Here is a 230,686-nt window from a genome sequence, read left to right as displayed (position 1 = left end):
TGGCCAAAGATACAGATTTAGGGAAGACTGATGGTAACTGGTATGCTGCAGAAGGAGCGGTATCAGGCAACTATAAAATAACAATCAATCTGGCAACCAAGGTAGTTACAGCAGAGAGTGTAACTCTTCCTTAAATTTAAGTACAACCTAGATACTTATTGGCCTGTACGGAAAAAGTACAGGCCAATAATAAAAGATAAAAAAACATGAAAAAATATTTAATTCCTGTATTATCTCTTCTTCTGGCTATAGCGTGCACCGATCACAATACAGATCCGGAATCACCAGATGATGATCAGCAAGGGTCTACCGAGAATAATGACGTAAGAATGTGGCTGACTACTCAATCGAAAGTTTATATGATGAAAGAACTTCCGATCGAGTATTCGAATGACATTACAGACGTTGTATTACGGCTCGATCCCACTGTGAAATATCAGACAATAGATGGATTTGGTGGTGGTCTTACAGGCTCATCGGCATATCTCCTCAAACAGATGAGTGCCGAAGCTCGGGCAAAGGTTCTCAAAGAGCTGTTCGATCCGAAAGAAGGTGCAGGACTAGAAAGCTTAAGGCTATGTATTGGAGCTTCCGATTTTTCGATGGCACTATATACATATTGTGATAAAGAGGGAATAGAAAATTTTGCAATTCCTGAAATAGACAAGCGTGATTTATTGCCTGTATTGAAAGAGATACTAGCAATCAATCCTAAAATTAAGCTGATAGCAAGCCCATGGTCACCACCGGCATGGATGAAGAGTAGCGGCCAATTAAATAACGGCAAGCTTAAAGGCCCGGAAGTATATGATGCTTATGCTACCTATTTTGTAAAATATGTAGAGGCAATGAAAGCTGAAGGAATTACAATTGATGCTATTACATTGCAAAACGAAGCCGATTTCGAATCAGGCGTGCACCCTTCTATGAAAATGTCATGGCAGGAACAAGCAGAAATAATAGGAAAATATCTTGGTCCTAAATTCAAAACGGCGGGTATTACAACTAAAATATTAATACTAGACCACAACTTCGACATTTACAACTACGCAATCAACGTATTACGAGATGCTACCGCAAATCAATATATTGACGGAACAGCATTTCATGGTTATGCAGGGAATCCATCGGCTATCAATGCCGTTAAAGCAGAATTCCCAGATAAAAGTATATACGAAACAGAATTATCGGGAGGAGGATGGAATACAGGTACAGAAATGGAAACCTTATTCTATTATCTTACAGACTTTCTTGTACCATGTATACAAAACGGATCTAGCAACTATATGATGTTCAACGTTGCGCTTAATTCGCAACATGGCCCCGTAACTCCGGGAGGAGTATTTTGCGAAGATTGTAGAGGAATTGTAACCATAGATGGAGATGTATATAAGAAAGAGCTCGAATATTATCTATTAGGGCACTTTGGTAAGGTATGCCGAAGTGGAGCAAAAATGATTAGTACTTCATTTCTTGGGACACTTCCTGATGGAGTTACAGCTACTGCTTTCTTAAATCCTGATGGCAGCAAAGGCCTTGTGATTGTCAACAAATCAGGCAATAGTATTAATCTTACAGTAAAAGATCAAGCAACAAGCAAACGGTTCGTGTACAACGTTCCGAATTTGGCTATTGCGTCATTTATATTGAAATAAGATTGTTTGGTGGAGTCTGTATATGAATTCATTCTATGCAGACTCCTTTTTGAAATTTGAATAATTTAAATCCTCATGAAAAAAATTGTTTACGCAGCACTTTTCTGTTCTATCCTATTCTCTTGTACCGAGAAAAAGGAGTATGTAAAAATATATACGACTACGGCAGATAAAGAAAAGACAATGCAAAAAGACTCGGTAGCGTTTTCTGCTAAATCAGACACAAAAGCTACTGACAATATAATAACACTATATCCTGAAGAGAAATATCAGGAAATGGACGGTTTTGGTGCAGCCATAACCGGGTCAAGCTGTTATAATCTTTTAAAGATGACAGCAGAAGACAGAACTACACTCCTGAAAGAAACATTCGATCCGGTGAATGGATATGGATACAGCTATATCCGTATATCACTGGGAGCTTCCGACTTTTCGTTAGACGAATACACATATTGTGACAAACCGGGGATAGAGAATTTCGCTCTGCATGAATATGACAAACGCGATCTATTTCCAATTCTGAAAGAAATAAAGGCGATTAATCCGGCTGTGAAAATTATGGCCTCACCTTGGTCTTGCCCTAAATGGATGAAGGTAAACAACCTGCAAGAACTAAAACCATTTGACTCTTGGACAAGCGGACAGTTAAATCCTAAATATTATCAAGATTATGCTGCCTACTTTGTAAAATATATTCAGGCAATGGAAGCGGAAGGCTTCAAGATAGATGCCGTAACAATACAAAATGAGCCGTTGAACAGAGGGAATTCCATGTCGCTATATATGACTTGGCAGGAGCAACGAGACTTTGTAAAATCTGCACTAGGCCCGGCCTTTGAAAAAGCAGGCATAAAAACTAAAATATTGGTCTATGATCATAATTACAACTATGATGAAGACAAAGCAGAAAACTTCGATCAAAAACAATATCCACTAAAAATATACGAGGATGCCGATGCTGCAAAATATATCGATGGTGCCGCTTTTCATGCTTATGGTGGTGATAAAGAAGAATTATTGAAAATTCATAACGGCCGTCCTGACAAGAACTTATATTTCACAGAAATGTCAATCGGGCTTTGGGGTGAAGGATATTCATTTGCAAAAGACTTGATGTGGAACATGCGTGAAGTTTGTATCGGTACGATCAACAACTATAACAAAGCAGTTATTATGTGGAACTATATGCTTGACGACAAGCATGGCCCCGACCGTCCGGGCGGATGTGATATTTGCTTAGGTTGCATCACGATAGACTCTAACGATTATAAAACAACAGACAAGAATAGTCATTACTATACAATGGCTCATCTGTCAAAGGTTATAAAACCGGGTAGCCATCGTATTAAGTCGGAAGGACAAACAGTAGAAGGTATCTACTATTCAGCATTCGAGAATCCGGACAAAACCTATTCTATCGTATTGCTAAATGACACCCCTGCACAGCACACTGTTACAGTACAACTTGGGAACAAATCATTCAGCTACAACGTACCGGCTAGTTCTGTAATTTCGTGCATTTGGAAATGAATCGGTTCAAATATTAAAAGCTGAATAATAAAAAGATTATATTTGCGACCAATTTTTGCAAAAAAAAGAAAATACTAAATTATTAATTACATACTTATGCTGAAAAGAGGAAAAACGCTATTAAGCATCCTAATCATGGGAGCTATAAGCTTAAATATGATAGGGCAAAACAAAACACCTATCTATTTAGATGAAACAAAACCTATTGAACAACGAATTGAAGATGCGCTCTCCAGAATGACTCTGGAAGAAAAAGTCGCCATGTGCCATGCACAATCTAAATTCAGTTCGGCAGGAGTTCCCCGTTTAGGCATTCCTGAGAATTGGGCAACAGATGGTCCTCACGGTATTCGCCCCGAAGTTTTGTGGGATGAGTGGGATCAGGCCGGATGGACTAACGATTCGTGTATCGCTTTTCCGGCTCTTACATGTCTGGCTGCAACATGGAGCAAAGATATGTCTGCGCTGTATGGAAAAAGCATCGGAGAGGAAGCTCGATATCGTAACAAGAATATACTACTTGGTCCGGGAGTAAATATCTACCGTACACCACTCAATGGAAGAAACTTCGAGTATATGGGAGAAGATCCTTATCTGGCTTCAAAAATGGTGGTGCCTTATATACAGGAGGTACAGGCCAATGGAGTAGCAGCATGTGTAAAACATTATGCTCTCAACAATCAGGAAATAGATCGTCATACAGTAAATGTAAATGTAGATGATCGTGCCCTATACGAGATATATCTTCCGGCTTTCAAAGCTGCTGTACAAGAAGGAAAAGCTTGGGCTATAATGGGTGCATATAACAGATATAAAGGACAATGGGCTTGCCACAACCAATATTTACTGAATGATATACTCCGTGGAGAATGGGGCTTTGATGGAGTCGTTGTATCCGACTGGGGTGGAGTAAACAGCACAAAGGAAGCTATTTATCATGGTCTGGATATGGAATTCGGTTCGTGGACTGATGGACTGAGTGAAGGGGCAAGCAATGCCTATGACAACTATTACCTGGCAAAACCATTCTTGAAACTATTACAATCGGGAGAAGTAAAGGTAGAAGAAGTAGACAAAAAAGTTCGTAATATTCTTCGTCTTGCATTCCGTACTACAATGAACACAAAACGTCCTTGGGGCTCTTTTGGAACACCGGAGCATGCAGCTGCCGGACGCAAAATAGCAGAAGAAGGAATTGTATTGTTGAAGAACAACAACGGGGTATTACCAATCGACCTGAATAAAACGAAAAAAATACTCGTAGTTGGAGAAAACGCAATTAAGCCAATGACAGTAGGAGGAGGCAGCTCTTCATTAAAAGCTAAATATGAGATTTCGCCGCTGGACGGAATCATCAATCGTGTGGGAACACAAGCGGAAGTTATATATGCTCGTGGCTATGTAGGTGACCCTACAAGCGAATACAACGGCGTAAAGCTAAAGAGAGACCTTCACGACTCACGCTCAGCAAGCGAACTGATCGCAGAAGCAACCAGCCTTGCCAAGAACGTTGATCTGGTTATATTTATCGGAGGATTAAACAAAAGTGACAGACAGGATAGTGAAGGCAATGACCGCGAATCATTGAGCCTCTCTTATGGTCAGGATAAAGTAATTTCAGAGCTGGCAAAGGCAAACAAAAACTTTGTTGTTGTAAATATCTCGGGTAATGCTGTAGCAATGCCTTGGATAAACGAAGTTCCGGCTATTGTTCAAACATGGTATAACGGTACTGAATCAGGTACGGCTTTGGCTTCAATTCTTACAGGTGATGCAAACCCTTCGGGAAAACTGCCTTTCACATTCCCTGTGAAGCTCGAAGACAACGGAGCTCATAAGCTAGGCGACTATCCGGGTGTAAACAAAGAAGCTACTTATAAAGAAAGTATCTTCGTGGGATACCGTTGGATCGATAAAGAAAAAATCAAACCTTTATTCCCTTTCGGACATGGACTTAGCTATACTACTTTCGAGTACGGAAAAGTATCTGCCGATAAGAAAGAAATGACAGCAGATGGAAAAATCACATTCTCTGTAAATGTAAGAAATACAGGGAGCCGAGACGGTGCAGAAATAGTTCAGTTGTATATAAGCGATCTGAAATCATCTCTTCCCCGCCCTGTAAAAGAGTTGAAAGGTTTTGAAAAAATAAACCTGAAAGCAGGAGAAGAAAAAACGGTGACTTTCACGATTGACAAGTCAGCCCTAAGCTTCTTTGATGCGGATAAACATGACTGGGTTGCCGAAAATGGTGACTTTGAAGCAATCATCGGAGCATCTTCAACAGATATAAAATCAAAGGTAGGATTTAAACTAAAATAAAATTCTTACATAAAAACAGGAAGCACAGGTCAAATGATCTGTGCTTTTTTCTTTTTGTATAAAAGCACGCAGAAGCCTACCATCAAATAAAACACTAGTAATAAGCATAATAAATATAAGTATTTATAAATACTTACAGATTGCCTCACATTTTGCCATATAATCCTAATAGTCAAAGTATGTTGGGAACTTACATAAGAAGCTCAAGCATATGTATATATAATGCCTCATATAAACTCTGAAAAAATGAAAGGGCAAATCTTTTTCGATTTGCCCCTCATACTGAGTTTGTTTTGTAAAGTGTGTTGTGTAATTGAGAATAATAATTCAATTAACGAAGGTTGGGACCTCTGTTATGGAATTTAATAATATCAAAGGTAAGTGATAAATTCAACACATTGGTTAATATTTATAATTCCTTACCACAAGATGCATAAATGCATAATAAACAATAGCTTACAATAAAATATAAGATTATTAGACAGACTTTTAGATGCTTATACAGTAGGTTTATTACTTCTGAAGTCAGACGGAGAAAGCCCCGTTATTTTCTTAAAGGATTGATAAAAAGATGTGCGGTTATTAAACCCGACATCAAAGGCTATAGCATCAATAGAAATGACATCAGACTTTTCATTTGATAAAATCTTTATAGCTTCTTTTACTCTGTATTCGTTGATATAGGTATTAAAATTTTTCCCTGTAGTTTGGTTAATTGCTTTCGACAAATAATTTCTATTTATACTCATTTGTTTAGCCATTAAGTCTAAAGTCAAATCAGCATTTTTAAAAATCTTTTCTTTCGAAACTAGTTCATGTACTTCTTTCATCAAAGCAACATCTTCTTGTGTAGGTTGCTCCTCTTCTATCGCTTTTTCTTCTGATTTGTCTTCTTCCTCTAATACATCCGCAGACTCATAAGTAGCATAAGGCAACATCTCGCTTGCCCACTCTTGATTTTTATATACCAGAGCCCTATATGCCATCCTATTTCTATGATACAATACGATAGAAACGATAAGTCCAACCGAAATAATCAGTATAATTATGCTTCCATAGAATATTTTGTATTTAAAAGCATCTTCCTTGGCTTTCATATCCTCATTCATTACCCGAGCCTTGGTCTCATATAAGTCTTGTTCAGCTTTTAGAAGTATCAGGCTACTATACTTATCCTGAAAATATTTATTAATCATCAGCGTAGAATCAAAAAAAGCAAGTGCCAGCTCTTTATTCCCCACTTTGGAATAATAACAACACATCAGAGGATACAATGATTGATAAAGATCTGTGTTTTCGGTTCTTCGTATAAAAAGCTGAGTAGAATCTATTAAGGTCTTCGTTTTTTTAAAATCATTCTTCAAAAGGTAGCTTTTGGCTAATTCTAAACTAACATCAGACGCCAGCTCATAATCATTATCCATGAGCATCCGGTTTAGTCCGGCACGAAGATATGGGATTGCATCATCCGGCTTACCTCTACTAATCAAACATTTTCCTATATTACTAAGCGATACTGCATCGATAACCGGCTTCAGCTTTACATTATCTACACTAAAATATGCCGATCTGAAATAATACTCTGCCGAGTCTGTATTCCCAATCAAATTATAGTACGAGCCAATTGCATTTCGTGCCAATAAATTGGAACGATCGAAATAATATTTTGGAGGCTTTAAAGCTTGCCGCAGATATGGAATAGCTTTATCATAGTTACGAAAAAAGTAATACGCCCTCCCTATTTGATAATAAGCATACCCTCTTCCGGGATATTCTTCAGCGGTGATATTTTTTAGTTGTTCGTCTATAACGTAAGTTTGGGCAAAGGCTTTAGCATATAAAGAAGACTTCCAGTATATATTAAATATGGCTTCCATTGCCCTAATTTTCATTACCATATTGTTTTGTCTCTCTGCCTTTTTAACAACCTCCTCCATTTTGGCTATTTTGTAAGAGATATCATTGTTTTCTCCTGCGGGTAGGACTAAAGCATACATATAGTCTGCTTCTATATCCAACTGTGATGAATTATACTTCTTTGCCTCTCGTCTTACCTTTGATATTTCCTGAAGTTGTCTGTCTAAAGGCAGGTAATTAAATATATCTTCGTAGTAATCAGACAAGTCATCTACGCTTTTAATAAATCCATCATGAGCTAATTTATAGAAAACAGAATCAGAGCAGAAGTAGCGCACTCTGTTGTATTGTTTCACGTATACACTATCTATGCTGAAAGCATTGACGATAGAAACTGTTAATAAGAGGGAAAGAATCAGAAATAGCCTTCTCATCCCTGTGTAGTTTATAAGTTTATAGGGCACCACTCAATTTGTGTTATAGTCTTATTATTTTGTTATATAGCAAAATCGATGCAAAATAAAATAAATTTTGCTATTAACATAAGAAAATCTCAAAAAAATAGAATCTAGAGGTATTCTGAAAGTAAAATGTTTTAAAACAACGGGGCTTTGTATCAAAGTAATGAAATAAATATATAATTTTGAAATATAAATGGAAAATAAAATAAAACTATCCGTGCTTGGCTTTTCTTTCAACCAGTCTCAGTCTGGAACTTATGGACTAGTATTGGCTGAAGAAGACGGCTTACGCCGTTTAATGATCGTGATAGGCACACCCGAAGCCCAATCTATCGCTTTCAAACTACAGGGATCAATTCCCCCTCGTCCGTTAACACATGATCTCTTTCAGACTCTATTGGCACAGCTTGGTATTCTATTGCTCGAGGTGAATATTTACAAATATGAAGATGGTGTATTCTTCTCTAAAATGATACTGCGCCAGGGAACAGAAATAATAGAAATAGAATCGCGGACATCGGATGCAATAGCCATTGCTTTACGAACCAAATCTCCGGTATATACATCCGAAATTATTATGCAAGAACAAGCGGTTGTATTTGATGACAATACGTCGGAAGATAATGCGTCGGAAAACGAAAAAGATAATTTGGCATTAGATTACTCCTTATTAAACGAAGAAGAATTGGAGAGCCTTCTTAAAGATGCTATTGATGGAGAAGATTACGAACTGGCATCGTTGCTCAGAGACGAATTACTTAAAAAAAAAGATGACCCTAAGTAATTTTTACAATTAGCTTATAATAAATACACTACACCCACTATTTCCATAATCTAAACCTTTTTTAAGCTTTATAAGGATTCGCTTGTGCAACGAAAAGCGTGTCCCGATCATCTTTTTAAAAGAAACAAATCCGGAGGTTTCTTTTTAGAGGTTGATATCACTCTTTGAGTAAAAAATTATTTGTTAATTATAAAGAATAAATTATGAAACTTAGAAAAATTCTAGGATTAGCTTTGTGCGCTTCTATTTTTAGTTTTGGTGCTATGTCGTGTAGCGATGACGACAATAAAGACAACGGTAATGATGTATCTGTGATTTCGGGTACATGGAAACATGCGAAAACGGATGCCGAGGTAGAAGTCACCAAGCCGGAGATAAAAGAAAAAGTAGTAGCTGCTATTAAAGAAATGAATGATGTTGCAAATAACGTGTATGTATTTAAACTCGACAGCACATTCAAAGCTAAGATAGCTGTCAACGAGGAATTGGTAGAAATAGAAGGTAAATACACATTGAAAGATAACATCCTAACACTGAAGCACGAGCAAAGCTTACAAGCATTATCTTACAAAAGCACTGATATTATTGCTTCGGAAGATGTAAAAGAAAAAGTTGCGGAAAAACTAGAAATAGACAAAGCCGATATCAAGAAAGCCATACGAGTTGATACATTCAGCAAGATAACAAAATAAAAAGCTGTTTGTCAATAGTGTAAAAAGCCATTCTCTAAAAAAGAATGGCTTTTGCCTTTTATGTCAAAGTTTGTAATGAGTATAAATATGCGCTTAATTTTTCGTATTTTTGTATCCATTTTTTAGAACTATGGCAGCAGAAAAAAATATTTTCATAAAAGGAGCAAGGGTTAACAACCTAAAAAATATAGATGTCGAAATCCCTCGAAATAAATTTATTGTTATTACAGGTGTTTCGGGTTCAGGAAAGTCTTCTTTGGCATTTGATACGCTCTATGCGGAGGGACAACGCCGTTATGTAGAGAGCCTATCGTCATATGCCCGTCAGTTTCTTGGTAGGATGAACAAGCCCGAAAGTGACTATATTAAAGGTATTCCGCCTGCGATAGCCATCGAACAACGAGTGAGCGCACGCAATCCTCGCTCAACAGTAGGTACATCTACAGAGATATACGAATATCTACGATTACTATTTGCCCGCATCGGAAAGACTGTCTCTCCGGTATCAGGCGAAGTCGTAAAAAAGCATCAGGTAAGCGACATTGTAGAAAAGATGCTCTCCTTCCCCGAAGATACCCGCTTGGCCATATTGACAAAGATAATCCTTCGGAATGACAGAACACTGATCGAACAGTTAGAAATATTACTCAAAGAAGGATTCTCCAGAGTTGAAATCTCAGGCCAATTTGAGCGAATAGAAGATTTAATAGCCTCAAAGAAAGACTTAAACCCGGATGATCTGCTTCTCTTGATCGACCGTCTTACCTGTGACAAAGATTCTGCCAATATCAGTCGTTTTTCGGAATCCATAGAAACAGCTTTTTACGAAGGAGAAGGTGACTGTATCGTCCGCTTTTATACGGGTGATAAAATTCAGATGTTCAATTTTTCTAAACATTTCGAAGCTGATGGAATTCAATTTGAAGAACCCAGCGATCTGATGTTTAGCTTCAATAGCCCTGTCGGTGCTTGTCCTGTATGCGAAGGATTTGGCAAAGTAATGGGTATTGACGAAGATTTGGTTATCCCCAACAAAGGCTTGTCTGTTTATGAAGATGCCGTCGTATGCTGGAAAGGTGAAAAAATGAGCGAATGGAAAAAGGAGTTCATCCAATCTGCAGCCCGCTATGATTTTCCTATACACAGACCTTACTTTGAACTATCGGATAAAGAAAAAGACCTATTGTGGCATGGTGCTATAGGACTACATGGAATTGACGCATTTTTTCAGATGGTTGAAGAAAACCAGTACAAGATTCAATATCGTGTTATGCTGGCTCGCTATCGTGGGAAAACGACATGTCCTTCGTGCAAAGGAGCACGGCTAAAACCTCAAGCTCTCTATGTAAAAGTGGCAGGAAAAACCATTGCTGATTTGGTTCTGATGCCTATTACAGAATTACAAGAGTTTTTCCAGAACTTAGAATTAGACGAAACAGACGCTGCAATCGCCAAACGTCTGTTGACTGATATAAATGTACGAGTTCAGTATCTCGTAAATGTAGGGCTGGGTTATCTTACCCTAAACCGTCTTTCGAATTCATTGTCGGGAGGAGAGAGCCAACGTATCAATTTGGCAACGTCTCTCGGCAGCAGCCTTGTGGGTTCGTTATATATATTAGATGAGCCAAGTATCGGATTGCATTCCAGAGACACAGACCTGTTGATTAACGTCCTGCAAGAACTAAAAGCCATCGGCAATACGGTGGTAGTAGTGGAGCATGATGAAGAGATAATACGTGCAGCAGACTATATAATAGACATAGGCCCGAAGGCAGGACGACTAGGAGGAGAAGTCGTATATCAAGGAGATGTAGATGGACTTCGCAAGCATACAGACAGCTATACAGTACGCTACCTGAATGGAGAAGAGAAAATAGAAGTACCAAAAATCCGCCGCAAATGGAACAATTACATTGAGGTAAAAGGGGCACGACAAAACAACCTTAAAAATATCAATGTAAAGTTTCCTTTGAATGTAATGACCGTAGTAACGGGGGTGAGTGGCTCAGGGAAATCATCACTGGTTACGGATGTGCTCTATACAGCATTGGAGCGTCATTATAAAGGAAAAGGAGACCAAATCGTACAATACAATGGTCTGGAAGGTGATCTCAACTTGATAAAAGAAATCGAAATGGTCGATCAAAATCCGATTGGCCGTTCGTCTCGTTCAAATCCGGTTACATATATCAAGGCTTACGATGAAATACGAAAACTCTTTGCCGAGCAACCGCTTGCCAAGCAGATGCATTTTACTCCCGCTTATTTCTCTTTCAATGTAGAAGGGGGAAGGTGTGAAGAGTGTGCCGGTGAAGGCAAGATTTTGGTAGAAATGCAATTCATGGCAGATGTGATGCTCGAATGCGAAGTATGTAAAGGGCGAAGATTCAAACAAGACATACTCGATGTACAATACCGAGGCGTAAATATCTATGAGGTATTGGAAATGACAATCGATCAGGCAATCGAATTCTTTGAAGGAGGAAAAGGCAATACCGAAAAGAAAATAGTAAAACGTCTGAAACCACTACAAGATGTGGGATTGGGTTATGTAAAACTAGGTCAGTCTTCTTCATCTCTGTCGGGAGGAGAAAATCAACGTGTAAAGCTTGCTTTCCATTTAGCTGATGAGAAGCCCGATCCGACTTTCTTTATTTTTGACGAGCCAACCACAGGTCTTCACTTCCATGATATAAAAACATTATTGAAAGCCTTCGATTCTATGATTAAAAGAGGGCATACAATAGTTATTATAGAACATAACATGGATGTAATCAAATATGCAGATCATATCATTGATATTGGTCCTGAAGGAGGAAAAGATGGTGGGAACATCGTTTGTGAAGGCACACCTGAGCAAGTCGTTCAATGCAAAGAATCTTATACAGGCCGCTTCTTAAAAGAAAAATTAGACCAATAATAAAATAGATATCTCACAAAAGAAGAAACAGTAAATAACTTATTTACTGTTTCTTTTTTTGTTCATTTATAATAGGCTGCTGCTCTACTTTTACCTGTGTCGAATCGCTAGGCAATGGTGTTTGTGCTGCTCCATTTTCTGTTTGTTGCTGTTGTACCCTACGCCTTCTCGGCTTGAAAGATTGGAACAAACGTTTCAACGTTGCAGCCTCTTTACTGTATTCTATCCCCACCCCTTGCGTAGTAGGTGCTTGACGATAGAATTGATTATTCATATGGCTATACGCCTTGAGAGTCCATAAAGAGTTTAATTGATACTCTAAATCAAAGTCGCCAATAAGAGAATTGTCAGCAGATGTTGCATGATCTGTACGCATTCCCAAGTTCGTATTAAATGTCAATCTATCATCCAAAAATTTACGAGAAAGATTCACACTCATGTCCATATTCGACAATGAGCCGTCATCAGATTCTACATTAGCACCTATTTGCCATTTATCGCCCAGCATGTTACCCACCAATGCTGTCAATCCTGCCGAAAGGGTACTGGAAGCAAGTGACGACCACAAGCTATTTGTGAAGTTAACCCCACTATTCCCCATACTTGAATAGAATGACCCCGTGGCAACTAAGGACGCAAACTGTCGCACCCTTTGCTCGTCGGTACTAATCAAGCTATTTATCCTCTGTCTTGTGTCGTCATCAGCACCCGGAAGGCTAATATTATAAGACACATCCATCTTATCTATATTGCCCGTTATTTTAAGAATACAATCAACATCTACCTTGGTTGTACTTCCATTAAGGGCAAAACTATTGTCCAAAGTATTCAAGTTGGCTCTTACTCTCCGATAAGCAGTTATATTAAACTTCGTCTTCAAAGGATCTCCTGTAAAATTGAGCTTACTGCCATCCTGTATCTTAAAGTCTAGCTTTTTTATCCCTTGCAGATTGAGTCGAACAGAACCGTCATTCAGTGTATAGTCTCCATATGCAAACATATTTTCACTCTGCATGTCATATGTAAAATCTATTCGTCCTGCTCCTTTGACATGCATTTGATCTCCTGTAAGCGGATCGATTACTATTCCCAGATTAATATCCGGTGTCACATCCAGCCTGATTTTCAATTTAATAGGTAGAGGGGCATCCTTCACGATATTATCAATCGTGTTTTTCAATTTTTCTTCAGGAACATTAATATAAACAATACTCTTGTAATCAGAAGCTTCTGATCGCTGAGGCAATAGAATATTCAGAGTCGAATTTTTATCATTCTTTATCTGCATATCCAAATTTATATTCTTCTCATCACCTGTTATCTTCACCTGCCCGGATGCAAACACCCGACCGTAAAATAAACTGTCTGTACGATGTTCCGTATCTAATACCATCAGCTTATTCATACGCATATCAAGCTGATACTTCATGTCTGCAAAATTCTTGTGAGTCAACGTCGCATTTACATTAGCCGTATTTCCTCGACTATCTTTTAAGGTAAGATTATCAAACCCTATCTTATCGGGACTAACACGTATAGTATCGGATATGGTATAAACCACATTCGTGTAATCGACTCCTATCTGAGTATCGTTGAACCCGAGGAATCCACGAACTTTAGGAGCTTTAGTTGATCCTTCTATCATCAGATTGGTGCTTATGCTTCCATCTATCTTGTTTAGCATATCGGCAACAAAAGGCTGCATCCACCTGAGTGGCATTTGCTGCATTCTGACCTGCAAATCGAGAGAATCCTGATTGGTATACACTGTACCGTCTACCTCTGCAAAAGTTTTATCTCCTTTTTCCAATATAGCATCTAACCTTACCCCTCCGTAGCTATCACTCCAATGGCTATCTACAGTCATTGTTCCCAATGTATCTGCGAATATTACAATGTCTCCTATTTCCAGATTGCGGGTATAGAGTTCAGGTTGATCAAGCATTTTTGTCATCAGCACATTTCCATGTATACATCCCCTGATATTCTTTACATCAAATGCTTCTAACAATTCCCCTATCTCAGCATGGTTGAAGTCAATATTCAAGCTATCGCCTACTTCTCTGGAAATAACTCCGTTTAACCCGATGTATTTTTTCTTGTTGACGCCTATTCCCAAATTGTGAACTTCGGTACGCTCTCCTTTGTTCCAGACTTCTGCCGGAAGTAGATTTAGAGCAAGCTTATCTATCATTATATCAGACGGGCTAACCTTCAGGTAAGAGAGTAATTCATTCTTCTCGTCTCTGCTAAACTGTGCTAATACATCTACTTTTCCCCCAATATCTATATCCGTTTTATTACTCATTACATTGACCACAGAACGCATCACATTATTTGCACCTCTGACATTTAAGGCTAATGAATACAAACCTTTTTGCATAAGAATATCACTTCCGGCCGAAATATTAAAAGCAGAGTCAAGATTTACCACCTCAACAGTCGTACTTTTTATATCATATTCTCCAAATTTGAGATATGGAATATTTCCTTTTGCAGTGATTACATTATCTATTGTATTTATCCTCCCGCTTATACTTGCAGGTTCGATAATATCGACAGGGAGTGATAATATTCGACCCAGCTCTTCGGTATTATTTGCTGTTAGATTGAAAGTGAAATTATTCTGATCTTTTTTTACCCTTTTTACTTTTGGGAAAACTGCCGGAAGATACTTATTCATCAATTCAGAAAATTCGTCCGAAAGAGATGTGAATTTATATTGCCCATCAATATTAGCGGTAAGAAGAGAAGAAGTAAGTTTTATAAACTTATCATTTTCTGTTCTTTTACCCATTTCTAATGTAAACTTCCCGGGCTTGAAATTAAAATTAGCATCATAGAGATTTAGACTGTCAATTACAGCCTTTCCTTCCATCTGATCTATATCCAACCCTTTCACATTCCCTTCCAACACAAGAGATAAACGTGGATTAACCCAGTTTTCATCTTTATAGAAACGATCGATATGTAGTGTATCTACTTTCAATCTCAGATTAATGTCGGGCACTCGTGCCTGAGTCATACTTGCCTTTGCATATACTTTTCCAATCGGAGAATTTACATTTGCCGATGCTCCCATTTCTGCCGCATTATAGTATGCATCGAAAGGAATATTTCGATAAGTATCTTTTCCGTACTCTATAGATGCAATTTCCCCTTGTAGCTGTGCTATCAGTGGTCCTTTTTCTGCCTGTCTTGCTCTCACATCTATCTTAGCGGATAAACGCTTCAACCCCAAAGTATCTCCCAGCAATTTGCCTAGATTGAAGTTCTGAGTGTTTAATGTTGCCGCAACATTGAAGCGTGAAAATATACTATCTGCCCCTCCGCTTGCCTTCGCCGTGATAGCTCCCTGACGACACCAAGCCTCAGCATCCAGCTTAAACTTGCTTAATTGTCCCTTTATATTTCCTTTCAGGTATAGATCTCCAAGCTCTCTGAATATATCAGGAGCTATAAAAGTAGAATCTCCAACTCTCGCAAAAGAGGTGACAGCCGAGGAGGAAGCCTTGAATTTATCGATCGAAAGGAAAATATCAGCACTTCCATATCTCTCGTAATTTGAGATTGAAGCCTTTGCTGCTAATAATGCCTCATTGCCATAAGCAATATTTATATTTTCGATATTTACGGCGGGTAATGTTCCCTTAATACTCGTAGATAGAATAATATTATTTTTCAGAAACTTTAATTGAGGAAGAAAGGATAATAAGTCGATCGGAGATATCTCTGTACTCTCAGTTTGTACTTCAAATTCGGAAGAGGATAAGTTATATCGCACTTTATCGGTTCTGAGATGCGAATTAGGGAGGTTTAAAGATAGATTATCTACCCAAAGTTGCGATTTATCCGAATAAAGTTGTCCCTCCAGCGTTTTGATTTCAAGACCGGTCGTTTCTTTCGCCGATAGATTATTTAAAGCAATATCCAATTTATCGGGGTCAATAGAATTCAGGTCGAGATTAATATTCAGATCGTATAATGAGATATGAGAAGCATTGAATAGGTGAGGCGTTACCGAGTCCGAAAGAACATCATAATTCAGTCTGCCATTTCTTATATCAACATCTGTGATGACAATTTTCAGTGTGCTTTTTGTTGTATCCGTTTTAACCGTATCTCCGGAAAAAGCATCTATAATAAACTGAAAATTGAAATCGCTAACACTATCCTTTTTATTAACGTTGATAAGAAAATCATCGAGGCTTATACTTGTAATGGCTAGTGTATTACTCTTAATTAATTGCCACGGACTTAGTTTTACATCCAAATGTTTGGCATAGAGCAATGTGTCTTTTGCCTGATCTTCTATATATATGCCATTTAGGGTTGCATGATTGAAAAGGCTAAGACGAACTTCATCGATGGAAACTTCTGTTTTGAGTGTATTTTTTAGAATATCTACCGCATAGTTAGCAACTTTCTGCTGAACAAAAGGAATAGAAAGAAGTACATAAAGAAGAATATTAAGACCTATCAGCGATAGAACTATATACATCAAAACTTTGAAAAACTTCTTTATCAAGCTTTTCTTCTTTGGTAATTCTTCGTGTATATGAGTATTCTGATCTATTTCCTCCATACTTATTTCATTTCAGCTTCTGAATCCATTCTTCTTCATTAAATCCTACCAGAACAAAATCTTTTCCTACTACAATCGGACGTTTTACTACCATTCCGTCAGAAGATAGTATATCTATTAATTCTTCTTGCGATGCTGATTTCACCTTCTCTTTGAGATTATTCTCTTTATAGATTCTCCCCGAAGTATTAAAAAATCTGGAAATAGGAAGTCCGCTTTTCTTTATCCATTCAGACAATTCTGCCTTCGACGGGTTTTCTTTGGTAATGTCTCTGTTGTTTACTTCTACATTATTTTCTTTAAGCCATTTAGCGGCTTTTTGGCAAGTACTGCATTTAGGGTATTGTAAAAAGAGTGTTGTTGTCATTGTATATGTCATTTTATATTTGAACAATATACAAAAATAAAAGTTTACGGATGAATAACGTAGTTTAATTAGCTAAAGTTGACTTCTCACGTAATAATTTGTGTATTTTTGTACCTAAAATTAAAAATTACAGCATGATACAATCAATGACTGGTTTTGGCAAATCAACTGCTGAACTTCATAAAAGGAAAATTACTGTTGAAGTAAAATCCTTAAATAGTAAACAACTCGACTTATCGGTACGTTTACCAAATCTGTATAAGGAGCACGAAATGGAAATCCGCAATCTGCTATCTCGCCAACTAGAGCGAGGAAAGGTAGATTTTCTAATATATATAGAAAACATAGGCAGCGAAACCGCTACACAGATCAATCAAAGTATCATAGAAGGATATTATAATCAGATCAAAGAATCTTGCGAAAAGTTAGGGGTTGCTGTTCCTCAAGACTGGTTCCAGGTGCTGCTACGTTTACCGGATGTGTTGAAGTATGAAGCGCAGGAAGTAGACGAAGAAGAATGGCTTATGGTATCGAATGTAATCGGTGAAGCAATTGATCAGTTACATGCTTTCCGCAAGCAGGAAGGTGCAATGCTTCAGAAGCTATTTGAAGAAAAAATATCTAACATAAAAACTCTTCTGACAGATATAGAGCCCTTCGAAGCCGAACGTGTAGACAAAATAAAAGGTCGTATCTCAGAAGCCCTAAAGAAAATAGAGGATTTCGATTATGATAAGAATCGTTTCGAACAGGAGATGATTTATTATATCGAAAAGCTTGATATAAACGAAGAAAAGAACCGTTTGAACAACCACCTTAAATATTTTCTGGAAACAATGACATCAGGATCAGGACAAGGTAAAAAGCTCGGTTTTATAGCTCAGGAAATAGGGCGTGAAGTAAATACGATGGGCTCAAAATCGAACCATGCCGAAATGCAGCAGGTTGTTGTAAAAATGAAAGATGAGCTCGAACAAATTAAAGAGCAGGTGTTGAACGTATTGTAAGGAATAAGCGATAGAATGGGCAAATTAATCATCTTTTCAGCTCCTTCGGGTGCAGGCAAATCAACTATTGTAAACTACTTGCTTTCGCAAAATCTAAACCTCCGGTTCTCTATCTCGGCCACAAGCCGTTTGCCTCGCGGAGAAGAAAAACATGGAGTAGAATATTACTTTCATACACCCGAAGAGTTTCGTCAGAAAATTGAGAATAACGAATTCCTTGAATACGAAGAAGTATACAAAGATAAATTCTATGGAACGCTAAAAGCCGAAGTCCAAAGAATCTTTGATAATGGCGGCAATGTAATCTTCGATGTCGATGTGGTAGGAGGATGCAACATAAAGAAATACTACGGAGATAAGGCGCTGTCTATATTTGTAGAACCGCCGTCCATCAGTGAATTACGCAACCGACTGATAAGCAGAGGAACGGATTCTCCCGAGATAATAGAAGCAAGGGTGGCAAAAGCAGAATATGAAATGACCTTCGCTTCTGAGTTTGATGTTATTATCAAGAATGACAATCTGGAAGAGGCAAAAGCAAAAGCATTACAAGTGGTAAAAGAATTTCTTGCAACATGAAGATAGGCATATTCTCCGGCTCATTCAACCCTATTCACGTAGGACATCTTATTCTGGCAAACTACATTGTAGAATATACCGATATAGAAGAAGTCTGGCTACTGGTAAGCCCTCTCAACCCTCTAAAATCGGTAGATGAGCTCTCGGATAAATATGTACGCTTAGAAATGACGAAGCTGGCCCTGGAGGGATATCCCAAAATAAAGGCGAGCGACTTTGAATTCGATCTACCCAAACCATCATATACGATCAATACGCTGGATGCTTTGAAAGTAAAGTACCCCGAGCATGACTTCACACTCGTTATTGGTGCTGACAATTGGGCTATCTTCGAAAGCTGGCATGAAACGGATAAGATTCTCGAGAATTATAAACTTAAGATATATCCTCGCTTAGGCTTTCGAATAAAAATACCCGATAGATTAAAGCAAAGGGTAGAAACCTTAGACTCGCCAATCATAGAAGTATCATCAACCTTCATACGTGAGGGCATAGAGGCAGGTAAGAATATGCGTCCTTTTCTTACCGAAAACGTATATGATTATATAATAGAGAAAGGACTATATAAACACTATAAAAATGAGCTATAAGGAAGAATTATCGAAAGACTTACTGATTCGTCAACAACGCTTGCAAAGTGCCATGCAGTCGATGAATATTGAAGGCTGTATATTGACTACTGCCGTAAATGTATTCTACATGACCGGAATGGTATATAATGGTTACTACTATTTACCGATAGAAGGACAACCGGTACATTTCGTAAAGCGCCCCGAAGATGTCAGTTTCGATAATACGATCTATATCCGCAAACCCGAACAGATAACTGATGAGCTAAAGAATCTCGGACACTCCATTCCTCAATCCGTCTTGATTGAAACAGATGTGATTTCCTTCGGTGAATGCAGCCGTTTACTCAATACATTCGGGCTGAAGGAAGCTGCCAATGCATCTACCCTGATGCGTAAAGTACGCAGTGTAAAAACCGAGTTCGAGTTGGAGCAAGTAAGGCTTTGTGCCCGCAATCATGAAGCCGTTTACAAGATGATCCCTTCTGTTTATAAAGACGGCATGACGGACATAGAGTTTCAGATAGAAATAGAACGTCTGATGCGTCTGCATGGATCATTAGGACTTTTTCGCAGCTACGGAGGAAACATGGATATCTACATGGGTAGCCTTCTTACAGGAGAAAATGCAGAAGCTCCATCTCCTTTCGACTTTGCTCTTGGCGGAGCCGGAACAAGCCCCATTTTACCTTTAGGTGCGTCGGGTCAAAAGATAAAGAAAGGGAATACCATTATGGTAGATATGGCCGGAAACTATACCCCATGGATGACAGACATGACCCGTGTGTTCTCTGTAGGCAAGACTCTCGATCTGGCTTATCGTGCACATCAGGTCTCTATAGAAATCAGCAATAAGGTAATGGACATCGCAAAGCCCGGCGTAAGCTGCGCCGAGTTATACAATATCGCGATGGAAGCGGTGGTTAAGAACAATCTGGAACCTTACTTTATGGGAACAAAGCAGCAAGCTAAATTTGTTGGTCACGGTGTAGGATTGGAGATTAATGAGCCTCCCGTATTAACCCCTCGTTCTAAAGAACTGCTGGAGCCAAACATTGTTTTTGCCCTCGAACCTAAATTTGTGATTCCTGAGGTAGGAGCTGTAGGTATTGAAAATACATACTTGGTAACTCTAGATGGTCTTGAGAAATTGACAATACTGGAAGAAGAAATTATAGAACTTTAATCGCTGATTTCTTTCTCCATTTAAAATATACACAGGGCTTAGAGCAGATGCTTTAAGCCCATTTTTATATCTCACACCGTCGCTACTATCGACTCACAGCTTTATGCTTGCTCCTGCGTCGATCGTCATATACCGAAACAAATCCGAACATGCCGCAAGCAGAAGCGATTAACAATATAGGAGCAAAAAACATGGCAGACTGCAAAGCATCTTTCCCTGCTGCAAAATAGACAACTAAAGCAACTATCGCAATCAGGGCATACATCACACCAAAAATGGCAAACATATTCCCGATGAAAGGGCTTGAGCTTTGCACTTTAGCCTTCTCATGCATTAATGCTTTTTCGGCTTCTATCTGATGCATGATCCTGTATTTAAGATTATCGCTTGCTTTCATTCTAGTGCCCGAAAGAAGCTCTCTTATTTTATCATCCTGCATATTCATATCGTTGTATTTATATTTTTTATTATTATTCATCAATTCCATATTCTAATATCTCTAAGAGGTTTCGTGCCGCATCATCTGTTCCAGAATATCTGCGAAACGCTTTCGTGCCCTATGCATCTTCACTTTCACATTTACATCTGTCAGCCCGGTTATTTGTGCTATTTCTTTCACCGAGTTATCTTCCAAATAGTATAATGTGAGCAAAAGCCCTTCATCTCTAGGCATCTTATCCATAGCCTCATTTACAATAGCCTTCCTCTCGTTATCCTCTACCTGAGACATTGTATCCCAATCCGAGAAAGAATTATCCAAATCAATCTGTTTATAATCAACAAACTCTGCATTGTAAACCGTATTACGGGTTTCTGTAATTGCCGTATTATAAACAATCCTGTAGAACCAAGTCGAAAACTTACTGTCAGCTCTAAATGTATGCAAATTATGAAAAGCCTTAACAAAAGCATTCTGCACAATATCTTCTGCATCCTGCCTGTTACCACATACACGATAGGCTATAGTTATAGCCATATCCTGATATGTGTCTACAAAATACCCGAAGGCAGACGTATCTCCCTTCAGGACTTTGTGTATAAGTTGCTTTTCATCCATCCTTATTCAGCGTCTTCAAATTCTTTCTTGTCTTTCACCACCAAGTAAAACACAACGTAAGCAAGACCAAGGAACAACAGCACGCTACTGCTTATTACCAGATATTGAAAATCTAAAGACAAAGCAAAGTTTGGTGCGATGAAAACCCCTAAAGCCAACCCGATAGCGATTCCGACACACAGAAAACCATTGCGAAGAGATCTGTATTTGTTCGGAGCTGTTTTTACTTCAGGTGGAGGTATAATCCCTTGTTTCGCCAATTCCATACGAACTTTCTTATCCGAAGATAAAAGTTTTAAAAGAACCATTCCACCTAAAACGACCGGCAATCCTACTGCACATAAAATTGCAATTATTGGTACTAATTCACCCATGATATTTCTATTTTTTGTTGTTAATAATCTGTTTTCGAATATATGACTACACATAGTCTCATGTGGTTACAGATTTTATGTAATATTTTTCTGAAATCGTTATTTTACCCTTTATCTCTATATTTTCCTACCCAAAAGGTGACAATAAAACAAATCACAAAAAAGCACACAAATATCTGATAACAAAACATATAAGGCCATAAAAATAATAAAAAGGTGACAAAAGTGACACTTTTTGATATGTTTTGTATCTGTCACTTTCTACACACTAAAAAAGAGAATACAATATAAGACAATTTTATATTATTCTCTTTGTAGCTATTAAACAAATACTAAAAGAAATTTAGAGATGCTGCACCTAAAAATAAAATAGCCGCAGGAGAAACCTCCCACGGCTATATGCTATATAATAGAAATCTATTAGTTCAGATTCAGTTTTTTGGCAAGTGGAGCTGGAACAGCAGCCTTGTTAACCATTATATTGGTTGTTTTGTACTTCACAAATGTTTCTGAAGCATACCATATTCCTTTATATTTACCTGCTTCACCCCATGAGTTTTTCACAAGATAATATTTTGTACCATTCTGATCTTTTACAATCCCGAATATTTGCATACCATGATCATCGGTAGTTTCCTGGCTATCAAATGCAGCCTGACGCATTGCTTGTGTAACTACTTTTTCTTTTACAGGACCTTGATCTACTTTTGCTTTCAAACGGGTAGTTTTTTCGCTTTTTGACAATCCTAACCAATGAGCCTGATCTGAACCAATGTTCTCTGGAGCCTCATCATCGGGGATAACAGCGATACCATTGCGAGTAAATCCTATTTCGCTTACATCCGAAGCCCATGCCACAGTGTAACCGTTATTTATTGCATTGTCTATTACTTGTATCATTTCATCCATAGGTACGTTATACGACAGAGCCCAACGCCAGTTGTCAGGTATTTCTATAGCAAACGGAGCATAGAACGGATGATGTGTGAATGAAGTGATAGACACATAATTTTTGCTTGTAAGCCCTAAAGATTGAGCTAAAGACTGCGGAGTATATGTTTTTCCTTTGTATTGGAATTCTTTTGGCACAGCACCCAGATAAGCATCCAACACACTGTTGAAACCAACACCCCATACCGGAGAAATGCGGCTTGATTTTTTGTCGGCAATTCCTTTTACATAACCACTCAATGCAGCTTCCAATTCACCATGATTATGAATAGTCTCACCATAGTTAAGACCGGCATACACTTCATTAGGAACTACGCCATACACATCCAAAGTTTCTACAACATCGGCAAATGCACCACCTTGTGCAAAGTTTAGATTACCTCCTACTCTTACATACTTATCCGCTTTATCGGCATAATTACGACGAACAATATACATCTCAGAAAGATCGTGATCTCCTTTGTTCATTTTAAGGAGCTCCGATTCAAGAAAAGCTACTCCCGAAAAGCTCCAGCAAGTTCCGCTATTCCCCTGATTTTTGATCGATGTTATCGGGTTTTGTTTCACCACAGTGAACTCATACCCTGTGTTTTCTTCCTGAGCAAAAACAATCAGATTGATAAGCAGGAATAAAGGCAAAATAAGTAATTTTCTCATAACAAGTGAATGGATTAAAATTTATTTAAAATTGAGCACATTATTGTTCTATTTCTCGGGTTACTTTATTCTCATCCCTCTTCAGCTCGGGATAGGCAACACGTAAGTGACGCATGCTGACCAACTTGTCGCAAAACACTTCTTTCACCTGTTCTATATCCTTAAAGGTAATCGGGGCATTCTTGAACAAACCATCACTCAGCTGAGAATCGATAAGGCGGTTTACCAATTCGGTAATGGCTTCTTTCGTATTCTCCTTAAGGCTTCTCGATGCGGCTTCCACGGTATCAGCCATCATAAGGATAGCCGTCTCACGTGTAAACGGATTTGGTCCGGGGTAAGTAAAATCTTCTTCATCAACGATTTCGTCAGGATGATTATTTACATACGAATTATAGAAATATTTTGCTTTCCCTTTACCGTGGTGAGTTTCTATAAAATCTATTATCTGTTGCGGCAAGTTATTCTTTTTAGCTATTCTTACTCCTTCAGCTACATGATCTATTATAATGCGGGCACTCTCTTTTTCTGTCAGTCCGGCATGTGGATCGATTCCCTCAACCTGATTCTCTGTAAAGAAAATCGGATTTACCATTTTACCGATATCATGATACAAGGCTCCTGTACGCACCAGCGTAGCATTAGCTCCGATACGATGAGCAGCAGCCACAACCAATGTAGATACCTGCATAGAATGTTGGAATGTACCCGGAGCAACCTCCGAAAGTTGCTGTAAGAGAGGCCTGTTTGTATTTGAGAGTTCTATCATACTCACCTCCGACATAAAGCCAAAGACTCTTTCGCAAACATAAACCAGCAGATAAGCAAAAGTGACAAAAACAAAGTTGATACAGAAATAGATGTAAACCCTCGAATTTTCTTTTATCAACGCTATATCTCCTTCGGTACATAAAATCCAGCCCGTAAACGACACAATATATGTAACGAGTATCAGCAGGGCACAGACAACCAGCTGAGAACGCTCAGATAGATTCCGCAAGCTAAAGATACACATATATCCCACCAACATCTGAACGGTGATAAACTGAGCCATCTGAGCCAGAGGAAACATAATGGCACATATCAGTATTGTAATGGTATGCGTGGTAATAGCTGTACGCGAGTCTATAAATGTACGTATGAGAATGGTAGGTATAGCGAAAGGAATGACATACATCAGAGTAAACATCTTCGAGTCGCCCATTATTCCCGTTATCACCGGGAAAATAACAACCATAAGCAACATAAAGATGACATTCTTTTTATTTCTGTACTCCTCAATACGATAGAAACGAAGATAAATCATCAGAGCCATTATGAAGAGCGTAATCATAACCAACTCACCCATGATAAGCCATCCCGGTTTAGACTTTGTACCTACCTTTCCTTCTGCTTCTTTAATGTAAGAATCCAGAATATTTTTGAGGCGTGCATCTACAATCTCCCCCCTGTCTATAATTTTTTCGCCATATTGTACTTCTCCGTCATACAAAGAAACCTGTTGTAGCATATCATTCTTGATACCCAACGACATTCTCTCGTCGTATATAATATTAGCTATCAGATAATTGTTGAGGTTAAATGTTTTGAGACGCCCTATATCAATATGGGCAGGAGCATCATCAATTATCTTTTCGTAAGCCTGACGTGGTGTATAGAAGGATGCAATATGCCTGGTTGCAGCAATTTTGTTTGCTGTTTCGCTGCGAAGTATCAATTGCTTCTTATTGAGTTCCTGAATACGCTCATAATCTTCGGCAGAGATCACTCCGGCTTTGTATATCTCTGTAAACTTCCTGTTTATATAGGTTATATAATCCTCGGGAATACTTCTTGCCCTAGCATCCTGAACAACCTGAGATATTGCTTTTTTCTCGATTGTCGCATCTGCCAGATAATAGGGCTGATAAGTCTGCATGATGCTATCTTTCTCCTCTTGTATCTGTGCATCAGACTTATGTATATGAAACTTAAAGGGTGCTGTTAGCAAGCCGTATTGCCATGGCCGATTATCTTCATAACTGTATTTATATTTACCCTCGCGCGGTAAAAAATATACAATAATAATGATTGCAGCGATGAACAAGACAGATGTAGGTATCTTTATCTTGCTGATATAATAGTCGATTTTTGCCATAAAAAACTATGGTTTAGATTACAAATCTACAAGATTATTTTTATTCTAAGAAAAGATACAGGCCAAAATAAAGCCTCTAAAGATTGATTACCGCCATTACTCGCTTCACAACCCCGGCATTGGAGCGTACATAATTACCGGCATGTAACCCGGCAGCATTGAGTGTTCCGTCATACTGAAGGAACTCATCCATCAAACCACGGAATGCCTGATAATCAGAAATAGAGTAACCCCCTCCACATTCTATCATTTGCTGAGCTTCACGGAACTTTTTAAAATTCGGGCCAAATATTACAGGTAAATCGTAAACTGCAGCTTCTAATATGTTATGTATACCAACACCAAACCCTCCTCCTACGTATGCTACTTGTCCGTAGCTATATATAGACGAAAGGAGTCCGAAATTGTCAATAATCAAACAGTCATAGTCTGCCATCATACCGGGCGTTGCCCTCGAATAGCGGATATGAGGACGTTGCAGGTTGCTTTCGATGTACTTCAAGTGAGCTTCATCAATCTCGTGCGGAGCTATTATCAATTTAAGGTCTGTAGTCATATTAAAGTATGGGATCAGTATATCCTCATCCTTTGGCCAGGTGCTTCCGGCAACAAATATCTTCTCATTCTCAGACTTGGCTTTCTTCTCGAAAGCCTCGGCTATAGGAAGTTGCTTGGCTTGTTTTTGAATATCCAATACTCTATCGAAACGGGTATCTCCACAAACGTCAACATTTGTGATACCTATATTTGATAATAGTTTCCGAGAGTTTTCATCCTGCACGCATATACATGTATATTTTTTCAGCAACTTGCGCATATCGCTTCCATACCAACGGAAAAATATCTGATTGGGACGAAAGATCGCTGAAACCATGTACACCGGAATATTCCTTTTATAAAGCTGATTTACAAAATTGTACCAGAACTCATATTTTATAAATATCGCCATCTTGGGCTGAACAATCTTTAAGAAACGCTTTACGTTCCGTTTCTTATCAAAAGGCAAATAGCAAACCACATCTGCCAGCGGATAATCTTTTCTTACTTCGTAGCCCGAAGGAGAAAAAAAGGTAAGCAGTATTTTATATTCAGGGTGTGTTCTTTTCAGCTCTTCCATAATCGGACGGCCTTGTTCAAACTCGCCTAAAGAAGCTGCATGAAACCAAATATATTCAGCATTTGCATCTATGTTCTGCCTCAATATCCGATAAGTTTGCTTGTGTCCTACAATCATCTTTCTGGCTTTCTTGTGGAAAGGAGAAATAAGACGGACAATCAACGCATATAGATATATAGCAAAATTGTAAAAAAACAGCATCTTCTTGTTATTTAATATTTAAGATTGCCTTTTCGAGTCGGGCTATTGTTTCTTCTTTCCCAATAGTTGCCGTAATATCAAACATATGAGGGCCTTTCGACTCCCCTACAACAGCCAGACGGAAGGCATTCATTATATTGCCGAGATGATAGCCTTTCGATTCAATCCAGCCTTTCACTATTTCTTCCTGATTGTGAGAAGAGAAATCATCAATTCCTTTCAGAACTTCTGCCAACTCGCTCAATTGAGATGGTGACTCTTCTTTCCAACGTTTTTTGACAACCTTCTCATCATAAGCAGTTGGAGCCACAAAGAAGAAAGAAGCCTGATCCCACAATTCTTTTACGAAACTTACTCGTTCTTTTACCAGACCGACAACTGTTTCTATATATTGTAACGGAGATTCTATCCCTTTATCTTGCAGTATAGGATAAAAAATTGCGGCAATCTCGCTATTTGGTCTCAATTGGATGTATTGGTGATTGAACCACTTTCCTTTTTCATAATCAAATTTGGCTCCGCTCTTACTACATTTTTCCAATGCAAAAAGTTGAATAAGTTCTTCCATCGACATTATTTCCTGATCATTCCCCGGATTCCATCCCAGAAGAGCAAGGAAATTGATTACAGCTTCGGGCAAGTAGCCACTTTCACGGTAGCCTGACGAAATCTCACCACTCTGCGGGTCTTTCCATTCTAATGGAAAAACAGGAAAACCTAAACGGTCGCCATCACGCTTGCTCAATTTTCCATTTCCTTCGGGCTTCAACAAAAGCGGAAGGTGAGCAAATTGAGGCATAGAATCTTCCCATCCAAAAGCCTTATACAATAATACATGCAAAGGGGCTGAAGGCAACCATTCTTCGCCACGGATGACGTGTGTTATCTCCATCAGGTGATCGTCTACGATATTCGCCAAATGATATGTAGGTAAATGATCTGCCGATTTATAAAGAACCTTATCGTCGAGCACCGATGAGTTGTATTTTACTTCGCCACGAATAACGTCATTCACCAGCACTTCTTGCCCTGCTTCGATCTTGAATCGGACTACGTACTGATTGCCGGCATCTATGAGTGACTGTACTTCTTCTTGAGAGAGGGTCAACGAGTTTCGCATCTCTCCCCGTGTAGAAGCATCGTACTGAAAGTTACTCACAGCTTCACGCTTAGCCGTGAGTTCTTCGGGAGTATCGAAAGCAATATAAGCTGCTCCTTTTTGGATAAGTATATCTACATATTTTTTATAAATCTCTTTTCTCTCCGATTGCCGATATGGAGCATGAGTACCTCCAATATGAGTACCTTCATCAAACTTTAAACCCAACCATGTGAGAGCTTCGATGATATATTCTTCTGCACCCGGCACAAAACGTTGCGAATCGGTATCTTCTATACGAAGGATAAAATCTCCGTTATTTTTTTTTGCAAAGAGATAATTATATAATGCCGTACGTACCCCGCCAATGTGAAGTGGTCCGGTCGGGCTCGGTGCAAAACGCACCCTAACTTTTTGAGACATACTTTATTTTTTTTAAAGAGGCTACAAAATTATACAAAATATTGCAATATAGTAAGAATAGTGGCAGAAGAAATAAAAACAATGCCGGAGATGAAAATAAAAAAAGCCGGAAATTTGATTTCCGGCCGTATATATTCACTAAATTACGATTATCTTCTTTGAATACGTCCTCTACCTGAGGTATTTGCCTGAATGTCTTTATATTTAAGATTTACAATATCTACATTGGCATTTCCCGAGCTAATAACCGAAATACTCTCAACCGATCCTGCCAACACAACATTAGAGCCTCCGCTTACCGCCACACTTGCAGCCCTCGCACTCTTTATATCCAAAGACGAAGTACTTCCACCGGAGGAGGCAATATTTAACTTTTCTGACCTCACTTCATTTATATTATAACGAGAGCCACCCGAAACAGCAATATTAGATACCCTCGACTCCAGTCTCTTTATATCAAAACTAGAACCTCCTGAAGCTGCAATAGATATTCCCGTCTTATTTTTGAGTTCGTCGGTAGAAAACTTTGATCCACCCGAAAGTGCTATAGATTCTATATTGTTTGCTGTAAGATATACTTTCACTCTCTTATTGCTTTTACCTTTTCTATTCACTTTCAAAATACCATTTTCTACATATACATTTATAGGCTCCGGGCTATCTATTTGCGCAGTATAGCTTCTTCCGTAAGAGAAATAAATCTCAATACCCGACTTAACTTCAATACCGCTATACGGACTCAGATTTATTTTTTCAACATGTGAAGTTTTAGACGATCCGCACGAGACGAACAATACGATGATACTTAATATAGAGATACCGATAAATTTCATAATATTCATTTCTTGTTTGTTTTATTTTATTTTTACATCTGCATAATTGCTCGATACAGTAATGGTAGCTGTTGGTCTTTTAGTCCCTATCTGCCCTTTTTTGGTAACTGTAGTTGAGGTTTCGGTTTGCTCAGTATATTTCACCGTATATTTTTTCGACACAGTCATATCTCCTTGAACCAACACAACATTAAATGAAGCTCCTACGTTATCGGGAACGCTTAATACCACATCAGAGTAGTTTCCTTTTACATTGATATTTGTATTTGGAGATATTGAATTAACCTTTACATCAGAATAGTTGCAAATTACATTCATTCTGGAGCGGAGGTTATCAATCGATATGTCGGCATAATTAAATTTACCATCCATCTCTCCCAACGAGCCTATTTTAAAATCGCCCGAGGTAGAAGACAACTGAGCCGAAATAGCTTGCACATCATTCAATACAAAGTCACTATAAGCTCCCGACAAGTCTAGTCTATTCGCCTTATCTATCTTTACTTTCGAATAAGAAGTCGACAAAACGGCATCCTGCAATTTGCTTATCGTCACTTTTCCATACTTATCCTTAATGGTTGGTCTGGCTCCCGAAAAGCTTTCCGCATCGAAGGTACTATAAGACAGATTGGCTGAAAAAGGTGCATTGAACTCATTCATTTTTAATCTGCCATATTTTAGATCTACATTAAGTTTAACATTGCGTGGAATACTTATCACTAAGTCGATTTGATTTGCACTGGAGCCGAGACTAGCTATAGCCAACACTCCTTTCTCCTCTGAAATTCTAACAGGATTTCTCCGATTAAGTTTGTTAAAATATTGAATTTCTAACTCCACATTCCTCGATCGGGATTCCCTTACAAATATATTCCCATATTTATGAGAGATATCAATTTCTGAAATGTTAGAGTACGTTTTAGTCTCAATTCGATCGGGAGTTTTTCCTTTCTGATTATTTGAAAAGACACTCAAATTATCATTATTGGATCTGGACTTCAGATTTTTACCCAATTCCGACAATCTTTCTTTATTCACTTTCAAGTTTCTCTCCAATTCCTTAAGGTTTTTGACACCGGATTTTTCAAAATCTTCCTTCCATGCCAACCACTGGGTAGTATCAAAGTTGAAGTCAAACTTATAATCAAGATTAAGGGCATCGAAGTCCAAATTCATATCCGGAATCTCTATGTTCGGAATTTCTATATTAAATCTTCCTTTTCCATTAATAGAGTCTTGAGGCAGATCACCCTTTATCTTTTCCGATGCTCCTAATTGAATTAGAGCAAGGCTGCACAAACCGATAAACAATATATACTTTTTCATCCCTTAATTATATTAGCATTTGGTATATTTTCCTAGTTTTTGATCTATATTCTCGAGTACATGGATATTCGTTCTATAATGTTTCACCAAAAAATGAATAGCCATATCCTTATCTTCATTTTTAGAGATTTCGTTGATAAAATCATTATTACCATCTATTATCCTCTGTATATCCTTGGTCAGTCGCGCCTGATTTTCGGTATCTGTATATGCCAGTTTACACATTATATCGGCAATCTTAGCTTCCATTTTCTGATTATAATAATCATTTGTTGTTTTAAATTCATCTGTTGCTCCAATGACCTCCGGTGCAGGAATATTTCCTCCTGTATTGTCAGGTGTAGAGAATCTAACAACAACGGCTATTAGTATGGCAATGGATGCCGCCACAGATATGGCACTTATAAACCGTACCCGTTTCACTCGTTTTTCGTTCTTCAAGCTTTCTTCATTCTTACTTTTCAATAGAGCTTCGAATCGCTCCATGTGTCCGAATGATGGTTCTTGGTCATCAAACAAGTCTCTGTTTTTATCTATTTTTTTTCTTATGTCATTCATACCTTCCCTCCTTTTTTAGACGAGTTCCAATAATTTTTGTTTTGCCCTCATATATTGTATACGCACCGTTCCGGGTGCTATATTCAGAATTTCACTAATCTCTTCGTGGTCATACCCTTCTATAAGGTAAAGATTTACAATCAACCGGCTCGACTCCGGCAGCTTCGTTATTGCAGTTTTGACCTGCTCTACACGATCCAATATCTGCTCCCACTCTTCGCTATCATCCGAGTCTACTATATCATAGTTGATATTCTCGTTGAAATCGACAGTCTCCAAGTTTCTTTTCCTCAGCTTGTCAATAGATGTATTAATGCCTATCCTTACAAGCCATGCCTCGAAAGGAACTGAATTTTTATAGTTATCCAAACTCGAAAATGCTTTCAGAAAGCTCTCTTGCATTGCATCCTCTGCTTCGAGACTATCATACAGAACCCTATAGCATGCATTATAAACTCTCTTATAAAAAGTAGAGTAAATCTGCATCTGAGCCAAATGTTGACCCTTTCTACACTGATCTATAATATTAGAATCGAAGCTTATCATTTAATGTTTTAGGTTACCCTTCTAATAACATCTACGAATCGAAAATAGAAGTGTTACAAAAAAAAGAATTATTTTTCAAGAAAATGATAAATTTAAGAATTAAGCATTCAATAATAATTCAAATTCCTCCGTACTTCTATTTTTCTCATAATTAAAAAGGAATTGTTGTCGCATTCGCTCTTATTCATTTTTTTAACCACAGAGTAAAAAGAGTAACACAGAGTTTTTCGCAATACAACAAATATCTCATTAATTTTTTACCAGTTACTTAATTAGAAAAGTAATAAATAAATTTTATGTAAAAGCAGGCTGCATGTAACCCCTAGTCCCTTACCCTTAATCACTACTCTCCAATAGAAGCTTTAAGGTTTAGATAGTTGTAGGTCGAAAATCCATAAAAAATAATTAGCTTTGTGAGACTAATATTATAAAATAAAGAACGAATGAAGTCTCTAAGCTTATTTCTTTTGCTTGCAATAGGAGCTCTCACATTACCTGCACAGAACACCGTTAAAATGAGTGCAGTGAAAGGAAATGATTATGGTGTGGCGTACTCGTTACCGAAAACCTCTGTTATAGTTACCGTAAACTATACAAAGACCACAAAAAAAGCCGGTGAATTCTATCAATATGCTGAGCGATACCTGAGCATAACCAATCCCATAACCGAAAATAGCGTAACCTATACTATCGACAATATAGATGCTACCACAAAAGGAATAGTAGATAAAGATAAGTCTTATCTGGTAGAATTTCGATCGAATACAACTGCACCTTTTGTCACACTGACAAAGGATGGCGTGATATGTGCGATCAACGACGACTATACTTTCCCAAAAGAAGAAGCAATACAAGCTCCGGCTAAAGCGAGTGAAACGACATTAAACCCACGAAGCTTCCTCTCCGAAGAGATTCTACGTGCAGGTTCTACTGTAAAACAAGCCGAACTCATCGCAAAACAAATCTATCGATTGCGTGAAAGCCGCACAAATATAATTACAGGAGAAGCAGACAATATGCCTCCTGATGGCAATGCTTACAAGCTGGTAATGACCCAACTTGATGAACAAGAAAAAGCACTCACTGCGATGTTTGCCGGAACTGAAACAAAAGAAACAGGTACAAAAGAATTTACGATAATTCCTGATACGAAAAATATAGAGAATCGAATCATTTTCAGATTTTCGTCTAAGCTTGGAGTCGTGGATGCTAACGATCTGGCAGGAGCACCTGTATATTTGTCTCTCAAAAACAAAGACCCGAGGGAAGAACAAATACTGACACCTAAAGAACAAAAAGAACTGGAGAAGAAATTCTCTGCCGGAATCATATACAATATCCCAAACAAGGCCAGCTTGCAAATAACATACAACAGCAAGGATTATGTGAAAAAAGAATGCGACATCGTTCAGTATGGAATTCAGGATGTATTGACTCCGAAAATGTTTGATAACAATAAATTACCAATCAAAGTGATTTTCTATCCTGAGCTGGGAGCTGTAAAACAAATTATTCAGTAATATGGCTTTGGAGATTGAACGTAAGTTTTTGGTCGAAGGAAACTACAAAGAATATGCCTATGCGCACGAAGAAATCGTACAAGGATATCTTTCTTCGGTGAAGGAACGTACGGTAAGGGTGCGGATAAAAGGCGAAAAAGCATACATCACAATAAAAGGGATAAGCAATGAATCAGGCATTTCTCGTTTTGAGTGGGAAAAAGAGATTTTGATAAACGATGCCCGGGATTTACTAAAATTGTGCGAACCGGGAATTATTGATAAAATCCGGTATTACATAAAGAGCGGCAAACATATCTTCGAAGTAGATGAATTCAACGGTGAAAACCAAGGTCTTGTTATGGCTGAGATCGAGCTCTCTTCAGAAAACGAACAGTTTGAAAAGCCCAACTGGCTGAGAGAAGAAGTGACAGGCGATCTGCGCTACTATAATTCTTCTCTGACAAAACTTCCTTATTCTAAATGGTGATTGTAAGCTTTTCTTCTTAAATTCGAATTATATTTAGTAAAAGGAGGAGAAAGTATGATAGATACAGAAGTAAAAGTTCACGATAATTTCGCCTTAGAATTCAAAATTGGTTTTATAACAGACCAACATCAAAAGGATATAAATGAGTTCAGGATCAACACGTGGATATTCCTCCCTAACAGCCTAGACATCAACAGATCGACCTATAAGAAAGATGACTTTTACAGAGATGTAAAAAATAACCTTCGCCTTATTACCCCCGTTTATTCTCTCGAAGAAATACTAAAGGCAGGGCGTGGCCCTCTTCCCCGCTTACAGAAAGCATTGGATGATCTGGCTGTAGACCCAAACAATGAAGATCTGACAGAAAGTTTCTCTTACCAAATAAAAATGTTCGTCTGTATCGTAAAGAGTGCATTGCGACGGCATGTACAGATTATAGGAAGCACAGCAACAGACGAAAAAATAGTTTCCCACGTAGAAGCTTATATTGCTAACGTGAAAGAAATAGCCTTACAATACAGGGAAAAGTGGGAAGAACTTTCTAATCCCGAGATGACAAAGCAACAGCGGGAGTTGTTTCTATTCGGAGACGACTTTCTGGGTAATATCATAGAGCAATATGCCTTTCAGATTATGAGAATACTAAAAGGCAAACCTATATTTGAAACAATAAGAGAAAAACTATACATCTTAATTGAAAGCGAAAAAGCCCATAAAAAGAAAAGAGGGTTTATGCTACTTGAGAAAGGGCAAGAAAAACACAATAGTTTGGTAATCACCCAACGGAATATTCTGAAAAAATTCGTTGAAAGTGACCTGTTCTTACAGATTATCAGAAAAAAAGACGGTCTTTTTGCCCAACAGCTATACTACAGTGTTGCAGCGGGAATCGCTATGATATTTGCTACAATGATATCTTTCTTCGCCACACTGCGTTTTGGAAATTTCACTACCGATCTTTTTGTAATCCTTGTCTTTAGTTATATGTTCAAAGACAGGATCAAGGATATGATGCGCTACTATTTTTCGTCTAAGCTGGGTAAAAAATACTTTGACTCTAAACTAAAGCTGAGTATACGTAAGCAAGAGATTGGCTGGATAAAGGAGGCATTCGATTTTATAGAGGAAAATAAGTTGCCGGATGAAGTACGAAATATCAGGGCAAGAACGCCACTTGTAGAAGCAGAAAACCAGGTGTATGATGAAAAAATAATTTTATACCGAAAATGGGTAAACCTATCGAAGGATGAGATAGAAAAATACAAAGAATATCGCCTGTCGGGTATTAATGATATTACCCGTTTTCACTTAATAAATTTCACTCATAAGATGGATAATCCTTTTATCCCACTCTACTTATCAGATGCAGAAAATGGATATGAAACGATAGAAGGGAATAAGGTATATTCATTGCACTTTATTATACAATGCAAATCCGATGAGGATGAATATTATAAAAAATACAGGGTCTTATTTGACCGCAACGGAATAAATGATGTAAGTGAACTAAATTGATCCTTTACTTTATCTTGCCACTTTTATAAAGCTCCAAAGCATCATTATCGAGAGATTACTTTATTATTTCTCCTGAAATAATTCTCTCTCTACTTTTTAAATAAAGTTGACTGATAGGTTTTTACGTCTGTCTTTTTTCTTTTTCTGAATATAGGCATATACCGCAACACTTGAGACCGCAGCAACTAGAGTTATGGCTAATACTTTCTTTGTCATATTATTACGTTTTATTTAAGGACTAGTTAAAGCATAGTAAAGTTAGCAACAAAAATCTGAAATCACTATTTTTTAGAAGCAACTTTTAGAATAGTTAATCAAAATCAGGTATAAGAAAACAGCAGGTATAGCCAATATTGTGCTATCGAATCGATCGAGGATACCGCCATGTCCGGGTATCATTCCACCCGAATCCTTAATGCCTAGGGTGCGCTTAATAAGCGATTCGAAAAGGTCTCCCCATGTTCCAAATATTATTGTTATAGCCGCAAATCCTATCCACCCCAGAGCAGACAGATTTTGATAATAATGAGCAAAAATGAATGAAGAGCCGATAGAGACTACAGCCCCTCCGATAAATCCTTCCCATGATTTTTTGGGAGATATACGTTCAAATAAGCGATGTTTACCGAAAGCCATCCCTGTGAGATAAGCAAAAGAATCATTTACCCAAATAAACACCAATAAAGCTAAAGCGTATACATAGTGATAGCTTCCCGGAGTATAGGCAAAAACCAGATAATTAATGAGGGAAAAAGGCACGGCTATATAAAATTGCCCCAACAAAGAATACGCGATAGAGCGTATAGGGTCGGGACGCTTAAGATACAATTCACCAACAAATAAAACTAAGATGTAGATACAATAAGGTACAAAAGTTACAACAGAAGCATCGACTGTATAATAATAAAAACTACCGATAAAAAGGGCAAAACCTCCAAGCACATTCCATACTCGGGTAAGGGGAACCTTTGCTCCTTTTTCGATCAATCCATAAAACTCATATAACGACAATACAGTTATGAGAGAGAATATAATACAAAATGTATATTCATTTATAAGGATACCACCTAGTAACAGCCCTACAAATACGGCTCCGGCAATAATACGAACGGCAATGTTAGGTAATCTCAAAATAACAAAGTTTTATTAGTTTGAGGCAAAAGTAGTAAAAATAAGAATATCATGTTTCCCTATCACAGAGGATATTCAGCTAATTCGTCATTCTCAGGTAAATAAATCAGTAATTGTTGGCTTGTTATTGTAGTTGTTCAATTTATGAGCCTTAAGGCCTAAATATAAAAGATAGGATGTTGAAGTTAACAACACCCTATCTTTTATAAAAGTATATTTTTAGATCGATATACTTGTAAACATTTATAAATTAGAACACTAAATCATCCAGATTGATCCTCTTCCGAAATAATTCCGGGAACATCTTCGTTCTTCTTTATCTCTATTTCTATGTTATCAGGCAACTCTTCGGCTTCTTTGAATAATTCTTCCGAACGAGAAACCCATTGACGTTCACCAAATACTTTCTTAAGGTCATCAGCAAAAATAACCTCTTCTGTAATCAACAAGTTCGCTAGTTTTCCATGTCCGTCAGCATGTTGAAGAAGCAGTTTCTTCGCACGCTCGTATTGCTCACTGATCATATTCCTAACTTCTGTATCTATCAAGAGAGCAGTTTCTTCACTATATGGTTTTGTAAAGCCGTAAGCCTCACCCGACGAATCATAATAACTCAAATTTGGCATCTTTTCGCTCATACCAAGATATGAAATCATTGCATAAGCCTGCTTTGTTACACGCTCCAAGTCGTTAGCAGCACCCGACGATATATGTCCTATGAAAACCTCTTCGGCAGCACGCCCTCCAAGCAAAGCACACATTTCGTCCAACATTTGCTCTTTGGTAGTGATTTGTCTTTCCTCCGGCAAATACCATGCAGCACCCAAGGCCTTACCTCGAGGAACAATAGTAACCTTTACCAATGGATTTGCATATTGCAAGAACCAGCTTAGTGTAGCATGTCCCGCCTCATGGATTGCGATTGTCTTACGTTCATCTAAGGTTGTTACCTTATTCTTTTTCTCCAATCCACCAATAATACGGTCTACTGCATTTGTAAAATCTTCCTTCTGCACAACCTTCTTCCCTTTACGGGCAGCAATCAGTGCAGCTTCGTTACAAACGTTAGCTATATCAGCACCGGAGAATCCGGGAGTCTGTCTTGACAAGAACTCTACATCAACCGAGTCGTCAATCTTAATAGGGCGGAGATGTACTTTAAATATCTCCTTACGGTCGTTCAAATCGGGTAAATCAACTGTTATCTGACGGTCGAAACGTCCGGCACGAAGTAAGGCTTTATCGAGGATATCAGCACGGTTTGTTGCTGCAAGAATAATCACGCCACTGTTTGTACCAAAACCATCCATTTCAGTCAACAACTGATTTAATGTATTCTCACGCTCATCATTCGAACCCATATTCAGGTTACGACCACGAGCACGTCCAATCGCATCTATTTCATCGATAAATATAATACAAGGCGATTTTTCTTTTGCCTGCTTAAATAAGTCTCTTACACGAGAAGCTCCAACTCCGACAAACATTTCCACAAAATCAGAACCTGACAATGAGAAAAACGGAACATCTGCCTCGCCGGCAACAGCTTTTGCAAGCAATGTCTTACCTGTTCCTGGAGGGCCAACAAGCAACGCTCCTTTTGGTATTTTACCACCAATTTCGGTATAACGGGAAGGGTTTTTCAGGAATTCAACGATTTCCTCTATTTCTTCTTTAGCTTCAGACAATCCGGCAACATCTTTGAACGTAACACGAAGATCTGAACCTTTATCATATAATTGAGCTTTCGATTTTCCAACACTGAATACGCCTCCGCCTCCGCCGGAACCACCGCCCGACATACGACGCATCATATAGATAAACAAACCAAAAATAAGAATCACAGGCAAAAACCCGACGAGGATTTCTAAAGGATTGGTACTATCTTCGTAGCTGACATCAATATCATATTTATATTCGGCTCTCACTGTTTCATAGAAATCAGCAAATTTGTCTGCCGAAGGAATACGCACAATAATAGCCGGATTAGTACCTGCCCTGTCAGCTTCGCCTTTAAACACACTCTTTACAGAATCAGGTCTTACAAAAGCTTTTAAGGTACTGTTCTTCCTGTCTACTACTATTTTGTTGACACTATTATTTTTCACATACCCCTGAAAGTCAGACCAGGGAACTTCTTTCGTTACGGTGTTATCCGAAAAGAAATACATACCTATAATGGCAGCAAATACAATGAGGTATACCCAATAGAGATTGAATGGGATTTTAGGTCCTTTCAGGTTTGGTTTTTTGGGGCTATTCTCTCCTTTATTATAATTATCCATATTTTTTCCTCACAATGTGTGATTTAGTTTGTTTTCAAAACTATAACAAGCGTAAATAAGATTTGTTTAAATATGCTTTATCTCAATCAATATCGGGAATTGACTCTAGTTTTGCATCCGCCCACAAATGTTCGATATTATAAAACTCACGCAATTCGGGCACAAATACATGAACAATAACCGTACCATAATCTATACCAACCCAACGGCTTTCACGTAATCCGTCGATTAGCAAAGGACGTTCTTTTTTCTTTTTCTTGAGGTAATCAACAATTTCTTCTGATATAGCAGATACTTGTATAGGAGTGTTTCCTTCGCAAATCACAAAATATTGACAAATAGTACCCGGTAATTCTGTCATATCGACAATGACGATATTTTTAGCTTTCTTCTCTTGGCATGCAGCCACAATATTGTTTACTAAGCTTTTTACTTCTTTCATTCGTTAATTTATAGAGTCTCTTTTTTTGTTTTAGCCTACAAATATAAAGTGATTTTTTTAACTTACCACTCATATCTTATAGAAGTACAAATAATTAATTGTGTAAAGATAACTAAGTTCTTAAATTTCTTTCGGGTTTAGAAAGCTTAATACCTACTTTAATAAGGATTTTTATCTTTTATTTACATAGAAATAGCTTTTATAGCAGAAACGAAATATAAATACCTGTCAGTTTTGTAATTTTTTGAGACACAAAAGGGAATCTGATATTCTATTATAAGTGAAAATATAAATTTCATTCTAACTTTGTATTCATGAAGAATTATGATCTAATCACGATTATAGGACCAACCGCATCGGGTAAAACATCTTTTGCATGCCATTTGGCACATGCGCTCCATACTGAGATCATAAGCGGAGACTCGCGGCAGGTATATCGCTCGATGGATATTGGAACAGGCAAAGATCTGTCTGATTATGTAATAAACGGTGAAGAGATACCTTATCATCTAATTGACATTCGGGAAGCCGGAGACAAATATAATATCTTCGAGTATCAGCACGATTTTCACAATGTATATACAGACATGAAAAACAGGGGTAAACTCCCTATCCTATGTGGAGGATCGGGGCTCTATGTCGAATCGGTACTTAAAGGGTATTCATTGGTAAACGTTCCCGAAAATAAAGAACTCAGATCAAAATATGCAGACTATAGTCTACAAGCACTCACACAAATACTAGAGCGCTATAAAACGTTACATAACAAAACGGATGTGGATACAGCTCAAAGAGCAATAAGAGCAATAGAGATAGAAGAGTATAAAAAGGCTCACCCGTTGGAGCAGAACGAATTTCCTCCCCTCAATAGTTTAGTAATTGGAGTAGATATCGATCGTGAATTACGTCGAAAAAAAATATCAGAACGTCTTAAAGCCCGGCTTGAGGATGGAATGATAGAAGAAATAAAAGACATTCTCTCTCAAGGAGTAAAACCTGACGACCTAATTTATTACGGATTGGAATATAAATATGTTACTCAATATATACTCGGACAATTGAACTACGAAGATATGTATTCGCAATTGGAAATTGCTATCCACCAGTTTGCAAAAAGGCAAATGACATGGTTTAGAGGAATGGAGAAAAGAGGGATATATATCCATTGGATAAATGCAGAATTACCTATGAAAGAAAAGATAGATAAAACGAAGTTGTTAATTAACATGAACGAATAGTCTTTTTTGTTAATATTAATTTAAACCTAAGTACTAATTCCCTTTGTTAATGTATTTTTGAAATGATTATTTTTCAATGCCCGATGAGAATAGAAATTTTAACTGCAAGTTTATTTTTAATATACTTCAACAACCTTTTTAGCATGCGTTTTTCTCGCTTCTCTATGCGAGTATTTAATGTTATTATCTAAACAATGCAGTTCAATTTTCAAAACAAAACATCTAAATATCGCAAAATCATAAAAGCAACTTAAAAACCTCAATCAACAATGAAAAAAAAGAAAATAGGAATTCTATTCCTAGCATTAATTGGCTTTCTGGGGACTATTCAATCTCAGAATTATGAGCCGGTCGACTATGTTAGTCCTTTAGTCGGCACCCAATCGAAGTATTCGTTATCTACGGGTAACACCTATCCGGCTATCGCGATGCCTTGGGGAATGAATTTCTGGATGCCTCAGACCGGTAAGATGGGTGACGGCTGGGCATATACCTACGATGCCGACAAAATTCGTGGCTTCAAACAAACACACCAGCCAAGTCCATGGATCAACGATTATGGTCAATTCTCTATCATGCCTGTAACAGGTCGGCCTGTATTTGATCAGGATAGACGTGCCAGCTGGTTTTCGCACAAGGCGGAAATAGCTAAACCGTACTATTATTCAGTTTATCTTGCCGATCACGATGTGGTTACCGAAATGGCTCCTACATCTCGTGCGGTAATGTTCCGTTTTACGTTTCCCGAAGAGCAAAACTCATACGTTGTAGTTGATGCCTTCGACCGTGGGTCTTATGTGAAAATCATTCCTGCCGAAAACAAAATTATCGGCTACACAACACGTAATAGTGGTGGCGTGCCTGAAAACTTCAAGAATTACTTTGTAATCGTTTTCGACAAACCATTTACATATACAGCTTCTGTTGCCGGAGGTGTTCTCTCTACCAAAAGCTTGGAAGTTAAAGACAGCCATGCAGGTGGTATTATCGGCTTCTCTACCAAGAGAGGAGAGAAAGTACATGCCCGCATTGCTTCTTCATTCATCAGCCCTGAACAAGCAGAACAAAACCTGAAAGAACTGGACGGAAAATCATTCGATCAGGTTACTGCGCAAGGACGTGCCGAATGGAACAAAACATTAGGACGTATCGAAGTAGAAGACAATAACATCGATAATCTTCGTACATTCTATTCTTGCTTATATCGCTCGGTATTATTCCCTCGTTCTTTTTATGAGATAAATGCAAAGAACGAAGTGGTGCACTATAGCCCTTACAACGGAGAAGTTCTTCCCGGCTATATGTTCACAGACACAGGTTTTTGGGATACTTTCCGTTGTTTATTCCCATTCCTTAACTTGATGTATCCGGAAATGAACACCAAGATGCAAGAAGGGTTAGTGAATACCTACAAAGAAAGCGGATTCTTGCCGGAATGGGCAAGCCCTGGTCACCGTGGTTGTATGGTGGGTAACAATTCTGCGTCTGTAGTAGCCGACGCTTACCTGAAAGGACTTCGTGGATACGATGCTGAAACACTATGGCAAGCCGTAGTTCACGGAGCAAACGCTGTACATCCTACCGTAAGTTCTACCGGACGTTTAGGCTGGGAATACTATAACAAACTCGGTTACGTACCTTACGATGTGAAAATCAATGAGAGTGCAGCACGTACATTGGAATATGCATACGACGATTGGTGTATCTACCAGTTCGGTAAGAAACTGGGTAAACCTGAAAAAGAAATCGAAATCTACGCTAAGCGTGCGATGAACTATAAAAACCTTTTCGATCCTGAACATAAGTTGATGAGAGGAAAGAATGCAGACGGTAAGTTCCAATCTCCTTTCAATCCGTTGAAATGGGGTGATGCCTTCACTGAAGGTAACAGCTGGCACTACACATGGTCGGTATTCCACGATCCTCAAGGATTGATCGACCTAATGGGAGGCAAGGCAGGTTTCAACCGCATGATGGACTCTGTATTCAACGTACCGCCATTATTTGATGACAGCTATTACGGAGGTGTGATTCATGAGATCCGCGAAATGCAGATTATGAACATGGGTAACTATGCGCATGGTAACCAGCCGATCCAACACATGATATATATGTACAACTATTCAGCCGAGCCTTGGAAAGCCCAATACTGGGTACGTGAGGTGATGGATAAATTGTACACGCCTAATCCTGACGGATATTGTGGAGACGAAGATAACGGTCAGACATCTGCCTGGTATGTATTCTCTGCATTAGGGTTCTACCCTGTTTGCCCGGGATCGGATGAATATATCTTAGGATCGCCACTATTCAAATCTGTGACCCTAAACCTGGCGAACGGAAAAAAAGTAACGATCAAGGCAGATAACAACAGCAAAGCAAACCGCTATGTGGAAAGCATGACAGTAAATGGACAGCCATATACAAAGAACTACGTGACACACGGAGATCTTCTTGGTGGTGCAAACATCAGCTACAAAATGTCTCCTACTGCCAACCAAAACAGAGGGACAAGCGACAGCGACCTGCCATATTCGTTCTCGAAAGAATATAAGGTAACGAATACGAAAAAGAAAAAATAAGAAATGGAGCAACCTAAAGTCAGTATTATTGTTCCTGTTCATAATGCGGGCAAATATCTTGAAAAATGTTTGACTTCTATTGTTAATCAAACATTGAAAGAGATTGAGATCATCTTGGTTCTCGACTGCCCTACCGACGGGAGCAATAATATTGCTGAAGGTTTTGCTGCAAAAGATAAGAGAATAGTACTGATTTATAACAGTGAAAATCTGCATACAGGAATCAGCAGGAATAAAGGAATAGAAGCAGCCAAAGGAAAATACATCGGCTTCTTCGATCACGACGATTATTGCGAGCCTGATATGTATGAGTTGTTATATCAAAAAGCCGAAGAAGAACGTTTAGATGTTGTAAGGTGTAACTTTCTGTGTGTTTATAAAGTGAAATCAGAATATGTAGAAGAAGGATATAAATATCCTGATAATTCTACAAATGCAACGGATAAAGAATGGTTTTATAAAAATGTATGCAGCGATAAAATTTCGTGCGTTATATGGAACCATCTGTATAGAGCTGATTTTTTGAAACAAAATGCACTATCTTTCTTAGACTCAAGAAACATTTGTTCCGAAGACAGCATTTTTTTCATAAATGTATATGATAAAATAAATAAGATCGGACTTGTTCCCGACTTTTTATATTATCATGTCTTTCACTCTAACAATACAGGGAAAGTATACGCTTATCGATCGATCAAAAAGAGAATTTCATTTTTTGAGGAATTGTATAAATTTCTGAAAAGTAAAGGGATTAGTGAAAGCAAATGCAATGCTTTCCTATTCAAAAATGTAGTTCGTTCATTTTATAGTGCTTCACGTCAAGCCATCCTGCTATTTCCTCTCCGGAAAGCATTTGGAGAGATAAATGCATTAAGGAAAAATAATCTGATAATGAGTCAGTTTAGATTTCTATATAAAAAAGAAAATCTATCTACCTTATTAGAAATGAAGCCGACTATTGTTATCTTCTCATTTTTGATTAAATTCGGTACTCGAAAATAGATTATTGATTAAATGTTTTTTAGAAACATGTACTAATTATGAAAAATAACTACATAAAAAAAGGGATCATAGGACTATGCTTAGCGAGTATGACGGCAATATCGGCAGAAGCTGGCTCCTTGATCAAATTAGAAAATAATACAGTTTTATCTCAGGATAACACTGCTATCAAAAAGGACGATCCTTACAAAAGCAACCGTCCTGCGGTAGACAAACGTCTATTCCAGTCGAAGGCTGTAGAAAGCGAAATAGTACGCATCAAAAAAATGCTGAAAAATCAAAAACTGGCATGGATGTTTGAAAACTGTTTTCCGAATACACTGGACACAACGGTAAGACACAGAAAGAGCAATGGAAAAGATGACACTGTGGTATACACAGGAGATATCCATGCGATGTGGCTACGCGATTCAGGAGCACAGGTTTGGCCTTACGTACAGTTAGCAAATAGCGACACTGAACTAAAAGCAATGCTAGCGGGAGTTATTCGCCGTCAGTTCAAGTGCATCATTATTGACCCGTATGCAAATGCGTTCCTTGATCCGTATGATCCAAATCCCGATCATCAGTGGATGTCGGACGGTACAGCGATGAAGCCGGAATTGCACGAGCGTAAATGGGAAATAGACTCGCTATGCTACCCTATTCGATTAGCATATCACTATTGGAAAACCACAGGTGATACAAGCATCTTCGATGAAGAATGGCTACAAGCAATCACGCTGGTTTTACAAACATTTAAAGAACAACAGCGCAAAGATGGTGTAGGTCCTTACTCTTTCCTTCGTGTAACAGACAGAGCATTGGATACATTAAACAATGGAGGATTGGGTGCTCCGGTGAAGCCTGTAGGGTTAATCGTTTCTTCATTCCGTCCTTCGGATGATGCAACTACTCTGCAATTCCTTGTACCATCTAATTTCTTTGCTGTATCATCTCTCAGAAAAGCAGCTGAAATATTGACCGAGGTAAATAAAAAACCTACTCAGGCTAAAGAATGTATTGACCTTGCTCAGGAAGTTGAAACTGCGTTGAAAGAATATGCCGTTTACAACCATCCTAAATATGGTAAAATCTATGCATTCGAAGTTGATGGCTTTGGAAATCACCTATTGATGGACGATGCAAATGTTCCAAGCCTTTTGGCTATGCCATACTTGGGAGATGTAGATGCAAATGACCCTATCTACCAGAATACACGCAAATATGTGTGGAGCGAAGATAATCCTTATTTCTTCCGTGGAAAAGCGGGTGAAGGTATCGGAGGACCGCATATCGGTTACGACATGGCATGGCCTATGAGTATTATGATGAAGGCCTTTACAAGTAAGGATGATCAGGAAATAAAGTGGTGCATAAAAATGCTGATAGACACCGATGCAAATACAGGCTTTATGCACGAATCATTTAATGTAAATGATCCGAACAAATTTACTCGTGAATGGTTTGCTTGGCAAAATACCTTGTTTGGAGAGTTAATCCTCAAATTGGTGAACGAAGGTAAGGTTGACTTATTGAATGACATAAAATAAAACCAAAATTAAAACATGAAGGAATCGTGCAAGTTTTACTTGCACGATTTTTTGTTTTCTATAACAGCAATAATATTTTGCTTCATCCTTTCTTTGAAACAAGAATGACTGACTTCTCAAAATACATTTTTGTTTAAATTAAGAAAAACCTAAAATATTGAAGATTATAATTATATTTGTGAACCATTACATTATACAGAACCCGACTAACCAAGTTAAAATCATTATGGTACTTTGTTGATAATTAAACTGAATGATAGAACAAATAATTATTTTAGAACACGTAGACCCGGTAGTCTTTTTCGGCATAAATAATTCCAATTTACAATTAATAAAAACGCTCTTTTCTAAATTACATATCGTTGCACGGGGAAACGCTATCAAAGTAACAGGGAATGCAGAAGATGTTCCTTTATTCGAAGAAAAGATCAGAGAGTTGGAGAAATTCTCTGTTGACCGAAATAAGCTAACTCAAGAAGACATTATAGATATCGTTAAAGGCAACTCTCCCAATGTAGTAAAGCAAGAGAATCTGATTATATACGGAGTGAATGGGAAGCCTATCTCTGCACGCACACCAAACCAACAGAATTTTGTAAATAGCTTTTATAAAAATGATATGGTATTTGGTATCGGTCCTGCGGGTTCGGGTAAGACATATACGGCAATAGCCTTGGCTGTAAAAGCATTGAAAAACAAAGAGGTGAAAAAGATAATCCTGAGTCGTCCTGCTGTTGAAGCCGGAGAAAAACTTGGATTTCTGCCGGGAGATATGAAAGAGAAAATAGATCCGTATCTACAGCCATTGTATGATGCGCTGGAAGATATGATTGCTCCTGCCAAGCTAAAAGACTATATTGAGAATAAAACAATACAGATTGCTCCGTTGGCCTTTATGCGTGGGCGAACTCTTAGCGATGCAGTAATCATACTTGACGAAGCGCAGAACACCACTGTACTTCAGATAAAAATGTTTTTGACCCGCCTTGGGATGAATGCGAAAATGATTATAACAGGCGATGTTACTCAAATAGACCTTCCTGCGTCTCAACAGTCAGGCCTTAAACATGCTTTGCGGGTACTCAAAGACGTGAAAGGTATTGGTCATATCGAATTTGACAAAGGAGATATTGTCCGTCACAAACTGGTTCAAAGAATTGTTGAAGCATACGAGAAAGAGGATAAACGAGAAAAAACCTTAGAGAAAAAAGAAAAGAAGGAGTATGATAAAAAAGAGGTATAACCTGTCCTAAAGGATTTTATCGGTCATAAATAACGTCATATAGAATAAAAAACGGGTACAATGTTAATGTTACATTGTACCCGTTCGGTATTTATAGTATAGTCGTGTATCCGAAGCAATTAGTATCCTACAGTGTAATGCTGGCGGGAGTGTTTTCTGTTTTCGACTTCATCAGCAACAACGATAGCCAAATCCTGAACAGAAATAGAGGCCGTGCCATCTCTCATAACAGGCTCGTCTTTTCCCATTCTGAATCGTCCTGTTCGCCCTGTAGTTATATTTTCATTCATTTCTGTAGGTGGAGAAAGGTATACCCAATCAAGATATGTTTCTCGCCTCAACTTATCAAAATGATCTCGCGACGCTTTTGCGCCTTCTTTCATTTTAGCCGGGAAATCTTCAGTGTCTACCAATTGAGTCCCTCCTATATAAAGAGTACCGGCATTGCCGACTACAAAATAGCGTCTGATATTTGCTGCACGAACCGCTTTTTGTATCGACTCATAGCCATCAATATAATCGTTATAAATATTCGGATTATCCCAACCGGCATTGTATGCAGATATTACCATCTGATTATTTCTTAATACCTCTGTTAGAGCGTCTGTATCTTTAATATCAACACTCACAGCGGTTAGCTTATCATTCTTCACTTCTATTTTATCAGCATTTCGTGCAATCGCTGTCACTTCATGATCCCTCGACAACAATTCTTCTAATAGTTGAGAACCCACAAACCCGGTTGCCCCAATTAATGCTACTTTCATAATATATACAATTGATTTATAATGTTATTAAAAAATGATTACCTTTTATATTTTATCGCTTTTACTATCTGCGACCAATATTTTCGAGATAATTTTCCACTCTTTTTTTTCGCTCATCTTCGGTCAGACTGGCAGCCACTTCAATATGGGTTCTGTCATTAATTTTGAGCCATACTGTCTCTCCCATATCTTTTTTATGTTCTTCTATTATTCTTCTTAACGTATCTTCCGGAGTCTGTCTTTCAGTCCGTTTCATAGCAGTTCTTCTCCCTGCTTTAGGAGTTGTTTGTTGTACACTCATTTTATTTGATTTTTTAATTTAATTGTGCGATTAATGCAAATTTTTAAAGAGGCAGAATATCCTTCTACTTCACCAAAATTATATCACATGTAGTTTTGGAAAACTGTCATATTTATGTGAAATAGATAAATATAACACTTAAAGTGCATATTTCCAAATGTTTTATAGAAACTTTACAAATAAGAAGACAAAAGCACTATAAATAACAAATCTTAGGCTTTGCCAATGTCAGGATACGCTAAGTTAATGAAAATAAAAAACTTAACAAAATACAATCCTTTCTGGGAGGTTATTTGAGATAAAAGCGGGAGAAATAAAGAAATAATTAAGCGGTGCGAATATAAAAGAAAAAAGGAAGCTGATCACTTCCCTTTGCTCTTTAATTCATCTTCTAATTTAATCACCTGATCACGGTATTGGGCAGCCTCGAGAAATTCGAGCTTTTTAGCAGCCGCAGACATTTGCTTTTTTGCTTTTGCGATAGCTTTTTTTAGCTCTTCCGCACTCATATACTGCATTTGGTCTTCCGAAGCTATAGAAAGTATGCTATCTTGACTGTATGGCTGAGGAATAGCAGAATCTTCTCCTTTACGCTGCGTGAACACAGATGTGCGGGCTTTCTGTATTTGTTTAGGTACAATACCATGCTCCTCGTTATACGCCATCTGCTTCTCTCGTCGGCGATTGGTTTCATTGATAGTCTTTGCCATACTATCCGTAATCTTATCGGCATAGAAAATGACCTTTCCATTTACATTACGGGCAGCACGACCTACTGTCTGAGTGAGAGATCTATGTGAACGTAAAAAACCTTCTTTATCAGCATCCAAGATTGCAACAAGCGAAACTTCGGGTAAATCAAGCCCTTCACGCAGAAGGTTGACTCCTACCAGCACATCAAATTCTCCTGTGCGCAGGCTATCCATAATCTGAATGCGATCGAGAGTATCCACATCGGAATGTATGTAGCTACAACTTATTCCGTTGTTTGACAAATAATTCGTCAATTCTTCGGCCATACGTTTTGTAAGAGTTGTTACAAGTGTACGCTCGTTCTGCTCAACACGCATTTGTATTTCTTCCATCAGATCATCAATCTGATTTAAACTCGGACGCACATCAATGGGAGGATCTAAAAGACCTGTGGGGCGGATCAATTGTTCCACAATTACCCCTTCTGATTTTAACAGCTCGTAATCGGCAGGCGTTGCGCTCACATAAATGGTTTGTGGTACAAGAGATTCAAACTCTTCAAACTTCAAAGGTCTGTTATCTAGAGCTGCAGGGAGGCGAAAACCGTATTCAACCAAGTTCTCCTTTCGGGAATGGTCTCCTCCATACATCGCTCGTATCTGGGGAATAGTCACGTGACTTTCGTCAACTACTAAAAGAAAATCATCTGGGAAGAAATCCAGCAAGCAGAATGGACGTGTACCGGGTTTGCGATTATCAAAATAACGCGAATAGTTCTCGATACCCGAGCAATGTCCTACTTCACGGATCATTTCCAGATCGTAAGTTACTCGTTCATAAAGGCGTTTAGCTTCCAACGGTTTCCCTATGGATTGAAAGAACTCTACTTGACGTCCCAGATCTATCTCAATTTCCCCAATTGCCCTATCCATACGGTCTTTGGTGGTTACGAATAGGTTTGCAGGGTAAATCCTAAAATCGTTATAACTATCAATTTTTATTCCGGTGAGTGGATCGAGACATTCTATGCTCTCTATCTCATCTCCCCAAAAAACAACCCTCACAATAGGATCTCCATAAGCAAGGAAAACATCCACTGTATCGCCCTTTACACGAAAATTGCCGGCTTTGGGATCTACTTCGTTACGTGAATACAGAGCGCTAACCAATGATCGGAGAAAGACATCACGTACAATTTTCTGCCCCACCTTTAAGCTAATTGTCGAGCTTTCAAAGTCTTCGGGATTCCCCATGCCATACAGGCAAGACACAGAAGATACAACAATTATATCACGACGACCCGATAAGAGAGACGTTGTAGTCGCCAGTCGCAACTTTTCTATCTCATCGTTGATAGATAAATCTTTCTCTATGTAAGTATTCGTAGACGGAATATATGCTTCCGGCTGATAATAGTCATAATATGAAACAAAGTATTCGACTGCATTATCGGGGAAAAATGTCTTAAACTCACTATACAACTGGGCAGCAAGTGTCTTATTATGGCTTAACACCAATGTGGGCTTGTCTACATTTTGAATAACATTAGCTACCGTAAATGTTTTTCCTGAGCCGGTGACTCCCAGCAATGTCTGAAACGGAATATCTTGTAAAACCCCTTCGGATAAAGCAGCTATCGCAGCCGGCTGATCTCCTGTTGGGCTATAATTTGAAGTTAATTTAAAATCCATCTGTTATTTTCCTCTTTCCTAAATCAAAGATAACAAGAATTTTGCATTTATATTCTTAAATAAATAGGATTAACTACTCATGATGAAAAATGTATTCAAATTAAATAATGTATTTTTGTATTACAAACGGAATATTTTGAGTATGAAAAAAATTGTTCTATTCCTCTATGAGCTATTTATTTTTGCTCCTATTTTCATCTTAGCTACTATTGTCACGGCCGTAACCGTCATGATCGGATGTCTGGTCGGCAACAGGACTTTCTGGGGATACTACCCGCCAAAATATTGGTCTAAACTTGCATGCAGGCTTGCTCTGTGTAAAATAAATGTTGTCAGAAACGGGGAACTGGATCCAAACAAATCATATATATTCGTACCAAACCACCAAGGGGCTTTCGATATATTCCTGATTTACGGATATCTGAATCAAAATATAAAATGGGTTCAAAAACAAGAATTGCGTAAACTTCCTTTTGTAGGAAAGGCTTCCGAGATTGCAGGGCATGTATTTGTAGACCAGTCTAATCTCAAATCGATGAAAGATACGATAGTAAAGGCCGAAGCTGAATTGAAAAAAGGATCATCAATGGTAATCTTTCCCGAAGGGGCACGGACAAAAACAGGCAAAATGGGACGATTTAAAAGGGGAGCTTTTATTATTGCCAAAGAAATGAATCTGGAAGTTGTTCCTGTAACCGTAAACGGGCCTTACGACCTGATGAAAATAAATACATATTTCCTGAACCCTTGTAAGCTGGAACTGATAATACACGAGCCGATCTCGACAAAAGATTTGAATGAAGACAATATGTCTGAATTTATAGATAACTGCCGGGAAATAGTATATTCGGGACTTTGGGAAAAATATAAATAATTAAACTTTAAAGAACTATACAAAAATCAGAACGCCTGTAGATAAGCTTCTACAAGCAACCCTGAAGCCTAATAAATGTTAGAAAATTAATTCATAATAAACATCACGACAGGAAATAACAAGATAACATTCATTTTTTTGTACTTTTGCGATTAACCATATAACAATATTTAGAAATGAAATTGAAGCATATATTATTTTTATCATTCATACTGATAGCTTGTCATTCAAGTCTTTCGTATGCATATAATACATCAATTTCCGTTACTCAAACACCGAAGGATGAAATTACCACCTATACTGTAGCCAAAGGAGAAACTGTATATTCTATTGCTGCTGCACATAACACTTCCGTACAGCAAATATATAAGTTGAACCCAAAAGCGGAGCAAGGTATTAAGGCCGGTGACAAACTTCTACTATCGAAAGCGAAAGCCGTAGCAAGTTACAGCAATCACCTGATAGAAGCAAAAGAGACGCTATTTTCGGTTTCACGCCTCTATAAAATATCGGTAGATGACCTGAAAAATGCAAATCCCGGACTTACAGAAAGTACTTTCAGCATAGGTAAGACCATCCGAATTCCGATGTTTGGAGGAAGCTCTTCTACTTCAAACTATGCCGGACAAGGTACAACCAGGACTAACAAAGAATATAAAGTACAAAAGAAAGAAACACTATATAGCATTGGGAAAGCAAACAATGTAAGCGTTGAAGCTTTATTGGATGCCAATCCATCACTCAGAACAGAGGGATTGAGAAACGGTATGACAATAATCATACCTGCCGGAGAAGCCACATCTAAAAACAACATATCGCAAGTAAACAACACCAGAAAAAGCGAAGCTCCTCGTGCTACTAAAGGCGAAACCGTAAGAGTAGGTATCCTGTTTCCATTCACAGACAATAGCGGAAGTATATCTAAAGATAAGCTTGCCGAATACTATGAAGGGTTCTTACTAGCGGTGAAAGACCTGAAAAGCAAGGGACTGAATGCTGAGATATATACATTCGATACAGGCTCTGAAAAAAACACCAAAAGACTTGAAAGCCTTTTGGAAACCAATGAGATGAAAAACATGCACCTCATTATAGGAGGAGTATCGAAACAACAGATAGACGCCCTAGTGAAATTCTCTAAAAAAACAGGCATAAAGTATGTTATACCTTTTGGCTCTTCCAGCGAGATTACAGGCATACCTCTGCTATTCCAAATGACGTCATCGCATTCATCTTTGTACCCCGAAGTGACTTCTGCTTTTGTAAAAAGATTCAGAAATTACAATATAATCTTCGTATCGGAAGATGGCTCAAACAATGATAAAATGGACTTTGTAAACGATCTAAAGAAAAGCCTCAGCAAGGCGGGCATTCAATCGAAGACGATCACAAAATCGAGCAATTTGGGTGAAGACCTCAAAGCAGCAGCAAATGCAACAAACAATATAATCGTACCTACATCGTCTTCCGAAGCAACATTAAGAAGAATAACAGCAGTGCTGAATCTTTCGAATGACACCCCATTCAGCCTCTTTGGTTATCCCGAATGGCAGGTATATAACAGCCAGGTAGAAAATCTCCATAAATATGATGCGTACATTTACAGCATATTCTTCCTCAACGAACAACAAAATGCTGTGCAAAACTTTGCGGATGACTACAAACAGTGGTACAATAAGAATCTGATTAACTCGTTCCCTAAATGGGGATATCTTGGATATGATACAGGTCTTTACTTCTTAACTGCACTGAAACAGTATGGAAGTTCTTTCGAAAATAATATATCCAATATAAATGTACCCACATTACAATCTTGCATTTACTTCGAAAAAGTAAATGATAAAAATGGAGGATATGTAAACAACGGTATATACTTTATCCACTATAAAGATAATTCGAGTCTCGAAAAAATAGATATCACTGATTAAATGGTAAATAGATATTTATTATTATTGCTTCTACCTTTTATTTTTGGTTCATTCATGTATGGACAAAATAAAGACTTCAAACCTGAGTGGAACATAGGTGTAGGCTTCGGACCCACATTTTCATCTGTGGATTTTCAATCCGTCCCAAACTCTGAAAACGCAAATAAGATGCGCATCTCGACAAAAAACCAGATGCAGTATCACGGAGGTATAGCTATACGATACATCTCTGAAAAAAATATCGGTATCATTGCCGAGCTCAACTATAGCCAAGAAGGGTGGAAACAAAATTTCAGCAAGAATGACGCATTTGCAAATTTAGGTTTTGAACATTCTCACCAATTAAACTATTTTGAATTACCCGTACTCACACATATCTACTTCGGAAACAAAGTACGGTTCTTCTTCAATCTGGGACCTAAAATTGGATTTCTGATAAGTGACAGTGAGAAAATAAACGACAAACTCGAAAACTATTTAGCTAGCGGAGTGTCTCCATCATTCGAAACCAACCAATATTATCGTATGGCTGAGAATAAAATCGATTATGCCTTAATGGCAGGTCTCGGGCTAGAATTCCGTACGGGTATCGGCAATTTTGCTTTGGAAGGAAGATATTCTTTCGGATTAGGAGATATTTATAAAAGCAGCAAGGCCGACTACTTTTCGAGATCGGCAAACAGAGTTATTTACGGTAAGTTAACCTATTACGTCAAGCTATTCTGATATGCCACGCATATACAAGCTCTCGAAAGCAGGGTTAAAAATACTTTATAAGATACGCCATCATAGAGGTCATGGCATACATTCTCCCTTTGTATTCAATCTGATAAATAAAGTAATTGAAGAAAAAACACCTTATCATATCTATGATGATATACGAACCATTATAGATCCTTATGTTTTTTTGCACTTGAAGAAGTACAATTTGCTTTTATTTCGATTGGTTAACTATTTCAATGCAGAGAGAATACTCGAAATAGGTGCAGGATATGGAGTGAATACACTTTGTATGACGGCAGCATCGAGCAATACAAAGTGTATAAGTATAGAAACAAGCGAGAGGAAATATAGTATTGCCAGACGTTTATACAGTGAATGGAACAGAAATATAGAGTTATTGACGAATCCACAGCTACCCGAACTACAAGAAAAGCAAGACTGTATTCTTATCGATTTAAACAACTATAGTCTCTTACCATCAGATGTTTGTAGATACTTAGATGATATTTGTCACGAAAAAACATTTATAATTGTAAGAGGTATAAGAACAAATAGACGCAATCAAGCGTTATGGAAATGCATCGTAAGCATGGATAGCAGAACAGTAATACTGGACTTATTCAACATTGGTATCGTATTTTTTGACAAGACTCTTTACCGATGGGAATATAAAATCAGTTTTTAAACTAAACGAGAATGAAGAAAAGTGGCATATATACCAAAACCGGAGACAAAGGAACAACTTCCCTTGTAGGAGGTAAACGTGTGATAAAGGCTCATGTGAGACTTGATGCCTATGGTACGACAGATGAGCTCAATTCGTTTGTCGGGTTTCTTACAGAAAAGATAGAAGATGAGCACGACCTAAAAATATTATCTTTTATTCAGCATAAGTTGTTTACTGTAGGTTCTTATCTGGCAACGGAGACAGAAGCCATGCCACCCAAAGCAGCCAGCATCATTACAGACAAAGATATAGCAACCCTCGAGAATGAAATGGACAGGATGGATAGCGAGCTACCTCAGTTGAGGCAATTTGTATTGCCGGGAGGAAGCGAATCGGCTGCCCGGGCACATATCTGCCGCACCGTTTGTCGACGTGCTGAGCGTTGCGTATACAAAGTGAAGGAAGAATATCCGGTGGATGATCTGGTCTTAATGTTCATAAACAGGCTCTCCGACTACTTTTTCTTACTCGCTAGAAAAGAGAGCAATAAGAAAGGAAATGAAATATTTTGGAATCAGGCTTTGATATAAGAAATATTGTTATATTTTTGCGGAAAATATAAGCAAACTGGCAAAAAATAAAAATAAATAAAAATATTATGTACTGGACACTAGAATTAGCATCTAAACTAGAAGATGCACCATGGCCTGCAACAAAAGAGGAGTTGATTGACTATGCCCAACGTTCGGGTGCACCTCTTGAAGTAATAGAAAATCTACAGGAAATTGAGGATGAGGATGAAATCTTTGATACCATCGAAGACATCTGGCCTGATTATCCAAGCAAAGAAGATTTCTTTTTTAACGAGGATGAGTATTAAGCTCCACGAGTTGTAAAAGGCTATAAAAACAAATAAAAAAGAGATTAGGGTAGTTTGTAATTACTCTAATCTCTTTTTTTGTATTGTTTGAAACGTATCTGTGTAATAGTAAAACATGGAATGAGATAACCTCAACATTAAATGATAATGGTTTTAGAAATTGTAGGGGAGGTGTGTTTGGGGTGACACAGATTGTGAGGTTAGGTGAGAGATATAATTGAGAACTCTATCAACATTATTGAATAAGAGTTGGTATTATATTGGATGGGTATATATTATCAAATATCATTTTTGATATAACACCTCCTCCAAGAACTATCTCTTCTGATTTTTTACCTATATTTATTGCTATTCCTCTACCATTTTTTATAAATAAAAATTTAGAACTGCCCATTTGACTTACTTGAGCTGTTTCTTTTTTAGACATCCATCTTGCAGGAGCTCCATTTATGTTGCAGGTATTAATGAAAGCATCTAAATCAATCCCTATTATGACTTTAATTCTGTTTAGGAGGACGTCAAAAATAAAAGGCTTAGGTAGGGGTTTGGCGAATATCGGTTCTGACACCTGGCTTATGATTGATAACCAATCAAACATATAGTAATTAGGAGTATTCTTACTTATTAGTGTTTCTATTTCGCCCTCAGCTAAAACAAGCCCTTCATCACGATAAATACCAATATGCAAACAATCGTCAATACAAGTATATGCAGATGCTTGAGACTCTAAAACCTTTATTAGTTTATGAATTCTATCATAATACTTAACTGTTTGTACAGATGGAGTTAAAACTTTAATGTGTCTATCAAACTTAGGGTCGAAGCCTTCATCATTTTTTATAACTTCCATAACATCCGAAGCCCGTTTATGTTGGCGAAGCATTCGCTTAATTTGTTTGAGCTTTGATTCTTCAATATTATAGAATACAGTTTTATTAATATTCTCTATATCTAAATTTTGATATTGATTAAATACTTCTAAAATTTCAATATTTACTTTACCTTCCTTCACTTCAGCTAATTGAAGACCTTGAGGATTGACTATCAATAAATCTCCAACTTGGATATATGATGTTATATCAGATATGAGAGCTATTTTGAGGGGTTCTTTATTAATTTTTTGAGCAACCACAATTAAGCTTTGTAAATTATTAGAATCAAGGAATTTCACCCCTTCATCTCCCATACATAATCTGCGAGCAATATGTATCTCACCTCTAATAAGAACCCAAGCTATGCTATCCGCAATATGTGCTAATATTTTTAATCTATATTCAGTTTGATTGATTAATGCAAGAAGCATATTTTCCAATACTTTATCTCTTTTTCTCCTTACCTCTTTTAAATTATCTTTAGTATCTCTCAATATATTTTGGTAATATATAATCTCTTTTAGTAATAAATCTTGTGCTAATTTTTGGCCACCGTAGCAAGCTGTTAAAAATAATTCATTATGTTTTTTTATAAAATCTTGACTAATTTCCTTTCCTTTACCGATTATTTGAAGAAATTGAGTCCCAAAGCTAAATGCATAATCAGCAATTTTTGTTATTTTTATTTCAAATTCTTTAATAGAATCCATATTTGTATTAGTTAATAGAGCAAAGTTATTATTATAAAACTATTAAATATATCTTTATCTGACAATAATAATATGTGCTATTTTGCAAGCAGATACATCTTCTTAAGTATTTAACTTACCTCCATCGCATAACCTAAATTCTATTACGATTGATTTCACTGATAGTAATTTGCAACTTCCTTTCAATAATATTCCTTTTTCTTATCTTTGCAAGAAATATCTCCAATATGATACTAATACATAAAGCCACCATTATCAACGAAGGAACTTCATTTGTAGGCTCCGTATTGATAGAAAAAGACATTATATCTGAAATATATAGATCGGAAGAAGTTCCTGAAACAATTCTCAACAAAGCAACAATAATAGATGCCAAAGATTTATGGTTGCTTCCCGGAGTAATAGACGATCAGGTGCACTTTCGTGAGCCGGGACTAACTCACAAGGGAGATATTGCGAGCGAAAGCCGTGCTGCGATAGCAGGTGGAGTAACGTCCTTTATGGAAATGCCAAACACAAATCCGCAAACGACAACCATAGAATTACTGGAACAAAAGTTTGAGATAGGCGCACAAAAATCCTACGCAAACTACTCCTTCTATATGGGTGCTACAAACGACAACCTCGCCGAGCTAAAGAAGGTAAACCAAAAAGAAGTATGTGGTGTAAAAGTCTTTATGGGGTCGTCAACCGGCAACATGCTTGTAGATGACAAAAAAGTATTGCAAGCCATTTTTGCCGAAATAGACATGCTCATTGCTACACATTGCGAAAAAGAAGAGATCATCAGAGAAAATCTGGCAAAATATAAAGCAGAATTCGGCGAAGATATACCAATTCAGTACCACCCGCTCATCCGTAGCGCAGAGGCATGTTATCGCTCTTCTGCCGAAGCCATCGAATTAGCGGATAAGTATCAGACCCGTCTGCACATTCTTCACCTTTCCACCGAGAAAGAAATCAGCTTGTTTGACATCAAACCGCTTACAGAAAAGAAAATAACAGGAGAAGTGTGTGTACATCACCTTTGGTTTTCGGACGAAGACTATTCAAAGTACGGCACGCGCATAAAGTGGAACCCTTCGGTAAAGACAAGGCAAGACAGAGGTGCTCTTATGCAAGGCCTGCTAAAAGGAAAACTAGATGTGATAGCAACAGATCACGCTCCGCATCTGATAGAAGAAAAAGTAGGAGGAGCCTCGAAAGCTGCATCGGGAGGACCATTGGTTCAGCACTCATTGCAGATGATGCTGGAGCTATCTAAAAAAGGTAAAATATCAAAAGAGCAGGTTGTAAATAAGATGTGTCATGCTCCTGCTATAATGTTCCAAATACATAAACGAGGATACATCCGTAAAGGATACTTTGCAGACCTTGTACTCGTAAACCCCAATAAACCATATACGATTACTCGAGATAATATTCTGTATAAATGCAAATGGGCTCCACTAGAGGGTGAAACAATGTCTACCACGATAGAAAAAACATTCTTGAACGGAAAAATAGCATTCGAAAACGGAGTCGTAAACGAAGTAAGAGGCGAAATGTTGAAGTTTGATCGATAACTTCTATTCACTCAAGAAACATCATCCCAAAAATAGAAAATGTAAGATCTCTAGGATAAAATAGAGATAATACGAAACTTTCATTTAAGTTAAATTGTTAAATAGAGAGTAATTCACTCATAAACTTCAATCTAATTATGAAAAAGTTTGGTATTGTTCTTTCCTTCATTCTTGCGCTTCAGTTTGGCAGAATAGATGCTTGTACACGAGTTGTTTATCAAGGCCCAAACAACACGATCCTCACAGCCCGCTCTATGGACTGGAAAGAGGACAGCCGTAGCAACCTTTGGATATTCCCAAGAGGAATGGAGCGTAGTGGCGAAGTGGGCAAAAACCCTATGAAATGGACTTCAAAGTACGGCAGTGTTATAGCCTCTGCCTATGATATCTGTAGCACCGACGGTATGAATGAGAAAGGATTGGTAGCCAATCTCCTTTGGTTAGCTGAATCTTCGTATCCGAATTGGGACGGCAAGAAGCCTGCATTGTCAATCGCCGCTTGGGTACAATATATGCTCGACAACTTCGGGACAGTAAGCGAAGCCGTTACAGCGATGGAGAAGAGAGATTTCGAAGTCATATCCGATATGATGCATGATGGCTCTCGTATGGCTACTTTACACTTATCTATATCCGATGCCACAGGCGATAATGCTATATTTGAGTATATCAACGGAGAATTGAAAATACACCACGACAGATCATATCAGGTAATGACCAATTCGCCTGTTTTTGATCAACAATTGGCATTAAACGATTACTGGAAAAATATTGGAGGTCTAACATTTCTTCCCGGCACAAACCGTGCAGCAGACCGTTTTGTAAGAGCATCTTATTATATCAACTCCATCCCTCAAACAGACGATACACGCATCGCTGTAGCCAGTGTGTTTAGTGTTATTCGCAACGCTTCTGTTCCTTATGGTATAACTACACCGAATGAGCCGAATATTTCTTCTACAAGATGGAGAACCGTTTCGGATCAGAAAAACAAAGTGTATTATTTCGAATCAACTCTATACCCGAATGTAGTTTGGGTTGATTTCAAAGACATAAATTTTTCGGAAAAAGCCCCGGTAAAGATGCTGGATTTGGTAAACGGAAATTCCTATTCAGGAAACACAATCAAAGACTTTATAGATGCCAAGCCTTTCAAATTTCAAGGAATAGATAACTAATACGTAAGACTGAATATAAACAACAAAGCCAATCCGTTACGATTGGCTTTGTTGTTTTATACGTATTATTTAGAAAGGATATCCTATACCAAAATGCCATGCCATACGGTTTAATCGTGGCTTGAACAACACAAATCGTTCAGACTGTAAAAGCCCCGGATCATAAGCTTTCATCCCTGCATCGAAACGCAATAGCAGAAAACTCAAATCTAAGCGAATACCCAATCCGTACGAAACCGCAATTTCTTTATAAAAATTCTTGAACTGGAATTGCCCTCCGGGTTGAGTTTCATAATTCTTTAAAGTCCAAACATTACCGGCATCAATAAACTGAGCAAACTCGAAAAGAGGAGTCAGCTTATATCTATTTTCTATACTAAACTCCAGCTTCATATCTCCTGTCTGATTTACAAAATCACTCTCTGTTTTTTCAGCACGTCTATAAGATCCCGGGCCAAGAGATCGGGTACTCCACCCTCTGATACTATTTGCTCCACCGGCAAAAAATCTCCTTTCGAAAGGCAAAACATCCGAATTACCGTAAGGGTGAGCTAAACCGAGCCCGACACGATAAGCCAATGAATGTATTTTTGAGAAATAAAAAGTTCGGGAATATTCTACACTACCTTTTATATATTCGGCGTATGCAACACCCAATATCTTTTTCTGCCCTGTTTCCTGATCAACTTTTGCTCCATTCAGAGTGGTAACAAATCGAGGCAACCCTCCCGCAAATTCAATAGAACTGCGGATAGCATATGTCGGATAAAGTGCATTCAATCGCCGTGCATTCACCAGCGTAATGCTATATGCCATGCGTGAAACGAGCTGATCTCGATAGCTCTCTCGTAGCAAAGCATTCTTGTCATCGTCAAGATACTTTTTAAAATCGTCAGACATACTAGGCATCCGCATGAAGTTAATATCAAACAGATCAAGAGTGTGCCGCAATCTATTTTTGTATGTAGACCAACCATAGTTCAATGAGGTATTGAAAAACTGACGTGTATATTCCTTACGATGCTGATTGGTAAGACCAACGGAAACTCTGGTAGAAGCGGAGGGCTGTTCTCTCCAACTCTTTTTCAACCAAGGGAATAAGAACATAGGAAAAGTAAGTCCGGTCTCTATCCCATACTCGTAGAAGTTTTGATTCAACAAGTCATTCTTCTCCTTGCCGGCAATAAATTCATAGGCTCCTTTCAGCTTTATATTGAACTGCTCCCCTCCATTAAAAAGATTCTGGTGTTGATATGTTATACTTGGCGCAATACCAATATCTCCTGCCGAATTAGTGCCGTCAAGTCCAGCCTTAAACCAATGGGCATTAGCCGGTAGTAGGACTATCGTTGCATCCAGCAAATGGGTGCTATCTTGCGGAGATGGAGATACAGATATATTCGCCTGCTTTATTGCTCCCATTTTGGTATATGCTTCGTATGTGCCATTCAGAGCCATGTCTGAAAAGTAGCTTCCTTTACGCAGATAATTATTTCGAACAATAGTAGAGCTTCGTAGAAATTTATTTCGTCCCCTTATAATTTTTATTCCTTTATAGTCCACAGTATCTGCATTCCTGAAAAACCATCTGTTTGCACTCACCAACCCATCATTTTGCCCTCTTGCATCAGCAGTTGAATTCAAGCCGGATATTATCGTTACATTGTTTATTTTATAACGGGGGTAAGGCAAACTATCTTTTGCAGGGTACACATCCAGAAATAAATCCACCTGATGTGAGTTGAGTGTAGAATCCACTTTGAAATATAGATATTCTTTCGAAAAGTTATAGTAACCCACATTTCGCATTATGCTATTCACTCTTTGTCTTTCCTCCTCAAGAAGCTCCATGTCAAACATATCCCCAGCCGTTATGTAAGGTTTCATCGGGATACGTGTCAAAATGCGAGTCATTGTGGTATCGCTAAGCGTATATTTATAGTCACGCACAGTATAGGGTTTACCTCCTTTAAGGTCGTACGTTACAGATATCTTCTTCCCTTTTATCTTCAATATCGTATCTGCCTCGGCATTCAAATATCCTTGGTTAGTCAACTGTTTAAGAAGTTGGTTTCTCGATTGCCACGTTTGCCCCGAGCTATATATTACAGGAGGTGCTCCTAATTTACGGATATTCCTATTTATCCATGAAGAATCACTTCCTGCTATGTTGTAGATTTTTAGGGTTACCTTTCCCAGAAGGGGCAGCGTTGTGTTTGGTTGTTGGCGAACAAAATCTTCCAAGTCTGAAGTTGCATTTTTTGTATCATGCTTTATGGTAAAATCATCCAACAAATAACTTCCGTCCGGAATGTTTTTGGTAGTAGAACATGCCGTAAGAATTAAAACAAGGATAAATGATATAGATAAAACTTTTTTCATTACAAATATTAACATACAACAAAGATATAATGTTTAATAAATAGATAACATTAAAATACTAAATTTCATTTATTGTGACCATGTTATCTATAATAAAAGCCAAAAGAATCACGGTCTTTTGATGACAATTTCCCTTTCTTCAAGAAAATGAAAATAAAGCTATCTGGGATATAAAGATGAATAAATAAAATGTTAAGAATCATTCTTAAAAATACCTCAACTATAAAAAAACAATACCTTTGCATCTGATTATGAAAGAATATCGTCTTACTGACTGGTTACCTACAACAAAAAAAGAGATTGACCTCAGAGGATGGGATGAACTTGACGTTATCCTTTTCTCGGGAGATGCATATATAGATCACCCCTCTTTTGGAGCTGCTGTGATCGGCCGCATTCTCGAAGCCGAGGGGCTAAAAGTGGCAATCGTACCCCAACCTAACTGGCGGGACGATTTGCGTGATTTTAAAAAATTGGGTAAGCCTCGCCTTTTCTTCGGAGTAACAGCCGGAGCGATGGACTCGATGATCAATCATTATACTGCAAACAAACGGCTACGGTCTGATGATGCTTATACACCTGATGGCAGAGCTGACATGCGGCCAGATAGACCTTCGATTGTATACACCAATATTCTAAAAGAGATTTTCCCCGATACCCCTGTCCTTCTAGGAGGGATAGAAGCATCACTGCGCCGGGTAACACATTATGATTATTGGGACGATAAACTTCATAAGTCAATATTAGTAGATTCCAAAGCCGACCTGTTGGTGTATGGAATGGGAGAGCTACCTCTGAGAACTATAATCAGAGAACTAAAGAGCGGAAAATCGATAAAAGACCTCAAATACATTCCACAAACCGCTTATCTGTCGAACAAAACGACGGATGGAGAGGAAAAGGATATCTATCTTTTTTCACACGAAGAATGCTTATCAGAAAAGCTGAATCAAGCAAAAAACTTCAAAATTGTAGAAGAGCAATCGAATATGATAAATGCTTCCCGCATCATTCAAAAATATGGTGAGCAGTCTGTCATTATCAACCCACCCTACCCTCCGATGTCGGAAAAAGAGATGGACGCATCGTTTGATCTTCCATATACACGCCTACCCCATCCCAAATACAAGGGAAAGACAATTCCGGCTTTCGAGATGATAAAATTCTCGGTCAATATGCACCGCGGATGTTTTGGAGGCTGTGCATTTTGTACCATATCAGCACATCAGGGTAAGTTTATCGCTTCACGATCTAAAGAGTCTATACTGAAAGAGGTAAAAGAAATAACGGACATGCCCGATTTCAAAGGTTACCTAAGTGATCTTGGAGGACCTTCGGCCAATATGTATAAGATGAAAGGGAAAGATGAAAACATCTGTGCGAAATGTAAACGCCCATCATGTATTCATCCCAAAATATGTAAGAATTTGAATGTAGACCATTCTCACCTCTTGGATATATACAAGGCTGTAGATAAAATACCTAAGATAAAGAAATCATTTATTGGCAGCGGAGTACGTTACGATATGCTACTGCATCGGAATGAAGATGACAGACTGAATAAGATATCTGAAGAGTACATCAAAGAGCTAATTGTAAATCACGTATCAGGACGCCTTAAAGTTGCTCCGGAGCATACATCCGACAAAGTGCTCAGTTATATGCGCAAGCCTAGCTTCGAGCAATTTTACACTTTTCAGAAAATATTTGAGAAAATAAACAAAGAGTCGGGACTCAAACAACAGCTTATCCCTTATTTTATATCTTCACACCCCGGGTGTACAGAGATAGACATGGCTGAGTTGGCTGTTGCTACCAAACCTTTGGGGTTCAAACTGGAACAGATACAGGATTTCACCCCATCTCCTATGACTGTGGCTACAGAGATATACTATACAGGCTATCATCCATATACGCTGGAAAAAGTATATACAGCACGGACAAAAGAACAAAAATTGGCACAACGTCAATTCTTCTTTTGGTATGATAAAGGTTACCGTCCACAAATCATAAAGGAATTAAAGAGATTGAAAAGAGAAGATCTTTTAAAAAGATTGTACTAAAACCTACATAGAATTATTTACTTTAGTAATATCTTAAATTATTAAACACTCCGCTTATGAAAAACTTAATTCTGCTCATTTTACTATTCCTCCCTCTATATGCTTGCTCCGATAAGAGTAAACAAGAAAAGAAGGAAGCCGAAAGCACGAATACGAATATCAGACACGTAGTTGTTTTTAATCTTAAACACGAGTTGGATGACCCTAAAACAGCTAAATTTCTGGAAGAAGGCAAAGAGAGATTAACAGCCATACCCGAAGTAAAAAATTTCCAGGTATTCCGTCAGGTCAGTAAAAAGACGAATTTCAACTTCTGTTTTTATATGGAATTTGCCGATTCTACAGCATATAAAACATATAACGATAATCCTGAACATGTAAAATTTGTAAAAGAGAGGTGGGAAACAGAGGTTTCAGACTTTATGGAGATCGATCTGGAGAATTATAAATAAGGCGTGCATGTAAATTTAGATGGATTCTAGCTTTACTATTGCACATTTTTACTATTTTTGTGCGATAAACTATTATAAGCTATCGTCGTATTTTTATAAGTAGCTAATAATCAATAAATAGATATAAACATGAGTAACAATTTATTAAAAGGCAAAAGAGGAATTGTCTTCGGCGCATTAAACGAGAAGTCTATTGCTTGGAAAGTAGCTGAGAAAGCTGTAGAACAAGGTGCAATCATAACATTGTCAAACACTCCTATAGCTGTAAGAATGGGTGAGACCAAGGCTTTGAGCGAAAAGCTGAATGCTAAGGTTATTGCTGCTGATGCAACTAGCGTAGAAGATCTTGAGCAAGTCTTTGTTCAGTCTATGGAAGCCCTTGGCGGAAAAATTGATTTTGTACTTCACTCAATTGGTATGTCGCTCAACCTCCGTAAAGGAAGACAGTACGATGACCTTGATTATGGATTTTTAGATAAAACATTGGATATTTCAGCTATCTCTTTCCACAAAATGATGCAGGTAGCGAAAAAACTGGATGCAATTGCAGAAGGTGGTTCCGTTGTTGCCCTTACTCACATTGCTGCACAACGTACATTTACCGGATACAACGATATGGCAGACGCAAAAGCATTGCTTGAGTCATTCGGTCGCAGCTTTGGTTATATATATGGTCGTGATAAGAAGGTACGTGTGAATACAATTTCACAGTCGCCTACTTTAACTACTGCCGGACAAGGTATTGGCGGAATGGATGCATTTTTCGACTTTGCAGAAAAAATGTCTCCTCTTGGAAATGCCAGTGCAGAATCTTGTGCCGACTACTGTATTGTCATGTTCTCTGATTTGACGCGTATGGTAACGATGCAAAACTTGTTCCACGACGGAGGATTTTCTAATATGGGTCTAACTCAGGCAATTGTTGAAGATTATATCGAGAAGAAATAAGCAGATAAAACAATAAAATAGACGAGCGGCCCATAAATAATTATTTATGGGCCGTTTTTTCATATTAATCATTACTTTTGATTTTAATAAAAAATATAAAGGATGACATGCTTATAAAATTATACGAACAAAACCCCAATCAGAAAGAAATTGACAGGGTTGTATCTGTTTTGCAAGATGGCGGACTAATTATATATCCTACCGACACAGTTTATGCTATCGGCTGTGATGCACTCAATGTACGTGCAGTGGAAGAGATATGCAAGATGAAGGATATAAATCCGGCAAAGAGTAATCTTTCTATCATTTGCTATGATTTAAGCAACATCAGCGAATATGCAAAAGTAGATAATGCAATATTTAAACTGATGAAGAAAAATTTACCGGGCCCTTTTACGTTTATACTTAATACAACATCATCACTACCGAAGATATATAAAAACAAAAAAACGGTGGGGATACGTATTCCTGACAACAACATAATAAGAGAGCTTGTTCGCAATCTAGGAAACCCGATACTTACCACTTCGGTGAAAGACGAAGATGAAGTGGTTGAATATACGACCGACCCCGAACTCATTTACGAGAAATATCAAGACAAGGTAGATATCGTTATCGATGGCGGATTTGGAGGTATAGAAGGCTCTACAGTCGTAGATTGTACAAGCGATGAGCCGGAAATAATTCGTCAGGGGAAGGGTGAATTAATTTTGTGAGAAACCATTAAATACATACATTTGTAAAATTCTGCCTTTCGAGGACAAAAATCCACCCAAGGCTAACTATTTTGTCATTTATGAAAGCAAAAAGCATATTTTTATTAGCAATAATTCTATTATCTTTCGATGCATGTAGAGATAAGGAAGAGGAAGATCCGATTACTCCTCCCAAAGAATTAACCGATAACGAACTCACAAACCAGTGGGCTTACAACAAGATGAAAAGTTTGTACCTATGGAATACAAACTTGCCTTCATCACCCGACTACACGCAAGACCCTGAAAATTTCTTTTATGGCATACTCTATAATTATGGAAAGGTTGATGGTGACCGTTTTTCATGGATAGAGGAAGACACTTCTAAAAAAACAAAGGCATTATATGCTGATGCAAATCTAGGATTTGAATATATACCAATGAATTATTTTGCGACCTCTAGCTCCAAAAATACATCTATCGGTCTTTTTGTCCTCTATGTAAATGAGGGGTCTGTAGCTGAAAGCAAGGGATTAAAAAGAGGTCAGGTAATATACAAAGTGAATGATACAGATGTAAACTACGATAATTATTCAACTATCCTGAAAGAAAACACATCACTTTCCCTGTGGATATATAATAATAAAGGTGAAAAAGTGAAGCTGGAAACATTTCAGGCAGCAGAGTCTAAAAAATCACCAATATTCATAAGTAAAGTTATACCCGGAACTAAAATAGGATATTTGATGTATAACGGATTTGAAAGAAGTGCTGATGAAAGTGACGAAAACAACTACGAATATGACATCGAACTAATTGAAAGCATTCGATCATTAAACAGTCAAGGAATAACAGACTTTGTGCTTGATCTTCGCTACAATCCCGGAGGATATCTTACCTCTGCTATGGATCTAGCCAGTGCTTTAGTTCCAAACAGAAAAACCAGTAATATATTTGCAAAAGAAAAATACAACACTCATTTCCAAGACTCTATAGTAAAAAAATATGGTAATGATGTCCTTAATGAGTATTTTCTGGATAAAGTATATGGCACTAGCACATCTATTCCGCAACTGAGCCTTAGTCGTCTATACGTGATTGCTACTGAATATACGGCTTCAGCCAGCGAGTTGATTATACATGGCTTAAAACCTTACATGACAGTTTTCCAAATTGGAAAAACAACAGTAGGTAAAGATAAAGCATCTATGACAGTGAAATCAGATAATTCAAAAATTAAATGGCAACTACAGCCTCTAATTTCCAGACTTACTGATGCAAATGGGAAAGGTGATTATATTAATGGACTAACACCTGATTCTGAGATTTCGGAATGGGAGGAAGGATATACAATGCAATCTGCTTATTATGAAGATGACAACGGAAATAGAGTTGAAACTCAGTGTCCTCTTCTATCAGAATGGCGAGGCGGACTCTCTGAATTGGGAGATACTGCGGAGCCACTCCTTGGGGAGGCAATTGCACAAATAACAACGGGAACTTCTCGCGTGAAGAAAGCAGCAAAAACTGTGAAATCTAGTCAAGGAGCCATTAGAGTTCCTAAACTTAGCCATAATGAACATCTTCAACGAATTATAATAGACCAAGATAAGTTCTCAACTCTAAACAAAAGTAAATAAGACCATAATAGCGAATGAAAGTAATGAAGTTTGGCGGAACATCCGTAGGTTCCGCTACGAATATAGCGAATGTAAAAAAGATAATAGGGACAATAGAAGAGCCTATAGTTGTGGTTGTCTCTGCTTTTAAAGGAATCACAGATAAATTGTTGCTCATATCCAATCTGGCTGCAGCCGGTGATTATTCTTACGAACGAGAGTTTCGTGAAATTATCGAGCAGCATATTACTGTAGTCAGTAAGCTAGATATTCCGGAAGAAGCTCGCCCCTCATTAGAGGCGGATGTGAATAAACTATTGGAAGAGTTGAGTAATATATTCAAGGGAGTATTTCTTATAAACGACCTTTCGGCAAAAACATCGGATAAGATAGTGAGCTATGGCGAACGCTTGTCGTCGCTGATAATAAGCGTTGCATTCTCCGATCTTGACTTTCTAGATGTCACACAATTAATAAAAACAGATTCCTCCTTCGGAAAACATATACCCGATATCGAATTGTCAAGCAAATTGATAAGAGATGCTTTCGACAACTCATCCAAAAGGATTCTTGTTGCAGGATATATATCCACCTGCAAAACAACAGGAGAGATCACTAATCTGGGTCGTGGAGGGTCAGATTATACTGCTGCCATATTTGCTTCAGCACTCGATGCTAATATATTAGAGATATGGTCTGATGTGGACGGCTTTATGTCTGCCGACCCGAAGGTAATTAATGGTGCTCATGTGATAGAGAACCTAACATTTACCGAAGCGACAGAACTTTGTAATTTCGGAGCAAAAATAATCTATCCGCCAACGATTTTCCCTGTCTATCACAAGAATATACCTATTCGTATAAAAAATACTTTTAAGCCCGAAGCTCCCGGTACTTATATTTCTCACGACGGAGATATAAAAAAAGGAAAGGCGATGATAAAAGGTATATCATCTATATCCGACACATGCCTGATAACAGTTCTTGGACTCGGAATGGTAGGTATTATCGGTGTAAACTACCGAATATTCAGGGCTTTGGCAAATAACGGCATCAGTGTTTTCTTAGTATCGCAGGCATCATCCGAAAATAGCACGTCTATTGGTGTACGCACTGCCGACTCCGAACTGGCAGTACATGTTCTCGAAGAAGAGTTTGCCAAAGAAATTGCATTGGGAAGTATCAACCGTGTACAACTGGAGACAGACCTTGCTACAGTAGCTATTGTTGGCGAAAATATGAAGTATACTCCGGGAATTGCCGGCCGGCTATTCGAAACATTAGGGAAGAGCGGTATTAGCGTTATTGCTTGTGCTCAGGGTGCATCGGAGGTAAATATATCTTTTGTTATTAAGAATAAATATCTGAGGAAGGCTTTAAACTCTATTCACGACTCGTTTTTCTTGTCCGACTATAAGGTACTCAATCTCTTTATTGTCGGCATTGGTACAGTTGGAGGAAATTTGATTGAACAAATTAGGCAGCAACAACCGAAGCTGATAGAGCAATACAGCCTCAAGCTGAATGTGGTGGGTATTGCCCGGGGAAAGAAAGCTTTATTTTGTCGTGAAGGGATTAACCTGAATAAGTACAAAGAAGAACTGGACGAAAAGGGAATACCAAGCTCTCCGGAAATTCTAAGAGACGAAATCCTCAACATGAATATATTCAACGCTGTATTTGTAGACTGTACTGCCAGCGAAACCGTTGCCCAGATATACGGAGATCTTCTTTCGCATAGTATTTCTGTGGTTACAGCCAACAAAGTGGCTGCATCTTCGGCTTATGACAATTACATAAAGCTAAAGAATACGGCACGCGAAAGAAACATTAAATTCCTTTTCGAGACAAATGTAGGTGCAGGTCTTCCTGTAATCAATACGATGAACTCTCTTGTAAACTCAGGAGATAAAATAGTAAAAATAGAAGCTGTACTCTCGGGAACACTCAATTATATATTCAACACAATCAGTGCCGATATACCTTTCAGCAAGGCAATCTATATGGCTAAGGAATGCGGCTTCTCAGAGCCGGACCCTCGTATCGATCTCAGCGGTATGGATGTAATACGAAAACTCGTTATCTTAACCCGCGAGGCTGGCTACCGAGTAGAACAAACAGAAGTTAAGAAGAACCTATTCATACCTCAAGAGTATTTTGACGGTACAATAGAAGAATTCTGGGCTACGATCAGAAATCAGGATGCCGAGTTTGAAGAAAGGCGCAAAAAGCTCGAAAACGAACACAAGCATTTGCGATTTGTTGCCAAATACGAGAACGGACACTGTGAAGTCGGGCTTCAGGAAGTTGGGCAAAACCATCCATTCTACGATTTGGAAGGCAGCAACAACATCATACAAATAACGACCGAAAGATATAACGAGTATCCGATGATAATAAAAGGATATGGTGCAGGAGCAAGTGTCACGGCAGCAGGGGTATTCTCTGATATTATCAGCATTGCAAATGTGAGGTAACTTCAAATAGCAAGATTTTATTTAAACTTATAACATAACTAACTCCCCCATTACGACAATAGGGGAAGGAAAGGAGACCCTAAATGAAAACAATTATAATTCTAGCAGACGGTGCTGCTGATGAGCCTATTGCCGAACTCGGAGGTAAGACTCCGTTACAAGCTGCAAAAAAACCATATATAGATATGCTGGCGGCTAAAGGGAAAAGTGGAGAACTGGATACAATCCCGGCAGGCTTCAAACCCGGCAGTGAGATAGCCAACCTATCGGTACTGGGATACGATGTTCCCAAAGTATTTGAAGGAAGAGGTTCACTCGAAGCAGCAAGCATGGGGGTGGATATACTTCCCGGAGAGATGGCTATGCGATGCAATCTGATCTGTATAGAAGATGGTAAAATAAAGAATCATTCAGCGGGACATATTTCAAGTGAAGAAGCCAAAGAATTGATTCTTTTCTTAGATAAAGAACTAAACGATGGTAAAGTAAGCTTCTATCCGGGAGTTTCATACCGCCACCTTTTAAAACTAAAAGGCGGAAATAAGAATCTCGATTGTACTGCTCCCCACGATGTTACAGGAACACCGTATAAGGAGGTTCTAATAAAAGCAGAAACGACAGAAGCACAAGAAACAGCCGACTATCTGAATCAGCTCATTATAAAATCTCAGGAACTGCTCAAAGACCATCCGGTAAACAAGAAGCGCATTGCAGAGGGCAAGGATCCTGCAAATAGTATTTGGCCATGGTCTCCGGGGTACCGCCCGCAGATGCAAACATTGCAAGAACTGTTTGGAATCAAAAGTGGATCGGTGATTTCTGCTGTAGACTTAATCATGGGTATTGGTGTATATGCAGGACTGAAATTAATCCACGTAGAAGGAGCAACGGGGTTGTACGACACCAACTATGAAGGAAAGGCGCAAGCTGCGATAGAAGCCCTTAAAAAAGACGATTTCGTATATCTCCACATAGAAGCGAGTGACGAGGCAGGACATGAAGGAGATTATGAACTGAAAACTAAAACAATCGAATATCTTGACAATCGTGTTGTAAAAACAATATATGAAGCAACAAAAGATTGGGACGAACCTCTAACAATTGCTATTTTACCTGACCACCCTACCCCATGTGCTATAAAAACTCATACAAATAAGCCTATACCGTTCATCATATACCGTTCCAACGGAGAAGCTGACAGTGTACAAGTTTACGATGAGTTTGAATCTCCGAAGGGAGCATACGGATTGATACGAGGGAAAGAATTTATGGAAACATTATTTAGCGATAAATGAAAAAAGGAGAAGGTTGAACCTTCTCCTTTGCTATTATTTTTTGAATAGACTTATTTCTTTATCCATTCTTTTTTAACTTCATCATAGATATTCACAAGTTTGATCTTAAACCAAAGTGTTGTATATCCGGGTATTACCTGCACTCCACTGCTATATGATCCTACAGTTCCATAACCAAGTAAGTAAGGAATACAAACCTCGGCTTGTTCATCTATTTTCATATTCTGAAGCATGGTAGCAAATCCATCAATTAACCCACCATTCACTCTAGTCCTAAGTACTATTCCATTTTTGTCACCTTCGGTACTATCAAATGTATATTTAGTATCGTCCAAGCGGAAAAACCAACCTTCATATCTTACAGAAACACTATCCGTAAAAATAGCATACCGATCTATTGAAGGTTCATCTCCGGGAACGAAATCAGTTATCGATTTCCAATATACACTTCCATTACCACTTTGCGAAGGGCGGGCTGTATATCCTGAAGAAGAGGCATCTCTTACCTGCTGTTCATTATATGTTTTCCATTCTTGACTTACAGTGCTGTCATCGTCATCATTCACGCATGAGCCGAAAGAGATGAGAACACCAAATAAAACAGCTAATATTAAAATTCTTCTATTCATATATTCATTATATGGGTTACAATCGGCTTTAACCAATTGTTTTCAATAAATTCTTCATACTTACCTTATCAGCAATAATATCCGATAATTTGTCTATAGCCACACGTTCCTGCTGCATGGTATCACGATAGCGGATTGTTACAGTATTATCCTGCAATGACTGGTGGTCTACAGTAACACAGTAAGGAGTTCCTATCGCATCCTGACGGCGGTAACGCTTGCCGATACTGTCCTTCTCATCGTATTGACATTTAAAGTCAAATTTCAGAGTATCAATAATTTCACGTGCTTTCTCAGGAAGGCCGTCTTTTTTTACCAAAGGTAATACAGCAAGCTTGATAGGAGCCAGAGCTGCCGGCAATCTTAATACTACACGAGTTTCTCCGTCTTCTAACACTTCCTCTGCATAGGCAGCCGAAAGTGTAGATAAGAACATACGGTCTACACCGATAGACGTTTCAATAACGTAAGGAGTGTATGATTTATTGAGTTCAGGATCGAAATATTGTAATTTTTTACCTGAAAACTTCTCATGGCTTGCCAAGTCAAAATCGGTACGAGAGTGTATGCCTTCTACTTCTTTAAATCCGAATGGCATTTCAAATTCGATATCAGTTGCTGCATTTGCATAATGGGCAAGCTTGTCATGGTCGTGGAAACGATATTTATTATCACCGAAACCAAGCGACTTATGCCATTTCATGCGAACCTCTTTCCATTTTGCAAACCAATCGAGCTCTTCTCCCGGACGAACGAAGAACTGCATCTCCATCTGTTCGAACTCACGCATACGGAAGATAAACTGACGAGCTACAATCTCGTTACGGAATGCTTTACCAATCTGGGCAATACCGAAAGGAATCTTCATACGCCCTGTTTTTTGCACATTCAGGAAATTTACAAAAATACCCTGTGCAGTCTCAGGACGAAGATATACTTTCATTGCACCATCGGCAGTAGATCCCATCTCGGTAGAAAACATAAGATTGAACTGACGAACCTCAGTCCAGTTACGTGTTCCGCTGATAGGGTCAACGATCTCGCAATCGAGAATGATTTGACGTAATTCTTCGAGGTTACTATCATTCAAAGCTTTTGCAAAACGAGCATGTACTTCATCACGCTTAGCCTGATTTTCTAATACACGAGGATTGGTTTGACGAAACATGGCTTCATCGAAACTCTCTCCAAATCGTTTTGCAGCTTTTTCTACTTCTTTATTTACTTTGTCGTCTATCTTAGCCAAATAATCTTCGATCAGAACATCGGCACGATAACGCTTTTTACTGTCTTTATTGTCAATCAAAGGATCGTTGAATGCATCAACGTGCCCGGATGCTTTCCAGATAGTAGGATGCATAAAGATAGCAGAATCAATACCAACAACATTTTCATTCAAAAGTACCATACTGTCCCACCAGTATTTTTTGATGTTGTTTTTTAATTCTACACCCATTTGCCCATAATCATATACGGCACTTAGCCCATCATATATTTCACTAGACTGAAAAACAAAACCATACTCCTTGCAATGGGAAACTATCTTCTTAAAAACATCTTCTGACATATTCCTATGACTCTTTTTTACGTTATCTAATAAACAAACAGAACATATCTAATGCCTTATATTGTAAGTTATAATCATTCTGAAAGAGATTATACTTAAACAGGCAATAAACAGATCTGACCTAAAATGAATAAGTTGCACAAAGTAAGCATTTTTTTTTGATATAAAACAGAAGGGTGTTTAACGAATTCTATTGATTTTACACTCTATATAAAAAAACTTATCTTCGTTGTCACTAAAACAAATGTATTCTGATGAGATATTTATATCTTTTACTATTCATCTTTACAACCCTTTCAACTGTGGCTCAAACAGTTGAAAGCAACCCATCAGGATATGTGCAAGGCTCTGTGTATGACTCAATAACAAAAGATCCTATCCCATTTGCCACCGTCAGGCTGCTTAATGAGGCAGATAGCAGCTATATAAAAGGGGTTGCAACCAACGAAAAAGGCAATTTCAAGCTATCGGTTACGAAAGGAAAATACATTTTGGAGGCTTCTTTTTTAGGATATAAAAGATTTTTACAAAACTTTAATATTTCTACACAAAATCCGGGCTATTCATTTGGGAATATCTATCTCGTAGAAAATACCATTCAGCTCAAAGATGCCATTGTAGAAGCTAAAGTCCCCGATATATTGGTCAAAGGCGACACCATCGAATATAATGCCACATCATATACATCTCAGGAGAGTGATATGCTGCAAGACATAATAAAAAATATGCCCGGAGTAGAGATAGACGCACAGGGTAATATATCGGCAAATGGAAAGCCTGTGAAAAAAATACTGGTAGACGGAAAAGAATTTTTCGGAAATGATATTCCGATGGCATTGGCAAACCTACCGGCAAACATGATAAAAAAACTCCAACTCTATAAAGAGGAGTCTGAAACAGCAAAAGTAACCGGATTTAAAGATAAAGATCCCGATCAGGTACTGAATCTCGTTGTAAAAGAAGAACTGAAACAGAGCATCTTTGGAGAAGTAAAAGCCGGATATGGTAGTGACGACAGATACGCCAATAAAGCAATAACAAACTACATGCGCAACGACAATCAGGTGTCTTTAGTCGGAGAAATGAGTAATACCAATGACAATGGGTATCCGATGGGTATGGACAACGGGATTGAGAAGAATAAAAATCTGGGCGCAAATATCTTTCTCCAGCCTTCAGAAAAAATCAGAGTAGGTGGCAGCATCCGCTATGCGGATAACGACAACCTGATGGAAACAAAAACCAATACTCAGACTTTCTTATCTTCGGGTGATCGTTTCTCCAAACAGGATGCATCGTACCGCAGCAAAAGAGAAAATGCAAACTTAGGAATGAACCTGCAATGGAAACCCGATTCGCTCACTACCATTTTTGCACGGTCATACATCAGCCTCAACAACACGAATAATATTCAAAGCTCGACCAATCTTTCTTACGTAGCCGAAAAAGATACCACATCAGGATATTCGAATAGTCAATCGAAAGGTGATGGTTACAACATAAATAATTTTGTAACTATCGGCCGAAAATTGAATGATAAAGGGAGGACGGTGAGCCTTACTTTCAACAATTCGATCAGAAAGGATAACAGCAAAGGAAGCAGTTATTCCCGCACCACATATAGCGAAGGCAAGGATGATAAAATAATAGATCAACAAAACAAGACTGATAATAATACCAACAACTACACTTTATCACTATCGTATGTAGAGCCATTGGGAAAAGACCATAGACTACAGTTTGCATATTCGTATGGGATAAATAATTCGGAGCGGATGCGTGATGTACGCAAAAAAGATGGTGCAGGCAATTACACAATTCTGGATACGGCTTATGCACGAAATACCGAGAATAGATATGTAAATCAAAATATAAGTTTGAACTTCCAGACGACTAAGGAAAAGTATAATTATACGATAGGGCTAAGTATCGATCCGTCATATTCGCGAAGCAAAGTAAGTGTTGCCGATTCTATCATCGAAAACTTGAAGCAGAATGTCATCAACTTTTCGCCAACTCTAAATTTTTCGTATCAGCCAAACGATCACACCAACCTAGATATCAGCTATTCGGGATCGACCAGTCAACCGGGGATCACTCAGCTGTCTGCCGATACCGTTATCGTTAGTGCACTATCTAAATATTATGGAAACCCAAATTTGAAACCAAGCTATAGCAACAACTTCAACGTCTATTATCGGAAATCTGACTACGCCTCAAATCGTTATATGATGCTTTCGGGAGGATTTAATTACACATTCAACAACATTGTGGATTATACTCTGATAGATGATTTGGGGAACAGTACGAATACATATAGAAATGTAAACGGTAATATGGGCGCAAATATAAATTTTATATTCAATACCCCATTACGAAACAAGAAATTCACGGTAGACAACAGCACCTATGCTAATTATTACAAAAATATTGGCTACACGAACGGTGAAGAGGCGAAAACACATAATATAGTACTTAGCGAAAAAGTTTCAGGGAAGTTTAAGGTTGACAAACTTGAAACACGCCTCGAACTGGGTATGACATATAACATAACAAAGAATAATTTGTCGAATGTGCAGGATAGAAACACATCCAACTACAATATCCAACATTCTGTGTTATGGAAACTACCCTACGATTTTTCGATACAGAACTTCCTCAATATGACATATTATGCAGGGTATGGCGATGATTTTAAGAAGAAAGAAATACTTTGGAATGCTTCTGTCTCAAAACTATTCCTGAAAAAGAAAAGAGGTACATTGAAGGTGGAGTTCTATGATATACTGAACGACAGAAATAATCTGTCACGGTATGTAAGCAGTAACTACATGTCAGACTCGCGCACGAATAGCATCAACAGATACTTCATGTTTAGCTTCTCTTATAAGTTTAATATTATCAAGAGTAAGGGAAAAAGTAATGATGGCGATATCGACGAAATAGAATACAATTAAAGACTCAGGCTTACCTCCCGGCTTCCATCCTCTTGTACTTTTACATAAACATTTACCGTATCTTTTGGCAGTAAAGTGTCAACTTTCTCGGGCCATTCGATAAAGCAAAGGCTGCCGCTATAAAAGTAATCTTCGTAGCCAAAATCAAAAACTTCCTCAATTTTATTGATACGATAAAAGTCGAAATGATAGATCAATTCTCCACTGTCGGAACGATATTCGTTTACGATAGCAAACGTAGGGCTGTTGATGGTATCAGATACTCCGAGATTCTCGCAGACAGCTTTTATAAATGTCGTTTTACCTGCTCCCATATCTCCATGAAAAGCAAATACAGTATTATCGCCCATAGCACGGATAAACTCGAGAGCCGCCTCGTCTATTTTATCTAGTGATTCTATCTTTATATTCATATTCAAAATTATTTTACGATGTACCTTCTGATTGCAAAGATATATTTTGGAAAACAAATTTTCTGTTATTTCCCGATCAAAGTAATAAAAGGAACAATCATTTCTTCGAGCGAAATACCCCCATGCTGAAATGTATCTGTGTAATAAGACGCATAGTAATTATAATTGTTAGGATAAGCAAAAAAATCGTCGCCTGTAGCAAAGATATACTTAGAGCTGATATGCAATGCGGGCAAACCTATCTTTTCGGGAGAATGGATGTCGTATACTTTTTTGCGGTCATAATCCAGATTGCGCCCTACCTTGTAACGAATATTCGTATTCACCGTCTTATCGCCGATTACCTTGAGCGGATTTTTTACCCGTATCGTTCCATGATCGGTAGTCAAAATAATTTTATATCCCATTGCTTTTGCCTTCTTCAGAATATCCATTGTACTCGAATGCTTAAACCAAGACCGAGTCAAAGAACGATAAGCTGCTTCGTCGGATGCAAGTTCCCGTATCATTCTCGATTCTGTGCGGGCATGGGAAAGCATATCCACAAAGTTGATAACAACTACATTGAGTTGCTTATTGCTTAGCCGATCCATCCCTTGCAGCAGTTTTTCTCCCGATGAAGAGGACAATAGCTTATTGTATGAGAATGTATAATTTTTTCTGTATCGCTCAATCTGGGTTTGCAGTAAGGCTTCTTCATTCAGATTTTTACTTTCATCCTCGTCTTCATCCACCCAAAGATCGGGATACAATTTGGCCATCTGAGAAGGCATCAACCCCGAAAAAATAGCGTTGCGTGCATATTGAGTCGCAGTGGGTAATATGCTTAGGTATTCATCTTCGGAAATTGTAAAATCATTTGCCAAAAGATCTTTTATATCAGACCACTGATCGAGTCTGAAATTATCAATAAGGATAAAGAATAATTTTTCGCCATTATCCAAGAGTGGAAATACTCTCTGCGAAAAAAGCTCAGGGCTTATCAAAGGTCTCTTATCCGGATTTTCAACCCACGACTCATAATTCTTCTTTACAAACTTACAGTAACTATTATTGGCTTCATTCTTTTGTATCCGAAGCAAATCCATTAAGGGGCTGTCTGATGCTGCCAGCTCAAGCTCCCAATAAACAAGCTTTTTGTATATATCCACCCATTGCTCGTACGTATTCGAATCATTTATCTGCGCACTGATTTTATTAAATTCTTCACGATAGCCCTCAACCGTAACCTCTGAAACGATATCGTCCTTGTGCAAGTTTTTCTTGATGGAAAGAAGAATTTGATTGGGATTGACGGGCTTGATAAGATAGTCTGCTATCTTTTTCCCGATGGCATGAGTCATAATCCCTTCATCTTCGCTTTTTGTAATCATAATAACGGGAATATTGGGATTGATCTCTTTGATGATGCTTAATGCATCGAGACCCGAAACACCCGGCATATTTTCGTCAAGAAAAACAATGTCGAAAGATTCACTTTTTATACTATCAACAGCATCCTGACCGCTATTTACGGGGGTGACTTCATATCCCTTCTCTTCTAAAAAAAGGATATGCGATCGTAGCATATAAATTTCATCGTCAGCCCAAAGTATCCGTCTTTTCCTCATTTATAATCTATTAAATAAAGCAAACCACATAATTTGAAGATAAAGTGGCTTGCTATATCATTCGTTGCACTTTATTATCAAAAGTACAAACAGAAGTTCAATATGAAAATTTGAGATTGTTAAACTTTATTATTTAAACTCCTTGTTTATTTCGTTCAACAAATACTCTTTGGGATCGGAGCTATATTCCCAAAACATCACTCCTCCCATTTTATTATCCAATACATACTTGCATTTTTCTTTTACTGACTCCTCATCGTCGTAAGTAACAAATACTCCTTTGTAGAAATTGAACAAGTATGGCGCACGTGCACTCTCATCCCAATATCGATAATATTCGTTCTGATTTACAAGGCTATCCTTGATGTAAGTATACCCCCTACCCCTTATTTGTTCTGCAACAGGATCGCCAATACCTTTAGACGCTCCTTTCTTCAGATTAAAAGCACGTCCGTAAAAAGCAATACCCATCACTAGCTTTTCGGCGGGAACACCAGCGGCTAAATATGCCTTTACGGCTACATCAGCCCCTTGCTTTTGCGGATATTTATCCGAAGGATAGAGGTTGGTATGATGTATCGCCTGTTCATTACTTTGCGAATCGTATGTCATTATATTTATATAGTCGAGATATTGCTGTGCTTTATTCATTTCGGTGCTATCTACAAACTGCTGAAAACCACCAACAGCCGTTGTTAATAGATATTTCTTATCAGTCTCTTTTTCCAAAGCATCAAGTTCATCTCTGATAGCAGCAAACATCAACGTATAATTATGCTTGTCTTCGGGACGATATACATTCCCCACATCACCCGGAAGAGCAGGATATTCCCAATCGATGTCTACCCCATCGAGATTGTTATTTTTCATGATTTCCACCGCAGATTTAGCAAATATTTTCTGTCCTTCAGTAGTCAGTACGGCATCCGAAAAATTACGGCTCCAAGACCAGCCTCCGATAGAGATCAGGATTTTGAGATCAGGGTTTTGCTGCCTCAATTCGTTTAGCTTCCTGAAATTGGTCGTATCGGTCGCCTCGTTGGTAAGAAATGCTTTTCCATCCTTTACATCGACAAAGGCATAGTTGATATGCGTAATTTTGTTAGGCGAGATTTTGTCTACATCCACTAAACCATTATATCCTCCCACATAAGCGATGATAACGGGGCGTGAAGGTTCACCTGATGTCTTTGACTTCTTGCCACACGAACAGAAACCCGTGAAAATAAGGGCACATAGAATGCCATACGTAAAGATGTTTTTCATGCTATTATTTTTTTGATAGTTTGCTTTGAATACAAAACTAAGAAAAATAAGTGTAAATTAATCAGTTAGCAAAAGAGATTTATTTTTCAATATATGACTTAATAGCCACTACGTACTCCTCAAAAATTTTCTCATAGAAAGTCCGTATTTCATTTCATTAAAATTATCTCATTATAAAGAGCTCTTTGATATAATGGGATATTTTAGGTAGTTACACAATAAAGAAAAGTGACAATAAAAAACAGGATAAAAAGTGTCACTTTTGTCACCTTTTAACAATTCCGCTTCAACAAAAGACATAGAAAATAAAAACGGCATAAGCCATAAAGCCCATGCCGTCATTATATGATATGATATTATTTATAAGCTATCTCCAAAATCTTCTCTGAATTTAGCCATCAATCGCTGCGGCCAATCATTTATCGGTTCGAGCCCTCCCATAAAAAAGCGAAGAACAGGCGGTTCGTATACGAATTTCAGCCCTCCTATCAGGTTGCGATTTTCATATAGCCATGTCATCCGATCTTCCACATATTTGATTTGTGAAAGAGTAAACACACGACGAGGAACAGCCAAGCGAAGTAATTCCATATCTGCATAAGTCTCGTTGCCATATTCATCACGCTGGTTAGATACCGACCCTCTCTCCATACCACGTACACCCGAGATAAGGAAAAACGCAGCGGCTAAGGCACCCGCCGGATATTCTTTTTGAGGGATATGAGAACAAATTTCCATCGCATTGACGTGTGCGCCTAATACACCGGGAGGTGTCACTACAGGAATGCCTTTCTTTTCGAAAGCATTAACCAAATATTCAATAAACTGCGGGCTTTGGCATATCATACCCTCATCCAATGTTTCATACAGTCCGATGGCAATAGCTTCTATCTCACGAACCGACATACCGCCATAGGTAAGGAATCCTTCGAACAGAGGAACAAGCGGTTCCAACTCTTTCATGATGGCGTAATCATTTGTGCAGATACCGCCGCCACGTGACGAACTCAGTTTTCGTGCCGAGAAGTAAACCAAGTCGGCAAGATCGGTCATTGCAAGAATAATCTCAGCCATCGAGCTGTTCTTAAATTCCTCCTCACGTTGCTTGATCAGCCATGCATTTTCTCCTAGCAAACTAGCATCGAGGACAAGGCGTATTTTGTATTTATCGGCAATAGCACGCACACCCCGAAAGTTTTCCATCGAGAAAGGCTGTCCGCCAATAAGGTTGGTAGATGCTTCCATGCGGATATAAGGAATATTGGCAGCACCATGTTTGTTGATGCATTTCTCGAGCTTTTCAAGGTTCATATTCCCTTTAAACGGGTGCTTGCTATTTATCACATAGGCTTCATCATAGAGCAATTCTTCGATTTTACCGCCATATTGGGTAATGTGTGCCATTGCTGTAGTGAAGTGATAGTTCATCGGCACAATGCTTCCCTTACGAATATAAGCGTTGGATATAATATTCTCCGCTGCGCGTCCTTGATGTACGGGAAGAAGATATTTTTTACCGAGTACTTCCTCCACAGCTTTCTGATAGCGGACAAAGCTTTGCGATCCGGCGTAAGCATCATCGGCGATCATCATAGCACCCATCTGGCGATCACTCAATGCATTGGTACCGCTGTCGGTAAGCATATCCAGGAATACATCTTTTGTGTCGAGCCTGAATGTATTGAATCCGGCTTCGTAAAGAGCTTCCAAACGACGTTCAATTGGGACTAAATGTAATTTTTGTACAACACGCACCTTGTGCAATTCCAGCGGAATACTTTCTCCACTGTAGAATTTAATCTTAGAAGAGTTTTCTGACATGATATTAGTTTATAGTAATGCTAAAAATTAGATTTCGCAATTTATAAATAAATATCTGATAAACAAATGAAAAAGATGCAAGGAAGTGGCTAATATGCAAAATTTACTCGTTTTAATTTCTTTTTTGAAACAAATAGTCATAATTTTAAAAAGGAACAATTCCCTTGCTTTATTTGTTAAATTAGTTACTCTCCGAATAATGTATAAACATCAAATATAAATTACATGGAAAAAGTAAAATTGAATAATGGTATAGATATACCATGGGTTGGACTAGGCGTATTCCGCTTGGAAGACAACAAGGAAGCTGAAAAGGTGATCGGAACCGCATTGTCAGTTGGATACAGGCATATTGACACAGCCATGTATTATCACAACGAAGAAGCTGTAGGAAAAGCAATTAAAAACTCGGGTATTCCTCGGGAAGAAATATTCGTAACCACAAAGATGTGGAACTCAGACCAGCGAAGCGGTAAGGTAAAAGAAGCCTTTGAGACCAGCTTGAAAAAACTTGATCTCGATTACATCGATCTATATCTGGTTCACTGGCCTGTAGAAGGGAAGTTCATAGAAACATGGAAAAAGTTTGAGGAAATATATGAAACAGGTAAAGTAAAAGCAATTGGCGTCAGCAATTTCAAGCAATACCACTTGGAGGCATTGGCGAAAGAATCGACTATAACTCCTGCCGTAAATCAGATAGAATTGCATCCATACCTTGTACAAGAAAATGATTTGAGCTATTGCAAGAAAGCAGGTATACGTGTAGAAGCATGGAGCCCGTTTGCGGCGAATCAGACGGGATTGTTCGACGAAAAGACATTGACTAACCTCGCAGACAAGTATTCGAAATCTCCGGCTCAGATAATACTCCGTTGGGATTACCAACGTGGAGTAGTAACCATCCCTAAGTCAGCAAACGAGAAGCGCATGGTTGAGAATCTGGATATCTTCGATTTCAGCCTGAACGATGATGAAATCAAAAGCATAAACTTGCTGGATAAAAATCTGCGTATCGGACCTGACCCGGATCATGTAGATTTCTAAAAATGCTTATCACGCAATTCATTAAAGCAAGTAAGAAATAGGGTAATGATATACGTCGGGTGGTTAAAATATGAGCTTTATAATAATTTCATTTCGCATATCATTACCTTTGCATCCAAAATAAAAAAGACGAATGGAAAATAAATTCTATAAAGAATTTGGAGAGCTTCTTACAAAACATTTCCCATATAAGGTTCAGAAAATATCGATAAATGCGGGATTTACTTGTCCAAACAGGGATGGGTCGAAAGCCGTAGGAGGATGTACATATTGCAACAACCAAAGCTTTAGCCCGGGATATGGAGGAAAGCAACGCAGTGTTAGCGACCAACTCAGAGATGGCATCGCTTTCTTCTCTTACAAATATCCTGAAATGAAATACCTTGCATACTTTCAGTCATACACGAATACTTATGATAGTATCGAGAAGCTGATTGAGCTGTATGAAGAGGCATTGTCATATCCCAATGTTGTGGGGTTGATTATCGGCACACGCCCCGATTGCATGCCGGACGAGCTACTTGATTATTTTGCTGAGTTAAATAAAAGAACTTTCCTCATCATAGAATATGGCTTGGAGTCAACGCTTGATTCTACCCTCCAATTTATCAATCGTGGACACACGCATCAGGAAAGTGAAGAGGCTATACTCAAAACTGCAGCTAAAGGGATATATACGGGTGCGCATCTTATTCTCGGCCTACCTCATGAAAGCCGTGAGCAAGTACTGGCACATGCCGACGTAGTAGCCAAGCTTCCACTGACAACTATAAAGCTACACCAGCTACAACTGATAAAAGGAACAGTAATGGCAAGGCAATATCGGGAGCATCCGGAATGGTTCAATCTGTTCGAGGTAGACGATTATATTGACCTATGCATCGACTTTGCCGAGAAGCTTAATCCCGACTTTATCATAGAGCGTTTTATTTCTCAATCGCCGAAACAACTACTGATAGCGCCTGATTGGGGGTTGAAAAACTTCGAGTTCACCGCCAAAGTATTGAAAAAATTCGAGGAAAGAAAGACGTGGCAGGGACGGTTGTATCGTAAATAATTACTTTTTATCTTCTTTCTCTTTACTCTCTTTTTTCCCGGTAAAGAAGTTCTTAACCTTTGAGAAAAACTGAGTTACTTTTTTCGCTATGTTTTGCTTCTGTTGCGAAACACCCACCGACTCAGCAAGAGCAGGCTGCAATATCTGCCAAAAGTAATTAAATGTGGAGTGATAAGGATCACGATCGAGCGTTACATCAGCCACACGAGGTTTTGACCGCTTACTATTCGGATTATTAGACCGCACAAGAATATTGGCAATCCGTGACAAAAACTTATTTTGCTCTTCAATTTCTATATCTTTGAATATGGTTAATTTAAGGTCGTTGTACCTAAACAACATATTGGCTCTGGCATCTACACTGGAAGCCTCTGTCCTAAAATAGAAATCCTGCAATATACCACTCTGCAACTCAACTTTTGCTAAAGGGAGAAATACATCATTCAATCTCCTCATATCAAACTGCTTCATATTTGCCTCTAATACAAAACAATCATAATCAGCACTTACGGGAATATCCCAGCGAGCAGAAAAAGGGCCTCCCATAAATTTACCATCTACATCTAAACGAATAAATTGTTCGGGATAAGAAGCTATATTTGTCAAGCCGCTTATCTTACCATTCATATTGTCAAAGTGAATCTTACCTGATATATTTCCATTTTTGGGCAGCTCTTCATACAGCACAGAGAAATTATTAACATTCGCCGAATCTATATCTAGCTGAACAGGAAGTTTCTGTATTTTTTCATAGATCAACGGCATAATATTATGCTCTATCTTTATTTGCTGATTCTTAAGGTTCAACAGAACTACATTATCTATCTTTAGATGCTTAGCCTTTATCTTATTATCGGCTGTCAAAGCTGAATAATCGAGTCCTGAAAGCTGAAGCTTACCCATTGTAAAATCGAACCAGTCTTTATGCTTCGGATGTTTGTATGCAAATTCAAATTTGGGATAAGTAGATTTCATCTTCACATCCGACACTTCCGCTATCTGCCCTTTCTTATCTATATTGATATTGCCAAAACTAAGGGTATAGAACCCATCCATGATTGGAAAAGAAAGGTCTTTCGTATTAAAACGAATATCAGCTAGGTCAAATTTTTTCTTTTGTGTATCTAAAGTCAGACCACGAAGAAAGAGGCTGGTCTCGTTCAGCTTTTGCCTTTCCTCTATGTTGTCTCTCTTAGAATTAGAGTAACTGATATTTGCATCTGTAAGATTAAACTCTCCGACTGACAGATTATGAAAATAGGGCTCAATAAAAGAATAAATATCCTTTCGTGAAGAAACAGTTTGCGAATCTATATCCTGCTTTTCTATAGAGTGCTTGCGTATATCCAAAGTCGGTTTATAAAAATTGATAGCAGCCAAACCTAACGAAGATCCAGCTTCCTTCTTGATCCAGCTAAGACCTGAAAAATCAAACTGTGCAATCTTAAAATCAAGTGTATCGGAAGGTCGATTCAGATTAACTCCTGCATTTGAAACGACAAGCCTACCGATATTGATGTTTCTACCGAGGAATTCAAGATCTATTTTACGACTTGCCCCCTTGTCTAATTTTTCTTTGTTGCTACTATTCGCATAATATACCCGTGGAGACTGCAACATTAACTCTCCGATATTCAAATTGTGATGAATATTCCATTTCAAAGAATCCAATTTAAATGCAGTCAATTCGGCTCTCAAACTATCTTCATCATTACCGATATAAATAAATTGGGGATCAGTAACGGACAAATTATCGACAGAAAGCTTGGTTATAAAAGAAGATTTTTCTGAAGACAGGGCTTTCTTCTTATTATCTCCTCCATCTATTTTTGTTTTCATTACCTTTACCCGAGGAGCTTCAACAAAGAAGTCTTTAACCGCAATTGTTTTATCCTTGAAGTAGTCAATATTGTCAAAGCCTGTAATCTGTATCAGGGGCGAAGCAATATCATAAACCACGGAGGCCTGTTCCCAACATTTGGCTTGCGGAGTTAGTTTTATATCCTTCAACACCATTTCCCCCGTACTGGTAGATACGTCCGCAGCAGCTATCTGCAATTGATATTTCTTCCCGAATAGGAGATTATCAAAATCCCTAAAGGAAAGACTGATATCGTCACTCGTGAATAAATAGGGTGAAGTCACTCGAGTCTCTTTACTGATAAGAAATTTGGACGCATGGAAATTCAAATCTTTCAGACGAAAGGTTTCATCATCTTCCTTATTATGATATATCAGATTTGCATTCTTCAGGTTTATTCTTTTTACAGATAAGAAATCGGAATACGGTGTAAAAAAACCAAGGACATTTTCGGGTGAAACCTCCTTTTTATCTTTCGATTTGTCTTTCTTTTTTTCCGTTAATTTAAAATATTCAATATTAGGCGATTCAATATTAAGTAGCTCAGCAGAAACCCCTGTAGTATATTCGAGTCCATCAACTCTTATAGATTTCACATTTCCGAACAAATAATCCTTCCTAGTATTGGTCGATAAAGGCTTGATTTTTATATCTGATATTTCAAATTTTTCAGTATTCGTATCCAAATACAAGCGTTTTACATTTAACTCAGAATTATTGCTTCTTTGTGTTCCTTTAATATTATCTGCTATCATCGTGAAATTATCGACATACCAGAATTTCCTCAACTTTTCGGAAAGAGAATCTACAAGAAAATCATTGGCATGGAAATCAAACTTTCCCAGCGTATAAACATCCGTAATGTTATTTTGAGTATGTACATAATTAAATTTGGTTTCTTCTACACTTATATTGTCTATAGATGTACGATAAAGAATAGGAGACAGTATTGTATACAAAGACCAAGGCTCATCTTGCAGACTCTTCTCTTCCACAGGGATAGAGTCGTCCGATGCTCCCTGTACGCTATGATACTGTATGTCTGTAGACCTGATATCGAAAGTACGAGCATGAAGGTGATTTAATCCTTTTCTCCTTTCAAATCCAACTCCCTTCACCTTCACCTCATCCACTGTAGCCTTTAGATAGTCTCCGGTTTTCTCAAGCCGATGTGCCCAAAATTCATCTTTAGGGTGAATATCCACCCCGTCAATTTGAATAATGGAATCGATCGTACTCAGTTGAATATTCTTCGTATTCAGAATGATTTCGTCACTATACAAAAGAGATTGCGGAGTACTTGCCGAGAACTCAAAATTATCGCACAATAGAAGCTTTCCCGATTCTGAAGAATTTTCATCCAACAAGAAATTAAATGCAAAAAAGTTAGCTTCCTTCAATCCGTACACAACAGGTGATACAGAATCGACCACAGTATATGAAACATTCATATTGGTGAGGTTGATCCTACTTACTGCAAGTCGGTTTATATAAGGAGATACAATTTGATATAGTGTTTGCGACTTTCTATTTTTATGCTGCTCATCGAGAGTATCTGTTGAATATGTAGGTTCAAAAACTTTTATATCCGGCGAATTTACCTCAAAGAGATTAAACTTCAACTTTTTGTAATCCCGATGCCAAGTCAGGTTAACGCCTTTGAAGTGAATTTCTTCAACATTAATTTTATAATATACTTTGGGAAGGCTATCTCCCTGTTGCCATTGATCAAATACAAGAGAGTCGGGAACAAGTTGTAGACCGTATATAGAAAGCTCTCCCGAAAGGAACCCTACAGAGAGCTTCTCGAAGGAAAAGCGATAAAAACCATTCGTTGCATTGGATACTGCTTCCGCCAACGTTTTATTCAACTTGTCTTTAAGGCGATAAGTCATATACCAGTTCACAGAAAGGCCAAGCACAACAAGCAGAGCAAGTGCAAAGAGTGAAATTCTTAATATTTTGGTTCTACTTTTAGCCATCTCACACAAGTTGCAAATAAGAATGGTGACAATATCCGTATAAATGTATTCATTTTATATCAACATTTCTTGTCTCCAAGATATTAATTATGAAACACATATAAATATAGATTGTTCCTAAAAGTGACAAAAGTGACACTTTTAAATACGTTTTCACATTGTCACTTTCCACTTAAAAAATTAAAAACAAAGGCTTTACGTACTCTGTAAAGCCTTCTTATATTAGATAATTATATATCAAAAAAATAATTTGAGGAATATCGTTTAGTGCATAGTGTGATCAATAATATCAGAGGCAACCTCGTATTTAGATTTTAGCCCGAAATCTGTTCGATCTCCATTCTTCCTCAAAATGGAAACTTTATTCGTATCATATTTAAATCCTGCTCCCGCATCATTAAGTGAATTAAGTACGATATAGTCTAGGTTTTTCTTTGCCATTTTTTTCAGAGCGTTTGTCTCTTCGTCGTTTGTCTCCAAGGCAAAGCCTATCAACAATTGGTTTGCCTTCTTCATCTTGCCAAGCGATGCAGCAATATCTTTGTTAGGAACAAGAGAGATCGTCAATAAATCTTCTCCCCTTTTCACTTTTTGAGAATACTGTTCGGATGGACGAAAATCGGCAACAGCAGCACAAAGAATAGCGGCATCCATTCCCGGAAATTCTTTTACCGAGGCATTATACATTTCCTCTGCCGACTCCACGTCAATTCTTTTTATATTGGGATGATTTACCTTCAGTGAAACAGGGCCCGCAACCAAAACTACTTCTGCTCCACGACGTGCACATTCCTCAGCCAAGGCAAAACCCATTTTACCCGATGAATAGTTCCCGATAAAACGTACAGGGTCTATTTTTTCATAAGTCGGCCCCGCCGTTATCAGTATTTTTTTTTTGAAAGAGTTTCTTGCTGATTGAAAAAATCCTCAACAGTAGATAATATTTTCTCAGGTTCTTCCATCCGTCCCTTGCCTATCAAATGGCTTGCTAATTCTCCGGCAGCAGGCTCAATAATAATATTGCCATAAGAGCGAAGAACCTCCAGATTGCGAGTAGTTGCAGGATGAGCAAACATATCCAAGTCCATAGCGGGCGCTATCATTACGGGTGCTTTCATCGACATATAAGTGGTGATAAGCATATTATCGGCAACACCATTTGCCATCTTGCCAAGTGTAGAAGCAGTAGCCGGTGCGATAAGCATCAGATCAGCCCATTGCCCCAAATCGACATGACTATGCCATGTACCATCATTTGCCGTGAAAAACTCGCTAACGACAGGTTTACCTGTCAACGCGGATAATGTAACAGGAGTGATAAATTCTTTTCCTGCAGGTGTTATAACTATTTGCACTTCGGCTCCTGCTTTTATAAGCAAACGAGCAAGCGAAGCAGCCTTATATGCTGCAATGCTACCGGTTATACCCAATACAATATGTTTATCCTTTAAGGTCATATCCTTCGTTTTATTTTTAGAAACAAAGATACGTTTTTTGGATAATAAGTAACCCATTACGAAAGATAAGTTGCAACCCCCTTCCTTTATAAAATAGATATAGCACCTTGTATAAGTACTAAAAGACTGACTTGCTAACTAGTTTTAACCTATGTTTTTTAGCAGATTGCCACTTTATTATAATTCTTTTCGATACTTTTGCACAAAAAAAAATCAAAAACTGAATATTTATTACTCAAAAATCAATTAATTATGACCGAAATACTAAGGCAAAAATTGAGTGACTCCAAAGCAGCCCGATGGACCGTATTGGGAGTTGTTGCCCTCACTATGTTTTGTGGCTATTTCATTACAGACGTTATGGCTCCATTGAAACCAATGCTTGAAAGCCAGCTGGGATGGGATAGTTCTGACTACGGATTTTTCACCAGTGCATACGGATGGTTCAATGTATTTTTGCTTATGCTCATTTTCGGAGGTATTATTCTCGATAAAATGGGTGTGCGTTTTACAGGGCTGGGAGCATGTATCCTAATGGTTGTAGGCTGTGCTCTGAAATACTACGCAGTAGCTTATGGACAAGTTTTCGATGGTTCTATCTTCGGAGTCAGTACTCAGGTTATGGTAGCAAGTATTGGTTTTGCAATATTTGGCATGGGAGTCGAAATCGCAGGTATTACTGTCACTAAAATAATTGTAAGATGGTTTAAAGGCTATGAAATGGCTCTGGCAATGGGTCTGCAAGTATCGGTTGCACGTATAGGAACAACCTTGGCTCTATCGGGAGCTATACCTATTGCTAAATATTTCAATAGTATTTCTGCACCTATCTTATTCGGACTTGTTTTACTTTGTATCGGATTAATCGCATTTCTGGTATTCAGTGTGATGGACAGAAAGCTGGATGCTTCAATTGCCCAGACAAGCGAAAACCAGGAAGATCCTTTCAAAGCATCAGATATTCTGTATATTGTAAAAAACAGAGGCTTCTGGTTAATCGCATTACTATGTGTACTCTTCTATTCGGCAGTATTTCCATTTCTGAAATATGCTGTTGACCTTATGATAAACAAGTACAATGTGGAGCCTGAGTTTGCAGGAAACATTCCGGCAATACTTCCACTGGGAGCAATATTCTTAACTCCGTTCTTTGGAGGTGTATATGACAAAAAAGGAAAAGGTGCATCTATAATGATGATAGGTGCTATTTTACTTATCGTTGTACATTTCTTATTTGCTATCCCATTCCTTAATGTATGGTGGTTTGCAACAGCCTTGATGGTATTGTTAGGTATTGCATTTTCACTTGTGCCTTCAGCTATGTGGCCTTCTGTACCTAAAATAATTCCTGAAAATAAATTGGGTACAGCTTATGCCCTGATTTTCTGGGTACAAAATTGGGGATTAATGGGCGTTCCTTACCTGATCGGAAAAGTATTAGAGAAATATTGTGTTACAGGACAGCGACCTGATGGAAGTTTCACATACGATTATACCCTACCCATGATAATATTCACCTCCTTTGGGGTATTGGCACTTATAGTCGCCATATTACTCAAACGAGAGGATAAGGCAAAGGGCTACGGGCTTGAATTACCAAACATAAAGAAATAAAGAATTAGACCCGGATAAGTAAAAATCCGGGTCTATTCATTTTAATAATAATCATTTTTAATTTTAGACTATCCATGAATTCTGAGACAGAATTAACAGCTTCACCCAAAGGGCATCCTAAAGGTATCTATCTCATATTTGCGACCGAAATGTGGGAACGCTTCAGCTATTACGGCATGCGAGCATTATTTTCTCTATATATGCTCAAAGCATTATTGTTTGACAAAGCATATAGCGGACAGATATACGGAAGCTATACAGGGCTTGTTTATCTAACACCCCTTATTGGAGGCTATATCGCCGACCGTTATTGGGGCAACAGACGCTCTATAATCGTAGGGGCTTCGCTTATGGCTATCGGGCAATTTCTATTGTTTCTATCGGGCAGCTTCCTCGAAAGCATAGACGTAGCAACCATGTTAATGTTTTCGGGATTGGGATTCCTCATCTTAGGCAACGGCTTTTTTAAACCAAATATGTCTTCAATGGTTGGGCAACTATACGAACCGGGAGATAGTCGCAAAGATTCGGCATATACGATATTCTATATGGGAGTCAATGTAGGATCATTCTTTGCACCATTAGTTTGCGGTTTCTTCGGTGATACGGGACATCCGTCCGACTTCAAATGGGGTTTTCTTGCAGGATGTATAGGCATGCTCTTAGGTATCGTAATTTTTATCTTTTTCAAGAATAAATATCTGGTGACTCCATCAGGAGAGGCCATCGGGGTTATTCCGAACAACAAAGACCTCCTGAAGACAAAAGTAAAAGAATCCACAGATAACATCATCTCTGAAACAAAGAACGAAAAAGGAAATGCCAGACAGATAATAATCTGGGGAATGGTCTGCATTTTATTATTCTTCCTGCTTTATTCAGGTCTCGAAACAGACATTATCGGTGCTATCATTTTCTCTATAGCTGTAGCAGCACCCGGATATATTATTTCAGACTCCTCACTTACAAAAATAGAACAGTCACGTATCTGGGTAATATATATCATCGCATTCTTCGTGATTTTCTTTTGGGCAGCCTTCGAGCAGGCCGGAGCATCTCTTACCTATTTTGCCGAAGAGCAGACCGAAAGACATATTCAACTATTCAACTGGACCGTCCCTACATCTTACTTTCAGGCAATAAATGCTCTTTCCATCATTGTTTTTGCCCCTGTGTTTGTGTTTTTATGGACAAAGCTGGGCAAACGAGGAAAAGAGCCGGCATCACCTATCAAGCAGGCTATCGGATTATTTCTATTAGCACTAGGATATTTGATTATCGCTTTTGGAGTAAAAGGTCTCGCTCCGGGAGTAAAAGTAAGTATGCTGTGGCTTATCAGCCTCTACGTTATCCACACCTTCGGCGAATTGTGTTTATCGCCAATAGGATTATCAATGGTTAACAAGCTCGCTCCACTCCGATTTGCTTCGCTGCTTATGGCTGTTTGGTATTTGAGTACGGCTGCGGCAAATAAGTTTGCAGGTACATTAAGCAGTTATTATCCTGAGCCAATCATTGAGCTATCAGTGGTACAATCGGTAGAAAAAGAAAATTCATTAACTTTATTACCTGAAGATTTTAAGGAGTTGGTAACTCAAAAAGACGGAACAGCGGTTGTTCCTTTCGATCGAATAACATTTTCTAAAATAGAAGACCAGAATTTGAAGACTGAAGTACAACGGGATTTGGAGAAGCAACAATTGGAAAATCCAAAGACATTCATAGGCTATCAGATATCAAATCTTTACGACTTCTTTATGTTATTCGTATTCATGGCAGGAGCAGCTTCGGTCATTCTTTTCTTCCTCTCCAGAAGATTGCTGAAAATGATGCATGGTATAAAATAATGAGATATGAGAAAAATTGCATTTGACCCTATTGTAAATAAAGATTGCAAGGTATTGATTCTTGGAACAATGCCGAGCGAAGAGTCTTTACGCAAACAAGAAAGATACGGGCATAAAAGCAATCAGTTTTGGAGAATAATTTTCACCCTCTTCGGGGAAGAATTACCGGATAGCTACAAAGAAAAAAGCGATTTCCTGATAAAGAAAAATATAGCAATATGGGATGTCCTCGAATCGTGTGAAGGAAAGGGAAGCTTAGATAGCAGCATCAAAAATGAAAAGCCGAACAATTTCAAGAAATTTTTCAAAGAATATCCTCAGATCGAACACATATTTTTCACCAGTAAAAAAGCGGAAGAATTTTATAAAAAATATGTGGGTTTCGATACAAAAAAGAAGTTTATCACCCTGCCCTCTCCCAGTTCGGCGAATGCAAGAATGACTTTGGATCAGAAAATAGAACAATGGAAAATATTGGCAGAGATTGTGAATTCTTATTAGATAGAAAACTATCGATAATGTAATATTGTTTTTATTATTATCTTTGTTTTAATAGAATTCAGTAGTATTTATGGCTCTAAAACAACAATTACAGCTCAAACAACAGCAGAAGCTTTCGCCTATGCAGATGCAGGTTATAAAATTAACCGAATTGCCTGTACTTGAATTGGAAGAACGAATAAAACAGGAGCTCGAAGAAAATCCGGCATTGGAAGAAGGGCTCGAACCAAATGATAACTCCGAATATGACGATGAATATGGTTCGGAGGACGATACAAATATCTCACAGGAAGATCTCACGCTAGGCGACTACATGAACGAAGACGAAATACCTGATTACCAACTCCGCGACAACAACAGGCAAGGAGTAGGGAAACAAGAGGAGATTCCGTTTTCAGTAGCAGCATCCCTACATGAATACCTTATCGAACAGCTCGGCGAATGCGAGTTGAACGATGAAAACCAAAAGGTAGCAGAATATATTATCGGCAACATTGACGAAAGCGGCTATCTCGACCGCTCTTTATCGGCAATCTCGGATGACCTTATTTTTCAGCAAAACATAGATATCCCCGTTTCAAGGCTGGAAGAGATACTTAAAGTGATTCAAGACTTTGAACCTGCCGGAATTGCCGCACGCAACCTGCAAGAATGCCTGCTGCTACAGCTAGGGAGAAAAGAAAAATCAGAGATTGTAGATTATGCAATAAATATCATAACAAACCTTTTCGATGAATTTACCAAAAGGCATTATGATAAGATAATCAGACAACTGAATATAGACGAAGAGATACTCAAAGAAGTGATTCAGGAAATCACGACCTTAAACCCCAAGCCGGGAAATAATTGGGGTGATTCGTTATCTATTACTCTGAGTACGATTGTACCCGACTTTACTGTAGATTCGTATGGAGGTGAGCTATTTCTGAGTTTGAATAACCGAAATATACCCGATCTGAGAGTCAGCCGCGAATACTCTGAACTTTTCAAAGGTTTTTCGGACAACAAAGAAAGTATGTCTGCCGACAGTAAGAATACAGTATTGTTTGTAAAGCAAAAGCTAGACTCGGCACGTTGGTTCATTGATGCCATCAAACAGCGGCAAGATACTCTGCAACGGACTATGCAAGCAATAATGGATATGCAATATGACTTCTTCCTTACGGGAGACGAATCGCAGTTAAAACCGATGATACTAAAAGATGTTGCACAGCGAACCGGCTATGATATATCTACTATCTCTCGGGTTAGTAACAGCAAGTACGTGCAAACAAGCTTTGGGATATACTCATTAAAGTATTTCTTTTCGGAATCTATGCAAACCGATACAGGAGAGGAGATTTCCTCCCGTGAAGTAAAAGCAATCCTAAAGGAATGCATCGAAAATGAGGATAAAAAGAAACCTTTGACAGACGACAAGCTATCCGAAATATTAAACGAACGAGGATACATCATAGCACGCCGTACTGTAGCAAAATATAGGGAACAGATGAATCTGCCTGTCGCCCGACTAAGAAAAGAAATATGAAAGAAGAAAAGGAGTACACGTTAGTTGAAGAAAATAACCATATAGAGCAGAGAGCATCTATTATATATAATCCACCACAAGAGAAAGAGCCGATTTTACCTCAAATAATTTCGTTTGTGCTCAATCCTGTTTTCATGGTTATATACAGTGTAGCTGTTATCTTTTTATCTACTGATTTTACATTCCTATTTGCCAATCAGTTTATAAGATTCATGACGCCTGTAATCTTTTTTTCGTGCATTATTCCGGTCTCAGGCATTTACTTCCTGCGATTGACGCATGTTATCAAGGATTATCATCTGGACAATAGGAGCGAGTGGATTTTACCTCTCAGTGTATTCTTCCTCTCTTATGCCCTTTTGTTCTATTATTTCTTCTCTGCAAAATTGTATATCTGGTTTCTTGCCGTTATACTTACTCCTTTAATATTGCTGGTTATATATGCTATTATTTCACGATTTTGGAAGATAAGTGCGTATATGATGGCCATAGGGGGAATGATTGGTTGCATCTTGTCAGTTTGCTACAATATAAAAGGACTCAACCTACCTGTTTTATTCATGATTTTGTTTATCTTAGCAGGGTGTTTAGGAGTATCGCGTCTGATGCTCAACAGAAGTACTCCGGCACAGGTATATGTGGGTTTTCTGGTCGGATCGGTTGTTTCCTATCTGTGGGTATATATCGGCACATACTGGAGTTTGATTTTGTTTCTGAGAAACTTATAATATATAAACTAAAAATAAGAGAATTATGAACTTTCCTGAGAATTTGAAGTATTCCAAAGACCACGAATGGATAAAAGTAGAAGGCGACACTGCCCTTGTAGGTATCACCGAATTTGCTCAGAGTGAGTTGGGCGAAATCGTATATGTTGATGTAACCAGCGAAGGTGAAACGATAGAACAAAACGGTGTATTCGGAAGCGTTGAAGCTGTAAAAACAGTATCAGACCTTTTGATGCCTGTATCCGGAGAAGTTTTGGAAGTAAATGCTGAATTGGAAGAAAAACCCGAACTAATAAATGAAGATCCATACGGAAAAGGATGGATTATTAAAATAGCGGTAAGCGATGCTTCTGAATTAGAGACATTGCTTTCGGCTTCTGATTACAAAAACCTAATTGGTAAATAATAAAAAAATGAAACCTGTTATAAGTATAATTATGGGAAGCACATCGGATCTTCCCGTAATGGAAAAGGCAGCGAAGTTTTTTGATGAGATGGAAGTTCCATTCGAAATCAACGCTTTGTCTGCACACCGTACTCCCGAACGTGTAGAAGCTTTTGCTAAAGGGGCAAAAGAGAGAGGTATAAAAGTAATTATCGCTGCTGCCGGTATGGCTGCCCATCTACCCGGAGTGATTGCATCTATGACCCCGATTCCTGTAATCGGAGTTCCTATCGATGCTTCGCTAGATGGTATGGATGCATTATTGGCTATCGTACAAATGCCTCCGGGAATACCGGTTGCTACTGTAGGGATAAATGGTTCATTAAATGCGGGAATTCTTGCATTGCAGATGATTGCCACAGGCGACGAAGCTTTGTACAATAAGCTGGTTGCTTACAAAGAAAACCTGAAAGGAAAGATTGAAAAGGCAAACGAAGATTTGTCAAAAATTCAGTTTAAATTCAAGACAAACTAAGATATACTCTTTCTTGGATCTTTTTGGGTAAGTAAAAATATAGAGAAGAAAGCATGGAAAATATCCATGCTTTCTTATTTTAAATTGTAAGATTGGGCTTATAATCAGCCTGAGCACTTATTGTAAAAAGTCGGGATAATATTGTATCTTTGGCAAAAAAAAATTAAATGGATACAAACGAAATACGCTCTATTTTAGAACATGAGTCTTCTGCCATATTGAATATCCCTATCAGCGATGCATATAGCAGAGCCATAGACCTTATTGTAGAACAAGTTAATCAGAAAAAAGGCAAGCTGGTGACAAGCGGCATGGGCAAAGCCGGACAGATAGCGCAGAACATTGCCACTACATTCAGCTCTACCGGAACACCGGCTGTATTTCTACATCCAAGCGAGGCTCAACATGGAGATTTAGGTATCCTACAAGAAAATGATATTGTATTAGCTATCTCCAACTCTGGGAAGACAAGAGAAATAATTGAGCTTATTACATTGGCAAAAGATCTTATTCCGGGGATAAAATTTATTGTCATAACCAGTGATTCCGAAAGTCTGCTTGCTCAGAAGGCCGATGTATTTATTCATACAGGACGCCCTGAGGAGGTATGTACCCTAGGCTTAACGCCAACTACCTCAACTACAGTAATGACTGTTATAGGAGATATTCTCGTAGTGGGAACCATGAAAAGAATAGGATTTACGAAGGTTGACTATGCAAAACGCCATCACGGCGGGTATTTAGGTCAAAAGTCGAGAGAAGACTGCAAATAAAGACTGGCAAAAATCGACAGAAATAAACAGATCATTCTATATTAATAAATTAGGGAATAATCCTAAATTCATATAGATTGGATATGATTATTTCAAAAATACAAAACTTAATTTTATTCTATAGCGTTATATAATTATTATAATATAAGTAAACACTATGAGTAAAATTGTATTTATCTTAGTTACAAGCTTGTTGTTTTTCACAGGGTGTAAAACACAGCAGGATCCGGCACAAAAGGCCGTGGCTGATGCTGAAAGAGCTTATTGGGGAGAAAAAGCAATCCAGGCATTAAATGAGAGGAAATTTGTATTAGAGGCAGACAGAATTGACTTTAAATATGGAAATTTTGCCTATGTATCATCTAGTACTAATTTCATTTCCATGAATGGAGATAAAGCAACTATTCAAATGGCATTCAACTCTCCCTATGCGGGTCCAAATGGGATAGGTGGAATTACAGTAGACGGAAACGCGTCGAACGTAAAGATGGAAACGGATAAGAAAGGAGTTGTTACATTCAGCATGATGGTCCAGGGCATAGGAGTTTCAGCGAATGTCTTCATCAGAATATATAAAGGCGACAATAAATGTGATGCCGTCGTAACTCCGAATTTCAATAGTAATAGAATAAGTTTCCGCGGAAGCCTTTATCAGGAAGAAGACTCGAATGTATTTAAGGGACGTGCCTTATAAGGCAGGTTCGATCTATTCCATAATAATCGTTCCCAAAATGTAAATAAAGAAAAAGAGAATAAGAGAAAGCAGTTATTAATAACTGCTTTTTTTATTAGAACAAATTAACTAATTTAGAGCTCTTTTACAAATAAAAAAACCATTTAATTGGTTCTTTGCTTTCATTTTATTACTTTCGTCTTCCATTAACCTGATGAATATGAAATATTATAGTACAAATAAACTTGCTCCTAATGTCAGTTTACAGGAAGCGGTAGTAAAAGGTTTGGCCCCCGATAAAGGGCTCTATATGCCTGAAAAAATAAAAGTATTGCCACAATCTTTTTACGATAATATTGGCAATATGAGCTTTCAGGAAATAGCGTATACCGTAGCCGATGCGTTTTTTGGCGAAGATATAGAGGCCGAAACGCTGAAAGAAATAGTATATGACACATTGAGCTTCGATACGCCTGTTGTACATGTAAATGATAATATCTACAGCCTCGAACTATTTCATGGCCCTACCCTCGCTTTCAAAGATGTAGGAGGTCGATTTATGGCTCGCCTACTAGGATATTTTATCAAAAAACAAGGTCAAAAGGATGTAAAAGTCCTTGTTGCCACATCCGGAGATACGGGCAGTGCGGTTGCAAACGGATTTTTAGGCGTTGACGGAATACATGTATATGTACTATACCCGAAAGGAAAAGTAAGTGCGATACAAGAATGTCAGTTTACAACACTGGGACAAAACATAACAGCCATTGAGGTAGATGGCACTTTCGATGACTGTCAGGCTCTGGTTAAAACAGCTTTTTTAGACGAAGAATTAAATAAAAAGCTAAATCTCACATCTGCGAATTCGATCAATGTTGCCCGCTTTCTACCGCAAGCGTTCTATTACTTCAATGCTTACGCTCAACTGAAGAAGCAAGGAAAGGCTGACAATATCATTTTTTGCGTCCCTAGCGGCAATTTTGGCAATATTACGGCAGGACTTATAGCTAAACGCATGGGATTGCCTGTAAAGCGATTTATTGCAGCCAATAATAGCAATGATATTTTCTATGAGTACCTACAAACCGGTAAGTATAATCCTCGTCCGTCTGTACAGACTATCGCAAACGCAATGGATGTAGGTGATCCCAGTAATTTTGTACGTGTACTTGATCTTTACGAACATTCTTGGGACAAGATAAAAAAAGAAATTACCGGAGAATGGTATGATGACGATACAATCAGGAAAGTGGTGAAAGACACCTACGAGCAAACAGGCTATCTCCTCGATCCTCATGGGGCATGCGGCTATTCTGCATTGGAAGATTCCCTAGAAGCAGACGAAACGGGCGTTTTTTTAGAAACGGCTCACCCTGCAAAGTTTCTGGAAACCGTAGAAGACATTATCGAGAAATCGGTTGCCATACCCGAAAAACTGCAAGCCTTTATGAAAGGTGAAAAAAAAAGTATCAGTATGGGAAAAACATTTGAAGAGTTTAAAGAATTCCTATTAAAATGAAAAGAATAAGCCCGATTTTATCGGGCTTATTCGTATATAATGGGTATACTTTATTAGAACTTATATCCAAGAGAAATACCTACATTCATATTTTTTACTGATACGCTGCTAGCATCAATTTGACCAAATCCCGGAAAATCCACTATTCCAAAATCAGCAATATTTACTAGACCAAAATCACAATTAACTCCTGCATTAAACTGACCAAACTCAGCACCAACACCAAATCCTAATCCAAAATCAAATCTTTTCATTTTTAGACCTGCAGCTTCTGCCTCATCGCTAAAAATGCCTGCACTCTCTTCTAATCCTCCCTCTTTCGCTTTCCATTTACCATCTGCTGCATAAGCAATATATGGTCCTGCATGAAAAACAATACGCGTGTCGTTTGCTACAGTCAGTTTATACCCTGCATGAACAGGTAATTGTATATACGACAAACTCATCTTTAGGTTAGTATCCTCTTCTACTTTTGCACCCTTTGATGTAAACTCCAAGCCTGTAAGCAAATAGAGATCGTTAGTTAAAGCGAAGTCCAGTGTTACCCCTGCATTAAATCCAATCTTTGCTTTTGCATCTTCAAAGTCTCCACTGACGTTAGAAATATTCATTCCGGCCTTTACTCCAAAAGTCAAAGGTTTGTCTTGAGCATTTACTCCGATAGTAAGCAAAATCGCAGCAACAATCAAAGTAGTTCTAGCAATCATTTTCATACGTTAATTAAGTTAAGTTTGTAAATTAAATAAGATCAAAACAAATATACTCTTTTTTAAGATACTCTACTATTGTAACAATAATAAAAGTCTCACATAATGTGAGACTTTTATTTTATCCTCATTATTGATTAATCTAATATTTAGAATAGGAATTTAACGCCAACTTGTAATTGTCCAACCTCTCTGTCGGTTAAAGAATTGAAAGGATTAGCTCCTACACTCCAATCTGTACTACCATCGGCATCTGTGATGTTTACTCCAAAAATGGAGAACGATGTCTCTATTGTCATCCAGCTTGTTACCACAAAATCAATACCCGGTGATACTTGTAAACCATAAGTATTTACATCATCAGAGAAAGTCAAAGGTGCCGCTATTTGTCCAAATAAGAAAATGGGACCCGATATATTCCAATATTTACGGACAAGAGGTTTAACAACAAAAGCATCAACATCATAGGCAACTGATTCTCCAGCAACATCCATAAATCCTTCTTCTTTAAGATATCCTGCACCAATTCCCACAGCTACACTAGGAGAAACAAATGTGCCCACAATAGGCAAAATCATTGTAGATTTTGTGTCCTTCACATCTGAATAAGAAATTTCACCTCCGGCAAACCAAGTACCTTTAAGCCCTTGCGCACTAATGCACATACTGAATACTGCCAAAACGGCGACTAGTAATAATTTTTTCATAGTTCTGAAAGTTTAAAAATGACTAAATAATTTAACTCTAATATAGTTTGATATAGTATTACAGATGTAAATATAATTAAATTTTCTTAAAAAAAGAATATTCTATGAAAAATATCTGTCTTACTGAGTATTAGCAAATTCGTGTACCCGCATTTTCTCCAAATTCGGAAGCGCTCGTAATTATCACCTCTTTCACACCTTTTTCTATCGCCTGAAAGGCATTTTCTAATTTTGGAATCATTCCTCCTTGTACAATCCCATCTTTAACCAATTGCTCGAACGTAGCTTTATCTATGTTAGGAATCACACTCTCATCATCATTCTCATTCATGAGTACACCCTTTTTTTCGAAGCAATAAATAAGGGTTATATCAAACTTAAGAGCTAAAACCTTCGCTGTTTCTCCGGCTATGGTATCAGCATTGGTATTTAGTATATTTCCTTCTTTATCGTGAGTTAGCGGGGCTAGAATAGGTACTATTCCTTGTTGGATAAGGGAAGACAACGTTTCAGAATTTACCTCTTTCACATCACCAACAAAGCCATAATCGACCTCTTTCACCGGTCGTTTTTCCGATCGTATGATGTTCATATCTGCACCGGTAAGACCTAGAGCATTTACCCCTAGAGCTTGCAAACCGGCAACAATATTTTTATTTACAAGGCCTCCGTATACCATTGTTACAATCTCTAATGTATCTCGATCGGTTACACGCCTTCCATTCACCATGCGGCTCTCTATACCTAGCTTCTCCGCCAGTTTGGTAGCAGAACGCCCTCCCCCATGCACTAGTACTTTGTAACCTTCTATTTGGGAAAAATCCTTCAATAACTGGCGTAAAGATTGTTCTTCTTCTACAATCTTACCTCCAACTTTTATAATCGTAAGCTTATCCATTTCAATTAAATAATTTATGCTGTTCAAACTTTATTTGATAAAAAGGTGACAAAAGTGACACTTTTTACCGCTTATTTTAGGTGTTACTTTTTCTACAAATTACAGAACGTATTACAATATTAGATATTTTTTCATCAAAATAATAGAGAAACTTCATATCAGAGCATACAAAAATAAAAAGAGATTGAATCGAATGAAACAATCTCTTTAAAATTTCGCTGGAAAGAATTACTTTCTGATACCTAGTTCTTTGATTATCGCACGATATCTTTCAATATCATTTGCAGTAAGATAATCAAGTAAACGACGACGTTTACCTACAAGGCGTTTAAGTGATCTTTCTGTGTTATAGTCCTTCTTATTTGACTTCAAGTGTTCAGTCAAATGCGAAATACGGTATGAAAACAATGCTATCTGAGCCTCAGGTGAGCCAGTATCAGTGTTAGACTTTCCGTACTTAGCGAAGAGTTCTTGCTTTTTAGCTGAATCTAAATACATAGTAATTATTTAATTGTTTATAAACGAGGTGCAAAGATATAATTTATTTTTTGACAGACAAAGAATCAACAAACCTTTTTAAGACCAAAACATTTGATTTATTGTAATGTTACCAATCCAAATGTTATATTTATTTCTAAATAGGTAGCAACGTCTATACCATTTTTCTTAGCTGGTATACATTTCTTAGGAATTACAGGTAAAATATCAGTTAAATGATCCGCACTAAGACCATCTACCTTAACATCAGAAATAATTCCTTTGTCCGATACAATAATGCTTATCTTCACCTTCCCTCTACCTACAGATCGAACGGCTCTGGATAGCTTTATATTTTTTGTTAAAAAATCCAGCATAGGTAATTCTCCATCAGGATGCCATACCGGAATATCGACTTCCTCCATAGAATAAATACGTTTACGGTCTTCGGAATCCAATGTATCTCCCGAATAAGTCCCATCATGATAATATATACGTCGATGAGTAAATAGAACATCACCTCCGCCTAAACGCTTACAATCAATCCAATTATCATTGTCGTCGTATTTATATTTATACAGATCAATTATGAAAGAAGTATCTCCTTGATTAGATGAAAGGTATTTAGTAAACTTTCTCTCAATATCACTTTTATCATTATATTCTATCAGCGTACTTACATATACCTCCGAAGTCGATTGATTATTCTTCCTTATTCTTTTTTCTACAAGTCGGCCTTCACCATTATAATCATAAATTGTAGATACACTATCCTCCAAATTTTCAGATTTTATTATTTGCCCCTGTGAATTATAACGCAAATTTAACTTATCATTTCCATAGCCAGTAACCACATCATCCTCATATAAAGCGTTCTTTAATTTCCCGTTTTTATAATCATACTTGTGAGTTAATTCCTTTAAAGGTTTTTGATAAGTTATTTCTTGTTCGAGTTGCCCTTTATTTGAATATATGTAGGTCCTACCAAAAAGAGAATCTACCTTGATAGCCCTTATTTTCCCTTTTTCGTCAAAATCATATATTATCTTAGACAACCTTGTCTTATTATCCTTCGCATATTGTTCTTCTATCAACCTCTTTACCTTTCCCCGCACACCAAGTTTCCCCCAATCCGTCTGAACGTTCTGTATCAACCCTATAAAGAAAATCATGTTAGGATCTTCCTTTAAGAAATCTATTTCCGCAGGAGGAGTAAAACTTATTTGCTCTTGTCCATAAATGGGATTAAAAAAGATCAAAAAAAGAGCTATCAGTACTTTCTTCATATCAAGTAAGAATAAACTTTGTTTGTTATAGATCAATCATATACGCTTTCTGGCAAAAATACAAATAAGAAGGAAAAGAAGAGAGTTAAATATTCTACATATGACTTTATATTACCTTATTATTCCGCATTTATCTAATTGTCTATTCGTTAAGCTTTTAAAATTAGAATAAAATATGACTTTTATATACAAAAAAATGTGTAAAAGCCTTATCCAAAATGGATAACATGCTTTTACACACTTAAATTATATATATTATATTTCTACTTAGAATGGTAGGTCGTCACCATCGCCACCACTACTAAAATCTACAGGTGTAGAAGAAGCCGATTGTTGAGGTGCAGCAGCGTATCCCGCTTGGGGGCCTTCGGGAGCTCCTGCTCCTGCCGGATCAACCTTCCATGCACGCAGGTCTGTATACCAGTTACCGTTATATTCACGGCTTTCTATATCGAACGATACATCAAGAATATTACCAACCTGCAAAACAGACTCGTTAATTTTGTCACCCCACAATGTAACACATACTTTTTTAGGGTACATACCGTCTGTTTCGAGTATTATATTCTGTTTTCTCCACTCGCCGTTCTTTCCCATACCTGTTTGTACAGGCATCACTTGAATCAATTTCGCTGTTAATTGCATTATAGTTAGTTTCTTTTATATTTTTCAAATTGGAGCATAAAAGTACAAAAAAATCCGCACCTATCAAGTTTCATCAGTAGGGATATTGTGCTTTGCATTCTCTTCTGCCTGTATCCTTTCGGCGGAAGCTATAAATTCTTTATAGTATGACAAAAGTAAAGTTGTAAGAGGTATTGCGATAATCATTCCCACTATGCCAAGCAATGATCCCCACACCGAAAGAGAAAGAAGAATGATCGCAGGATTCAACCCCATGGCCTTACCCATTATACGAGGGACAAGAAACAAATCCATGATACACTGAACAATAATGTATATAAGTGCAACTAGTCCGAGCATCATCCAAAAACTATCGTTTGTCTGTGAAGCTCGCAACCAGCAAAGCAATATTGCCGGAGGGAATGTGATAACCTGCAAATATGGAATCATGTGCACAAGTCCTACAATAATACCGAACATAATAGCCAACGGTAATCCGATGAGCTGAAATCCGGTAGCATACAAAACAGCAAGAATCACACAGATAAAAGCCTGATGCCTGAAGTATTTATTCATACTGGTTTCCACATCCAATGTAATACGATTTACCACAGGGCGGTATTTTGGAGGAATGAGGTATCTCCACAATTCGTTTATTTTATCATAATCGAGAAGAATAAATATTAAATACAAAAGGACGATAAAAACGACAGTAAGCCCAACCAAGAAAGAAATAGTATTAGAGAATATTGCTTCAACAGCGGGGCTCAGGTATTGAACAATTTCTATCAGGTTGTCTCTAGATAAACTATCTTGTATTTCCTTAAAATCTACATAGCGCGAAAATATATCTGCAATACTCATCGGGATGCCATCGTGACTGATAGAAGACAAATCATAAGTAGCGATTAAACTATTTATTTGCCATATTTCATTCTCTATAAGCGGAACTAATATAAAACCCAATAAAGTAATAAACCCGGCAACAGAAAGAAGCGTTAGAACAACAGCCAGAGAGTGAGCCAACCTCAATCTCTTTTGATAGAATCGAACCAAAGGGTTTAGCATATAAGCCAATAGCCATGCAATAAGAAAGGGCAGTAAAACATCCTTCAAAATATACAGAAAATATAAAACTCCCCCTATTGCAAGAACACTAATGAGCATACGGATGGTCCTGTCGAATGTAAAAGGTTTTTCAAAAGGCTGGTTCATAATCTGTTTAGCTTCTTAATTATTTTATTTATATATCTTTACAAAGATATTTATTTTTCTAATTTAATTTCAGCATTTTGCTCATGAAGAAGTTGAAAATACAGTATTTATTAATATTCTTTCTTCTAGGATATTACACTTTGTCAGCACAAACAAGAGAACAAAGTCTACAACAATTTTTAAATAACAAAGGTTTAAAACACGCCTCTGTTGGAATTTGCGTAAAAGATTTTTCGGGGAAAGAAATAATATCAAACGATCCGGATAAAGCTTATACTCCGGCATCCATACTCAAAGTAGTAACTACGGCCAGCGCACTTGAAGTATTTGGACCCGACTATAGATATAAAACAACATTGGCAAAGGATAAAAACAATAAAAAGAACCTATTGATTCATGGATATGGAGATCCCACCCTAGGAACAGAATTTCTGGATAATACCCCTTCCATATTTCTTTCTCAGTGGATAGACAAAATAAAAGAAAACTTTCATTCCAACGACAAAATCGACATCACCGTTATAGACAACTACTTTGGATATGACGGAATTTCGGAGCAATGGACTTATCAGGATATCGGAAATTATTATGCTTCAGGGTCATACGGAATAAGCATCTTCGATAATACCTATAAGCTTTACTTCAATACGATAAATGCGGACACCTGTCCCCTGATTGTAAAAACTGAACCCGAAATAAACATCGATTTCCAAAATAGGCTCAAGCTAAACAATAATGATGCAGATAACGGATACATACATGGGTCTCCCATGTCAAATAAAAGGCTTCTAACGGGAGATATCCCCGCAGGAAAGGCATCGTTCAGCATAAAGGGAGATATCCCCAATCCGGGGCTTTATTTAGGTCAGACAATAAGTAAACGATTGCAAGAAAACAAATATCAAGTCGGCACGGTGAATAACACCTATGAACAATATTTTAGTCAGAAGTATCAGAAAGAAAAGAAATATTTCGATGAAAAGGTATTCTATACCCACCTATCATTCCCTATGAAAGATATTATAAAGGATACCAATGTAAGAAGCAATAACCATTATGCCGAGCACTTGATACGCACAATAGGACGAGATAAAAACAATGACATTTATTATTCTGCTCTCGATGCAGGAATAGAAAGAGTAAACGACCTGTGGAAAAGCAGAGGATTAGACTCGGAAGCACTAATAATGTACGATGGAAGCGGATTATCTCCTGCTAATGCAGTAAGCCCCAACTTCATGTGTGACCTTCTCGTTTATATGCAGACAAAAAGCAAATATGCTGATGCCTTCTTAGAATCTCTACCCAAAGCAGGAAAAGACGGTACAGTAAGAAATCGATTGAAAGGCACACAACTCGAAGGAAAAATATCGATGAAAAGCGGGAGTATCGGAGGAGTGCAATGCTTTGCAGGTTATTATATAAACGGAGACGAAAAGTATGCATTTACAATTATGGTAAATAAATTTACGGGATCACGTAGCGAGATAGTAAAAGCAATAGACGCCCTTTTATTATCAATCTTCTAAGGATTTTTCCTTACTTGTGACTATTACCAATGTAACAGCACCTATTACAAGAGCCAAGCCAAAGAAACTGTTCCACCCGAATGGTTCTCCAAAATGTAATATACCAACTAAAGTAGCCACTACGGGCTCCATCGATCCCAAGATAGACGTGATGGTAGATCCGGCATACTTAACAGCCGAAACCAAAGCCAATCCCGAAAGAACGGTCGCAAATAAGGCCAATCCGATCAGATTAAACCACGACATTGCATTCGGAACTATTTCTATACCTGTGGTAAAATATGAAAACACAGAGAAAATAAATGCACCGAAAAGCATTACATAAAAAGTAAACACCTCCGGATCTAGGCTTTTTATACTATTCCTGTTTAAGCTGACAATATAAGCAGAGTATGTAAAAACAGTCATTAATACCGATAAAAGCCCTCTGGTATTAATAAATCCAGTATCGCTCCAGCATAACAAAGCAACTCCGACTAAAGCTAAAAAGGCAGCAAACAACAAGTTACGAGATAATTTCTCTTTATAAAATATGATCATCATGCACGCAACTACCACAGGATAAAGGAAATGGATAGTAGTAGCAACTCCGCTGGAGATAAAATTATAAGAGTAAATTAAACCCATCGACGTCATCGTATAAAGCAACCCCAAGAATAGCAACTGAGTAGCCAATTTAGGAGAGATTCTAAAATTTCTTTTCCGAATAAGACATACAATACCCAGAAAAGCTGCTGCCAACAAACTCCGATAAAACAATATAGAAGGAATATGCATCCCTGATTTCAATAAGGGAATAGAGAAAAATGCTATCAGCCCGAAAGTTCCGGATGATATCAACGCCAATGCAATTCCTTTTGATTTACTCATTATATTTTCAGTGCGAAAGTCAGCAAAGTTAATATTTCATTTTCATTGTTATCATATTTTCAATATCGTCACGCAACAAATACAGCTAACATTCTGATTATATTACAATTACAATGATAAGATCAAAAAATTATAATAATTAAGACAATTAAGCATCACATAACCAAAGCATCTGAATATTTGTTTAAATAATAAATTATTCTTTATATTTGGAACTTCAAAAATAAAAAAACAGAATAATTAATTAATAATAAGCAAGTTACAATGAATATAGTAGCCGAAGTTTGTGCAAATTCAGCACAATCAGCAATCGAAGCTCAAAAGGGAGGAGCTGTTCGGGTAGAATTATGTGATAATCTCGAAGAAGGGGGAACAACCCCTGCCCTTTCGCAAATAGAATTCACACGAAAAAATTTGAATATACAGGTGAATGTAATCATACGTCCGCGCGGAGGTGATTTCTTATATAATGACCTGGAATTTGAAATGATGAAAAGAGACATCCATCATTGCGGACAGGCAAAATGTGACGGAGTAGTTTTTGGCATTTTAAATACTGATGGAACAATAGACAAATTAAGAAATAAAGAACTGGTTGAAATTGCTCACCAATATGGTATGAGTACTACTTTCCATCGAGCATTCGACAGATGCTCTGATTTGAATAAATCTCTCGAAGATATTATCGAACTGGGATGTGATAGAATACTTACCTCCGGCGGAATGAAAACAGCCCCTGAAGGAAAAGATATTTTAAGGCAATTAATAGAACAAGCAAACAACCGCATCATCATTATGCCGGGTGGAGGAATTACAGAAAATAACATTGCAGATCTTGCAAAGGCTACAGGCTTGAAAGAGTTTCACGGTTCTTTCAGAAGTCGGTATACAGGAGAAATGCAATACCAATCTCCCATCTTCGACAACTTCAACGAGGAGTATTCGATATTGCTATCGGACGCCGAAAAAATAAAATTAGCAATAGAAAATGCCAACAAAGCATAAAGAATATTGTTAATTTATATTGTACTGTAAATTAGCGCATAAAAAAGAAAACAAAAAGTGCTAACTTTGCAGTGCAAATAATTATTATCCCCTTTTAAATAAGATGAATTTCAAATATGATATAATTGTCGTTGGGGCAGGTCATGCAGGCTGCGAAGCAGCCGCTGCCGCAGCCAATATGGGCTCGAAGACCTTGCTCATAACAATGGACATGAATAAGATTGCCCAAATGAGCTGTAACCCCGCAGTAGGGGGAATTGCAAAAGGGCAAATCGTTCGTGAGATCGATGCGCTTGGAGGGCAAATGGGCATCGTTACAGACAAGACAGCAATACAGTTTCGCATGCTTAATAAATCGAAAGGGCCGGCAATGTGGAGCCCGAGAGCTCAGAGTGACAGAGCCCGATTTATTATGAAGTGGAGAGAGATTATTGAAAACACCGATAATCTTTTTATTTGGCAAGACACTGTCACTTCACTCATTGTTCAAGACAAAACAGTAACAGGAGTAAAAACAGCAATGGGTGTTGAATTTTCAGCCAAAGCCGTAGTACTAACCAATGGAACTTTCTTGAATGGATTGATGCATATAGGCAAAACACAGCTCGGAGGAGGACGTGTTTCTGAACCCGCTTCATTCGGAATCACCGAACAATTGAGGGATTTTGGGTTCACCACCGACAGGATGAAAACAGGAACACCTGCTCGTGTAGACGGAAGAAGCGTTGACTTTAGCCTGATGGAAGAACAAAAAGGTGACGATGACTTTCACAAGTTTTCATATCTTGACTATGAACCACGCACCTTGAAACAACTTAGTTGCTGGATAACGTATACAAACGATGATACCCATGCCACATTACGCGATGGATTGGATGATTCTCCACTATACAATGGACAGATAAAAAGTATTGGCCCCCGTTATTGCCCAAGTATAGAAACAAAGATAGTCACTTTCGAAGAGAAGACATCTCACCAACTATTTCTCGAACCGGAAGGAGAAAGCACACAAGAATACTACTTAAATGGGTTCTCTTCTTCCCTCCCACTCCATACTCAAATTGAGGCTTTACAGAAAATACCGGCATTCAGAAATATACATATATATAGACCCGGATATGCAATAGAGTACGACTTCTTCGACCCTACTCAATTAAAACATACGTTGGAAACGAAGCTCGTTAAAAACCTGTTTTTTGCCGGTCAAATCAATGGGACTACAGGTTACGAAGAAGCGGGAGGACAAGGATTAATAGCAGGAATAAATGCGCATATCAATACCCACGGAGGCAACGAATTTGTCTTAAAAAGAGATGAAGCATATATAGGTGTACTGATAGATGACCTTGTAACAAAAGGCGTAGACGAACCGTATAGGATGTTTACATCAAGGGCAGAATATAGAATTCTTCTTCGCCAAGATGATGCAGATGTACGCCTAACAGAAAAGGGATACAACATAGGGTTGGCAAAACAAGAAAGAATTGCCCTATTGAACGAGAAAAAAGAAGAGGTTCAAAAGATAATAAACTTCGTGGCTAATTATTCCCTCAAACCGGAATACATCAATGAAGGATTATCCAAACTAGGAACTAATCCGCTCAAGCAAGGCATGAAGCTAAAAGATGTAATTACTCGCCCACAAATTACAATAAAAAGCATCGCAGAATATATCCCTGCATTCAAGGTAGAACTTGATAAAATTCCGAACAGAAGAGAAGAAATAATAGAAGCTGCAGAGATCATAATCAAATATGACGGCTATATAAAACGTGAACAAACGATCGCTGACAAGATAACAAGATTGGAAAATATTCGAATTAAAGACAAGTTTGATTACGAAAATATCTCATCCCTATCAACAGAAGCACGACAAAAATTATCAAAAATAAATCCAGAAACAATTGCTCAAGCAAGCAGAATTCCCGGTGTTTCCCCCAACGACATCTCCATTCTCCTTGTGCTGCTAGGCAGATAAATGAAAATGTTTCACGTGGAACGTATGCTAAAATAAAAATTGTTCCACGTGAAACACCGCTAATACTAAACAAAAAAAATGGACAAAAAAGAAAAGGAAGAAAAGCTTTTAATACTCCGAGAAACGGTAAGAAACATACCAGATTTCCCAATACCGGGAATTCAATTCAAGGACGTCACTCCGTTATTTAAAACAAAAGAGTCTCTATCAAATCTCACAGAAGTTCTTTTAGATGAATACAAAGATAAAGGAATAACAAAAGTTGTTGGCATAGAATCAAGGGGTTTTATCATGGGTCCAATTATGGCCTTAGAACTTGGAGCTGGTTTTGTTCCAATTCGCAAACCCGGAAAATTGCCGGCAGAAGTATTCGAACAAGAATATGAAAAAGAATATGGAGTAGATAAAATTCAAATACATAAAGACTCTCTGTCAAAAGATGACGTGGTATTGATCCATGATGACCTATTAGCCACAGGAGGTACCATGTATGCTGCATACAAGTTAGTGAAGGACATGGGAGTAAAAAAGATATATGTCAACTTTATCATTGAGCTGGATGCACTAGAGGGCAGAAAGCTATTTCCTAAAGAAATCGGAATTAACTCTTTGATTCATTACGATATTTAAATTATATAAATAATTTTGGAGAAGGGGAGAAAAAAGAATTCTTCCCTTTTTTGATTATAAATAGACATTCATTTGTAGTATAGAAAACAAATTAATAATTTCACATAAAATACAATTAGTAAAGAAAAGAACACGATGATTAATGATTCTTTGAAAAATATCATTAGAAATATTCCACAGAAGCCCGGTTGTTATCAATATTATGACGCCAAGGGAGTAATTATATATGTAGGGAAAGCAAAAAATCTAAAAAAACGAGTTTCTTCATATTTCACAAAAAACCATGAGGACAGTCCGAAAACAAGGATACTAGTCAGCAAAATAAAAGATATTAAATATATCATTGTTGAATCAGAAGAAGACACTCTCCTACTGGAGAATAGCCTGATCAAAGAATTTCAGCCACGATACAACGTAATGCTGAAAGATGATAAATCATATCCGTCTATTGTAATTAGAAATGAATATTTCCAACGTATAGAAATAACAAGAAAAATACTAAAAGATGGCTCTAAATATTTCGGACCATACTCTAATGTACTGAGTGTAAAGACTCTCCTGGAGTTGATCCACAAATTGTATCCTATCCGCACATGCTCATTAAATCTTACGCCGGAGAAAATTGCAGAAGGAAAATATAAAGTCTGTTTAGAGTATCATATAAAAAGATGCAAGGGGCCTTGCGTTGGTTTACAGGATTCTGAAGAATATATTAAAAATGTAAATGCTATCCAGGAAATCTTAAAAGGGAATACCAATCTTGTAAGCGAGTCAATCTATTCAGAAATGCAGGCACTGGCTGAGAAGCAAGAATTTGAAGAAGCGAATAAATTAAAAGAAAAATTCATATTAATTGAGAATTTCAAAAATAAATCAACCGTAGTAAGTTCAATCAAATATAACATTGATGTATTCAGCTATGACGAAGATGCAGATGCAGGATATATCAACTATTTGAATGTGTATAATGGTGCTGTTATACAGGCATATACATTCGAATATAGAAAACGGATAGAAGAAGAAAAAGAGGAATTACTTGCTTTAGGTATTATTGAAGTAAGAAAAAGATTTGGCTCTACAGCGAAAGAAATTGTTGTACCATTTCTCCCCGACCTGAAATTAGATGGTATAGAAATTAACATTCCTCAACGAGGCGATAAGAAAAAACTATTGCTTCTTTCAACCCAGAATGTAAGACAATACAAAGTAGACAAATTAAAAAGGGCAGAAAGCTTAAATCCTGAACAAAGAGGTACTCGCATCCTGAAAGAAATGCAAAAAGATCTGAACCTCAAAGACTTGCCATCACACATTGAATGTTTCGACAACTCCAACATACAGGGAACCAACCCCGTATCGGCATGTGTTGTCTTCAAAATGGGAAAACCTTCAAAAAAAGACTATCGCCACTTCAATGTTAAAACAGTAATTGGACCTGACGATTTTTCAACAATGCGTGAGGTCGTATATCGCAGATACCACAGACTTATAGAAGAGGGAAGTCCCCTACCCCAGCTTATTGTTATCGACGGAGGTAAAGGTCAGCTAAGTGCAGCTTGTGAATCGTTAAAAGAGCTCGGTATTTATGGCAAAGTTGCCATTGTTGGCATTGCAAAAAGACTGGAAGAAATCTACTATCCAGAAGACTCTATCCCACTCTATCTGGACAAAAACAGTGAATCTTTGAAGATTATACAACACCTTAGGGATGAAGCTCATAGATTTGGAATCACTTTTCACCGCAACCAAAGAAGTAAGGGACAGGTAAAATCTGAATTAGATAATATCAAAGGTATCGGTGAAGAGACTAAACGTCTTCTACTGAAAGAATTCAAAAGCGTAAAGAGAATAAAATCAGCTTCTAGCGAAGAAATAGAAAAAGTAGTCGGTAAACACAAAGCTACATTAATTGATAAATATTTTACCGAAGAAAAAGAGTCACAAAATTAAATATCTGTACAATAAAACCTTGCACTTGGAAGAAAGAATAAATAAATTATACCTGAAAAATTTGGACTAAAACAACGTACAGCCCATTCATAACATTTAACTTTCTCGAAACTAAATAAGTTGGTAGACGTTATAATAGTATAATACATAAACTAATTAAAAAATAACGTACACATGAGAAATGATTTATTTTACTCTGTAAAACAAGCCGTCAAATACTGGTGGGTTTCATTGCTAATCGGACTACTAGCTATAATGCTGGGAATTTGGTGTTTAACATCTCCGTGGACTACAATTACAGCATTATCAATTGTATTTTCCGTAACTTTCTTTGTAAGTGGTGTTTTCGAAATAATATTTGCTGTGTCAAATAGAAATACACTCAAGAGCTGGGGGTGGACTTTAGTAAGTGGTATTATAGACTTATTATTCGGTATCATTCTTATATCAATGTCACCTGCAGTAATCGCAATCGTACTCTCATATTTTGTTGGATTCTGGGTAATGTTTCAGTCTATCTGGGGAATAGGAGGAGCTGTAGAACTACGGAGAAATGGAGCTAAAGGCTGGGGATGGCTACTTATATTAGCTGTTTTAGGTGTAATTCTGTCATTTATTTTCATAATGAGTCCTGTTCTAACATCAGGATTTATAGTAGCGCTCATTAGTATTTCGTTCATCTCTTATGGTTTCTTCAGAATATACCTTGGAATGAGATTAAAATCTCTTCACAAGGAAATGGAAAAGATTGAAGAAGAAATACATAACGAATAGTTAGAATGAAATAACATTTAATTTTTTGGAACAAAAGGTTAAGAGGTGTCTACTTTTAAGACACCTCTTATCACATTGTATGGATCACACCCTAACTTCCGGAAAACCACCATCTACAGATATTTCTGCTCCTTGTATAAAAGAGGCGTCATCAGATGCAAGGAATGTTATCACTTTAGCAATTTCAGAAGGCTGTGCAAACCTCTTGAGTGCAACTTGAGGCAACACATATTCTACAATACTATCTATCTGATTTTTAGAAAGATTAGATCGATCGAAATAATTTGTACTTACCGGCCCCGGACTTACTGCATTTACACGGATATTTCTCGAAGATAATTCTGCCGCAAACGTCTTCACAAAGGATAAAATAGCTGATTTGGCAGCAGAATAAACAGAAGAGTTCTGCATTCCCATCTTTGTCACGTTCGAAGAATTCAATATTATGGAGCTCCCCTCTCCCATCAATGGTAATACTTGTTGTACCGTAAACAAAGTTCCTTTTACCAACACATTAAACATGCCATCGAAATGTTCTTCTGTGACCGCCTCAATAGGCGCATATTTCCCAAAACCTGCATTTACATACAGGATATCTATCCGAGGCGAAATGGAGTTAATATTTTCATTAATAGCCAATAAATCAGACATATTCCCGCTATCTGAAACAAAACCTACAGCCTTATTTCCTAATTCAGCTACTGTTTTATGTACTGTCTCTTGATAGCGTCCTGTAAAAATTACCTTGGCTCCGTTCTCAATAAAATCGATAGCTGTCGCCTTACCTATACCGCTTGTAGCTCCTGTTATAAGGGCTACTTTTCCTTCTAGCTTTTTCATATTTGTTTTATTTAATTAAACAGTACAAATATATTCTGTCATAGAGTCTCTTAAAATCCATTTCTTGCTATTATAGAGAAAAAGTAATTACACTAAAAGCGAACAAATTCAGCAAGAAATGGATTCTATAAGTATAAACTACTATGTAGCTTTGTACAGTATAAAAACCAAAACTATGCTTAATCAAGAATCGTTAGACTTCAACCGCATCAAAAAGGCAATAGAATATATTAGTGAAAACTACAAATATCAGCCTAGTTTGGACAAGATTTCAGAACATATACATCTTAGTCCCTACCATTTTCAGCGATTATTCAAAGAATGGGCAGGAGTGAGCCCTAAACGCTTCCTACAATATATAAGTATACAACATGCAAAACAGATCCTAAGAGAAACACAAGCAACACTATTCGATACGGCATTCGAAGTTGGCTTATCAGGCACAAGCAGGTTGCATGATCTGTTTATAAATATAGAAGGAATGACTCCCGCTGAATACAAAAATGAAGGAAGCTATCTTACTATAAACTATAGCTTTGCACTCAGTCCATTTGGAGAAATAATTGTGGCTTCAACCCCAAAAGGGATCTGCCATATGGCATTTGCAGAAGACCACGAAGAAGCAATTACAAATCTGACAAGTATTTTTCCTAAAGCAAATTATCAGAATTCAACAGATGAAATCCAAAAGAATGCAATACGCATCTTTAATCTGGATTGGGAGAGCCTTGATAAAATTAAATTACATATCAAAGGTTCTGATTTTCAGCTTAAAGTGTGGCAAGCTTTGCTAAATATTCCGATGGGGCAATTATCATCATACCAGAATATTGCTAATCTGATAAGCAACCCTAAAGCAAGCCGGGCTGTGGGAAATGCAGTGGGGCAAAACCCGGTAGCATATCTCATCCCTTGCCACCGAATAATACAGTCCACTGGGGCTCTGGGAGACTATCATTGGGGACATATCCGCAAAACGTCTATGATCGGATGGGAAGCAGCTAAAGTATATCAATAGTCTTATAGCAGATTATACAAATAATTATTAACCTCAATCCCTGTTATTAATAAATGAATCAACTTAGGTATATTTGCAAATTAATCTCTAATTTTAAAGTCCATATCTAATTATGCGACTCTATTTTATCAAACATGAGGATATTAATTCAAAGAGTAAGTAAAGCATCAGTTACAATCAACGGCAGTATAAAATCAGCAATAAATCAAGGGCTTCTTATCCTTGTAGGTATAGAAAATACAGATAGTAAGGAAGATATAGAGTGGCTCTGCAACAAGGCTGTAAATCTTCGGATATTTGACGATAAGGAAGGTGTAATGAATTTATCAATAAAAGATATCAATGGCGAAATACTTGTAGTATCGCAATTTACCTTACATGCTTCTACTAAAAAAGGAAATCGTCCGTCCTACATATATGCCGCAAAACCCGAAATTGCTGTACCTTTGTACGAAGAATTTTGTGCCGTTTTGAGCAACAAGCTAGGTAAACCGGTACCAACAGGCGAATTTGGAGCAGATATGAAGGTAGAACTCATAAATGACGGTCCTGTAACTATATGGATCGACTCGAAAGTAAAAGAATAATATGACAATAAAAGAAGCACAACAGGAGGTAGACCAATGGATAAAAACCGTGGGCGTACGCTATTTCAGCGAACTAACCAACATGGCTATCCTCACCGAAGAAGTAGGCGAATTAGCCCGCATCATGGCACGTACTTACGGTGATCAATCTTTCAAGAAGTCTGACCTGAACAAAGATCTTGGAGACGAGATGGCCGATGTATTGTGGGTACTTATCTGTCTCGCAAACCAAACAGGCATAGATCTTACAGACGCCCTAAAAAAGAATATTGAAAAAAAGACTAACAGAGATAAAGACAGGCATATAAACAACGAAAAATTGAAATAGAATGGCAGAAGTAGATAAATACAGAGATACTCTAAAAAAATATAAAACAGACATCAAAGATGCTGATATCACTCAGAAAGTAAATGAGATAATCAGCAAGAAATTCGATCAGAATAATACCAAAGAGGTATATAAGAGGATATATTCCTGCATAGATCTCACATCCTTGAATGCAACGGACACACGCGAAGAAATTTGGAATTTTACAGAGAGAGTAAACGACTTCGAAGGATCAAGCGATGTAGACAATGTAGCAGCAATATGCGTCTACCCTAACTTCGTAGAAACAGTAAAAGAGGCTTTAACGGCAAATGTAAATATAGCCGCAGTAGCAGGAGGATTCCCCTCATCTCAAACATTTACCGAAGTGAAAATAGCCGAAACAGGACTTGCTGTAGCAAGTGGAGCCGATGAAATAGACATTGTACTTAATCTCGGATACTTCCTGGAAGAAAACTACGAAGATGTTTGTGAAGAAATAGACGAAATAAAGAACGCATGCCGTGACGCAAAGCTAAAGGTGATACTTGAAACAGGGGCACTAAAAAGTGCTAAGAATATAATGAAAGCCTCTATCCTAGCATTATATTCAGGTGCGGATTTTATAAAAACCTCAACAGGAAAAGTCTATGAAGGTGCTACCCTCGAAGCAGCATACGTTATGTGCACTGCTATTAAAGAATATAACCAGAAAACAGGGAATAAAGCCGGATTTAAAGTTTCGGGAGGTATTTCTACAACAGAAGATGCTGTAAAGTACTATACCATAGTAAAAGAACTACTGGGCGATGAATATCTGAATAAGGAATATTTCCGTATAGGAGCAAGCAGATTAGCGAACAACCTATTGGAAAGTATTAATTAGAAGATACCTTTCCATAACACACATAAAAAAGATCGGCACGAAAATCGTACCGATCTTTTATTTTCAGAATGAGATTCTGATAACTGTGAAAAGGTTCACAGTGAGCTATTTACTTTTTCAGTTCAGCCTTTGCTGCTTTCACGTTACCTTTAGCTTCTTCCTTTTTTGCTTTCACTTCTGTCTTAGCTGCTTTCTTTTCTGTTTTTGCAGTTTCTTTAGCTTCTTTCACTTCAGTTTTAGCTGCTTGTTTGGCTTCCTTAACTTCTGTTTTAGGGGCTTTTTTTGCTTGATTAGCTGTTTTTACATCTTGAGCCATTACACTGGTAGAGGCGATTAATGCGATAGCCATGATACCTGAAAGAATAATCTTTTTCATAAATAATACTTAATTAAAAGTGTTAAACTATACTGTTTAAATACGCAACAAATGTATGCTGGTTTTTGACTTAACACAGGTTAAACCGCGTTAAAAAAAAAGCCACTTTGTGTAAGTATTACTAAAGAATATTTTCTTCGTTTAAAAGGTATACAAATGCACTGTTTATAAAATAAAAATAGATACTGTATCAATCAAAAAATCTGAAAAAAACTTAATTTAACATATAATTAGATCAAAATGTCATAATCTAGTATCAAAAGTAAAAATAGCAGCCTATAAAAGTCCGGCAAAGCACTACCTAATAGCCTGTTTTACAAGATCAATAAAGGATTCTCGCATTTCGTCAGTTCCTTTTGATGTTCCTTCACAGCTCAACCAAACACTGTTACGGATACCAACCGGCTTGAGCATATCTCCGATAAGGCCATTTTCGATCGTATTCTTAAAGTTAGGGCTCGGATGCTCAGACGTAGTAATAATAAGGGATTGCTCTATGTCCAAAAGTGCATTAAAGCCTCCTTCGTAATTAAAAGCAAAATCTTTCAATAATACTTTATCAAAAAAACCTTTCAAAATTGCAGGCATAGTATTCCACCAATTGGGGAAAATAAATATCATTTTGTCAGATTTTTTTATTACTTGCTGATATCTAAGAATTAATGGATCAAGTACTTTTCCCTTGTTATATACAGACAATTCATCTTCTGTAAACACCGGATTAAAGTTATCTTTATGGAGATCTAATACCTCATAAGCCACATTATTATTATCATATTCGTCAATAATTGCATCCAATATTGCTTTATTAAAACTACCATGCCAAGGATGAGCAAAAACGATTGTTACCATATCTTTTTATTTATATAATTCAAACTTATGCCGTAACCAAAACTTCAATACCAAGACGAAGCCCTTCTACACGGTCTCCTATCTTTTTTAAATCTTCCACAGGCACTTTCTCAAGGTTTTTTTCAGGGGTTTCTCTGTCGATAGTGTAAATCATTACCTCACGAGGTTTTGTCGCTCTAACAGCCTCTAACCAAGCCAAAACTTCGCCCTCTGTTGTATTATCTACTACCCTACCCTTATGGCTACCTCTTACAAACATTGTTTGCATAATAAAATTGCCTTCGAAGCGTTTAAAAAGTTCTATCTGCTTTTCTATACTATACTCTGGCGAATTAGGACGATCTATCAACCGCACAGTATCAATACATGCCGAATCGAGCTTTAGTATATTATTATCTACCTTCTTGAGTGCATTAAATACCTTCTCCTTTCCGGCATGCATTGCGTTCGAAAGCACACTTATTTTAGTTTGAGGGTAATACGTATCCCGAAGTTCAATTGTATCATCAATAATTTCAGCAAATTGAGGATGTATCGTTGGCTCTCCATTACCAGCAAAAGTGATTACGTCCAATGCTGTTCCTTCTTTTTGCAAATGTATTAGTTTGTCTTCCAGAGCAGCTTTAACATTCTCTCGTGTAGGCAATTTAGTTTTTGTCCTAAAATTTTCATTATACCCACATTCACAATAGATACAATCGAACGAGCACAACTTACCATCGTACGGAAGCAAATTCATACCCAAAGATGATCCCAAACGACGACTGTGTATAGGACCAAACACTATTTCATGAAACAATATAGTTGACATATTATTATATTTCTAAGCTCTAATTTTTAATAATATACAAAGTTACTGCTTTATCACTCTCTGCAATATAAACACATCGATTTTTCGGTTCTACAATCTTGGAGTTTTAACAGAAATAGAATATACAGCGAGAATAAAGACCTAAAAATTAACAAATTCCATTTTTGTTTCACATGAAACGAAGCACAACAATATTTCGCTTCAAAAGTTGACAAACAGAAATATACATATCAAACTGATTTAATGAATATTAAATATAAAAAGGTGACAAAAGTGACACTTATTTAGCTGTTTTATTCTGTCACTTTATATTCTCAATAATGAGTATAAAAAGCAATTGTTGTCGCATTCGCTCTTATCCTTTTTTTATCAAGTACTTAATTGATCTCTTCTTCGTCAGCATGACAAGAAGATCGATATAAATAGATAATTTTTTTGAGAATAAAACAGAAGAGAAGCTCTGTCTTATTTAACGGGGCATTGTATTCGATATGAAAAAAACAGGAATCTACATAACTAGATAATCCAATTTACGCCATACATTATCAGTACATAGCGCACAAACTTACCGGCAAACATGGTTGCATTTACGATATAAACATTGGCACGCATAAAACCTAAGGCAAGGGCTATAATATCACCTACAACAGGCAGAAAACTAAAAAATGCCATTGCAGCACCTTTCCCTTCTAACCATCGCTGCATTTTATCTATTTTATCTTTCTTTACTTTCAGGTATTTCTCTATCCATTCTACCTTTCCGAGATGCCCTAAGGAGTAATTAGTCATTCCCCCTAACCAGTTTCCCACCGAAGCTATGAAAACGCACGACCAACCGTTAAGACCGGCGGCAATAAGACCTACAAAAACGACTTCGGAACCGAAAGGCAATATAGTAGCCGCAAGAAAAGATGCCAAAAACAGACCGATGTAGCCATACTCTACAAATCCGTCAAGCATATTTCAACTTATAGAATATATATATCCCAAAACCAACAGCAAATACACACATTCCTATACCGAGCTTCTTTACCCACGACTCGGTTTTTAGACTTTCTTCGTCGTATTTTGCTTTACGCATCAAAGAACGGGGGCTCGATATCATTACAATACCGAAAATAAACATAAAGACAGGATATAAGAGATCGAGATAAATAAAATTACGCATACTCGTTATTATTTAAGATGTTTGTCCTTTCTTCTTTGAAGAAAAATATATGAACACAGCACAAATATACTTAGAATAGTAATATAAAAACTAAGTTTTTGTACCAAAGTTCCCCCATAATATACCTCTACCCCACCCGATTGAATATGGGATAATTGAACTAAACCATTATCACTTTCCGAAACAGGAATAGCCCTCCCATCAAGGCTGGCGGTATAACCTTTATAATAAATCAATGGCAATTCTAAGGCTTCACCATTGGTTGCATTGAGGTTAAAAGTCGTTACTCTTCCTGACCGTTTAAAGTCAGATATCTGCATCCCTGCATAGTTTGACTTCACACTGTCTCCTCTCTGATGAAGAAATTCTACAGAAGGGACTCTATCGGGAATATATTCCAGTCCTCCCAGATGATAGCCATTAAACACTGTGGGCTCATCTGTTATTTCCCTCCAACAACGGTACTTATGATAGACTTTCGATTCGTTTGCAAACATTAATACAATAAGAGTGATAAGTAACCCCACTGTAAATAAAACACGCTTATTCGTCTTTAAAATAAGCGAAAGATAATATCCTCCGGCAATAGCAAAGAAAAAGCTGGAAAACTCAAACAGTCGCCATGGCAATTGTATAAAATTCAACATGCTGAAAGGAAATATCGACCATGGAAAAAAACGAGTACAAGCGAATATAAAAATTAGTCCGATAAGTACTCCGATATCTACGCTCCGCAGCTTTTCTGATTTGTCATACACAAACAAACGTAAGGCAATGGCACAAGTAAGCAACAATCCTATTCCGGGAATAAAGGCCTGTTCATGTATAGTAAAACCCTTAAACATACCCCACAAAATCCAGTGAAAATCCATCACAGTATCCTGTGTTTTAGACATTATTTGCCTACTCTGGTAATAGAATGCGTTGGAAAACATCTGCTCAAACATAGGGAAAGTATAATACGCCGTAATGGCTACTGTAATCAACGCTGCCAGAAATAAATAACGTATACGTTGGGGTTCCCTAAATATAGATTTGCAATAAATAACGAGAAAAATAAAAATTAGAATAAAAATTAAGACCGATGAGATTAAATGCGTAAAAACCATCAGGCTACAGCCAATAGAGAGAATATACCATTTCTTATAATCTCCTTTGATAATATGATACAAACCCAGAAAAACAAGAGGAACAAAAGTAAAAGACAGCGATTCTCCTAATGCCGCTCTGAAATATATATCAAGTAGCCTGTAAGAGGAAAATGTAAATAATAAAGCTCCTATTGTTGCAGCAAAAGTATTTTTATAGACGGAATTAATAAAAATATAGGTAAATACCCCACATAAGATAGTCATGGAGAATATCATAAACTGATATGCAAACACAACATCGGAGAGGTTTCCGATAAAAGCAAATGGAATAAGTACGAAGTCGGAATAAAAAGCCTTCGTAAAATAGCCATAACCATCGATAGCATTATAATCGAGATAAATTAGCCATGGACTTTCTTTCAGACCATCCATTAATGCTTGTAACCGTCTGTAATGAAAAAAGAAATCATCTCCTGGACATAAAGGTTTGTAGAGAACCATCATGGCTAAAGATAATAAAACTAATACAACGAAAAATATGAGAAAATGATACTTTTTCTTTTGTGCTATTTTGTCTAAAAGATTATTCATAAACCAAGTAAATTTAGGTAAAGATAATCAGAAAGATTTATTTCACTATTTTATACACCTAGATTGTCATTGTGAGTAAAAAAACAAAAAGATCTTTTTATTAGAATCATGTAATATCTAATCGTACTCAAATTAAAAATTTAATGCGCTTCCAGCCAGTTCTTTCCTTTTCCGCAATCGGCTCTTAGGGGAACTGCCAGTTTATATGCATTTTCCATTTCTTCAATTACTATCTTTTGAACCTTATCAATTTCATTTTCAAGAACATTAAAATTCAACTCGTCATGTACCTGAAGAATCATCTTGGATTTGATATTCTCTTTTTCGAAGCGCTTAAAAATATTATTCATAGCCACTTTTATGATGTCAGCCGCACTTCCCTGTATAGGTGCATTTATAGCATTTCGCTCGGCATAACCACGTACAGTTGCATTACGGGAGTTGATATCGGGTAAGTATCTTTTTCGTCCAAAAACAGTTTCTACATAAGTTTTCTCACGTGCATCGGTTATACATTTATCCATATATTCTTTTACCTTCGGATAGGTCTCGAAATAACCGTCAATAAGTTCTTTGGCTTCTCCTCTTGGAATGGTAAGGCGTTCGGCCAATCCAAAAACAGAAATACCGTATATGATACCAAAGTTGGCTGTCTTTGCCTTGCGACGCATATCGCTTGTCACTTCATCTATCTTCAATTTATAAATCTTAGCGGCCGTTGCAGCATGTATGTCTTCCCCGCTATTGAAGGCTTCTACCATCGATGGGTCTTGGCTAAGATGTGCCATAATACGTAGCTCGATCTGGGAATAGTCGGCAGAAAAAAATAAGCATCCCTCGTCGGCAATAAATGATTTCCGAATCTCTCTTCCTTGTGCATCTCGTATAGGAATATTCTGAAGATTGGGATTAGTAGAACTTAGTCTTCCGGTAGCTGTTACTGTCTGATTAAATGATGTATGTATCTTTCCATCTTTGGGCTCAACAAGCAGCGGAAGTGCATCAATATATGTACTAAGAAGTTTTTTAAGACCTCTGTATTCTAATATTTTATTTACAATCGGATGTGTATTTTTAATGCTTTCCAATGTCTCTTCACTGGTTACATACTGTCCTGTTTTAGTCTTTTTGGGCTTGTCTATAATCTTTAATTTGTCGAAAAGCACCTCTCCTACCTGCTTCGCCGAATTTATATTAAATTCTGTTTCTCCAAGTTTAAATATTTCCGATTCAATGTTCTGCAATTCTATAGTAAGCGTTTTTGAATACTCTCCTAAAGCAACCGTATCGAGCCTTACGCCGGTAAATTCCATGTCTGCAAGAACATAAATAAGGGGTAACTCTATTTCGTAAAATAATTTACTTAAATCCTGTTTTTCGATAGCCTTTTCGAGTATCCTCTTCAGTTTCAATGTAACATCTGCATCCTCACATGCATAATCGCTAATCTGATCAGGACGCAGAGAACGCATATTCAACTGATTTTTACCCTTAGCACCTATCAGCTCATCAATATGTATTGTTCTGTATTTCAGATAAGTTTCTGCCATATAATCCATATTGTGTCTCAACTCAGGATTGATAAGGTAATGAGCAATCATTGTATCAAATAATTTGCCTCGTACATGAATATCATATTTTTTGAGAACAATAATATCGTATTTTATATTCTGCCCTATTTTCAGTATCTTCTCATTTTCAAAAAACGGACGGAATTTGTCTATCAGTTTCTTTGCTTCGTCAAAGTCGGCAGGAACGGGAACGTAATAAGCTTCTCCCTCTTTGAAGGCAAAGGACATCCCGACCAATTCGCTCACTATAGGGTCGAGACCTGTAGTCTCGGTATCGAAACAGCAAGATTCCTGATTAGAAAGAGTACTTATGAGTTCCAAAATCTCTTTCTCTTCCTCTACAAGATGATAAGAGTGAGGTATATCTTTCAGCTCCTGTAAGGCGGAGTAGTTAACGGTTGTAGTATCTGAAGAAGAGTCTACAGGCGGCAATAATTCTGCAAATAAATCGCCCTGTATAGCTTCATGTGTTGTAGTATTCCTAACCGGGTGTGATGGGATACTATCAGTCTTGAGAACCCTGTTGATTAGTGTCCTGAATTCAAGTTCTTCGAAAATAGCACTTATTTTTTCAGCATTTATTTCTCTACGTGCAAATTCATCTTTGTTGAAATCGATAGGAACATCAGTCTTGATTGTAGCCAGAAATTTTGAGAATATGATTTGCTCTTTATTATCTTCCAATCGTTGTTTTAATGCTCCTTTGATCTCCGATGTATGTTCAAGGAGGTTTTCGATAGTTCCGTATTCCTCTAACAGCTTCTGAGCAGTTTTAGGACCTACACCGGGACATCCGGGTATATTATCGGAAGCATCACCCATAAGACCCAGTAAATCGATCATCTGATCGGGAGAAGATAGCTCATATTTCTCCATGATTGCCTTAGCATCTAATACATCAAATCCGGATCCTGCAAACTTTGGTTTGTACATGAATACATGATCGGATGTAAGCTGACCATAATCCTTGTCGGGGGTCATCATATAAACATCTATATTCTCCTTTTCTGCTTTCTTCGCAATAGTACCAATTACATCGTCAGCCTCATAATAAGGAACTTCCAGTTCTTTGATATTATATGCTGCGATAATCTCCTTGATAATAGGAACGGCCGCCCTTATATCTTCGGGGGTCTCCTGACGCTGCGCTTTATATTTCTCATAAGCATCGTGACGGAAAGTTCCTCCCGGAGGGTCGAATGCTACAGCAATATGTGTGGGGTTTTCTTTGCGGAGAAGCTCCTCTAATGTATTTACAAAACCAAACACAGCAGATGTGTTCTGACCCTTAGAGTTAACCCTCGGATTCTTTATAAATGCATAGTAAGAACGGTATATGAGCGCATACGCGTCTAATAGGAATAATTTCATTGGGGAATATATTTATATTATAAAACAGTGGAAAGTTAAGGAAAAACTGATGAACTACAAAAGAGACAAATTAAAATAGATAATCAATCCCAACCACAGTGCTTACTATCAACAGGCAAGTGAAAAGAAAAAATAAACAGCTTTACTTATTCATATTCCTCTTTACAAAAAAGTAAAATAACAGAGTAATAGAACCAAATATCAAGGACTATTGGGGGATACTAAGTACTAAAAAAGAATTCAAAAACATTAAAATGCAATTATTCTTTAAAAAATTCCTTATATATATCTAAAGTTACCCATATATAATGCTTAAAGCCGAAATATTCTTAAATTTGCAACTCAACAAAACAAGATATGGATAAAAAGCTTTTAATAGCTAAACCTGTAGCGGAGGAATTAAAAATATTCAATACTTATTACAAAGATTCTGTTTTTTGCAATAATGTAAGGATTCAGGAAATTATAGATCACATTATGAAATCGGATGGTAAAAGAATCCGTCCCATTTTGCTGCTTCTGGCTGCTAAAGCCTGTGGCGAGATCAATAACATTACTTACAACGCTGCTATCACTGTAGAACTTTTGCATACCGCTTCGCTTATACACGATGATGTTGTAGACGAATCAAAAATAAGAAGGGGAAAGGCTTCATTGAACGCTATTTATGATAATAAAATGGCTGTTCTAGCAGGTGATTACTTTTTATCTACAGCTCTTATTAAGAGCGTGTTGACAGGAAACATAGAAATCATATCCAATATATCTGACTTAGGGCGCGATTTGGCCGAAGGAGAACTTAATCAGCTTTCGCTGGTGAAAGAACTGATCATTGACGAAGATGAGTATTTTCAGGTAATAAAGAAAAAAACCGCCTCTCTGATGTCGGTATGCATGCGTATAGGCGCAATATCTGTAAATGCTTCGGAAGAAGAAATAGAAAAATTTACCCGTTTGGGAGAATTATTTGGATTGTGCTTTCAATTACGTGATGATATTTTCGATTATTTTACCGATGCTATTGGCAAGCCAACAGGAAATGATATACGGGAAGGGAAAATAACTTTACCTCTTCTGTATGCTATTAAAAATGCCTCCGAAGAAGAAAAAAAGGAAATACTATCTATCGTATATTCTTATAACTATACGGACGAAAATATTCAGCATCTGATCCACTATGCCAAAGAGCATGGAGGAATAGATTATGCATACAGGAAAATAGAAGAATTTAAGGAACAAGCCGAAAAAATTATAGAAACTATTCCTGATTCTGATGTGCGTGAAGCACTCGAAGCCACAGTAGATTATATTATAAAAAGAGTATATTAATAAATAGCAACTCCAAAAAGTTACTTTTCTAAATTTGCTATTTATTAGAAAACAACAAAAAGAGAGCACCTAAATGATGCTCTCTTTTCTTTATTCTATTTTTATAGACTCTTTAAGCCATCAAACTTTTTAGCTTTTCTGTATCAGTAAAATCAGCTATCACTCCGTATGTATAGTCTTTCAGGAAATCGACAGATAAGGTTGTAGATACCCCTATTACACGCATAAATGCATAAGTAGCAGCTTTGATACCGGTAAATGCATCTTCGAATACGATACACTCCCCCGATTGTACTCCAAGATTTGTCTTAGCCAATACATATCCCATCGGGTCTGGTTTCCCTTTCTTTATACTATCTGATGTAATTATTGTATCGAAAGTATCGCCTAATGACAATTGGTCTAATACAACTTTTACTTTACTGGAAGGAGAACTGGTAACAAGACCTATTTTATAACCTTCATTTTTAAGGTATTTGATAAAATCAAGAACGCCGGGAATAACCGTTTCTTTATAATCAATGGCTTGTTCCATTTTCGAACATGCATCTCTTATAGCTTGTTTTTCTTCGAGAGTTGAAATCGTAAAATAAAGTTCAATGATAGAACTCAATGTCATTCCCTTTATTACGTCCGAAAAGTTATTAATTTTCAACTCATTCTCTTGTGCTATCTTACTCCAAAACTCATCATAAGCGTGCTCTGTGTCTACGACAACACCATCTAAACCAAACAGTACGGTTGTTATTTTACTTTTTGCCATTTTATTTTATTAATACTATTAGCTAATAATAAAAACTGAACAAAGTAAGATAATTTTATTGGGAATCCTGCTATATATCATCATAAAATAAAAACGGAAACATGATGATGTCCCCGTTTTTAAGATATTGTAGCCTATAATTTCTTATTTATATTCCTTCTTATATTTGGCTTCAAGTTTGTCGGCTCTCTTCCCACTTTCGGGATGAGTAGAAAACAATTGTTTAGCCTTGCTTTTATCTACACCTGCATCGTCAGACAATTTTTGAATAACGCGTAAAGCTGTTACCATCCCCATCGGATCTTTACCACTCTTTTTCAAGAATTCATAACCATAATCGTCAGCGGCATACTCTGCCTTTTGAGAAAATTGAGCACCGGCAAGAGCTTCTCCAAGTTCTCCCAACTGAGAATCGGTCAGTGCAGCTGCTACATCGCCGGTAGATCCTACTGCATCTTTGAGTGCAGAAGTAAGTAATGCTTTTTTGAATGCTTCCTTAGAATCCTTATTAACGATATGACCTACTTCATGACCTATTATTCCCAATATTTCGTCATCTGTCATCAATTCCATTAAGCCTGCAAATACACGGATACTTCCGTTTGCACAAGCAAAAGCATTCTGATCTACAACATAATAAGCCTGAATATCAAGCTTTACATCTGAAGGCATCGTTGCTTTTATTTTTTCGAGACGGTCTGCTACGGCTTTCATTCCGGGATCAGAATCGGTTGTTTTACAAACCGGGTTATGAGCATCCATCCAGTCAATATACTCCTGACAATAGGTAGCTATTTGTTCGTCGGTAAGTGTTAATGCCTTTGCTGTTTTAGTAGCTGCGTCAAGATGCTTTTTATTAATCTTTAGTCCTCCCAGCTGCGCATTTGCAGTGTGAGAACATATTAAAATTAGTGTTAAGGCAATTAGTAGTTTTTTCATAAAAATAAATGTTAATGATTAGTATTTTAAAATATTAGCTTTTCTCTAAATGCAATATGGGATATCCTTTCCCCTCTCCATCATATTCGTCTCTGCCCACTTCTTTAAATCCTAAATGATAATAAAAATCCAAGGCTTGTGTATTTTGTTCGTTTACATCCACTTTTCGTGCATTCAATGTGTTTACAGCATAGTCCATCAAGATTTTGCCTATACCCTCTCCCCTACTTTCATTTTCCACAAAAAGCATTTCTATGCTATTATCACTTATACCTAGAAATCCTTTTATAATGCCCTTCTGATTTCTATAAACATATAGAGAAACATGGTGAAAATAGATAGGAATATGAGTTTTATAAAATTCAAAATCTTCGTCTGATAAAAAATCATGAGTAGCCTTTACGGCACTCTCCCAAATATCTATTAATACAGGGTAATCTTTTTTGTCAGCAGAACTAATCATAGTGTAAATTATTTAGGTTAAACTTTAGTCTATATTAAGAATGTTTCCGTTTTCAAAGGTATTAAAAGATATGATTCTAGAAAAATCAGAAAGTTTTAATTCTTTATTTTCACACATCATATAACAGATCGGTACTTTTCCATAAAATGAAGCCCATTGTGAGAATGAACTTGGAGGACCTATTATATAATCACTTTTAGATAAAGCATATAAATCTTTTTCTGAAGATGATTGGGGTATGACAAAACAATCTAATTCTGAAAAAGAATTAAGGTTTATTTTTTCATTGGAACAAATCAAAAATTTAACCCTCTCCCCTTTGTCTAAAAGCTGCTTTTCTAAACTTTTCATTACCTGATAATAAGCTCCGTCAGAGAAATAGTATATACCATCGAGCCACTCTTTATAATCTCCTCTACGTATATGTACGCCAATTATAACAGCTTTTTCTTGAGAAAATAAAAAATCGTTTACAGCAATCTCTACATCTTTTCTGAAATCAAATAAAGGACGTATATTATCCGACTGATCTATTACCATTTCTCTATTTCCGAGACGATTAGACCAGCCCTCTATCAAATTAAGATTAAATAATTTTCTGAATATATTAGATCTTCCATTTTGTATATATCCTCTTGCCTTGAGTGAAAGGAATATCTTTTGCAGAAGTTTTTTAGACTTAAAACGTATAAATTTATTTCTGTTCAGATTGGAAAAAACAGGTAAATATTCATCGAAATTTATAACCAATACTTTCTCTTCGTACTTCAATCCATAAGCTATCGATGGAATAAGAGACCATATTCTGTTACACAACTGACCCGGAGAATCGTAGTTAATAATCATAAGAATATTAGTGAGAATTGGTAAAGTTATAAATTATTATAACTTACTTATTTTTTACAGCTATATTTTAGTTTCTTCTTAATAATAGATTATTAAATATCGAAATAAGCTTTTTTTCTATAAATTTATAATATAGAATACCAAAACCTATGACTATAAGAAGATTAAGTATTATCAATAGATCAGGATTTACTAATAATAATATACTATGAGGAATACGACTAATAAAAAAATATAAGATAGGATGCGTAAGAAAAATAGAGTAAGAAGCATCTCCTAGAAATGCTAATTTATCACTTTTATAAAAATTGAATGTTGTTCTCTTCTCCAAAAACAACAAAGTGGCAAATAATAAAGCGGCAGGAATTCCTAATGTAAAGACCCTATGCCATGCATATATTCCTTTATTGATAAGATATGCTTCCCCTGTTTTACCAATACCATTATTGATAAGATAAATGAATATAAACAGGGTAACAACACCTAATATCACGGGTATGGAAATATGCACTTTTTTTACATTTCTATAAATAACAGCTATTGCCATCCCTATTCCAAATTCGAGAAACATAGGATTAGTTACAAAAATGTAATGTATTTCTCTGATAGGGAAGAAAAAACCTATAATAAAAAGAGCAAAAAATATGTATATAAGGTATATCTCACGCCTTTTTACAATGGAGAGAATTATAAATACAGCATATAAAATATAAAAAAACCATTCATAACTTAATGTCCATCCTACATAAATGAGAGGATAAGTAAATTCATCTCCTGAATCAAAAATGGGAATTATAGTTAAGGTTTTTATAATATTTTCTAATGAAATTTCTCCAGGACTGAATATAAAAAGACAAAGAATCATTACTAAGGAAGTAAAATAATAGACTACATTTATCCTTATAAATTTCTTCTTTAGATATTTAATAAAATCTTTTATACCCGAATATTTTCCGAATACGTAGCACATTATAAATCCGGATATGATAAAGAACATATCTACACTGAAAGCACCTATCATAAAGTTAAATTTTTGCTGATAAGACTCAGTACCAGAACCCATCTGTAATATAACACCATGGATATAAGCAACAATAATAACAGCAAAACCTCTAAGGTACTGAACAGAATATAATCTGTCTCTTGTCATAATATCAGATCTTTGATTCGTATTCAGTTATAATATTAGAATATTTATGACAAAAAAACATTATACATTAAATCTGAAATGCATTATATCACCATCCTGAACGATGTATTCTTTTCCTTCTACATTCATTTTACCGGCTTCCTTCACGGCAGCTTCCGAACCCAATGTTATAAAATCATTGTATTTTATAACTTCGGCACGGATAAATCCTTTTTCGAAGTCGGTATGTATAACACCTGCACACTGAGGAGCTTTCCATCCTGAAGTGAATGTCCAAGCACGTACTTCCTGAACTCCGGCAGTAAAATATGTTTGCAATCCGAGAAGCTTGTAAGCCGATTTAATCAGTCTTGCTACTCCCGATTCATTAAGTCCAATTTCTTCAAGAAACATTTGACGCTCTTCGTAAGATTCAAATTCAGCTATTTCAGACTCTATTTTTGCAGCTACAATAAGAATTTCAGCATCTTCATCCTTTACAGACTCACGTACTTGCTCTACATAATTGTTTCCCGAAACAGCACTGGCTTCATCTACATTGCATACATAAAGTACAGGTTTGTATGTAAGAAGATAAAGCTCTTTCGCTATTTTTTCATCCTCTTTGTTATCAAATTTAACAGTACGGGCCGACTTACCTTGCTCAAGCGCTTCTTTGAACTGAACCAAGATATCATAGGCACGTTTCGCTTCTTTATCTCCTCCTGTTTTCGCTTGTTTTTCTACTTTCTGAATACGAGATTGTACTGTTTCCAAATCTTTCAGTTGCAGCTCTATATCTATAATTTCTTTATCTCTCACAGGATTTATACTTCCATCCACATGAGTGATATTATCATCATCGAAACAACGAAGTACATGAATAATTGCATCCGTTTCACGTATATTGGCAAGGAATTTATTACCAAGCCCCTCCCCTTTGCTAGCTCCTTTAACGAGCCCGGCTATATCTACTATTTCTACTGTTGTAGGCAAAATACGATTGGGTTTAACCAATTCCGCTAATTTATTTAATCTCTCGTCCGGAACGGTTATTACTCCTACATTTGGTTCTATTGTACAAAAAGGAAAATTTGCCGATTGTGCTTTTGCGTTCGATAAACAGTTGAAAAGAGTAGACTTACCCACATTAGGAAGTCCTACAATACCACATTGTAATGCCATTATTTTATATAAATTATTTTTTCAGGGTACAAAGGTAGTGAAAAATCAATGACATACAGTTTTTTGATTTTACGAAGTAAAGATCTCCGTAAATAATTATCTAAATAACATATGATAAGGATCTTTATCTAATATCTTCTTATAATAATTTCGGAGATTATTTATCTGGGTATCATTGGCAGATTCTGTTACATTCGTATCTCTAAGTCGGGTTCTATTTTTAAATTTAATAGGTAGATAGTGTGACGAATATTCAGTTTTAGCGTATTTAGTTCCTTTCAGATGTGCCATAACATTCAACCAAACATCATCTGCATAAAAACATAATCCTCTTAGTAAATCAATATTAAAGACATCCTTATGCAAAGAATGAGGAGGATAAAGTACTCCTCCTACACCGGTGGGGAATATATCAATAGAAGGTGACTTCGCATCTTTTATCATTTTCCATTCATTATACTTTGCCAGATTACTCCCATTAATCTTTACTTCCCATCCGCGGCAACAGCAAATAGTTTGAGGATATTTTTGAGATAACTCGATGAGATGTTGTGTTATATATGAATTATATAAAATATCATCATCAACAGTTATAATAATATCATCAGGAAACTCCTGCATAGCATAATAATATTTTGTATGTGCCTTCAGGTCTTCATTACAAAACCTTATTTCGAGTCCTCTATCCTGTAGACGAAGTAAGTTTTTTGGTAATTCTGATAACGAGGAAAACTGTTCTTTAGATAACCATAGTAAAATCTTATCAGGTTTTAATTTCTGCCTCATGATAGATTCTATCACAAGCCATACTCTATTTATGCGTGGAGGAAAAGAGGTCAATGAAACTATAATACGATTACTTGCTTTATCCGATTTTTTCAATTTATATTCATCTTTATTTGCTGTTATTCTGAAATAGATTGGAACAAACAAATTGACAAAATAGAGAGTCGGAATACGTAGAAATGGATATAAGAAATATCTGGATAAAGGATTATGTTTTATATGTATAAATGTATATAAAGTATCAAAAAAGTTAATCATTTCTGGTTTTCATTTATTTTTTAAAAACCAAGTTTATAATAATTGTAATGATCATTCAAACAATATCTACATATAGGTATATTTAATCGATAAATACTTCTATACAAAAAAAGAGCATCCTAAACGAAGGACACTCTCCAAATAATTAAGAATAAAAATATCTTATTTTATTACTTTATCTATTACCTTTTTAGCTGTAGCTTCCATTATCTTATAACCTTCTTCATTAGGATGTACTCCATCAGTACCTAGATTGCTTTTCAAAGCATTATTTTCGTCACACATCACCGAAAAATAATCTATATATGAAAATCCTTTTTCCTTAGCATAAGCTTTTATTTTCGCATTCAGAGACATTATTTTTTGAGGTACGTCTTTTATCTCTTTTCTCCAAGGATATTCGCCTGCAGGTGTTACAGATGATAATATCACTTTTATGCCGTTAGCATCAGCCAGTTCGGCCATCGACATGATATTTCCTAAAGTAAATTCTTCATTATATGGGCCTGTATTTTGAGCAACATCATTTGTACCTATATTTATCAATACTGCAACCGGCTTAAGATTAATTACATCCTGACGAAAACGAGACAACAATTGCGGGCTGGTTTGTCCACTTATTCCACGACCTACATAATTATTTGATTTAAAAAAATCAGGGTGTGCATTAGGCCATCCATCAGTAATAGAATTTCCTATAAATACAACTCTCTTTTCACCTTTGGCAGGTGCTGGCAATGCAGCATTCGCTTCGGCATACCTATCGAGATTTATAAGTTTATTAAATTCTTGTGCTTGAGAGAACAATCCAAAAAAGGAAAAAAAAGACATAATTAAAATTACTTTTTTCATGATAAATAAGTATTTATATTTCAAAAATTGAATGAATATCCTATGCTATAGAAAAGATTATTACCATAAGGCGAATACTCTTCCTGTACTACATCGTATTGTATCATGGCTATCATATTCATGTACCGCAAACCTCCTCCTATAAGAACAGACGGTACAAATTTATTCGTTTTATATTTATTTCCACTATTTTCTATAGTCTCCCATACACGGCTGGCCTCGGGCTGAACGCTTATAACAAGAAAATCAACAGGATAAAAACGTCCAAAAACATCAAAACTTACATAATGCCTGCTCCATTTAACATCATAATTTTTCTCTCTGAAATAGTTATATCCTAATCCTACCCCGGCAGTAAAATATTTAGAAAAATTATAACCAACCTGAGGAGAAATACCCACAGCTGTATAATTCCCGAATTGTAAATTCATATTACCTCCGAAAGTAAGTTTAGAAGGATCAAAGCCGGAACTCGATTTATAACTTCCTCCATATTGCGAATACGCAAGACCGGTACTTAATATTAAAGACAGAATCAAAATTACTTTTTTCATATCATTCGGTTTTATCATTTTTACTCAAAACTTCATTAATAGCCTTTTTTACCAAAGGTTCCATTATTATTTTATACCCTTCTTCGTTAGGATGCAATCCATCAAGCGAATAATTATTTATCATACCGCTTTCACTATCGCGCATAGGAGTATTCAAATCTAAATAGTAATAATCTTTCTCTGCAGCATAAATTTTTATACGTTCATTTAGTTCATCTATTTTCTCTGGTACATCTTTGATAGGTTCCCATCCATGACCTTTGCATGGCAGAAGAGAAACCAATATTACTTTTATGTCGTTCATATCAGCCAATTCGGCCATCGATTTTATATTATCCATCGTAAACACAGGATCATATTCACCTGTTTTCTCGGCTATATCATTTATACCTGCGCTTATAACAACAGCTTTAGGATGTAATTCTACAACATCTTGCCTAAAACGTAAAAGCATCAATGAACTTGTTTGTCCACCCTTTCCCCTGCATACATAATTATTATCTACAAAAAATTTGTATCGTAAATGTACCCAATTTTCGGTGATAGAATTACCTATAAACACGACCCTGTTTTCTTTAACTTCAGTCATTTTCAGTTCACTATTAGCCCATGCATAAGCATTTAGCTTAAAAATATCGTTGTTCAATTTGTCTTTGTATAACCGATATCCTACGTATGGTATCAATATCAAATTAAGTAATACAGATATAACAAAAATGCTATAAATAAATTTCTTTTTCATCTCAATTATAAATGATCTGATTATTTACCCGATTGCACCAATTAGAGGTGGTGACAAAACAACATGCTATTATAAAAAGAATATATTTAAGAACTAAGATGAGTTTATTAAACATTATATATATAATTAATTTTTAATTTAAACTTAACAAAAAATCATTGTGTTTGTAATAGACTGTTAATTGTGTTTATTCTTTTTTTGAAGAATACTTGTAAATATCGATATTAAAAGTTCATTCACGTATAAATGTGAGTTATTAAACAGAGTAAAATTATACAAATTATTTATATAAAGCGTATTATGAACTTTATTAAAACAATGTTAATAACTATAGTTGTTGATAATTTTTCATTTTTCAATCTATTAATAATTGTTGATAAACCTTTCATAGCAGAATGATAAAAGCCTGTGATTTTTAATTGTTATCTGCGACTTATTTCATATATGTTGTTTAGTTTCATAAAACAATTGATTTTGTTTTAAAAATGTATTAACAGTTATCAACAGTTTATCAACAATCTTTTTTGATAATTGAAATATGTAAATAAGAATAAGAAACAATTGATAAGAAATACTAATTTAAGTAGCATATTCACAGATAAATATATAATTTTGTTATTCATTAATATAATAATGTAAAAGATGAAAGGTTTTCTTAAGAGTTTATTAGCCTCTATAGTAGGCTGTTCCATCGTTATAGGTATATTTATTTTTATATTTATTCTTATAATAGCCGCTATGTCTTTTGGCTCATCTGATAAATATAATTTGAAAGATAATACTGTATTGACATTGAAACTTGAAGGTACTCTGTCTGAAAGAGTAGAACCAAATTCGTTTTTAGACTTGATAGGTCAAAATACGGATTTAGAAATAGGATTGGATGATATTCTTTCTTCTATAAAGAAAGCAAAGGAGAATGATAATATAAAGGGTATTTATATTAATGCCGGTGCATTTGCTGCTTCTAATGCTTCGTTGAAAGAAATACGCGATCAGTTAGCAGACTTTAAAGAAAGTGGAAAATTTATTATTGCTTACGCCGATGTTTATTCACAAGGATGCTATTACTTATCGTCAGTAGCAGACAAAGTAATAATGAACCCTCAGGGTAATCTCGATTTGCATGGACTTTCATCTTCACCTACTTTCTACAAAGGGCTACTTGATAAAATAGGTATAGAGATGCAGATTTTTAAAGTAGGTACATTCAAATCTGCGGTTGAGCCTTTTATGCTTGATAAAATGAGTGATGCAAATAGAGAGCAGGTTACAGCATATATAAACGATATATGGTCTACTATCACATCCGAAATATCAGACTCCAGAAAAATATCAGTAGATAAAATAAACCAACTGACAGATTCTTTGCAAACATTCAAACTAGCCAATGCTTCAGTTACCGATGGGCTTGTAGATACGTTGATGTATGAGACAGAAGTAAAAGAATATCTGAAAGATTTGCTCAAAGTAGAAAAAGTAAAAGATGTGAGAATGGCATCTATCAAGGATATGACTTCCGTATCATTTGTAAAAGAAAGTAATTCTAAAGATGTTATTGCTATACTTTATGCCGAAGGATCTATCAACAATGGATCCGGTAAAGATGGTATAACTGATAAGAGATATGTGAAGGAAATTGAAAAACTGAAAGATAACGATAAAGTAAAAGCTGTAGTTTTCCGTGTTAATTCGCCGGGAGGAAGTGCTTATGCTTCGGAACAAATATGGAAAGCCATTACCGACCTGAAAGCAAAGAAACCGGTGGTAGTATCTATGGGAGACTATGCGGCATCGGGAGGCTATTATATTGCATGTAATGCTTCTAAAATTATTGCTCAACCAAATACATTGACAGGTTCAATTGGTATTTTTGGTATGTTCCCAAATTTTGAGGGATTGACTAAAAAGGTAGGATTATCGTTTGATAATGTGAAAACAAATAAATTTGCTGATTTTGGTGACGCTACCCGTCCGATGAGACCTGAGGAAAAAGTAATATTGCAGCAGTATATTGAACATGGCTATGACCTGTTTTTAACTCGTTGTTCAGAAGGGCGTAATATTCCGAAAGATTCGCTGGATCATATTGCTCAGGGTAGGGTATGGACAGGCAATCAAGCCCTAAAGATAGGATTGGTAGATGCTCTTGGAAATATAGATACTGCGATACAAGAAGCAGCAAAACTTGCCAAACTTGATGATTATTCTTTGCAGGATTATCCTAAAAAAGTTGACTTTTTAGAAAGTTTATTATCCAACCAGAAAGAAGAATTTGCAACAAAGGCAATGAAAGAATACCTTGGTAAGGATTATGAATTATTCAAGACTATAAAAGAGATAAAGGAACAAGATTTTGTTCAAGCTCGCATGCCTTATGACATAAGCATAAGATAAATATTATAACTGTATAATGATAAAACAACAGCCCGTGCATATCAACAAATGGCTGCTACCATTTTCGTGGTTGTACGGGCTGATTGTATTTTTTAGAAATAAGTTTTTCGATTGGGGAATACTCAAGCAAGAAGAGTTTGATATCCCTGTTATCTGTATAGGAAATATCACTGTAGGAGGTACGGGAAAAACTCCGCATACCGAGTACGTTATCCGTTTGTTGAAGGATAAATATAGGGTAGGGGTACTAAGCAGGGGATATAAGCGCAGAACCAAAGGCTTTGTTCTTGCAGATGACAATACTACCAGTAAGGACATTGGGGACGAATCGTTCCAAATAAAAAACAAGTTTCCGGATGTTATCGTTGCTGTCGATGGAGACAGGCGTAGAGGTATAAAAAAGCTTTTATCGCTAAAAAACCCACCTCAAATAATCTTATTGGATGATGCCTTTCAGCACCGTTATGTAAAACCTTCTTTTACAATTATCCTGTCAGATTTTAATCGTCCTATATATGCAGATGCTTTGCTTCCTGCAGGACGTTTGCGGGAACCTTTTTCAAAGATAGATGATGCAAATATGATAATCGTAACTAAATGTCCTTTGGACTTGCAGCCTATCGATTATCGCATTATTTTGCATGATGTGAATCCTTTCCCATATCAGAGCCTCTATTTTACTACTTTCGATTATTTAGAATTAAAACCTGTATTTCGCAATAGTGGAGAAAACAGGTCGTTAGATTTTTTACGAAACAAAACTGTTTTATTGGCTACCGGTATAGCTTCGCCTAAAGTGATAATAAAAAAACTATCGGAGTATACCCGTAAGATAGAAACAATAACATATCCTGATCATTATAATTTTAAGACAAAGGATATTAAATATATTTCCGATAAGTTTAGAAATATAAGTTCAGACAAAAAAATAATTCTGGTGACAGAAAAAGATGCAAGCCGATTAGTTTTGAAAGATATAGATGAAGAAATAAGAAAACATCTGTATTATCTTCCTATCGAAGTTGCATTTATGGACAAGGGAGACGATTTTGAAGATAAAATATTAAAGCACGTAGAAGACAGTAGATTTAAACTTAACTAAACTGTTTTAAGAGTAAGAAATAAAATATGCTAGAAAAAATATACGAAACAGCATCGTTTATAAAAAATGTTGTGGGTACTGTACCCAATATAGCTATTATTTTGGGCACAGGTTTGGGAGAATTAGTACACGAAATAAGCGATAAGAAAGAAATACCATACGAGAAAATTCCTAATTTCCCACTTTCTACAGTAGAAGGGCATAGCGGAAAACTTATTTTTGGAGAGCTTGGAGGAAAGCCCGTATTGGCCATGCAAGGAAGGTTTCATTACTACGAAGGGTATACTATGCAAGAGGTAACATTCCCTATTCGTGTTTTTCAGGCATTGGGTATTCAGTACTTGTTTGTATCAAATGCAGCAGGAGGAATGAACGGAAGCTTCGATATAGGTGATATCATGCTTATCGATGATCATATAAATTTGTTTCCCGAACATCCACTAAGAGGTAAGAATTACAAAGAGCTTGGCACTCGCTTTCCGGATATGAGCGAAGCGTATAACAAAGAACTTCGCCTGATGGCTATGAATATTGCCAAAGAAAATAATATTAAGTTGCAGCACGGAGTTTATATAGGTACACAAGGCCCTACATTCGAAACTCCTGCCGAATATAATTGGTTTAAGATCATCGGTGGCGATGCCGTTGGCATGTCTACAGTGCCTGAAGTAATTGTTGCCAATCACGCAAAAATGAAAGTACTGGCATTTTCTATAATCACTGATATAGGTATTATTGGAAAGATTGTTGAGGTGACACACCAAGATGTGCAGGAAGCCGCTAAAATAGCACAGCCCAAGATGGCCTATATTATGCAGGAGGTGATAAAGAGACTGAATTAACAAATTGAAAATATTAGAAATATATAGGATGCAGATTTTCTGTATCCTTTTTTATTTATCTTTATAGATAGGTTTTATTCAAATCCATTTCTTATGAAAGCATACATTCTATCTATTATCATCTTATATTTTTGTGTTTCCACTGTATCTTACGCGCAGCAGCAAGTAACAATAAATCAGATAAATGCTGAAATATCGAAGGGAAACTTCGATAAATCGAAAAAAATGATAGACTTGTACATTGCTCAAAACAGTTTATCGTCAGAGGAAATTTATAATCTGAATTTTAAGAAAGAAGTACTGGATAGGATAGCGATAGATTTTTCGAAAAACAAATCTGATGTTGTTGAGTTCATTAAAAAATATTATCCTGATGTAAATGATAAGATGCTGTCCGAGTGGGAAAGTGAGAAATCTCTCGAATCGATGATTATCAATGGAGAAAAAAAGTATATGAGCAGAGCTGCTCCAAATCTATTCAGAATAAATAAACAAGCGATAAAACGCAAATTGGAAGTAGACGGAAACCAAAAAGATGAATTACAAAATGTACTGAAAACACATTTACCATTTGTTGTAGATGGTTTGAAAAATACAGGAAACACGCAAATGTCCCCTGTGAAAATGAAAGTAAAATATACTGTAACCCTTAAGCCGAATGTTCTTCCAGCCGGAGAAATGGTACGATGTTGGCTGCCTTATCCGCGTGAAGATAATCGTCGGCAGACAGACGTAAAGTTACTCTCTGTAAATGATGATAACTATGTTATATCCCCATCCGATTATGCTCAACGGACATTGTATATGCAAAAAGTAGCAGAAAAGGATAAACCGTTAACCTTTTCATTCGAATTTTCTTATGCTTCGGCGGCCGAATGGTTCAATATAAAACCTGAAAGTATAAGAGATTATGATACGAATTCAGATTTGTATAAAGAATATACATCGGAGAGGGAGGCTCATATAATTTTTACTGATCAGATAAAACGATTGTCTGATCGAATCATAGGGAATGAAAAGAATCCATACCTGAAAGCTAAGAAGATATTCGACTTCATCAGCGATAACTATCCTTGGGCAGGTGCTCGTGAATATTCTACAATACCCAATATACCTGAGTATGTGATTGAAAACCATCATGGCGACTGTGGGCAAGTATCCTTACTTTTCATTACTCTTGCCCGTTACAACGGTATTCCGGCAAAATGGCAAAGCGGATTTATGATGCATCCCAATGAGCTCAATTTACATGACTGGGCAGAGGTTTATTTTGAGGGTGTAGGGTGGGTGCCTGTCGACCAATCTTTTGGTAGACGAGACTTAGAAATGAGTAACGATATAAAATATTTCTATGCCAATGGTATCGATGCATACCGCTGGATTGTAAACGATGATTATTCACAACCTCTTTTCCCTGAAAAAATATATCCTCGAAGCGAAACTGTCGATTTTCAGCGAGGTGAACTCGAATGGCGGGGAGGAAATATTTATTTCAACCAATGGAGTTGGGATATTGATGTAGAATATTTGAACTAAGCTTTTTCCTTCTTGGTATTTGGTAAAAATGCTGCTACCAATCCGATTAGTGGCAAATAAGCACAAATATCATATACATGCTGTATGCTGGTTTCGTCGGCTATCTTTCCCAGTATGGCAGATGCTATACCGGCTATGCCAAATGCCAGTCCGAAAAATAAACCACCAATCAACCCTACTTTTCCGGGAACAAGTTCTTGTGCATATACCAGAATTGCCGAAAAGGCGGAAGAAAGTATAAATCCTATAAAGATGCTCAATACGCATGTCCATACAAGCCCTACATGGGGCATGATGAGAGCGAATGGAGCTGTACCCAATATCGATACCCAAATCACATATTTTCGTCCGATACGGTCTCCTATAGGACCACCTATAATTGTGCCAAGTGCCACAGCAAATAAGAATGCAAACAAAAATAGCTGTGCATCTTTTACCGAAACGCCAAATTTATCGATCAGATAAAACATGTAATAGCTGTTCAGGCTTGCCATATATACATATTTCGAAAATATGAGTATAAGCAGAATCGTGATGGCAAAGGCTACTTTACCCGAAGAATATATAGATTGTTTTTCTATCGGACTATCATCTTTTTTGGCAGGTTTCAGTCTATAAAGATTGCTCTTATACCATTTGCTTATAACAAGCATAATGCCAATACATACAAGAGCTATTAGCGACAACCACTTGATATTCTGTTGACCGTATGGCGTAATTATCCATAAGGCTAATAATGGGCCTACGGATGATCCGAAATTTCCCCCTACCTGAAAAATAGATTGTGCCAATCCTGTTTTTCCTCCCGAAGCCATATAGGCCAAGCGGGATGCTTCAGGATGGAAAATAGATGATCCAAGTCCTGTAAGAAATACGGCGATCAACACGTGAATAAAGCTTCCTGCAAATGAAAGAGAAAGTATACCGATCATCGAAAATGCCATTCCTATCGGCAAAGAATAGGGTTGAGGTCGTCTATCTGTGATAAGTCCTACTACAGGCTGGAATATGGACGAAGATAACTGAAAGACCAGTGTGATAAGCCCTATCTGGGTAAAGTTGAGCAATAGCGAATCTTTCAGTAAGGGATATACCGCCGAAATAATAGATTGCAGCATATCGTTCAACATATGGCATGCAGCCAACATCGAAAGTATAGCAAAAGCTGTTCCTGTTTGCGTTGTTGTTTTCATCAAAATGGAGTAAAAGTCTGCAAATGTAGACTTAAATATTGATATATAAAAAAGGGAGGTTTGTTTTACTGCCATTGTAGGATAGAATCACTATTTTTGTATTCAATTAATTTTTAGATAAATGAAAAGAACAGAAATTGCCAGTCTAGGAGAATTTGGTCTAATAGATCATCTGACAAAAAATATAGAACTAAAAAATTCAAGTTCAGAAAAAGGGGTAGGGGACGACGCTGCTGTTTTGTCGTATGGAAATAAGAAGACACTTGTAACAACCGATCTGCTGCTCGAAGGGATTCACTTCGATCTGATGTATGTTCCCCTGAAACACTTGGGATATAAATCGGCGATAGTCAATTTTTCAGACATCTATGCAATGAACGGGCAACCAAAACAAGTGACCGTATCGTTGGGTATTTCAAAGCGATTTTCTGTTGAAGATTTAGAATTATTTTATGATGGTCTTGCCCTTGCTTGTCAGGAATATGGCGTAGATCTTGTTGGTGGCGATACTTCGGCTTCGCTTACCGGCTTGGCTATCAGTATTACTTGCCTTGGCGAAGGAGAAGAAGGAAAAATTGTGTATCGTAACGGAGCAAAAGAAACAGATCTGGTTTGTGTTTCAGGAGATTTGGGTGCTGCATTTATGGGGCTTCAATTACTAGAACGCGAAAAGGCTGTATATGATGGGAAAAAAGATTTTCAGCCCGATTTTACAGGAAAAGAGTATCTTTTGGAACGACAATTGAAACCCGAAGCACGGAAAGATATTGTGAAATTTCTTGCTGAAGAAGGGGTTGTGCCGACTTCCATGATCGATATTTCAGACGGATTATCTTCCGAGCTGAAACATATCTGCAAACAAAGTAATGTAGGATGTCATATCTATGAAGAAAGACTCCCTATCGATTATCAGACAGCCATGATGGCCGAACAGTTCAATATGAATGTAACTACTGTGGCAATGAATGGGGGAGAGGATTATGAATTGTTGTTTACTGTTCCTCTGTTTATGCACGACAAAGTATCGAAGATAAAGGGAGTGCATGTGATCGGTCATATCACCAAAGATGGAAATGGCTTTATTCTTGAAACCCGAGATGGGGCAGAAATAGAAATAAAAGCGCAAGGCTGGGATTCGATAGGAGAGGAGTAAGCTCATAATTTTTGTAGGACGCAACAAATCATGCATGTTATGTTTCAATTGACATATGGAGCAGCAAAACATCTACGAATATGTGGAAGCTAAGATCTTGCCCACGAATTGAAATTTATGATATAATACAAATACCTCAGGTATTCATCTTCGAGTATCTGAGGCTTTTTATAAAAAGGAAAATACAAAAATATAAGCAACTATTTTGTATTTTTGTACCTCAAAATATATATTAACCACATAATATGGAAATTGCAAGTAAGTATAATCCTGCCGAAGTAGAGGATAAATGGTATAAATACTGGTTAGAGAATAAGTTCTTTCATTCAGAACCTGATAGTCGCGAACCTTATACAATCGTCATTCCTCCACCAAACGTCACAGGTGTCCTTCATATGGGACATATGCTGAATAATACGATACAGGATATACTTGTACGCCGTGCCCGTATGATGGGTAAGAATGCGTGTTGGGTACCGGGAACAGACCATGCATCTATCGCCACAGAAGCAAAGGTAGTGGGTAAACTTGCTGCCGAAGGAATAAGCAAAAACGACCTGAGCCGTGAAGCATTCCTTGAACATGCTTGGGAGTGGACTCACAAGCACGGAGGTATTATTCTCGAGCAGTTGAAAAAACTAGGCGCCTCATGTGACTGGGATCGCACCTGCTTCACGATGGATGAGAAACGCTCCGAAAGCGTACTGAAAGTTTTTGTAGACCTCTATAACAAAGGGCTTATCTATCGTGGAATACGAATGGTAAACTGGGATCCGTCAGCTAAAACTGCTGTTTCGGATGAGGAAGTTATACATCACGAAGTAAATGGTAAATTATATTATTTAAGATATAAAGTGGAAGGTGAAGATGGCTATGCGGTAATAGCTACCACCCGTCCCGAAACAATTTTTGGAGATATTGCGGTATGTATCAATCCGAATGATCCGAAGACTGCACACATGAAAGGCAAGAAAGTGATCGTGCCGATTGCTAATCGTGTAGTACCTATTATCGAAGACGAATATGTGGATATGGAATTCGGTACAGGATTCTTGAAAGTAACACCTGCCCATGATGTAAATGACTATATGCTGGGCGAAAAATATAATCTTGAAGTTATTGATATCTTCAACGATAATGGAACGTTAAACTCTCATGGACTTCAATACGAAGGGATGGATCGTTTCGATGTGCGTAAGAAAATCGAAAAAGACCTTGAAGAATTAGGCTTGATGGAAAAAACAGAGGCTTATACAAATAGTGTGGGTTATTCTGAACGTACGAATGTACCTATCGAACCAAAACTTTCTATGCAATGGTTCCTCAAGATGGAAGATCTGGCAAAGCCGGCTTTGGAGGCTGTGGAAAATGATACAATCAAATTTCATCCTGCGAAGTTTAAGAATACTTACCGTCACTGGATGGAAAATATAAAGGACTGGAATATCAGCCGCCAGTTGTGGTGGGGACATCAGATTCCGGCTTACTATCTGCCCGAAGGTGGCTTTGTAGTAGGAGAGACCCCTGAGAAAGCATTGGCAGAGGCTCAAAAGCAAAATCCAAACCTCAAGATGGAAGATCTACGTCAGGATGAGGATTGTCTCGACACATGGTTCTCGTCATGGTTGTGGCCTATTTCGGTATTCGATGGTATAAATAATCCGGACAATAAGGATATTAAATATTATTACCCAACGAATGATCTTGTTACCGGCCCGGATATTATTTTCTTCTGGGTGGCACGTATGATTATGTCAGGATATGAGTATCGTGGCGAAGCATGCTTTAACAATGTATACTTTACAGGTATCGTTCGCGACAAATTGGGACGCAAGATGTCTAAACAACTTGGCAACTCACCCGATCCTATCGAACTGATGGAAAAGTACGGAGCCGACGGTGTTCGTATGGGCTTGTTACTTACAGCTCCGGCGGGTAACGACTTGCCTTTTGACGAAAGTCTTTGCGAACAGGGACGTAATTTCAATAACAAAATATGGAATGCTTTCCGCCTGGTAAAAGGGTGGGAGGTAAGCGACTCTATCGAACAGCCTGAGTCGTCGAGAATAGCAATAGAATGGTTCCAGAATGTATTGGCTAAGACAGCTTCGGAGCTTGACGATTTGTTTGGAAAATATCGCCTTTCTGAGGCTTTAATGTCTCTCTATAAGCTTTTCTGGGATGAGTTCTCTTCTTGGTATCTTGAGATGGCAAAACCGGCTTATCAGCAACCTATCGATAAGAAGACTTATGAAGCAACATTAGGTTTCTTCGATTCCCTGCTTCGTTTGCTTCACCCATTTATGCCGTTTATTACAGAGGAACTATGGCAGGCTCTTGCCCAACGTAAAGAGGGTGAGAGTATCATGGTATCTGAAATGCCGAAAGAGGTTTCTTTCAGTAATGATCTGATTGATACTTTCGAAAAAGTAAAAGACGTAATTGCAGGTGTGCGTACGATTCGTTTGCAAAAGAATATTCCGAATAAAGAAGAATTATCATTGGATGTAATAGGACAATATAATACAGATTTCGATACCGTGATCTCTAAGATGGGTAACCTTACTTCGATCAATATTGTTGCCGAAAAAGATCCTACTTCGGTTTCTTTCCTTGTTGGCACTACAGAGTTTTCTGTTCCACTTGGAAATAATATAGATATAGAAGCCGAATTGAAAAGACTGAATGACGAGCTTAAGTATCTCGAAGGCTTCTTAAAATCAGTTGCGGCGAAATTAAGCAACGAAAAGTTTGTAGCCAATGCTAAGCCCGAAATTGTAGACAACGAGCGTAAAAAGCAAGCTGATGCCGAAAGCAAGATAAAGACGATTAAGGAAAGTATTGCAAATCTAAACAAATGATATTAAGTAGGAGAGGAGCTATGTTCAGATAGCTCCTTTTTACACAGAATATAGTTTCAAATAAAATTATTCAAACTTAAACGAATGATAAAGATTCTCTACCTCTTATACCAATGGATCATATTTGTTCCGCTATTAATATTAGCTACCATTTGGTGTACCCTTACTATTATTATCGGATCTACCTTAGGAAACAATAAGTTTTGGGGATACTATCCCGGAGTGATATGGGGGCGTTTTGTTTGTATGGCTGCTCTGTTGAAGATCAAAGTGAATAGAAATTCAAAATTGGATAAAAACCAATCGTATGTCTTTGTAGCCAATCATCAGGGAGCATTCGATATATTTCTTATATATGGTTATCTCGATCACAACTTTAAGTGGTTGATGAAACAGGCTCTCAAAAAAATGCCATTAGTAGGTTTTGCGTCAGCTAAAGCAGGACATGTTTTTGTAGATTCTACTACAAGGAAAGGCATTGTAGATACAATGAGAAATACGAAGAATACTCTGAAAGACGGAATGTCTACCGTGGTTTTCCCCGAAGGGCATCGCTCACCGGACGGACGGATGGCAGAATTTAAGAAAGGGGCTTTTCAGACAGCAGTGAGCTTGAAATTACCGATTGTACCTCTTACGATTGATGGGGCATATAAAGTTTTGCCAACACACTCTTGGAAAATGAGTCCGGCAAAGATAAAATTGACATTTCATGACCCTATAGAAACTAAGGATCTTAAAGCGGATGATATTGCAGAATTGATGGATAAAGTGTATTCAACTATTCAATCTGCTTTGCCTGAGGAGAACAAATAAAGGTTACTTATACTTGTCTATGAGAAAGAGGCTATCCTAAAAGTAACGTTTAGCTAATGCTGTTTTACTCGTTGGATAACCTCTTTACTGGTCTATATAAATTATTTGTGTAAGAATTATCAATCTATATTCGAAGGGCCTTTTGGAGCCTGATCGATAAGTTCCATAAATTGATTCAGTTCTGGAGTGATAATTATCTGAGTCCTGCGGTTGAGAGCTTTTCCCTCGGCAGTGCTGTTTGTTGCTATCGGATTATATTCTCCACGTCCTGCTGCTGTCAGACGTTTAGGATCGACACCATAATTGTTTTGAAGTGCCTGAACCACAGAAGAAGCACGCAAAGCACTCAAGTCCCAGTTGTTACGGATATTAGGACGCGAAATAGGGTCTGTATCGGTATTTCCTTCCACCAACACGCTATAATCCTTATAATCCATAATGATTTTAGCGATCTTGCTAAGAATTTCTCCCGCCTTGGTGCTTATCTCGTAACCACCCGAACGGTATAGCATTCTGTCATCCAAAGAAATATATACAACGCCTTTCAATACCTTGATATCCAAATCCTGCATTTCGTCGCGTGTAAGCGAACGTGTGAGGTTATTTATCATTACGATATTCAAAGAGTCGGATCGGTTTTTGGCCTGTACCAAATGCTGTATAAAGCGGTTAGACGAATTGATCTCATCTACCAACTTCGTGATGTTTACATTGCCTTGCGTGTTTTGCAAAAGGCTCTTGTTCAACAAACCTTGCATCTCGGCATAGGCAGCACGCAAATCTTCATTGTTTTTTCGGGCTTCTGCCAATCGTTCTTCAAGGCTTGCTACCCGGGTACGGCTTTCTGCTAATTGCAGTTGGCTTTCCTGATAATTTCTTTGTAAATCTTTCTGTTCTGTTTGCAGGCGATTATAGTCCGTTTCTAAATTCGTAAACTGCTTTTTACTAACGCAACTAGTAAAAATAATGCTCGCAGTTAATACCAGCAAGGAAAAAGAATACTTCATAGCTAGTCTGATTTTAATTATGTTTATAACTCATATCTAAACAATGAGCCTCGCCATTTGGTTGTTAAAAAAAAGATTTATTAAGAGATGATTTGTTAGAAGCCCAACTTTTAGCGTAAAATGATAAGACGTCAGATTATTTAACTATTAACAAAAATATAGTGTTGGAGTACCCTTTTATTTTTCAAGGGGTATTTTTTATGGATGTGGAGGGATGTTTTTGTAGGAGGGGGAGAGGGGTTATGAAGTATGGGGCAATTAGATAAAAAAGCCCTGCCAAAATGTATTATGGCACGATAATTGATGTTAAGTTTATGGTAATTAATTGTTTAACCTATAAAAAAAGAAAACTATGGGAATCAAACCAGGACCTAAAAGAATTGCTAAGACCACAGGAGAGCCAGACAGACGTCAGAGGGATAATAAGAATACTCCAGGCAATACCCCTTCTCTTAAACCTCATAAACATAAAAAAGGGGATTAAATAAAAAGAGCTTTTAATCAGCTGATTAAAAGCTCTTTTTGTGCTGATGAAAGGATTCTATTCACCTTATAAATTCTCTAAAAGAAGCAAGCAGAACTTTGGTAGTTAGTTTTGGCGTAAAAAAGAAAATAAATTTCAATATAAGATTTATAATTTTATTCTGAAGTTTTCATTATTTTACCTGAATAAGTACCAAATTTTTTCTTTGTAACCATCCCTTCTTTGTAATATTCACATAATAATCTTATTGCAAGTTCAATGTCAGCCTTATCTTCAATGACAATTTTACCGTCATCCGTTTTAAGCTTACTCCCAAATAGACGAGCTGTTTTTTCCATCCTTTTTATATCTGACTGTTTTAACCCTTGGTAAGTCTCAAGTTTTTGTATTTTTATCAGCTTCTTATGTATTGATGGAGATTCCTCTATTTCTTTTCTTATAAAATCGAGCCCTTTAAACATATTAGTTTCAGCCATTTTGTCAATTGTTTCTTCTGCTTGCTGTTTAAAATCTTCTTCAAGACCTACCATCCTTTCAAACTCCCTCTTCTTTAAGATGTAGAATGTGTCTACTTTATAGATACAATCTATTTGTTTGTCTAATGTAATTGTTTCGCCATGTAAAAATTGCAATTTATTGCTTTTATTATTAAAGAATACTCTTATGAATTTTTGCTTTATGGTTTTATTATCTGCATCTTTTTCGTCAATTACAAGTTTAGTATTTGCAATCTTTCTAAAAGTATATATCCAGTCTTCTGGTTTAGCAATATCGGGTAAATATCCTACGCAATAAGCCCAAAGTGACCCTATTTCAATTAGTTCGCTAAGGTTTTGTAGCTGAGGTATTGAAGATCTATCTGGTAATTGATCATTTACAACAGATACAAATGACATTGTTTTATTGATCATTTGGTATGTATATAGTTGATCCGTACTGTCTGATATAATATCATATTCAACAATATCAAACTTTTTCTTTATAGCGTACTCTATTTGCTCTAAGCTTAAAGAATACAAGTAACTCCTGATTTCATCATCTATATTTACCTGAAAGACTTTATAATCATACTTTTCTAAGACTCTGTCTCTACTTCTTACGTTCGGTTTTAGTGTACGATTTATGAAAAAAAGGCATAGATTTTTTTTGTCCGAATCTTTAATGTCATTTAATAATTCTTGCAACATGGTGTATCAGATTTTTTTTGAATAATAAATTTTATGGCCTATTGATAATAATTTTATTACATTTCCTTCTAATAAATATTTGTCTTTTGATAAAACAATTGCAGATTTTGAAGCTCCGTTTTGCATAAATGTAACTTCATATATTCCATATTTTAGACCTAAAATTGGATTTACAATCAGTAATGGAGAATTGATATATATAGCAAATATAATTGCAATAAGTAAGAACATTATTAGAAAATCGAGCGGTTCATTAGCATCATATACAAATGGAATAATGTATGTGGCAATGTAACTAATTATCTCAGAACTTTTATTATTCACATTATTAACTCTAACTAAAAAACCATTATCGATTGAGGCTTCTAAATTCATTAATGTTAGCTTTACTATTAGAAAACTGAGTAAAATTATAAGAGTAGCACCTGTAACTAAACCAAACTTCGAAAGAAACGTTTGGAAAGAGTACCAATTAAATCCGCCCCAATATAAAAAGTCTGAATTTTTTGCAATAACTTTTATAATAATAATAAGGAATAATGGGGTATATGATGTTATAAACAAACCAATTTGCGGAATGATTCTCAAATTGTTAATATCTTTTGAATTTTCACTAGCCATAGATTATGTTCATTTAACTATTGTAAAGATAAGTAAACATTTTTAATGGTTTCATCTGATTATATGTATTTTATATCATATTTTTTTGATAATTATCTTTTAATAATTTCCTATTCTTTATTTCCATTATCATTTCTTCCTTTTCGAACAATACATAGACTATGAAGTAGAAAATTTTGCCCACGAAATAGAAACACAAGCTAAGATTGAAAATAAGAAACGAAATAGAGCGCTATAAGATAATATATTACCTTTGTGGGATGAATACAGAAAATCAACATATAGACATATTATCCAATCTGGGGATTGGCAATCTGAATAAAATGCAGTTTGCAGCTCAAAAGGCGATAATCGATAGTCAAAACACATTGCTATTATCTCCTACAGGTTCGGGCAAAACGCTTGCTTTCTTACTGCCTATCTTCCGATTGCTGAAAGAGGATATAAAGAAAGTACAATGCCTTGTAATTGTTCCATCAAGGGAGTTGGCTCTTCAGATAGAGCAAGTTTGGAAAAAGATGGGTACACAATTCAAAGTAAATGTTTGTTATGGCGGGCACTCTATTGATACCGAGTTGAAAAACCTAAGCAATCCTCCCGCTTTACTTATTGGTACTCCGGGCAGGTTGACCGACCACCTGGAACGGAAATCTTTTGATACAGATTCTATTCGTATTCTGGTTCTCGATGAATTTGATAAATCGTTACAATTAGGTTTTCAGGAGGAAATGGATACCATCATTAGCCAACTGCCCAACCTGCAAAAAAGGGTTCTTCTCTCGGCTACTTCCGATGTGGAAATTCCTGAATTTGTAGGAATGCAAAAGCCGGTAGTTCTTGATTATATACAAGAAGAAAAAAGCGATAACCTTTCAATTAAACTCGTTTTATCTCCCGAAAAAGACAAGATAGAATCTTTATTCCACTTAATATGTTCATTTAATTCTGAGCCGGCACTTATTTTCTGCAATCATAGAGAAGTTACGGAGCGTATTAGTGATTTGTTGAACAAGAAAGGGGTACAAACAGGATATTATCATGGAGGTATGGATCAGGATGACAGGGAAAGAATCTTAATCCAATTTAGAAATGGCAGTCTGAATTATTTGATTACCACCGATCTGGCAGCCAGAGGATTGGATATTCCCGAAATGAAACATGTGATACATTATCATCTTCCGGCTAAAGAGAGCGAATTTGTTCATCGTAACGGGCGCACAGCTCGTATGCATGCTTCAGGAACCTCGTATATCATACAATTCAAAGACGAAAAAATGCCCGATTATATCTCCGATACTTTGGATATTCTGAAAGTTGCGGCGGGGAAAAATTTGCCAAACCGCCCTGAATATCAGACTGTATATATTAGTGGAGGTAAGAAGAATAAACTAAATAAGAGTGATATTGTCGGCTTCTTCTTGCAAAAAGGGAAGTTAGATAAATCAGACTTGGGATTGATTGACGTTAAAGACTTTATCTCTTTTGTTGCAGTGCGAACATCTGCCGTAAAAACTCTTTTGGGTAATATCAGAGATGAGAAGATGAAGGGTAAGAAATATAAGATAGAAGTGGCAAGAAACGTTATCAAGAAGACTGATTGATTTTCACCCATTAGAAAGAATAAATAAAAAAGCGGCAAATTAAAGATTTCTTTGGTTTGTCGCTTTTTGTGTGATATGGTGTGGGTGGTATTGGATTATTATATAGGTTTTTGGGGAGGTTGATATTTTCGTACCGATTTTTTGAAGATTTGGATTTGATTTATGAGTTAAGAGAGTGGATAGTGAAGCTATGAATATTAGTTATTTGAATATGTTTGATTATCTTAGATGTACTAAAATGAATAAATAAAAACTTTATGTTAGAACCTGATAGATTAGTTATAAATTTCATTAAACAACTTGAGGACGAAAAAAATGTCTATAAGTTGGCAACAACAATCCCTAATTTGTTTATTGACTCATCTTTTAGTATACAAGATAATGGTAACTACTTGTTAAGGTTTGAATTACAAGAACAAGACAAATCTAAAGGTCTTGATATCGATTATTTTTTCACACGACCATTTATTCTTTTATCTCGAGGACAAAAGATATCAGTTCAAAATTACGATATCGTTAAAGCTAAACATCATAATGGTAAATATCCTCAAAAATTTGCTGTAGAATGTAAAGCATTTAAAGGAGATGTTGATACTAAAGACTCTTTATGGATACAATCAAAGCAAACTGCCTATGTGAAATTTGACAAAGATAAGTTTGAGCCGTATAAATTGGGGGTTCTTTTCGATTTAACCACAAATCAAAAAGATAATGGGTCTTATAATGCGATTAATCTTAAGGTAGATGGTGTGGACTTAGTATTTTATTATGTATTGATTGATAGTAAAAATGGATATTATATATTTAAGCCTAATGGTGTAATTGATTATGCTAAATTTAGAAAGATAATTGATGCTATAATGGTAGCTTTCGGTTTATTAAGTGGATATTATATGGCTGAAACTATATATTTTGTTGCACAAAAGTCAAAGGGTGTTGAAAGCCTTACTTATCGTTATGAGAATGTTAATAAAGTAATCAATTCAGGCTCACCAATTATAAGCACAGGAATATATGAAAATATACCTAACGAAAAGCTACAACTAACAAGTTTTCAGTTTAATAATTTGGTTAAATTATTATATAAGCATGAAGAATATAAGAGGTCTGCATTTTTGCTAATTGAGGCAGGGAATATTAATGGATTGTCAAAAGCGACATTAGGAGCAGTTGCATTAGAAACAATCACAGGTACTATCGGCGATAAACTTGCATCAAAAGTTATTATTGAAGATAAAGATACTATAAATTCAATTAGATATAAGTTGAAGAAAACCCTAAAAGAATTTTCATCTCAAATAAAACAGCAACAGCACGATAAGTTAAAAATAAAGTTGGAAAACATCAATAATATTCCTAATGCAGATAAACTTTCAGAAGCATTTAAGCTTATTGGTATAAATTTAGATGAAGAAGAACTATATTGTATTAAGTGTCGAAATCTATTTTTGCATGGGAGATTACCCAAGCCTCCAAGAGACATGAATCTGTCAAATCTTTCAGAAAATGAATTGTTAGATGTTGTCTCAAATAGGTTAGTCATGTTAAGTGCGATGCTATTATTAAAATTAGCAAATTATGGAGGATATGTAATTGACAAGGGGTTGACTCAAGTTATTAAATGGAGAATGGTAAGAAGTTGTGAGCCTGTTAAAAATGGTAATTTTTTTAGATATATTGATAGGGCAAATGATAATGATTAATTTATCAGCGTGCAAAAATTGCACGCTGGTACGTTTAAAAATATTTTCAGTAACTATTTACAAAAGCAAAAGCCCGGCAGATTTCTCTGTCAGGCTCTCTGTGCGGATGAAGGGACTCGAACCCCCACGCCTCTCGGCACCAGATCCTAAGTCTGGCGCGGCTACCAATTACGCCACATCCGCGGCTAATTTGCGTTAGCGGGTACAAAGATATAATAAAATGTGTTTCATCCAACACTTAATCATAAAAAAATAAGGGCATTTAAACTAATATTTTAATTTAGATGCTCTTATCCCGTAAATAAATTCTTATAAATTAGCCTTTAAAGCCAATTTTAGCATGTGTACCGTCACAATACGGTTTGTTTTGCGATCCGCCACAACGGCAAAGATGCGGTTTGTCTTTAATCACTGAGGTTCCGTCTGCTAAAATTAGTTCTACAGTTCCTTCCACCAATAGCGGCGCATTAGGAATCACTTTGATTTTCAATAATGTTTCATCCTTTTCCATAATAGATGATAGTTTTAAAAACGTTGATATCAATATAACATTTTAGATGCTAAAAAGGTCACCATCTCGCTTTCTTTTACATTTTATCTTTCCATTTTTTTTCATAGCTTTGTGATACCAAAGAAGAAAAATCAAGAATGGATAATTATATAGTTTCGGCAAGGAAATACCGTCCTATGACTTTCAACTCGGTTGTGGGGCAAAGGGCATTAACCACTACACTAAAGAATGCGATAATGTCGGGCAAGCTGGCTCATGCATATCTTTTTTGTGGACCTAGAGGTGTTGGTAAAACAACATGTGCCCGTATTTTTGCGAAAACCATAAATTGCCTCTCTCCAACTCCCGATGGCGAAACTTGTAATCAGTGCGAATCGTGTGTTGCCTTTAACGAACAGCGGTCTTTCAATATACACGAATTGGATGCTGCGTCTAACAACTCGGTAGACGATATCCGATCTTTGATCGAGCAAGTGCGCATCCCTCCGCAGATAGGAAAATATAAGGTATATATAATAGATGAGGTGCACATGCTTTCGCAGGCTGCATTTAACGCTTTCCTGAAAACATTGGAAGAACCGCCTCACCATGCTATTTTTATATTGGCTACAACCGAAAAGCATAAGATACTTCCAACAATACTTTCTCGTTGCCAGATATACGATTTCAGCCGTATTACAATCAAAGATACAGTAGAGCACCTTCAGTATGTGGCCGATCAGGAGCATGTAAAGGCAGAGCCCGAAGCCTTGAACGTTTTGGCTCAAAAGGCAGATGGAGGAATGCGTGATGCCTTGTCTATCTTCGATCAGGTAGTAAGTTTTACAGGGGGTAATGTAACGTACAAAGCTGTTATCGAGAATCTGAATGTTCTGGATTATGAATATTATTTCCGATTGACAGATTCTATTTTAACCAACAATGTGGTAGAGGGTTTGTTGATTCTGAATGAGATCCTTAGCAAAGGTTTTGATGGTAATAATGTGATAACAGGTATTGCCTCGCATTTTAGGGATTTATTGCTCTGCAAAGATGCCAAGACCGCAGAACTGTTTGAAGTAGGAGCTTCCATCAGAGATCGTTATATAGAAACAGCGAAAAAATGTACTAACGAATTTTTGTATAAAGCCATCGAGTTGGTCAACGAAAGTGACCTTAATTATAAATATAGCCGAAATAAGCGATTACTCTCCGACTTGACAATAATTAGGCTTTGCCAATTATCTTCACCTCAAGCAGGAATTGAAGATCAAAAAAAAAAGCAGGTAATTGATCCGATTTTCTCCAAGCAGGAACAACCTGTACAAGCGGCTGCACCGACTACAAATCAGAGGCCCGCGGCGCAGAGCCCGCAGCCTGCTCAACAACCTCCCGTTCAGCAAAGGGTAACACCTTCTGTAGCAGCCAAAGAGCCGACAGTCAGTGTAGAGCCTGCTAAAACAACACCGAATGCCGGAGGTTTTGGTGTTTCTATCTCAGCATTCGGAAAGAAAAAAGATGAGGAAACAACAAAAGCTGATATAACAATAGAAGTCCTTAACGAGAGATTTACTCCACTCCAACTTATCAACGAATGGAAAGCGTATGCTGAGAGCTTGACCGAAGAGCTCCATCTGAGAAATACAATGCTCAATTGTCTTCCTAATCTTATCGCCAATACGGTGTTTGAGGTGATTGTGAATAATCCCGTTCAGGAACAACGTCTTCTTGAATATCAGATGGATATATTGTCAAGGTTGAGAGCACAACTTCGCAATACTCATCTGAGGATGGAGATCAGAATAAGTGAAAATAATGAGAAAAAATTAGCTTTTACCCCTGCCGAGAAGTTTAATCTGATGATGGAAGAAAACGAAAGTTTACGAAGGTTGAAAGATGAGTTTGGCCTGGAGTTATCATGATGAGAAATTACAAAAAGAGTTAGACTGAGAAGGTAGGACAAAATAAAAATTTTAGATAAAAACCTCGAAGGTTTAAAATAAATATATTTCTAGGACGAGAGGAAAAATCGTGCTATCTTTGTAGCCTCAAAAAAAAATTATTCTCACAATTCCAACAAAGGAGATCTTTTTATGACAGAGCCATTAAAGCATGAATGCGGTATCGTCATGATACGCTTATTAAAACCGCTCGAATATTACCAACAAAAATATGGTACATGGCAATATGGGTTGAATAAACTCTATTTGCTAATGGAAAAACAGCACAATCGAGGTCAAGAGGGCGCAGGCTTGGCTGTTGTAAAATTAGACTCGCCTCCGGGTAGCGAATTCATCTTCAGGGAAAGAGCTGTGGGATCAAGTGCTATTTCAGAGATCTTCACAAACGTTTATCAGAACTATGAAAAAGTATCGGAAGATAAACTCAATGATACTGAATATGCCAGTAAAAATCTTCCATTTGCCGGAGAATTGTTTTTAGGGCATTTGCGTTATAGCACTACCGGAAAAAGCGGAATCTCATACGTTCATCCATTTATGCGTCGTAACAACTGGCGGTCAAGAAACTTGGCTTTAGCCGGTAATTTCAATATGACAAATGTAGATGAACTGTTTGCCGAATTGTTGGCACAAGGGCAGCATCCTCGCGACTATACAGATACATTTGTACTTCTCGAATCGATTGGTCATTATCTCGACAGAGAAGTTCAATATCAGTTTGATAAACACAACAAGAGTACCGGTGCAAAAGGAGAGGAGCTGAACACACTGATAGAGAAAAATCTTGATATCCATTTTATGCTCAACAAGGCAAGTGAGAAATGGGATGGAGGTTATACGATAGGTGGGCTTATCGGATGTGGCGATGGATTTGTTTACAGAGATCCTTCGGGTATTCGTCCGGCTTTCTATTACAACGACGACGAGATTGTTGTTGTTGCATCAGAAAGACCTGTTATACAGACAGCTCTAGGACTTGATGTTGCCGATATAAAAGAGTTAAACCCGGGACAGGCCATTATCGTAAAGAAAGATGGTACAGTTATGTTTTCTCAGATACAAGAGCCTAGAAATGTTTCTCCGTGCTCATTCGAACGTATTTACTTTTCGCGTGGATCAGACTCTGACATATATAACGAACGCAAAAAATTGGGAGAACTTCTTTTGCCTCAAATTCTGAAAGCTATCGATTCGGATATTCAGCACACCGTATTTTCTTTTATTCCCAATACGGCAGAAGTTGCTTTCTTTGGGATGACCGATGCATTCAATAAACATATGAATGATGTTAAACTTAGAAAGATAAAGGAAAAAGGGGCATCTATTACCGAAGAAGATTTACAGAAAATCTTATCTATGCGGGTTCGCACTGAGAAAGTTGTGATAAAAGACATAAAGCTAAGAACCTTTATTGCACAAGATAAGGGACGTGACGACTTGGCAGCACACGTGTATGATGTTACTTATGATTCGGTAAGACCGTATGAAGATAATCTGGTTGTTATCGATGATAGTATAGTGAGAGGTACTACATTGAAACAGAGTATAATAAAAATACTCGATCGTATTCATCCGAAGAAAATCGTTATCGTATCTTCTTCTCCTCAGATACGTTATCCTGACTGTTATGGTATCGATATGTCGAGAATGAATGAATTTGCTGCGTTTAGGGCTGCTATCGAATTGCTGAAAGAAAGAGGAATGCAATCGGTGATAGATGAAGTGTATCATAAATCTTTGGCGCAGAAGGATAAGCCAAAAGAGGAAATAGTAAACTATGTGAAAGAGATTTATGCTCCTTTTACAGACGAAGATATTTCGAAAAAGATGGCTGAAATGCTAACACCAAAAGGAACAAAGGCCGAAATAGAAATTGTTTTCCAGAGCATTGAAAACCTTCATAAAGCGACACCTAATCACAAGGGAGACTGGTATTTTTCGGGAGATTATCCGACTCCGGGTGGAAACAGAATGGTGAACACTGCTTTCTTGAATTATATAGAAGGAAAAAACAACCGCTCTTATTAAGGGTAATATATAAGAGAGCTGATTTTATATCAGCTCTTTTTTTTATTCACTTTTCATGTAACCATGTTCGTCTTACGGTAGTCTTATTCTAAAAGATGTAAACCATTAAATATATAATATGAAAAGAACTCGACTATTTCTGTTAATTTTATTCGTAGTAGGTATCAGCAACATTTATTCTCAAGAATTTGTAACAATATCAGGACGGGTTACAGATTTCGACGGAAATCCTATCGACAGTTGCTGGATAGGACTTAATTATTCGGATTTTTCGCCTGCTTATCAAACGTATTCAGATAAAGACGGCTATTACTCTCTGGAGAATGTAAAGAAAGGGAAATACAAGTCATTGTATGCACTTCGCCCCAAAGAGTATCCTCGGAGAGATGCAGTGGCGGATGACGACAAACGTCTTGAGTTTTGGGCATGGAATGTAATAGCAGATCGAGATCTGACGATAAATCCTCGTTATCACCGTCTGGAGCTTTACGGAACAAACGCATTCAAAGTAGAGGGAGGGTATAATGGCCTCTTTATATACACACGACCTATGAGTGTGGCGAAATTACTTACGTATTCCAAAGAATTGCAGCTAAACAAAGCTAAGGCAGAGAAAGAAGTGAATATATCAGTTAAACCTGAATTTTTCAAGGTGAGGGTATATATTGATGATAAAGAGGCTGTGATCAACTCTGTACAACGTGTGCAGGAATATGTAGGGAAAGATAATCCCAGCATGGGTGCTTATATTATCGAGACAGAATTGCCCAAAGAGAAATCCGATAAACCATATCGGATAATAAGAGTAGTGGGAGAAAATCTGGAGCATAATGAGATGGGTGAGAATGTATATTTCTATGAAGTAAAGAATTACGAGGAAAACCCGAAATAACATATATTTTATAATCAATTTATTATATTCTTGAAAGTCGGATAATTTCAGAACCAACCAACAATTTAATATCTTTGTTTTATTAATTTGCAATAGTTATTTGATCTGTATAATTTTATCTATTTGAGGTGATCCTGAAAACCGAGCTTTGTAAGCAGAAACATGACAGGAAAAAGAGTGTAAAAACGTGTCACTTTTGTCACCTTTGTCACTTTTTAGGACTTAACATATTACTGATTCGTATTAATAATTGATTATGAAAGAAAACAATATAATAGCAGCTATATCTACACCTGCAGGTATAGGAGGAATAGCCATTATACGTCTGTCGGGAAATGGATGTATAGAATTAGTTGACGCTGTTTTTAGATCCTTTAAGGGGAAAAAGCTTGCGGATGCAAAAGCTTATACAGTTCATTTTGGATCTCTCATTAAAGATAATGTCGTTTTAGATGATGTACTGGTTAGTGTATTCCGAAATCCGCATTCGTTTACCGGCGAAGATATAATAGAGATATCCTGCCATGGTTCTATTTATATTCAACAAAATATATTACAGCTGCTTATATCAAAAGGAGCGTCTTTGGCTCAGCCGGGTGAATTTACTCAACGAGCTTTCTTAAATGGTAAGATGGATTTGTCTCAGGCCGAATCGGTGGCAGACTTAATAGCATCATCTTCAGCCGCAACACATCGCTTGGCAATGAATCAGATGCGTGGAGGTTTTAGCAATAAGCTGATTGAGCTTCGTACTGAACTGCTGAATTTTACATCTTTGATAGAGCTCGAACTAGACTTTTCGGAAGAAGATGTTGAATTTGCAAATAGAGATCACCTCAAAGAGGCAGCACATCAGATAGAATCGCATATAAAGAAGCTGGCAGATTCTTTTAGTATAGGTAATGCCGTTAAATCGGGTATTCCGGTTGCAATTATAGGCGAAACAAATGCCGGTAAGTCTACCTTACTTAACCTTCTTTTGCATGAGGAAAAAGCAATTGTATCCGATATTCATGGTACAACGAGGGATGTTATTGAGGATACGATTAATATACAAGGACTGACCTTCAGGCTTATTGATACTGCCGGAATACGGGATACTCATGACGAGATAGAAAGCCTTGGCATTGAGCGTACATTTAAGAAGATAGAACAAGCGAATATTGTTTTGTGGGTCGCCGATTGTGAAACTATAAATGAGCATATTGAGGAGTTGTCTCAAAAAATACTGCCTGTAGTTGGAGATAGGAAATTGGTTCTTGTATTCAATAAGGTTGATATTATTTCGGCAGAAAGAAAAGCAGAAAAAGAAAAGCTTCTATTAGATAAAATTCCTGAACGGGTTTTCATCTCGGCTAAATATGAGCAAGGGACTAATCAGTTGGAAGACTTATTGGTAAAAACGGCAAATATTCCCGAAATTAGTGAACAGGATATTATTGTTACAAATGTTCGTCACTATGAAGCTCTCCAAAATGCATTGACTGCAATAAAACGTGTCTCTGAAGGGTTAGAACTAAAAATATCGGGAGATTTTCTGTCGCAAGATATTCGTGAGTGTCTGTATTATCTTGGTGAGATTACAGGTCAAATTTCTACCGATGAGATATTGGGTAATATTTTTAGTAAGTTCTGCATCGGTAAGTAAGTAACCTGATACAATCAATAAACAACAAGGACTAACTTTCATATAAGTTTAGTCCTTGTTTTTCTTTGTAAAAAGGTATTTCTCAATAGTTTCAACATTATTAAGAACAAAAAGAAAAACTTTATTGTTTGTATTAAATAACAAGTTACTATGAAAATATTATTGACAGGTGCAACCGGATATATTGCTCAGCGACTTCTACCTGTTTTAGTAGATGCTGGACATACAATTGTCTGTTGCGTACGTGATGTAAAAAGATTTTATATTCACGATGATTGGACAACACAAGTTACAAAAATAGAAGTAGATTTTTTAAAACCCGAATCGTTAGCAAATATACCCTTAGACATAGATGTTGCATATTACCTTATACACTCAATGTCTACTTCTTCTGGCGACTTCAGTGAAATGGAACAACGGTCGGCACAAAATTTCGTCAAGCGAATAGAAGAAACAAATGTCAAACAGATTATTTATCTGAGTGGTATCGTTAACGAAGCTCATTTGTCAAAACATTTACAGTCTCGTAAAGATGTAGAGATAATTCTTACTGAATCTAAAGTAGCATTAACAACCTTGAGAGCAGGTATAATTGTTGGTTCAGGAAGTGCCTCTTTTGAAATAATGCGCGATTTGGTTGAGAAATTACCCATTATGATTGCTCCGCAATGGCTCAAAACGAAATGTCAACCCATAGCTATTCGGAATGTGATCGAATATTTATCGCTAATATTACTTCGTAAAGAAACTTATAATGAGAGCTTTGATATTGGAGGACCGGATGTATTGACATTTAAAGAAATGCTACTCCGGTTTGCACAAGTGAGAAACCTGAAGCGGTATATATTTGTAGTACCTGTTATGACACCAAAGCTGTCATCCTATTGGCTGTATTTCGTAACATCAACTAACTTTTCGTTGGCTAAGAATCTTGTGAAAAGTATGAGAGTAGAAGTGGTTTGCAAGCCCAATAAGCTCCCTCAGCTATTTCCAATAAAGCTTATCAGCTACAAAGAAGCCATAGAGTTGGCATTTGATCGGATAGAACAAAATCAGGTATTATCGAGTTGGACAGATGCTTTAACCAGTCAAGTGTTAATGAAGGGCATATCGGCACATATCTCTGTTCCCACAAAAGGTTGTTTTAGCGATCAAAAAATAGTAAGATTAGATGATCCCAACATAGCTTTAGATAATATATTTGCTATTGGGGGAGGACGAGGGTGGTATTACGCCGATTGGTTATGGAATATTCGAGGCTTCCTCGACAAGATTGTTGGAGGTACAGGAATTAGACGTGGAAGAAAAAGTGATACTGAAATCTTCGTAGGAGAAGCTTTAGACTTCTGGCGGGTCTTAGTCGCTGATAGAGACAAAAAGCGATTACTGCTTTATGCTGAAATGAAACTACCGGGTGAAGCTTGGTTGGAATTTAAAATAAATAGTTCCAATGAATTGATTCAAACAGCTACATTTCGTCCTTTAGGACTGTGGGGAAGGCTCTATTGGTATTCGGTTCTTCCATTTCATTTTTTTATTTTTAAAGGGATGGCAAAAAACATAGCAACGAAGAAATATGACAGCTAATACTAAATTTATTTTACGACAACGATGCGTGCCCTTAAAGTAGGATATTTTATATTTTAATACCAATTCAATAGATTATCAAATCTTTCAACGATATTGAAAAGACAGATAAATTCGATATACTTTATTAACTTGCAGCTTGATTTAAGAATCCCATCATTTATATGAATTTTAAAGCTAAACTGTCGGAACGTATCGCAATGGAGGATGTAAAAGAAATACTTCGTCTAATAGATAATAGTGACAACTCAAAGCAAGAGTTATATGATTTAGTTGTTGGAGAAGATGAAAACATTGGGTACCACGCCGCTTGGGTCTTGACACATTTTTCTGCAGAAGCTAATAAATGGCTGTATAAAAAACAAGATGAGCTTATTGACGAAGTGATGACATGTGAGCATGGAGGTAAACGGAGGGTTATCCTCAATTTACTTTATAAACAGCCTTTGGCAGATCCTCCGAGGGTTGATTTTTTGGATTTCTGTCTCGAGCGAATGCTCTCAGTTAAAGAACTACCCGGAGTGCAGTCACTTTGTATGAAAATAGCTTACGAGCTCTGTCGTACTATTCCTGAATTAACACAGGAATTGGAAACAATACTCGAAATGATGGAAGGGGAACTATGCCCGGCTATCAGTTCGGTGAGAAAGAATATTCTTAAAGCAATTCCGAAAGGGAAAAGCTTACAGTAAGGCTTAATCAAAAAAAACTTATAGCCAACAACGATACCTATCTACACTTAAAGTGAGACACTCACCTATGATTTATAGATTATATCTATTGAATATTCGTTTATATCAGTAAATCATATTATACATTTGTACTCTTATCGAAACTTATAATCTGTTCAACTATTTTAATTAATATATAAAATGCAATTATATAATACATTAAGTAACGAAGAAAGAGAAAAATTAATAGACCAAGCCGGTGTAAACAGGCTTACATTATCATTTTATGCTTATGCCCACATCGACAATCCGCAACAATTCAGAGACGAACTCTTTGTCAGATGGAGCGAACTGGATGTGTTAGGACGTATATATGTAGCGAAGGAAGGGATTAATGCCCAGTTATCATTACCCGCTCATAATATGAGTGCCTTTAAAGACTTTTTGGACACTTATACCTTTCTGAAAGACATTAGGTTGAACATAGCAGTAGAACATGACAATAAATCTTTCCTCAAATTGAAGATAAAGGTAAGAGACAAAATTGTAGCCGATGGGCTTAACGACAACACCTTTGACGTTACAAACATAGGTGTTCATTTGAAAGCACAAGACTTTAACAATATGATGGACGACCCTGATACCATCGTCATTGATATGCGTAACCATTACGAAAGTGAAATAGGGCATTTTGAAGGGGCGATCACTCCCGATGTTACTACATTCAGAGAATCGCTTCCCATTATAAATGAGCAGTTGAAGGACTACAAAGAGTCTAAAAAACTATTGATGTACTGCACCGGAGGTATCCGTTGCGAAAAGGCGAGTGCATATTTCAAGCACCAAGGCTTCCGAAACGTTTATCAGCTAGAGGGAGGCATTATCGAATATACCCGCCAAATAAAATCGGAAGGATTGAAATCGAGATTTATAGGTAAAAACTTTGTTTTCGACAATCGTCTCGGAGAACGAATCACCGATGATATTATAGCTCATTGCCATCAATGTGGAGAGCCTTGTGATACGCATACCAATTGTGCAAATGAAGGCTGCCATCTTTTGTTTATACAATGCTCGAAATGCGCCCAAAAGATGCAAAATTGCTGTTCCGATGCTTGCAAAAACATTGTCACGCTACCTCAAGAGCAAAGGAAGATATTGCGCAAAGGCATTAAAAATGATACGATGATTTTTAGAAAAGGGAAAAGTTTACAAAAACTTTAATTGGGGGAATATGAATTAGAAGAGCTGGGAGATATACTTCTGAATATTCCAGAGGGACAAAACTTAAAAAATTTAGAATCTGTTAGAGTAAAAGATTTATCAAACAAGACAGAAGGTAAGAGAGGAAAATATAAACTTCACTATCAATATATTGCAATATCTTATATGTTTTATTTTCAGATAATATTATTATATTTGTTTATCTTATTTACCAAAAGTGTACTTACAAATTAATAAACAATGAGTAGTTCTATAAATAATGCAATACTTCAATTAAGGAAACGTGCAGAGAAATATCCCGAAGATCAATTGATTAAAACTTTTGTTGATGTTGGTTCATTATTTACATTACTAACTAATCCTGATCATCAGATTTTATATGGAAGACGAGGTACGGGAAAAACTCATATATTAAGCTTTTTGAATTCGCAAAAAAAGAAAGAAGGAAATTGTTGTATTAATATTGACTTACGAACAATAGGCTCTACAGGGGGACTATATTCAGACTCTACTATATCTATTGCAGAAAGAGCTACTAGACTATTAGTTGATAGTCTATCTGTTATACATAATCAAATATTAGATTTTGCTATAGATGATAAAAATACGATAGATTTATCTAAGATAGGTCCAGTTTTAGATGAACTTTCAGATGCTATCACTGAAGTTCAGATATTAGGACCTATTGAAAAAGAAAGGACATATGAAGATAGCGTTAGTTCTGAGAGTGATATATCTATGGGCATGGGGCTTGATAATATGTTTTTTGGTATAGGGAATAAAGATTCTTGTGTAAAAAAAGCATATAAAAGAGAAAATATATCAGGAATAGAAAGACATAGAATACATTTTCCTTCTATTCGTATTTGTTTTGAGAAAATTGTAAAAATAATTACTCCAAAAGAAATTTGGATTATATTAGACGAATGGGCAGAGATTCCAATGGAACTACAGCCATTTTTAGCAGACCTACTTAGAAGGACGCTTTTCCCGTTATTTGGCATTAGCGTAAAAATAGGAGCAATAGAGCATAGATCTAATTTTAGATTTTCTCAATCGGCATCAGATTACATTGGTATCGAAACAGGAGCTGATGTAACAAGTTTAAATCTTGATGAATTTATGGTTTTTGATAATAATGAATATTTATCAATTGATTTTTTTAAGAATTTAATATTTAGACATATTTCATCATTTCTTCCGGAGGATTTAAAAGTTAAGCATGCCGATGATTTTGTAAATGTTGCATTTACACAGATAAATGCTTTTGAGGAATTTGTTCGGGCATCAGAAGGCGTTCCAAGAGATGCTATTAATATTTTGGTTAATGCTGCAATGAAAGCTGGAAGTGATAAGATCTCGATTTTTCATATTAGAGATTCTGCTAGAACTTGGTATAATCGGGATAAAGAGAAGTCGATATCATCAAATGTGACAGCACTTCAACTTTTAAGATGGATTATTGATGTGGTTATAAAAAATAGGAATGCGCGAGCATTTTTACTAAGAACCGATACAGAAAGTGATCTAATAAATTATCTATACGATGCTCGAGTATTGCATTTAATAAAGCAGAGTGTTTCAGGAAAAGATACTCCTGGTATTAGATATAATGTCTATAGTATTGATTTTGGCTGTTATGTTGATTTAATAAATACAAGTAAGGCTCCTAAAGGTTTATTTGAAGTTGAAACAGAAGAAGGATTATCATCTGAATTTGTTAATGTCCCTCGTAATGATTATAGAGCAATTCGTCGAGCAATTTTAGAATTATCAGATTTTCATGATAATATAAAATAAATTATTAAAATATATATAATTACTTCAAATCTTACAATTCAATAAATTGATTGTGAGATGTTTGTGTCATATAATAACTGTTTAGAGATTTCACAATATAAATGATATAAACAAAAACGTCACTATTATGATGTTTTATATTGCCTTTTCTATCGTTGTCTGTCAAATACGATTGAAAATATAAGATGAAAATAGTATCTTATTGTCAACTCCTCCTTATCACCCGCCACTCTAAAAACCATCTTAAATCTTAGAGAAACTTCTCGTGGATGTACCCTTGGATAGATAGGGCCTTCCATCAAATATTTTTTCATAAATATCAATATTACAGACGAATGATAGGCGAGTGATAGACTTTCGCCTAAACAAATCTTAACGTAAATGTAACAAAATAGAAAAGAGGCTGTAACAACAGTGTAATAATTTTGTTGCTGTAAAAACTAGGGAATAAAATATCACTAAAAATAAAAAGATTATGAAAAAAACAATTTTGGTTTCTATAGCATTACTATCATTAAGTATTGGTGTTAGTGCTCAAAAGATTAAAGGTTCGGACACAGTATTGCCTTTATCACAAAAAGAAGCAGAAAGTTTTATGAAGGCAAATCCATCCAGAACTGTTACGGTAACAGGGGGAGGAAGTGGAGTTGGTATATCTTCGCTTTTGGCAGGAACTACCGATATCGCACAAGCTTCAAGAAAAATTAAATTCTCGGAGAGACAGCAGTTAAAAGATAAAGGGAAAGAGGCGAAAGAGGTAATTGTTGCTTATGATGCACTTGCAGTAGTAGTACATCCTTCTAATAAAGTATCAAACTTAACTCGCGAACAACTTGAAGGTATTTTTACCGGAAAGATAACCAACTGGAAACAGGTAGGTGGAGCAGACCTGAAGATCGTTCCTTATTCTCGCGAAACATCATCGGGTACGTACGAATTTTTTAGAGAGCATGTTTTGGCAAATAAAAATTATGTAAACGGAATAATGAGCTTGCCGGCAACAGGAGCCATTATCCAGTCAGTAGGACAAACAAAGGGAGCTATCGGTTATGTAGGGCTTGCCTATATTAATAAATCTGTAAAAGCAATACATGTATCGTATGACGGCGGGAAGAAATTCATAGAACCATCAGTAGCCAATGCCAAGAGTAAGACTTATCCGGTTGTACGTCCGCTATACTTCTATTACGAAGCAAAATCAGAGAAAACAGTAAAACCTTTTGTTGATTATGTATTGTCAGCTAAAGGACAGAAAATAGTATCGGACGTTGGATTTATCCCTGTAAAATAACGATTTCAGAAACAAAAGGAATAACATGAAACAACTAAAACGAATATTAGAGCGGATAGTTGAAAGCATACTAACAGTTAGCGGTGCTGTAACAAGCATCGCTATACTCCTTATCGTAATATTCTTATTCAAAGAAGGATTCGGATTGTTTAATTCTCCTTCTGTCGAACATGGCTATACACTTGTTGTAAACTCTAAGAATGCAGTTAACAAATTAAATGTTTTTGAAATAAAAGAAATATTTGATTCAGAAATAACCAATTGGGCAGAACTTGGCGGAGCAAATGAAGAAATAAAGATTTTCAGAATAGATGATATTTTCAATATGTATTCTGAAGAAGAATTTGGAGAAGATTATGCTCTATTACCGCAAAAGCTAGGCGAAGTGATTGCCGAGAACCCGAATATCATAGCATTTTTACCCGAAAAGTATGCTCCAACAAATATGCCCGGAGTAAAGGTGATTACAACAGGGAATATTAATGTTGAGGATTTTTTTGGAGGGAAGCAATGGATGCCCACAGCAACGCCAGCTCCTTTATTCGGGGTATTGCCTTTGATATTGGGAACTCTACTTGTGAGTATAGTTGCTATTCTGATAGCGCTTCCTTTAGGGCTCGGAGTCGCTATATATATATCAGAACTGGCTAATGAACGAACACGCAAGCTTATGAAACCAACAATTGAATTATTGGCCGGAATTCCGTCTGTAGTGTATGGTTTCTTCGGCTTAGTTGTCTTGGTTCCCATTGTGCAAAAAACTTTTCACTTACCTGTCGGCGAAACTGCATTTACAGGTAGCCTTATCCTTGCTATTATGGCTTTACCTACCATCATAACTGTTGCCGAAGATGCGATGCGTAATACGCCTCGGGCTATGCGTGAAGCAAGTTTGGCATTGGGTGCTACCCATTGGCAAACGGTTTACAAAGTAGTTATTCCATATTCGATATCGGGTATATCAGCCGCAGTTGTATTAGGTATAGGCAGGGCTATAGGTGAAACTATGGCAGTGTTGATGGTTACGGGCAACGCAGCTATAATACCACACTCTGTGTTTCAATCGGTGCGGACAATTCCTGCAACTATAGCAGCCGAATTAGGTGAAGCTCCGGCAGGAGGAGCTCATTATCAGGCTTTATTTTTGCTCGGATGTATTCTGTTTGTGATAACTATGATTATCAGCATAACAGCTGAGGCAATTTCTAAAAAGCAATATAATAAAGGACTATAGTTATGGATAAGAAATTAAGTCAGCGCATTGCATTTATTATATTTCGTGTACTAGGCATGGCTGTAGTAGCAATCCTTTTCTGGATATTAGGATTTATTATCTACAACGGCGTAGGAGTTATCAATTGGGAGTTCTTAACTTCAGCCCCAACAGAAGGTATGACTTCGGGTGGAATATTCCCCGCTATTGTAGGAACTATGTATCTGATTATAGGCAGTATGATATTTGCTTTTCCATTGGGAGTAATGTCTGCTATTTATACAAATGAATATGCCGGAAACAGTTGGATTGTAAAATTCATACGTGTTATGACCAATAATCTGGGAAGTATTCCTTCCATTGTTTTTGGACTTTTTGGTATGGCTTTATTTGTGAATACACTTGGTTTTGGCGATTCTATTATTGCCGGGTCATTAACACTCGGCTTGCTTGTTCTACCTCTCATTATCCGTACTACCGAAGAAGCACTCAAAGCTGTACCCGATTCGTACCGTACGGGAAGTCTGGCACTGGGAGCAACTAAATTACAAACCATTCGCAGGGTTGTTTTGCCTGCTGCTCTTCCCAATATAACTACCGGTTTAATACTGTCTATAGGGCGTGTATCAGGAGAAACTGCTCCGATTCTATTTACAGTTGCAGCCTATTTCTTGCCTAAGTTGCCCGAAAGTATGTATGATCAGGTGATGGCATTACCATACCATCTGTATGTAATAGCAACCAGTGGTACCGATATAGAGGCCTCTCGTCCTATTGCTTACGGAACAGCATTGGTGTTGATTGTCATTGTATTGTTTATGAATATTTTAGCTACTATTTTAAGACGTTACTTCGGCAAAAAAGTAAAGACTAATTAATTAGAATAAGAAAAATGATTGAAGCAAAAAACATAGATTTTTATTACGGAGACTTTCATGCATTGAAGGGTATAAATATGAAAATGGAGGCCAATACTATTACGGCTTTCATCGGACCTTCAGGATGTGGAAAGTCTACATTCCTACGTCTCTTTAATAGGATGAATGACCTTATCGACGGAACAAGACTTACCGGAGAGTGTTTAATTGAAAATGAAAATATATACGATAAGACAGTTCAGGTAGATGAATTGAGAAAAAGAGTAGGGATGGTTTTTCAGAAACCTAATCCTTTTCCCAAATCGATATTTGAAAATGTAGCCTATGGCTTGCGCGTAAATGACATGGCTAGTAAAAAAGACTTGGATCAGCGAGTTGAAGAGTCACTCAAGGCAGCGGCCTTATGGGATGAGGTAAAAGATAAACTAAAGAAATCGGCATTCGAATTATCGGGAGGACAACAGCAACGTCTTTGTATTGCACGGGCATTAGCCGTTTCTCCCTCTATCTTGTTGATGGACGAGCCGGCATCGGCTCTTGACCCGATTTCTACTTCAAAAATAGAGGAACTTATCCACAATCTTAAGAAAGACTATACAATTGTTATTGTTACTCACAATATGCAACAAGCGGCGCGGGTAAGTGATAAAACCGGATTCTTTATGTTAGGAGAATTGGTTGAATTCAGTGAGACAAAAAAGATGTTCTTAAATCCGCAAAAGCAGGAAACTCAAAATTATATAACCGGAAGATTCGGTTAAGAAGGAGGTTTAATTAAAATTAGTTTCTTAAAATTACAATTAAAAGAAGGAAGAGATGAATATGATGAAACATACAGAACGGGAAATGTTAGCTCTGAGAGAAGAGGTAAATCAGATGTGGAGGCTGGTTATATCTCAGTTAGAAAAAGCAAAACAATCTTTTCTTAATGGAGATGTAGAGCTTGCCCGTGAGATTGTAAGCCGTGAGAAGCGCGTGAATGCATTCGAACTGAAAATAGATAGCGATTGTGAAAACTATATTGCTCTTTACAGTCCTGTAGCTGTAGACCTAAGGCTGATCTTATCACTCATAAAGATTAGTAGCACGTTGGAACGTATTGGTGATTTCTGTGATGGAATTGCCCGATATGTGATCGATGATGACTGTAATAAGCCGGGCTCGGAATTGTTGGAAGAGTTGCAATTAGAAAGAGTATTCGATGTGCTGATAGGAATGCTTTCGGATGTATTTGTAGCTCTAGAGTCGGAGAATACAAAAATAGCCGGTAAAATATTAGCCAAAGATGAAGAGGTAGATAATATCTATCGCAATGCCATAGATGTATTGACACTCTATCTGGAAAAGAATCCTACTTTTATATATTGCGGTTTGAAGCTTTTATTGCTTATTCGCAAGTTGGAACGCATTGGAGATCATTGTAGCAATATCGTAGAAGAGATTGTCTTTTATGTTGATGCCAAAGTCCTTAAACACTCGGGTAAAATAGGAAAAATTGAAAAAAAAGATGAGTAATTTCTTGAATAGCTTATCTTTGTAAAGAGTAAATACAGAATGTATGGGAAATAAGATCCTGATCGTTGATGACGAGAAAGACATTTGCGAGATATTAGAATTCAATTTAAGCAACGAAGGCTTTGACGTTGAATTGGCTTATTCGGCAGAAGAAGCCCTAAAAAAATTGAACCCCGATTTTTCTCTTATCCTCCTCGATGTGATGATGGGTGGAATGTCCGGCTACAAAATGGCGGAAAAGCTGAGGAAAGAAGGGAATAATATTCCTATTGTTTTCTTAACAGCCAAAGATACCGAGAATGATATGCTTACAGGTTTCTCAGTGGGAGGAGATGATTATATTTCCAAGCCATTCTCCATAAAGGAAGTCATTGCCCGTATCAAGGCTGTGGTAAAAAGACTCGAAGTCAAAAAGAATACAAAGGAGTCAACTACTGAGTTAACCTTTGCCGGTATTGTGATCAATATGGACAAAAAAGAATTAACTGTTGATGGCGAAAAAGTAGCACTTACAAAAACCGAGTTTGAGATACTTGCCTTATTGGCTACAAATGTAGATAAGGTATTTTCTCGTGAAGATATTATTCAAACAGTATGGCGCGAAACTCCTTATATTACAGAGCGGACTGTGGATGTGCATATTGCCCGCCTGAGGAAAAAAATGGGAGAGTACTCCTCACTTATCGCCAATCGGTCGGGCTATGGTTATAGATTTAATATAGGAGAATAATGAAGCTGACTTATAAGCAACGATTATTTTTATACTTTGCTATTATTTTCACTCTATTTACTGCCGGGATCTTTGTTTTCGAGCAGTCGAGAGAGCGGAGGTTAAGAACTGAAGCATTGGAGGAAAAATTGGATGCTTATGCCGAAATCATTAACTCCAGTCATGGCTTCTTATCTCTGGATAGCCTCGAACAGCTTCTTCCTTCAAATATACGCCTGACCTTAATCGATAATGATGGGAATGTATTGTACGACAACTCTGTTAAAGATGTACATTCTCTCGAAAATCATACAATGCGCCCCGAAGTACAAACAGCAATAGCAAAAGGACGGGGGAGTGATATAAGACTGTCTGCTTCTCTCAACAAGGAATATCTATATTATGCAAAAAAAATAGGGACCGGATATGTGCGGGTAGCCCTTCCGTATGATATACAAACACGGCGTTTTTTGGAGCCTGATAATTTATTTTTATATTTTATATTAGCATTTTTCTTTATTATACTCATTCTGCTGAATGCTATAACAAACCGTTTTGGAAAATCGATCAGGCAGCTTCGAGATTTTGTAATGACTTCAAATAGTGATAAACTTCCGAAGCTTGATTTTCCGAATGATGAATTGGGGCAAATAAGTACGAAGCTTGTAGAAAATTACAAACAGTTAAGGAGAAGCCAAAAGCGAATAGCTCTCGAACGAGAGAAGTTATTGCAACACGTTCATTCATCCGAAGAAGGAATTTGTTTCTTTTCGGCAGATAGAAATGTTGAATTTTATAATGGGCTATTTATTCAATATCTTAACACAATTTCCAGTGAGCCCAACAGCAACCCCAAAGAAATATTCTCAGATAGTGCTTTTGATGAGCTCAATGATTTTCTGTCGCGCGAGGATAAGGAAGAAAATTATTTTGAGATACATATAAGAAAGCATGGGCGGTTCTTTATTCTGCGGCTGAATATATTCGAAGACCGTAGTTTTGAGATCGTACTGAATGATATGACAGAGGAAGAGAAAACCCGACTGCTGAAACAGGAAATGACAAGCAATATAGCGCACGAGTTGCGTACACCTGTAACAAGCATACGGGGATATCTCGAAACAGTGCTTGTACAATCGACCTTAGACGAACATAAGAAACAACACTTTATAAACAAGGCTTACAATCAGACGATTATCCTTTCGGAATTGATCGGAGATATGAGTCTGATAACTAAAATAGAAGAAGCTCCCACTTCTTTCCGAAAAGAAGAAGTGAACATTTATCAGTTGCTTAATGAATTGAACGACGATCTTGCTACTGCCTTGCAGAGCAGAAATATAGTGATGACAACCAATAATATTCCCGAAAGTCTCACGATAAATGGGAATAGGAGTTTGTTATATTCCATCTTTCGTAATTTGGTGGATAATGTCATTCGCTATGCAGGAGAAGATGTAACGATTTGTGTAAGTGTATACAACGAAGACAAAGACTATTATTACTTCTCATTCTACGATACAGGAGTAGGAATCTCTGATGAAAAACACCTGAAACGCTTATTCGAACGCTTCTATAGAGTCAACGAAGGCCGTACACGTGATACAGGGGGCTCTGGCTTAGGGCTCTCTATCGTTAAGAATGCCATCGCATTTCACAATGGTTCTATTATTGCTAAAAATAGAAAAGAGGGTGGTTTGGAATTCTTATTCAAGCTAAAGAAGTAGTAGAATATCTGATTATATATTAAAACTTTAGTTATAATCTCTTTGTCATCCTGAGGGAAACGAAGCATCTTTAGAGCCAGACTCAAAATAGATTCTTCACTTCACTCAGAACAACGAAAGATATTTCAGATTTATCCGTTTACCTTTTTATAATCAGCAAGGAATGTGGCTAATCCGCTATCTGTAAGAGGGTGTTTTAGTAATCCTTTGATTGCAGACAATGGGCAAGTAGCAACATCAGCCCCTACTTCGATACACTGTATAATATGTTGCGTACTGCGTATAGATGCAGCCAACACCTGAGTAGACATATCATAAGTAGTATACATATCTACGATCTTACTTACTAGCTCGATGCCATCACTTGAAATATCATCAAGGCGTCCAACAAATGGAGAGACATAGGTAGCCCCAGCTTTTGCTGCTAATAAAGCCTGACCAACAGAAAATATCAATGTGCAGTTGGTACGGATTCCTTTCTTCGTGAAATATTTAATAGCCTTGATTCCATCCTCTATACAAGGGACTTTCACAACAATGTTTTTGTGTAAAGCCGCAAGCTCTTCACCCTCGCGTATCATCCCTTCATAATCTGTGGAGATCACTTCTGCGCTTACATCTCCATCTACAATTTTGCAGATTTCCAGATAATGATTCCGTTGATTTTCTACACCTTTTATTCCTTCCTTTGCCATAAGGGATGGATTGGTGGTTACTCCGTCTAACACTCCTAAATTGTTAGCTTCGCGGATTTGATCCAAATTCGCTGTGTCGATAAAGAATTTCATGATATGTTATTATATTTATGAATACTATCCTCTAATATCCGAATATATTTTAATTAAAACAAATCAGAAAGGCTGTTTGTTTCCACTCTCGATATGCTTTATACCATCTTAATATATAGACAGATATAATTCTTTTTGAACTCTGTTGGAAAGATTGTTTAGCAGATCGTTGCCGTATGAGATAATACCTATTACTTTTGCAATCTCATTCAGGTTTATCTCAACAAAACGCTATGGCTATATCTAAACACTACTGGTATCATACTATTGCTATTCTCACAGTGATTGTTTGGGGTACTACCTTTGTTTCCACAAAGGTTCTTATAGGATATGGATTATCTCCTTCCGAAATTCTGATCTATCGCTTCCTGTTGGCATATATAGGTATTTGGTTTGTCTGCCCGAAAAGGCTGTTTGCTAAATCAGTTAAAGATGAGCTTTTGTTTGTTGCTGCCGGACTATGCGGTGGTTCCCTCTATTTTGTATTCGAAAATACGGCACTGCAAATAACGCTGGCATCCAATGTATCTCTCATTATATGTACTTCTCCTATATTTACCGCCTTCCTTTCCTACTTGATGTACCGAAAGGAAAAGTTGAAAGCATCCCTTATATTTGGCTCGCTCACCGCTCTGCTAGGGGTTGGCTTGGTTGTTTTCAACGGTAGCTTTATTTTGCAGATCAATCCTCTAGGTGATATTCTGACAATATTGTCTGCCCTGTCGTGGGCTTTTTATGGGATTGTATTGCGCAAAGTCAACGGGCGTTATTCAACACTTTTTATTACCCGTAAGGTATTTATTTATGGTATAATTACCATGCTGCCTTTTCTTGCTCTTAGCCCTTCATCCCTTCATCCTGAATTGCTTGTGCAGCCTGTCATTATAGCCAATCTGTTGTTCTTAGGCCTGATTGCTTCCTTGCTTTGTTTTATAGCATGGAACACGGCCGTGAAAGAACTTGGTATTGTCCAGACATCTAACTATATCTACTTTGTACCGCTGGTAACACTGCTTACTTCTGCCATTGTAATAGATGAACATATTACATTGGTTGCTCTTCTAGGTTCTGTGTTTATTCTATTTGGTGTGTATGTTGCCGAGAAAGGATTCAGATTTGGGTTGAAGAAAAAGGTTGCATAAGAACCTGTATCTTCAGCCTTTGAGTATTCTCTTCAAGTAGGATATATCTAATAGATTCACAGTCTCAAAAGTTCCTTTATAAAACACTCCCCAGTTGTTGAAAACGCAAGGCAGCTCTTTTGCCTTTTGCAGCGTATCCACTTTAATGAATGACACCGGGACATTGTTTGTTTCGCAATACTCTCTTGTCATATCAATACTTTGATAGACGTAGGGACATTGCATATCATAATAAATTGTAAGCTCCTTGTTTTCTATTTTCAGGCTCTTGGCATTTCGTGCAAACTTTGGTGTTGTTCCGTCAAGAGAAAGTGCCAGTAATTCATATCCATTGTCGGTTGTATCAACAACCTCGAATCCAAATCTTTTTGCAAATGATTGGTCAGAGAGCCACGATTTTTGTTTTTGCGCTCCGAGCATGCAGATACCTGATTTGCCCTTTTTCTTTGCATCAGCCAGGCAATACTCCATCAGCGATCTTCCATGCCCTTTTCCTTTGTAATTGCCTAAAACCCACAAGCAATATACATAGTAATAGTTGTCGCCGATTATGGGAACCCAAGCTGTTTCGAGAGGGGCGTATTCAATAAAAACGGTAGCTTTTGCATTTAGTTTTCTAAAGACATGGCCCTCATTCAGCCTGTCTGAGAGCCATTGTCTTTTTGCTTCAATACCTTGATGAGTCTTTTTACTGCGGATAATGCAGCATAAGTGCTCATTGGTAAGGTTTTCTATTGTTAAGTTTACAAAATCATCAATCATCTGCTTTTGTTTCAAACTAACATATATCTCGTTTTATTTCAGTCCGTCTTTCTTCGCTTTCATTGAAGAATAGCCCAGATAGAATATGATTACCGCATACATCAACAATGCGAGCCATTGTGAGCCGGCAGAGTCTAACCACTCTTTGTCAACAAGATCAACTCCTCCGAAACGTAAGGTTGCGCTAACAACCCCCATCAAAGCACCTCCGGCAATGAATCCTGAAGCCAATAATGTTCCTTTATCCAATCGTGCCGAATTTAATGCTTTATCTTTACTGCGACTACCTACATACCAGTTTACTGCACCACCAACCAATAGCGGCACATTCAGCTGAAGCGGGATAAACATTCCTAAAGCAAAGGCAAGAGCCGGCACTTTGAAGAATGTAAGCAATAGAGCGATCAATGCTCCAATGCCATATAGTATCCATGGTGCACCTGTACCCGACATCAACGGGTCTATAACGGCAGCCATTGCGTTAGCCTGTGGAGCTACAAGAGCTCCCTCTCCTGTAAAGCCGTACGTATCGTTCAATATGATCATTACTCCTCCTACTGTTGCAGCAGAAACGAGTGTTCCTAGAAACTTCCACGATTGTTGTTTAGCCGGAGTAGTTCCCAGCCAATAGCCGATCTTAAGGTCGGTTATAAATCCACCCGCCATAGATAGGGCTGTACATACAACTCCTCCCATAATCAGCGCTGCCACCATCCCAGATGTACCTTTTAGTCCTACGGCTACCATGATAACAGAAGCAAGGATAAGGGTCATCAGTGTCATTCCCGAAACAGGGTTTGTACCCACTATCGCAATGGCATTGGCAGCTACGGTGGTGAACAAGAAAGCAATTATGGCTACCACAAGAATAGCTATGACAGCGTAAAACAGATTATGCATTACACCCAGATAGAAGAAGATGAATGTTGCAAGCAACGCTACTATTACTCCGATAGAAATTATTTTCATTGGGAGATCAAGCTGAGTACGCTTATCTATCTTCGATGCATCTTTACTCCCTCCTTTAAATTCTTTAGAAGCAAGTCCTACAGCACTTTTGATAATAGGCCATGATCGGATGATGCCGATTATCCCCGCCATTGCAATACCTCCGATACCAATATGGCGTGCCATAGATGAGAATATCACTTCAGGGCTGGCAGATGCTATTCCGTCAATAAGCCCTCCTCCGGGCAAATAAGGGGCGGGATTTAACATTTGCAGTGTCGTGTCTCCTAATAATGGCATAAGAGGAACAAGTACAAACCAAACCAATGCAGAGCCGGCACAGATGATAGCGGCGTATCTTAGTCCTACGATATATCCCAAGCCGAGAACTGCTGCTCCAACATTAACGCTGAATAGCATCTTCACTTTATTGGCTAAGGTCTCACCGTAAGGGATTACACGTGATGTGAAGGTTTCGCCCCATGTACCGAATGTGGCTATAACAAAGTCATAAAGTCCTCCGATCAGCCCGGCTATAATAAGCGGTTTGGCCTGATCTCCTCCTTTTTCGCCTGATACCAGCACTTGTGTAGTAGCGGTAGCTTCGGGGAAAGGATATTTTCCGTGCATATCGGAAACAAAATATTTGCGGAAAGGAATAAGGAACAAGATTCCTAAAATACCTCCGAGCAACGAACTAAGAAATACCTGAAAGAAATCGACCGAAATATCGGGATATTTAGCTTGCAGGATGTAAAGTGCAGGCAGGGTGAATATAGCGCCGGCTACAATAACCCCGCTACTTGCCCCAATAGACTGTATTATGACATTTTCTCCAAGTGCGTTTTTACGCTTGGTGGCGCTCGATAGCCCTACGGCAATAATAGCGATAGGGATAGCGGCTTCGAATACTTGTCCTACTTTCAGACCCAGATAGGCTGCTGCAGCACTAAACAAAACGGCCATTAGCAGTCCCCACATAACCGACCATGGCGTAACTTCTTTGTATTGCTTATTGGGAGACATTATGGGGTTGTACTCTTCTCCCTCTTTGAGCTCATGAAAAGCGTTTTCAGGTAATCCGCTTATCTTGTCTTCATTTTCTGTTTTCACGGGCTAACTATTTTTTTTGGTTACAAATTTCCTCTGAAAGTATTACAGATACAAATCTACATTATTTTTTACAGTTATGAAAAAGAACTTATTCCAACATCTTTTTTATTCCCAACATCATAAAGCTTAAAAAGTGACAGAATACAACTTTTATATGATAATCTCATACTCTCGTTAAGTGTCACATTATAATATTATTACTCGCTGTTTTGAGCAGAAAAGGTGACAAAAGTGACACTTTTTTGCTTGTTCTTATCCGTCACCTTTTTGTTCCGATCAGCAACTGATATAAGATAAATTATGGATTATAAAACACAGTCTGTTTTGTATCTCATTTTATTTAATATTTTTGTTTTCTCAAGTAGAAATAAAACTATATCTATTATACTATGAACATACAGTTATCTGATAATTTCAGGAAGAAAACACTTGGTGCTATTTTTTCTATAGTCGTTTTCATTATTGTTTATATAATGTTGCTTATCCTCGCTATAATGCTTACTGCATTATGTGCCTATGGGGGTATTATGCTTATAGTAAACTTTCCTAAATTTATAACTATTTTATTAGGAATAGGGTTGGCCAGTTTTGGAATTATAATTCTGTTTTTCTTATTTAAATTTTTATTTAAAGAACACTCCGTAGATAGGAGTCATTTAGAAGAAATTACCTCTAAAGACTATCCTCGGTTGTTTGGTATGATAGAAGAAATAGTAGTAGAAGTGGGAACAAAGTTTCCTAAGAAAGTATATATGTCGAGTGATGTAAATGCTGCCGTATTTTATGATTCCAGTTTCTGGAGTATGTTTTTCCCTATTTCTAAAAATCTGCAAATAGGCATGGGGCTTGTAAATACAGTTACAGAACAAGAACTGAAAGCAATACTAGCCCATGAGTTCGGGCACTTTTCTCAACGCAGTATGAGTGTAGGCAGCTATGTATACAACGTGAATCAGGTAATCTATAACATGCTGTACGAAAATGAGTCGTTCGACAAGATGATAAGTGGCTGGGCAAGTATCACAGGCTATTTTTCTATTTTTGTGATTATAGCCGTCAAAGTGATTCAGGGAATTCAGTGGGTATTGAGAAAATTATATGATTATGTTAACCTGAAACATTTAGCACTATCAAGAGAAATGGAATTTCACGCCGATCAGGTAGCTGCTAATGTAGCAGGTAGCCTAGCACTTCAGGAATCATTGGTGAGGCTCGATCTTGCGCAACATGCTTATAATCTTGCGATCAACTTTTATGAAAAGAAGAGCGATGATAAGATAATAAGTGAGAATCTATATCAAGATCAATTGTTTGTTTTAGATATTCTTGTAAAGGAAAATAATACGCCACTCAAAAATAACTTACCACTGGTTGCATTAGAAGACCTCAGGAAATACAATAAGTCTAAGCTAAATGTAGATGATCAATGGGCTTCGCATCCAACTACAGAGGAAAGAGTAAATGCCTTGATAGAGATTAATATCACGAAGGATAGTGTAAAGAATAATCTGGCAATAGATTTGTTTTCGAATGATGGTACAATCGAGAAAAAAATGACTGTAAAAGTCTTTTATTATTCTACGTTCGACAAAGATGTCAGACGCTTGACTATAGACGAATTTAAGAAAGAGTTTATAGACGATTATAATAAAAATACTTTTCCAAAACAGTATAATGGTTATTATGATGAAAAGAATATTATTCCGTTTGACCTATCGGAGATAACAGATTTTTCACAAATAGAGGCAATGGATAGATTATTTGCGAAAGAAAAGGTTGATATGGTCTATAGTTATATTTCGATAGAAGCAGATAGAAACACGTTGAATAATATTTACACAAAGAAAGTTCCTATCAAAAGGTTTGAATATGATGGAAAGAAATATATGAGAAAGGAAGCCGGAGCGTTGGAGGTAAAACTAGATGCCGAAATGCAAGCTCTTAAGGCAGAAATAAAAAAGAACGATATAGCTATTTATCGCTTTTTCTATAATCAGGCGAAAATAAGAGGGATCGAAAGTGAATTGAAGACTAAATATATTACTCTTTTTGATGAGGATATGGGTTACGAAAAAAAGTTCCAGCTTTTCTCGAAGTTTACAGAACAAGCCGATTCCTTGGGGCGGGCAACATCAGATGAACAGGTGGAAGATATATTTAGAGAGTTTTCTGAATTGGAAATAATATTGAAGCAAGAGCTAAAACAATTTTTGAAAAAAAATCTTTTGGCACAGGAAATTACAAAAACGATGAATGATAACCTGAGTAATTACTTCGAAGGAAATTGGTCTTATTCAAAAAATCCGGACTCTGATCAGGAGTATTTAGATACAATGTTTCAAGCAGTAAATTATTATTATTACTTTATATCGAGGAGTTACTTTTTATCCAAGCGAGATTTATTGGACTTTCAGATAGCTTTGTTAGCAGAAAGGTAATTGTAAATAAGCTTATTCCTTATTCGGGTTGTAAATCAAAATCCCATACCAAGCTCAAACATTAGCCTGTTGGCATCGCTCGAACCAAAATAAGAGAATTTACCTGTGAATTTGCGGAGTAATGTTAACCAGAATCCTCCTCCATAAGAGGAATGCCATTTTTGTGAAACATCCTCAGGATACCATACACGACCATGATCTACTCCAAGAAATACTCCATAGTTAAGCGGAGTGAGGGGATTGTTGAGCCGTCCCATATCGAGCCGTATATCCGAATATTGATAGAATGAATGACGACCGATGAAGCGGTTGCTCCGATATCCTCTCAGCTCGGTTGTTGCTGCCTGAAAGAAATCATATTTATCAGAGAACAGGCTCTTTCCTTTAAGTAGAGTAGCAAAAGTAATTCTGTCTGTTAGTTTAAGATTGAACCCGAATTCTCCTGTTGTATAAGCAAAATTGTTCTGAGGTTTGGTTACGTTTACAGTCCAACCCGACGAAACGGAGAATTTGACAGACGAAACAAAGGATTGCATTTTCTTATTGAACTCATACGCCGCCCCAAGATCAACAAAGTATTTGGTAGAGAATATTGAGTTGTCATCATCGTAGAATGTATTGATGAAGCGATCACGATTTTTAGGGTTCTTCACTTTATACGATTCTATGGAAGTGTAGATATTGAATGTCTGGTCTTTGTTGATATTGTAATACAAAGACGGCTTTAGCATGTACTTTTTGATATTAACACGATTGTAGTTCTTGTTCTCATTTTTATAACCATCCGTGTTGTTGCCGAACCCGAAGAAGTTGCTAAAATAAGAAGGGCTACCCAACAGGGCTAATACGTGCAGGCTTTTCTTCTCATCATAGCTCGGAAAAATCCCCTGATATATAAACCCATTATTTAAATCGTAGCTTATCTGATGTCTTCGGGTATAAGGAGCTCGCCTAAAACCGTATACGGTGTAAGAAAATGATGTCCCGAGATTCAAACCCAAATCGGAGTCATAGATTCCTATCGGCGTCACAGAAAGTGATGTGTGTCTCAATCGCTGATAGTCATACTCCAACGCACTTTCGTCGTTAGGGATAATTACTTTTGCGTTCTTGGTGGCTTTTAGCTGTTCTTTCTCCGACTTCGACTCGTAAATAAATACGTTATTACCCTGTTTTACCTCATAGTCGTTATTATCGTTACCCCCAATAAGTAAGATCGCAATATTTCTTCTTCGTTTATTTACCTCGAAACTGTCTTCACCTCCTAGCCCGTATAGCCATATTTCTTTTGTTCGTTTTGGTGAATACTTCTTATCGAAAGTTAGTTTATTGGTGTTTTTATCAAAGATGCGTATGTGCAATTCTTTTCCATTCTGATCTATTACAAACTTCTCGCTTCTATCTGTTCCCGTTACAACCGGATTCTTTTGTAGAGTGATATAATATTTTAAAGCGATATCCTCCAGATTTTTTCTTCTGGCTTTAAGTCTTTCTTTTAGTTTGGTGATATCCTCATTTTGCATTTCTTTCGGTAGTGCCGAAAACGCATTGTCTATATCCCTATCTGTTAAGTCTGATTTTAATATTCGTGCTTGCTCTTGCCAGTCTTCGGCTGTGCTTCTTTGCGTAATTGCAATATCGAGAGGCTGAGCCAGTGTGTTTATTTTCTTGATATTTTTTATATGAGCTTCATAATTGGTAATAAAACCTACACCCAGCATTCCTAATAGTCCTTTGAAGAGAAAACCGTCTACCTTAGAGAAGGCATGGCTTCTGTCTATCACCTGAGGTTGATATACAACGGAATCACCTTTCGGAGTTGATATCCAGTACCAGTTTTCCGATACTTTGTTCCAATCACCGATAAGCATATCAAACAATCGCATCTTGATATATAAGTCCTGATCTACTGATGTAGGGCTCGTGCTGTGGAGGCTATCTATTAATGTCTCTACATTTGTGAGAATCTTTTTCTTCTTCAAAGCGGGCAGCTCTGATATACTCACGAGCTTATTCTTTAGTTGATTATCGTCTATAATTGTGTCCGTTCTGTCGTCAAGCATGTAGTAAATACGGGTATTCATTGAACAGATATTTGCCGACCTTGCCAACTTTTCCGACACAAGAAACATATATGGATGAACGATTGTATACGCTTCAGTAATAAAATCATCCAGATATGTATCTTTAAAATCTTCATGATGATATACATCCCTGAAAAATTTGGACTCCAAGAAGCTTGAAGAACCGCCAAGAGGCTTTAGCATAAAGAGTTGGTCTCGTTTGTTCTTCAGAATAAACGCATGAAGCATCGGGCGTTCGCTGATAATGGATAGTCCTCCATAAGAAGAATCTAAAGACGCTGCTTTGGCTGTGATGGGTTTGTAGTATACGTCTCTGTAATGTTTTCCCCATGCCCAGGTATAAAACGAACTGTGCTTTTTCTTTTCCTTAGAGTAGATGGGTTTTTCTATATTTTGCCCAATGCGCACAGGTATAGAATCATCCGCATTATCTTGTGCCAATACATTTAGCGAAGTAAAGTGTAAGCAGATAAAGCTGAATATTGTGATGTAATATTTCAGGAGTGGTTTAAGCAATATTTTACAGTTTATTTCTGGTGTAATAATGTTTTGTTGTAGAGTATCGGTGTAAATGTAATTAAAAAAACGAAAAGCAAACTCAATTTACTTTAATTCTCTTATTACTTTACATGGATTGCCTGCTGCAAGGCAATTTGCAGGAATCGATTTTGTGACCACACTCCCTGCTCCGATAGTAGTATTGTCGCCGATAGTTACACCGGCAAGTATAATAGATCCCCCGCATATCCATACATTGGAACCGATAGTTACCGGTGCCGAATCTATTTTCCAGAACGAAGGTGCTGCATTCTCATCGGTATTGTAAGATAAGCGTTCATTCGGATTTACGGGATGTGAAACAGCGTATATCTGTACATTGGGGCCTATACCTGTATTATTCCCGATTGTTATTTTGTTGCAATCAAGAAACACACAATTCATATTGATTTCGCAATTGTCTCCAATATGGATATTTTCACCATAATCGACATAAAAAGGTGCAGTAATCCAAACGTTTTCTCCTTTCGATCCAAGGATCTGACCGAGCAATTTATCTAGCGTTTCTTTATCGTCGCTTGCTGTTTGATTGTATTGCTGTGTTAGTTTTTTTGCTAAATGCCAGCGTGTAATCAATTCGGTATCTCCCGGATCATAATATTCGCCTGCCAGCATTTTTTCTTTCTCTGTTTTCATTTTGATATTTTATAGACCTATTAAAGTGATGATTAATAACCCTACGCATACAGCCGTGATCGTAGCCACCAGCCCTGGAATCATAAACGAGTGATTGAGTACCCATCGTCCGATGCGGGTTGTTCCTGTACGGTCAAAGTTGATAGCAGCCACTACTGTTGGGTAGTTGGGTAAGAAAAAGTAACCGTTTACTGTAGGGAACAATGCGATAAGCATCCAGGGCGATATTCCCAAAGCAATACCTAATGGCATCAAAGCCCGTACGGTTGCAGCTTGGCTGTATAATAGAATCGACATAACAAATAAGGCGACACCAAATATCCAGGGCATGGAGGTAACAACCCCTTCTATAGAAGTACGAAGTTGCTCCATGTTGCCGTTGATAAAAGTATCTCCCATCCATGCAATACCAAAGATGGCAACTACCGCTTGCATTCCTGCAACGAATACAGACCCCTGAGCCGCTTTTATCCCATCGGTACGTGTTAAGAGCAGGATGAGTGCAGCAGCCGAAAGCATCAGTATTTCTATAATGATGGGCATGTTGAGTGTTTTACCTCCTATCTGCTTTAAACCATCTATAGATCCGAAAAGAATAATGAGAACGGTAGCCAATATAAAAATAAGGACAGATAAGCCTGCTTTACTTTTCAGACTATAGCTTTTTTTGTCAGAGGGTTTATCTTGGCTGAACATTCCTGTGCTGAGGCGTTTAAGATATTCGGGGTCTTCATGCAATTCTTTCCCCATACGCATACTCACTAATGCGCCAAGAAGTACACCTATCAGGGTTGAGGGTATGCTTATCATTAGAATGTTGAGTAAGGATATATTGTATCCGGCAAGCATGCTCAATAGGGCAACCGTTGCCGCAGAGATTGGGCTGGCGGTTATGGCTTGTTGTGAAGCAATTACGGCAATTGAAAGAGGTCGCTCAGGCCGTATTTTCGTTTCTCGTGCTACTTCGGCTATCACCGGCAGTACGGAGTAGGCGACATGCCCTGTTCCGGCTACGAACGTGAATAGATATGTGACGATTGGGCTGAACAGTGTGATCCGTTGGGGGTGTTTACGCAGGAATTTTTCGGCAAGGGATACCATAAGATCGAGTCCGCCTGCTGCTTGCATACAGCCTGCTGCTGCTATCACAGCGACTATCATCAGCATCACGTCGATAGGAGGGGAGGTTGGTTCGAGACCAAACCCGAAGACCAGAATAGCTAATCCGAGACCACCCATCACTCCAAGTCCGATGCCTTGCAAACGCGCGCCTACAATAATTGCGGCAAGTATAAAAAGAAACTGAATCAGCATATATTGTGATCAAAATGTTTAAAATATAACGACAAAAATAGATGATTGTTTTTGTCTGTCATAATTTTAAGCGCATGGATGTATATGAAGGCTCTAAAAAAAACTAACGTTTTAAAGATGAAGATTTTCTTTTACAAAACCATATATACTTTGCTTATCTCCGATAATCCACAAAATATCTCCTGTAGAGAAGTTTGTATTTGCCGGAGGGTTGATCTTAACAGTTCCTTTACTTTCAAATCCCACGACAAAGCATTTCTTTTCTTTGCCCATTTCCGATTCGTATAGGCTTTTGTTGTTCAGAACAGAATTTTCTTCCACGATGAGGGATATGCATTTGATGTTAGAATGCGGATCATTGTCTTGCTGCTTAGAGAATTCGTGTATTGTCCGCAAGGTGCTCTTGAACATTGTTATGCAATTCTTCATAGTCATCAGGCGGTCGATATTCATAATGTTTCCGGCCACTAAGAGCAGATCGCCGGACTCTAGCACAAAGTCTCCATTGGGAAAATATAGATCTTCTTCGCCTCTACGTACTGTGATGATGATCAGATCATACCGTTGCCTGAAGTCCGTATCCTTAAGCATTTTATGCTCATATTCAGAACCGGGTTCCAGTTTGAATTTCCCTACATACAGGTTGCTTTCTATCCAGTTTGTATTGTCGAGATCGTAAACGACTACTCCACCGTTCTGCTTTAGGGAATTTCTTCGTCTTTCTTCCAATATCCTCTGGTTAAAGTTTACTACAAACCTGTATTCTATTTTCCAATATAGCTTGAGCAGGTGCTTCGACTGTATCACAAGGAAGATAAGCACGCCAGCAATCAGTACCGATACCCAAACAGGGATAGCTAGAAACAGCCATAAGAGAACATAAATAAAAGCAAAGGCAATGATAAACCGAAGGAGTATTAAAGAAGATAGTATAATCCGGTTTCTTACACTTCGTTGCCAAAGTTTCAATATCAGGTAAGGCTGTTGTCCTCCTCTATAGACAAGCCCTTTGAGAATTGGAGAGATAGCCAGAAAAGTGATTACAAGGCAAATAATATTTCCCCAAGGTTCTGCTATATGTTCGTTGATAAATGGAGCGATGAAGCTCGATGTAACGATAATAGCACCAATGCATAATGATATGAAAACAATGACATTCGATATGTAATTAGTTAAAAACACACTCCAGTCGCTTTGATTTTTAGGATTTTCAAGCCTTTCGTCTTTTTCAAGTATTTTCTGCCTCCATGAGTCGGGTATGGTTTTCATCATCCAATTATAGAAAGGGATGCTTGCAGCCATAAGGTATGGAGTAGTAAATGTAGTAAGTATAGAAACGGCAATAATGATAGGATAAATAAAATTGTCGGCCAACTGATAGGCTATCGCCGAACTTGCCACAATAAAAGCAAACTCGCCAACCTGAGCCATACTGAACCCTGACTGAATGGATACTAACATCGATTCGCCCGATAAGCGTGCGCCTATAGCAGTGAATATTATTTTTCCTAATAAAACAGCCAATGTAATTATGATTACACTTACAAAGTTCTCTTGTATTACGGTAGGATTCATCATCATACCCACCGAAACAAAAAAGACAGCTCCGAAAAAATCTTTTATCGGTTTGGTGAGGGTTTCTATTTTCTCAAGCTTTATTGTTTCTGCTAAAATAGAACCCATGATAAATGCCCCCAATGCAGAAGAAAGTTCAACCTCTGTAGCAAAGACTACCATACCCAAACATAAGCCTAGGGAAATGATAAGCAGTGTTTCATCATTGAGCCATTTTTTTGCTTTTTTGAGAAAGGTAGGTATAAGGAAGATACCACATACAACCCATACGACCATAAAGAAGATCAGTTTCCCTAAACTGAGCAACATTTCGGTGCCTTCAAAGTGTCGGCTTACGGCAATCGTTCCCATAAATACCATGACGAGGATGGCAAAAAGGTCGTCGAAGATAAGTATACCGAAAACTACTTCTGTAAAACGTTTACCTTTGTATCTCGGATCTTCAAATCCTTTTACGATAATAGTAGTGGACGACAAACACAGCATACAGCCCAGTATAAGGCTGTTCCACGTACCCCATCCGAGCCATAATCCTATAAAGTAACCGGATACACCGAGCCCTATGGCAATCATGATGAGGGTTATAAATCCTGTCTTTCCGTTGCTGATGAGTTTCTTGAAGCTAAATTCAAGCCCCATACCAAATAAGAGAAATATAACGCCAATCTCTGCCCAGATACTTATATTTTCTGAATCGGTAACTGTAGGGAAAAAACTGGAGTGCGGCCCTGTCAAGAATCCTGCAACTATATATCCTAATACTAAAGGTTGTTTTAACCACTTGAATATGATGGTTATTATTCCCGCAATTATCAATATAAAAGCTAAATCGCTAATTATAGATGGTAAATGAGTCATTATTTTTATTTTATATGTGAACTAGAACTTTCTTTTTAGACAAAACTGTTTCATGTGGATAGTTTATTTATCTACAAATGAATGCTCTATATAATCTATTATTTGTGAATATAATTTAAACCTTCGGTAATCCTAGCAATTAGGAAATGGTTAAAAATACAGTATTTCACGCTTTTATGGGTATAAATTTAATATAAATTGTCGGAACTTTGAGATTCTTTTTTTGTTGAATGTGATTTTTAATACTGTAAACAGCTGGATTATTGTATTATTTTATGATTGATTAATTTGATGTTTTGTATTTATAATCAGCTGTTTAAATTGATGTTTAGTGGTGTGTGCGGATATATTCTATTATTCTTTCATTAATTATTTAGAGAATACCTATAAATATACTACTTTTGCACCTTAATTAAAAAATGAGGTAAACGACGTTTTACCATCAGTATATGTGCCAATGCGTACGCTACAAGAGCTTGTAAACACGGAAGACCCGGGTTGGCCGATTGTAAAAAAATGGATTGATCAGGCCAAAAACAAGGTGGAAATTCTGCCTTGCGAGCGTCAACGAGCCGAAAAAAGTCTGATACACACACAAGTTACCACACGCTCTCTGATGGGAGCAATTATCTACGAAACAGGCGGGCTGTTAATCGACAATGGATGGATTCGTATTCTTGGATCAGGTAGTGATCGTATGAAAAGAACTCTTCCCGACTGGAATAAGGGCAAATCTTTTTCTGAATTTGGAGAACCTGCACCATACCTACTGGTTGCAGACGATGCTATCGGCGGGTTTTATGCAATTAACGGAGGTTTTCTTGGAGAAGACACCGGAAACCTATACTACTTTGCCCCCGATATGCTTCAATGGATTCCTTTGGAAATGGAATATAGCCGATTCCTTTTATTCTGCTTCGAGACAGATCTGGATGAGTTTTATCCCGGTCTCAGATGGGATGGCTGGCAACAGGATGTAATGGATTTGCGCCCTGACTATGCATATAGTTTTTTCCCTTTTTTGTGGACTGAAGAAGCAACAGATATCAATACTATAGAGAGAAATGCTATTCCGATTGAAGAAGTATATAGCTTCAATATGGAATCGATGAATATAAAAGGTTAATAATCAAAAAGAAGGAGGCTCAAATGGAAAAGACAGAAAATGAGGTTGATAAATTTATCCAACCGATTCGTAAAACAGATCTTATTTATCAGATAGAAGATAATCCTCCATTTAAAGAGGCTGTCTTTGCCGGTCTACAGCACCTTTTGGCTATATTTATAGCAATCATAACTCCTCCGTTGATTATTTCCCAAGCTTTAAATTTTACTGTCGAAACAACAGGATTCCTTGTTTCTATGGCTTTATTGGCATCAGGTATATCTACATTTGTGCAATGCCGTAAGTTTGGCCCTGTAGGTTGTGGACTACTTTGTATACAAGGAACAAGTTTCTCCTTTATTGGTGCGCTTACCGCTAGTTTTGCCGCCAAAGGTGATATGGGCGAAGCTGCGATACTTGCTGCTATATTTGGTGTATGTATTGCTGCATCACCTGTGGAAATGATAGTTAGCCGCTTACTTAAATATACAAAAAAGATTATCACTCCGCTTGTTTCTGGCATCGTGGTTACAATGATAGGACTTTCTCTTATAAAAGTAGCTATTATTTCTTGTGGCGGAGGTTTCAATGCAATGAGTGTTGAGGGTGCAAGATCATTTGGCAGTATGCAGAATTTAGGTCTGGCAGCTCTTGTTCTTGTTTCTATACTTGTGCTGAACAGTATCAGAAATAAATATATCCGCATGAGCTCTATTATCATCGGTATTATAATAGGCTATGTGACTGCTTATTTTATGGGCTGGGTAGATTTCTCTAAGATGGGAGCGATAGGGGCAATAACAATTCCTCAGCCGTTTAAGTACGGTTTGGGCTTCGACCTGTCGGCATTTATAGCCGTTGCTCTTATCTACTTTATAACTTCGATAGAAGCTTATGGAGATATTACAGCCAACTCGATGATTGGTGGAGAACCTATTGAAGGTCCTAAATTTATGAAACGTGTACAAGGAGGCGTATTGGCCGATGGTATAAATTCTGCTTTGGCAGGGGTGCTCAACTCTTTCCCGAATTCAATATTTGCTCAAAACAATGGTTTGATACAGTTGACAGGTGTTGCCAGTCGCCGTGTAGGTTATTATATTGCCGCATTTCTGGTTATTCTGAGTGCCTTTCCTTTTGTTGGAGGTATATTCTCTATTATGCCTGAGCCTGTATTGGGTGGAGCTACACTCTTGATGTTCGGAACAGTAGCTGCATCAGGTGTGCGTATTATTGCTTCTCAGAATATCGACAGAAAAGCAATACTTGTACTTGCTGTAAGCTTTGCATGTGGGCTGGGAGTTGAACTAGTACCTAATATTCTTTCGCAGATGCCTGCTGCTATAAGCGGTATTTTCTCATCCGGTATTACTACAGGAGGTGTCGTTGCTATAATAGCGAATGTTGTTATCCGTATTAAGGAATAAAAAAATATTACAATGAAATTACTTAAAGATCGTATTCTAAGAGACGGAAAAAGTTTTGAAGGAGGAATCCTTAAAGTAGATAGTTTTATCAATCATCAGATGGATCCTATCCTGATGAAATCGATAGGCGTTGAGTTTGTTCGTCGTTTTGGGAATATGCCTATCAACAAAGTTGTTACAATTGAGGCTAGCGGTATTGCTCCGGCTATTATGCTGGGATACTTACTCGAGTTGCCTGTTGTTTTTGTAAAGAAGGCTGTACCTAAAACAATGTTGAATATGTTGTCTACCACCGTATATTCTTTTACAAAAGACAAGGAATATACTGTATCGGTCAGTGGTGATTTTCTTACAAAGGACGATAAGGTGGTATTTATTGATGACTTTCTTGCAAACGGGAATGCTGCGGTAGGCATATATGATCTTATTAAGCAATCAGGCGCTGAACTATACGGTATGGGCTTTATCATCGAGAAAAGCTTTCAGGATGGTGGACGACGCTTGCGCGAGCTGGGGATTCATGTAGAGTCGTTAGCTAAAATAAAAGAATTAGGAGCGAATAAAATTATTTTTGAAGAATAGAAGTAAGTGATTTAAACATTTTGGTAGTGTCCTCTTTATGAAGAAGTATGTATCTTTGTAAAGAGGATCTGATTTTTAAGACGAATGGATAAGACAATTTTCTATACACCCGATATATTGAGTAATCCCGAGTTACCTCTCGAGGAAGCGCAACATTGTATAAAGGTATTGCGTAAAAAGGAGGGGGATGAGATTTTTTTAACAGATGGGAAAGGGAGTTTTTATGATGCTGAAATCATACAGGCCAACCCTAAACATTGTCACGTAAATATCCTGAAAACAATAGTACAACCAAAAAACTGGAAATGTAATATTCATATTGCTTTTGCCCCTACAAAAAATATAGATCGCATCGAATGGTTTGCCGAGAAGGCAACAGAAATTGGTGTAGATCGATTTTCTCCGCTTCTATGTCACCATTCGGAGCGCAGGGAAATAAAGCTTCAGCGAATTGAGAAGATTCTCGTTTCGGCAATGAAGCAATCGCAGAAAGCAATTCTTCCTCAATTGGATGAAATGCAATCTTTTTCGAAGTTTGTTAAACAAGATTTTGAAGCTCAAAAATTTATAGCTCATTGCTACCCCTCTGAAAAGAAATCCTTGAAGGATGCTTATAAATTAGGGGAGAATGTTCTGATCTTGATTGGCCCTGAGGGCGACTTTTCGGAGCAGGAAGTAGAAGAGGCAATGAAAAATGGCTTTCAACCTGTCACCTTAGGGGAAAGCCGCTTGCGTACCGAGACTGCCGCATTAGCCGCATGTCATTCTATACATGTGCTAAACTGGTAGCACTTTATTCGGGCTTGAAAGAGAGCTTATCCCATGTATAGCGTTTAGGATTTTCTATAAGGAAAGGCTCTATCATCTTGTAATCTTCGACGGTAAGATAATTCTCTATATCGTAACTTATTTCTAACGATGTGCTGTCGGGCGAAAGATCTATTGTTATCGGATTCATATCCAGTGCTGCATAAGCGTTGCGAAATTCTTGGCTATTCTTGTCTGTATTTGCTATAATGAAAGTATCCTTGTTTATCTTCGGAAACAGATCATTTTGAGGTATCGGAAACCACTGTGTAGTATAAAACTGTATTTGACTGTCACACGCTTTTCCACAAACAGTCTTCACAACGCAAATTATCTTCGACTCGTTTATCAAAGGCAAGAGTTTTATCTGAACTGTTCCTGCCTCGGAAGTTTGCAGAGATATGTAATCAGAAGAAATACTAATTCTTTCTACTTCTCCAAAAGAACCCCTTGGAGCTGTAATGCCTGTAGTATCATTCGGATTGGAAAGCAGTTTCTCTTTTCCGGCTGCATCGAGTCCTGTAATCATGTTTTCGGGCATAGCAAGAAAAATTGTTTTCAGATCCTGAGCCGAAACTCCGGAAACAATGCTCAATATGATAATAATTGCAAGTATAAACTTTCTCATTTTGTATCGAATTATTTTGTCCCCAAATATAGGAAAAACATTGCTATGATTATTAAAACAAGGTCTATCGCTTTTCCTTTTAAGTTTTTTTCATGGAATAAGAGTACTCCTCCGGCAAAAGAAACAAGCACGCTGCTGCGCCTTACCATAGATACGATTGAGATCATTGCATCCGGGTCTGTAAGGGCATAGAAGTACACAAAGTCTGCTATCGTAAGGAAAACAGAAACCAGAATGATACTCCATTTCCATCTGAAGGGAGTATTATTCTTCCTTTTAGGATACCATAGTACAACCATCACGATCAGCATCAGTAGACATTGGTACGAGTTGAACCAGAACTGAACTGCGGTAGAACTAAATTTCTGCATCAGAAATTTGTCATATAGCCCGCTTGCTGCACCGGCTATAGCAGCCAAAATCAGAAAGAATATCCACTTGTTTTTGTGAAAGCTGATTCCCTCCTTTTTGCCCGAAAGAGATAACAGGAAAAATGAAATAATAGTGATAATCACTCCTATCCATTGATATAGATTTAGTCTCTCACCGAATATCAACAATGCTCCCACCAGAGTCATAACGGGGCGTGTAGCGTTTATCGGCCCTGTAATTGTCAGAGGAAGATGTTTTATGGCGAAATAGCCGAATATCCATGATGTAAGTACAATAACAGACTTTACAAAGATGTATCCATGAGTTTCTATCGAAACGGACGGTACATATCCGATTGTTCCATACAGCGAATCGGGTGATATCTTTGATATAACCACCAGCGGAAGCAGTAGTAAGGAACAAAAAAGTGTGTTAAGAAACAATACGGGGATTACTGCATTTCTATCTACTGATTTTTTTTTACAAATATCATAGCATCCAAGAAAGAACGCTGAAACAAAGGCGAGAGCTAGCCACATTTATTTAAATCTTATTATCTATGAAATTCGTTCTCTTTCTTTTTTCATGACGAAGTTTAACCATGTATAACCAATAATACCTGAAGCCAACGATGCCAGCAGTATCATCAATTTTGATTCGTTGATATAATGTATATCATCGAAGGCAAGGAGGGTAATGAAAATGGACATTGTGAATCCGATTCCTCCAAGCATGCCGGCACCCAATAACCCCTTCCAATTGATTCCTCTTGGCAAGGCACAAATACCTGTTTTCACAAAGATAAAACTAAAGAGAGTGATTCCGATTGGTTTTCCTACAATGAGCCCTAGCAGGATACCCTGTGCGAAAGGTTCACCTATCGACTGATCCCAGTTTCCTTCTATAATCATTGCTGTATTGGCCAAAGCAAACAAAGGTAATACTCCGAAAGCTATAGGATAGTGCAAAAAGTGCTGCCAACGATTCGACATACATTTCTTCTCTCCTTTCTTGAAAGGAATAGTTATAGCTAATAATACCCCTGCAATAGTGGCGTGTACACCCGAGTTGAGCATAAAATACCACATGAAGATCCCCCCCACAATGTAAGGGATCATATTATACACATAGAATTTTTTATTCAATAATAATAAAAGAGCAAATATTCCTAAAGCCATCAGCAAGCTGACCCACGATAGAGAGGATGTATAAAATATGGCAATTACGATAATTGCGCCCAGATCATCAATAACAGCCAGAGCTGTGAGGAATACCTTTAAGGAAGTAGGCACACGATTGCCCAACAAGGATAAAATACCCAATGCAAAAGCAATATCAGTAGCCATAGGAATACCAAAACCCGATAGGGTAGGTGTGCCATGGTTGAGAAACATATAAATACCTGCCGGTACTAACATGCCGCCTAATGCGCCGGATATGGGCAGCATCGCACGTTTTATATTAGACAGCTCTCCTTCGTATATTTCCTGTATAAGTTCAAGTCCTACCAATAGGAAGAATACCGCCATCAAACCATCGTTTATCCATTCGGCAACGCTATGGCTTCCTACTCCAAATTCCCAGATGCTTCTGTATTGTTCTCCGATCCATGATGAATTTGCCAAAAGTATGGAGACGATTGTGCAAACGATAAGCACAAGCCCTCCTGACTTTTCACTTTCCATGAACCCTCTTAATGTCCTGCCGCTAAGAATATTTATTCTCATTGTATAAAAATATCATTATTATATTCTATTTCTTCTAAAAAAAGAGCATGCCCCGGAACGGATATTCCGGCTTCACCTCTGTTTTTAGCTTCTATAATCCTTCGCATTTCTCCCGAATCTATCTTTCCTTTTCCTGCTTCCAGCAATGTGCCCACTATGGAGCGTACCATATTGCGCAGGAAGCGATTTGCCTTGATGGTGAAGATGTAATCATTGCCTTTTTTCTCCCATTGTGCAGCGAGAATAGTACAATTATTGGTCTTTACATCGGTATGCAACTTGCTAAAACTCGTAAAATCCTCATATTCGAATAAGATATCAGCACATGCGTTCATTTTATCTATATCAAGATTTCCATGTACTTTATATTTCAAATGATACAGGAAAGGATCTTTTTCTGTAGTGATATAATACCTGTATAGTCTGCTTGTTGCATCAAAACGTGCGTGAGCATCGGGTTTTACCTCTACAATATTATATATCGAAATATCTTTGGGGAGTATGCTATTTAGTTTTTTTGCGAGAAGGGGCAAATCAAGATTTGCAGCCTCATAGTCAAAATGTGCTGCCATCATTCGCGCATGTACACCCGCATCGGTACGCCCTGCACCCACTATTGCTATGGGAGTACGCAGTAGCGTTGTGAGAGCTTTTTCTATGGCTTCTTGTACCGATACGCCATTCGGCTGTATCTGCCAACCACAGTAATTCTCTCCATTGTATGCAAGGTATATAAAGTAGCGTCTCATATTTTTAGCAGTCGGCTAATTGCTTATTTAAAAATTATCTTACCGTGATATGAAAGCAAGATTGTTTTCTCTCATGTTTTATATAGCACCTGTCGCGTTCATGCAGATCATGCAAAACCTGCCCCAATATGGCTTTTAGCCTGCCGTCGTCCAAAACCCGACTGTCTGTTGGGTTCACTTTGTCAAATCGTGTCCACGCTATATCTATTGTTGTTCCATAGCGATGCGCAGAATTATCACTTGCATTTCTATTTCTTCTGCTTAGGCCTTTTACATCATCATTGGTACGTGTTATGCTCGTAATGATCGGCTTATAAAGCGGCATTTTTTTACTAATGAGTGAGTCTCTGAAGTTGATACAGATTTCGGATAGTAAATTTGCTGCTTTAGGAACTAGAAAAGGCATTGAGTGTGTAAGCTTATCAACACGGTAGATATCCAGTTCGATTGGGATACGTACAAGCTTGTCTTGATATAATGCCGTATCTGCTCTTGTCTCCAAAGGCCCAACGCCGTTTGCTTCGGCAGCCTCTATGTGTAAGTCGGGTAAATCGTTGAATGTGAGATTGTAATTCCCGTTGAAACGAGTATATTTCTTTGGCTCGGTTGGAACCTCTTCTTTATTTTTTCCTTTTGTGCTGCAACTTATTAAGAATAGAATACCAACGGAAAGCATCCAGATATATCTCATAAAATAATTATCGTTTAGAGTTGTATATATAAATTGATTGTCTAATAAAGCTTACAAAGGTATAAAATAACAGGATTTTGTCGGTAATTAATTCTTATTTTTGCATTATGATAACAATTAGGATATAATGGAAAAAATTGTCAGCCTGCAAAATACAAGGATAAAAAATATTGTAAAGCTTTCGAAAGCAAAAGAACGAAGAGAGCAAAATTTATTTATAATAGAAGGAGCTAGGGAATTAAATCTTGCTCTGATGGCGGGCTATGAGGTTGACTCGGTGTTTGTATGTCCCGAACTGTTTGTGAAAACAGATTATCCCCATGTTCTTGAATCTATATCTGACAATAAAAAATTTGAAGTTTCGGAAGCCGTTTTCGAAAAAATAGCCTATCGTGAAGGCTCAGACGGACTTTTAACTTTGGCTAAACCCAAAGGTCATACGTTGACAGATCTTAAACTTTCAGATACCCCGTTCCTTATTATACTCGAATCTGTAGAAAAACCCGGCAATTTAGGTGCCGTTCTACGTACGGCCGATGCAGCGCAAGCTGATGCTGTAATTGTTTGCGATCCAGCTACTGATATCTATAATCCGAATGCAATACGCTCTAGCGTAGGATGTGTTTTTACTGTGCAGACAGCCGTTTGTACATCTCAGGAAGCATTGAGCTATTTGAGAAGCAGAAATATAAAAGCGTATGCTGCTGAACTAAACGCTTCACAATGGTATCAGGATACTGATTTTACTAAACCCTCCGCTATCGTCATGGGTACAGAAGCCGATGGTCTGACTCTCTTTTGGCTCGATAATGCTGACTATCGTGTAAAGATTCCGATGAGGGGCAAGATCGATTCGCTCAATGTGTCTGTTTCTACTGCTATCCTAACGTTCGAGGCGATGAGACAGAGAGGTTTTTGACCCTTAGAACCTCCGGTAATAACTTGTCTATTTTGATTATATTTAGCATTTGCTATTGATATATACGCAGTCGACAGTATGAAAAAGTCTGAGTAGATTTATACTTATCCTGTATGTATAAAATTCCTAAAAGTTATAAAACCAAAGGAAAATCTTATGTATTCAATATTTTTATGCTAAATTTGCACACTTGTAATATTTGTGTGCAAATTTAGTTTATGGCCATAAACAAAACCCGAAATATCCTGATAGATGTAGCTCGTCAGCTATTTGCAAGGTTGGGGGTGGAAAATACCACCATGAATGATATTGCAGTAGCTTCGCACAAAGGGCGGAGAACACTATATACATATTTCAATAATAAGAATGAAGTGTATCAGGCGGTTCTGGAGACGGAGCTCGATCAGATGTTCCATGCTTTGCAGACTGTAGCAAATAAGAATCTTCCTGCAGACGAGAAACTTCTTTTGTTTTTTTATACGCGATTTGATACAGTGAAAAATGTTGTGGCAAGGAATGGTACATTGAAAGCTGATTTCTTCCGTGATATCTGGCGTGTGCAAAATGTAAGGAAATCGTTTGATAGAAAAGAGATTCAGGTATTAAAAGATATTTTGAACAAAGGAGTAGAAGAGGGCACTTTCGAAATGCCCGACACTCAAGCTACAGCCGAAATACTTCACCATGCGCTCAAAGGATTGGAAGTACCTTACATCAGAGGGCAGATTAGAGCAGAGAGCCTGCAAACCGAATCGCAAAGAGAAAATATTGCTTACCTTATCTTTGAAGGAATCAAGAAGAAGAAAAAGTAGATTGTAAACTATATAAATTTAATTTATACTTTAAATTATGAAATTACTAGAAGGTAAAACCGCTATTATTACAGGTGCAGCTCGTGGTATAGGTAAAGCCATCGCACTTAAATTTGCAGAGCAGGGAGCAAATATTGCATTTACTGACTTAGCTATAGATGACAATGCAAAAGCGACTGAAGCAGAGATTGCTAAATTTGGAGTGAAAGCAAAAGGATATGCATCTAATGCTGCAAATTTTGAAGACACTCATAAAGTGGTAGAAGAAATTGCAAAAGACTTCGGACAGATAGATATTCTTGTAAATAATGCAGGGATTACCCGTGACGGACTGTTGATGCGTATGACTGAACAGCAATGGGACATGGTAATCAATATAAACCTAAAGTCTGCATTCAACTTTATCCATGCACTTACTCCGATCTTTATGAAGCAAAAGAGCGGAAATGTCATAAATATGAGTTCCGTAGTTGGTCTTAACGGTAATGCCGGACAAGCTAACTATTCTGCATCTAAAGCAGGGATGATTGGTTTGGCTAAATCTGTAGCAAAAGAACTGGGTTCGAGAAATGTTCGTGCAAACTGTATTTGTCCGGGATTCATCATTACAGAAATGACCGGAGTATTGTCTGAAGATGTAAAGAAAAAATGGGCAGAACAAATTCCGTTACGTCGTGGAGGAACACCTGAGGATGTAGCTAATGTTGCTGTATTCCTTGCATCGGATTTGTCTGCTTATGTTACAGGAGAAGTTATTCCTGTTACAGGAGGTATGTAAAAACATATTGTATCAAAATAGAAATGGCTTCAAAATTATTGAAGCCATTTTTTTATTATACCGATTTGGAATAACGTTTCTCGTTATTTACCATCAGTTTATCCAACGAAGCAGCAACATTGCGGACAAAGGGTGCAGCCTCCGGCAATACAGTAATGTAATCTTCCGAAAATTCGATAATTCCATCTTTTTGAAAATCACAGAGCTGCTCTTTGTTATAATTTAGAGCATTTCTTACTTCCTTTTCAGAGATATTCATCCGACGTGCTATATCCGACCAACTTACTGTATAGTTACACATTAGTGAAGCAATTACTTCACGGGTAATTTGCTCTTCCTTATTCAGTATATACCCTTTAGTTATGGGATACTTACTCTCATTTACGGATGACATGTATGTGTTCAGGTCTTTTGCATTTTGGCTGTAAGCTGTAGATAGCTGGCTGATCCCGGTATTTCCGAATGCATAAACCTGACCTGTAGTGCGGCGGGTACAGTACCCTTGAAAGTTGCGATGCAGTGATTTTGTCTGTAAAGCCTCGTATAGCTCGTCGTTTGCTAATACAAAGTGGTCGAGCCCTATCGTTTTATATCCTGCATCTATCAGCAATTTCTTAGCTGTTTCGTATATTTCGTTTTTTGTAGAGACTGATGGCAAGCCTACTTTTTCGAGATTTTTTTGCAACTCATTTACCCAAGGAACATGGGCGTAAGAAAAAGTGACGATCCTGTCCGGCTTGAGGGATATTGCTTTTCGGATAGTTTCTGCAAAGGATTCAGGAGTTTGTAGAGGCAGTCCGTATATAAAATCCATATTTACAGATATACCTTTACTCCTGAGTATGTGTATTATATCCTCTATCGCCATTCGTGATGGCTTACGGGCGGAAGCCTTCAAAACCTCTTCGTTAAAATCTTGAATGCCAATGCTTATTCGATTGAATCCTGCATTAATCAGATCATTCCAATAGTCTTCATCCAGATATCCGGGATGACACTCTATTGCAATTTCCGGATTTTCGATGCATTCAAATTCGGATAAGATTATCCGGTTGATTTCTTTTAGTACGGAGACAGGTTGTGACGTGGGTGTTCCTCCGCCATAGTGTATTTGTGATATTTTACGACTATGGTCGAGTAGGGGAAGCACCATCCGTATCTCCTTTTTCAAGGTTTCTATATACTCTTTTACCACATTCTTGTCTTTGAGCAGCTGTGAATTGCAGCCGCAATAATAGCACATGTGATAGCAAAAAGGGATATGTATATAGATGGATATATGCTGAGGATTTTGTTTATTCGATTCGATAATAGCTTCCTTATATGAATCGGCAGTAAATGATTCATTAAAAAAGTTAGCCGGAGGATAACTCGTATATCTTGGAACCGGGAGACTATATTTGTTCAGTAATTCTTGTTTCATTTTGTTCTTTCGGTGCTTTAAGTTTGAAGGCAAATAATATAAATGCCAGAGATATTGCAGCGATACACATTTCCACAACAAAGAGTCCCTTGTATGTTATCATTGCTGCTATTTTGCCGGAGCTTACTCCCATAATAATCCCACTCAGGTGTGTAATCACAGTTTGTATTGTGAAGTCTGTTCCTTCAAATCCGGGGCGCACACAGTCCATAGCTGTGGTGTATACAACAATAACGGCCATGCCGTAACTTGCCCAAAGTAACGAGATACCCAAATGCAGAGTTGCTATATTTACCGGAAGAGCAGATACTAACAGGCAGAAATAAATAGTAGTCATCAATGTGAAAACAGCAAACAATATCCGTGCGAAATGTCTGCCTATTTTTCGAACGATAAAGCCACCGCCAAAAGAGGCTAGGCAGCCGATGGATGTACCCACAATCCCCGACATGACACCTATTTCCTTCATATTGTAGCCATAATCTACCAGCATAGGCTTTAGCATGGCTAACACACCAATAAGTCCTGCATAATATACAAATAGGAAGAAGACCTGTTTCCAGATACCTTTTTGTTTGAAAAAGCCAAAAAGATCGTCCGGGGTTGGCTTCTTCTCTTGTTTTGCTTTTATGATTACTTGGTTATGCCCTCTCTTGAAAAATATTAGAGGGATCAGAGCTATAATCACAAATACAGCAAGGAATGGTAATAGATTTCCCCACCCGAATTTATGATAGAGTAACAATAATATGCCGCTGCCAATCATAGCACCTGCAAAGTTTCCCATCGACTGCATGCTGTTTGCAAGGCTCTTGTCCTTTTTGCTAAAAGACAGAACAGCAAGCGAGTCGGTTGCAATATCTTGTGTGGCTGAAGCGATAAAAGATAATACTACAAGTCCAATAATAAGATAAGGTGTGGTTTGAAAGTCGAGAAATGAGACCGCAAATATGATGGATGCATATATTAATTCTGAGGAGAAAATCCATCTTTTAAAATCACCTATTCTAAATGTGGAACGGTCTACCGCAGGAGACCATAGGAATTTTAGTATCCAAGGGAGTTTTAGCAATTGGAGCATACCTATACTTTCGAGCGAGAAGTTTTGTTGCCGCATAATTACAGGTATCACCGTAGAGAAGAAACTCATCGGTATCGATTGTGCAATGTACAGGCAAAAGAATGTAAATAGCTTTTCTCCTTTTTGAATGTTTATTCCCATATTAGAATTTAAGGTTCAGATTTAATCCACATGTGAAAGGCTTCCCTTTTTGTACAAAATTATTACCTGATGTTGCGAAGTAATATGCGATATAATCTTTAGCTCCTATATTTTTAGCCCACAAATCTAGTGAAAATTGTTTTTTAACGAAAGAAACTTTCCCATTATACACTCCATAAAATGGTTGTTCTACATCGTTGGCATCATTCCAATATAATTTGCCTACTCCTGTATATTGAGCGTTAAGCACAACATTGTCGAGCCATCTCAGGTTTGTGTCTATGGTGTAATTTGCAGATATCGCCAATGTATGTTTAGGCACCATGAGCAAGTAATTATTATTATAATTTACTGTCTCACTTTCTTTATACTCTTTGTATTTAGCATGCGTATAGCCATAGGCTATCTGGAAGTTCAGATTTCTCGAAGGGTTTATCTGAGTTGTCAATTCAAAGCCTTTGCTTTCCGATTTACCTGCATTGCGAGTCAAAAAGCCTTGTCCTGTGGGTTTAACCTGCGAAATTTGTTGGTTGCTCCATCTAATATAAAAGAGGCTGAAGTCGAGATAAAGCAAGTTGTTCAGAAAGCTTGATTTTGTTCCTAATTCGTAAGACCAGCTATATTCAGGATCAAACGTACGGTCTTTATCTTCATCGGCCGTATTGTTGAAACCTCCTGTTTTATATCCTTTACTTACAGATAAATATGTCAATCCATCCTGACTGTACGCATATTGGATAGATGCTTTTGGTGTAATTTGAGAAAAATCGTCCTTAGCCTTTACTTCGGGATCGACAACAGGTTCTACATTCGGATTTGCAGTGATGCGTATCAATGAAGATTTTGTTTTCTCCCAGTCGTAGCGAATCCCAAGAGTAGCTGATAATCCCGGGATGAAAATATCATTCAAAGTAGACTGATGATATAGGGCGATTCCTTCGGTCGGATTGTTTACATTTTGGATTGCATGTTTTCCTGATGTGCGGTAGTCAGTATCGTTTGTTTGGAAATAATTCTGGTTGAATCCAAATACTCCAAACTGCCATTTATACTTGCTGTCTTCTTTTATTGATTTGATATTGAATTCCTGAGAGTACATTTGCTGACGATGATAGAAATTTACGTAGTAAAGGTCTTTGGGCGAAAAGTCCTGATCGATACCTTGTTTCCCATCATAAAACTGAAAAGAAGATTGCGAACTCAGTTTGAAATTATCTGTAACATATTCTATATTCAGTCCATTGTTAGACATATTGCGACGGTAGAAGCTTCGTTCATTATAATTTATATCTTCTATTTTGCCTGTTTTCTTATCATAGATACGGTAAGGGTAACCATCCTGATCGGAATATTCATAAGCAAAAATAAGGTTCATCGTCAGCCGTGGCATAATGCGCCAGCTTAGTCGGGCACGAGTAGAAACACCATCGATCGGGTCGGCTCGTTTTCCTGTGGTTTTATTCATAAAGTAGCCTCCCAAATGGGAATAATTACCGGATAGTGAATAGCCTACTTTATTATCTACATTTCCATAATGCGAAATTCCGGTCTGATAGGCATTGTAATTGCCGGCGGAGAGATTCAAATAAGTTCCTTTTGTCTTTAATGGGGATTTTGTGAAAACATTAATAATGCCCCCCATCGTATTTCTGCCATAGATAGTTCCTTGTGGCCCTCGCAGAACTTCAATGCGGTCTACATCACTGATGTTTATATCAAACGTTGAGCGGTCGAAATAAGGGACTCCATCTACATATAGCCCTACAGAAGGCGTGTTTTTTGCGGCACCTATTCCTCGTATAAAAACCGGGCAATACATTTTAGAACCATAGTCTACCATGAATAGGTTAGGCACAAAAGCCGTCACCTCTTTTATGTTAGTTATATTATTTTCTTTAATAATACTTTCAGATAGAACGGATGCTGAGACAGGTTGTATCGATAAATCACTGTTTTGCTTAAATGATTCTATTACAACCTCTTTTGCTGTATATTTCATTTTGATAGTATCATTGTCAATGACAATATCATCAGCATAAGTATTATTGATAATGGCACAGAATAAGAGGGTCAACAAAAGAAAAGACTTTGATCTCATTATTTCTTAATGTGTTGATATTTATAGTTTTTAGTTGAGCTGCAAATGTATGAAAACTTAAAACAACAGTCAATCACTAGATGTAGTGATATTTTTTATTATCAGAATAATCCTAGAATACGAATAGTGAGCTTAAACCGATGAGTAGATGAGTGAAATTAACTAAAAGAAAACCTTGATATTATTATTGTATTTCGCTTTCTTGAGTGGAGTTTTCGATCTCCATTCCCTTAATTTTCAAAAACTTTACTTACCTTTGTTTGATTTTAAGACGTTAAGAAAAAAATTTATGATTAATCCGATTACAAAGAGTATCGATTTAGGTGATGGAAGGACTATCACCATTGAAACCGGAAAATTGGCAAAACAGGCTGATGGGTCTGTAATGGTACGGATGGGTAATACGATGTTATTAGCCACTGTATGTGCCGCAAAAGATGCAAATCCGGGTGTTGATTTTATGCCTTTACAGGTAGAGTATAAAGAAAAATTTGCAGCATATGGCCGCTTCCCGGGAGGTTTTCAACGCCGAGAAGGACGTGCTTCAGATTACGAAATATTGGTTTGCCGCTTGGTAGACCGTGCCCTTCGTCCATTGTTTCCGGACGATTATCATGCGGAAGTATTTGTTAATGTGACTCTATTCTCTTCAGACGGTGAAGATATGCCTGATGCATTGGCCGGATTGGCAGCTTCAGCAGCTTTAGCTGTTTCAGATATACCGTTCAATGGTCCTATCTCCGAAGTGAGAGTAGCTCGTGTTGACGGACAATTCATTTTAAATCCAACATTTTCTCAATTAGCTAAAGCTGATATGGACATCATGGTAGGTGCTACTATTGATAACATCATGATGGTAGAAGGAGAAATGAAAGAAGTTTCGGAAGTAGAAATGCTGGAAGCTATCAAGTTTGCTCACGAAGCAATAAAAGTACAATGTCAGGCTCAGATCGAATTGATGGAGCTTGTTGGTACTACAAAAAAACGTGAATATAGCCACGAAACAAATGATGAAGATCTACGTAAAGACGTTTGGGAAAAATGCTATGATAAAGCTTATGCTGTAGCAGCATCAGGAAATACAAACAAACATGAGCGTGTAGATAACTTCAAGGCTATAGAAGAAGAATATAAAGCCAACCTTACTGAGGAAGAGCTTGCAGAAAAAGGTGCATTGATTTCTCGTTACTACCATGATGTAGAAAAAGAAGCGATGCGTCGTTCTATCTTAGACGAAGGAAAACGTCTTGATGGTCGTACAACAACAGAGATACGTCCTATCTGGAGCGAAGTAGATTATCTTCCGGGAGCTCACGGATCGGCTGTTTTCACACGTGGTGAAACACAATCATTGACAACTGTAACATTAGGTACAAAGCTTGATGAGAAGATCATTGATGATGTATTGAACAATGGTAAGGAGAGATTCCTTCTACATTATAATTTCCCTCCATTCTCAACAGGAGACGCAAGACCACAACGAGGAGTAGGTCGTCGTGAAATCGGTCATGGAAATCTGGCACACCGTGCATTGAAACCAATGATCCCTTCCGATTATCCTTACGTTATACGTGTGGTATCAGATATATTGGAGTCGAACGGCTCTTCATCTATGGCTACAGTTTGTGCCGGTACATTGGCATTAATGGATGCAGGGGTGAAAATCAAAAAGCCGGTGACAGGTATAGCAATGGGGCTTATCTCTGAAAAGAAAGGTACTAACTTTGCTGTGCTTTCAGACATTTTGGGTGACGAAGATCATCTAGGAGACATGGACTTCAAGGTTTGTGGAACAAAAGATGGTATTACGGCTACTCAGATGGATATAAAAGTAGACGGACTTTCTTATGAGATTTTAGAAAAGGCATTAAATCAGGCTCGTGAAGGACGTCTACATATTATGGGTAAAATCCTTGAGACATTACCTGAACCACGTGCCGACTTTAAAGAAAATGCTCCACGTATCGAAGTGCTAATTATCAGCAAAGAATTTATCGGAGCTGTAATAGGACCCGGAGGTAAAATCATTCAAGGTATTCAGGAAGAAACAGGAGCAACTGTTACTATCGAAGAGATTGATGGTTATGGACGCGTTGAAGTTTCAGCTACTAACAAAACTGCTATCGACGCTGCAATGGCTAAGATTAGAGGAATAGTTACTGTACCCGAAGTAGGAGAGGTGTATACTGCAAAAGTACGTTCGGTAATGCCTTACGGTGCGTTCTGTGAATTCCTTCCAGGAAAAGACGGATTGCTTCATATCTCTGAAATTTCGTGGGATCGCGTAGAAGATATGGAAAAAGTAGGATTGAAAGAAGGTGATAAGATTGAGGTGAAACTCATCGATATCGACCCTAAGACAGGTAAGTTTAAACTATCTCGTAAGGTTCTTCTTCCTCGTCCTCCAAGACCGGAAAGACCTGTACAGAAGGCAAACGGAGATGCTCCGGCAGAGGCTTAAGCGCATAAGAAATCTTATATATAATAAAAACCCCGATTGGTTACCAATCGGGGTTTTTATTTATCGATATTTTATCTTTTAATAGAAATGCAGATTCTTTTGATGATTTCTCTCCCAAGTAATATTTACTATTACGAAGTCTTTATTTCTATATCGGCAGTATCTTCATCCTCATCCTCATCCTCATCTTCCTCATCCGTTTCTTTCGGTGCAGGTTTTACCATAAAGCGGCTCAATTCAAAGAGCATATAAAGCGGCACAAATACAACCGAAAGGGTAAATGGATCTCCTGATGGAGTGATTATGGCTGATAATACCAATAGTCCAACAATGGCATGTCTTCTAAATTTCTTAAAGAAAGATCTATTTAAAAAGCCCAATTGAGATAGGAGCCACGATACCAAAGGTAGTTCGAATACAATTCCCATGATGAATATTAACGTAAGGAAATTATCCATATACGAATCGAGTGAAATCGTATTCTCGATCATCTCACTTAATTGGTATGTCGATAAGAATCGGAATGTCATAGGAAATACAAGAAAATATCCTACAGCACATCCGATAAAGAACATAGCTGTTCCGAACATAAATACCCATCTGATACTCTTCTTCTCATTAGAATAGAGAGCAGGGCTTACAAAGCGCCACACTTCAAATGCAAGGTATGGGAATGTCAATATTAGAGCAAACCAGAATGAAGTGGTCATGTGCCTGAAAAACTGCGAAGTAAGATTATAATTTATAATCTTAATATGAAATGTATCATCGCAGAAGTCGGGCATGAATGGCACGGATGATGTCACATAACATAGATATTTATACAATACAAAGTCGGCACGGGTAGGACCCATTATCCAGCTGTCGTATATATATGGCATGATTGCAAAACCAAGTATCGCAAAAACAAATAAGGCAATGATAGACCTGACAAGGGTCCACCGTAGTTCTTCTAAATGATCCCAAAAGGACATTCCTCCACTGTTCTCTTCCATAGAAGTATACTACATCAATCTTTTTTAGTTGTTGTATCGTTATCCCCGGTTATATCATCTTCTATACCTTTAACTCCCTCTTTGAAGTTTTTAATACCTTTTCCTAATCCTTTCATTAGTTCAGGTATTTTGCGTCCCCCGAAAAGTAAAAGTACAACTATGGCTATGATGATGATTTCACCTGTTCCCAGATTTCCTAAAAATAATAAGGTATTCATGATTTTTGTTTTTTTTAGTGCTTTATGATATTATTTTGTTAGATTGTTTTCAGTTGACAAAATAATACAAATAATATCTAACAAAGCGGATATGTTTTAATATTTATTTCTTTTTAACACAGTAAGAAAGGCATCTTATTCGTCTCCTTGAATGATCTTGTCTTCTAATGCCGGAGTACAGTACATTTTATATTCTCCATCCTCGTCACAGATAAATATAGCCTCAATCTCAGCGTTGTTATTTATCCATTCCAGCGACTTATCTACTCCCGCAACCAGAAATGCTGTGGCATAGGCATCTGCTGTGAGGCAGTCGTTCGCTATCACTGTTGTGGATAGTAGATTATGCTGTGCCGGATAGCCTGTTGCCGGATTGATTGTATGCGTTATTTTTTCTCCATTTTTGATATAAAATTGTCTGTAATTTCCGGAAGTCGCTATTCCTTTATTTGTAATTTGTAAAATAGCTTGCATATCTTGTCCCGGAATAAGGTTGCTTTCGGATGGACGGTCAATACCTATTCTCCAGCCTTCGCCATGAGGGTTTTCTCCTCTTACTCGAATTTCTCCTCCGATCTCTACAAGATAATTAGGGCATTCATGCTGTTCCAAGAATAAAGCTACAATATCAGCGGAGTACCCTTTTGCAATAGCATTTACATTCAATACAATATTGGGATGATCTTTTACAATGCGTCTGTCCTTGATGCTTATTTTGTCCATTCCTATATACTTTCTCATCTCTTCTATCTGCTCTCTGTTGGGGGGACATTTGTCTTGAGAGCTAAAACCCCAAGCCCTGAATAGCGGCTCTGCCGAGATGTCGAAAGTATTTTCTGTTTGGGCACTTATTTCTTTTGCTCTGGAGAAGACTGTATAGAAATAATCATCTATTTCTACATCTTCATTTCTGTTGACTCGCGAAATAATGGATTCATTGTCATATACTGATAATGATTTTTCGAAATTGGCAAGCAGCTCTTCTATTTCAGATTGAAAATCTCTATCTTCACTATCTTGATATATAATATTATAACTAGTTCCTTCGGCTCTACCTTGTATATTGTAGTAGAAGGAGCCGTTGTCGGCCATTATTGCGTTCATCTATTCGCTTATATGCTTATTCTTCGTAATGCGATTTGTCATGATGAACGGAGAGAAGAATTTCTTTAAAGAAATATACATTTGCTAAATAGATCTTCAAACCACTCCGTCCAATCTGACAAAAGCATATCTAATTTTTCTTATTTGTCGTAGCTTTCTTTTACTAAAGGACAATTTAATAAATAGTCAAGGCTTTTCTTTACACTTTCCTCAGGGGTAAAGCTGTATTGCTCTACTTCTACCACAAGATGTTTAACTCCTGCAGCATCAGTGTTGTTGAAGATGGCGTCAAAGCCTACCATACCACTTTGTCCAAGTTCTCTGTTGTCTTTGATATGCAGCAAAGTGAAACGGTTTTTATATTTATTGAAATAATCTACAGGGCTTTTTCCACCTCTTACTACCCAGTATACATCCATTTCGAAGAATACATATTCAGGGTTTGTGTTTTCTAGCATGTAGTCGTACATAACCTTATCTTCGATCTTATTTTTCAGTTCGAAGTCGTGATTGTGATAGCCAAAGAGCATGCCGTTTTCTTTACATCTTTTCCCTATTTCGTTATAGTACTCACAATATGTTTGTAAGTCTTTCAATGTTTTAGGTGTATCCATCCATGGAGTTACAATGTATTTCATTCCTGCTGCTTTGTGCGCTGCAATACATTGATCCCACCATTTAAGTGCTTCTGTAAAATCTTTAGAAGCCAGTTCTTTTTCTGTAAGGCCTTTTCCTGTATGAGAAGAAAGCACTTTCATTCCGGCTTTTTCTATGCTTGCCTTAAATTCTTCAGGTGTTTTTCCATAGAATTTTCCGTCTGCATAGTTGGCAGCCTCTACCGATGTGAATCCCATTTCTCCGGCTTTCTTGATTGTTGCATCATAGTCTTTAGCAATGTCGTCTCTCAACGAGTACAATTGTAGAGAAATATCTTTCTTTACAGGTGCAGCTTGTTGCTGAGTTGCATCTGCTTTTGGATTGCAAGAGGCTAACATAAGGAGAGTAGTAGCTATAATAATTGATACTTTCATGATAATGTAAGATTATTTAAAAGCCAAATCCAAGAAGGGGCAAGCCCTTCAAGGATTTGGAAGATATTTTAATAGAAAAAACTAGTTATTAGTCAAGGATTTTGATTCTGATATTACGGAACCAAACATCATCACCATGATCTTGAAGACCAATATATCCTTCTCTGTTAGGTCCTCCACAGTTATTCAGCAATTCGTAAGCCAAAGGCCATTTTTCTTCGCTGAATTTGCTTGCTTGAAGCATTTCTGTCCATTGTGGAGTCCATAAGTGATATTCAACTACGTTTTCGCCATTTTGGCCATGAACTACAGTTCCTTTGTAAACCATAACTTTTGCTTTGTTCCATTCGCCGAATGGTTTAGCGTTTTGTGGTTTAGCAGGAATCATATCATACAATGACATTGATTGACGGTTGTTGTCTTTACCCATTTTTGCATCAGGGTGATTAGCATTGTCTAATACTTGAGCTTCAGGAGCTGAAATATAGATAGGTTCCATTTTCATCTCTCCGGTTTTCGGATCTTTTGTTTGAACTTCTTGTGCCAGATAGAAAATACCGGAGTTACTTCCTTTAGCCACTTTCCATTCTAGTTCCAATTCGAAATTTTTGAATTTGTGAGCAAAGATAATGTCGCCACCGTCTTTTTCTTGAGCTTCTCCGCCGCCGCTACCATTAAATTTGATAGCTCCTTGGTCGATAACCCATTTTCCCGGAACAGCATCTTTTCCATAACCACGCCATCCGTCGAATGTTTTGCCATCGAAGATAACGATATAACCGTCTTTATCTTTTTTGAATTTAGACAGGTCTACTTGAGGTTTGTCTAATACAGTATATTCAGGTTTCATTGCTTCAGTTGTTTTTGTTGAATCAGTATCAGTCCCTTTTTTCTCAGCATTCTTAGCCCCACCGCCACAAGCGATAAATGCTCCGGCAATCATGCAACAGCTTAATGAATAGATAATTTTTTTCATCTTTATTTTGATTTTTAAATTAAAACAATATTACTTAGTTATGGCATATCAGGCAACTTCCATCCCTGACGATATGTATGCTTGATCAGTTCATTTGCAAACTCCTGAGCATTGATAGGATCAGTCCAGATCTTATTGAACTTAGGGTCGCCGTCAACGATCTTGAAGTCATCCTTAACTAATATCTTAATCTGTTCGTTAGGATCGATATTTGTGAACTTCATGTTGTCTCCATCCCAATACAATTCCTTATTCAAGGTCTGCAAACGAATCGCCAATACTCCCATTACTACCATTTCGTTGAATGGACCTGCTTCGCTGAAATCGGATTTAGTCATTACACGACTAGAGGCATCTTCTTTACAAGCGCGTACCCAATCCATTTCGTGAGATGTTTCTACACGGCGTTGTGTTTTAGGCGCTTTCGGAACACGACCCGACAACAACCAAGGATTTACTCCATAGCATCCGCAAATCAGCGTATCTTTTGTTCCATGGAAGATAACCAATCCACCGCCTTCACCCATTAATTGTTTTCCTTGAGGGAAACCTTTCGGACGATCCGGCATCATACCGCCATCATACCAATGTACTTCCACTTCAGGCATACCCACTTTCGGCATATTATCGCGAGCAGGAAATGTCAATTTAACGTGTTGTGCCTGTGGTGCGCAATCTTGCAACAGCAGGGTAGATGAACCTTGTACTTTAGTAGGGTAGCCCAAATTCAAGCCTTTGAATACCGGATGCATGATGTGGCAAGCCATATCGCCTAATGCACCTGTACCATAATCCCACCAGCCACGCCAGTTCCAAGGAGTATATAGAGCATTATAAGGGCGCACTTTTGCAGGGCCTGAAAATAAATCCCAATTTAGGGTGCTTGGTATTTTATCTACTTTTTCAGGAGCATTCAGTCCTTGTGGCCAAATAGGACGGTCAGTAGCACATTCAACTTTTGTTACTTCACCTATCTCGCCATTTGCAATCCATTCGCAAACCAGGTTAACGCCTTCTCCCGATGAGCCTTGGTTACCCATTTGAGTAGCGACTTTATGTTTTTTAGCAAGCTTAGTTAACAAGCGTGATTCATAAACTGTATGAGTAAGCGGTTTTTGACAGTATACATGTTTGCCCATTGTCATTGCATCGGCAGAGACGATAGCATGTGTATGGTCTGCTGTTGCTACTATTACCGCATCAATGGATTTACCCATTTCGTCGTACATCTTACGGAAGTCCCAATATTTTTTTGCATTTGGGAATCTTTCAAATACGCCTTTAGCATATTTCCAGTCTACGTCACATAGTCCTACTATGTTTTCTGTAGCTTCCACAGCTTTGATGTTAGCATGTCCCATGCCGCCAATACCAACAGCAGCAATATTCAATTTGTCACTCGGAGCTACATGCCCAAAGTTTTTCCCCAATACAGTGCTTGGGATGATCGTCAGTCCAATAGCGGCTTTTGCTCCTGTTGAGAGGAACTTTCTTCTCGAAATGTCTGATGCCATAATTTTTTTGTTTTTTGGTTAATATTGTTTTTAGATTTAATGGTATATTTTAGTTTTCACTTTTCACTACTAAATATGTAAATATATTAATTTATTTCGCCTCTTACTATTTCTTCTTTGTCTTTATCCCAATACATTGTACGACCCTCCAGATATGCACGAGTTCCCATGTGTGCTGTAATGGCTTCGTCGAACGCCGCATCGATACCACAAGAAGTTTTCTTACTGTTGTCGCGGATGCACTCCAACCATTCTCTGATATGAAGGAATGTTGTATCATACCGCTTTCCTCCCAGATACGAATATAGCAGACCACGTTGAGCAAAATACAACTCGGTGGCAGAAGTTACTGCGTCTACATTGCTTTTACCCGGAACGTATGTATAGAAAGGTACATCGGGTTTGATGATTCCTTTCTCGATTTTCTCCTTGTATCTTGTCGATCCGCTATCTACTTTAACGGTTAGTGTATCCCCAACTTCCATCGATGCATCGTGTCCCATGATTACTTTCCCCCTGTTGCGGTTGCTGGCTAATGTTGCACTATATAGCATTGTCATATCTTTGTCAGGGAATTCGAATGTTGTTTGCAGTACGTCCGGAACGGTTCTTCCATCTTTGAAGAAATAAACACCACCCGAAGATGTTGCAGAATGAGGAATGCCCACGCCCATCAATTGGTTTACAGCATCGTACTCGTGTGTAAGCAAGTCTCCACTCAGCCCTGTACTGTAATCCCACCAGCAACGCCAACGGAAGAAACGTTCGAGGCTAAACTTATCTCTAGCATCCGGACCTACATATTTGGCAAGATTATGCGCTGTCATATAGTCCATATATTCTTTTACTCTTTCAGGATCACCCTCAAATTGTTTCCAGTCTACTGTCTGTGGGTTTGCTGTAGGATGAATATCATAAACCCAAGCTCCGTTAGGATCATTACGATTTGTACAAACTTCAATAAGCGAAACATGACCGAGCAATCCTTTGTCTAATATTTCTTTAGCTTTATGATAGCTGTCTACCTGTCTGCCTTGATGCCCTAGCTGAAAAACTACGCCGGTCTGTTTAATAACCTCTCTTATCATGTACGTTTCGGGTACAGTCCACGAAAGCGGTTTTTCTACATACACATGTTTTCCTGCTTTTGCTGCATCCATAGCCATTGTACTGTGCCAGTGATCGGGTGTTGCAATAATAACAGCGTCGATGTCGTCGGCTGCAAGCATTTCCTGATAGTGGCGATATCGTTTTGGAGCAGGTCCCAGCTTACCGCCTACACCTTCCCTGTTTATATTCGATCCGGCTGCAATACCTTCTTCGGCAAATGTATCGAATATGTCGCACACGCCTGTTAATGCGATATTGAGGTTTTCTTGTTCTCTAAATAGTTGATATCTACTATCCTTTTTGTCTTTTTTTGAAGAGTCAATTAGCTTTTGGAGAGAATCTGGGGTTGCAAATCCAGCAGCTCTTAACAATTGTTTTCCTCTGATGCCGCAACCGATAATCCCTAATCGAATCTGTTTTCCGTTTGGCTGTAGTTCGGGGATAGTTGCTGTTTCTTTACTTAATTTAAAGACGTCGCTCACATCGTGCATCGTCTTATCATATTTTTGCTTCTTATAAACACCATAGGCTAAAGCTCCCAATACAGGAACCGTTGCTAATGCCTTCAATGCTTCTCGCCTGCCTTGTGATTCGGGCAGTTGACTGTCGTTAGACTGAGCTTGATTTTTATCTTTATTTGGCTCTGGAACTATCTTATCTTCGGATGTCATGTTTGTTAAGCTGTTTTGCGTTTTAATAATCTTGAAATATATCGGTCAAATCCGATAATGTGTGAGGTAGGGAAATATATTAATACCATCAATGCTCCTATCTCTATCAGGTTCTTGTCTATCCATAGATAAGAGCCTTCGGTGGGCATCATAGAGTTTGCCCCTATATAAGGTATATGAGACAAATAGTATAGGCTAAGAAAAACGATACCTCCGATAGATGCATAACGCGAAAAGCAACCAAGTATAAGTCCGAGTCCGACAAGTGTTAATCCGTAGATATTAACATAATTCGAAAAGGCTAGAAATTCTGCGTTTTCGGCAATAGTGTGGAAGAAGTCTGCTAGAAATCCTCGTGAATCCATGAGGTAAGGATAAGCAGTCCAACTTGAACTGAAGAGTTTTACAAGACCTTCGTATAAAAAGTGCCAGCCAATCAGTAATCTGAGTATTACCAGCCAGAGGGTCTGAGGGCGCGAATAAGATGTTAGTTTATTCATGGGTTAGTAAATAATAAATTCTGTCTTTTTTCAAGAAAGTTAAAATATAGATTGTTTAATTGTTCATATAATTTATAAAAAAGCTGAGCATTTTTCTTGTTGTCATGAGCCTATTTTGTCAAAGACAAACAAGACGGCTTTAAGTTTTTGTTAATGAGTGCTATAATGTGCAATCACGGTAGCATTTATTCAATCTAAAAAAATAAATGAAAATGCGGAATAAAGCTAGGAATATTTTAAATAAGTAAATCTCTCATTACTGTTAAAAAAAGTTGGCATTTATAATAAATTGTATAACAATAGTAAATCTCTTAGAGCAAAAATCTTTTTTTATTCAAAATAATGTAATAAAATAAACGCGTATTTGTGACAATTTAATATTATATGCTATCTGCAGGATAAATTATCTCCAATTGTTTTCTTATTTCATCAATAATTTCTATCGTAATTAATGAATTTTCAAGACTATTAATTGTAGATTCTTTTTCATTTTTTTGGATTAGATCAATGAATTCTGCAACTTCAAAATAATACTCATGTGTAGGATTGGGGTTACTTATTATAGTTTCCTCTCCTCCTCGTTTTTTTAGTGTTACTTTGTTTATAATATTTATCCGGTCGGCAGTTATTGTCCCCTCTTCTCCCTGTATTTCTGTTGGTAGGCTCGAATCTGCTATTTTGGAATACATGACTGTTGCATCCATGCCTTCATATTCAAAATTAACACTTCCTTGTCCATCAGCTCCTGTAAACAGTTTAAGGCCTGTAGCGCTAATTTTTTTTGGTCGCCCGAATAAGACTACCATCGGATATATGGTATATACGCCCAGATCCATTACTGCTCCGTTAGATAACGACGGGTCGAAAGCATTTAATATAACACCTTCTTTTAGTTTGTCGTACCGAGAGGAGTATTGGCAGTAGCATGAAAAATATTTACGTACTGTGCCTATCTCTTTTAGGTTGTCTTTTATTACAGAGAAGTTTGGAGTCATTGTCGGCTTCATCGCTTCCATTAGCGTTACATTGTACTTCTTGGCTGCTGCTATCATGGCTTTTACCTCATGTGCATTCGACGCAAATGGTTTTTCACAAAATACGTGCTTGCCATGTTGCATACACAATATACTTTGCGAAGCATGTAGCGAATTTGGTGATGCAATATACACTGCGTCTATCAAATTGCTCGAAACCATATCTTCAAGAGAAGTGAACGTATGGGGAACGTTGTGCTTCTTCGCAAATTCATCTGCACGTTCTTGTGTACGGGAATAGATTGCTGCAAGTTCGAAACGATGGTCAAGTCTCGCTGCTTCCAGAACTTTGTCTACTATAAAATTTGTGCCTATAACTCCGAAGCGTACCTTAAATGAGCCATTTTCCAAAGATTCCATATATAATATATTTATAGAAAGACAAAGGTAAATATTTATTATTTAAGGAACTAGATGAAAATATCTCATTTGTTCTTAAAATACTGTCTAATTAAAGAATTTTAGAGAGTTTCAGGGCTTTTGGTTGTCATTTTATCAATTATTTTCTCTGTAGTGCAAACAGAGACGGATGCACTACAGAGATTTTTAATTTTTAATATCCGGGATTTTGCTTCAATAAGTTGTTCGCCCCTATCAGACTATAGTGAATAGGGAATCTATTCAGGTCTGTATTGTTAGTTGCTTTATGATCCCACCAATTTTCTGTTACATAGGCATCCCAGCGTACTAAATCGGTTCGTCTTCTGCCTTCTGCCAGGAATTCTACTTGCCATTCATCCAGCATGCGGTATTTATCCAGCTTAGAGCCCGTTACAGGGTCAGGGTCGTTGCCATTTACAAAATAGCGTTTGCGTACACTATTGATCAATTCGGCTGCGCCATCTTTGTCTCCTGCCCGCATTTTGCATTCAGCTAATGTATAATAAATTTCGGCAAGGCGAATAACAGGCACGTCCGGATCGAATTTACGGTTTTTCTCGCTCTGATTAGGACGTGGGCTACGTTTAGTAACACGCACACAAGAAGCTTCTTCTGCTGTCGCAATTGTAGATGGCAATGACTCCAATGTCGGATATTCTGCCGATCCAACTTTTGCAAAATAAGCAACCTGATCTCTTACAACGAGTGTTTTTCCGCTGTATTCACGGCTCCCTGTACATGTCCAGCTTGGATTTGTAGGATTTACAAGTTCTCCTACAATAAACATTCCACGATACTTGCCGGCTCCTTCGTATACATATAGTTGTTTGCGAATATCGCTATCGTTAAACTTGGCATAAGCTCCACCCAATTTGTAAGAATATTTTTTACCTGTCGGATCGAGGCTTGGTATAAGTCCAATTCCGTTATTAGAGCCTGAGCCTTCTAGTCCTCCTAAATAATTCTTGTAGTTGTAAGGCACCATATAGCTCCAGTACATACCGTCAGTTTCGAGCTTGGCATTCTCGCTTGGTACAGACCAAATAATTTCGGGACTAGTTTCGTTATCGAATCCGAATATATTTGTCCAGTCTGTATCCAGTTTATATTTGCCGTATTTTCCGTCAATGATATCCTGGCAGATTGTTGCTGCTTCTGAATACTTTTCTTCGCCGATATATGATTTGGCGTTAAAATAAAGGCGAGCCAGTAAAGCTGCTCCGGCAGCCCGATTGATACTCCCGTTTTCCAATCCGCCAAGCTCTTCTTTTACTGGGAGGTTGGGGATTGCCTCTTTGAGTAATTTCTCTATAAAATCGAAAGTCTCTTTATCTGTAGAGCGTCCTTTTACTTCACTCTGTGTAGTAGTATATAGAGGTACTCCTCCAAAGAAATCCAAACCATCCAGATAGAAAGATGCTACAAGTGCCTTTTGCTGATTTAGCATCGATTCTCGTGTACCTTCTGCAAAGCCCAAAGCATCGAAGTTTACTTTTTCCAGATCTTCAAGGGCATCCCAAGCAAGAGCCACTCCCATAGCAAAGTTAGTCCATCCTGTTTCTATGAATGCCATGTCTTCTGTATATTCATGGTGATGGAATTTTTGATACAGGGCTCCATTATACCAGTCGCTACCACGTGTAGGCAAGCAAAATTCATCGGTACCTAATTCTTGCAACATCCAGCGAGGCTCATTGTTGGCAATATACCAGCGCCAATGTGTAAATGGGCGGTTGAAACGTTCCCAAACAGCTTCCTGAGAAGTATAGAATGTCTCAGGCACTACCTGTGAATAAAATGTAGGTTCTACGCTACACGAAGTAATTGCGAATAGACAAATTGTAATCCCGACTAAGACGGAATTATATATTTTAAATTTTTTCATCTTTTGTGTATGTTTAGAAATTTAACTGAAGACCTAATGTATAAGTGCGGGTTGTAGGGTAAAAATCATCTCTTGACCAGAATTTTTCCGTACCACCTTCCCATCCTGTGATATTCACTTGGGGGTTCATGCCGCTATAGCCGGTAATGGTGCAAACATTGCCTACGGTTCCGTATATGCGTACGCGGTCTATCAGTTTCGTATATTTCTTCATAGGAAGGGTGTACCCGAGTGTGATAGCATCTATCTTTAAGAATGTACCGTCTTCGAGATAGTAGTCACAGATTTGTTTTTCCCCTTTAATGTGGTTGAATTCGCCATATGCTGATTTTAATACATTCGTATTTCCCTGTCCCTGAATTCCGAAGTACATGTTTAAAGCATTGTATACATCAAAGTCGATCCAGCTTCGCAAACTGATTCCCATGTCGAGATTTTTATACTGCAAGGTGTGTCTCCATCCGAGGATGAGCTTAGGTGTATAATTTCCGATATATTGTTTATCGTTTTCGGTTTTTTCCGATGCCGGTATTATTTTTCCTTCTTTGTTGTAGAGTAAGAATTTTCCATCATCGTCGAATCCCGCAAACTTCCAAAGATAGAATGCGCCTATTGTAGAACCTTCTTGTATGCGTGCTGCATCTCCCGGGCTACCCGGAGCAGGGAAACCATTTCCGTTGTAATATGTATTATTACCCCAAAGTGTAAGAATCTTACCCGAGTTGTGGCCTAGGTTGAGATTACTGTTCCATGTGAAATCTTTAGTACGGATAATGTCTCCACCAATTTCAAATTCCCATCCTTTACTCTCCATACTTCCTATGTTTTGGTACTGAGAGCCTTGAGTGAATGGTGGTTGAGGAACTTTAACGCTGTAAATCAGGTTGTCGATCTTACGTCTGTAATAGTCGAACTTACCATATAGGCGACCATCGAAAAGAGAATAATCCAAACCGAAGTTCCATTCTTTCTTTTCTTCCCATCCTAGATTTGGATTTATATTTTGGGTTTTACCAAATGAGTATGCCCATGTTCCGTCAGGAAGCATCCAGTATGCATCAGAACCGAGCATATCCGCCATATAAGAGGAGCTAAAGTCGTTATTACCTGTTACTCCATAGCCAACCCGGACTTTGAGGTCATCTATCCAGCTTATATTTTTCATGAACTTTTCACCCGAGATGCGCCATCCACCCGACAAAGACCAGAAATCGGCCCAGCGGTTGTCTGCTGCAAACTTCGATGAACCTTCGTGTCTGAGTGAAGCCTGTAATAGATACTTGTTTTGATACGAGTAGTTGGCACGTGCAAATACAGAAAATAAGCGTTCTGTAATACTTTTGCCTGAACTCATTCCGGCTTTACCATCACTCAGGTAGGATCCGGCACCGATGTTCCAAAATTTTATTCCATCTACATCGAAATCGTAATTGGAAACACTAAATCCTTCTCCGTTTTTCTCAAAATAAGAATACCCTGCTACAGCATTTAGTACATGTCCGCCATCAAATTCTTTGATGTAAGTCGCAAATCCTTCGGAAGTAAGATTTTCTGTTTTGTCGAAAGTGAGGGTTGCGGCTCCTCTTCGTCTGTCTTCTATCTCTTCTCGGTGATAGCGCGATTTGTAGAAATGATATTCCCATTGGCGGTTTTCATATCCTATTACTTGCTGGAATGACAGGCCGGGTATAGGTTTTATATTCAATTTGAAAGTAGCTTCAGGCTTGAACCATTTGTCCAATCCTTCGTAAGTACTTAGGTTAGCATCAGCTAAAACGTTATAATCCAGTGTTTCATTAGTCCATACATTGTATCCTGTTTCGCTGTCAGGGTCGTAAGGAGATCTGGTTGGGTTGTTGCGCATCGCCTGCTGGAAGTTTGGATAGTTGTTATTACGCATCGCCTGACGATAATCTACGCTCGGTCTGATTTCGAGCCATCCATCAAGAACTTTAAAGTTAGCGTTAAATCTTCCCCCATAATCCTGACGTTCATCTTTGATTGAAATCCCCTGATTTTTTTCATAAAAAAAGGAAGAATATATCTGAGCATTTTCTGTTCCGGCTTCGAGAGAAAGATGGTGCTTTTGTGAAAAATTATCATCATTTATGAGTTCTTTCCACCAATTTGTATCTGTACCATAATCTGTACCGATTTTATGCTCTGCATATTCTCTTCCTGTTAGCATCTCAGGAGCGCCGTAGTTTTGCTTCTTGGTCATCTCTGTCGAGTAAGTCATTTTCACCTTACCGCTTGTATTCGATCCGCTTTTGGTAGTAATGAGTATCACTCCTGATGCAGCACGTGTTCCATAGATAGCTCCGGCAGAGGCATCTTTGAGGACATCAATCGTTAAAATGTCATCTTGCGACAGTGAGCGAATGTCTCCCCCCGGAAAACCATCGATAACGATAAGAGGTGACTTCCCTGAGTTTATAGAAGTCATCCCTCGCAGCTGGAATGTAGTTCCTGCATTTGCACTACCGATATTGTTCATAATAAGTCCGCTAACTCTACCTTGCAAAGCGGAGGATACGTCCGATCCGCCTACTCCTGTCATCAGGTCTTTTGCTGATATGGATGTTACCGAACTGGTTACTTGCTTCTTCTCTAATGTACCATATCCAATTACGACTACCTCATCCAGTGTTTTGGAGTCTTCTTGTAGCTGTACGTTAAAAGATGTTTGCCCGGCTACGGATATTTCTTTCGATATATATCCTACAAATGAAATAAGCAAAGTAGCATTTTCGGGCACGTTGTCCAATCTGGCTATTCCATCGATATCTGTGATATTTCCATTTGTAGTTCCTTTTACCGCTACATTGGCGCCAACTACAGGGCCAACATTGTCGCTTACTGTTACTGTTACTGTTTTACCTTTTTGCAAAGGTGCTGTTTCGTGCACTATGGCTTTATTCGTATCGTTTCGGTCGGAGGCCTGAAGGTTGTATGGGCATAATGTGATTCCTGCTATTGTAAAAGTTAATAAGGAAAACATTTTGAATGATCTGATAGGCCGGGTATTAAATTTTTGTTGTGTCTTCATCAATTTTAAGTAAAATTGTTAATAATCGACTTTAAATTTTGGGATTTTGATTAAGGTGTGGTGTGATTTTGGTTTTAGGCTTTTGAATACTATGTTTTCATGGCGGGCATCTCCTTAAAAATGTTTAATATTTGGGCTTACTCTGTTAAATAGGATTTTCAGCATACTCCTTTTAACAAAACAATCATTAAAGATTGTTGAAATGCAAATCTAAACAATTTTCTTTAACAACAATCATTAATGATAGTTTAAATATGGACAAGGAGATCCTCAAAAGGAAAATTGGTCTGAAAATCAGGAATATAAGGGAGGGCAAAAACTTATCCATAATGGATTTGGCAGATATGCTGGATATAGAATATAATAATCTGATACGAATAGAAAAAGGGCGTACAAATCCAACAATAATAACATTGTATAAGATAGGTCAGGCATTAAATGTTAAATTGCCTGAAATAGTAGATGTAGATTAAGCAGACAAACTAAAATCTCTGGGCGATTTTATATTGTTGCTCGTTAGTGTTTTATGAAAATGTCGATTTTTTCATACGGATGGCCATTTTATCAAACTCATAAAAAGCATACCATGTTTGAGGTATAAATATACCACATCAAGGGGATTTCATACCTAATTTGCTCATTATACTTTTGTGATAGATATTATCTGTTTTTAACAAATAAATATCTAATATATCTATAAAGATTGTTTGAGTTAAATTATAAAAAGGTTATGCTAAATTTTAGAAAATTAAAGTTACTGTTATTATTTACTGTTCTTACTTTATTTGTTTCCGCACAAACAGGCGACATATACACTATAAAAGGACATGTAACAGATGCTGGAGGTACAGACCTACCCGGGGTGACAATACAAGTGAAGGGTAATGCTCAGTCGGGAACCCTGACGGATATAGATGGTCATTACTCCATATCAGTGAAAAAAAACGAAATTCTGATATTCTCATATTTAGGATTTGAAACACATCAGGTTGAAGTATTATCGAATAAACCAATAGATGTAGTTTTGAAAGAAAATAGTACCGAACTGGATGAAGTTGTAGTGACTTCGCTAAATATCCCTCGCGAAAAAAAGGCTTTGGGGTATGCCGTACAAGCCGTATCGGGGAAAGCCCTGGAAACAAGGCCAACCAATGCATTGAGTGCCCTTTCGGGAAAAATATCAGGCTTGCAAGTTATATCTAGTGGCGGTAATATGGGAGGATCTTCTCGTGTAACGCTGCGTGGTATAAATTCGATTACAGGAAATAATCAGCCATTGTATATTATCGACGGAGTACCTCTCGATAATACCGACATGAATACCTCTTCTACAATTAATGGTAGTGCAGGAAAAGATGTGGGAAGTACAATACAGGATATAAATCCGGACGACATAGCAGATATAAATGTTTTGAAAGGCCCTTCGGCTGCAGCTCTTTATGGAACACGTGCTGCAAATGGTGTGATACTGATCACAACAAAGAAAGGCAGTAGTAATACTGATCGTTTAGATATTCAAGTAAATACGGGTATCGAGCTCGAAAATGTAGTGAGGCTACCCAAACGTCAGAAATTATATGGCGGTGGATATAGCACTTCGTTCCAGAAAGTAACGATAGACGGAAAAGAATACAATGTGGTAGATTACGCGGCTGATGAGAGCTGGGGGCCAAAGCTTGACGGGACACCTGTATTACACTGGTATAATCTCGATCCTGAGTATGCCAATGATTACCTGAATCCTGAGCCTTGGGTTTATCCAAAGAATGATGTTACTGACTTTTTTCGTACCGGAGTATCCAATACAAATAATATAGCGTTCTCAAAGAATTCATCAAGTAGTGCATTTCGTGTATCATTTACCAATAAGAATGTAAAAGGTACAGTACCCAATTCTTCCTTGAGCAGAAATGCAGTGAATATATCGGGTAGTACAAAAGGAGATCTGGTTTCATTTTTCGGAAATGTAAACTATATAAATAATAAATCTACAGGTCGTCCGTGGACAGGAGCTTCGAACCGTAATATTATCCTCGAAGCATATCAATGGGGACAAGTACAGGTAGATTATAAAAGATTAAGTGAATATAAACGTGCCGATGGTACACCTCGTGCATGGAATCGTACAAGCTGGGAAAATACGACAGCTGCCGAGAAAACAAAATATATAGATAATCCTTATTGGTCAGCCTACGAAAGTTATCTGAAAGAGAACAGAGACAGGTTGTATGGAAATATAGGTTTAGTGATTACCCCGACTAAATGGTTGAGTCTGACAGGACGGATAAATGGTGATGTGTATCAATACAATTCGCAAGATCGTATTGCATATTACTCTCGTTCGCAGTCGATGTATCAGGAATATTCCCAAAAGTTTGATGAGTTTAATTATGAATTCTTGGCAACATCAAATAACCGTTGGGGTGATCACTCTTTAATCGCTAATCTTGGGGCGAATTATATGAGACGCAATAGACGTGTAAGCGATATACAAACATCGGGTGGGCTTACTATTCCGGCATATTATAGCCTGAATAATGCTTCCTCTGTTATTATAAATCCGTCTACAGGTCTTTATAAGAAAGCAATATCATCAGTATACGGAAGTGTTTCGTATGGATGGAAAAGTATGTTGTACCTAGATGGAACTATCCGTAACGACTGGTCATCGACCTTACCTACAGATAATAATTCGTTCTTATATCCATCTCTTACATCATCTTTTGTATTCACAGAGCTTCCGGCATTTAAAGATCAGAACTGGCTGTCATTCGGTAAAGTCCGTTTGGGCTGGGCAGAAGTTGGTAACGATACTGATCCTTATCAGTTGTATAAAACTTATGAGGCTTTGAATGCATTTGACGGAAATATATCTTATACTTTATCAGATAAATTAAATAACCCTGACCTAAAGCCTGAGATTACATCATCTTGGGAGACCGGATTGCAATTGCAATTATTTAATAATCTGATCGGATTAGATGTTACTTATTACAATAATAATAGTCGTAATCAGATCATACAATTACCTACATCAGATGCTTTCGGATACAGTTATAAACTGATCAATGCAGGGAAGATAAACAACAAGGGTATTGAGGCTACGTTGACCGTGAATCCGATCCGTCAAAAAGATTGGGACTGGACAGCAATTGCAAACTTCTCGAAAAACAGTAATAAAATTATTAAATTGTCGGATGCAGTCAATACATTACAATTGAGTAATACTTTGGTTTCGCTTGTCGCACAAGAAGGCGAGAGTTACGGACAGATAAAAGGCTATGATTTTGTATATGCGCCTGATGGAAAGAAGGTAGTAAACAGTGATGGCGTATATATGCGTACCGATCAGTTTGCTTCGCTTGGGAGCGTATTGCCTGATTTCTTATGGAGTTTCCAGAACCAGTTGAGATACAAAGACTTTACATTCGGGTTTCTGATCGATTCGCGTGTTGGAGGTAAATTCTTCTCTCAGACATATAAGGTTGGTATGTACTCAGGTATCTTAGAATCTACAGCAGCGAATAATATTCGTGAAGATGGTATTATACTTGATGGCGTTACCGGTAATGTAGTATTCAATGCTGACGGAACATATACTGTTTCTAATACAGCGACAAACGACAAGCGTGTAACTGCTCAGGCATGGGCACAGAATCAGTATAACGGACCAACAGCATATACCGTTTTTGATGCTACATTTATTAAGCTTCGTGAGTTAACTCTTGGATATACATTCAATCTTCCAAAATGGAAAGTTAAGAGTATAAACGTAACGGCTTATGCCCGCAACTTATGGAATATTTATACCAAGAGCAAGGATATCGATCCCGAACTGACCAATAGTAGTGGTAATGTACAAGGTATAGAAGGCGGGAACCTACCTACTCCTGTAACCTACGGTATAAATCTTGGTTTCAAATTTTAAAATAAACTATCTGTATGAAAATTAATAAACTATATATATTAGGCTTATTTGCTTCAGTTTTATTGTCCTCTTGTGTTGATGATATAAATGAAGATCCCAACCGCCCAACGTCAGTGCCAACCACCTCTTTGATCACTTCTGCTGAGAAATTGCTGGTTGATAATCTCCGTAGCGAACAGGCATCGTTGAGAGGTTCCATGTTGTTTGTTCAGTATTTTTCTCAAAATACATATACTACCCAATCGCGCTATGATATTCCTTTCAGTTATTCTGATGATTACTGGAAGGGGTTATATAAAACATTAAATAACCTGGAGGAGGTAGTAAAGTTGAATACTGACCCTATAACAAAAGATGTGGCAACCGCTAATGGAGCAGGACGCAATGCTACTCAGATAGCAATAAGCCGTGTATTGAAATCGTATGCATTCTATGCTCTTACCGATGTGTTTGGGAATATCCCTTATCAATCTTACGGTAATAAAGATGAGGACTTTCAGGCACTACAACAAAATCCTGAGAATATAACTCCTAAGTATGTGTCGCAGGAGAAAATCTATGCGGACATATTGAGCGAGCTGAAAGCAGCCGGAGATACATTGATCAAATATCAATCGGAAACAACTTTTGGCAAGGCTGACATTATTTATGCAGGTAGTAATCAGAAGTGGGCAAAGTTTGCAAACTCGCTGCGCCTACGCTTTTCTACACGTATAAAAGACAAAAATCAGGCTTTGTATCAAGAACACTTTGAGGATGCATTAAGTAAAGGAGTGTTTACAAGCAATGCTGATAATGCAGCATTCAAGTATTCTACTACTTCTCCTAACGAAGCTCCTTTATATAGAGCTACGGTTACAGCCAACCGGAAAGACTTTGCTATATCTAATATCTTTGTGGATCTGCTTCAAGGGAAGAATGCAATTTTGCCCGTTTCAGATCCTCGTTTACCGATATATGCCTTGCCGGCAACAGCTACTAATACTTATGTAGGACTTCCTTATGGCTTAGCAAACGATCAGGCGGGTAAATTCGCAGCAACAGGAGTGAGTTTGCCGGGAGCGGTTATCAATGCGGCAAACTATGCTGAGGTATTGATGGAATATGCCGAAGTAAAGTTCCTAGTCTCAGAATATAATTCTTGGTCTCAGGCTGATTATGCATTAGGTGTTCGGGCTTCTCTCGAAAAGTGGGGAGTATCAGCCGACAATGTGAATACCTATCTGGAGTCTCTGCCTGCTGCTAGCAAAGAGAATGTCTTGACACAAAAGTATATCGCTCTTTATATGCAAGGTCTTGAGTCATGGAGTGAATATCGCCGTACAGGCTATCCTGCATTCTTGGTAAAAGAAGGCGATGTTGTATTTCAAGGAACGATAGATGGTGCAGAAGTAACATATCGCTTCGATCCATTATTCGGAGACGGAGGTATTCCGGGACGTTTATACTACCCTACTAAGGAACAGAATGTGAATAAAGCCAACTATCAAGAAGCTCTGTCTGCACAGGGTAATGATAAAATAGAAACAAAATTGTGGGTGTTTAAAAAGTAGTTTGTAGCTTTACATCAAACAAAAGCATAATAAAGATATGAAGAAATATTTAATAATGATGGCTGCTGCATTTGTACTAATGTCTTGTAATAAGGCGTCGGAACATAAGCTGACAGACGGAAAATGGAGAGGTGAATTCTCTATTTCAGATCAGAAATTTCCATTCTTGTTTGACGTCGAAGGTTCTGCAACAGACTCAACAACCGTGTATCTGATAAACGGAGCAGAGCGTGTTCCGCTCAAAGGTGTGGTTTACTCAAACGATACCGTAACTATTCCGATATTAGCTTATGATGCTGTATTAACCGGTACAATAGCCAATGGAAAATTTGAAGGGAAATTCAAAAAGCTATTTATAGATAACGATGAGGGAGTGCCTTTCACAGCAGAAAAAAGTGATGTTCCGCGCTTTGAAGTTGTGGACAAAGCTACAGACATTTCTCTTGCGGGTAAATGGGATATCCAGTTTATAGGACAAAAAGGAGATACTGCTCATAATGTAGGGATTTTCAGTCAGGATAAAAATATTCTTACCGGCTCTATTCTGACCAATGCGGGAGACCTTCGTTATCTCGAAGGAGCTTTGACAAACGATGGGTTTCAGTTTTCTGCATTTGCGGGTCTTAGCCCATATCTGATAAAAGGAAAGTTTGAAGGAAATGATAGTTTTACAGGGGAATTCTATACCACACGAGGTGTAACAAAACTTGTTGGTAAGCGCAATGCCGAAGCTACTCTTGCTGATCCATATAGTTTAGCTTATATGAAGAAAGGAGAGGATCGCCTCAATTTCACATTCCCTAATGTAGAAGGTCAGAAAGTCTCTTTATCCGATCCTCGTTACAAAGACAAGGTGGTAATAATATCTATCCTTGGTAGTTGGTGTCCGAATTGCTTAGACGAAATGGAATACTTATCTCCATGGTATAAAGAAAATAACAAGAGAGGCGTTGAAATCATCGGGCTGGCATTTGAACGTAAAGATGATCCAGAATATGTAAAGACTGTGCTCTCCCGCTTGGTAAAGCGTTATAATGTAGATTATGAAATCCTGTTTGCAGGTAAGTTGGGTGATGATGCTACCGCTAAGGCTCTTCCACAGGTGAGTAAAATCATGGGTTATCCTACTACTATCTTTATCGATAAGAAAGGTATTGTAAGAAAGATACACACCGGATTTAATGGTCCTGCTACCGGACTGTTTTATGAGGAGTTTAAACAAGACTTCAATAAAGTAGTAGACGATTTGCTGGCAGAGAAATAAAAAAATTATAAAAGATCGGCTAAAGGAAGATAATCTGAACTCCTTTAGCCGTTTTTTTATATATCTGCCTTATTCTTATTTTTAGGCTTCATCCCAAAGAAAGGCCTTATGATAGAATAGCGTCTTATCCCAAATTCGTATATCACCCATGTAATAGCAAATGTTCCTATTATCATGATCGAGAATTTAGGAAAGAACCCTATATCGACAGACTTCAGGTAATATCCCAGAGCAATGATAATTGTTTGATGCAGAATATAAAATGGATATACAGCTTCGTTTCCGTATGCCACTATTTTACTTGGTTTGTTGAGGTATATAGCAGCATAACCAATCAGCGTTAAAATCCACGACCAGGCATTAAAGACCTTGACCAAAGCTTGCACCTCACTCTTGAAGGGAAAATCGCCGATCACATACCAAAGGCACATTAGCAGAGGAAACCCAATGATACCACTAATCAGAAATTTCATCCTGTTTTTAGTTACTGCATCCCAAAAGGAATCCTTCAATGAAATCAACAGATAACCAAAGAAGAAGAATGTGCAATAATTAACAAGATTGTACCAGTCATTTATTAGCCCATTTGTCTGCGGAAAGTAAGGTGCTAGAAATAACTGCCACAAGAAGAGTGGTATGATGAATATATATAGTCCAAAGGCTTTTGATACGACGGCTCTCAGTTTTCTTATCAGCCATGCTTCGGGATGCTTCCGCAGATAAAGAAAAGCAGGAAGCATTACCATAGAAAAAATGAGCAGGTAGAGTATAAACCATAGGTGGTGCCACGATATATTTCCTTCGGGATATGATCCGATGAATGCCTCCTTAGGCCAGAAATCGAAGTAGCTGCCGCTAAACTGCCCTTTGTCTAATCGCTCGAAATAAACTTGCGGAGGAACGACAAAGATCATACCTACAATAAGTGGAATTAGAAGCCTTTTGTGACGTTCTATTGCAAACTGGATGGCACTTCGTTTTGTCAGAGCATAGTAAGTTCCCATTCCTGATATTACAAAAAGTAAGGCCAACCGCCATTGGTTGAGGAAAAGCATCGGAAAAACAGTTCCTTCATATATCACCGAGTTTTTTATGTGAAAACTCCACGGAACGAAAAACATTCCTACATGATAGAAAATCAATAGAGCAAAAGCGATTACACGTAAACTGTCAATGTCATATCTGCGCATAGTATGAGAAGATTAGGTATCAAATATTAGATTGTAATATGTTATATTTAATAAGACAATCTTTCCAATTAAAAATCACACACTAAAGAGATTTTAATGAAGTTATTTTAACTTATTGATATTGACAGTACTGTAATGCAGATATTTATTTTACTATATTTTTTATGAATTTTATACTAAACAACAAATATCAGTCCATAAACTCCAGTGATGTCCTATTCAGAAACGCTACAGTCTTGTGTATTTCTTTATACATCACGATATCGTCGTTTACGAAGGCTACTTCTTTGCGATACTCTTTCAGGAAGTTTTCGAGTATAGGTGATGTTTTTGCCGGACGGCGAAAATCTATTCCCTGAGCTGCATTCATCAATTCGATGGCGAGTATATGATTTAAGTTATCCATTACTTTGAATATCTTAATTGCAGCATTGGCACCCATACTCACGTGGTCTTCTTGCCCATTGGATGAAACAATAGAGTCGCTGGATGCAGCATAACAATACATCTTATTCTGGCTAACCATCGAAGCCGAAGCATACTGAGGTATCATAAATCCCGAATTTACTCCCGGATTAGCGACAAGAAACTCAGGTAGTCCGCGTAGTCCCATAATTAGCTGAGCTACACGTCTCTCCGAAATGTTTCCTAATTCGGCTAAGGCAATTGCCAAAAAATCGTACGAAATAGCAAGAGGTTGTCCGTGGAAATTTCCTCCTGATATAATTTTATCCTCATCGGGGAAGATGGTCGGATTATCCGTTACTGAGTTTATTTCTGTCAACAACACCGAAGCTACATATCTTATAGCGTCTTTTGTTGCTCCATGTACCTGAGGGATACATCTGAAAGAGTAAGGGTCTTGTACATGATCTTTTTCCCGGGCGACAAGCTCACTTCCCTCAAGTAGCTTACGGAAATTATCGGCTGTTTCTATTTGTCCTTTATGCGGACGCATCTGGTGGAGACAATCTAAAAACGGATCGAGGCAGCCGTCAAAAGCTTCGAGTGAAAGGGCAGCTATTAAGTCCGCTTTTTTAGATAGTTTGAATGCTCTCAACATGGCGAATACACCATTGGCACTCATAAACTGCGTTCCATTCAGCAGAGCCAGCCCTTCTTTGCTCATCAGGCGGATTGGCTTCCAGCCAAACTCATCGAGAACGCTCATTGCTTCACGTTTACGCCCCTGATAATAAACATCACCCACACCAATGAGAGGTAAAAATAGATTTGCCAGTGGTGCTAAATCGCCTGATGCTCCGAGCGAACCACGATCGCAAACGATGGGAATAATATCGTTGTTGAAGAAGTCGATTATCCGCTGAACGGTAATCACTTGCACTCCGCTATACCCTAATGACAAGGCGTGAGCTTTGAGGAGCATCATTAGTTTGACAATAACAGGAGATATTTCTTCACCTACGCTGCAAGCATGCGATTTAACAAGGTTCTCCTGCAAACGTGTAAGCTCATCCGGAGATATGTTCTTGTTGCAGAGCGAACCGAAACCTGTAGTAATGCCATACATCGGTGTTTTTTGCGACTCTATTTTTTGATCCAGATAATCCCTACACTTTTGTATACGTTCTTTAGCGTCAGCAGCTAATTCTAGTTTAAGGTTTTTGTTGATTATTTGTTCAATGATTTCGAAGTCCAACTCTCCGGAACCGATATAATAGACATTCTTCATAAACTTATAGTATTTTGCTTACTCTACTCAATAACTCCTGCTCTTTCATGATGGCTTCGCTCTCCAGGTAGTTTGCCTCCTGTGTCATCAGCGCTACATATTCTATGTCTTTGATCGAGGAAAGATTTATTTTTACATTCAGTATCGCACTTATTGCAGCCGTGCGGGCTGTCATTATAGCGACACAGGCGTCTGTTATAGCATTCTGATTGCCTTGATCTGCTACCTGTACTATAACATCCATTATGTCTACGGCCTTGCGGGCTACTTCCATTGGTATTTCTGCTGCAATCTTGGTTGCTTCCTGTATCTGGTTGTTGCGTTCTATTTTTTCTTCGTCTGTTTCTTTGGGGAGTTTGAATGCGGCGAAAACATTATTATATGCTTCCGAATCGGCATCTATATCTTTCATAAAGCTTGCCCTATAGTTTTCTGTTATAGCGACAATTTTTCTCATCAATCCTTCTTTGTCTTCATACTTTTTTTTACCAATGGTAAGGTTGGCTACCATTTCTGTCAATGCTGATGCTATTGCTGCATTTAATGCTGCAATGCTGCCTCCTCCGGGTACAGGATCACTTCCTGCTGTCTTTGCTAAAAAATCTTTAACTGATAGGTTTACTAGCATGATACTACAATTTAAAAGGTTAAGAATTATGTAATTTCTTAAGAATATTATTTATTTCTGCTCGCCCTTTGCTCGGAAAGCGTTTCTTGTTATAGAAAGGCGGGTTTTTCATCATTAGTATGAGTTCTGTAAACTCTGAATCGCTCAGGAAATAAATTTGTTTATGAAAATATTCCACAGAGGCTTTTCGCACTCCTATTATTTTATTGGGGAATACAAATTTTGAAGCATAGTATTTCAAGCACTCTTTTTGTGATGCGTAATCTTCTGTCAAAGATGTAAGTAATATTACTTCAGATGTTTTAGTGTGTAAGGGATACCAGCTTATGTAGATCGCTTCCTCACATGCACAGGGAGAATCATTTTTTTCTAACGTTTTATTTAAGAAATGCTTCCAAGGGTTGTTATCTAAAGCATCCGGATAGATTATATTGTATATCTCATAGAATCTATTTGGTAGCTCGGGACTATTCTTAATATCATTTATATATATGCCTGTTTCCGCATTATTCAGAATAAAGTATCCACCCAGTTT

188 protein-coding genes, 1 tRNA gene and 1 pseudogene (2 of these 190 running past the window's edge) are annotated in these 230,686 nt (G+C 37.5%); 97 read left to right on the top strand and 93 right to left on the bottom strand.

Going from position 1 to position 230,686, the window contains the following annotated elements; all coding sequences use genetic code 11:
- From HMPREF9456_RS01640 to HMPREF9456_RS01625, 4 genes are all read left to right on the top strand, one after another.
- Positions 1–134 carry the 3' portion of a DUF5016 domain-containing protein gene (locus tag HMPREF9456_RS01640; RefSeq protein WP_006841707.1) on the top strand. It extends 1,234 nt beyond the left edge of the window, so the window shows 134 of its 1,368 coding nt (coding positions 1,235–1,368); its start codon lies beyond the left edge, outside the window; it ends in the stop codon at positions 132–134.
- Positions 135–206: 72 nt separating this feature from the next.
- Positions 207–1,655, top strand: coding sequence for a glycoside hydrolase family 30 protein (locus HMPREF9456_RS01635; RefSeq protein WP_006841706.1), 1,449 nt, complete (start codon positions 207–209; stop codon positions 1,653–1,655).
- Positions 1,656–1,730: 75 nt separating this feature from the next.
- Positions 1,731–3,185 (top strand): glycoside hydrolase family 30 protein, encoded by a 1,455-nt coding sequence (locus HMPREF9456_RS01630; protein WP_006841705.1) that lies wholly within the window; start codon positions 1,731–1,733, stop codon positions 3,183–3,185.
- Between the two features lie 135 nt (positions 3,186–3,320).
- Positions 3,321–5,507, top strand: coding sequence for a glycoside hydrolase family 3 C-terminal domain-containing protein (locus tag HMPREF9456_RS01625; protein WP_245530983.1), 2,187 nt, complete (start codon positions 3,321–3,323; stop codon positions 5,505–5,507).
- A 497-nt stretch (positions 5,508–6,004) separates the two neighbouring features.
- Here the strand turns inward: HMPREF9456_RS01625 and HMPREF9456_RS01620 are convergent, their stop codons facing one another.
- Positions 6,005–7,798 carry a helix-turn-helix domain-containing protein gene (locus HMPREF9456_RS01620; RefSeq protein WP_006841703.1) on the bottom strand — a complete coding sequence of 598 codons (1,794 nt, stop codon included), beginning with the start codon at positions 7,796–7,798 and terminating at the stop codon, positions 6,005–6,007.
- A gap of 220 nt (positions 7,799–8,018) precedes the next feature.
- Here HMPREF9456_RS01620 and HMPREF9456_RS01615 point away from each other — a divergent pair, with 220 nt between their 5' ends.
- From HMPREF9456_RS01615 to uvrA, 3 genes are all read left to right on the top strand, one after another.
- Positions 8,019–8,609: a bifunctional nuclease family protein gene (locus HMPREF9456_RS01615; RefSeq protein WP_006841702.1), complete on the top strand. Its 591-nt coding sequence runs from the start codon at positions 8,019–8,021 to the stop codon at positions 8,607–8,609.
- 203 nt (positions 8,610–8,812) lie between these two features.
- Positions 8,813–9,301: a DUF5004 domain-containing protein gene (locus HMPREF9456_RS01610; RefSeq protein WP_006841701.1), complete on the top strand. Its 489-nt coding sequence runs from the start codon at positions 8,813–8,815 to the stop codon at positions 9,299–9,301.
- A gap of 130 nt (positions 9,302–9,431) precedes the next feature.
- On the top strand, positions 9,432–12,224 hold the full coding sequence (uvrA, locus tag HMPREF9456_RS01605; protein ID WP_006841700.1) for an excinuclease ABC subunit UvrA: 2,793 nt from the start codon (positions 9,432–9,434) through the stop codon (positions 12,222–12,224).
- Positions 12,225–12,267: 43 nt separating this feature from the next.
- Here the strand turns inward: uvrA and HMPREF9456_RS01600 are convergent, their stop codons facing one another.
- Together HMPREF9456_RS01600 and HMPREF9456_RS01595 are read right to left on the bottom strand one after the other, a co-directional pair.
- The gene (locus HMPREF9456_RS01600; RefSeq protein ID WP_006841699.1) at positions 12,268–16,809 is read right to left on the bottom strand and encodes a translocation/assembly module TamB domain-containing protein; all 4,542 of its coding nucleotides are present in this window, start codon (positions 16,807–16,809) and stop codon (positions 12,268–12,270) included.
- Positions 16,810–16,816: 7 nt separating this feature from the next.
- A complete protein-coding gene (locus tag HMPREF9456_RS01595; protein WP_006841698.1) occupies positions 16,817–17,176 on the bottom strand; it encodes an arsenate reductase family protein in 360 nt (119 codons plus the stop codon).
- 134 nt (positions 17,177–17,310) lie between these two features.
- On the opposite strand from HMPREF9456_RS01595, the gene HMPREF9456_RS01590 reads away from it, so the two are divergent.
- From HMPREF9456_RS01590 to HMPREF9456_RS01575, 4 genes are read left to right on the top strand one after another with little or no spacing between them, the layout of a single operon-like run.
- Positions 17,311–18,183, top strand: a complete 873-nt coding sequence (locus HMPREF9456_RS01590) for a YicC/YloC family endoribonuclease (protein ID WP_006841697.1) — start codon at positions 17,311–17,313, stop codon at positions 18,181–18,183.
- 15 nt (positions 18,184–18,198) lie between these two features.
- On the top strand, positions 18,199–18,762 hold the full coding sequence (gmk, locus tag HMPREF9456_RS01585; RefSeq protein WP_006841696.1) for a guanylate kinase: 564 nt from the start codon (positions 18,199–18,201) through the stop codon (positions 18,760–18,762).
- Positions 18,759–19,352, top strand: a complete 594-nt coding sequence (gene nadD, locus HMPREF9456_RS01580; protein ID WP_006841695.1) for a nicotinate (nicotinamide) nucleotide adenylyltransferase — start codon at positions 18,759–18,761, stop codon at positions 19,350–19,352. Before gmk ends, nadD begins: the two co-directional genes overlap by 4 nt.
- Entirely contained in the window at positions 19,342–20,517 is a 1,176-nt protein-coding gene (locus HMPREF9456_RS01575; RefSeq protein ID WP_006841694.1) for a M24 family metallopeptidase, read from the top strand. Before nadD ends, HMPREF9456_RS01575 begins: the two co-directional genes overlap by 11 nt.
- A gap of 85 nt (positions 20,518–20,602) precedes the next feature.
- Here HMPREF9456_RS01575 and HMPREF9456_RS01570 read toward each other — a convergent pair whose 3' ends face one another.
- From HMPREF9456_RS01570 to HMPREF9456_RS01520, 11 genes are all read right to left on the bottom strand, one after another.
- A complete protein-coding gene (locus HMPREF9456_RS01570) occupies positions 20,603–20,995 on the bottom strand; it encodes a hypothetical protein (RefSeq protein WP_245530975.1) in 393 nt (130 codons plus the stop codon).
- A 21-nt stretch (positions 20,996–21,016) separates the two neighbouring features.
- On the bottom strand, positions 21,017–21,574 hold the full coding sequence (locus HMPREF9456_RS01565; RefSeq protein WP_006841692.1) for an RNA polymerase sigma factor: 558 nt from the start codon (positions 21,572–21,574) through the stop codon (positions 21,017–21,019).
- A 2-nt stretch (positions 21,575–21,576) separates the two neighbouring features.
- Entirely contained in the window at positions 21,577–21,948 is a 372-nt protein-coding gene (locus HMPREF9456_RS01560) for a DUF6249 domain-containing protein (protein WP_245530974.1), read from the bottom strand.
- 420 nt (positions 21,949–22,368) lie between these two features.
- The gene (locus HMPREF9456_RS01555; protein ID WP_006841690.1) at positions 22,369–23,556 is read right to left on the bottom strand and encodes a C1 family peptidase; all 1,188 of its coding nucleotides are present in this window, start codon (positions 23,554–23,556) and stop codon (positions 22,369–22,371) included.
- A gap of 40 nt (positions 23,557–23,596) precedes the next feature.
- Positions 23,597–25,693: an HD family phosphohydrolase gene (locus HMPREF9456_RS01550; protein WP_006841689.1), complete on the bottom strand. Its 2,097-nt coding sequence runs from the start codon at positions 25,691–25,693 to the stop codon at positions 23,597–23,599.
- 76 nt (positions 25,694–25,769) lie between these two features.
- Entirely contained in the window at positions 25,770–27,011 is a 1,242-nt protein-coding gene (locus HMPREF9456_RS01545; RefSeq protein WP_006841688.1) for a 3-deoxy-D-manno-octulosonic acid transferase, read from the bottom strand.
- 7 nt (positions 27,012–27,018) lie between these two features.
- Entirely contained in the window at positions 27,019–28,533 is a 1,515-nt protein-coding gene (gene gltX / locus HMPREF9456_RS01540; protein WP_006841687.1) for a glutamate--tRNA ligase, read from the bottom strand.
- A gap of 149 nt (positions 28,534–28,682) precedes the next feature.
- Positions 28,683–29,375: a GIN domain-containing protein gene (locus HMPREF9456_RS01535; protein WP_006841686.1), complete on the bottom strand. Its 693-nt coding sequence runs from the start codon at positions 29,373–29,375 to the stop codon at positions 28,683–28,685.
- Positions 29,376–29,387: 12 nt separating this feature from the next.
- Complete coding sequence (locus HMPREF9456_RS01530; RefSeq protein WP_006841685.1) at positions 29,388–30,692, bottom strand: DUF4097 family beta strand repeat-containing protein; 1,305 nt, start codon at positions 30,690–30,692, stop codon at positions 29,388–29,390.
- A 12-nt stretch (positions 30,693–30,704) separates the two neighbouring features.
- Positions 30,705–31,250 (bottom strand): hypothetical protein, encoded by a 546-nt coding sequence (locus HMPREF9456_RS01525; protein WP_006841684.1) that lies wholly within the window; start codon positions 31,248–31,250, stop codon positions 30,705–30,707.
- Positions 31,251–31,265: 15 nt separating this feature from the next.
- A complete protein-coding gene (locus HMPREF9456_RS01520; protein ID WP_006841683.1) occupies positions 31,266–31,796 on the bottom strand; it encodes an RNA polymerase sigma factor in 531 nt (176 codons plus the stop codon).
- A gap of 443 nt (positions 31,797–32,239) precedes the next feature.
- Here HMPREF9456_RS01520 and HMPREF9456_RS01515 point away from each other — a divergent pair, with 443 nt between their 5' ends.
- Genes HMPREF9456_RS01515 through HMPREF9456_RS01505 form a run of 3 tightly spaced genes read left to right on the top strand, consistent with a single transcriptional unit; the run spans position 32,240 to position 35,303 of the window.
- Positions 32,240–33,316, top strand: coding sequence for a DUF4831 family protein (locus HMPREF9456_RS01515; RefSeq protein ID WP_006841682.1), 1,077 nt, complete (start codon positions 32,240–32,242; stop codon positions 33,314–33,316).
- Between the two features lies 1 nt (position 33,317).
- A complete protein-coding gene (locus HMPREF9456_RS01510; RefSeq protein ID WP_006841681.1) occupies positions 33,318–33,785 on the top strand; it encodes a CYTH domain-containing protein in 468 nt (155 codons plus the stop codon).
- 54 nt (positions 33,786–33,839) lie between these two features.
- Positions 33,840–35,303 carry a hypothetical protein gene (locus tag HMPREF9456_RS01505; RefSeq protein ID WP_006841680.1) on the top strand — a complete coding sequence of 488 codons (1,464 nt, stop codon included), beginning with the start codon at positions 33,840–33,842 and terminating at the stop codon, positions 35,301–35,303.
- A 288-nt stretch (positions 35,304–35,591) separates the two neighbouring features.
- Here HMPREF9456_RS01505 and HMPREF9456_RS01500 read toward each other — a convergent pair whose 3' ends face one another.
- The 3 genes from HMPREF9456_RS01500 to rsfS form a co-directional block, all read right to left on the bottom strand.
- Positions 35,592–36,434, bottom strand: coding sequence for a phosphatidate cytidylyltransferase (locus HMPREF9456_RS01500; RefSeq protein ID WP_006841678.1), 843 nt, complete (start codon positions 36,432–36,434; stop codon positions 35,592–35,594).
- 263 nt (positions 36,435–36,697) lie between these two features.
- On the bottom strand, positions 36,698–38,719 hold the full coding sequence (gene ftsH, locus HMPREF9456_RS01495; RefSeq protein WP_006841677.1) for an ATP-dependent zinc metalloprotease FtsH: 2,022 nt from the start codon (positions 38,717–38,719) through the stop codon (positions 36,698–36,700).
- Positions 38,720–38,801: 82 nt separating this feature from the next.
- On the bottom strand, positions 38,802–39,161 hold the full coding sequence (gene rsfS, locus HMPREF9456_RS01490; protein ID WP_006841676.1) for a ribosome silencing factor: 360 nt from the start codon (positions 39,159–39,161) through the stop codon (positions 38,802–38,804).
- 314 nt (positions 39,162–39,475) lie between these two features.
- On the opposite strand from rsfS, the gene miaA reads away from it, so the two are divergent.
- The 5 genes from miaA to HMPREF9456_RS01465 all read left to right on the top strand — a co-directional run bounded on the left by miaA (position 39,476) and on the right by HMPREF9456_RS01465 (position 46,758).
- Entirely contained in the window at positions 39,476–40,399 is a 924-nt protein-coding gene (gene miaA, locus HMPREF9456_RS01485; RefSeq protein WP_006841675.1) for a tRNA (adenosine(37)-N6)-dimethylallyltransferase MiaA, read from the top strand.
- A gap of 269 nt (positions 40,400–40,668) precedes the next feature.
- Positions 40,669–42,981, top strand: coding sequence for a GH92 family glycosyl hydrolase (locus tag HMPREF9456_RS01480; protein WP_006841674.1), 2,313 nt, complete (start codon positions 40,669–40,671; stop codon positions 42,979–42,981).
- A 3-nt stretch (positions 42,982–42,984) separates the two neighbouring features.
- A complete protein-coding gene (locus HMPREF9456_RS01475) occupies positions 42,985–43,983 on the top strand; it encodes a glycosyltransferase (RefSeq protein WP_006841673.1) in 999 nt (332 codons plus the stop codon).
- Positions 43,984–44,021: 38 nt separating this feature from the next.
- Positions 44,022–45,515 carry a glycoside hydrolase family 125 protein gene (locus tag HMPREF9456_RS01470; RefSeq protein ID WP_006841672.1) on the top strand — a complete coding sequence of 498 codons (1,494 nt, stop codon included), beginning with the start codon at positions 44,022–44,024 and terminating at the stop codon, positions 45,513–45,515.
- Positions 45,516–45,768: 253 nt separating this feature from the next.
- Entirely contained in the window at positions 45,769–46,758 is a 990-nt protein-coding gene (locus HMPREF9456_RS01465) for a PhoH family protein (RefSeq protein ID WP_006841671.1), read from the top strand.
- A gap of 119 nt (positions 46,759–46,877) precedes the next feature.
- Here the strand turns inward: HMPREF9456_RS01465 and HMPREF9456_RS01460 are convergent, their stop codons facing one another.
- From HMPREF9456_RS01460 to uvrB, 3 genes are all read right to left on the bottom strand, one after another.
- Complete coding sequence (locus HMPREF9456_RS01460; RefSeq protein WP_006841670.1) at positions 46,878–47,525, bottom strand: NAD(P)-dependent oxidoreductase; 648 nt, start codon at positions 47,523–47,525, stop codon at positions 46,878–46,880.
- A 64-nt stretch (positions 47,526–47,589) separates the two neighbouring features.
- A complete protein-coding gene (locus tag HMPREF9456_RS01455; protein WP_006841669.1) occupies positions 47,590–47,826 on the bottom strand; it encodes a hypothetical protein in 237 nt (78 codons plus the stop codon).
- Between the two features lie 362 nt (positions 47,827–48,188).
- Positions 48,189–50,210, bottom strand: coding sequence for an excinuclease ABC subunit UvrB (uvrB, locus tag HMPREF9456_RS01450; protein WP_006841668.1), 2,022 nt, complete (start codon positions 50,208–50,210; stop codon positions 48,189–48,191).
- Between the two features lie 142 nt (positions 50,211–50,352).
- On the opposite strand from uvrB, the gene HMPREF9456_RS01445 reads away from it, so the two are divergent.
- The 6 genes from HMPREF9456_RS01445 (at position 50,353) to HMPREF9456_RS01420 (ending at position 55,282) form a co-directional block, all read left to right on the top strand.
- Positions 50,353–51,084: a lysophospholipid acyltransferase family protein gene (locus HMPREF9456_RS01445; protein ID WP_026176996.1), complete on the top strand. Its 732-nt coding sequence runs from the start codon at positions 50,353–50,355 to the stop codon at positions 51,082–51,084.
- A gap of 176 nt (positions 51,085–51,260) precedes the next feature.
- Positions 51,261–53,012 carry an amino acid ABC transporter substrate-binding protein gene (locus HMPREF9456_RS01440; RefSeq protein ID WP_006841666.1) on the top strand — a complete coding sequence of 584 codons (1,752 nt, stop codon included), beginning with the start codon at positions 51,261–51,263 and terminating at the stop codon, positions 53,010–53,012.
- The gene (locus HMPREF9456_RS01435) at positions 53,013–53,738 is read left to right on the top strand and encodes a porin family protein (protein ID WP_006841665.1); all 726 of its coding nucleotides are present in this window, start codon (positions 53,013–53,015) and stop codon (positions 53,736–53,738) included.
- 1 nt (position 53,739) lies between these two features.
- On the top strand, positions 53,740–54,420 hold the full coding sequence (locus HMPREF9456_RS01430) for an O-methyltransferase (RefSeq protein WP_006841664.1): 681 nt from the start codon (positions 53,740–53,742) through the stop codon (positions 54,418–54,420).
- Between the two features lie 11 nt (positions 54,421–54,431).
- Positions 54,432–54,992, top strand: coding sequence for a cob(I)yrinic acid a,c-diamide adenosyltransferase (locus HMPREF9456_RS01425; protein WP_006841663.1), 561 nt, complete (start codon positions 54,432–54,434; stop codon positions 54,990–54,992).
- Between the two features lie 68 nt (positions 54,993–55,060).
- Entirely contained in the window at positions 55,061–55,282 is a 222-nt protein-coding gene (locus HMPREF9456_RS01420; RefSeq protein ID WP_006800744.1) for a DUF2795 domain-containing protein, read from the top strand.
- A gap of 235 nt (positions 55,283–55,517) precedes the next feature.
- Here the strand turns inward: HMPREF9456_RS01420 and HMPREF9456_RS01415 are convergent, their stop codons facing one another.
- On the bottom strand, positions 55,518–56,864 hold the full coding sequence (locus HMPREF9456_RS01415) for a hypothetical protein (RefSeq protein ID WP_006841662.1): 1,347 nt from the start codon (positions 56,862–56,864) through the stop codon (positions 55,518–55,520).
- A gap of 227 nt (positions 56,865–57,091) precedes the next feature.
- Here HMPREF9456_RS01415 and HMPREF9456_RS01410 point away from each other — a divergent pair, with 227 nt between their 5' ends.
- Both HMPREF9456_RS01410 and HMPREF9456_RS01405 read left to right on the top strand, forming a co-directional pair.
- Positions 57,092–58,429 carry a dihydroorotase gene (locus HMPREF9456_RS01410; RefSeq protein ID WP_006841661.1) on the top strand — a complete coding sequence of 446 codons (1,338 nt, stop codon included), beginning with the start codon at positions 57,092–57,094 and terminating at the stop codon, positions 58,427–58,429.
- A gap of 137 nt (positions 58,430–58,566) precedes the next feature.
- The gene (locus tag HMPREF9456_RS01405; protein WP_006841660.1) at positions 58,567–59,607 is read left to right on the top strand and encodes a linear amide C-N hydrolase; all 1,041 of its coding nucleotides are present in this window, start codon (positions 58,567–58,569) and stop codon (positions 59,605–59,607) included.
- Between the two features lie 69 nt (positions 59,608–59,676).
- Here the strand turns inward: HMPREF9456_RS01405 and tamL are convergent, their stop codons facing one another.
- Complete coding sequence (gene tamL, locus HMPREF9456_RS01400) at positions 59,677–61,989, bottom strand: translocation and assembly module lipoprotein TamL (protein ID WP_006841659.1); 2,313 nt, start codon at positions 61,987–61,989, stop codon at positions 59,677–59,679.
- Positions 61,990–62,240: 251 nt separating this feature from the next.
- Here tamL and HMPREF9456_RS01395 point away from each other — a divergent pair, with 251 nt between their 5' ends.
- The 7 genes from HMPREF9456_RS01395 (at position 62,241) to HMPREF9456_RS01365 (ending at position 71,538) form a co-directional block, all read left to right on the top strand.
- Positions 62,241–64,052 carry a YgiQ family radical SAM protein gene (locus HMPREF9456_RS01395; protein ID WP_006841658.1) on the top strand — a complete coding sequence of 604 codons (1,812 nt, stop codon included), beginning with the start codon at positions 62,241–62,243 and terminating at the stop codon, positions 64,050–64,052.
- Positions 64,053–64,108: 56 nt separating this feature from the next.
- Complete coding sequence (locus tag HMPREF9456_RS01390; RefSeq protein WP_006841657.1) at positions 64,109–64,504, top strand: Dabb family protein; 396 nt, start codon at positions 64,109–64,111, stop codon at positions 64,502–64,504.
- 129 nt (positions 64,505–64,633) lie between these two features.
- A complete protein-coding gene (locus tag HMPREF9456_RS01385) occupies positions 64,634–65,452 on the top strand; it encodes an enoyl-ACP reductase FabI (protein WP_006841656.1) in 819 nt (272 codons plus the stop codon).
- Positions 65,453–65,559: 107 nt separating this feature from the next.
- A complete protein-coding gene (locus HMPREF9456_RS01380) occupies positions 65,560–66,168 on the top strand; it encodes an L-threonylcarbamoyladenylate synthase (RefSeq protein WP_006841655.1) in 609 nt (202 codons plus the stop codon).
- An 80-nt stretch (positions 66,169–66,248) separates the two neighbouring features.
- On the top strand, positions 66,249–67,787 hold the full coding sequence (locus HMPREF9456_RS01375) for a S41 family peptidase (protein WP_006841654.1): 1,539 nt from the start codon (positions 66,249–66,251) through the stop codon (positions 67,785–67,787).
- A 14-nt stretch (positions 67,788–67,801) separates the two neighbouring features.
- Positions 67,802–70,243, top strand: a complete 2,442-nt coding sequence (thrA, locus tag HMPREF9456_RS01370; RefSeq protein WP_006841653.1) for a bifunctional aspartate kinase/homoserine dehydrogenase I — start codon at positions 67,802–67,804, stop codon at positions 70,241–70,243.
- An 83-nt stretch (positions 70,244–70,326) separates the two neighbouring features.
- The gene (locus HMPREF9456_RS01365; protein WP_006841652.1) at positions 70,327–71,538 is read left to right on the top strand and encodes a cofactor-independent phosphoglycerate mutase; all 1,212 of its coding nucleotides are present in this window, start codon (positions 70,327–70,329) and stop codon (positions 71,536–71,538) included.
- A 50-nt stretch (positions 71,539–71,588) separates the two neighbouring features.
- On the opposite strand, the gene HMPREF9456_RS01360 is transcribed toward HMPREF9456_RS01365, so the two are convergent.
- Both HMPREF9456_RS01360 and HMPREF9456_RS01355 read right to left on the bottom strand, forming a co-directional pair.
- Entirely contained in the window at positions 71,589–72,167 is a 579-nt protein-coding gene (locus tag HMPREF9456_RS01360) for an FKBP-type peptidyl-prolyl cis-trans isomerase (protein ID WP_006841651.1), read from the bottom strand.
- A gap of 28 nt (positions 72,168–72,195) precedes the next feature.
- Positions 72,196–73,734, bottom strand: coding sequence for a glycine--tRNA ligase (locus HMPREF9456_RS01355; RefSeq protein ID WP_006841650.1), 1,539 nt, complete (start codon positions 73,732–73,734; stop codon positions 72,196–72,198).
- 254 nt (positions 73,735–73,988) lie between these two features.
- Between HMPREF9456_RS01355 and HMPREF9456_RS01350 the strand changes: the two genes are divergently transcribed.
- On the top strand, positions 73,989–76,691 hold the full coding sequence (locus HMPREF9456_RS01350) for an outer membrane beta-barrel protein (protein WP_006841649.1): 2,703 nt from the start codon (positions 73,989–73,991) through the stop codon (positions 76,689–76,691).
- Here HMPREF9456_RS01350 and tsaE read toward each other — a convergent pair.
- The 4 genes from tsaE to HMPREF9456_RS01330 form a co-directional block, all read right to left on the bottom strand.
- Positions 76,688–77,104 (bottom strand): tRNA (adenosine(37)-N6)-threonylcarbamoyltransferase complex ATPase subunit type 1 TsaE, encoded by a 417-nt coding sequence (tsaE, locus tag HMPREF9456_RS01345; protein WP_006841648.1) that lies wholly within the window; start codon positions 77,102–77,104, stop codon positions 76,688–76,690. The genes HMPREF9456_RS01350 and tsaE overlap by 4 nt on opposite strands.
- Positions 77,105–77,169: 65 nt before the next feature.
- A complete protein-coding gene (porX, locus tag HMPREF9456_RS01340; RefSeq protein WP_006841647.1) occupies positions 77,170–78,714 on the bottom strand; it encodes a T9SS response regulator signal transducer PorX in 1,545 nt (514 codons plus the stop codon).
- Between the two features lie 129 nt (positions 78,715–78,843).
- Positions 78,844–79,980 carry a glycoside hydrolase family 18 protein gene (locus tag HMPREF9456_RS01335; protein ID WP_006841646.1) on the bottom strand — a complete coding sequence of 379 codons (1,137 nt, stop codon included), beginning with the start codon at positions 79,978–79,980 and terminating at the stop codon, positions 78,844–78,846.
- A 360-nt stretch (positions 79,981–80,340) separates the two neighbouring features.
- Entirely contained in the window at positions 80,341–81,801 is a 1,461-nt protein-coding gene (locus tag HMPREF9456_RS01330; RefSeq protein WP_006841644.1) for a tryptophanase, read from the bottom strand.
- A gap of 225 nt (positions 81,802–82,026) precedes the next feature.
- On the opposite strand from HMPREF9456_RS01330, the gene HMPREF9456_RS01325 reads away from it, so the two are divergent.
- Together HMPREF9456_RS01325 and mnmL are read left to right on the top strand one after the other, a co-directional pair.
- A complete protein-coding gene (locus HMPREF9456_RS01325; protein WP_006841643.1) occupies positions 82,027–82,848 on the top strand; it encodes an aldo/keto reductase in 822 nt (273 codons plus the stop codon).
- A 133-nt stretch (positions 82,849–82,981) separates the two neighbouring features.
- Positions 82,982–83,905 carry a tRNA modification radical SAM protein MnmL/YtqA gene (mnmL, locus tag HMPREF9456_RS01320; protein ID WP_006841642.1) on the top strand — a complete coding sequence of 308 codons (924 nt, stop codon included), beginning with the start codon at positions 82,982–82,984 and terminating at the stop codon, positions 83,903–83,905.
- Here mnmL and HMPREF9456_RS01315 read toward each other — a convergent pair whose 3' ends face one another.
- Positions 83,906–87,748: a hypothetical protein gene (locus tag HMPREF9456_RS01315; RefSeq protein ID WP_006841641.1), complete on the bottom strand. Its 3,843-nt coding sequence runs from the start codon at positions 87,746–87,748 to the stop codon at positions 83,906–83,908.
- 264 nt (positions 87,749–88,012) lie between these two features.
- Positions 88,013–89,205, bottom strand: a pseudogene (gene coaBC / locus HMPREF9456_RS01310) (bifunctional phosphopantothenoylcysteine decarboxylase/phosphopantothenate--cysteine ligase CoaBC).
- Between the two features lie 252 nt (positions 89,206–89,457).
- Here coaBC and HMPREF9456_RS01305 point away from each other — a divergent pair.
- From HMPREF9456_RS01305 to thrC, 10 genes are all read left to right on the top strand, one after another.
- The gene (locus HMPREF9456_RS01305; RefSeq protein WP_006841638.1) at positions 89,458–90,819 is read left to right on the top strand and encodes an MFS transporter; all 1,362 of its coding nucleotides are present in this window, start codon (positions 89,458–89,460) and stop codon (positions 90,817–90,819) included.
- A gap of 74 nt (positions 90,820–90,893) precedes the next feature.
- Positions 90,894–92,666 (top strand): peptide MFS transporter, encoded by a 1,773-nt coding sequence (locus HMPREF9456_RS01300; RefSeq protein WP_006841637.1) that lies wholly within the window; start codon positions 90,894–90,896, stop codon positions 92,664–92,666.
- A 6-nt stretch (positions 92,667–92,672) separates the two neighbouring features.
- Positions 92,673–93,167, top strand: coding sequence for a DNA-deoxyinosine glycosylase (locus tag HMPREF9456_RS01295; RefSeq protein ID WP_006841636.1), 495 nt, complete (start codon positions 92,673–92,675; stop codon positions 93,165–93,167).
- A 70-nt stretch (positions 93,168–93,237) separates the two neighbouring features.
- Positions 93,238–94,695 (top strand): RNA polymerase factor sigma-54, encoded by a 1,458-nt coding sequence (gene rpoN, locus HMPREF9456_RS01290; protein WP_006841635.1) that lies wholly within the window; start codon positions 93,238–93,240, stop codon positions 94,693–94,695.
- Entirely contained in the window at positions 94,692–95,423 is a 732-nt protein-coding gene (locus tag HMPREF9456_RS01285) for a hypothetical protein (RefSeq protein WP_006841634.1), read from the top strand. Before rpoN ends, HMPREF9456_RS01285 begins: the two co-directional genes overlap by 4 nt.
- Positions 95,424–95,448: 25 nt before the next feature.
- Complete coding sequence (gene gcvH / locus HMPREF9456_RS01280; RefSeq protein ID WP_006841633.1) at positions 95,449–95,829, top strand: glycine cleavage system protein GcvH; 381 nt, start codon at positions 95,449–95,451, stop codon at positions 95,827–95,829.
- Positions 95,830–95,836: 7 nt separating this feature from the next.
- Entirely contained in the window at positions 95,837–96,343 is a 507-nt protein-coding gene (purE, locus tag HMPREF9456_RS01275; protein WP_006841632.1) for a 5-(carboxyamino)imidazole ribonucleotide mutase, read from the top strand.
- A gap of 167 nt (positions 96,344–96,510) precedes the next feature.
- A complete protein-coding gene (locus HMPREF9456_RS01270; RefSeq protein ID WP_006841631.1) occupies positions 96,511–97,116 on the top strand; it encodes an SIS domain-containing protein in 606 nt (201 codons plus the stop codon).
- 157 nt (positions 97,117–97,273) lie between these two features.
- Positions 97,274–97,810: a DUF4251 domain-containing protein gene (locus HMPREF9456_RS01265; RefSeq protein WP_006841630.1), complete on the top strand. Its 537-nt coding sequence runs from the start codon at positions 97,274–97,276 to the stop codon at positions 97,808–97,810.
- A 199-nt stretch (positions 97,811–98,009) separates the two neighbouring features.
- Positions 98,010–99,308, top strand: coding sequence for a threonine synthase (gene thrC, locus HMPREF9456_RS01260; RefSeq protein WP_026176999.1), 1,299 nt, complete (start codon positions 98,010–98,012; stop codon positions 99,306–99,308).
- A gap of 53 nt (positions 99,309–99,361) precedes the next feature.
- Here the strand turns inward: thrC and HMPREF9456_RS01255 are convergent, their stop codons facing one another.
- The 7 genes from HMPREF9456_RS01255 to HMPREF9456_RS01225 form a co-directional block, all read right to left on the bottom strand.
- Complete coding sequence (locus HMPREF9456_RS01255; protein WP_006841628.1) at positions 99,362–100,021, bottom strand: porin family protein; 660 nt, start codon at positions 100,019–100,021, stop codon at positions 99,362–99,364.
- A gap of 143 nt (positions 100,022–100,164) precedes the next feature.
- Complete coding sequence (locus HMPREF9456_RS01250) at positions 100,165–100,722, bottom strand: hypothetical protein (protein WP_006841627.1); 558 nt, start codon at positions 100,720–100,722, stop codon at positions 100,165–100,167.
- A 130-nt stretch (positions 100,723–100,852) separates the two neighbouring features.
- Positions 100,853–101,620, bottom strand: a complete 768-nt coding sequence (gene argB / locus HMPREF9456_RS01245; protein WP_006841626.1) for an acetylglutamate kinase — start codon at positions 101,618–101,620, stop codon at positions 100,853–100,855.
- Positions 101,621–101,848: 228 nt separating this feature from the next.
- Positions 101,849–102,118 (bottom strand): 30S ribosomal protein S15, encoded by a 270-nt coding sequence (gene rpsO, locus HMPREF9456_RS01240; protein ID WP_006841625.1) that lies wholly within the window; start codon positions 102,116–102,118, stop codon positions 101,849–101,851.
- Between the two features lie 98 nt (positions 102,119–102,216).
- The gene (locus HMPREF9456_RS01235) at positions 102,217–103,383 is read right to left on the bottom strand and encodes a toxin-antitoxin system YwqK family antitoxin (RefSeq protein ID WP_006841624.1); all 1,167 of its coding nucleotides are present in this window, start codon (positions 103,381–103,383) and stop codon (positions 102,217–102,219) included.
- 267 nt (positions 103,384–103,650) lie between these two features.
- Positions 103,651–104,028, bottom strand: a complete 378-nt coding sequence (locus HMPREF9456_RS01230) for a DUF3127 domain-containing protein (protein WP_006841623.1) — start codon at positions 104,026–104,028, stop codon at positions 103,651–103,653.
- 63 nt (positions 104,029–104,091) lie between these two features.
- Positions 104,092–105,222: an AI-2E family transporter gene (locus HMPREF9456_RS01225; protein WP_006841622.1), complete on the bottom strand. Its 1,131-nt coding sequence runs from the start codon at positions 105,220–105,222 to the stop codon at positions 104,092–104,094.
- Between the two features lie 83 nt (positions 105,223–105,305).
- Between HMPREF9456_RS01225 and dacB the strand changes: the two genes are divergently transcribed.
- On the top strand, positions 105,306–106,751 hold the full coding sequence (gene dacB, locus HMPREF9456_RS01220; protein WP_006841621.1) for a D-alanyl-D-alanine carboxypeptidase/D-alanyl-D-alanine endopeptidase: 1,446 nt from the start codon (positions 105,306–105,308) through the stop codon (positions 106,749–106,751).
- Here the strand turns inward: dacB and HMPREF9456_RS01215 are convergent.
- A complete protein-coding gene (locus HMPREF9456_RS01215; protein ID WP_006841620.1) occupies positions 106,740–107,621 on the bottom strand; it encodes a DMT family transporter in 882 nt (293 codons plus the stop codon). The genes dacB and HMPREF9456_RS01215 overlap by 12 nt on opposite strands.
- 264 nt (positions 107,622–107,885) lie before the next feature.
- On the opposite strand from HMPREF9456_RS01215, the gene HMPREF9456_RS01210 reads away from it, so the two are divergent.
- From HMPREF9456_RS01210 to HMPREF9456_RS01190, 5 genes are all read left to right on the top strand, one after another.
- Positions 107,886–108,626 carry a copper homeostasis protein CutC gene (locus HMPREF9456_RS01210; RefSeq protein ID WP_006841619.1) on the top strand — a complete coding sequence of 247 codons (741 nt, stop codon included), beginning with the start codon at positions 107,886–107,888 and terminating at the stop codon, positions 108,624–108,626.
- Between the two features lie 103 nt (positions 108,627–108,729).
- Positions 108,730–110,604, top strand: a complete 1,875-nt coding sequence (mnmG, locus tag HMPREF9456_RS01205; RefSeq protein WP_006841618.1) for a tRNA uridine-5-carboxymethylaminomethyl(34) synthesis enzyme MnmG — start codon at positions 108,730–108,732, stop codon at positions 110,602–110,604.
- Between the two features lie 78 nt (positions 110,605–110,682).
- Positions 110,683–111,234 (top strand): adenine phosphoribosyltransferase, encoded by a 552-nt coding sequence (locus HMPREF9456_RS01200; RefSeq protein ID WP_006841617.1) that lies wholly within the window; start codon positions 110,683–110,685, stop codon positions 111,232–111,234.
- Between the two features lie 135 nt (positions 111,235–111,369).
- Positions 111,370–113,184 carry an excinuclease ABC subunit UvrC gene (gene uvrC, locus HMPREF9456_RS01195; RefSeq protein ID WP_006841616.1) on the top strand — a complete coding sequence of 605 codons (1,815 nt, stop codon included), beginning with the start codon at positions 111,370–111,372 and terminating at the stop codon, positions 113,182–113,184.
- A 174-nt stretch (positions 113,185–113,358) separates the two neighbouring features.
- Positions 113,359–113,958, top strand: coding sequence for an HdeD family acid-resistance protein (locus HMPREF9456_RS01190; protein ID WP_006841615.1), 600 nt, complete (start codon positions 113,359–113,361; stop codon positions 113,956–113,958).
- An 84-nt stretch (positions 113,959–114,042) separates the two neighbouring features.
- Here HMPREF9456_RS01190 and HMPREF9456_RS01185 read toward each other — a convergent pair whose 3' ends face one another.
- Entirely contained in the window at positions 114,043–114,798 is a 756-nt protein-coding gene (locus HMPREF9456_RS01185) for an SDR family oxidoreductase (protein WP_006841614.1), read from the bottom strand.
- Positions 114,799–114,973: 175 nt separating this feature from the next.
- On the opposite strand from HMPREF9456_RS01185, the gene HMPREF9456_RS01180 reads away from it, so the two are divergent.
- From HMPREF9456_RS01180 to deoC, 4 genes are all read left to right on the top strand, one after another.
- The gene (locus HMPREF9456_RS01180; protein ID WP_026177001.1) at positions 114,974–115,816 is read left to right on the top strand and encodes a methylated-DNA--[protein]-cysteine S-methyltransferase; all 843 of its coding nucleotides are present in this window, start codon (positions 114,974–114,976) and stop codon (positions 115,814–115,816) included.
- A gap of 134 nt (positions 115,817–115,950) precedes the next feature.
- Positions 115,951–116,403 (top strand): D-aminoacyl-tRNA deacylase, encoded by a 453-nt coding sequence (gene dtd, locus HMPREF9456_RS01175; RefSeq protein ID WP_006841612.1) that lies wholly within the window; start codon positions 115,951–115,953, stop codon positions 116,401–116,403.
- 1 nt (position 116,404) lies between these two features.
- Entirely contained in the window at positions 116,405–116,731 is a 327-nt protein-coding gene (locus tag HMPREF9456_RS01170) for a nucleotide pyrophosphohydrolase (protein WP_006841611.1), read from the top strand.
- 1 nt (position 116,732) lies between these two features.
- The gene (gene deoC / locus HMPREF9456_RS01165) at positions 116,733–117,596 is read left to right on the top strand and encodes a deoxyribose-phosphate aldolase (RefSeq protein ID WP_006841610.1); all 864 of its coding nucleotides are present in this window, start codon (positions 116,733–116,735) and stop codon (positions 117,594–117,596) included.
- A gap of 109 nt (positions 117,597–117,705) precedes the next feature.
- Here the strand turns inward: deoC and HMPREF9456_RS01160 are convergent, their stop codons facing one another.
- From HMPREF9456_RS01160 to polA, 7 genes are all read right to left on the bottom strand, one after another.
- Entirely contained in the window at positions 117,706–117,972 is a 267-nt protein-coding gene (locus tag HMPREF9456_RS01160) for a hypothetical protein (protein WP_006841609.1), read from the bottom strand.
- A gap of 297 nt (positions 117,973–118,269) precedes the next feature.
- The gene (locus HMPREF9456_RS01155) at positions 118,270–118,824 is read right to left on the bottom strand and encodes an NAD(P)H-dependent oxidoreductase (RefSeq protein WP_006841608.1); all 555 of its coding nucleotides are present in this window, start codon (positions 118,822–118,824) and stop codon (positions 118,270–118,272) included.
- Positions 118,825–118,849: 25 nt separating this feature from the next.
- Positions 118,850–119,635: a radical SAM protein gene (locus tag HMPREF9456_RS01150; protein ID WP_006841607.1), complete on the bottom strand. Its 786-nt coding sequence runs from the start codon at positions 119,633–119,635 to the stop codon at positions 118,850–118,852.
- 516 nt (positions 119,636–120,151) lie between these two features.
- Complete coding sequence (locus HMPREF9456_RS01145; protein ID WP_006841606.1) at positions 120,152–120,595, bottom strand: YqaA family protein; 444 nt, start codon at positions 120,593–120,595, stop codon at positions 120,152–120,154.
- The gene (locus HMPREF9456_RS01140; RefSeq protein ID WP_006841605.1) at positions 120,588–120,803 is read right to left on the bottom strand and encodes a hypothetical protein; all 216 of its coding nucleotides are present in this window, start codon (positions 120,801–120,803) and stop codon (positions 120,588–120,590) included. Before HMPREF9456_RS01140 ends, HMPREF9456_RS01145 begins: the two co-directional genes overlap by 8 nt.
- 8 nt (positions 120,804–120,811) lie before the next feature.
- Positions 120,812–122,485, bottom strand: a complete 1,674-nt coding sequence (locus tag HMPREF9456_RS01135) for a glycosyltransferase family protein (RefSeq protein ID WP_006841604.1) — start codon at positions 122,483–122,485, stop codon at positions 120,812–120,814.
- A gap of 140 nt (positions 122,486–122,625) precedes the next feature.
- Entirely contained in the window at positions 122,626–125,427 is a 2,802-nt protein-coding gene (gene polA / locus HMPREF9456_RS01130) for a DNA polymerase I (RefSeq protein WP_006841603.1), read from the bottom strand.
- 357 nt (positions 125,428–125,784) lie between these two features.
- On the opposite strand from polA, the gene HMPREF9456_RS01125 reads away from it, so the two are divergent.
- Positions 125,785–126,756 (top strand): polyprenyl synthetase family protein, encoded by a 972-nt coding sequence (locus tag HMPREF9456_RS01125; RefSeq protein WP_006841602.1) that lies wholly within the window; start codon positions 125,785–125,787, stop codon positions 126,754–126,756.
- A 112-nt stretch (positions 126,757–126,868) separates the two neighbouring features.
- On the opposite strand, the gene HMPREF9456_RS01120 is transcribed toward HMPREF9456_RS01125, so the two are convergent.
- The 10 genes from HMPREF9456_RS01120 to HMPREF9456_RS01075 all read right to left on the bottom strand — a co-directional run bounded on the left by HMPREF9456_RS01120 (position 126,869) and on the right by HMPREF9456_RS01075 (position 135,273).
- A complete protein-coding gene (locus HMPREF9456_RS01120; protein ID WP_006841601.1) occupies positions 126,869–127,519 on the bottom strand; it encodes an HAD family hydrolase in 651 nt (216 codons plus the stop codon).
- A 144-nt stretch (positions 127,520–127,663) separates the two neighbouring features.
- Positions 127,664–128,458 carry a M48 family metallopeptidase gene (locus HMPREF9456_RS01115; RefSeq protein ID WP_006841600.1) on the bottom strand — a complete coding sequence of 265 codons (795 nt, stop codon included), beginning with the start codon at positions 128,456–128,458 and terminating at the stop codon, positions 127,664–127,666.
- A 34-nt stretch (positions 128,459–128,492) separates the two neighbouring features.
- Positions 128,493–128,921, bottom strand: coding sequence for a GNAT family N-acetyltransferase (locus tag HMPREF9456_RS01110; RefSeq protein WP_006841599.1), 429 nt, complete (start codon positions 128,919–128,921; stop codon positions 128,493–128,495).
- Positions 128,922–128,945: 24 nt separating this feature from the next.
- Positions 128,946–129,767 carry an alpha-1,2-fucosyltransferase gene (locus HMPREF9456_RS01105; RefSeq protein WP_006841598.1) on the bottom strand — a complete coding sequence of 274 codons (822 nt, stop codon included), beginning with the start codon at positions 129,765–129,767 and terminating at the stop codon, positions 128,946–128,948.
- A gap of 67 nt (positions 129,768–129,834) precedes the next feature.
- The gene (locus tag HMPREF9456_RS01100) at positions 129,835–130,917 is read right to left on the bottom strand and encodes an acyltransferase family protein (protein ID WP_006841597.1); all 1,083 of its coding nucleotides are present in this window, start codon (positions 130,915–130,917) and stop codon (positions 129,835–129,837) included.
- Positions 130,918–130,977: 60 nt separating this feature from the next.
- Positions 130,978–132,081, bottom strand: coding sequence for a redox-regulated ATPase YchF (ychF, locus tag HMPREF9456_RS01095; RefSeq protein WP_006841596.1), 1,104 nt, complete (start codon positions 132,079–132,081; stop codon positions 130,978–130,980).
- A 96-nt stretch (positions 132,082–132,177) separates the two neighbouring features.
- Complete coding sequence (locus HMPREF9456_RS01090; RefSeq protein ID WP_006841595.1) at positions 132,178–133,125, bottom strand: hypothetical protein; 948 nt, start codon at positions 133,123–133,125, stop codon at positions 132,178–132,180.
- 162 nt (positions 133,126–133,287) lie between these two features.
- Positions 133,288–133,977, bottom strand: a complete 690-nt coding sequence (locus HMPREF9456_RS01085) for an SGNH/GDSL hydrolase family protein (RefSeq protein WP_006841594.1) — start codon at positions 133,975–133,977, stop codon at positions 133,288–133,290.
- Between the two features lie 20 nt (positions 133,978–133,997).
- On the bottom strand, positions 133,998–134,531 hold the full coding sequence (locus HMPREF9456_RS01080; RefSeq protein ID WP_006841593.1) for a hypothetical protein: 534 nt from the start codon (positions 134,529–134,531) through the stop codon (positions 133,998–134,000).
- Position 134,532: 1 nt separating this feature from the next.
- Positions 134,533–135,273 carry a GDSL-type esterase/lipase family protein gene (locus HMPREF9456_RS01075; protein ID WP_006841592.1) on the bottom strand — a complete coding sequence of 247 codons (741 nt, stop codon included), beginning with the start codon at positions 135,271–135,273 and terminating at the stop codon, positions 134,533–134,535.
- Positions 135,274–135,915: 642 nt separating this feature from the next.
- Here HMPREF9456_RS01075 and sppA point away from each other — a divergent pair.
- The 4 genes from sppA to HMPREF9456_RS01055 all read left to right on the top strand — a co-directional run bounded on the left by sppA (position 135,916) and on the right by HMPREF9456_RS01055 (position 141,150).
- Positions 135,916–137,670, top strand: a complete 1,755-nt coding sequence (gene sppA / locus HMPREF9456_RS01070) for a signal peptide peptidase SppA (protein WP_006841590.1) — start codon at positions 135,916–135,918, stop codon at positions 137,668–137,670.
- 16 nt (positions 137,671–137,686) lie between these two features.
- On the top strand, positions 137,687–138,772 hold the full coding sequence (lpxK, locus tag HMPREF9456_RS01065) for a tetraacyldisaccharide 4'-kinase (RefSeq protein WP_006841589.1): 1,086 nt from the start codon (positions 137,687–137,689) through the stop codon (positions 138,770–138,772).
- A 26-nt stretch (positions 138,773–138,798) separates the two neighbouring features.
- Positions 138,799–139,614, top strand: coding sequence for a purine-nucleoside phosphorylase (locus HMPREF9456_RS01060; RefSeq protein WP_006841588.1), 816 nt, complete (start codon positions 138,799–138,801; stop codon positions 139,612–139,614).
- A gap of 93 nt (positions 139,615–139,707) precedes the next feature.
- On the top strand, positions 139,708–141,150 hold the full coding sequence (locus HMPREF9456_RS01055) for a transglutaminase-like domain-containing protein (protein ID WP_006841587.1): 1,443 nt from the start codon (positions 139,708–139,710) through the stop codon (positions 141,148–141,150).
- On the opposite strand, the gene HMPREF9456_RS01050 is transcribed toward HMPREF9456_RS01055, so the two are convergent.
- Positions 141,147–142,343 carry an MFS transporter gene (locus tag HMPREF9456_RS01050; RefSeq protein ID WP_018074708.1) on the bottom strand — a complete coding sequence of 399 codons (1,197 nt, stop codon included), beginning with the start codon at positions 142,341–142,343 and terminating at the stop codon, positions 141,147–141,149. The two genes, HMPREF9456_RS01055 and HMPREF9456_RS01050, sit on opposite strands and share 4 nt — an antisense overlap.
- A gap of 121 nt (positions 142,344–142,464) precedes the next feature.
- On the opposite strand from HMPREF9456_RS01050, the gene thiL reads away from it, so the two are divergent.
- The 3 genes from thiL to HMPREF9456_RS01035 all read left to right on the top strand — a co-directional run bounded on the left by thiL (position 142,465) and on the right by HMPREF9456_RS01035 (position 147,173).
- The gene (gene thiL, locus HMPREF9456_RS01045; protein WP_006841585.1) at positions 142,465–143,496 is read left to right on the top strand and encodes a thiamine-phosphate kinase; all 1,032 of its coding nucleotides are present in this window, start codon (positions 142,465–142,467) and stop codon (positions 143,494–143,496) included.
- A 245-nt stretch (positions 143,497–143,741) separates the two neighbouring features.
- A complete protein-coding gene (locus HMPREF9456_RS01040) occupies positions 143,742–146,357 on the top strand; it encodes a valine--tRNA ligase (protein ID WP_006841584.1) in 2,616 nt (871 codons plus the stop codon).
- Positions 146,358–146,441: 84 nt separating this feature from the next.
- On the top strand, positions 146,442–147,173 hold the full coding sequence (locus tag HMPREF9456_RS01035) for a lysophospholipid acyltransferase family protein (RefSeq protein WP_006841583.1): 732 nt from the start codon (positions 146,442–146,444) through the stop codon (positions 147,171–147,173).
- 119 nt (positions 147,174–147,292) lie between these two features.
- Here HMPREF9456_RS01035 and HMPREF9456_RS01030 read toward each other — a convergent pair whose 3' ends face one another.
- Positions 147,293–148,180 carry an OmpA family protein gene (locus tag HMPREF9456_RS01030; protein ID WP_006841582.1) on the bottom strand — a complete coding sequence of 296 codons (888 nt, stop codon included), beginning with the start codon at positions 148,178–148,180 and terminating at the stop codon, positions 147,293–147,295.
- A 352-nt stretch (positions 148,181–148,532) separates the two neighbouring features.
- Here HMPREF9456_RS01030 and HMPREF9456_RS17600 point away from each other — a divergent pair, with 352 nt between their 5' ends.
- The gene (locus tag HMPREF9456_RS17600; RefSeq protein WP_006841581.1) at positions 148,533–148,664 is read left to right on the top strand and encodes a hypothetical protein; all 132 of its coding nucleotides are present in this window, start codon (positions 148,533–148,535) and stop codon (positions 148,662–148,664) included.
- Positions 148,665–148,819: 155 nt separating this feature from the next.
- Here HMPREF9456_RS17600 and HMPREF9456_RS01025 read toward each other — a convergent pair whose 3' ends face one another.
- Together HMPREF9456_RS01025 and HMPREF9456_RS01020 are read right to left on the bottom strand one after the other, a co-directional pair.
- Entirely contained in the window at positions 148,820–149,851 is a 1,032-nt protein-coding gene (locus HMPREF9456_RS01025; protein ID WP_006841580.1) for a Kiwa anti-phage protein KwaB-like domain-containing protein, read from the bottom strand.
- A gap of 6 nt (positions 149,852–149,857) precedes the next feature.
- Entirely contained in the window at positions 149,858–150,472 is a 615-nt protein-coding gene (locus tag HMPREF9456_RS01020; RefSeq protein ID WP_006841579.1) for a hypothetical protein, read from the bottom strand.
- 260 nt (positions 150,473–150,732) lie between these two features.
- On the opposite strand from HMPREF9456_RS01020, the gene HMPREF9456_RS01015 reads away from it, so the two are divergent.
- Both HMPREF9456_RS01015 and HMPREF9456_RS01010 read left to right on the top strand, forming a co-directional pair.
- Entirely contained in the window at positions 150,733–152,073 is a 1,341-nt protein-coding gene (locus HMPREF9456_RS01015) for a DEAD/DEAH box helicase (RefSeq protein ID WP_006841578.1), read from the top strand.
- A gap of 257 nt (positions 152,074–152,330) precedes the next feature.
- The gene (locus HMPREF9456_RS01010) at positions 152,331–153,776 is read left to right on the top strand and encodes a hypothetical protein (protein WP_006841577.1); all 1,446 of its coding nucleotides are present in this window, start codon (positions 152,331–152,333) and stop codon (positions 153,774–153,776) included.
- Positions 153,777–153,877: 101 nt separating this feature from the next.
- Here the strand turns inward: HMPREF9456_RS01010 and HMPREF9456_RS01005 are convergent.
- Together HMPREF9456_RS01005 and HMPREF9456_RS01000 are read right to left on the bottom strand one after the other, a co-directional pair.
- A tRNA-Leu gene (locus HMPREF9456_RS01005) sits at positions 153,878–153,959 on the bottom strand.
- Positions 153,960–154,092: 133 nt separating this feature from the next.
- Entirely contained in the window at positions 154,093–154,287 is a 195-nt protein-coding gene (locus HMPREF9456_RS01000) for a CDGSH iron-sulfur domain-containing protein (RefSeq protein WP_006841576.1), read from the bottom strand.
- 137 nt (positions 154,288–154,424) lie between these two features.
- Between HMPREF9456_RS01000 and HMPREF9456_RS00995 the strand changes: the two genes are divergently transcribed.
- The 8 genes from HMPREF9456_RS00995 to HMPREF9456_RS00955 all read left to right on the top strand — a co-directional run bounded on the left by HMPREF9456_RS00995 (position 154,425) and on the right by HMPREF9456_RS00955 (position 166,077).
- Positions 154,425–156,188 carry a DNA polymerase III subunit gamma/tau gene (locus HMPREF9456_RS00995; protein WP_006841575.1) on the top strand — a complete coding sequence of 588 codons (1,764 nt, stop codon included), beginning with the start codon at positions 154,425–154,427 and terminating at the stop codon, positions 156,186–156,188.
- A 171-nt stretch (positions 156,189–156,359) separates the two neighbouring features.
- Positions 156,360–158,255, top strand: coding sequence for an amidophosphoribosyltransferase (locus HMPREF9456_RS00990; protein ID WP_006841574.1), 1,896 nt, complete (start codon positions 156,360–156,362; stop codon positions 158,253–158,255).
- Between the two features lie 118 nt (positions 158,256–158,373).
- A complete protein-coding gene (locus HMPREF9456_RS00985) occupies positions 158,374–159,147 on the top strand; it encodes a peptidase associated/transthyretin-like domain-containing protein (protein ID WP_006841573.1) in 774 nt (257 codons plus the stop codon).
- 256 nt (positions 159,148–159,403) lie between these two features.
- Positions 159,404–160,795: a tRNA uridine-5-carboxymethylaminomethyl(34) synthesis GTPase MnmE gene (gene mnmE, locus HMPREF9456_RS00980; RefSeq protein ID WP_006841572.1), complete on the top strand. Its 1,392-nt coding sequence runs from the start codon at positions 159,404–159,406 to the stop codon at positions 160,793–160,795.
- Between the two features lie 150 nt (positions 160,796–160,945).
- The gene (locus HMPREF9456_RS00975; RefSeq protein WP_006841571.1) at positions 160,946–162,382 is read left to right on the top strand and encodes an SDR family oxidoreductase; all 1,437 of its coding nucleotides are present in this window, start codon (positions 160,946–160,948) and stop codon (positions 162,380–162,382) included.
- A 164-nt stretch (positions 162,383–162,546) separates the two neighbouring features.
- Entirely contained in the window at positions 162,547–163,074 is a 528-nt protein-coding gene (locus HMPREF9456_RS00970) for a hypothetical protein (protein WP_006841570.1), read from the top strand.
- A 180-nt stretch (positions 163,075–163,254) separates the two neighbouring features.
- On the top strand, positions 163,255–164,277 hold the full coding sequence (trhO, locus tag HMPREF9456_RS00965; RefSeq protein ID WP_006841569.1) for an oxygen-dependent tRNA uridine(34) hydroxylase TrhO: 1,023 nt from the start codon (positions 163,255–163,257) through the stop codon (positions 164,275–164,277).
- A 240-nt stretch (positions 164,278–164,517) separates the two neighbouring features.
- A complete protein-coding gene (locus HMPREF9456_RS00955; RefSeq protein ID WP_006841567.1) occupies positions 164,518–166,077 on the top strand; it encodes an ORC-CDC6 family AAA ATPase in 1,560 nt (519 codons plus the stop codon).
- A 149-nt stretch (positions 166,078–166,226) separates the two neighbouring features.
- Here HMPREF9456_RS00955 and HMPREF9456_RS17180 read toward each other — a convergent pair whose 3' ends face one another.
- Entirely contained in the window at positions 166,227–166,391 is a 165-nt protein-coding gene (locus tag HMPREF9456_RS17180; protein WP_157181991.1) for a hypothetical protein, read from the bottom strand.
- Between the two features lie 161 nt (positions 166,392–166,552).
- Between HMPREF9456_RS17180 and HMPREF9456_RS00950 the strand changes: the two genes are divergently transcribed.
- From HMPREF9456_RS00950 to HMPREF9456_RS00920, 7 genes are all read left to right on the top strand, one after another.
- Positions 166,553–167,368, top strand: coding sequence for a PstS family phosphate ABC transporter substrate-binding protein (locus HMPREF9456_RS00950; protein ID WP_006841566.1), 816 nt, complete (start codon positions 166,553–166,555; stop codon positions 167,366–167,368).
- Between the two features lie 25 nt (positions 167,369–167,393).
- Positions 167,394–168,602 (top strand): phosphate ABC transporter permease subunit PstC, encoded by a 1,209-nt coding sequence (pstC, locus tag HMPREF9456_RS00945; protein WP_006841565.1) that lies wholly within the window; start codon positions 167,394–167,396, stop codon positions 168,600–168,602.
- A gap of 2 nt (positions 168,603–168,604) precedes the next feature.
- Entirely contained in the window at positions 168,605–169,459 is an 855-nt protein-coding gene (pstA, locus tag HMPREF9456_RS00940) for a phosphate ABC transporter permease PstA (protein ID WP_006841564.1), read from the top strand.
- A gap of 14 nt (positions 169,460–169,473) precedes the next feature.
- Positions 169,474–170,220: a phosphate ABC transporter ATP-binding protein PstB gene (gene pstB / locus HMPREF9456_RS00935; protein WP_006841563.1), complete on the top strand. Its 747-nt coding sequence runs from the start codon at positions 169,474–169,476 to the stop codon at positions 170,218–170,220.
- Positions 170,221–170,281: 61 nt separating this feature from the next.
- Positions 170,282–170,974: a phosphate signaling complex protein PhoU gene (gene phoU / locus HMPREF9456_RS00930; protein WP_420864491.1), complete on the top strand. Its 693-nt coding sequence runs from the start codon at positions 170,282–170,284 to the stop codon at positions 170,972–170,974.
- 43 nt (positions 170,975–171,017) lie between these two features.
- Positions 171,018–171,704, top strand: coding sequence for a response regulator transcription factor (locus HMPREF9456_RS00925; RefSeq protein ID WP_006841561.1), 687 nt, complete (start codon positions 171,018–171,020; stop codon positions 171,702–171,704).
- A complete protein-coding gene (locus tag HMPREF9456_RS00920) occupies positions 171,704–173,410 on the top strand; it encodes a sensor histidine kinase (protein WP_006841560.1) in 1,707 nt (568 codons plus the stop codon). Before HMPREF9456_RS00925 ends, HMPREF9456_RS00920 begins: the two co-directional genes overlap by 1 nt.
- A 131-nt stretch (positions 173,411–173,541) precedes the next feature.
- Here HMPREF9456_RS00920 and fsa read toward each other — a convergent pair whose 3' ends face one another.
- Positions 173,542–174,198, bottom strand: a complete 657-nt coding sequence (gene fsa / locus HMPREF9456_RS00915) for a fructose-6-phosphate aldolase (RefSeq protein WP_006841559.1) — start codon at positions 174,196–174,198, stop codon at positions 173,542–173,544.
- Positions 174,199–174,431: 233 nt separating this feature from the next.
- Between fsa and HMPREF9456_RS00910 the strand changes: the two genes are divergently transcribed.
- Positions 174,432–175,340: a DMT family transporter gene (locus HMPREF9456_RS00910; RefSeq protein WP_006841558.1), complete on the top strand. Its 909-nt coding sequence runs from the start codon at positions 174,432–174,434 to the stop codon at positions 175,338–175,340.
- 12 nt (positions 175,341–175,352) lie between these two features.
- Here HMPREF9456_RS00910 and HMPREF9456_RS00905 read toward each other — a convergent pair whose 3' ends face one another.
- Both HMPREF9456_RS00905 and HMPREF9456_RS00900 read right to left on the bottom strand, forming a co-directional pair.
- A complete protein-coding gene (locus HMPREF9456_RS00905; RefSeq protein ID WP_006841557.1) occupies positions 175,353–176,102 on the bottom strand; it encodes a GNAT family N-acetyltransferase in 750 nt (249 codons plus the stop codon).
- 33 nt (positions 176,103–176,135) lie between these two features.
- A complete protein-coding gene (locus tag HMPREF9456_RS00900; RefSeq protein WP_006841556.1) occupies positions 176,136–178,163 on the bottom strand; it encodes an OPT family oligopeptide transporter in 2,028 nt (675 codons plus the stop codon).
- A gap of 389 nt (positions 178,164–178,552) precedes the next feature.
- Here HMPREF9456_RS00900 and HMPREF9456_RS00895 point away from each other — a divergent pair, with 389 nt between their 5' ends.
- Positions 178,553–180,601 carry a M48 family metalloprotease gene (locus HMPREF9456_RS00895; protein WP_006841555.1) on the top strand — a complete coding sequence of 683 codons (2,049 nt, stop codon included), beginning with the start codon at positions 178,553–178,555 and terminating at the stop codon, positions 180,599–180,601.
- Positions 180,602–180,636: 35 nt separating this feature from the next.
- Here the strand turns inward: HMPREF9456_RS00895 and HMPREF9456_RS00890 are convergent, their stop codons facing one another.
- The 4 genes from HMPREF9456_RS00890 to HMPREF9456_RS00875 form a co-directional block, all read right to left on the bottom strand.
- Positions 180,637–183,201 carry a BamA/TamA family outer membrane protein gene (locus HMPREF9456_RS00890; RefSeq protein WP_006841554.1) on the bottom strand — a complete coding sequence of 855 codons (2,565 nt, stop codon included), beginning with the start codon at positions 183,199–183,201 and terminating at the stop codon, positions 180,637–180,639.
- A gap of 87 nt (positions 183,202–183,288) precedes the next feature.
- Positions 183,289–183,879, bottom strand: coding sequence for a sugar O-acetyltransferase (locus tag HMPREF9456_RS00885; protein WP_006841553.1), 591 nt, complete (start codon positions 183,877–183,879; stop codon positions 183,289–183,291).
- A 9-nt stretch (positions 183,880–183,888) separates the two neighbouring features.
- Complete coding sequence (locus HMPREF9456_RS00880; protein ID WP_006841552.1) at positions 183,889–185,193, bottom strand: anaerobic C4-dicarboxylate transporter family protein; 1,305 nt, start codon at positions 185,191–185,193, stop codon at positions 183,889–183,891.
- A 111-nt stretch (positions 185,194–185,304) separates the two neighbouring features.
- A complete protein-coding gene (locus HMPREF9456_RS00875) occupies positions 185,305–187,626 on the bottom strand; it encodes a monovalent cation:proton antiporter family protein (protein ID WP_006841551.1) in 2,322 nt (773 codons plus the stop codon).
- A 457-nt stretch (positions 187,627–188,083) separates the two neighbouring features.
- On the opposite strand from HMPREF9456_RS00875, the gene HMPREF9456_RS00870 reads away from it, so the two are divergent.
- The 4 genes from HMPREF9456_RS00870 to HMPREF9456_RS00855 all read left to right on the top strand — a co-directional run bounded on the left by HMPREF9456_RS00870 (position 188,084) and on the right by HMPREF9456_RS00855 (position 191,529).
- Positions 188,084–188,752, top strand: coding sequence for a DUF2625 domain-containing protein (locus HMPREF9456_RS00870; protein WP_006841550.1), 669 nt, complete (start codon positions 188,084–188,086; stop codon positions 188,750–188,752).
- A 23-nt stretch (positions 188,753–188,775) separates the two neighbouring features.
- A complete protein-coding gene (locus tag HMPREF9456_RS00865; protein ID WP_006841549.1) occupies positions 188,776–190,158 on the top strand; it encodes a nucleobase:cation symporter-2 family protein in 1,383 nt (460 codons plus the stop codon).
- 12 nt (positions 190,159–190,170) lie between these two features.
- Positions 190,171–190,740, top strand: a complete 570-nt coding sequence (xpt, locus tag HMPREF9456_RS00860) for a xanthine phosphoribosyltransferase (protein WP_006841548.1) — start codon at positions 190,171–190,173, stop codon at positions 190,738–190,740.
- 84 nt (positions 190,741–190,824) lie between these two features.
- A complete protein-coding gene (locus HMPREF9456_RS00855) occupies positions 190,825–191,529 on the top strand; it encodes a 16S rRNA (uracil(1498)-N(3))-methyltransferase (RefSeq protein ID WP_006841547.1) in 705 nt (234 codons plus the stop codon).
- 4 nt (positions 191,530–191,533) lie between these two features.
- Here the strand turns inward: HMPREF9456_RS00855 and HMPREF9456_RS00850 are convergent, their stop codons facing one another.
- From HMPREF9456_RS00850 to HMPREF9456_RS00830, 5 genes are read right to left on the bottom strand one after another with little or no spacing between them, the layout of a single operon-like run.
- Positions 191,534–192,175, bottom strand: coding sequence for a DUF3256 family protein (locus HMPREF9456_RS00850; RefSeq protein ID WP_006841546.1), 642 nt, complete (start codon positions 192,173–192,175; stop codon positions 191,534–191,536).
- An 11-nt stretch (positions 192,176–192,186) separates the two neighbouring features.
- Entirely contained in the window at positions 192,187–193,086 is a 900-nt protein-coding gene (locus HMPREF9456_RS00845; protein ID WP_006841545.1) for a DMT family transporter, read from the bottom strand.
- Positions 193,087–193,104: 18 nt separating this feature from the next.
- Entirely contained in the window at positions 193,105–194,274 is a 1,170-nt protein-coding gene (gene nhaA / locus HMPREF9456_RS00840; protein WP_006841544.1) for a Na+/H+ antiporter NhaA, read from the bottom strand.
- Entirely contained in the window at positions 194,271–195,023 is a 753-nt protein-coding gene (gene truA / locus HMPREF9456_RS00835; RefSeq protein WP_006841543.1) for a tRNA pseudouridine(38-40) synthase TruA, read from the bottom strand. Before truA ends, nhaA begins: the two co-directional genes overlap by 4 nt.
- Before the next feature lie 34 nt (positions 195,024–195,057).
- Positions 195,058–195,714: a DUF5715 family protein gene (locus HMPREF9456_RS00830; RefSeq protein WP_006841542.1), complete on the bottom strand. Its 657-nt coding sequence runs from the start codon at positions 195,712–195,714 to the stop codon at positions 195,058–195,060.
- Between the two features lie 127 nt (positions 195,715–195,841).
- Between HMPREF9456_RS00830 and HMPREF9456_RS00825 the strand changes: the two genes are divergently transcribed.
- The 3 genes from HMPREF9456_RS00825 (at position 195,842) to fabG (ending at position 198,223) form a co-directional block, all read left to right on the top strand.
- Positions 195,842–196,633 carry a TrmH family RNA methyltransferase gene (locus tag HMPREF9456_RS00825; protein WP_006841541.1) on the top strand — a complete coding sequence of 264 codons (792 nt, stop codon included), beginning with the start codon at positions 195,842–195,844 and terminating at the stop codon, positions 196,631–196,633.
- Between the two features lie 218 nt (positions 196,634–196,851).
- On the top strand, positions 196,852–197,445 hold the full coding sequence (locus HMPREF9456_RS00820; RefSeq protein ID WP_006841540.1) for a TetR/AcrR family transcriptional regulator: 594 nt from the start codon (positions 196,852–196,854) through the stop codon (positions 197,443–197,445).
- A 37-nt stretch (positions 197,446–197,482) separates the two neighbouring features.
- The gene (gene fabG / locus HMPREF9456_RS00815; protein WP_006841539.1) at positions 197,483–198,223 is read left to right on the top strand and encodes a 3-oxoacyl-[acyl-carrier-protein] reductase; all 741 of its coding nucleotides are present in this window, start codon (positions 197,483–197,485) and stop codon (positions 198,221–198,223) included.
- A 55-nt stretch (positions 198,224–198,278) separates the two neighbouring features.
- Here the strand turns inward: fabG and hemN are convergent, their stop codons facing one another.
- From hemN to HMPREF9456_RS00800, 3 genes are read right to left on the bottom strand one after another with little or no spacing between them, the layout of a single operon-like run.
- Positions 198,279–199,646 carry an oxygen-independent coproporphyrinogen III oxidase gene (gene hemN, locus HMPREF9456_RS00810; protein ID WP_006841538.1) on the bottom strand — a complete coding sequence of 456 codons (1,368 nt, stop codon included), beginning with the start codon at positions 199,644–199,646 and terminating at the stop codon, positions 198,279–198,281.
- Positions 199,618–200,868, bottom strand: a complete 1,251-nt coding sequence (locus HMPREF9456_RS00805) for an MFS transporter (protein WP_006841537.1) — start codon at positions 200,866–200,868, stop codon at positions 199,618–199,620. Before HMPREF9456_RS00805 ends, hemN begins: the two co-directional genes overlap by 29 nt.
- A gap of 1 nt (position 200,869) precedes the next feature.
- Positions 200,870–202,966, bottom strand: coding sequence for a TonB-dependent receptor (locus HMPREF9456_RS00800; protein WP_006841536.1), 2,097 nt, complete (start codon positions 202,964–202,966; stop codon positions 200,870–200,872).
- Positions 202,967–203,255: 289 nt separating this feature from the next.
- On the opposite strand from HMPREF9456_RS00800, the gene pnp reads away from it, so the two are divergent.
- The gene (pnp, locus tag HMPREF9456_RS00795; protein WP_006841535.1) at positions 203,256–205,427 is read left to right on the top strand and encodes a polyribonucleotide nucleotidyltransferase; all 2,172 of its coding nucleotides are present in this window, start codon (positions 203,256–203,258) and stop codon (positions 205,425–205,427) included.
- A 131-nt stretch (positions 205,428–205,558) separates the two neighbouring features.
- Here the strand turns inward: pnp and tatC are convergent, their stop codons facing one another.
- The 11 genes from tatC to HMPREF9456_RS00740 form a co-directional block, all read right to left on the bottom strand.
- Entirely contained in the window at positions 205,559–206,422 is an 864-nt protein-coding gene (tatC, locus tag HMPREF9456_RS00790; protein WP_006841534.1) for a twin-arginine translocase subunit TatC, read from the bottom strand.
- 14 nt (positions 206,423–206,436) lie between these two features.
- Positions 206,437–206,640, bottom strand: coding sequence for a twin-arginine translocase TatA/TatE family subunit (tatA, locus tag HMPREF9456_RS00785; protein WP_006841533.1), 204 nt, complete (start codon positions 206,638–206,640; stop codon positions 206,437–206,439).
- A gap of 135 nt (positions 206,641–206,775) precedes the next feature.
- A complete protein-coding gene (locus tag HMPREF9456_RS00780) occupies positions 206,776–207,744 on the bottom strand; it encodes an FAD:protein FMN transferase (protein ID WP_006841532.1) in 969 nt (322 codons plus the stop codon).
- Between the two features lie 140 nt (positions 207,745–207,884).
- Positions 207,885–208,775: a sugar phosphate isomerase/epimerase family protein gene (locus tag HMPREF9456_RS00775; RefSeq protein ID WP_006841531.1), complete on the bottom strand. Its 891-nt coding sequence runs from the start codon at positions 208,773–208,775 to the stop codon at positions 207,885–207,887.
- A gap of 88 nt (positions 208,776–208,863) precedes the next feature.
- Complete coding sequence (locus HMPREF9456_RS00770; protein ID WP_006841530.1) at positions 208,864–209,751, bottom strand: 3-keto-disaccharide hydrolase; 888 nt, start codon at positions 209,749–209,751, stop codon at positions 208,864–208,866.
- 38 nt (positions 209,752–209,789) lie between these two features.
- Positions 209,790–211,265: a Gfo/Idh/MocA family protein gene (locus HMPREF9456_RS00765; protein WP_006841529.1), complete on the bottom strand. Its 1,476-nt coding sequence runs from the start codon at positions 211,263–211,265 to the stop codon at positions 209,790–209,792.
- 86 nt (positions 211,266–211,351) lie between these two features.
- Positions 211,352–213,046 carry a Gfo/Idh/MocA family protein gene (locus tag HMPREF9456_RS00760; RefSeq protein WP_006841528.1) on the bottom strand — a complete coding sequence of 565 codons (1,695 nt, stop codon included), beginning with the start codon at positions 213,044–213,046 and terminating at the stop codon, positions 211,352–211,354.
- 5 nt (positions 213,047–213,051) lie between these two features.
- Positions 213,052–213,546 carry a DoxX family protein gene (locus tag HMPREF9456_RS00755; protein WP_006841527.1) on the bottom strand — a complete coding sequence of 165 codons (495 nt, stop codon included), beginning with the start codon at positions 213,544–213,546 and terminating at the stop codon, positions 213,052–213,054.
- 380 nt (positions 213,547–213,926) lie between these two features.
- On the bottom strand, positions 213,927–214,940 hold the full coding sequence (locus HMPREF9456_RS00750) for a Gfo/Idh/MocA family protein (protein ID WP_006841526.1): 1,014 nt from the start codon (positions 214,938–214,940) through the stop codon (positions 213,927–213,929).
- A 193-nt stretch (positions 214,941–215,133) separates the two neighbouring features.
- Positions 215,134–216,846 carry a RagB/SusD family nutrient uptake outer membrane protein gene (locus tag HMPREF9456_RS00745; RefSeq protein WP_006841525.1) on the bottom strand — a complete coding sequence of 571 codons (1,713 nt, stop codon included), beginning with the start codon at positions 216,844–216,846 and terminating at the stop codon, positions 215,134–215,136.
- A 13-nt stretch (positions 216,847–216,859) separates the two neighbouring features.
- Positions 216,860–219,895, bottom strand: a complete 3,036-nt coding sequence (locus HMPREF9456_RS00740; protein ID WP_006841524.1) for a SusC/RagA family TonB-linked outer membrane protein — start codon at positions 219,893–219,895, stop codon at positions 216,860–216,862.
- A 254-nt stretch (positions 219,896–220,149) separates the two neighbouring features.
- On the opposite strand from HMPREF9456_RS00740, the gene HMPREF9456_RS00735 reads away from it, so the two are divergent.
- From HMPREF9456_RS00735 to HMPREF9456_RS00720, 4 genes are all read left to right on the top strand, one after another.
- A complete protein-coding gene (locus tag HMPREF9456_RS00735; protein WP_006841523.1) occupies positions 220,150–220,368 on the top strand; it encodes a helix-turn-helix domain-containing protein in 219 nt (72 codons plus the stop codon).
- 257 nt (positions 220,369–220,625) lie between these two features.
- Positions 220,626–223,823, top strand: coding sequence for a SusC/RagA family TonB-linked outer membrane protein (locus tag HMPREF9456_RS00730; protein WP_006841522.1), 3,198 nt, complete (start codon positions 220,626–220,628; stop codon positions 223,821–223,823).
- Between the two features lie 14 nt (positions 223,824–223,837).
- Positions 223,838–225,376 carry a SusD/RagB family nutrient-binding outer membrane lipoprotein gene (locus tag HMPREF9456_RS00725; RefSeq protein WP_006841521.1) on the top strand — a complete coding sequence of 513 codons (1,539 nt, stop codon included), beginning with the start codon at positions 223,838–223,840 and terminating at the stop codon, positions 225,374–225,376.
- Positions 225,377–225,413: 37 nt separating this feature from the next.
- Positions 225,414–226,640 carry a TlpA disulfide reductase family protein gene (locus HMPREF9456_RS00720; RefSeq protein WP_006841520.1) on the top strand — a complete coding sequence of 409 codons (1,227 nt, stop codon included), beginning with the start codon at positions 225,414–225,416 and terminating at the stop codon, positions 226,638–226,640.
- 56 nt (positions 226,641–226,696) lie between these two features.
- Here HMPREF9456_RS00720 and HMPREF9456_RS00715 read toward each other — a convergent pair whose 3' ends face one another.
- The 4 genes from HMPREF9456_RS00715 to HMPREF9456_RS00700 all read right to left on the bottom strand — a co-directional run.
- Complete coding sequence (locus tag HMPREF9456_RS00715) at positions 226,697–227,830, bottom strand: acyltransferase family protein (RefSeq protein ID WP_006841519.1); 1,134 nt, start codon at positions 227,828–227,830, stop codon at positions 226,697–226,699.
- A 190-nt stretch (positions 227,831–228,020) separates the two neighbouring features.
- Entirely contained in the window at positions 228,021–229,523 is a 1,503-nt protein-coding gene (hutH, locus tag HMPREF9456_RS00710; protein WP_006841518.1) for a histidine ammonia-lyase, read from the bottom strand.
- Positions 229,524–229,527: 4 nt separating this feature from the next.
- The gene (locus HMPREF9456_RS00705; protein ID WP_006841517.1) at positions 229,528–230,151 is read right to left on the bottom strand and encodes a cyclodeaminase/cyclohydrolase family protein; all 624 of its coding nucleotides are present in this window, start codon (positions 230,149–230,151) and stop codon (positions 229,528–229,530) included.
- Between the two features lie 19 nt (positions 230,152–230,170).
- Positions 230,171–230,686, bottom strand: the 3' portion of a protein-coding gene (locus HMPREF9456_RS00700) for a transglycosylase domain-containing protein (protein WP_006841516.1). 81 nt of this gene lie beyond the right edge of the window; the window shows 516 of its 597 coding nt (coding positions 82–597); its start codon lies off the right edge, out of view; it ends in the stop codon at positions 230,171–230,173.

It is taken from the genome of Dysgonomonas mossii DSM 22836, assembly GCF_000213575.1.
Lineage (GTDB): Bacteria > Bacteroidota > Bacteroidia > Bacteroidales > Dysgonomonadaceae > Dysgonomonas > Dysgonomonas mossii.
Note: the sequence above shows the minus strand (reverse complement) of the source record. Positions and strands in the feature narration are given on the sequence as shown.

Excerpts from the sequence above, each read along its gene's own strand:
- HMPREF9456_RS00745 (WP_006841525.1), bottom strand. The coding sequence starts at position 216,846 with ATGAAAAAATTTAAAATATATAATTCCGTCTTAGTCGGGATTACAATT.
- HMPREF9456_RS01170 (WP_006841611.1), top strand. The coding sequence starts at position 116,405 with ATGACAATAAAAGAAGCACAACAGGAGGTAGACCAATGGATAAAAACC.
- HMPREF9456_RS00875 (WP_006841551.1), bottom strand. The coding sequence starts at position 187,626 with ATGACTCATTTACCATCTATAATTAGCGATTTAGCTTTTATATTGATA.
- HMPREF9456_RS01040 (WP_006841584.1), top strand. The coding sequence starts at position 143,742 with ATGGAAATTGCAAGTAAGTATAATCCTGCCGAAGTAGAGGATAAATGG.
- HMPREF9456_RS01100 (WP_006841597.1), bottom strand. The coding sequence starts at position 130,917 with ATGACAAGAGACAGATTATATTCTGTTCAGTACCTTAGAGGTTTTGCT.
- HMPREF9456_RS01075 (WP_006841592.1), bottom strand. The coding sequence starts at position 135,273 with ATGAAAAAGAAATTTATTTATAGCATTTTTGTTATATCTGTATTACTT.
- HMPREF9456_RS00825 (WP_006841541.1), top strand. The coding sequence starts at position 195,842 with ATGGAAAAAATTGTCAGCCTGCAAAATACAAGGATAAAAAATATTGTA.
- HMPREF9456_RS01545 (WP_006841688.1), bottom strand. The coding sequence starts at position 27,011 with ATGCTGTTTTTTTACAATTTTGCTATATATCTATATGCGTTGATTGTC.
- pnp (WP_006841535.1), top strand. The coding sequence starts at position 203,256 with ATGATTAATCCGATTACAAAGAGTATCGATTTAGGTGATGGAAGGACT.
- xpt (WP_006841548.1), top strand. The coding sequence starts at position 190,171 with ATGAAATTACTTAAAGATCGTATTCTAAGAGACGGAAAAAGTTTTGAA.
- HMPREF9456_RS01225 (WP_006841622.1), bottom strand. The coding sequence starts at position 105,222 with ATGAACCAGCCTTTTGAAAAACCTTTTACATTCGACAGGACCATCCGT.
- HMPREF9456_RS01365 (WP_006841652.1), top strand. The coding sequence starts at position 70,327 with ATGAAAACAATTATAATTCTAGCAGACGGTGCTGCTGATGAGCCTATT.
- HMPREF9456_RS01190 (WP_006841615.1), top strand. The coding sequence starts at position 113,359 with ATGAGAAATGATTTATTTTACTCTGTAAAACAAGCCGTCAAATACTGG.
- HMPREF9456_RS01455 (WP_006841669.1), bottom strand. The coding sequence starts at position 47,826 with ATGAGTGTACAACAAACAACTCCTAAAGCAGGGAGAAGAACTGCTATG.
- mnmG (WP_006841618.1), top strand. The coding sequence starts at position 108,730 with ATGAATTTCAAATATGATATAATTGTCGTTGGGGCAGGTCATGCAGGC.
- HMPREF9456_RS00895 (WP_006841555.1), top strand. The coding sequence starts at position 178,553 with ATGAACATACAGTTATCTGATAATTTCAGGAAGAAAACACTTGGTGCT.
- HMPREF9456_RS01180 (WP_026177001.1), top strand. The coding sequence starts at position 114,974 with ATGCTTAATCAAGAATCGTTAGACTTCAACCGCATCAAAAAGGCAATA.
- fabG (WP_006841539.1), top strand. The coding sequence starts at position 197,483 with ATGAAATTACTAGAAGGTAAAACCGCTATTATTACAGGTGCAGCTCGT.
- HMPREF9456_RS01410 (WP_006841661.1), top strand. The coding sequence starts at position 57,092 with ATGATACTAATACATAAAGCCACCATTATCAACGAAGGAACTTCATTT.
- HMPREF9456_RS01035 (WP_006841583.1), top strand. The coding sequence starts at position 146,442 with ATGATAAAGATTCTCTACCTCTTATACCAATGGATCATATTTGTTCCG.
- uvrA (WP_006841700.1), top strand. The coding sequence starts at position 9,432 with ATGGCAGCAGAAAAAAATATTTTCATAAAAGGAGCAAGGGTTAACAAC.
- nadD (WP_006841695.1), top strand. The coding sequence starts at position 18,759 with ATGAAGATAGGCATATTCTCCGGCTCATTCAACCCTATTCACGTAGGA.
- HMPREF9456_RS01355 (WP_006841650.1), bottom strand. The coding sequence starts at position 73,734 with ATGTCAGAAGATGTTTTTAAGAAGATAGTTTCCCATTGCAAGGAGTAT.
- HMPREF9456_RS01270 (WP_006841631.1), top strand. The coding sequence starts at position 96,511 with ATGGATACAAACGAAATACGCTCTATTTTAGAACATGAGTCTTCTGCC.
- HMPREF9456_RS01380 (WP_006841655.1), top strand. The coding sequence starts at position 65,560 with ATGCTTATAAAATTATACGAACAAAACCCCAATCAGAAAGAAATTGAC.
- HMPREF9456_RS01325 (WP_006841643.1), top strand. The coding sequence starts at position 82,027 with ATGGAAAAAGTAAAATTGAATAATGGTATAGATATACCATGGGTTGGA.
- gmk (WP_006841696.1), top strand. The coding sequence starts at position 18,199 with ATGGGCAAATTAATCATCTTTTCAGCTCCTTCGGGTGCAGGCAAATCA.
- tatA (WP_006841533.1), bottom strand. The coding sequence starts at position 206,640 with ATGAATACCTTATTATTTTTAGGAAATCTGGGAACAGGTGAAATCATC.
- HMPREF9456_RS01420 (WP_006800744.1), top strand. The coding sequence starts at position 55,061 with ATGTACTGGACACTAGAATTAGCATCTAAACTAGAAGATGCACCATGG.
- pstA (WP_006841564.1), top strand. The coding sequence starts at position 168,605 with ATGGATAAGAAATTAAGTCAGCGCATTGCATTTATTATATTTCGTGTA.
- HMPREF9456_RS01085 (WP_006841594.1), bottom strand. The coding sequence starts at position 133,977 with ATGAAAAAAGTAATTTTAATTATGTCTTTTTTTTCCTTTTTTGGATTG.
- gcvH (WP_006841633.1), top strand. The coding sequence starts at position 95,449 with ATGAACTTTCCTGAGAATTTGAAGTATTCCAAAGACCACGAATGGATA.
- HMPREF9456_RS01590 (WP_006841697.1), top strand. The coding sequence starts at position 17,311 with ATGATACAATCAATGACTGGTTTTGGCAAATCAACTGCTGAACTTCAT.
- HMPREF9456_RS01185 (WP_006841614.1), bottom strand. The coding sequence starts at position 114,798 with ATGAAAAAGCTAGAAGGAAAAGTAGCCCTTATAACAGGAGCTACAAGC.
- tamL (WP_006841659.1), bottom strand. The coding sequence starts at position 61,989 with ATGAAAAAAGTTTTATCTATATCATTTATCCTTGTTTTAATTCTTACG.
- phoU (WP_420864491.1), top strand. The coding sequence starts at position 170,282 with ATGATGAAACATACAGAACGGGAAATGTTAGCTCTGAGAGAAGAGGTA.
- tatC (WP_006841534.1), bottom strand. The coding sequence starts at position 206,422 with ATGGAAGAGAACAGTGGAGGAATGTCCTTTTGGGATCATTTAGAAGAA.
- HMPREF9456_RS01305 (WP_006841638.1), top strand. The coding sequence starts at position 89,458 with ATGACCGAAATACTAAGGCAAAAATTGAGTGACTCCAAAGCAGCCCGA.
- HMPREF9456_RS01610 (WP_006841701.1), top strand. The coding sequence starts at position 8,813 with ATGAAACTTAGAAAAATTCTAGGATTAGCTTTGTGCGCTTCTATTTTT.
- HMPREF9456_RS01620 (WP_006841703.1), bottom strand. The coding sequence starts at position 7,798 with ATGAGAAGGCTATTTCTGATTCTTTCCCTCTTATTAACAGTTTCTATC.
- HMPREF9456_RS01375 (WP_006841654.1), top strand. The coding sequence starts at position 66,249 with ATGAAAGCAAAAAGCATATTTTTATTAGCAATAATTCTATTATCTTTC.
- HMPREF9456_RS01050 (WP_018074708.1), bottom strand. The coding sequence starts at position 142,343 with ATGAAAACAACAACGCAAACAGGAACAGCTTTTGCTATACTTTCGATG.
- HMPREF9456_RS01030 (WP_006841582.1), bottom strand. The coding sequence starts at position 148,180 with ATGAAGTATTCTTTTTCCTTGCTGGTATTAACTGCGAGCATTATTTTT.
- thrC (WP_026176999.1), top strand. The coding sequence starts at position 98,010 with ATGAAATATTATAGTACAAATAAACTTGCTCCTAATGTCAGTTTACAG.
- HMPREF9456_RS01115 (WP_006841600.1), bottom strand. The coding sequence starts at position 128,458 with ATGAAAAAACTACTAATTGCCTTAACACTAATTTTAATATGTTCTCAC.
- HMPREF9456_RS01135 (WP_006841604.1), bottom strand. The coding sequence starts at position 122,485 with ATGAATAATCTTTTAGACAAAATAGCACAAAAGAAAAAGTATCATTTT.
- nhaA (WP_006841544.1), bottom strand. The coding sequence starts at position 194,274 with ATGAGAATAAATATTCTTAGCGGCAGGACATTAAGAGGGTTCATGGAA.
- deoC (WP_006841610.1), top strand. The coding sequence starts at position 116,733 with ATGGCAGAAGTAGATAAATACAGAGATACTCTAAAAAAATATAAAACA.
- HMPREF9456_RS01615 (WP_006841702.1), top strand. The coding sequence starts at position 8,019 with ATGGAAAATAAAATAAAACTATCCGTGCTTGGCTTTTCTTTCAACCAG.
- HMPREF9456_RS01285 (WP_006841634.1), top strand. The coding sequence starts at position 94,692 with ATGAAAGAAGAAAAGGAGTACACGTTAGTTGAAGAAAATAACCATATA.
- HMPREF9456_RS01300 (WP_006841637.1), top strand. The coding sequence starts at position 90,894 with ATGAATTCTGAGACAGAATTAACAGCTTCACCCAAAGGGCATCCTAAA.
- HMPREF9456_RS01530 (WP_006841685.1), bottom strand. The coding sequence starts at position 30,692 with ATGAAAAAGTATATATTGTTTATCGGTTTGTGCAGCCTTGCTCTAATT.
- lpxK (WP_006841589.1), top strand. The coding sequence starts at position 137,687 with ATGATAAAACAACAGCCCGTGCATATCAACAAATGGCTGCTACCATTT.
- HMPREF9456_RS01480 (WP_006841674.1), top strand. The coding sequence starts at position 40,669 with ATGAAAAAAAAGAAAATAGGAATTCTATTCCTAGCATTAATTGGCTTT.
- gltX (WP_006841687.1), bottom strand. The coding sequence starts at position 28,533 with ATGTCTCAAAAAGTTAGGGTGCGTTTTGCACCGAGCCCGACCGGACCA.
- HMPREF9456_RS00755 (WP_006841527.1), bottom strand. The coding sequence starts at position 213,546 with ATGAATAAACTAACATCTTATTCGCGCCCTCAGACCCTCTGGCTGGTA.
- HMPREF9456_RS01390 (WP_006841657.1), top strand. The coding sequence starts at position 64,109 with ATGAAAAACTTAATTCTGCTCATTTTACTATTCCTCCCTCTATATGCT.
- miaA (WP_006841675.1), top strand. The coding sequence starts at position 39,476 with ATGAAGAATTATGATCTAATCACGATTATAGGACCAACCGCATCGGGT.
- HMPREF9456_RS01630 (WP_006841705.1), top strand. The coding sequence starts at position 1,731 with ATGAAAAAAATTGTTTACGCAGCACTTTTCTGTTCTATCCTATTCTCT.
- HMPREF9456_RS01360 (WP_006841651.1), bottom strand. The coding sequence starts at position 72,167 with ATGAATAGAAGAATTTTAATATTAGCTGTTTTATTTGGTGTTCTCATC.
- HMPREF9456_RS00775 (WP_006841531.1), bottom strand. The coding sequence starts at position 208,775 with ATGAAAGTATCAATTATTATAGCTACTACTCTCCTTATGTTAGCCTCT.
- HMPREF9456_RS01140 (WP_006841605.1), bottom strand. The coding sequence starts at position 120,803 with ATGCGTAATTTTATTTATCTCGATCTCTTATATCCTGTCTTTATGTTT.
- HMPREF9456_RS01000 (WP_006841576.1), bottom strand. The coding sequence starts at position 154,287 with ATGGAAAAGGATGAAACATTATTGAAAATCAAAGTGATTCCTAATGCG.
- HMPREF9456_RS00850 (WP_006841546.1), bottom strand. The coding sequence starts at position 192,175 with ATGAGAAAGTTTATACTTGCAATTATTATCATATTGAGCATTGTTTCC.
- HMPREF9456_RS01395 (WP_006841658.1), top strand. The coding sequence starts at position 62,241 with ATGAAAGAATATCGTCTTACTGACTGGTTACCTACAACAAAAAAAGAG.
- HMPREF9456_RS01060 (WP_006841588.1), top strand. The coding sequence starts at position 138,799 with ATGCTAGAAAAAATATACGAAACAGCATCGTTTATAAAAAATGTTGTG.
- HMPREF9456_RS01350 (WP_006841649.1), top strand. The coding sequence starts at position 73,989 with ATGAGATATTTATATCTTTTACTATTCATCTTTACAACCCTTTCAACT.
- HMPREF9456_RS01570 (WP_245530975.1), bottom strand. The coding sequence starts at position 20,995 with ATGAATAATAATAAAAAATATAAATACAACGATATGAATATGCAGGAT.
- HMPREF9456_RS01110 (WP_006841599.1), bottom strand. The coding sequence starts at position 128,921 with ATGATTAGTTCTGCTGACAAAAAAGATTACCCTGTATTAATAGATATT.
- HMPREF9456_RS01460 (WP_006841670.1), bottom strand. The coding sequence starts at position 47,525 with ATGAAAGTAGCATTAATTGGGGCAACCGGGTTTGTGGGTTCTCAACTA.
- HMPREF9456_RS00720 (WP_006841520.1), top strand. The coding sequence starts at position 225,414 with ATGAAGAAATATTTAATAATGATGGCTGCTGCATTTGTACTAATGTCT.
- HMPREF9456_RS01525 (WP_006841684.1), bottom strand. The coding sequence starts at position 31,250 with ATGAATGACATAAGAAAAAAAATAGATAAAAACAGAGACTTGTTTGAT.
- HMPREF9456_RS01520 (WP_006841683.1), bottom strand. The coding sequence starts at position 31,796 with ATGATAAGCTTCGATTCTAATATTATAGATCAGTGTAGAAAGGGTCAA.
- HMPREF9456_RS00735 (WP_006841523.1), top strand. The coding sequence starts at position 220,150 with ATGGACAAGGAGATCCTCAAAAGGAAAATTGGTCTGAAAATCAGGAAT.
- sppA (WP_006841590.1), top strand. The coding sequence starts at position 135,916 with ATGAAAGGTTTTCTTAAGAGTTTATTAGCCTCTATAGTAGGCTGTTCC.
- HMPREF9456_RS01535 (WP_006841686.1), bottom strand. The coding sequence starts at position 29,375 with ATGAATATTATGAAATTTATCGGTATCTCTATATTAAGTATCATCGTA.
- HMPREF9456_RS00730 (WP_006841522.1), top strand. The coding sequence starts at position 220,626 with ATGCTAAATTTTAGAAAATTAAAGTTACTGTTATTATTTACTGTTCTT.
- HMPREF9456_RS01405 (WP_006841660.1), top strand. The coding sequence starts at position 58,567 with ATGAAAAAGTTTGGTATTGTTCTTTCCTTCATTCTTGCGCTTCAGTTT.
- HMPREF9456_RS01415 (WP_006841662.1), bottom strand. The coding sequence starts at position 56,864 with ATGGATTCTATTAAAGAATTTGAAATAAAAATAACAAAAATTGCTGAT.
- truA (WP_006841543.1), bottom strand. The coding sequence starts at position 195,023 with ATGAGACGCTACTTTATATACCTTGCATACAATGGAGAGAATTACTGT.
- argB (WP_006841626.1), bottom strand. The coding sequence starts at position 101,620 with ATGGATAAGCTTACGATTATAAAAGTTGGAGGTAAGATTGTAGAAGAA.
- HMPREF9456_RS00885 (WP_006841553.1), bottom strand. The coding sequence starts at position 183,879 with ATGAAAACAGAGAAAGAAAAAATGCTGGCAGGCGAATATTATGATCCG.
- HMPREF9456_RS00705 (WP_006841517.1), bottom strand. The coding sequence starts at position 230,151 with ATGCTAGTAAACCTATCAGTTAAAGATTTTTTAGCAAAGACAGCAGGA.
- HMPREF9456_RS00870 (WP_006841550.1), top strand. The coding sequence starts at position 188,084 with ATGCGTACGCTACAAGAGCTTGTAAACACGGAAGACCCGGGTTGGCCG.
- HMPREF9456_RS00750 (WP_006841526.1), bottom strand. The coding sequence starts at position 214,940 with ATGGAATCTTTGGAAAATGGCTCATTTAAGGTACGCTTCGGAGTTATA.
- HMPREF9456_RS01510 (WP_006841681.1), top strand. The coding sequence starts at position 33,318 with ATGGCTTTGGAGATTGAACGTAAGTTTTTGGTCGAAGGAAACTACAAA.
- HMPREF9456_RS01215 (WP_006841620.1), bottom strand. The coding sequence starts at position 107,621 with ATGAGTAAATCAAAAGGAATTGCATTGGCGTTGATATCATCCGGAACT.
- HMPREF9456_RS01330 (WP_006841644.1), bottom strand. The coding sequence starts at position 81,801 with ATGTCAGAAAACTCTTCTAAGATTAAATTCTACAGTGGAGAAAGTATT.
- ychF (WP_006841596.1), bottom strand. The coding sequence starts at position 132,081 with ATGGCATTACAATGTGGTATTGTAGGACTTCCTAATGTGGGTAAGTCT.
- HMPREF9456_RS01425 (WP_006841663.1), top strand. The coding sequence starts at position 54,432 with ATGAAGAAAAGTGGCATATATACCAAAACCGGAGACAAAGGAACAACT.
- HMPREF9456_RS01470 (WP_006841672.1), top strand. The coding sequence starts at position 44,022 with ATGAAAAATAACTACATAAAAAAAGGGATCATAGGACTATGCTTAGCG.
- pstC (WP_006841565.1), top strand. The coding sequence starts at position 167,394 with ATGAAACAACTAAAACGAATATTAGAGCGGATAGTTGAAAGCATACTA.
- HMPREF9456_RS01435 (WP_006841665.1), top strand. The coding sequence starts at position 53,013 with ATGGTAAATAGATATTTATTATTATTGCTTCTACCTTTTATTTTTGGT.
- uvrB (WP_006841668.1), bottom strand. The coding sequence starts at position 50,210 with ATGGATTTTAAATTAACTTCAAATTATAGCCCAACAGGAGATCAGCCG.
- HMPREF9456_RS00830 (WP_006841542.1), bottom strand. The coding sequence starts at position 195,714 with ATGAGATATATCTGGATGCTTTCCGTTGGTATTCTATTCTTAATAAGT.
- HMPREF9456_RS01020 (WP_006841579.1), bottom strand. The coding sequence starts at position 150,472 with ATGGCTAGTGAAAATTCAAAAGATATTAACAATTTGAGAATCATTCCG.
- hutH (WP_006841518.1), bottom strand. The coding sequence starts at position 229,523 with ATGAAGAATGTCTATTATATCGGTTCCGGAGAGTTGGACTTCGAAATC.
- HMPREF9456_RS00845 (WP_006841545.1), bottom strand. The coding sequence starts at position 193,086 with ATGTGGCTAGCTCTCGCCTTTGTTTCAGCGTTCTTTCTTGGATGCTAT.
- HMPREF9456_RS00855 (WP_006841547.1), top strand. The coding sequence starts at position 190,825 with ATGGATAAGACAATTTTCTATACACCCGATATATTGAGTAATCCCGAG.
- polA (WP_006841603.1), bottom strand. The coding sequence starts at position 125,427 with ATGAAATTATTCCTATTAGACGCGTATGCGCTCATATACCGTTCTTAC.
- HMPREF9456_RS01595 (WP_006841698.1), bottom strand. The coding sequence starts at position 17,176 with ATGACAACAACACTCTTTTTACAATACCCTAAATGCAGTACTTGCCAA.
- HMPREF9456_RS01155 (WP_006841608.1), bottom strand. The coding sequence starts at position 118,824 with ATGGTAACAATCGTTTTTGCTCATCCTTGGCATGGTAGTTTTAATAAA.
- HMPREF9456_RS01565 (WP_006841692.1), bottom strand. The coding sequence starts at position 21,574 with ATGGATGAAAAGCAACTTATACACAAAGTCCTGAAGGGAGATACGTCT.
- HMPREF9456_RS01515 (WP_006841682.1), top strand. The coding sequence starts at position 32,240 with ATGAAGTCTCTAAGCTTATTTCTTTTGCTTGCAATAGGAGCTCTCACA.
- mnmL (WP_006841642.1), top strand. The coding sequence starts at position 82,982 with ATGGAAAATAAATTCTATAAAGAATTTGGAGAGCTTCTTACAAAACAT.
- HMPREF9456_RS01315 (WP_006841641.1), bottom strand. The coding sequence starts at position 87,748 with ATGGCTAAAAGTAGAACCAAAATATTAAGAATTTCACTCTTTGCACTT.
- HMPREF9456_RS01385 (WP_006841656.1), top strand. The coding sequence starts at position 64,634 with ATGAGTAACAATTTATTAAAAGGCAAAAGAGGAATTGTCTTCGGCGCA.
- HMPREF9456_RS01440 (WP_006841666.1), top strand. The coding sequence starts at position 51,261 with ATGAAATTGAAGCATATATTATTTTTATCATTCATACTGATAGCTTGT.
- dacB (WP_006841621.1), top strand. The coding sequence starts at position 105,306 with ATGAAGAAGTTGAAAATACAGTATTTATTAATATTCTTTCTTCTAGGA.
- purE (WP_006841632.1), top strand. The coding sequence starts at position 95,837 with ATGAAACCTGTTATAAGTATAATTATGGGAAGCACATCGGATCTTCCC.
- HMPREF9456_RS01575 (WP_006841694.1), top strand. The coding sequence starts at position 19,342 with ATGAGCTATAAGGAAGAATTATCGAAAGACTTACTGATTCGTCAACAA.
- HMPREF9456_RS00880 (WP_006841552.1), bottom strand. The coding sequence starts at position 185,193 with ATGCTGATTCAGTTTCTTTTTATACTTGCCGCAATTATTGTAGGCGCG.
- HMPREF9456_RS01600 (WP_006841699.1), bottom strand. The coding sequence starts at position 16,809 with ATGGAGGAAATAGATCAGAATACTCATATACACGAAGAATTACCAAAG.
- HMPREF9456_RS01055 (WP_006841587.1), top strand. The coding sequence starts at position 139,708 with ATGAAAGCATACATTCTATCTATTATCATCTTATATTTTTGTGTTTCC.
- HMPREF9456_RS01335 (WP_006841646.1), bottom strand. The coding sequence starts at position 79,980 with ATGAAAAACATCTTTACGTATGGCATTCTATGTGCCCTTATTTTCACG.
- HMPREF9456_RS01505 (WP_006841680.1), top strand. The coding sequence starts at position 33,840 with ATGATAGATACAGAAGTAAAAGTTCACGATAATTTCGCCTTAGAATTC.
- HMPREF9456_RS00950 (WP_006841566.1), top strand. The coding sequence starts at position 166,553 with ATGAAAAAAACAATTTTGGTTTCTATAGCATTACTATCATTAAGTATT.
- HMPREF9456_RS00865 (WP_006841549.1), top strand. The coding sequence starts at position 188,776 with ATGGAAAAGACAGAAAATGAGGTTGATAAATTTATCCAACCGATTCGT.
- HMPREF9456_RS00770 (WP_006841530.1), bottom strand. The coding sequence starts at position 209,751 with ATGAAAAAAATTATCTATTCATTAAGCTGTTGCATGATTGCCGGAGCA.
- HMPREF9456_RS01125 (WP_006841602.1), top strand. The coding sequence starts at position 125,785 with ATGGATAAAAAGCTTTTAATAGCTAAACCTGTAGCGGAGGAATTAAAA.
- mnmE (WP_006841572.1), top strand. The coding sequence starts at position 159,404 with ATGAAAGAAAACAATATAATAGCAGCTATATCTACACCTGCAGGTATA.
- HMPREF9456_RS01160 (WP_006841609.1), bottom strand. The coding sequence starts at position 117,972 with ATGAAAAAGATTATTCTTTCAGGTATCATGGCTATCGCATTAATCGCC.
- HMPREF9456_RS01230 (WP_006841623.1), bottom strand. The coding sequence starts at position 104,028 with ATGCAATTAACAGCGAAATTGATTCAAGTGATGCCTGTACAAACAGGT.
- thiL (WP_006841585.1), top strand. The coding sequence starts at position 142,465 with ATGAAAAGAACAGAAATTGCCAGTCTAGGAGAATTTGGTCTAATAGAT.
- HMPREF9456_RS01560 (WP_245530974.1), bottom strand. The coding sequence starts at position 21,948 with ATGGGTGAATTAGTACCAATAATTGCAATTTTATGTGCAGTAGGATTG.
- HMPREF9456_RS00780 (WP_006841532.1), bottom strand. The coding sequence starts at position 207,744 with ATGAACGCAATAATGGCCGACAACGGCTCCTTCTACTACAATATACAA.
- HMPREF9456_RS00740 (WP_006841524.1), bottom strand. The coding sequence starts at position 219,895 with ATGAAGACACAACAAAAATTTAATACCCGGCCTATCAGATCATTCAAA.
- HMPREF9456_RS00725 (WP_006841521.1), top strand. The coding sequence starts at position 223,838 with ATGAAAATTAATAAACTATATATATTAGGCTTATTTGCTTCAGTTTTA.
- HMPREF9456_RS00760 (WP_006841528.1), bottom strand. The coding sequence starts at position 213,046 with ATGACATCCGAAGATAAGATAGTTCCAGAGCCAAATAAAGATAAAAAT.
- HMPREF9456_RS01550 (WP_006841689.1), bottom strand. The coding sequence starts at position 25,693 with ATGGCAAAAATCGACTATTATATCAGCAAGATAAAGATACCTACATCT.
- HMPREF9456_RS01555 (WP_006841690.1), bottom strand. The coding sequence starts at position 23,556 with ATGAGAAAATTACTTATTTTGCCTTTATTCCTGCTTATCAATCTGATT.
- HMPREF9456_RS01235 (WP_006841624.1), bottom strand. The coding sequence starts at position 103,383 with ATGAAGAAAGTACTGATAGCTCTTTTTTTGATCTTTTTTAATCCCATT.
- rpsO (WP_006841625.1), bottom strand. The coding sequence starts at position 102,118 with ATGTATTTAGATTCAGCTAAAAAGCAAGAACTCTTCGCTAAGTACGGA.
- HMPREF9456_RS17180 (WP_157181991.1), bottom strand. The coding sequence starts at position 166,391 with ATGAAAAAATATTTGATGGAAGGCCCTATCTATCCAAGGGTACATCCA.
- HMPREF9456_RS00765 (WP_006841529.1), bottom strand. The coding sequence starts at position 211,265 with ATGGCATCAGACATTTCGAGAAGAAAGTTCCTCTCAACAGGAGCAAAA.
- HMPREF9456_RS01090 (WP_006841595.1), bottom strand. The coding sequence starts at position 133,125 with ATGATTAACTTTTTTGATACTTTATATACATTTATACATATAAAACAT.
- HMPREF9456_RS00820 (WP_006841540.1), top strand. The coding sequence starts at position 196,852 with ATGGCCATAAACAAAACCCGAAATATCCTGATAGATGTAGCTCGTCAG.
- HMPREF9456_RS01210 (WP_006841619.1), top strand. The coding sequence starts at position 107,886 with ATGAATATAGTAGCCGAAGTTTGTGCAAATTCAGCACAATCAGCAATC.
- HMPREF9456_RS17600 (WP_006841581.1), top strand. The coding sequence starts at position 148,533 with ATGGGAATCAAACCAGGACCTAAAAGAATTGCTAAGACCACAGGAGAG.
- HMPREF9456_RS01295 (WP_006841636.1), top strand. The coding sequence starts at position 92,673 with ATGAGAAAAATTGCATTTGACCCTATTGTAAATAAAGATTGCAAGGTA.
- hemN (WP_006841538.1), bottom strand. The coding sequence starts at position 199,646 with ATGAAACAAGAATTACTGAACAAATATAGTCTCCCGGTTCCAAGATAT.
- pstB (WP_006841563.1), top strand. The coding sequence starts at position 169,474 with ATGATTGAAGCAAAAAACATAGATTTTTATTACGGAGACTTTCATGCA.
- HMPREF9456_RS01200 (WP_006841617.1), top strand. The coding sequence starts at position 110,683 with ATGGACAAAAAAGAAAAGGAAGAAAAGCTTTTAATACTCCGAGAAACG.
- HMPREF9456_RS00805 (WP_006841537.1), bottom strand. The coding sequence starts at position 200,868 with ATGGGAATAAACATTCAAAAAGGAGAAAAGCTATTTACATTCTTTTGC.
- trhO (WP_006841569.1), top strand. The coding sequence starts at position 163,255 with ATGCAATTATATAATACATTAAGTAACGAAGAAAGAGAAAAATTAATA.
- HMPREF9456_RS01025 (WP_006841580.1), bottom strand. The coding sequence starts at position 149,851 with ATGTTGCAAGAATTATTAAATGACATTAAAGATTCGGACAAAAAAAAT.
- HMPREF9456_RS00905 (WP_006841557.1), bottom strand. The coding sequence starts at position 176,102 with ATGATTGATGATTTTGTAAACTTAACAATAGAAAACCTTACCAATGAG.
- HMPREF9456_RS01120 (WP_006841601.1), bottom strand. The coding sequence starts at position 127,519 with ATGGCAAAAAGTAAAATAACAACCGTACTGTTTGGTTTAGATGGTGTT.
- HMPREF9456_RS00975 (WP_006841571.1), top strand. The coding sequence starts at position 160,946 with ATGAAAATATTATTGACAGGTGCAACCGGATATATTGCTCAGCGACTT.
- HMPREF9456_RS01010 (WP_006841577.1), top strand. The coding sequence starts at position 152,331 with ATGTTAGAACCTGATAGATTAGTTATAAATTTCATTAAACAACTTGAG.
- thrA (WP_006841653.1), top strand. The coding sequence starts at position 67,802 with ATGAAAGTAATGAAGTTTGGCGGAACATCCGTAGGTTCCGCTACGAAT.
- HMPREF9456_RS01145 (WP_006841606.1), bottom strand. The coding sequence starts at position 120,595 with ATGCTTGACGGATTTGTAGAGTATGGCTACATCGGTCTGTTTTTGGCA.
- HMPREF9456_RS00800 (WP_006841536.1), bottom strand. The coding sequence starts at position 202,966 with ATGAGATCAAAGTCTTTTCTTTTGTTGACCCTCTTATTCTGTGCCATT.
- HMPREF9456_RS00715 (WP_006841519.1), bottom strand. The coding sequence starts at position 227,830 with ATGCGCAGATATGACATTGACAGTTTACGTGTAATCGCTTTTGCTCTA.
- HMPREF9456_RS00970 (WP_006841570.1), top strand. The coding sequence starts at position 162,547 with ATGAATTTTAAAGCTAAACTGTCGGAACGTATCGCAATGGAGGATGTA.
- uvrC (WP_006841616.1), top strand. The coding sequence starts at position 111,370 with ATGATTAATGATTCTTTGAAAAATATCATTAGAAATATTCCACAGAAG.
- HMPREF9456_RS00985 (WP_006841573.1), top strand. The coding sequence starts at position 158,374 with ATGAAAAGAACTCGACTATTTCTGTTAATTTTATTCGTAGTAGGTATC.
- HMPREF9456_RS01015 (WP_006841578.1), top strand. The coding sequence starts at position 150,733 with ATGAATACAGAAAATCAACATATAGACATATTATCCAATCTGGGGATT.
- HMPREF9456_RS01635 (WP_006841706.1), top strand. The coding sequence starts at position 207 with ATGAAAAAATATTTAATTCCTGTATTATCTCTTCTTCTGGCTATAGCG.
- fsa (WP_006841559.1), bottom strand. The coding sequence starts at position 174,198 with ATGAAATTCTTTATCGACACAGCGAATTTGGATCAAATCCGCGAAGCT.
- HMPREF9456_RS01105 (WP_006841598.1), bottom strand. The coding sequence starts at position 129,767 with ATGATTATTAACTACGATTCTCCGGGTCAGTTGTGTAACAGAATATGG.
- HMPREF9456_RS01445 (WP_026176996.1), top strand. The coding sequence starts at position 50,353 with ATGAAAAAAATTGTTCTATTCCTCTATGAGCTATTTATTTTTGCTCCT.
- HMPREF9456_RS01475 (WP_006841673.1), top strand. The coding sequence starts at position 42,985 with ATGGAGCAACCTAAAGTCAGTATTATTGTTCCTGTTCATAATGCGGGC.
- HMPREF9456_RS01465 (WP_006841671.1), top strand. The coding sequence starts at position 45,769 with ATGATAGAACAAATAATTATTTTAGAACACGTAGACCCGGTAGTCTTT.
- HMPREF9456_RS00925 (WP_006841561.1), top strand. The coding sequence starts at position 171,018 with ATGGGAAATAAGATCCTGATCGTTGATGACGAGAAAGACATTTGCGAG.
- HMPREF9456_RS00995 (WP_006841575.1), top strand. The coding sequence starts at position 154,425 with ATGGATAATTATATAGTTTCGGCAAGGAAATACCGTCCTATGACTTTC.
- HMPREF9456_RS01080 (WP_006841593.1), bottom strand. The coding sequence starts at position 134,531 with ATGAAAAAAGTAATTTTGATTCTGTCTTTAATATTAAGTACCGGTCTT.
- HMPREF9456_RS00920 (WP_006841560.1), top strand. The coding sequence starts at position 171,704 with ATGAAGCTGACTTATAAGCAACGATTATTTTTATACTTTGCTATTATT.
- HMPREF9456_RS00990 (WP_006841574.1), top strand. The coding sequence starts at position 156,360 with ATGACAGAGCCATTAAAGCATGAATGCGGTATCGTCATGATACGCTTA.
- HMPREF9456_RS00910 (WP_006841558.1), top strand. The coding sequence starts at position 174,432 with ATGGCTATATCTAAACACTACTGGTATCATACTATTGCTATTCTCACA.
- porX (WP_006841647.1), bottom strand. The coding sequence starts at position 78,714 with ATGAGGAAAAGACGGATACTTTGGGCTGACGATGAAATTTATATGCTA.
- HMPREF9456_RS01625 (WP_245530983.1), top strand. The coding sequence starts at position 3,321 with ATGGGAGCTATAAGCTTAAATATGATAGGGCAAAACAAAACACCTATC.
- ftsH (WP_006841677.1), bottom strand. The coding sequence starts at position 38,719 with ATGGATAATTATAATAAAGGAGAGAATAGCCCCAAAAAACCAAACCTG.
- HMPREF9456_RS01255 (WP_006841628.1), bottom strand. The coding sequence starts at position 100,021 with ATGAAAATGATTGCTAGAACTACTTTGATTGTTGCTGCGATTTTGCTT.
- HMPREF9456_RS01265 (WP_006841630.1), top strand. The coding sequence starts at position 97,274 with ATGAGTAAAATTGTATTTATCTTAGTTACAAGCTTGTTGTTTTTCACA.
- HMPREF9456_RS00955 (WP_006841567.1), top strand. The coding sequence starts at position 164,518 with ATGAGTAGTTCTATAAATAATGCAATACTTCAATTAAGGAAACGTGCA.
- tsaE (WP_006841648.1), bottom strand. The coding sequence starts at position 77,104 with ATGAATATAAAGATAGAATCACTAGATAAAATAGACGAGGCGGCTCTC.
- HMPREF9456_RS01430 (WP_006841664.1), top strand. The coding sequence starts at position 53,740 with ATGCCACGCATATACAAGCTCTCGAAAGCAGGGTTAAAAATACTTTAT.
- rpoN (WP_006841635.1), top strand. The coding sequence starts at position 93,238 with ATGGCTCTAAAACAACAATTACAGCTCAAACAACAGCAGAAGCTTTCG.
- HMPREF9456_RS01250 (WP_006841627.1), bottom strand. The coding sequence starts at position 100,722 with ATGAAAAAATTATTACTAGTCGCCGTTTTGGCAGTATTCAGTATGTGC.
- HMPREF9456_RS01150 (WP_006841607.1), bottom strand. The coding sequence starts at position 119,635 with ATGTCAACTATATTGTTTCATGAAATAGTGTTTGGTCCTATACACAGT.
- rsfS (WP_006841676.1), bottom strand. The coding sequence starts at position 39,161 with ATGAAAGAAGTAAAAAGCTTAGTAAACAATATTGTGGCTGCATGCCAA.
- dtd (WP_006841612.1), top strand. The coding sequence starts at position 115,951 with ATGAGGATATTAATTCAAAGAGTAAGTAAAGCATCAGTTACAATCAAC.